Below are 186,043 nucleotides of genomic sequence, written 5' to 3'. Positions count from 1 at the left end.
GCCCGGGACGGAGCCCGGGCATGACGACGTGGAGATGGTTCCGCGAAAAACTCAGATTGGTCATATGCGATAGCCCTGCCCTCCAGGGGAGGGTGACAGCGGGGCCGACCTCGAAGCTGCGCCCGTCTCATCAGGCGGTCTTCTCCGGCCAGCGGCAGAGGTCCTTGATCAGGCACAGTTCGCAGCGCGGCTTGCGCGCCAGGCAGGTGTAGCGGCCATGCAGGATCAGCCAGTGATGCGCGTGCAGCATGAACTCGGCCGGGATCACCTTCTCCAGCCCGAGCTCGACGTCGAGCGGCGTTTTGCCGGGCGCGAGCCCCGTGCGGTTGCCGACGCGGAACACGTGGGTGTCGACCGCCATCGTGTGCTCGCCGAACGCCATGTTGAGCACGACGTTCGCGGTCTTGCGGCCGGCGCCCGGCAGCGATTCCAGCTCGGCCCGCGTGCGCGGCACCTCGCCGCCGAATTCCGCGATCAGCTTTTGCGAGAGCGCGATCACGCTCCTGGCCTTGGTGCGGTAGAGGCCGATGGTCTTGATGTACTCGCGCACGGTGTCCTCGCCGAGCGCGAGCATCTTCTGCGGCGTGTCGGCGATCGCAAACAGCGGCCGCGTCGCCTTGTTGACCCCCGCATCGGTCGCCTGCGCCGACAGCACCACGGCGACCAGCAGCGTGTAGGGGTTGAGGTGTTCGAGTTCGCCCTTCGGCTCCGGATTGGCCTCAGCGAACCGGCTGAAGGCCTCGCGGATCTCGGCGAGCGTCCAGGGCTTGGTCGCCTTCAACGCTGTCTTGACCGCGTGGGCCGGGGCGGCCTTGCTGGGCTTCAAGGCCTTGGGCTTCGAGGCCTTGGCCGCCGTCTTGGCAGGCGTCTTCGATCCCGCCTTGGCGGCCTTTTTGGACGAGGGACGAACCGGCACCGGCTTGGCGCGTTGGGGGCGGGTGATTTTGGCCATGATCCGGGTATACTGAGGCCCCATGACGCCAGGCAACGCTTTTGCGTATCAGGAGACCGCCGCCGCGGCCGTTGACCCCGAGCTGTTTTCGGCCCGGCTGACGCCGCACCGCTCGCTGAGCCAGCCCGGCTTCGTGGTGCTGATGATCGTGGTCTGCGCCATCAGCTTCATCGGCGGCCTCGCCTCGCTGCTGATGGGCGCCTGGCCCGTGCTCGGCTTCTTCGGCCTCGACGCGCTGGCGATCTACTGGGCCTTCAAGGTCAATTTCCGCCGCGCCAACGCCTATGAGGATGTCTCGATTACGCTCACCGAGCTGCGCCTGCGCCGCGTGAGCCACAAGGGCCATGTCATGGAATGGCGCTTCAACCCGCTGTGGGTGAAGCTCGATCAGGAGACCCACGAGGAGTTCGGCATCGAGCGCCTCTACCTCGTCGCCCGCGGCCAGCGCGTCGCGATCGCGAGCTTCCTGGGGCCGGAGGAGAAGGCCAGCTTCGCCAAGGCAATGACGGCGGGGTTGCAGGCCGCGAAGCGCGGCCCGGTGTATAATCCGCTGTAGCGAGTCGATCCTTTGGAGCCGAGCTGCCACTCCCCGCCGCAGTAGGCTCCCTCTCCCCGTTCTTACGGGGAGAGGGTTGGGGTGAGGGGCAGCCACACGGGCAGTAGGCATAGTGAGAGCTCAAGCTGGAGGCCGCCACGCGCACCGACCGTGCGGACAGCCCCCCTCACCCGGATTGCATCTTGCGATGCAATCCGACCTCTCCCCGCATCCGCCTTCGCTCTCTGAGCTACGGCGGACAAGAGCGGGGCGAGGTGCACCGAGCCGGCCGCGCCGGCCGGGCCAAAATCCCCCATAGCCCCGCGCTCGGAAATCGGGTGGAGTCCCCACCCCGTCCGCCCTACATCCGGACCCATGATGACCCTCGCCATTCACGATTCCGCCCTGGCCAAGCCGGGCCCGCAACAATCGGCTGAGCTGCGCGACTACGATGCCGTGCGCCGCGCGATCGCCTTCATCTCCGAGCATTGGCGCCGGCAGCCGGCCATCGAGGACATGGCCGACGCCGCCAGCCTGACGCCCGACGAGCTGCACCACCTGTTCCGGCGCTGGGCCGGGCTGACGCCGAAGGCCTTCATGCAGGCGCTGACGCTCGACCACGCCAAGGGCCTGTTGAAGGGCTCGGCCAGCGTGCTCGACGCCGCGCTCGACTCCGGCCTGTCAGGCCCCGGCCGGCTGCACGATCTGTTCGTCACCCACGAGGCGATGTCGCCCGGCGAATGGAAGACCGGCGGCGCCGGCACCACCCTGCGCTACGGCTTCCACCCCTGCCCATTCGGCATGGCGCTCGTCATGGCCACCCCGCGCGGCCTCGCCGGCCTCGCCTTCGCCGACCCCGGCGAGGAAGCCTCCGCGCTCGCCGACATGAAGAGCCGCTGGCCCCGCGCGTCCTACGTCGAGGACGTCCCGGGCACCGCCGGCCTCGCCCAGCGCATCTTCGACAAGACCCTGTGGCGCCCCGACCAGCCCTTGCGCGTCGTCCTGATCGGCACCGATTTCGAGGTCCGCGTCTGGGAAACGCTGCTCAAGATCCCGATGGGCCGCGCGGTCTGCTACTCGGACATCGCGACCCGGCTGGAGTCGCCAAAGGCCTCGCGCGCGGTGGGCGCCGCGGTGGGGAAGAACCCGATCTCGTTCGTGGTGCCGTGCCATCGCGCGCTCGGGAAGACCGGTGCGCTGACGGGGTATCATTGGGGCCTGACCCGGAAGCAGGCCATGATCGGGTGGGAGGCCGGGCAGGTGGGGATGGGGTAGGACGGATGGATCGGCTGAAGAGCGGCATGAAGCAGTTTGAAGCCGTGGATGTCGCCATAGCCGTTCAGATTAGACGCGATACTCCTTGCTCTTTTGCCGAGGAGTGAGGCTGGCTGAGGGTTCCAGGATCCTTGTCATAGCCCGGCCATCAGAGTCGTCAGCTCAAAAAATGTCTGCAAACACCTGCGGTTGCATTGAAGCCCAACGTGAAATGCGCGATGAACGGAGAAAGCGGCGCGACATCACCAGTGTCGCAACGTCTTCGGGGGCATCTGCGTGGCCAAAAAGATTATTAAGATTCTTGAGAGACGAGAAGTCCCCGCAATCAAGGTGAAGCAGTGGCTGCCAGGCTGGGATAAAATCGAATTTGATGCTGCCGAGCACCGTCGCAAGCCGTCTCCGCACTTCTTCATGTTTTCACTTCCGGCTCGTGAGCTCCGAAGCCTTTCCGGCATCGCACGTCGCAAGACTGCTGGCGTTACCCCGCGAGCTGCAGACCTAGGAATTCAGAGACAACATGAACCCGAGCGTTCCGAGGAGATCGCCAAGTTTGTGGAGTACGGCTTTCCCTGGTCCACACTGAGTGAGGCAAAGAGACGATCAAGCGAATTTAATGATCTCAGAAAGCCGGGCTGGCTTCCCACGGCGATCGTGATCAATATTCTAGATCCCGACGACAAGCGCTCTTCGGGGTCCGTCGCTAAAAAGGATCTTGTGCAAGTTGACGATAGTGAAGGAGGATTTTCCAAAATAATCCTCCCCTACGTCGAATGGTCTCAAGGATGGCGCCCAGAGGAGGCGCCCCCCTTCGAAGTGATCGATGGACAACATCGCCTTTGGGCTTTCGATAATGCCGACGCAGACTTCGAGCTGCCCGTCGTTGCGTTCTATGGTCTCGACATTAGTTGGCAGGCCTATCTATTCTGGACTATCAACATAAAGCCAAAGCGGATAAACCCGAGCTTGGCGTTTGATCTTTACCCGCTCCTCCGCGCTGAGGACTGGCTCGACCGCGCCGAGGGACATGCGGTTTACCGAGAAACCCGATCTCAAGAGCTGACCGAAGCACTTTGGTCCAACCCAGATAGTCCTTGGTTCGATCGCATCAATATGTTGGGCGAACGCGCCAATCGTTGGGTCTCACAGAACGCGTGGATTAAGTCGCTCACATCGACCTTTGTCAGGCCATGGGGCGGTGGAACCTCCCGTGCAGGAGGACTATACGGTTCTCGCCTGGTTGAAGGCCAGGAAGTTCTCGGCTGGAGCCGTGCTCAGCAGGCAGCATTCCTCATTTTTTCTTGGCAAGAGTTTCGCGCAGCAATCAAGCGAAGCAACGAACCTTGGGCAAAACACCTAAGAATTCTCGCTATCAAGTCCGGCGAATCCACCTCTGCAGATGATCCCGCCTTCTACAGCGAGCATTCCTTGATCATGACCGACCAAGGCGTGCGAGGATTTCTCCACGTGCTAAATGACCTTTGCTTTGTTAAGGCTCCTCATCTTGATTTGCGATCATGGCAGGTCGAGCGACAAGCAGGGGCAAATGATACAGATGCTGTAACGCTCGCCATGACATCGTTACGGAAGCACAAGGTCGCTTCCTTTGTCCGAGAAATTGCAACTGGTCTCACCAAGTTTGACTGGCGAACGAGTTCGACGCCGGAACTCTCAGAAGAGCTTAGGCGGGAAAAGCTCGTTTTTCGTGGCAGCGGCGGCTACAAGGAAATTCGAACTCAACTAATTGAGACGCTTCGCAGCGGCAGTGAGATGGTCGCCGACGCGGCCGGTCGGCTGTGACGACGATGCCGCTGCCAACACGTGACGCAAGGGTAATCAACGGGCTATCGCGGCGCGCGGTAGAACAGACGCTTGCCGGACTTAAGCCGACGCTGAGCGGAGCTCGTTGGGCCACAGCCACCAATCGCTACTCGACCGATACCGTTGCAAAGCTTGAGGCCGAAATAGCTGCGGGACAAGTTCCTCATCGACGTGATGTAGCCCAATATATTGCGGCCAGCGCCTTGCTGCATTCAGCCGACGGCTGGAGCTATCTTGGGAGAGCGATAACTGCTCTGCTGCGGGGAGATCCGCACAGGGCGCGGCATTTAGCGTACTATGCAGAGCTACGCGCCGCGACTTCTGTTCTTGCTGCAGAAGGCATCGGCGTTTTCAATAAGCACCACTTTGCGCTAACTGCCCCAAACGTGGCGGCTAAGTTACATTCAACCGCAGGCACTCATCGATTTTCTTGGCAGTGCCTTGAGCATTGGGCCGGACGGTCGTCTTCGGGATCGCTCTTTGCTCGCATGATTCGGCCTTATGGCATTCCGTTAGAAGATTGGTTTGCGACGATCGGCGGGGTCGCCGCTATCGGCCCGCAGATTCAAGCATGGTTTCGACAGTGGGGAGTGGATTTACAATCATTTCCTGACGACCGGGATGCTCGAAATATCTCAAGCTATCAGCCCGACGGCTTGCCCCAAGCTTGGTATATTGAGGGACGAGATACACTTGAGTTTGTTCGGGATCTTTGGGATTCGTTAGAGCCTTCCCCTCAATCGCAATTCGAGACAATTGACCGGCATATACTGAGGCTCGGCGTTTGGAGCCTCTATACTGGCAGGAGTGGTCGATCGCCAGCGGTGGATACCGCGAATTTTCATCGCTTCGCTGAGGGCGTGGTTAAAAGTCAAAGCTTGTCCTCGGAAGCCGAGCGGCAATGGCTACGTTTTATGACGCGGTCCCTCGTACCACATGATGCAATAGTATTCTCTAGATCAAAATTGCAGGCCAACGATGTAGCGGCCGGTGCTCACGCCGTCATTTCACGGGCAGCCCTTTTGTTGAGAGTAGCGTCGGGGTCGACAACTATGTTGTTGCGGGGAGCGACCTTTAGCTCAAATACGGTCTCGTTCTGGTCGAAAGGGCTGGGCGAAGCTCGGGGATTGTGGGAGGGCGATGCTGTGGACCCGTCCGACCTTTGGGCAGACGTTAGCCCAATGCTACGAGACGTCGAGCTTTTCCAACAAAAATACACATCTGACCAGCAATCATTCTATCGAATGGGAGCCGAGCTAGGGCAAGCAATTCTTGGGTTGGGAAGTTTTGAGCGTGTCGCTATTTGGAGTATGACACCTTGAGACTTATTGGTTCGGCGAAATGAAGTATATGGGATCTAAGCGGGCGATGCTCCGCAATGGACTTGGAGATCTTCTCGATCGCGAGTTGCAGTCTTCTCGTCGTTTCGTCGACTTATTTAGCGGATCGGCTGCTGTTGCAAACCACGTCGCACAGCGCTCTCCTGTCCCAGTGCTAGCTGCAGATCTTCAGGAATTTAGCGTTGCGCTTGCAGCCGCCGTCATCACGCGTCAAGAGAAGCTAGACTGGCAACCTATTTGGTCTTCTTGGTTCAAGCGTGCCGAAGCTGAAGTCATCGTTGCGGCTCCAATTCGTATGACTTCATCCAGCTTAACCGAGCGAGCCGTCCAGAAGCAAAGGGCTTGGTCGAACGAATGCACCACGCTTCCTATTACCAAAGCATACGGAGGGCACTACTTCTCGGCCGAACAGGCCGTTTGGATCGATGCATTGCGCGGAACACTGCCAACCGCCAGAGACGCAAGACGGGTTGCCTTAGCTGCATTGATCCGAAGCGCAAGTCATTGCGCCGCAAGCCCGGGTCATACAGCTCAACCATTCCAACCTACTCCTACCGGCATAAAATATCTGGCAGAGGCATGGAGGCGCGACTTGGTCGAACAAACCAAGAAGAATTTTATCTTTTTAGCAGAGACTATCTCATTGAGCAGAGGCGAAGCTAAGCGAGGAGATGCGAATCTATTAGCTAAGAGCCTTAGAGAGGGGGATCTGGTATTTATCGATCCGCCATACTCTGGAGTACACTATAGCCGCTTCTACCATGTTCTTGAGTCGGTTGCCCGAGGGAGCTGTGGGGACGTGGAAGGCAGAGGACGCTATCCGTCGGCAAAGAGGCGGCCAAGATCATCCTACAGTGTTCAGACCGAGGCAATGACGGCGCTCGATGACTTGCTCGGCACCATTGCCGCGAGAGGATCCAAAGTAGTTTTGACGTTTCCAGCCCACCCCTGTTCAAATGGTTTGTCAGGCGCTCTTGTACAGGAGATCGCCGCCAAGCACTTCAGGGTCACTTACAAGTCCGTAGCGAGCCGCTTCAGTACCATGGGAGGTACAAGCGACAATCGCGGTAATCAGGCAGGAAGGAGCGCTCGGAAAGATGCTGAAGAGCTGATCTTAAGGCTGGATGTACGACGCGCCTAGCATCTGTCCCACATTTTCTATTGCTCTTTTTCCGAAAGTATGTTTTTCTATGCCCCATCCCGCCTCGACGAGAGGGGCGTTGCGCGCGATCGTCACGACACGCGAGGTGGGGAGCGATGGCCGTGGTCTGCCGCAGCGTGTCTTCGGGCGCGCCGACGAACGGTGGGGCTGCGGACGTGAAGTCGCAGGGTCCTGATACCCCGACGCTGGTATCAACGCGGCGCAATGCTGACGCATTGCGCTGGGGATGGTGGCCAACAAGCCCGGCGCACCAGGGAGACTGCGTATAAGCGTGAAAACCGTCGCGCGGGGAATGCCGGTTGTTTCGGCTGAACCTGTGGTGACTGCCGCCTGCTTTTTTTCTGCAGGCGGGCCATGGGTGCGGCCAGCATCCGGCATTCCCCGCGCCCTCTCGATTTTGAGGGACATGGTTGCAGCAGGACTCGGGCGGGATGCGCCGCGAGATCGTGGAGCCGTGTCCGGGGCTGTTTGAGATGTGAATCGGGGAGATGACGATTGGGCGCTCTGTCGCCGATCGGACGATGTCTTGCCTTTGACGGCGGAAGCGCGGGACCGCGCTTGGGGCCAGCTACCTCCACGTCGTCATGGCCGGGCTTGTCCCGGCCATCCACGTCGTTCTGCGCGCAAGGCGAGACGTGGATGCCCGGGCCTTCGCCGCGCTGAAGCGGCTTCGGCCGCGGAGGCGGGACAGGCCCGGGCATGACGAGTAACTAATTAGCAGCGTGAGTTGGGGTGACTTTGCGGATGAGGCACCACCCGTGAGGCTGCCCCTCACCCCAGCCCTCTCCCCGTAAGAACGGGGCGAGGGAGCGCAGCGTGGCTGTGGGAGAGAGCCGGGCTTCAACTTACAGGGACGCAATCACCCATGATCGTTGGAGCCTTGCGATGGTCCTAGCCCGCCAGATCCAGCTTCGACTCCACCGTCGAATCCGCCTTCAGCCGGTAGATGATCGGCACGCCGGTCGCCAGCTCGCGCTTCAAAATGCCCTCGGGCGTCAGCTTCTCCAGCACCATGATCAGGGCGCGGAGCGAGTTGCCGTGGGCGGCGACGAGGGTGCGCTGGCCGCGGAGGACGCCGGGGAGGATCTCCTGGACGTAGTAGGGCAGCGCGCGGGCGAGCGTGTCCTTGAGGCTTTCGCCGCCGGGCGGGGGGACGTCGTAGGAGCGGCGCCAGACGTGGACCTGCTCCTCGCCCCATTTGGCGCGGGCGTCGTCCTTGTTGAGGCCGGAGAGGTCGCCATAGTCGCGCTCGTTGAGCGCGAGGTTCTTGGACGTCGGCAGGCCGGTCTGGCCGAGCTCGGTCAGGATCAGATCGAGCGTGTGCTGGGCGCGCGTCAGCTCCGAGGTGAAGGCGACGTCGAAGGTCAGGCCGTGTTGTTTCAGTTTGCGGCCGGCGTCCTTGGCTTCAGTGACGCCCTGCTCGGTCAGGTCCGGATCCTTCCAGCCCGTGAACAGGTTCTTCAGATTCCACTCGCTCTGGCCGTGGCGCACCAGCACCAGGAGACGTTCGCTCATCGTGATCAGATCCGCTTCAGTTGCTCTAGAACAGGTCCTTGAGGCCGAGCACGTCGTCCATCGTGTAGTGGCCCGGCGGCTTGCCATGCGCCCACAGCGCCGCCTTGAGCGCGCCATGGGCGAAGATCATGCGGTCCTCGGCCTGATGCGACAGCACCAGCCGCTCCGAGGGCCCGGCGAAGATGACGCTGTGATCGCCCGCGGCGGTGCCGCCGCGCAGCGAGGCGAAGCCGATGTCGCCGGTCTGGCGCGCGCCGGTCATGCCGTCGCGGCCGCGCGCCGAATGCTGCTCGAGGTCGATGCCGCGGCCGGCGGCGGCGGCGCGGCCGAGCATCAGCGCGGTGCCGGAGGGCGCGTCGACCTTGTGCTTGTGGTGCATTTCGAGGATCTCGATGTCGAAGCCGTCGTCGAGCGACTTCGCCACCTGCCTGACCAGCGCCGCCAGCAGATTGACGCCGAGGCTCATGTTGCCGGACTGCACGACCACGGCGCGCTTGGTGACGCTCTTGATGACAGCGTCGTCGGAGGCCGACAGGCCGGTGGTGCCGACGACGTGGACGATGCCGCGCTCGGCGGCGATGGCGACATTGGCGATGGTCGCGGCCGGCACGGTGAAATCGAGGATGCCGTCGGCCTCGGCCGACAGGCCCCAGAGATCGCCGGACAGCTTGATGCCGTTGGCGGGCAGGCCGGCGAGCACGCCGGCATCCTTGCCGATCAGCTCCGAGCCGGGGGCTTCGAGCGCGCCCGCCAGCACGGCGCCCTCGGCCTCGGCGATCGCACGCACCAAGGCGCGGCCCATGCGGCCGCCGGCTCCGGCAACGATCAAGCGCATCCTGGACATCTCAGCTCCTCCGCCCCGTCAAGGGCTATAGCCGGGGCTCGCGCCGGCGGCAACCGAACGCGGCCGAGTGGCAAGTGGCTTGGCTGGGGCGAGCGGCGATCAGGGCTGCGGGCCGTCATAGCCCTCGATGATCACCAGGTCGCCCTGCGCATGCGGCGCGCGGATCGCCACCAGCCGCTGGTATTCGGGAGAGTTGTAGCACGCCAGCGCGGTGGCGTAGTCCTTGAACTCGATCACGACATTGCGCGAGCGCGAGGTGCCTTCGCGGGTTTCGTACTGGCCGCCGCGGACCAGGAACCTGGCGCCGTATTGATGGAACACGGCGCCGTTCTGCGCGACATATTCCTTGTAGCCGTCCATGTCGTGGACATCGATCCGTGCGATCCAATAGGCCTTGGGCATCCCTCGGGGTCTCCTCGTTGTGACGGGTCAGGCTTACGTCCGATTGGTCCGGCCGACCAGCGCCACCGCAGCGGCGATGTCGGCGACGATGCGCTCGGCGGCATCGGCGGGATCATCAGCGGCGGTGACGGGACGGCCGACGACGAGGCGGTCGGCGCCGCCGGCGATCGCCAGCGCCGGCGTCATGATCCGCTTCTGGTCGCCGACATCGCTGCCGGCGGGGCGGATGCCCGGCGTGACCAGCTGCATGTCCGGGCCGATCAGCGGACGGACCAGCGCGGTCTCCTCGGGCGACAGGATCAGGCCGTGGATGCCGACCTCCTTCGCCTGGATGGCGCGGCGGGCGACGAGCTCCTTCACGCCCATCGCGTAGCCGGCGGTGGCGAGATCGGAATCGTCATAGGAGGTCATCACGGTGACGGCGAGCAGTTCGAGGGACGAGCCGGCGGCGCCGGCGAGCGCCGCGCGCATGCTCTGCGAGAAGCCGTGCACGGTGAGGAAGCGGGCGCCGAGCTTTGCGATCTGGCGGGTGGCGCGCTCGACCGTGGTCGGGATGTCGTGCAGCTTGAGGTCCATGAACACGTGCTTGCCCTCGGCGCCGAGGCGTTGGGCGAGGCCGAGGCCGCCGGCATAGGTCAGCTCCATGCCGATCTTGTAGAACGTCACAGCCTCGCCCAGCCGTGCGATCATCGCTTCGGCGTCCGCCACGCTGGGCAGGTCGAGCGCCACGATCAGGCGGTCGCGCGGAGCAATCTCGGTCGGCATGTCACCTCACATCGTGGTTTGCGCGGTTTCGATCAGCTGCCGCACCAGCGCATCGAGCGCGGTGATGTCGGCCGGCTGCTTCAGCCGATCGAGGTCGTTATAGGCCTTGTCGGCGAAGGCCAGCGCGAGCTGGGTCGGAATGACGGTGGCGTTACAGGCGCTCAGCATCGACCGCAAGGCCGCGAGCGCGCGGGCGCCGCCGAAGCGGTTCTCGGACGCCGCGGCGAGCGCGAACGGCCGGCTGCGGAACACCGCGCCGCGTCCCTCCGGCGGCTCGTCGACCCGCGACAGCCAGGCGATGGCGTTGCTGAGCAGCGGCGGTACGGAGCCGTTGTATTCAGGCGTCACCAGCAGCACGCCATCATGCGCGCCGATCATCCGTTTCAGATTGATCGCCTCGCGCGGCACGCCGGATGCGGCCTCGAGGTCGGCGTCGTAGATCGGCAAGGGAAAGTCGGCGAGCGAGATGCGCGTGATGTCCGCACCGGCCTGCACGAACTGATAGGCGGCAGCAGCAGCGAGGCGGGCGTTGTGCGAGCCGGCCCGGGTCGAGCCGGGGATGATGAGGATCTTCAGCGCGGACATCGTGGGGCCGGGAAGCGACCCGCCGCGACGAGCCGCGGCTGCCGGTCAGGGCTTGCGATACACCCAGACGCGCGCCGGCGGAAGGTTCATCCAGATCCGCTCGGAGGCCTCGGTGGTGACGCCCGGCAGCGACTTCGGAATCGGCGGCACGACCGAATAGGTGAACTGCACGAACGGCGCATTCGGCGACATCGCCGCGAACGCGTCGCGCACCAGCTTCATGCGGGTGAGCATCGGCTTGGTCACCAGCGGCAGGCCGGACACGACGGCCGCGGCCGGCGCACCCAGCACGTTCCAGAGCGTGTCGCGCAGCCGGTAGGCATCGCCCTGGACCACCTTGGCCTGCGGATAGCGGTCGCGCAGCAGCGCGCAGAAGCCCGGATTGTATTCGACGAGGACGAGCCGCTTCTGATCGACGCCATGCTGGACCAGCGCATTGGTGATCGCGCCGGTGCCGGGCCCGAGTTCGATGACCGGACCAGTGCCATGAGGATCGACATACTGCGCCATGGTCCGGGCCAGCAGCCGCCCCGACGGCATGACGGCACCCATGTGCAGCGGCTTTTCAATCCATGAGCGGAGGAATCGCACCTCATCGTCGAGACGAAGAGGTTTTTTCGACGCACGCACGGACGTTTGCAGGGGCATCTCAGTACCGGACGGGACCGTTCTTCACGGCGATGTCAGAAAAGAGTCACAAAGACGTATAGGTCGCAGGCGGGGCGGTCAAGCCGAACCGTAACTCACGATTAAGGCTGCCGGGTCCGCGGTCGCGCAGATGAAATCGATAATTTCTTGCATGTGCAGAGCAGCAAAACACGCGATGCCGCATGTCGCGAACTCGCTTGCCGAGACGCCTCGCAAGATGGCCTGGGCGACGCGCGGCAAGGCCACCGCTCAGCTCGCCGCCTTGCCGAAGAAGTCCTTGACCTTGGTGAAGAAACCCGCGGCCTCCGGCTGCGTCGCCCCGGACGACAGCTTCTCGAATTCGGCCAGCAGCTCCTGCTGCTTCTTGGTCAGGTTCTGCGGCGTCTCGACCACGATCTGGACGTACATGTCGCCGGTCTGGCGCGAGCGCAGCACCGGCATGCCCTTGGCGGCGATCCGGAACCGGCGCCCGGACTGCGCGCCGGCGGGAATCTTGACCTTGGTCTTGCCCTTGTCGATGGTCGGCACCTCGAACTCGCCGCCGAGCGCCGCCGTGACCATCGAGATCGGCACCCGGCAATGCAGATCGGCGCCGTCGCGCTGGAAGAACTCATGCTGCGACAGCGACAGGAAGATGTAGAGGTCGCCGGGCGGCCCGCCGCGCAGGCCGGCTTCGCCCTCGCCAGCGAGGCGGATGCGGGTGCCGTCCTCGACCCCCTGCGGAATGTTGACCGACAGCGTGCGGTCGCGCGTCACCCGGCCGGAGCCGGAGCAGGACGGGCAGGGATCCTCGATCATCTGGCCGCGGCCGTGGCAGCCGGGGCAGGTCCGCTCGAGCGTAAAGAAGCCCTGGGCCTGGCGGACCCGACCGGCGCCGCCGCACATCGAGCAGGTCTTCGGCTTGGTGCCGGCCTTGGCGCCGGTGCCGGAGCAGGATTCGCAGGTCACCGAGACCGGGATCTCGATCTGCGCGGTCTTGCCGAGGAAGGCCTCCTCCAGCGTGATTTCCATGTTGTAGCGCAGGTCGGCGCCGCGCTCGCGGCCGGTGCCGCCGCCGCGCCGCTGCCCGGCCATGCCGAACAGGTCCTCGAAAATGTCGGAGAACGACGAAGCGAAGCCGGCGCCGAAGCCGTGCGGACCGCCACCGGCGCCCTGCTCGAACGCGGCGTGGCCGTAGCGGTCATAGGCGGCGCGCTTGTCGGCGTCGCGCAGCACCTCATAGGCCTCGTTGATTTCCTTGAATTTCACTTCGCTGGAGGCATCGCCCGGATTCTTGTCCGGATGCCATTTCATCGCCAGCTTGCGGAAGGCGGCCTTGAGCTTGCCCTCGTCGGCGTCGCGTTCGACTTCCAGGGTCTCGTAATAGCAGCGCTTGGTGGACATCAATCAAACCCGCCCGAACATCGTCAGACCTGAACGGCTTGCGCGATGGCCGCGCTCCGGTTCAATGAAATGACCCCCATCCAATGAGACGCTGATCGCGCTCTTTGGCATGGGGGTCATGGCTCTCGCCTCTACCGTCGTTTAAGCAGATTTCTTCTTGTCGTCGTCGACCTCGGTGAACTCCGCGTCGACAACGTCATCCTTGGCGGCATCGCGGGCCGCGTCGCTTTCGGCCTGCTGCTTGTACATGGCCTCGCCGAGCTTCATCGACGCCTGCGCCAGCGTGTTGGTCTTGGTCTTGATGGCCTCGGCATCGTCGCCCTTCAGCGCTTCCTTGAGGTCGCTCATGGCATCCTCGATGGCGCGGCGCTCGGTCTCGGCGACCTTGGAGCCATGCTCGGCCAGCGCCTTCTCCGTCGAGTGGATCAGCGCGTCGCCATGGTTCTTGGCATCGACCGCCTCGCGGCGCTTCTTGTCGGCCGCGGCGTTGGCCTCGGCGTCCTTGACCATCTTGTCGATGTCGGCCTCCGACAGACCCCCCGAGGCCTGGATTCGGATCTGCTGCTCCTTGCCGGTGGCCTTGTCCTTGGCCGAGACGTTGACGATGCCATTGGCGTCGATGTCGAAGGTCACCTCGATCTGCGGCATGCCGCGCGGCGACGGCGGAATGCCCATCAGGTCGAACTGGCCGAGCATCTTGTTGTCGGCCGCCATCTCGCGCTCACCCTGGAAGACCCGGATGGTGACCGCGTTCTGATTGTCCTCGGCGGTCGAGAACACCTGGCTCTTCTTGGTCGGGATCGTGGTGTTGCGGTCGATGATGCGGGTGAACACGCCGCCCAGCGTCTCGATGCCGAGGGACAGCGGGGTCACGTCGAGCAGCAGCACGTCCTTGACGTCGCCCTGCAGCACGCCGGCCTGAATGGCTGCACCGATCGCGACGACCTCGTCCGGGTTGACGCCCTTGTGCGGCTCCTTGCCGAAGAACTGCTTCACCATCTCCTGGATCTTCGGCATGCGGGTCATGCCGCCGACCAGCACCACTTCGCCGATCTCGCCGGCGGTCAGGCCGGCATCCTTCAGCGCCTTGCGGCACGGCTCGATGGTCTTCTCGACGAGGTCGGCCACCAGCGCCTCGAACTTGGCGCGGGTCAGCTTCATCGTCAGATGCTTCGGACCGGACTGGTCCGCGGTGATGAAGGGCAGGTTGATCTCGGTCTGGGTGGTCGACGACAGCTCGATCTTGGCCTTCTCGGCCGCCTCCTTGAGGCGCTGCAGAGCCAGCTTGTCGTTGCGCAGGTTGATGCCCTGCTCCTTCTGGAATTCGTCGGCGAGGTAGCTCACCAGACGCATGTCGAAGTCTTCGCCGCCCAGGAAGGTGTCGCCATTGGTCGACTTCACCTCGAACACGCCGTCGCCGATCTCCAGGATCGAGACGTCGAAGGTACCGCCGCCGAGGTCGTACACGGCAATCGTGCCGGCCTTGGTCTTGTCGAGGCCGTAGGCGAGCGCGGCCGCGGTCGGCTCGTTGATGATGCGCAGCACCTCGAGACCGGCGATCTTGCCGGCGTCCTTGGTGGCCTGGCGCTGGGCGTCGTTGAAATAGGCGGGGACGGTGATGACGGCCTGGTCGACCTTCTGGCCGAGGTGAGCTTCCGCGGTCTCCTTCATCTTCTGCAGGATGAAGGCGGAGACCTGCGAGGGCGAATAGGACTTGCCGTCGGCCTCGACCCAGGCATCGCCATTGCCGCCCTTGACGATCTTGTAGGGGACGAGCTTCTTGTCCTTCTCGACCATCGGGTCGTCATAGCGGCGGCCGATCAGGCGCTTGACCGCAAAGAAGGTCCGCTCGGGGTTTGTCACGGCCTGGCGCTTGGCCGGCTGGCCGACGAGACGCTCGCCATCATCGCTGAACGCGACGATCGACGGCGTGGTCCGCATGCCCTCGGCGTTCTCGATGACCTTCGACGATTTGCCGTCCATGACGGCCACGCACGAATTGGTGGTGCCGAGATCGATCCCGATGACCTTTCCCATGGTCTCATATCCTTCTTTTTGCGGCAGGTTGGGTGGGGCCCTGACGGCGCCCCCATCCAAAACCCCCTCAGATCAAATGCTCGCGATATTGCGACGATGAGCGTCATATAGGAGGGGGGGACTGGCCCGCAAGGACCGGAGGAGACCGAGGAGCGCGGAAAAACCGCGGATCGTTCGGCGCGTCGTGAAAGCGCCGTCGCGGCGCGCGGATCGCGTGCCCATGGCCTGCGCGCCGCGGGCGGACGGATGCTGTGCGGACCGCAAGCGGGCGGGCAAGACGCTCGGGCGGGCCGCAAAGTCGCCTTCATTCGGGCGCGGCCCGTCAACGCCAATCATGCTTAGCAAACCGTAACGGGCGTCAGGGATCGGACCTCACGATCGACATCGATCGGCGCCCGAGTCTCCCCGGGGCGGAACTTCAGGTCGCACCCACCGACCTGTTGCGGACGCGGTAAACCCGCTAAAAGGCGTCTCGTCCGAAGGACGGCCAAGGCGGGGACCATGACGGCCGTCGACCGGGTCAATGAACGAGGCAGCTTCTTCATGATTTTCTCCCGACTTGTCGCCGCGGCGCTCGTGTCGATTTCCCTGCTGCGAGCGGCGCTGGCAGCGGATGCGATCTTCCCGCCCGGCGTCCGCATCGGTCTCGCGCCGCTGGTCGGACTCACCAAGGCCCAGAGCTTTCCCGGGTTCGAAACCGAGGATCACACGGTCAAGGTGCTGCTGACCGAATTGCCGGCCGGGGCCTATGGCGAGGTAAAGAATGCCTTCGCCGCCAATCCGACTGGGGCCGGCGGCATCAAGCCGGAAAGCATCGAGACGGCCGCGGGCACCGCCTACTACACGGTGGAGAACGGCCGGGACGGCGCCGCGCCCGTCCGGCGCTATTCGATGATCCTGCCCGGCAACGGCTTCTCGGGCTATGTCGCGGTGCAGATTCCCGAGACGGCGAGCCGGATCTACACCGACGACGCCGTGCGCCAGATGTTCGCCTCCGCCGTGGTCCGCAAGGACGTGCCCGTGGACGAGCAGCTCTCGATCATGCCCTTCAACGTCACCGAACTCGCCAGCTTCAAGACCGTCCGCACACTCGGCCCCGGCGCCCTGATCCTCGCCGACGGCGATGACGAAAAGGGCTTCGAAGCGGCGCCGTTCGTGGTGATCGGGCTCGTCGCCGGCGTGGCGCCGGAAGCAGGCGACCGGGCGCGCGTGGCACAGCAGGCCGCAACCACCATTCCCGGCGTTCGTGACGCCCGTATCACGATGTCGGAGCCGATTCGGATCGACGGCCTGCCGGCCTACGAGACCCGCCTCGAGGCGACCAGCGGCAAGGACAATACGCCGGTCACGGTGGTGCAATGGCTACGCTTCGGCGGCCCGAACACGCTGCGAATCATCGGCAGCGCGCCGCGTGACCAGTGGTCGGCGGCCTTCCCGCGCTTCCGTGCCGTCCGCGACGGCATTCAGCCAAAGGGCTAGCCGGCGGGAGGACCCCGGCCGGGGACCAGTCTCTGCCATTGGATTGCTTCTTCCGGATGTGACAATCTGTGGTTTAAGGTCGGTAGGCCCTGCCTACCGGGCTTGAAGCCGGAAACGTCTCCGCTTGCCCGCAAGTCGGGTTGCAGCGGTGGTCTCAATCGGGGGGACGACATGAACCGACGGCAGATCCTGCGCATGCTCGGCAGTTCGGCCTTTGTCGCGGCGGTGGCCGAACGCGCTCGCGCGGCCGCGTCGATCAAGCCGGACGATGCATCGGCGCTGCTCGTGATCGACGTGCAGAACTGCTTCCTTCCAGGCGGCAGCCTCGCCGTGAAGGACGGCGAGCAGGTCGTGCCGGTCATCAACAGGATCGCGAAAGCGTTCAGCAACGTGGTGCTGACGCAGGACTGGCACACGCCGGCGCATGTCTCGTTCGCCTCGACCCATCCGGGCAAGAAGCCGTTCGAGCTGATCGATCTCGCTTATGGCAAGCAGGTGCTGTGGCCGGATCATTGCGTGCAGGGCACCGATGGCGCGGCGCTCTCCAAGGAGCTCGCGATCCCGCACGCCGAACTGATCCTGCGCAAGGGCTTCCACAACGACGTCGACAGCTACTCGGCCTTCACCGAAGCCGACGGCAAGACCAGCACCGGGCTCGCAGCCTATCTGAAGGCGCGCGGCATCAACAGCGTGTTCGTCGCGGGGCTGGCGACCGACTTCTGCGTCGCCTGGACCGCGCTCGACGCCCGCAAGGCGGGGCTCGAAACCCATGTGATCGAGGATGCCTGCCGCGGCATCGACACCCAGGGCTCGCTGGCCAAGGCCTGGACCGACATGGCCGCGGCTGGCGTCAAGCGGATCAGGTCCGAGGACATCGCGGCATAGGCATTGTGCCGGACCCCGCGTCAGCAGCGCGGCATCAGGATTTGCGCGCCAGCGCGACGTATTGCGCCCCGACCGGCAGCCAGCCCAGCATCGCTTCCAGCGGCCGCAGCCAGGCCAGCGCGCGCGGGAAAAACAGGCTGTACTGGATCTGCGGCGCGCTCCACCCCGCGGTCCCCAGGCGCCGCGCCAGCGTCCGCGGAAAGATCAGCTCGGCATTCTCGTCGAAGGGGCAGGTGTTGACGGCGTGAACCGTGAGCGGGTTCAGCGGATTGTGCTCGAACACCGCGATCAGGCCGCCCGGGCGCGTGATGCGGTGCAGCTCGCGCAGCCACGCGACGTGCTCGTCGTGCGCGATGTGGTGGAACACGCAGGCGGAGAACACCACGTCGAAGCGGTCGGATTCGCAGGGAATGCGGTCGTTCTCGATCAGCAGACTTTCGCCGCCGCCGGGATGGCGCTGCCGGCCGAGGGCGAGACTGCGTTCCGAGACATCGGACGAGGTCAGCGCCGCGTCAGGAAAATACCGCCGGAAGAACGGAATCGAGTTGCCGATCCCCGCGCCGAAATCGCAGATCCGCGACACATCGATCCGGTTGCAGTCGACGATCTGCCTGAGCCGCCTGATCTTGTGTTCCGCGAAATACTCCGGGCCTTCTCCCGTCACCGCGATGTTGGCGCGGTGCTGATCGTCATAGGCGTCGGCGAAGCGGTCGAATTCAGCCTTGTCCATCGTCGGCAATCCGGTTCTGAAACGATCACCTGTAAGCCTGGCCAGCGCCAGCCGATGACCGTCCTGCTCTCAATAGCCGGCAATGCTTAACCGGAGGTCTGTCGTCCCGGCTCGCAGCGCGAGGCCGGCACTGCGAATCTGCCTGGCCAGCAGGGACATTGATGAACAATTAACTCGCCTTGACCAACACTTGACGCCCAGCAGAAACCCGTCGCGGTCGCATGAGGTCTCCGATTTTGACAGACCAGCAGGACGAGACGCCGCGCCCCGGCAGGATGTTCGTCTCGATCGTTGTGCCCTGCTACAACGAGGAAGAGGGCCTGCGCGAATTCCATCGCCAGATGACGGCTGCGGCACGCGCGCTATGCGACCAGAAGTTCGAGCTGATTCTGGTCGACGACGGTTCGACCGACGACACCTGGAAGATCATCAACGCGCTGCTCGCGGAGGACCGCAACGTCGTCGCCGTCCGGCTCGCGCGCAATCATGGCCATCAACTGGCGCTGACCGCCGGCCTGTCCGCGGTGCGCGGCGACCTCGTGCTGGTGATCGACGCCGACCTGCAGGATCCGCCCGAGCTGCTGACGCCGATGTATGAGACGATGGCGCGCGAAGGCGCCGACGTCGTCTATGGTCAGCGCCGCAGCCGCGCCGGCGAAACCCGCTTCAAGACATGGTCGGCCGAAGCCTTCTATCGCCTGCTCGCCAGGATCACGCGAGTTCATATCCCGGTCGACACCGGCGATTTCCGGCTGATGAGCCGGCGGATCTCGGACCAGCTCGTGCAGATGCCGGAGCACGATCGCTTCATCCGCGGCATGGTCGCCTGGCTCGGCTACAAGCAGGTCGCCTACGAATATGACCGCAAGCCGCGTTTTGCCGGCAGCACCAAATACCCGCTGCTGAAGATGATCAGCTTCGCCGCCGATGCGCTGATCGGCTTCTCGATGGTTCCCTTGCGGATCGCGACCTATGTCGGCGCGCTGCTGACGACGGTGCTGACCTTCGTCGGCATCGCCGCCGTCATCAGCTGGATCTTCTCCGGCACCGTGCCCGGCTGGACCAGCCTGACCTTGCTGGTGGTGATGATCTCCTCGGTCCAGCTGCTGGTGCTCGGCCTGATCGGCGAATATGTCGGCCGCATCTACATCCAGTCGAAGAACCGGCCGCTGTTCATGATCTCGGAGATTCATCGCCGCGGCCGGCTGCCGCAACTCTCGACCGATGCGCGCGAGGAGACCGAAAGCACGCCACTCACGACCTTGCTGGCGCAATCGGGACCGGCGCTGCACCGCCCGCGCTACGAGGAGGCGTCGTCGTGAAGGCGATGCTGAAACATCCCGCGCTGTACCAGGCCTACCAGAATGCCGGCGGCTTCTTCGGGGCGCGCATCAAGGCGATCGGCGATTATCTGACGCTGCGCCCGGGCATGCGGATCATCGATATCGGCTGCGGCCCCGGTTACATTCTGCGCCACCTGCCCGACGGCATCGACTACGTCGGCTTCGATGTCGACGAGGCCTATATCGCCTATGCGCAGCGATCGTTCGGCGATCTCGGGGCATTCCACTGCCGCCACTTCGACGCCGCTGCGGCGAGAGAGTTCGCCGGCGCCGACGTGGTGATGATGAACGGCGTCCTGCACCATATCGGCAATGACGAGCTGAAATCGACACTGGCCGATATAAGCGACGTTCTCGCCGACGACGGCGTCCTGTTCACGCTCGACGGCTGCTACGCCGAGGGGCAGTCGCGCATCGCCAAATGGCTGCTCGACAATGATCGCGGCGACTTCGTTCGCGACCGCGACGGCTACTACCATTTGCTGCGCAGCGCCTTTCCACGTGTAAACCTGGACATCCGCGACGACTACTCGCGCGTGCCCTATACGTTCGCGATCGGCGTCTCGCAGAAATAGTCATTCCGTCCGAGCGAGGATGTCGACGCCCTCGACCGATCCGGCCAGCCGATAGGGCCCGAGCAGCTGCTGCAGCTCGGCATCGGCGCGCGCCCAATCGCCCCATCCGCCTCTGAGATTGTCGATCAGTACGAGGTCGGGCGGCAGCTTCCGGAAATCCTCGATCAGCCAGTTGCGCTCCTGCGCCAGATAGGCGTTCAGCCGGGCATCGGTCGGCGCATCGACCGAGGTGCGTTCGCGGGTGAGCCGGACGAATTCACGAATCCAGAGATTCTCCTGGCGCGACACAAAGGTGCCGCCGATGTCCCTCACCAGCGGATGTCCGATCGCCGCCTCACCGCTGAGGACGAGGAGGCGCGGATGCGGCTTGAGCCGCGCGATCGCCTCCGGCAGCGGGCCGACGTAAATGCGGGCGTTGAACCACTGCAGACCGAGAGCAAAGGCCGCAGCCAAGATCAGGATGGATGCAGCGCCGGTGCGACGACGATGGGAATCCGTATCGACCGCCGTCATCAACGCGTAGCCCATGCAAAGCATGGCCAGCGCCACCATCGGATAGGAATGATACGGCCAGCCGCGCCGCTGCAGGTAGAATGAGATCGCAAATCCGACGCTCGCAGCGACCATCGCGAGCAAAGGCGCGTCGAGCCTGCCGCTCCGCCGTGTCAGCGCGACGGAGGCGAGCGCAACGGCGAGGAGAAGCGTCGCCGCATTCAGGAAGATGACGGAGGGCGACATCGACCACGACAAATAGGTGTCGCGCACCAGCGGATAGGTCACGGTGAAATATTCGGGATAGAGCAGATAAGTCCCGACGCTCACGACGGACACGATCACGCCGGCAATGACGTTCTCGGGGGCGAACATCGGAAGCCAGGCGCGCGAACGGACGGCGCCCGCCAGGATGCAGAGGGCCGCCGGGAATGTGAAAAACGGTTTGAACGCAAGAGTGATTCCAACGCCGGCGCCGGCCATGATGACCGCCCAGGCAGGGACCGGCTCGCGATTGCTGCGCAGCGCATACACGGCAAGCCCCGGCAGGAAGGTCAGCGTCGCGATGTGCTCGCGCTGGCCGAACACGTGCATCGGCAGGATCGTCAGCACGGCTGCCGCCCAGATCGCAAACGGTCCCCAGCTCACGGCGGCCGACATCGGCGACAGCCGGATGATGCGCGACGTCGCGAACAACGAAGCCGCTGCCAGCAGCAGGAGCTGCGCATCGACGACATGTCGCGGATCGACATGCAGCACGCGTCCGAGCGCCACGCCGGGCAGATAGGCGAAGGCCGCCATCGGCGGGTTGATCTCGATGATGTCCCGATAGAGGTGCTGGCCGTCGAGCATGCGCTCGCCGACGACCAGCAGCCAGCTGACGTCGGTATTCAACGGCACGACCTGACGCAGAAGGATGGCAACCATGAACACGGCGCCGATCAGGAGCCAGGGCGTGACCGCCAGCCTTTCATGCGCCGGCGGAGCCAGCGTCTGGCGCGTCACGGCGTCAGTCGGGGTGCTCATGGGACAGTCCTCTGCGAGAATAGGCCCAAGCTAGCGGAGGTTGGTTAAGGCGCGATGTGTTGCGATCCGCCGGGCTGTTCGCCCGGTCCCCACGCGTCACCCCCGGGCTTGACCCGGGGGGTCATTCACTTCCGAAGACTGTTGCGCATCGAGATGGATCGCCGGGTCAAGCCCGGCGGTGACGGACTCGGGGTTCAGAAACGCCATTTGCGACCAGCAACGGCTGCGGCAGTCGGCAAGGGGCTCCCCTGATCGCGACCAGGCCCAAACAGCATTGAGGCGCCGCGTCCGAGCCGGACCGGCGCCTCTGGTCGTGAATGGAGCTTGGTCTTTACAACAACGACGGCGCGTCAGGCCGCGCTGTTCGACTGGTCGTTGTTCGCAGCCGGGGCCTGCTTTGCGCCGCCCTTGGAAACGCCGACCAGCGCCGGGCGAAGGATGCGCTCACCGATCATGAAGCCGGCCTGCACGACCTGGACCACAGTGCCCGACGGCACTGAGGCATCGGGCACCTCATACATGGCCTGCTGGAAGTTGGGGTCGAACTTCTGCCCCGTCGGATCGAACTTCTTGACGCCGTTCTTCTCCAGCGTGTTGAGCAGCGAGCGCTCGGTGAGCTCGACGCCCTCGATCAGCGATTTGAGCCCGGCATCGGCATTGGCACGGGTTTCCTCCGGCACCGCATCGAGCGCGCGCTGGAGATTGTCGGCGATGTCGAGCACGTCGCGTGCAAAACCGGTGATGCCGTACATGCGCGCATCCGCGACTTCGCGCGCGGTCCGCTTGCGCAGATTCTCCATTTCCGCCAGCGTGCGCAGCATCTTGTCACGCGCGTCGGCGGCTTCCTTGGCCAGCGCCTCGGCCGAGCCGGTCTCGGGGTCGTCGGGCATGATGTAGGGTTTGGAGACGACGGGTTCGCTGGCCTGCGCCGGGGTTTCCGGATCGTTCTGATGCAGGTCGGGATCGGTCATGGACAGACTTCTCGCAAGTTCGGCTGAACGGGTTTTTGGGATGTCGGGCGGGATATCGTGCTTCGGGCGCTGAAAATCAAGCGCAGCCTGAGGGTGGCTCCGCCAGCGGGTTAACCATGTCCGATCTCAGCCGCCGAGCAGGCGGCTGACCAGACGCGCGGCATAGTCGACGGTCGGAATCACGCGGGCATAATTCAGACGGGTCGGACCGATGACGCCGAGCACGCCGACGATGCGTCCCGTGACATCGGAATAGGGCGATACGATCGTCGACGAGCCCGACAGCGAGAACAGCTTGTTCTCAGAGCCGATGAAGATGCGGACGCCTTCGGCGCTCTCCGCGCGCCCGAGCAGATCGACCACGCCGCGCTTGGTCTCGAGATCGTCGAACAGCCGCCGGACCCGTTCGAGGTCTTCGAGCGCATGCAGGTCTTCGAGCAGGTTGGCGTGGCCGCGCACGATGAGCTGGCGCTCGTCGCTGTTACCGCCAGACCAGCTGGCGACGCCGGCTGCGATCACCTTCTGCGTCAGCTGATCGAGCTCGGCGCGATCATGCGCCAGCGCCGTTTCGAGCTCGAGCCGCGCCTCGGCCAGCGTTCGGCCCCTGATGCGCGCATTGAGGAAATTCGACGCCTCGGTCAGCGCCGAGGAGGGAACGCCCGGCGGCAGCACCAGGACCCGGTTCTCGACCTGTCCGTCCTCGCCGACCAGCACGACCAGCGCACGTTCGGGCTCCAGCCGCACGAACTCGATGTGCTTCAGCCTTGTGTTGGATTTTGCGGTCAGCACCACGGCCGCGGCCCGAGTCAGGCCCGACAGCCGCGTCAGCGCTTCGTCCAGCGCCGCCTCGACCGATTGCGCCCGCCCGACGGCGGCGAGCTGGCTCTGGATCGATTGCTGCTCGGCCTCCGTCATGTCGCCGATCTGCATCAGCGCGTCGACGAAGAATCGCAAGCCGGCCTCGGTCGGGAGACGGCCGGCCGAGGTGTGCGGCGCGTAGATCAGGCCGAGCTGCTCCAGATCGGCCATCACGTTGCGCACCGACGCCGGCGACAGCGGAACCGCGATCAGCCGCGAGATGTTGCGCGAACCGACCGGCTCGCCGGTCGCCAAATAGCTTTCGACGATCTGCCGGAAGATCTCGCGCGAGCGCTCGTTGAGCTGCGCCAGACCGGCAGGCGGTGTCATCAGGTTGATCGGATCGTGGTGGGCCACCAGATACTCTCCTCCCAGAGACCCTAATGTGTCCATGCGGCGGCTCGGTGGCAAGCGGGTCTTCAGGGCGCGTCGGGGCGTGATAAGGCCTTGCCGCTGCCGGCCCCGGCACCTACAAGGCCGCTCAACACCGTCTTCCGCCTCTTTCACGGAGAGAACCCATGCGGCCGAGCCGCCGTGCACCGGATGAACTGCGGGCCGTGAGCCTGGAACGCGGCGTCGTCAAATACGCCGAGGGCTCCTGCCTGGTGAAGTTCGGCGACACCCACGTTCTGGTCACAGCCACGCTGGAAGACCGGCTGCCGCCGTGGCTCAAGGGCCAGGGGCGCGGCTGGGTGACGGCCGAATATGGCATGCTGCCGCGCGCCACCTTGGAACGCACCCGGCGCGAGGCCTCGGCCGGCAAGCAGAACGGGCGCACGGTCGAGATCCAGCGCCTGATCGGCCGTTCCCTGCGCACCGCGATCGACCTCGAGGCGCTCGGCGAGCGCCAGATCACGGTCGATTGCGACGTGCTGCAGGCCGATGGCGGTACGCGGACGGCATCCATTACCGGCGCCTGGGTGGCGCTGGCCGACTGCATCAAGTGGATGAAGTCGCGCAACATGATCAAGACCGAGGTGCTGCGCACCAACGTCGCCGCGATCTCCTGCGGCATCTACAACGGCACGCCGGTGCTGGATCTCGATTATGCCGAGGATTCCGAGGCCGAGACCGACGCCAATTTCGTCATGACCGGCGACGGCCGCATCGTCGAGGTTCAGGGCACCGCGGAGAAGACCCCGTTCACCGAGGCCGAGTTCCTGGCGCTGATGGCGCTGGCCCGCAAGGGCGTGGGACGGCTGGTCGATCTGCAGAAGATGGCGGTCGCGTGAGCAACGGCCATCGCAAGCTCTCGGGGCGCATCGTCATTGCGACCCACAATCCCGGCAAGCTCGCCGAGATGCGCGAGCTGCTGGCGCCCCATGGCATCGAGGCGGTGTCGGCCGGCGAACTCGGCCTCGGCGAGCCCGACGAGACCGGCGACACGTTCGAGGCCAATGCCCGGATCAAGGCCGTGGCGGCGGCCGAGGCGGCGCAGCTGCCGGCCTTCGCCGACGATTCCGGCATCGTCGTCCATGCGCTCGACGGCGCGCCCGGCATCTATTCGGCGCGCTGGGCCGGCCCGGGCAAGGATTTCACCGCGGCGATGACCCGGATCGAGCGGCTGCTGCAGGAGCGCGGCGCGACCAGCGCCGACAAGCGCGGTGCGCATTTCGTCTCGGCGCTGTGCGTCGCCTGGCCGGACGGCCATGTCGAGGAGGTCGAGGCGCGGGTCGACGGCACCCTGGTATGGCCGCCGCGCGGCACGGCCGGCTTCGGCTATGACCCGATGTTCCTGCCCGAGGGCCACGACCGCACCTTCGGCGAGATGACCAGCCTCGAGAAGCACGGCCTGCCGCCGCTCGGCCTCGGCCTGTCGCACCGGGCGCGCGCCTTCGTGAAGCTCGCGGAGATCTGCCTTGACCAGCGCTGACAGCGAAGCGTTCGGCGTCTATGTGCACTGGCCTTTCTGCCTGTCGAAATGTCCGTATTGCGACTTCAACAGCCACGTCCGCCACGCCGCCATCGACCAGGACCGCTTCGCCCGCGCCTTCGCCCAGGAGATCGCAACCACCGCCGCCCGCACCGGGCCGCGCACCGTCACCTCGATCTTCCTCGGCGGCGGCACGCCGTCGCTGATGCAGCCGCAGACCGTCGGCGCCATCCTGGACGCCATCGGCAAGCACTGGCGCGTCGCCGGTGACGTCGAGGTGTCGCTTGAAGCCAACCCCACCAGCGTCGAGGCGACGCGCTTTGCCGGCTATCGCGCGGCCGGCGTCAACCGGGTCTCGCTCGGGGTCCAGGCGATGGACGATGCGTCGCTCAAGATGCTGGGACGGCTGCACACCGCCGAGGAGGCGATGAAAGCCGTCGCCATCGCCCGCGGCGCGTTCGATCGCTATTCCTTCGACCTGATCTATGCACGCCCCGACCAGACCCCGGCGATGTGGACCGAGGAGCTGACGCGCGCAATCGGCGAGGCGGCCGAGCATCTGTCGCTGTATCAGCTCACGATCGAAGAGGGCACGCCGTTCTTCGGCCTGCACGCTGCCGGCAAATTGAAGACACCGGACGAAGGTCTGGCGCGCACGCTCTACGACGTGACGCAGGACGTGTGCGGCCGTCATGGCCTGCCGGCCTATGAGATCTCCAATCACGCCCGCCCCGGCGCGGAGTGCCGCCACAATCTCGTCTACTGGCGCGGCCAGGAATATGCCGGCATCGGCCCCGGCGCCCACGGCCGCCTCGACATCGACGGTATCCGGCACGCGACCGCGACCGACAAGCGGCCGGAGGCCTGGCTGATGCGGGTCGAGTCCAACGGGCACGGCGTCATGACCGACGATGCGCTCAATCGCGAGGAGCGCGCCGACGAATTCCTGCTGATGGGGCTGCGCCTTGCCGAAGGCATCGATCCCCGGCGCTATGCGGCGATCTCGGGACGGTCGCTCGATCCGCGCCGCATCGCGCTGCTGCGCGAGGAGGGCGCCATCATCGTCGATCCGAACGGCCGGCTGCGGGTGACGCAGGACGGCTTTCCCGTGCTCGACGCCGTCGTCGCCGATCTCGCCGCCTGAGGCGGGCGATCGACCTCAGGTGGCGCTGAAACTCTTGGGCGCGCCGGCCACCGCCTGGCCGCCACCCGAGCCAACGCGCATGACGGCCAGCCCGCGCTCATTGGTGCCGTCGCTGCGGAAACGGAACAGGCCGTCGATGCCGGCGAAGCCGGAGGCATTGGTCAGCACGTCCGGCGCGAAGCGCTGATTGCCTTGCGTGCGCGCCAGCGCGGCCACCAGGGCCACGGCATCATAGGCGAGCGTCGCCGTACGCACGGGGTCGCCGCCGAAGCGCGTCCGGTAGCGGCCGGCGAAGGCACGGAAGCCTGCGGGATCCGGCGCGGCGTAGAGGCCGCCCTGCAGGCTGGCGCTGTTGTAGACCCGCGGATTGTCCCACAGCCCGGTGCCTAGCAATTGGATGCTGCGCAGGTTCGCGCCGGCTGTCGTGAGTGCATCCGCCGTCGCAACGACCGCCTCGCCATCATCCGCCAGCAGCAGCGCGTCGGCTCCGCCGAGCGCTTGCGCCACGTTGCGGGCTGCCATGGTGCGATCACCGGAATATTTCTCGAACGCCACGATGCGTCCGCCGCGGCGGCTGACGGCCGTCTTGAACGCGCCCTCGACCACTGTCCCATAGGCGTTGTCGGGCAGCAGCGCCGCGAACGAGCGTTTGCCGACGCTGGCCGAGTAGTCGACGATCCGGCTGGCATCGGACTCCGGCAGGAAGCTGAGGAGATAGACGCCGCGGCCGGCCACGCTCGAATCGGTCGAGAACGCGATCACCGAGATGTTGCGCGTGCGCGCCACCTGGGCGGTCGCCGGCACGGAGCCCGCGAACAGCGGCCCGAGCAGGATCTCCGCGCCTTCATCGCAGGCCTGTTGCGCGCCTTGCTGCGCCCCTTGCGGGCTGCCCGCATCGTCCTTGATCAGGAGCTGGATGTTGGGGTTCTGAAACTCGGCGAGCGCCATCTCGGCCGCGTTCTTCATCGATTGTGCCGCCACGCCGGCATTGCCGGACGCCGACAGCGGCAGAATCAGGCCGACCTTGACCTGGCCGTTGCCGGCGACCGCCGGCTGCTGCGGTGGACCGGACGGCGCGGTCGCCTGGTCGAACGGGTTCTGCACGCCGGAGCAGGCCGACAGCAGCGGCGCACCGACGATCAGGCCCAGCGCCGTTCGCCGGGCAACCCGATGGGCTCCCGGACCGTGAGATTTGGGATGACGCGGGCCGACCATGATATCTCTTCGTTCGGCCGTGTCCGGCCAGAGGTTCCCCAAACGCACGTCCCCAGGTCGTGCCGATTCACTTATATTGTCGACGAATAGTTAAGCAAAACAAAAGGCTGTCAGGACCACACAGCCGATCAATTCGACGTTTTGCACGGCATATCCCCGGTTCGCACGAACGCTCGATCCTGCGGTTTCGAACTGAAGCTCCGATGAACGGCGCGGTGTTCGGGCCGATTCAAATCCGCCGCACGGCCGTTCCCTGGTGGCATTCCCGCGTCAGGCCCTTTAAATTACGTCGATGGGCGCAAAGGCAATCCCGAAGACGTCGCTGCACGACGGCAAATCTTCCACCACGCCGACCTTCATGGTGGCGGGGACGCCCATTGCGGCGCCCAAGGCGCGCGCCGGCCTGTATCTGGTGGCGACGCCGATCGGCAATCTCGGCGACATCACGCTGCGCGCCCTGGAAACCCTGTCAGGCGCCGACACCATCTTCTGCGAGGACACGCGAATCACGCGGCGGCTGGCCGAGCGGTATGGGCTGACGGCGGAGCTTGCCGCCTATCACGAGCACAATGCGGAGGCCGTCAGGCCGAAGATTCTGCAGCGACTGTCGGAGGGCGCGGCGATCGCTCTGGTGTCCGATGCCGGCACGCCGCTGATCTCGGACCCTGGCTACAAGCTGGTGCGCGAGGCCTGCGACGCCGGCCACGCCGTCATTGCGCTGCCCGGACCGTCGGCAGTGCTTGCCGCATTGAGCGTTGCCGCGCTGCCGACGGATCGCTTCTTCTTCGAAGGCTTCCTGCCGGCCAAGCAACAGGCGCGGCGGACGCGGTTGTCGGAGCTCGCGCGCATCGAGGCGACGCTGGTCGTGTTCGAGGCCGGCAGCCGCGTTCAGGAGACGCTGGCCGATCTCGCCGACATCATGAAGGCACGGCAGGCCGCGATCTGCCGCGAGTTGACCAAGCTGCACGAGGAGATCCTGCGCGGGCCGCTCACCACGCTCGCTGCAGGCGCCGCCGAGCTCGAAACGCGCGGCGAATTCGTGCTGGTCATCGGCCCGCCGCCGCGCGACGCCGACGTGCTGACACAGGATGCGCTTGACGCGCTGCTCAAGGAGCTCTTGCCGCGGTCGAGCGTCAAGGACGCCGTCATGCACGCCGTCGAACTGTCGGGCCGCCCGCGGCGCGAGGTCTACGCCCGCGCCCTCGAGCTCGCCAAGGACGCGCGATCCGGAGAGGCCGATGGCGAAGACTGAGCGCGCCACGCCCGAGAAGCCTGCCAAGACCGCGGCGCCCGAGCGTGTCGCCGCCTTTCGCACCGGCCTGTCGGCGGAAGCGCGCGCCGCGGCGCTGCTGATCGCCAAAGGCTATCGCATCCTCGCCAAGAGATTTCGCACGCCGCATGGCGAGATCGACATCATCGCGCGCAAGCGCGGCCTGGTCGCCTTCGTCGAGGTGAAGGCGCGGAGCTCGCTGGATGACGCGGCCTACGCCGTGACGCCGCGCCAGCAGCAGCGCATCATCAACGCCGCGCAGGCCTGGCTGATGGCGCATCCCGACCATGCCGAACTGGAAATGCGCTTCGACGCGATTCTGGTTGCGCCGCGCAGCCTGCCGCGCCATCTGGTGGCGGCGTTCGACGCCAGCCCCTGACACGAGCTCACTGCAGACAGACCGGGACCCGCCCATGACACTGAATGTCGCCGTCCAGATGGACCCCATCGCGCGCATCAACATCCGCGGCGACTCGACGTTCGCGATGCTGCTCGAAGCGCAGCGGCGCGGACACGGCCTGAGCTACTACACGCCGGATAAGCTGTCCTTACGCGGCGAAGAGCTGTATGCGCCGGTGCAGACACTCACGGTGCGCGACGAGGTTGGCGACCACTTCACCCTCGGCGAGCCGAAGCCGACTGCGCTGACGTCGTTCGACGTCGTGCTGCTGCGGCAGGATCCGCCGTTCGATCTCGCCTACATCACCTCGACGCATTTCCTGGAGCGCATTCATCCCAAGACGCTGGTGGTCAACGATCCCGCGAGCGTGCGCAACGCGCCGGAAAAGCTGTTCGTGATGAACTTCCCGCAGCTGATGCCGCCGACCCTGATCTCGCGCGATCTCGACGAGATCAACGCCTTCCGCGATCAGCATGGCGCCGTCGTGATGAAGCCGCTGCACGGCCATGGCGGCGCGGCGGTGTTCCGCGTCATGCCGCAGGACATGAATTTCGGCTCGCTGTTCGACATGTTCCAGGTCACCTTCAAGGAGCCCTGGGTCATCCAGCGCTTCCTCCCCGAGGTGAAGCACGGCGACAAGCGCATCATCCTGGTCGACGGCGAGTTCGCCGGTGCCGTCAACCGCGTGCCCGCGGCGGACGATCTGCGCTCCAACATGGTGCGCGGCGGCGCGGCGCAGGCCACCGATCTCAGCCCGCGCGAGCGCGAGATCTGCGACACGCTCGGCCCGGAGTTGCGCGCGCGCGGCCTGCTGCTGGTCGGCATCGACGTGATCGACGGCAACCTCACCGAGATCAACGTGACCTCGCCGACCGGCATCCGCGCCATTGCGCGGCTCGGCGGTCCGGATATCGCCGCGCGGGTGTGGGACGTGATCGAGGCCAAGCCGCGCTGATCGGCTTGCTGATCTGAGATCAAGCGCCGCGGCGGCCTTGCGTCTCAAGGCCGCGCGAACATATGCCCCTCACCCTGAGGAGCACGCCGTAGGCGGGCGTCTCGAAGGGCGAGGCCCGCATTGGGGCCTCATGGTTCGAGACGCGCCGCGTACAACGACCCGACCTCGCATTGGCCTGATCGACGCGGCGCTCCTCACCATGAGGGTTTGGCTCCCGAGCGCGCCGTTACACGTTGGAGCATGAGCAGCGCCCTTTGGCTTCGGTGAAGTTGTCATAGCTGGGGATAGCGGCTGTTAGGACTAGGTACTGGGCCGAGATTCACGGCCGACGTGCTGTCCCAGCCGCAATCCATGCTATGACGCCATTCTCATGCGTCTCGTCCTGACCACCTGGAACATCAACTCGGTGCGCCTGCGCATCGACCTCGTCGCCAAGCTCATCAAGCAGGTCAGGCCCGATGTGCTCTGCCTGCAGGAGACGAAGTGCATCGACGATGCCTTCCCGCTGAAGCGCTTCAAGCGGCTCGGCTATGAGCACATCGCGCTGAACGGGCAGAAGGGCTATCACGGCGTCGCCGTGATCTCGAAATGGCCGTTCGAGACCACGCATGTCCGGACCTTCTGCGACAAGGTGGATTCGCGCCACATCACGGTCGCGTTCGGCGAGAAGGCGCAGCTGGCGCAGCCGCTGGTGCTGCATAATTTCTACGTGCCGGCCGGCGGCGACATTCCCGATCCCGCGCTCAATCCGAAATTCGAGCACAAGCTGCAGTTTCTCGACGAGATGAAGGCGTGCGAGCCGCTGCATCCGCGCGGCGACGACCGGCACATCCTGGTCGGCGACCTCAACGTCGCGCCGCATGAACACGACGTCTGGTCGCACAAGCAGCTGCTGAAGGTGGTCTCGCACACGCCGATCGAAACCGAGAAGCTGCTGGCGGCGCAGGCCCATGGCGAATGGGTCGACGTCGCGCGCGAGCGCATCTCGATGTCCGAGAAGGTCTATACGTGGTGGAGCTATCGCGCCGCCGACTGGACCGTCGGCGACCGCGGCCGCCGGCTCGACCACGTCTGGGTGTCGCGCGCGCTGAAGGACCGGGTCACCGATTTCAAGATCCTGCGTGACGCGCGCAGCTGGGAGCGGCCCTCGGACCATGTGCCGGTCACTGTGACGCTGGACGTCTAGCGGGTCGTCTTATCCCACGACGTCAGCTTGGCGCCGGCCATCAGGATGTCGTTGGCGATGCGGTTGGCGCGCTGGGCGAACTCGTCGCGCAGCCGGCGCGCCGCCACCGCGTCGCTTTCCAGCACGCGCTGGAACAGGCTGCGCGAGATGCGCACCACAGTCGAATACTCCAGCGCCGTCGCAGTGGCTGGGCGGCGCATCTCGACCAGCAGCGCCAGCTCGCCGATCAGCATGCTCGGCCGGGCAACGATCTCGGCACCGCCTTCATCGCTGATCCGCAGGGAGCCACGCTGGACGACATAGCCGCAATCGGCCGTGTCGCCCTCGCGAAACAGGGTTTCGCCGCTCTGGATGTTACGCTGCTCGGAGCCGATCGCGATCATGCGCAGCGAATCGCTTCCCAACAGGCGCAGGGTCGGGACGCGCTCCAACAGCGCAATATCGTCTTCGATCGACATCAAGGGCCCGGGGAAGGCGAAATGGAACCAATATCATAAACGGCAGGCCGCCATCCCCGAACCGTATCACGGCACCAACTTGTAGCCACCGGCCTCCGTCACCAGAATCTCTGGATTCGCGGCATCTTTCTCGATTTTCTGGCGGAGACGGTAAATATGGGTCTCCAGCGTATGGGTGGTGACGCCGGAATTGTAGCCCCAGACTTCCTGCAGCAGGGTCTCCCGCGACACCGGCTGCTGACCCGCGCGGTACAGGAAGCGCAGGATCGCCGTCTCCTTCTCCGTCAGGCGGACCTTGCGGGCATTGGCGCCGGTCAGCATCTTGGAGCCGGGACGGAAGCTGTAGGGCCCGACCGAGAACACCGCATCCTCGCTGGCCTCGTGCTGGCGAAGCTGGGCGCGGATGCGAGCGAGCAGCACCGCGAAGCGGAAGGGCTTGGCGACATAGTCGTTGGCGCCCGATTCGAGCCCGAGGATCGTGTCCGAATCGGTGTCGTGTCCCGTCAGCATGATGATCGGCGCCTTGAAGCCGCCCTTGCGCAGGGAGCGTACCACCTCGCGGCCGTCGGTGTCGGGCAGGCCGACATCCATCAGGACCAGATCCGGTGAGTTGGCCTTTGCCGCGCTCGCGCCCTTGGCGCCGGTATCGACCGCCTGGGCCTCGAACTCGTCATGCAGCGAGAGCTGCTCCATCAGGGTGTCGCGCAGATCGGTGTCGTCATCCACGATCAGGATCTTGCGGGCATTGGCCATTGATACAATCCTCTTGGTGGCGCCGGCGGGATCCGGTGATTGGCGCCTTTCAACGGTGGGCAAACAGGCTCATCAGCCCTGTTCCGTCTTGAAGTAAGGGGCTGTTACCGATTCACAAGCGCCCGGCACTGTACTCCAGAATTCGGCAGGGAATGAGATGAATGTCCCGTTCGATCCTCGGGGCGGACCATTTGCCGACAATGAGGCAATTCACGGGCAATCCATGGCAACGAAAAGGCACGTTATTTCATGTCGTTGTGGAGGGGGCGCGCTTGGCATGCCAGCGTCCCTGGTGTCGATTCGCACCAAAGCCGGGCCGCGACAGCGCGGCTGGCTCCTGGTCTGGGGGCATGTCATCCCGGTGGCGCTCGGCCGTGGCGGCATCCTGGCCAACAAGCGCGAGGGCGACGGCGGCACGCCCCGGGGGACGTTCCGGCCCCGCCTTCTGTGGTGGCGCGCCGACCGGCACCCGCGCCTGCGCACCTTGCTGCCGGTGCGGCCGATCGGCCGCGAGGATGCCTGGTGCGAGGATCCCGCCGACCGGCACTACAATCAGGCGATCAAACTCCGTGACAACCGGCCGGGCGACCGGCTGGCGCGCAGCGACCATCTCTACGACTTCATCATCGAGATCGACCACAACACGCGGCCGCGGATCGCCGGCCGCGGCAGCGCCGTGTTCCTGCATCTGGCGCGCCCGAACTTCGGTCCGACCGCGGGCTGCGTCGCGATGACCCGGCCGGCGATGCTGCGCCTGTTGCAAAGGATCGGCCCGCGCACCAGGATCGTCATCGCATAAGAGAGACCGACGGGAGGACATGATGCGCGCACCGGAGCAGCTGGCCAGCGCCTCCGCCATCTTGCGTGAGCATTGGACCGAGGGCCGCAAACTGGCGGCGCTGCCGCCGGAGCTGCGTCCCCGCGACCGCGCCGAGGGCTATGCGATCCAGGCCGAGCTCGAGCGCCACTCGCATCAGCCGCTGTTCGGCTGGAAGATCGCGGCCACCAGCGAGGCCGGACAGCGCCACATCAATGTCGCCGGTCCGATGGCCGGGCGGATCCTGGCCGAGACGGTGCTGCCCGTCGGTGGAACCGCAGCCATGGCCGGCAATGCGATGCGGGTCGCCGAACCGGAATTCGCCTTTCGGCTGGGCGTGGACCTGCCGCCGCGACCGACACCTTATGATATCGCGGAGGTGCTCGCCGCCGTCGATACGCTGCATCCGGCGATCGAGATCCCAGATTCGCGGTTCGCCGATTTCGTCAGCGCCGGCGAGGCCCAGCTGATCGCCGATAATGCCTGCGCACATCTGTTCGTGCTGGGCGCGCCCAGCACCGCCGATTGGCGCAGCCGGGACCTAATCGAGGAACGGCCGCGCATCACGTTGCGCGGGCAAACCTTCATCGGCTACGGTCGCAACGTGCTCGGCGATCCCCGGATGGCGCTGGCTTGCCTGGTCAACGAGCTCCGCGCGCTCGGCGTGACCGTGCAGGCCGGGCAGGTGGTCACCACCGGAACCTGTCATCCGCCGCTGCCGATCGACGGCGGCGACGTGATGGAGGCCGATTTCGGCGACCTCGGACAGGTGACGGTGAGATTCGACTGACGCTCGCGCCCGGCCGAGCGGCTCAACGATGGCCGAAGATCGCCGATCCCACCCGCACATGCGTGGCGCCGAACTGAATCGCGGTCGCAAAGTCCGCGCTCATGCCCATCGACAGATTCGCGAGGCCGTTGCGCGAGGCGATCTTGGCGGTCAGCGCGAAATGTGGCCCCGGCGCGTCCTCGACCGGCGGAATGCACATCAGCCCTGAAATCTCGAGCCCATAATCCCTCCGGCAGGCCGCGATGAAGGCATCGGCATCGCCTGGCGCGATGCCCGCCTTCTGCGGCTCCTCGCCGGTATTGATCTGGACGAACAGCTGCGGATGCCGGCCCTGGGCGGCAATCTCCCTGGCGAGCGCCGCACAGAGGCTCGCGCGATCGACCGAATGGATGGCGTCGAACAGCGCCACCGCCTCCTTGGCCTTGTTGGATTGCAGCGGCCCGATCAGGTGCAGCACGAGACCCGGATGCGCCGCCGTCAGCGGCGGCCACTTGGCTTTGGCCTCCTGGACGCGATTTTCACCGAAAGCGCGCTGTCCGGCCGCGATCACCGGCTCGATCGCGTCGGCCGCGAAGGTCTTCGAGACCGCGATCAGCGTCACCGCGCCGCGGTCGCGTTGGGCGTCATTGCATGCGCGCACAATCTCCTGCTCGACGGCGGCGAGCGCAGGCGGCGGCAGTGGGGCGTTCGGTTCATCAGGCACGATGGCGTCCGTGGGTCGTAGATTTACGGGTTTGGCTGCAATTTTACGGAGTTCGAGAAAGGGTTCTTGAACCCTTCTCCTTACCGTGCGGCCCGGGGGTAGGGGAGAGAAATGCCAAGCATCCGCTTCAATCGCAATAGAGTGAAGCTGAACCGGCTCATGGGGATTCGCGCCCGCCTGGCGCTGCTCGCCCTGATCCTGGTGGCACCGCTGATGCTGGAGCGCGCGCGCTCCCTGGAAAGCACAAGAATCCGGCAGATCGCCCTCGCGACAGAGGAATTCTCCGGCCTCGCCCGGCAGAGCGCCGACATGCAGCGCGAGGTCATCATGTCGGTGGAGACGGTGTTGAAGTCGACCGCCTATGTCCGGGCCTCGACCACCGGCGTCAGCCGCAGCTGCGACATGATGCGCGCCAGCCTGCCGACCACCCTGCCCTGGATCCGCACCCTGATGATCGCCGGCCGCGACGGCCGCATCCAGTGCTCGACCAACAACCAGTATGTCGGGCTCGATTTCAGCGACCGGCCCTATTTCCGCGGTGCTCAGGAAGCGCGCGACTTCGTCTTCAGCGATTATCTGCTGTCGAAGCCGACGCACGAGCCGATCGTGATGGCCGCCTATCCGGTCGCCGCGATGACCGGCGAGCCCGATGCCGTGATGCTGGCCAGCGTGAACCTGGAATGGATGTCCAAGATCATGAGCAATCTTGGCGGCCGCCCGGGAATCTCCGCCGTGCTGATCGACAGCGAGGGAACCGTGCTGGCCGCGCCCGCCGACCGCACCGAGCTCGTCGGCCGGCCGCTCGACAGCGTGCCTTTGTTGTCGGCCGTCGCCGAGACGGCGATGAGTTCGAGCAAGCCCACGGAGACGATGTCGTTCACGGCGGCCGACGGCTCCAAGCGCGCCATCACCTTCACGCGCATCGCCGACACCGGATCGCGCCTCATCGTCAGTATCGATGAAACCCGCGTCACCGCCGCGATCGACCGCGAAATCCGCAACGCCTATCTGCAGGCGGGCCTGGTCTGCCTGATCGTGCTGCTGGGCGCGCTGATCGCCGCCGAGAAGCTGATCGTCCGTCCCGTCAACATGCTCGCCGCGACGGCCAAGCGCTTTGGTTATGGCCATTGGTCGGCACGCGTCGCGACCAAGAATCTGCCGTCGGAGTTCGTGCCGCTGGCGAAGTCGTTCAATGCGATGGCCGCCAAGCTCGGCCAGCGCGAACGCGAGCTGATCGCCGCCAACGACCGGCTGACGGTGATGGCCTCGATCGACATGCTGTCGGGCCTCGCCAACCGCCGCGGCTTCCAGAACAGGATCGACATCGAATGGACGCGCGCGCAGCAGGCCGGCAGCGAACTGTCGCTGCTGATGATCGACGTCGATCATTTCAAGCTCTACAACGACACCTATGGCCATCCCGAGGGTGACGCCTGCCTGTCACGGCTCGGCGAGACGCTGTCGCAGATTGCCGGCGCAACCATGGCCTTTGCCGGCCGCTATGGCGGCGAGGAATTCTGCCTACTGCTGCCGGGGATGAATGCGAGGCAGGCGTTCGAGATCGGCGAACAGGTGCGCGCCGCGGTGCTGGAGCTGGAATTGCCGCATGTGACGTCGGCGCATCGATGCGTCACCGTCAGCGTCGGCGTCGCCGCGACGCGCCCAAATCCGTCGCTGGCACCCGCTGATCTGATCGAGGCGGCCGACGCCGCGCTCTATGCCGCCAAGCATCGCGGACGCAACACGGTGGTTGCGCACGGCTTCGGCGAATTGGCCGACACCAGCAGCAACGTCGCGCACGCCGGCTGAGCCGCCGACCCGATCAGCCGACCGCAAGCTTGCGGTCGAGCTCGAGCTCGGTGACCACGCGGTTGCGGCCGAGCTTCTTGGCCAGGTAGAGCGCTCGGTCGCAGCGGTCGATCAGATCGGCCATCGATTCGCCGAACTGGAACTGGCCGACGCCGATCGAGACCGTGATCTGCGGCAGCACCTCTCCGGTCGAACGCCGCGTGAACTGACAATCGGCGATGGTGCGGCGAATGCGTTCGGCAATGGCCGTGCAGCCTTCGAGATCGGTCTGCGGCAACACCGCGATCAGTTCCTCGCCGCCATAGCGCGCCGGAAGATCGTTGTCGCGGACGCGTTCGCGCAGCGCCTTGGCGACCAGGCGCAGCACCTGATCGCCGACGCCGTGGCCGTAATTGTCGTTGAATTTCTTGAAGTGATCGACGTCGATCAGGAGAATGCTGAGCGGCTCGTCCTGCTCCATCGCCGCGATCTGAACGTGACGGAAGAACTCTTCGAGTGCGCGGCGGTTCGGCAGCCCGGTCAACGTATCGGTGCGCGCGCGCTGCTCCGACTTGTTGAGCGAGTCCCTGATGGTGTCGAGCTCGCGCGACTTTTCCGCGAAGCTCGCCTCCAGCTTGGCGGCGCGCGCCGTGGCCTGGGCGAGTTCGCTGACGAGATTCTCGATCAGGATTTTCGGATCGACGCCCTGCTCGTTGCGTTCGGCGACGCCGTCGATCGCCTGCATGTGCGTGCGGTTGTCGGCGATTGCAGCCGTCAGATAGCTCTTGGCGGAGTCCATCACGCCATGCAACTGCTGCGAGACTTTATGGACGACAGCCGCTTCCGTGCCCTGCTGGCCGATATAGGTGTCGAACAGCGCCTGATTGGTCGTCTTGTCGAACTTGCGCTTGTTGCTGACCAGGATGTCGACCGCGCGCTTGAGGTCCGACGCCGAGCCGAGTGAGTATTTGAACCACAGATGGAAGTTGTTAGGCGTCGGTGGCACGCGCTGTTGAGCCATGGATTTCATGGCCTTTTCCGCGACGTTCGTCGCGTACTCGAAGTCAATCTCGTCGAACGTAGCGCCGGACACGATGTGGAGTGACCCCAGATGCGGGCTGATGCCTGGATTTGTGCACTCAGTCTCCCATTCAAGTCTTAACCGCGCCTCAACCCGACCTCCGAGGGTCCCGAGCGAGTCGAGAAAAAAACTCGCGATTACCGTCGCTTAGCAGGCGCACGAAGCGGTATCATCGTCTTCCGCCCCATTGACCCGCACGCCGTTTTTGTGGCCTAGTCCGCCCTCGTCAAACGACGCGAATCCTCGAAAATTATAAGCGATTCCATGACATCCGAACGCTACAACGCCCGTGAAGCCGAGCCGCGCTGGCAGCGCGAGTGGGACGAGAAGGCGATCTTCGCCACCAAAAACGACGATCCGCGTCCGAAATACTACGTACTCGAGATGTTTCCCTATCCGTCGGGACGCATCCATATCGGCCATGTCCGTAATTATACGCTCGGCGACGTGCTGGCGCGCTTCATGCGCGCCAAGGGTTTCAACGTGCTGCATCCGATGGGCTGGGACGCGTTCGGCCTGCCGGCGGAGAACGCCGCGATCGAGCGCAAGGTGGCGCCGAAGGCGTGGACCTACGACAACATCGCGGCGATGAAGAAGCAGCTGCGCTCGATCGGCCTGTCGCTCGACTGGGCCCGCGAGTTCGCCACCTGCGATCCGTCCTACTACAAGCACCAGCAGAAGATGTTCCTCGACTTCATGCAGGCGGGGCTGGTCGAGCGCGAGAAGCGCAAGGTGAACTGGGACCCGGTCGACATGACCGTGCTCGCCAACGAGCAGGTGATCGACGGCCGCGGCTGGCGCTCCGGTGCGGTGATCGAACAACGTGAGATGAACCAATGGGTGTTCAAGATCACGACCTACGCGCAGGAGCTGCTCGACGCGCTGGACGGGCTGGACCGCTGGCCCGACAAGGTGCGCCTGATGCAGCGCAACTGGATCGGACGGTCGGAAGGCCTGCTGGTCCGCTTCGCGCTGGACGCAGCCACGACGCCGGCGGGCGAGACCGAGCTGAAGATCTTCACGACCCGGCCGGACACGCTGTTCGGCGCCAAGTTCATGGCGATCTCGGCCGACCATCCGCTCGCTCAGGCCGCGGCCGCCAAGAATCCGGAGCTCGCTGCGTTCATCGCCGAGATCAAGCGCATCGGCACTGCCCAGGAGGCAATCGACACCGCCGAGAAGCAGGGCTTCGACACCGGCATCCGCGCCGTGCATCCGTTCGACCCGAGCTGGACCTTGCCGGTCTATGTCGCCAATTTCGTGCTGATGGAATACGGCACCGGCGCCATCTTCGGTTGCCCGGCGCATGACCAGCGCGACCTCGACTTCGTCAACAAATACGGCCTCGGCAACACGCCGGTGGTCTGTCCCGAGGGCCAGGACCCGGCGAGCTTCGTCATCACCGACACGGCTTTCGATGGCGACGGCCGCATGATCAATTCGCGCTTCCTCGACGGCATGACGATCGCGCAGGCCAAGGACGAGGTGGCCAAGCGGCTGGAGAGCGAGCAGCGCGGCGGCGCTGCCGTCGGCGAGCGCCAGGTCAATTTCCGCCTGCGCGACTGGGGCATCTCGCGCCAGCGCTATTGGGGCTGCCCGATCCCGGTGATCCACTGCCCGACCTGCGATGTCGTGCCGGTGCCGGCGCAGGACCTGCCGGTCGTGCTGCCGGACGACGTCAGCTTCGACAAGCCGGGCAACGCGCTCGATCACCATCCGAGCTGGAAGCACGTCACCTGCCCCAAATGCGGGGCCAAGGCGACCCGCGAAACCGACACCATGGACACCTTCGTCGATTCGTCCTGGTACTTCGCGCGCTTCACCGATCCGTGGAACGAGGCCTCGCCGACGACCCCCGTTGTGGCGAACCGCATGATGCCGGTCGACCAGTATATCGGCGGCGTCGAGCACGCGATCCTGCATCTCTTGTACAGCCGCTTCTTCACCCGGGCGATGAAGGCGACCGGCCACGTCGCGATGGACGAGCCGTTCGCCGGCATGTTCACTCAGGGCATGGTGGTCCACGAGACCTACCAGAAGGCCGACGGCACCTTCGTCAATCCGGCCGAGGTCAAGATCGAGATCGGCGGCAATGGCCGCCGCGCGGTGCTGACCGCGACCGGCGAAGACATCACGATCGGCCCGATCGAGAAGATGTCGAAGTCGAAGAAGAACACCGTCGACCCCGACGACATCATCGAGAGCTACGGCGCCGACGTGGCGCGCTGGTTCATGCTGTCGGACTCGCCGCCCGATCGCGACGTGATCTGGAGCGACGAGCGGGTCCAGGGTGCGGCGCGCTTCGTGCAGCGGCTGTGGCGGCTGGTCAACGAATCCGTCGCCGCAAGCCAGGACGCCCCCTCCTCCCGCCCGGCCACGTTCGGCCCGGACGCATTGGCGCTGCGCAAGGCCGCCCATGGCGCTCTCGACAAGGTGACCGGTGGCATCGAGCGGCTGCATTTCAACGTCTGCCTGGCGCATATCCGCGAATTCGCCAATGCGCTCGCCGACGTGCTCGCGCGACCGGCCAAGCCGGCGCCGGACCTGGCCTGGGCGATCAGCGAGGCGGCAGGCATCCTGGTGCAGCTGTTCTCGCCGATGATGCCGCATCTGGCCGAGGAATGCTGGCAGGTGCTGGGCCGGACCGGGCTGATCTCGGAAGCCTCCTGGCCGCAAATCGAACGAGATTTGCTGGTTGAGGACAGCGTCACCCTGGTGGTCCAGGTCAACGGCAAGAAGCGCGGAGAAGTCACAGTCACCAGCAACGCACAGAATCCGGAAATTGAGTCTGCCGTTTTGGCGCTTGATGCAGTAAAACTGGCGCTGGACGGCAAGCCCGTCCGCAAGGTGATCATTGTTCCCAAGAGGATCGTGAATGTCGTCGGCTAGGTTTCGGATCGCTGCGCGCCTGGTTGCCGTGGCCGCATTGGCCGGGCTGACGGCCGGCTGCTTCCAGCCGATGTATGCGGAGCACGCCGACGGCACCCCCGCCCTGCGCGACAAGCTGATGGGCATCGAGCTGCCGCCGGTCGACAAGCCGAACGCCTCCCCCGAGGCGCGCATCGGCGTCGACATCCGCAACGCGCTCGCCTTCAAGCTCTATGGCACCGCGACCGGCACCGCACCGACCCACAAGCTGGTGCTGAAGTTCCAGACCAGCCGGTCGTCGCTGATCGTCTCGGCGGCAACCGGCCTGCCGACCACCGAGAATGTCGGCATCGACGTCCAGTACAATCTGGTCGAGCTCGCCACCAACAAGTCGGTCATGACCGGCACGACCTTCGCCCGCACCTCCTATGACATCCCCGGCTCCTACCAGCGCTTCGCGCGCCAGCGCGCGTTCCGTGATGCCGAGGATCGCGCCTCCGAGGAGGTCGCCGAGAAGATCAAGACCCGGCTCGCGGCCTATTTCACCGCGGGCACCTGACGCACGGCTGATATCGCCGTGGTCGCGCTGCGCGGAAAAGACATCGACGCCTTCCTGGCGCGGCCCGACGCGGCCCGCCCACTGATCCTGCTTTACGGGCCGGATGCCGGACTGGTCCGCGAACGCGCCGAGGCGCTGATCGCCTCCGCGGTCGACAATCCCGACGATCCGTTTTCGGTGGTCCGGCTCGATGGCGACGAACTCGCCGCCGAGCCTTCGCGCCTCGTCGATGAGGCGATGACCGTGCCGTTGTTCGGCGGCCGCCGGGCGATCCGGATCCGCGCCGGCTCGCGCAATTTCGCCAGCGGCGTCGAGACCCTCAGCCAGATGAACGTGCGGGATTGCCGCATCGTGATCGAGGCTGGCGACGTCAGGCCCGATTCGCCGCTGCGCAAGATCTGCGAGAAGGCCGCGACCGCGGTTGCGATCAGCTGTTACCCGGACACCGAGCGCGATCTCGCCAGGCTGATCGACGACGAATTGCGCGTCGCCTCGCTGCGCATTTCGCCCGAGGCCCGCGGATCGCTGATGGCGCTGCTCGGCGGCGACCGCCAGGCCTCGCGCAACGAGCTGCGCAAGCTGACCTTGTTCGCCCATGGCGAGGGCGAGGTGACGCTCGGCCACGTCATGGCGGTGGTCGCCGACGCCTCGGAGATGAAGCTCGACCCGATCGTCGACGGCGCCTTCGGCGGCAAGCCGGACGTGGTCGAAACCGAGTTCGGCAAGGCCCTGATTGCCGGCACCTACCCCGGCGTCATCATCTCCGCTGCGCAGCGGCATGCAGCATGGCTGCACAAATCGGCGCTCGCCGTCGCCTCGGGCACGCCGGTCTCGTCGATCCTCGAAGGCGGCTTTCCGCGCCTGCACTTCTCGCGAAAGCCGAGCGCGGAAGTCGCGCTGCGCAACTTCTCCCCTGCCCGGCTGCTGCCGATTATCGACCAGCTCGCGACCGCGGCCCTCGACATGCGCAAGCAACCGGGGCTCGCGGCGACGATCGCGCAACGGACCTTATTGTCGATTGCGGTGAACGCGCGGCGGAAGGGATGAGGCAAAGCTCGACTTTGCTGTGGGATTGCCGATGGTCGAATTCGAGCCTGAGTGGCCACTGGCGCGGCCCATCGCAGACCGAGGCCTCCAATTAATTGCTCGTCATGCCCGGGCTTGACCCGGGCATCCATCCCTCTCTGCAGAATCTGAAAGATGGATGGCCGGGTCAAGCCCGGCCATGACGATGTGGTAGGTAGCAACAAACTAATATGGAAGCCGCAGACTCATTTGTCGCGCCCGAGTCGTCGGCAGCGAACTCACACCTAACCCTGCTCCAGCCTGCGCATCACCTCGTCGAGCTGTTCGAGGCTGCGATAGGTGATCTGCACGGTGCCGCCGGGATCGCGGTGGCTGATCGAGACGGTCAGGCCGAGCGCGTCGCCGACGCGCTTTTCCAGCGCGAGGGTGTCGGCGTCCTTCTTCTCGGCGGGCGCATCGCTGCCGCCGCCACTGCGCGGCTTCTGCGGCTTGCGCTCCGGCACGCCCTCGTCATGCGCGAGCGCTTCGGTCTGGCGGACGTTCAGCCCTTCGGCGATGATCTTCTTCGCCGCCGACAGCGCATCCGGCAGGTTGATCAGCGCACGCGCATGGCCGGCCGAGATCTGCCCCGTCGCGATGAAGCCCTGCACTTCCGCCGGCAGCTTGGTCAGCCGCATCATGTTGGCGACGTGGCTGCGGCTCTTGCCGACGATCTTGGCGATGTCTTCCTGGTTGCGTTTGAACTCGTTGGCCAGCGCGTGATAGCCCTGCGCCTCCTCCATCGGGTTCAGGTCTTCGCGCTGCACGTTCTCGATGATCGCGAGCTCCAGCGCATCGCTGTCGCTGACGTCGACCGGGACGATCGGCACCTCGTGCAGGCCGGCGGCCTGCGAGGCGCGCCAGCGCCGCTCGCCGGCGATGATCTCGAAGCGGTCCTGCTGGCCCTTGATCGGGCGCACCACGATCGGCTGGATCACACCATGCTGCTTGATCGACGCCGACAGCTCCGACAGCTCCGCGTCGGAAAACGTCTTGCGCGGATTGCGCGGGTTCGGCTTGAGGAATTCGATCGGCACCTTGCGCTGGCTGCGCGGCCGCTCCGGCGGTGCGCCCGCCTCGCGGTTCACGTCGCCGATCAGACTCGCAAGACCCCGACCCAATCGCGATCGCGACTCGTCCGCCATCGCCTTCTCCTTTGGACTCACATCACGCTCCGCTTGCGTTCTGCAGCCGAGCCGCAGCGTCGGCACCATGAACGAGGTCGCGAATCCCGTTGCCGGAATCCGCCCTCATCCTCGAACGAGGCCCGGCGGACGCGAGGTCAGCCGCAGCCGATGGATTGATCAGTTGGCGCGCAGGTCGCGCTCGCGCTGGATCACCTCGGTCGCGAGCTTGAGATAGGCTTCGCTGCCGACGCATTTGAGATCGTAGACCAGCACCGGCTTGCCGTAGGACGGCGCTTCCGAGATGCGGACGTTGCGCGGGATCATGGTGTTGTAGACCTTCGATCCCATGAACTGGCGGACGTCGGCGACGACCTGGTTGGACAGGTTGTTGCGCGAGTCGAACATGGTCAGCACGATGCCATGGATCGACAGGTTCGGGTTCAGGGTCGAGCGCACCTGCTCCACGGTCTGCAGCAGTTGCGACAGACCTTCGAGCGCGAAGAACTCGCACTGCAGCGGCACCAGGATCGCGTCGGATGCGGCCATCGCGTTGACTGTCAGCAGGTTCAGCGACGGCGGACAATCGACCAGCACATAGGTGTAGTCGTTCTCCGGCGAGACGTTGTTGTTGAGGCCGGCGATCGCATCGCGCAGACGGAAGGCGCGGTTGGCGCTGGTGCCGAGCTCGAGTTCCAGGCCCGACAGGTCCATGGTCGAGGACGCGATGTGCAGCCGCGGCACGGCGGTCGCCACCACGGCGTCGCGCAGCGAGGCCTCGCCGATCAGCACGTCGTAGGTCGAGCAGTTGCGGCTGCCGCGGTCGATGCCGAGCCCTGTCGAGGCATTGCCCTGCGGATCGAGGTCGACGATCAGCACACGCTCGCCGATTGCGGCCAGCGCGGTGCCGAGGTTGATCGCTGTCGTAGTCTTGCCGACCCCGCCCTTCTGATTGGCGAGCGCCAGGATGCGCGGATGCCCCTCCGGATGCGGAGCCCTATCTTCTTGATAAATCTGATCAATTACGGACATGCGCGGTCGCCATGGTTGTTGCTGCGGGAATTCAGCTTTGTCGCTCGATGCAATCGATTGCGACGATCCAGCCCTGCCCGCCCGTCCGGCTGGAATGAAGTTTCGGCTCAATTTTCCAATATTTAGTAGATTCGGTCAATTCCGCTTCTACATCTTGACCCTTGAGAAACAGCGCTTTCGCGCCTTTTTTCACCAAGGGCTCCGCAAAGCCGATGAGTTGGTGTAGCGGAGCCAGCGCGCGTGCCGTCACGCAATCGACTCGCCCGCTCCACTTCTCCACGATATCCCCGATCTCCGACAAATGCACGATCCCTGGTGCCCCTGCGACGCGAATTGCTTCGCGCAGGAACGCCGCCTTCTTGGCATTGCGCTCGACCAGGTGGACCTGCGCGCCGGGCCGCTCGGCCAGGGCACAGGCCAGAACGACACCGGGGAAACCGCCGCCGCTGCCGAGATCGACCCAGATGGTGGCATCGGGTGCGAGATCGAGAAGCTGCAGAGAGTCGGCGATGTGACGCGTCCAGAGATGCGGCAGGGTCGACGGCGCCACGAGATTGGTCTTGGCCTGCCATTCCCTGAGAAGCGCAATGTAGCGATCGAGCCGCTGCTCTGTTTCACGTGAAACAGGAGTCAGCCGCAGCGCGGCGGCTTTGTCTGCGTCGACGACGTTGGACGCGATTACTGGTGATGATCGTTTCACGTGAAACGCCCTCAGCCCATAGCCTTGTTGCGCCGCGCCTCTCGGCGAAGATACGCGGCGAGGATTCCGAGCGCCGCCGGCGTCATGCCGTCGATCCGTCCCGCCTGCCCGATCGTCCACGGCTTCGCGGCCGCCAGCTTTGCACGCGCCTCGTTCGACAGTCCGGGAACGAGCGCGTAGTCGATGTCTCCCAACACTAGGCCTTCGTCGCGCCTGAAGGCATCGACGTCTTCGCTCTGCCGGCGAACATAGACGTCGTATTTGGCGTCGATCTCAAGATGGGTGGCGATCGACGGCGCAATGGAACCGAGCTCCGGCCAGATGGAGCGAACCTCGGAGAAGCCGATCTCGGGGTAGGCCATCAACTCGAAAGCAGACCGGCGTTGGCCATCGCGATTGAGCGTGAGCCCATGCTTCGCCGCTTCGTTTGGCGTGATCGTCAGTGACATTGCGAGCGACCGGGCGGCCGCGAGCGCGTCCATCTTGGTCCGGTGGAAACTCGCGCGATCCTCGCCGACGCAGCCCAGGGCAATGCCCTTGTCGGTCAGGCGCTGGTCGGCATTGTCGGCGCGCAAGGTCAGACGATACTCGGCGCGCGAGGTGAACATCCGGTACGGCTCAGTGATCCCGCGCGTCACGAGGTCATCGATCATGACCCCGAGATAGCCGTCGGCACGATCGAACACGATCGGCTCCCCGCCTCCGGCCACGAGCGCCGCGTTGAGTCCGGCCACCAGGCCCTGGCCCGCGGCCTCCTCGTAGCCGGTGGTGCCGTTGATCTGGCCCGCCAGGAACAGACCCTTCATCCGCTTGGTCTGGAGGGTCGGCTCCAGCTCGCGCGGGTCGACATGGTCATACTCGATCGCATAGCCCGGACGGATCATGCGGACCCGCTCGAGGCCCGGGATGGTCGGCAGCAGCGCCAGCTGGACGTCCTCCGGCAGCGAAGTGGAGATGCCGTTCGGATAGACCGTGGAATCGTCGAGCCCTTCCGGCTCGAGGAAGATCTGGTGTCCATCGCGATCGCCGAAGCGGACGATCTTGTCCTCGACCGACGGGCAATAGCGGGGGCCGGTCGACTTGATCTGGCCGGAGTACATCGGCGAGCGATGCACGTTGGCGCGGATCACGTCGTGGGTCGCGGTCGTGGTCCGGGTGATGCCGCACTGGATCTGCGGCGTCGTGATCTCCTGGGTCAGGACCGAGAACGGCTCGGGCGGATCATCCCCGGGCTGCATCTCGACCGCGCCCCAGTCGATCGTCGACCCGTCCAGACGCGGCGGCGTCCCGGTCTTGAGACGGCCGAGACGAAAGCCGATGGCTTCGAGCGACCGAGACAGACCCAGCGCCGGCGCCTCGTCGACGCGACCCGCGGGCCAAGTCTTTTCACCGAGATGGATGAGGCCGCGCAGAAAGGTGCCGGTCGTGATCACGACAGCACCGCAGGCGATGGTCCGTCCATCGGCCAGCCTGATCCCGGCGATGCAACCCTCGCTGACGATCAGTTCATCCGCCTCGCCTTCGATGACGTCGAGGTTCGCCGTCTCCCGGATCGCCGTCTGCATGGCTGCGGCGTAGAGCTTCCGGTCCGCCTGGGCGCGTGGACCGCGGACGGCCGGACCCTTGCGACGGTTCAAGACCCGAAACTGGATGCCACCGGCATCAGCGACGCGACCCATGAGACCATCCAGCGCATCGACCTCCCGCACCAGATGTCCCTTTCCCAATCCGCCGATCGCCGGATTGCAGGACATGGCGCCGATGGTGGCGAACTGGTGGGTGACCAGCGCCGTGGACGCAGCCATCCGCACCGCGGCCGCCGCGGCTTCACAGCCGGCGTGACCACCACCGATGACGATGACGTCGTAAGATTTCAGATGCTCGCTCATGGCCGGATATCTAGCGCTCGCGGATCAAGCTCGAAAGACGTTTCACGTGAAACATTCGCACCGGGATTTTCGGGATGTTTCACGTGAAACATCCCGACGGTATCCGCACCCTCTGTTTCACGTGAAACAATTGACGTTCGGTTAACCAAGCAACCATTCGTTAAGTATAATGGGAGCAGGGGCCGATCAGCCCCCTATTTCCCGATGCAGAACTCCCGGAAGATCACATCCAACAGATCCTCCACGTCGACCCGCCCCAACAGCCGGCCCAATGCAAATGCGGCGACCCTCAGCTCCTCGGCCATGAGCTCTTCACCGAGATCAATCGTCGTCAGACTCCGCCGCAATGCCTTGGCTGACTGTTGAAGCAACTGCCGCTGCCGCTCGCGCGTGACGAGGCCGTTCTCCGTCGCGCCGAAGTAATCGCGGGCAAAGCCGACCAGAGCCTCCAGCAGCGCACCCATTCCTTCCCCGCTCTGCGCCGAGATGCCAAACATCGCATGCGTCCCCGAAGCGGACGTCGCTTCCCCCGCCAAATCGATCTTGTTGCGGACCAGCCAGACCGGCGTGTCGCCCTGCCGCTCTGCCTCCACCTGATCATCCTCCGACAACCACAGCACCAAATCGGCTTGCGCTGCGCGGTCCCTCGCGCGTCGGACACCCTCCTGCTCCACCGGATCGTCCGTCTCACGGATCCCCGCCGTATCGATCACCGTCACCGGATAGCCGTCGAGGTCGAGTTGAACCTCGATCAGGTCACGCGTGGTGCCGGCGTGCGGCGAGACGATCGCCACCTCGCGCCGGGCCAGCTGGTTCATCAAGGTGGACTTGCCGGCATTCGGCGGTCCGGCAATCACCACAGTCAGACCCTCGCGCAGACGCTCGGCTCGACCCTGCGCCGCCAAGACCTGTTCGATCTCGGTAAGCAACTGCCTGATCCGCAACAGCGCCGGCGCCATCAGCTCGGCCGGCACGTCGCCTTCGTCGGCGAAATCGATTCCCGCCTCGATCAGGGCCGAGGCCTCGATGATCTGGTCGCGCCAGCTCCGCGCCTTGTCGCCGAGCAGACCTTTGAGCTGCCGCAGCGCCTGGCGCCGCTGGCGGTCGGTGTCGGCATGGATCAGGTCATCGAGCCCTTCGGCCTCCGTCAGATCGATCTTGCCGTTCTGGAAGGCCCGCCGTGTGAACTCCCCCGGCTCCGCGGTCCGCAGCTGCGGCAGTGCCGACAGCACGGAGAACAGCGTTGCGATGACGGCGCGGCTGCCATGGACATGCAATTCGGCGACGTCCTCTCCGGTCGCACTCGCCGGTCCCGGAAACCACAGCACGACCGCATCGTCGATCGGCTCTCCGTTGGCATCGCGAAGCAACGCCCGCGTCGCCATCCGGGGCGCCGGCATCTTTCCGGCGAGCATCTGCAGCGCAGCCCCGGCGTACGAGCCGGAGAGTCTGACGATGGCGATCGCGCTCGGCAGGCGTCCGGAGGACAGCGCGAAGATGGTCTGGTCGTGAGGATGCATGATCCTCAGTTGGCCTCACGGGCACAGAAAGACAATCGGTTTGCAGTGGCATGCTTTACGCGGGGATCGCCGCCGCGTTCGACCGCCCCGCGCAGGCGCGCGCGTCGTGCACCGACAAACAATCAACGACAAACAAAAAGGGCGCTCCGGAGAGCGCCCTTTCCAAACCCGGAGATCGTGGACCGATCAGGTATTCATCGACTCGAAGAACTCGGAGTTGCTCTTGGTGCTGCGCAGCTTGTCGAGCAGGAAGTCGATCGCATCCATGGTGCCCATCGGGTTGAGGATGCGGCGCAGCACGTACATCTTCTTGAGGTTCTGCGGCTCGGTGATGAGCTCTTCCTTGCGGGTGCCGGAGCGGGCGATGTCGATCGCCGGGAAGGTCCGCTTGTCGGCGACCTTGCGGTCGAGGATGAGCTCGGAATTGCCGGTGCCCTTGAACTCTTCGAAGATGACCTCGTCCATGCGGCTGCCGGTGTCGACCAGCGCGGTGGCGATGATCGTGAGCGAGCCGCCTTCCTCGATGTTGCGGGCGGCACCGAAGAAGCGCTTCGGCCGCTGCAGCGCGTTGGCGTCGACGCCGCCGGTCAGCACCTTGCCGGAGGACGGCACGACGGTGTTGTAGGCGCGGCCGAGACGGGTGATCGAGTCGAGCAGGATGACGACGTCGCGGCCATGCTCGACCAGGCGCTTGGCCTTCTCGATCACCATCTCCGCGACCTGCACGTGGCGCACCGCCGGCTCGTCGAAGGTCGACGACACGACCTCACCCTTCACCGAGCGCTGCATGTCCGTGACTTCCTCCGGGCGCTCGTCGATCAGCAGCACGATCAGATAGCACTCGGGATGATTGGCTGTGATCGAATGCGCGATGTTCTGCATCAGCACCGTCTTGCCGGTGCGCGGCGGCGCGACGATCAGCGCGCGCTGACCCTTGCCGATCGGCGCGACGATGTCGATCACGCGCGACGACAGATCCTTGCGGGTCGCGTCCTCCAGCTCGAGCCGGAAGCGCTCGTCCGGAAACAGCGGCGTGAGGTTGTCGAAATTGACCTTGTGCTTGGACTTCTCGGGATCCTCGAAGTTCAGCGTGTTGACCTTGAGCAGCGCGAAATAGCGCTCACCCTCTTTCGGGCTGCGGATGTGGCCCTCGATGGTATCGCCGGTGCGCAGGCCGAAGCGGCGGATCTGCGAGGGTGACACGTAGATGTCATCGGGGCCAGGAAGGTAGTTGGCATCCGGTGACCGCAGAAATCCGAAGCCGTCCGACAGAACCTCAACGACGCCCTCACCGATGATGTCGGTTTCCTGGATCGCGAGCTGTTTGAGGATGGCGAACATCAGCTCCTGCTTGCGCATCGTGCTGGCGTTCTCGACCCCGTTTTCCTCCGCGAAGGAAACGAGCTCGGCCGGCGTCTTAGACTTGAGGTCCTGGAGTTTGATTTCCCGCATGGGGGTGGTCCTGTGGAAGCGACTTGGGAGGGATGCGAGGTGGCTGTGGGAAGGCGGACGAAAATGAGGTCCGCAGGTCTGAGCAAGGTTGGCGCCAATGAGGCACCAGACCTGATGCGGCGGCCGGTCGAGCCGGAACGCAACCACATCCGCCTGCGTGGGGTGGGATGTCAGGAATATAGAAAATTGCGCTCGCCTCCGCAAGGCGAATGCAGCGGAGCGGTATTGCCTGGAAAATCGATCAGAACGGCTTGACGATCACGAGAATCACGATGCCGATCATCAGGAGAGTAGGTAACTCATTGATATATCGATAAAACTTCTGGCTTCTGGTATTCCGGTCAGCGGCAAATTCCTTGACGTAGCGGGAAAACATGCCGTGCACGCCGGAGAGGATCAGAACGAGCAGAAACTTGCCGTGAAACCAGCCGCTGGCATACCAGTGACCGGCCCAGGCCATGTACAGTCCGGCAAGCCAGGTCACGATCATGGCTGGATTGATGATCGCCTTGAACAGGCGACGTTCCATGACCTTGAAGGTCTCGGACTGCTTCGAGCCGATCTCTGCATCGCAGTGATAGACGAACAGGCGCGGCAGATAGAGCATGCCGGCCATCCACGCGATGACGGCAATGACATGCAGCGCCTTGATCCACTCGTACATCGGTCGGGCGATCCTCTCGCGGGGGTGCTCGCATCGGGAGGCGAGACATATCCGCTCGCACGATCGCTTCCAAACCAAATAATTTTAGAATCTTAAGGTTTGAGTCTAGGTAACGGTGGATTGGACTCATGCAATTCAGCCAGCGGATTTTCCGCAGCTTGTTCACATCCTTCAACAGGCCTTCGACTGCGACCTGCCCCGGCCGGAGTCCGATGTGACTCAAGAGCTTGTCCGCGACCATGGACAGCTTATCCAGAGACAAATGAACCGCCTCCCGATATCATCGGAGCACCCGCTCGAATTATCCCGGCTTGCGGCCATGTGAAGAACTTTCGGGGTTATACAGAAGGGGCCGCCGCGGGCCGCTTTTTGACCCCGTCCTTCACAGGGATTCACAGATCGTTAAGGATTTGATGCCCACCACCGGAAATTACTTTCACCTGCATCTGGTTTCCGATTCGACAGGTGAAACACTGATCACGGTCGCGCGAGCCGTCGCCGCGCAATACGCCAACGTGACGCCGGTCGAGCACGTGTATCCGCTGGTACGCAGCCAGAAGCAGCTCGATCGCGTGCTCGACGAGATCGAGGAAGCGCCGGGCATCGTGCTGTTCACGCTGCTGGAGAAGGACCTGGTCAGCCGGCTGGAAGGCAAGTGCCAGCAGATCAACATCCCGAGCCTGTCGATCATCGGTCCGGTGATGCAGCTGTTCGAGGCCTATCTCGGCGCGTCGACCGCCGGCCGCGTCGGCGCCCAGCACGTGCTGAACGCCGAATATTTCGCGCGCATCGACGCGCTGAACTACACGATGCTCCACGATGACGGCCAGATGGTCGACGGTCTCGAGGACGCCGATGTGGTCCTGGTCGGCGTCAGCCGGACCTCGAAGACGCCGACATCGATCTATCTCGCCAACCGCGGCGTGCGCACGGCGAACGTGCCGCTGGTTCCGGGCATCCCGATTCCGCGTCAGCTGGAGACGCTGAAGAAGCCGCTGGTGGTCAGCCTGCATGCGACGCCGGAGCGGCTGATCCAGGTGCGGCAAAATCGGCTGCTCAGCATGGGTGCAGAATCCGGCAACGAGACCTATGTCGACAAGCAGTCGGTGACCGATGAGGTCGCCTATGCCCGCAAGCTCAGTGCGAGATTCAACTGGGTCATGCTCGACGTGACGCGTCGCTCGATCGAAGAGACCGCGGCCGCTATCATCAAACTCTATACCGACCGGCAGCGGCAGCGCCTGCCGGAATGAGCTGACGACGATGACCTTGTGGTGTGGTGACGAGAAGCTGGTTCTGGCTTCGCAGAGCCGAGCGCGACGCATGCTTCTGGAGAACGCCGGTCTGGCGTGCGAGGCGGTGCCGGCCGACATCGACGAGCGTGCGATTCAAGCCGAGGCCGGGCTGGTCGCGCCTTATGAGATCGCGCTGCACCTGGCCGTGGCGAAGGCGCAGGCGGTCTCGGCGATCAAGCCCAATTCCTATGTCGTCGGAGCGGACCAGACGCTCGCGCTCGGCGAACGCATGTTCAACAAGCCCGCCGGCCGGCAGCAGGCCATGCATCAGCTGCTGGCCTTGGCCGGGCGCACCCATGCGCTGCATTCGGCGATCGCCGTCGTGAACAACGGCGAGGTGCTGTTCTCGCATGTCGCGGTCGCCTGGATGACGATGCGTACCCTGACCGAGAGCGACGTGGCCGCCTATCTCGATGCAGCCGGCCAGGCCGTCTTGTCGAGCGTCGGAGCCTATCAGCTCGAAGGGCTCGGCGTGCATCTGTTCGACCGGATCGACGGCGATCACTTCACCATTCTCGGCCTGCCATTGCTGCCGCTGCTGGCGTATTTCCGCGAAGCAAGGCTGCTCAGGTTCTGAGGCGAGGCGGTTCCAAGGCAAGGTTACGGGAGCGAAGGCGGGATGAGAGTGCTCGGGCTGACCGGCTCCATGGGCATGGGGAAATCGACCACCGCGAAGCTGTTCGCCGAAGCCGGCGTACCCGTCTACGACGCCGATGCCACCGTCCATCAGGTCTATGCAAGTGAGGCTGCGCCGGCCGTCGAAGCCGCGTTTCCCGGAACGACCGTGGACGGCAAGGTCGACCGGGCCAAGCTGTCGGCCAAGGTCGTCGGTGATCCCGAAGCGATCCGCCGTCTCGAAGCCATCGTGCACCCGATGCTGCGGTCCTATCATCAGGCTTTCCTGGACACCGCCGAGCGCTCCGGCGCGCCGGTCGCCGTCGTCGATGTCCCGCTGCTGTTCGAAACCGGCGGCGACAAGCGGGTCGATGCCGTGGTCGTTGTCTCGACCTCCCCGGAGATCCAGCGTCAGCGAATCCTGGCGCGCGGCACGATGACGGAAGAGGCGCTCGATGCGCTGCTGGCGCGGCAGATGCCGGATGCCGAGAAGCGACGGCGCGCCGATTTCGTCGTGGATACGTCCGATGGACTCGACCCGGTCCGGGCGCGCATCCGCGACATCCTGGCCGAGGTCGTTAGAATGCCGCAGCGGCGCGGCTGATTCGCCGGCTTGCAAGTTCTGTCAACGGGTCAAGTCAGATGCGCGAGATCGTCCTCGACACCGAAACCACCGGCCTCGACGCGCTGCGCGGCGATCGCCTGGTCGAAATCGGCTGCGTTGAGATCGTCAACCGCATGCCGACCGGGCAGGTTTATCACCGCTACATCAATCCGCAGCGCGACATGCCGGCCGAGGCCTTCGCGGTCCACGGCCTGTCGACGGAATTCCTGGCCGACAAGCCGCTGTTTCACGAGGTGGTCGAGGACTTCCTGGAGTTCATCGGCGATGCACCGTTGGTGATCCACAACGCGTCGTTCGATATCGGCTTCATCAATGCCGAGCTCGATCGCGTCAAACGTGCGCCGATCCCGCGAGAGCGTCTGGTCGATACGCTGTTGCTGGCGCGGCGCAAGCATCCCGGCGTGTCGAACCGGCTCGACGATCTGTGCTCGCGCTATGCGATCGACAATTCACGCCGCACCAAGCACGGCGCGCTGCTCGACGCCGAGCTGCTGGCCGAGGTCTATGTCGACCTGGTCGGCGCGCGGCAGTCGCAGTTGATCCTGACTCAGGAAACCCAGGAGATCCGTGTCGGCGTGGGGGGCGATACGCCGCGCCGCCAGCGCGATGTGCCGTTGGCTCCGCGCGTCACCGAGGCGGAGCGGGAGGCGCATCGCGCCTTCATTGCCACCCTCGGCGACAAGCCGATCTGGATGGAATTTCTGTCCGGGACGTGATCCGCGCCATCCGGCCGCGGACCACGTCCGTCAATCATCGAAAATAAAAGCCTCAACCGATCAGCTGGGCCGGCCCTGTGCGGCCTCGGCGGCAGCCTGACGCTCCATGTTCTGGCGGTACAGGCCGACGAAATCGACCGGGTCCAGCATCAGCGGCGGGAAGCCGCCATCGCGCACCGAGTTGGCGACGATCTCGCGGGCGAACGGGAACAGCAGCCGCGGGCATTCGATCAGCAGCATCGGCGAGAGGTTCTCGCGCGGGATGTTCACCAGCCGGAACACGCCGCCATAGACCAGCTCGAAGCTGAACATGATTTGGCTGCCGCTCTCGGCCTTGCCTTCGATCGTCAGGGTCACTTCATATTCGGTGTCGGCCAGGCTGTTGGCGCCGACATTGATCTGAATATTGATCTGCGGCGGCTGACCCTGGGGCGCCAGGGACTGCGGCGCGTTGGGGTTCTCGAACGAGAGATCCTTGATGTATTGCGCCAGCACGTTCAGTTGAGGAGGAGGGGCCGCCTCGGGTGTGGCGCCGTTACCGTTGGTCATCGAAGTGTTCTCCAGGCACAAAGGGGCGGTTCGTTGCGGCGCGTGGCTACCATAGGGCCGGCTTGTTCCACAAGGACGAGCCGCTGGGCGCCGCCAGGGCCACCAAATACGAGTTCTTCCCGTCCGTCTGCCTCGATTTGTCGCACGCCGTGAATGGGGCACCGTCGGGACCGGGGCGATCCGATTTCCCCTTGGCCGGGAAAAGGGTTAGGATTGGCGTGCCACAATGCGCCATTGGCTGGGCCCAATTCGATGACTACATCCTCCGGAGACGGGCCGTTCATCGGTCTTTACCCGGTTCTTGGTAGACGGGCGTTCGATGGCCAGACCCCGCGTCCGGCCCGACAAGTCAGAAAGCGAACACGACGTGGACATTTATACCATCATCTTCCTGGCATTGGCGGTCTTCATCTTCGTGCGCCTGCGCGCGGTGCTCGGGCAGCGCACCGGCAGCGAGCGAACGCCGTTCGATCGCGCCGCCCGGAACGCCGTGCAGGGCGCGCCCGACAACCATGTGATACCGGTTCCCGGTGCTCCGATCGATCCGGCCGGCCCGAGCGCGGGCGCCGACATCGGCGTGCCGAGCGATCGCTGGCGTGGTCTGGCCGAACCGGGGACGCCGCTCGCCCGTGGCCTCGATGCCATCGTCGCCGGCGATGCGTCGTTCGATCCGCGTCATTTCCTGACCGGCGCCCGCAGCGCCTATGAGATGATCGTTCTGGCCTTCGCCAATGGCGACCGGCGCGCGCTGCGCGATCTGCTGTCGTCGGAGGTCTATGACAGCTTCGATTCCGTCATCAAGGATCGCGAGAAGCACGAGCAGAAGACGGAGACCCGGTTCGTCTCCATCGACACCGCCGAACTGGTCGGCGCCGACGTGCGCGATCGCACGGCGCAGCTCACGGTGCGGTTCGTTTCACAGATGATCTCCGTGACCCGCGACAAGACCGGCAACATCGTCGACGGCAATCCGGAGAAGGTCGCCGACATCACCGACATCTGGACGTTTGCCCGCGACACCGGTTCGCGCGACCCGAACTGGAAGCTGGTCGGCACCGGCAGCAATTGATGCGAACCGGCCGGCGGCTCCCGTGGCCTGCGGCCGTGGATTCGGCGGTCACTGCTTTCCAACGGAGGACGATGCGGATCTCCCGCTCTTGAAATGCCGGCTTTTTGAAGTTCCCTTTTTTCGAGTTTCGCGTTGAGTGGTACTTTGATGGTGCAGGCATGGTTCGCGAAATTTGGAAGCGGGGTTTTACGGCCCGTCACCTCAAATACTGGACCCCGGCGCTTGCGTTGAGCGTCGCGGCCGTCGTGCTCGCGCCTTACGCAGCGGAGGCCGTGCGCGCGCGCCACCATTCCGCCGCGGCGCCGGTGCGCCACCTGCCCTACCCTCAGCTGGATTCGCCGCTCGAGATTGCCAACAGTCAGTATCTGCCACTGACCTGGAACGACGTGCCCGGCTGGAACGACGATGACCAGCTCGCGGCCTACCGGACGTTCCGCGCCAGCTGCAGGCCGATCGCCGCCAAGCCCGACGGCGCGGCCGAGGACAAGGCGCTGGGCGATTCCTTGCGTGATCCCTGTCGCGAGGCGCGGGCGGCCGATCTTGCAGACAACGCCGCAGCAAGAGCTTTCTTCGAGCGGCACTTCGAGCCGCTGAAGATCTCAAAGCTCGGCGATTCCGACGGCTTCGTCACCGGCTACTACGAGCCCGTCATCGAAGGATCGCGCACCCAGAACGAGGTCTACAACGTTCCGGTCTATCGCCGTCCCTCGAACCTGTTCGTCCGCGGCTTCAAGCAGGACGCGACGAGTTTGCCCAACAAGGGCGCGGTCTATCGCAAGATCGGACGGCGCAAGCTCGTGCCTTACTATGATCGCGCGGAGATCGAGGACGGTGCCATCGAAGGCCGCGGGCTGGAGATCGCCTGGCTCAGGAATCAGACGGATCTGCTGTTCGCACAGATCCAGGGTTCGGCGCGCATCAGCCTCGATGACGGCTCGACCGTGCGCATCAACTACGATGCCTATAATGGCTTTCCCTACACGCCGGTCGGCCGCGTCCTGATCGAGCGCGGCATCATTCCGCGCGAGCAGATGTCGATGCAGCGCATCCGCGACTGGATGGAGCAGAATCCGGAAGGCGCCAACGAGCTGCGCCGGACAAACCGTTCCTACATCTTCTTCCGCGAGGTGCAGCTGTCGGAGAAGGACGAGGCGATCGGCGCCCAGGGCATTCCGTTGACGCCGGGCCGCTCGATCGCGGTCGACAAGTCGTTGCATGTTTACGGCACGCCGTTCTTCATCACCGGCGAGCTGCCGATCGACTCGGAGAAGCAGAAGAACCCGTTTCACCGGCTCATGATCGCGCAGGACACGGGATCGGCGATCGTCGGGCCCGCGCGTGCCGATCTCTACTTCGGTGCCGGACAGGACGCCGGCAAGGTGTCCGGCCGGCTCAAGCACAGCATCCAGTTCGTGATGCTGGTGCCGAAGAGCCTCGATCCGGTCGCGCGCGGCCGCAAGATGCCGCTGCCGGATGCACGCCCGTCGGAGAAGATCGCAAAACTGTTTCCGCAGGTGCTGCCGACGGACGCTCCCAAGGAGCCGGTCAATCAGGATCAGTCCGGCAAGGTCGCCGCAGCAGCGGCGGTCAAGGATGCGAAAGCCCCTGCCCCGGCGGCCAGCGCCAGCCCGGCGACCACGGTCGCGCAGAATGTCGTGGCGCCACAGCCGGTCCCGCTGCCGGAGGCCCGGCCCCGCATTGAAAGTGATCGCAATATCCGCCGATTGCGTTATGGCAGACGCCACCGCAATCACCGATGAATCGCCGCGTCCATGTCGCATGATCCCGAGCCGCCGCGCGGCCGTCGCAAGCGGGGCCTCTCCGAGGACGAGCGCACGCTGTGGGAGCTGGTGGCGCGACAGGTCAAGCCGCTGCGCAAGAAGCCGCGGCCAGTGCGGCCGCATCCACCGATGACGACGTCCGAACCACAGCCGGACAAGCCGACCATGACGCAGCGTCAGGTCGTGCCGGTCGTCGCACCTAAACCGGCCAGGCCGGTGATTCCGCCGCTGGTGTCACTCGGCCGCAAGGAGCGCTCCAAACTGTCGCGCGGCCGTAGCGAGATCGACGCGCGGCTCGACCTTCACGGCATGACCCAAAGCCGCGCGCACCAGGCGCTGCATCATTTTCTGCACCGCGCGCAGCATGACGGCCTCACCTTCGTGCTGGTGATCACCGGCAAGGGCACGATCGGCGCAGATCCCGAACGCGGCGTGCTCAGGCGGCAGGTGCCGCACTGGCTGAGCCTGCCGGAATTCCGCTCGCTGATCGTCGGCTTCGAGGAGGCCCATACCGGCCATGGTGGCGCCGGCGCGCTCTATGTCCGCATCCGGCGCCCGCGCGGCTGACCATCAGAACGGGCGGATGATGCCGACCCGCGGGATCACGGTGACGATCCACCCCAGGATCGTGGTCTTGCGATCGTCGGCGTCGATCGGTGCAATCGGCCTGGTCGCCGGCAGCGTCTTCACCGCATGCAGCATCAGCACCATGCAGACGACCCAGCTCGAGATCCATCGCGAATAGTCGAACACCATCGCGAACATCACGGCGTAGGCGAGGCTGATGACGATCAACGCGGCGATGACGATTTGGCGATGGGGCTGCTCGGACAAAGCATTGATGGTGTCCCTGAGCTGGCGCCACAGCGGCGCATGCAGCCAGAGCAGCAGCGCGTAGACGGGAACGCCGAGCAGGTTCGACGGCAGCCGCGCCCAGGTGTCCTGCACCTCCTTGGCCAGCGGCTGGTACCAGACATAGGCGAACTGCAGCAGCGCGGTGCGCGACGGATCGACCATTCGCGTCTGCAGATAGTGCACGAAGTCGGCCTCGGGAATCGGCATGGTGCCGGCGAACTGGGCCGCCAGGAACAACACGCCGAGACCTGCCAGCGCGCCTGCGCCGACGGCGAGATCGCGCCGCGTGATGGCACGGGTCAAATAATGGCGCAGCACCACGATCGCGGCGATGGTCGGCACATACATCAGGAGATGGATGTGATGGATCAGGACGAGAGCCGCTGAGATGAGTGCCGCGAAGAGCACGTAGGCGAGCGAGCCGGCCGGCACCAGCAGCAGGATGATGGCGCCGAGGCAGCCATAGATGTCGAAATGGCCGAGCGTGAACAGGAAGTTCTTGAACACGAACGGCGAGCCGGCCGTGAAGATCAGCAGCGGCAGCTGGCCGCGTTCAATGCCAAAGGTTCGGCGGAATAGCTGCACGAACAATGCGAAGGTCATCAGCCAGACGCTGCCGGCGAGCGCGAACACCAGCCAGACCGGCACCTTCGCGGTGAACAGGCCGACGATGGCCCCGATCAGCGCGCGCTTGATGAAGCCGAAATGATAGTCGACCAGCAGGTGGATGTAGGGGATGTAGGGCGGCAGCGTGAGCTTGTGCAGAAAGACGCCCAGCATCACCGCGGCGTTGACGGCGAGCATCAGGCGCCAGTGTCTGCTGTAGGCGCCGGTCATGCCAAGCCCGAGTGGCGGCGCGTCTTGAGCAGGTCTTCATCCCACCCAACGGTGCCGTCCCGGCCAGGCATCGACGGCGCGGCTGCGCTGTCGATGCGCAGGGCCGGGATCCATAGCCACCGCTGTCCATGTTGAGGCAAGGCTGGGGCCGCCATCTTGTGCCGCGACGATAGCTGGTGGTTATGGGTCCCCGCGTTCGCGGGGACGACAGCGGAGTATGAGGCGGGCACGTCGCAAACAGGCGACGTTGCTACGAAGCGCAGCCGCTTACAAAATAAACCTACTCAGATCGGTGTTCTTGGCGAGATCGCCGATGTGCTGCTGCACATAGGCGGCGTCGACGCGCATCGTCTCGCCGGTGCGGTCGGATGCCGTGAAGGAGATCTCGTCGAGCACGCGTTCCATCACCGTCTGCAGCCGCCGCGCGCCGATGTTCTCGACGGTGGAATTCACCGCGACCGCCACGTCGGCCAGCGCATCGATGGCGTCGTCGGTGATGTCGAGCGTCACGCCCTCCGTTTTCATCAGTGCGACATACTGCTTGATCAGCGATGCCTCCGGCTCGGTCAGGATGCGGCGCATGTCGTCGCGCGTCAGCGCCTGCAGCTCGACGCGGATCGGCAGCCGGCCCTGCAGTTCCGGCAGCAGGTCCGAGGGCTTGGCGATGTGGAAGGCGCCCGACGCGATGAAAAGGATGTGGTCGGTCTTGACCGCACCGTGCTTGGTCGAGACCGTCGTGCCCTCGATCAGCGGCAGCAGGTCGCGCTGCACGCCCTCGCGCGACACGTCGCCGCCCTGGCGGTTCTCGCGCACGCAGATCTTGTCGATCTCGTCGAGGAACACGATGCCGTTGTTCTCGACGACGCTGATCGCTTCCTGCGTCAGCTGGTCGTTGTCGAGCAGCTTGTCGGATTCCTCGGCGATCAGGATGTCGTGCGAGGCCTCGACCGTCAGCCGCCGGGTCTTGGTGCGGCCGCCGAGCTTGCCGAAAATGTCGCCGATCGAGATCGCGCCCATCTGCGCGCCCGGCATGCCCGGGATCTCGAACATCGGCAGGCCGCCGCCGGACGACTGCGTCTCGACCTCGATTTCCTTGTCGTTCAATTCGCCGGCGCGCAGCTTGCGGCGAAACGAGTCGCGGGTCGCCGCACTGGAATTGGCGCCGACCAGCGCATCGAGCACGCGCTCTTCGGCGGCGAGCTGGGCGCGCGCGGCGACGTCCTTGCGCTTGCGCTCGCGCACCTGCACGATCGCGACCTCGACCAGGTCGCGAATGATCTGCTCGACGTCGCGGCCGACATAGCCGACCTCGGTGAACTTGGTCGCCTCGACCTTGAGGAACGGCGCGCCGGCGAGCTTGGCCAGCCGCCGCGCGATTTCCGTCTTGCCGACACCGGTCGGGCCGATCATCAGGATGTTCTTCGGCAGCACTTCCTCGCGCAGGCCGGAGTCGAGCTGCAGCCGGCGCCAGCGGTTGCGGAGCGCAATGGAGACCGCCCGCTTGGCGTCGGCCTGGCCGACGATGTAGCGGTCGAGTTCGGAGACGATTTCGCGGGGGGAAAAGTCGGTCATGGGGCTCTAGCTAGGCTCGGATTGGCGGTGAGGCAAGTCGCCGGGCTCGCAGGACATCAGGAGCGCCGGACCGTCCGGCGTTTCGACCAGGCGGTCGCGCCGGAATCCGGCCTTTTCATAGGCGCTGATGGCACGTGCATTGGCCGGCGACGGGTCGGTGACGATGCGCGGGACGCCGCGTTGAAACATCAGGCCGCAAAAGGTCCGGATGGCGAGCGGACCGAGACCCCGCCCGAGGTGCTCCTCGCCGGCGATGAACAGGTCGATCCCGCGGGTGCCATCCGGCTGGGGGCCGAAGCCCGCGTTCCATGCGGTGAGCGTGTAGCATTGCAGATAGCCGGCCGCTTCGTCGTTCAGCAACATGATGTATTGATCCATCGCGGGATCGTCACGATCGCCATCGATCAAGGCCAACTGCACGTCCGGATCACCCCACCATTCCCGAACATGGGACTGCTGCAGCCAGCCGCGGATCGCGGACAGGTCTTCGTCGGTCATTGGGCGGAAACCAACACTCACTGCTACCCTGCCCTCACAGCAGCGGCGGGCCGGCCTGCCACTGCCGGATCGCCTCGGTCGGATAGATCAGCATCAGAATGTTCAGGGTCAGGTTGTCGCGGATGTGCAAGCCAACCCAGATCTCGAAGACGACCGCAATCAGCACGGTCGCCCAGACCGGCAGCAGGCGCGCCAGCAGGAAGCCGGTGATCATCGCCATGTTGTCGCCGACGGAGTTGACGATGCTGTCGCCGTAATAATCCAGCGAGATGGTGGCGGCGCGATAGCGCTCGATGATGACGCTGGAGTTCTCGACCAGCTCCCAGGCGCCCTCGATCAGCATCGCGACGATCAGCCGGCCCTGCCAGGGCAGGAACGGCAGGATCAGCACGGTCAGCGCATAGAACAGGAAGCCATGGATGATGTGCGAGAACGTGTACCAGTCGGTGAGGTGCTGCGAATTCTCCGAACTCTGCACCGCGCCGTGCCACAGCTTCACTGTGCCGCAGGCGCAGATCGGCAGCCGGCCCATCGCGAACAGCAGCGCGGCCTGCAGCGCCAGCAGACCGAGCACCACCGCGAGCCAAAGCCCGGACGATCGTCGGGTCGCGATGCCGATCTCGTCCGTGGTCATCGTCTACTCGGCCGACAACGCTTCGACGGTGACGTTGCGGTTGGTGTAGACGCAGATGTCGGCGGCGATGTCGAGCGAGCGGCGGACGATGCTCTCGGCGTCCTTGTCGGTATCGAGCAGCGCCCGCGCCGCGGCCAGCGCATAATTGCCGCCGGAGCCGATCGCCATCACGCCTGCCTCCGGTTCCAGCACGTCGCCGGTCCCGGTCAGCACCAGCGAGACCTCCTTGTCGGCCACGATCATCATCGCCTCCAGCCGGCGCAGATAGCGGTCGGTGCGCCAGTCCTTGGCGAGCTCGACCGCGGCCCGGGTCAGCTGCCCCGGATACTGCTCCAGCTTGCTCTCCAGCCGCTCGAACAGCGTGAAGGCGTCCGCGGTGGCGCCGGCGAAGCCGCCGATGACGTCGCCCTTGCCGAGCTTGCGGACCTTCCGGGCATTGGACTTGATCACGGTCTGGCCGATCGAGACCTGGCCATCGCCGCCGACCACCACCCTGCCCCCCTTGCGGACGGTCAGGATCGTGGTGCCGTGCCAGACGGTGGGCTCGTTCGAGGATGCGTACATGGGGGGTCCCTGGTTGATGCCCTCATTTAGGGCCTCGGGCCGGGGGATACAATTACCGGGTCCCTGCCCTGCCCGACCGCTTGCGTCCGTGGGCCTTGAAATCCGCTCACCATGGCCCGAGATCAGGGCCTTCGGAGCGTCATCCCGCAGTAGCTAAGGTGTCATCCGCCTGATAAAAGGGCCGCGTTTTCGAGGGAAAGCTGACCCCATGCGTAGCGCGACCATCAAGCGCAAGACCAAAGAGACCGACATCGAGGTAGCCGTCAATCTCGACGGCACCGGAGTGGTTGATATCGCGACCGGGATCGGCTTCTTCGATCACATGCTGGATCTGCTCGCCCGGCATTCCCGCATCGACATGACCGTCAAGGCGGTCGGCGACCTGCATATCGATTTCCACCACACCACCGAGGACGTCGGCATCGCGCTCGGCCAGGCCGTGCGGCAGGCGCTCGGCGACATGGCCGGCATCACCCGCTATGCCTCGGTCCATATGCCGATGGACGAGACCCTGACGCGCGTCGTGATCGACGTCTCGGGCCGGCCGATGCTGGTGTTTCGCACGACTTTCGCGCGCGACAAGATCGGCGAGTTCGACACCGAACTGGTGCGCGAATGGTTCAACGCCTTCGCCATGAACGCCGGCATCACCCTGCATGTCGAGACGCTCTACGGCGAGAACGCCCATCACATCGCCGAATCCTGCTTCAAGGGTCTGGCGCGCGCGCTGCGTGCGGCGCTCGCGATCGATCCGCGCAATCAGGGCGAAGTGCCATCCACCAAGGGTCAGCTCGGCGGCTGACCTCCCCCGTCCAAGGGATTTTCGACATGCCCGTCTATACGGTCCACGCGCCCCTCGCCTCTGGCGCCGATCTGCGTTCGACGGATCGCTTCGTGTTCATCCGCGACGGCTTCCATCTCTGGGCCGCCGTGCTCGGCGCCGTCTGGCTGGCGTGGCATCGGCTGTGGCTCGCCACGCTCGGCTGGGTCGTGCTGATGATCGTGCTCGACGTGATCCTGGTGCGGGTCGGAGTCGGTGGCGGCACGATCGCCCTCGTCAATCTGCTGGCCGCGATCCTGCTCGGGCTCGAAGCCTCCAGCCTGAAGCGCTGGAGCTATTCGCGAAGGCATTGGCGCCAGCTCGACGTCGTCGTCGCCGATGATCTCGATGCCGCCGAGCGCCGCTTCTTCGAGCGCTGGGCGGCCCGGCGCAGCGATCTCGGCTACGACAATCACACCGTCGATCGCGGCGCCGCACCGCCGACGCGCGACAACGGCAACGGACAGCGGCCGCCGCCGCTGCCGCACGCCAGCATCATTGGCTTGTTTCCCGAACCCGGAGGTGGACGATGAGCGTTGCCATCATCGATTACGGCTCCGGCAATCTGCATTCCGCTGCGAAAGCGTTCGAGCGCGCCGCGCGCAGTATGGAAGATCCGCAGAAGGTCGTCGTGACCCGCGATCCCGACATCGTCTATCGCGCCGATCGCATCGTGCTGCCCGGCGTCGGCGCCTTTGCCGACTGTCGCCGCGGTCTCGATTCGGTGGACGGCATGCTGGAGGCGATGACCGAAGCGGTGCGCCAAAAGGCGCGGCCGTTCTTCGGCATCTGCGTCGGCATGCAGCTGATGGCGACGCGCGGCAAGGAGCATGTCACGACCGACGGCTTCGACTGGGTCGCCGGCGACGTCGAGAAGATCACGCCTCGCGACGAGAGCCTGAAGATCCCGCATATGGGATGGAACACGCTCGATGTGCTGCAAGAGCATCCGGTGCTGGAGCGGCTGCCGCTCGGGCCGAAGGGCCTGCACGCCTACTTCGTGCACTCCTATCACTTGAATGCCGTCAACGAGAACGACGTGCTGGCGCGCGCGGACTACGGCGGTCCGGTCACCGCGATCGTCGGCAAGGACACCGCGATCGGCACGCAATTCCATCCCGAGAAGAGCCAGCGGTTCGGTCTCGCCTTGATTTCCAACTTCCTGAAATGGAAGCCGTGAGCGCTGTCGTCCTGTTCGCCCCGGGGCGGGCAGGGCACGCTCTTGAGAGACACCAGATATGATCCTGTTTCCCGCCATCGATCTGAAGAACGGCCAATGCGTGCGCCTGGAGCAGGGCGACATGGCGCGTGCCACCGTGTTCAATCTCGATCCCGCCGCGCAGGCCAAGAGCTTCGCCGACCAGGGGTTTGACTATCTCCACGTCGTCGATCTCGACGGCGCGTTCGCCGGCAAGCCCGTCAATGCGCAGGCTGTCGAGAAGATGCTCGAGGTCGTCAAGATGCCGGTGCAGCTCGGCGGCGGCATCCGCGATCTCAAGACGGTGGAGGCCTGGCTCAACAAGGGCATCACCCGCGTCATCATCGGCACCGCCGCGGTGCGCGATCCCGAGCTGGTGAAGACCGCTGCCAAAGCGTTTCCCGGCCGCGTCGCCGTCGGGCTCGATGCCCGCGACGGCAAGGTCGCGGTCGAAGGCTGGGCCGAGACCTCCGAAGTGACCGCACTCGATATCGCCAAGCGGTTCGAGGATGCCGGCGTCGCCGCGATCATCTTCACCGACATCGCGCGCGATGGCTTGCTCAAGGGCCTCAACCTCGATGCCACCATCGCGCTCGGCGACGCCATCTCGATCCCCGTGATCGCCTCCGGCGGCCTCGCCTCGATCGAGGACGTCAAGGCGATGCTGACGCCACGCGCGAACAAGCTCGAAGGCGCCATCGCTGGCCGCGCGCTGTATGACGGGCGGCTCGATCCGGCCGAGGCCTTGGCGCTGATCCGCGCGGCGCGCGGGTAGGGGAGAACACAATGTTCAAGGTCCGTGTCATTCCCTGCCTCGACGTCAAGGACGGACGGGTCGTCAAGGGCGTCAACTTCGTCAATCTGCGCGACGCCGGCGATCCGGTGGAAGCGGCGATCGCCTATGACGCCGCCGGCGCCGACGAGCTCTGCTTCCTCGACATCACCGCCACCCACGAGAACCGCGGCATCATGCTGGACGTCGTCCGGCGCACGGCGGAAGCCTGCTTCATGCCGGTCACGGTCGGCGGCGGCGTCCGCACCATCGAGGATATCAAGACCCTGCTGCGCTCCGGCGCCGACAAGGTCTCGATCAATTCGGCTGCCGTTGCGCGGCGCGAATTCGTCAAGGAGGCGGCCGAGAAGTTCGGCGAGCAGTGCATCGTGGTCGCGATCGATGCCAAGTCGGTCGCCCGGCCGGGCGGCGGCTCGCGCTGGGAGATCTTCACCCATGGCGGCCGCAAATCGACCGGCATCGATGCCATGGAATATGCCCAGGAGGTGGTATCGCTGGGGGCCGGCGAGATCCTGCTGACCTCGATGGACCGCGACGGCACGCGCCAGGGGTTCGACATCCCGCTGACCCGGGCGGTCGCCGACAGCGTCCCGGTGCCGGTGATCGCGTCCGGCGGCGTCGGCAATCTCGATCACCTGGTGGACGGCATCCGGCAGGGCAGGGCGACCGCGGTGCTCGCGGCCTCGATCTTCCATTTCGGGGAATTTACCATCCGTCAGGCCAAGGAGCACATGGTGCGCCAGGGCCTGCCGATGCGGCTCGATCCCTGACGACATTGCGCCGCAAAAATGTTAGATGAACGCTGTCTTGACCCGCCGTCCATGGCGGGCAGCGTTCCGAGCACTGGCTGATGTCCCGCTTCACGCTTCACGATCTGGCTGCCATCATCGACGCGCGCGCCACGGCGGGCGCCGAGGTGTCCTATACGCGCAAGCTGCTCGACAAGGGCCCGTCGCAATGCGCCAAGAAGATGGGCGAGGAAGCCGTTGAGACGGTCATTGCCGCCGTCGGCACCGACCGAGACCACCTGATCTCTGAAAGTGCCGATCTGCTGTTTCATCTGTTGGTATTGCTGAAGTCGCGCGACGTCCGGCTCGAGGAGGTCGAGGCGGCGCTCGGCAAGCGCACCGGTCAATCGGGGCTGGAAGAAAAGGCGTCGCGCAAGACGGAGTAGGGCGCGGCGGCGGGGGGAAACGAAGGGCAGCATCATGGATATGCGCACCACCGAACAACAATATAATCCTTACCGCATCTTCACCCGCGAACAATGGGCCGAGCTGCGCAACGATACGCCGATGACCTTGGAGCCCGGCGAGTTCTCCAAGCTGCGCTCGATGCACGATCGCCTCGATCTGAAGGAGGTCGAGGACATCTATCTGCCGCTGTCGCGGCTGCTGTCGATGTATGTCGACGCCGCGCAGCGGCTGTACTACGCGCAGCGCCAGTTCCTCGGCATCCGCGACCGCAAGATGCCCTACATCATCGGCGTCGCCGGCTCGGTATCGGTCGGCAAGTCGACCACCGCGCGCGTGCTGCAGGCGCTGCTGGCGCGCTGGTCGCCGCGGCCGAAGGTCGACCTCATCACCACCGACGGTTTTCTGTTTCCGAACGCCGTGCTCGAACGGGAGGGCCTGATGCAGAAGAAGGGCTTTCCGGAGAGCTACGACAAGTCACGGCTGCTCGCCTTCCTCTCCGACATCAAGGCCGGCCGCCATCCGGTACGCGCGCCGGTCTATTCGCATCTCAGCTATGACATCGTGCCCAATCAGTGGACCGAGATCGACCAGCCGGACATCCTGATCGTCGAAGGCGTCAATGTCCTGCAGACCGGGCCCTTGCCGCGCGACGGCAAGGCGGTGCCGGTGGTGTCGGACTTTTTCGACTTCTCCGTCTACATCGATGCCGACGAGGCGGTGCTGCGCAAATGGTACGTGAAGCGGTTCTTGTCCTTGCGCGACACCGCGTTCCATGACCCGCGCTCCTACTTCAACCGCTACGCATTGCTGTCGGACGAAGAGGCCACTGCCACCGCCATCGCAATCTGGGAGCGTACCAACCTAGCCAATCTCGAGGACAACATCCTGCCGACCCGCCCGCGCGCGACGCTGATTTTGAAGAAGGGCGCCGACCACGAGATCGAGACGGTCGCGCTGCGGCGGTTGTGAGTTGAGCTGCACAAGCAGATGCGGACCTCAGCTGAAGATGTTGTCCTGTTGAAGTGATGAGCACGGTGCTGAGGCTTGCGCCATTCCAACCTCTCCCCGCCCTTTGCGGGGAGAGGTCGGATTGCGCAGCAATCCGGGTGAGGGGCATGGCACATGCGCAGCTCGGATCAGAGTCTATCGGACGGGTATGCGCCTTCTTAGCGCCTGAGAAACAGCACCACCCATGTGGCTGCCCCCACAGCGACCCTCTCCCCGTGAAGAACGGGGAGAGGGAGCGCAAGCACCTTCCTTACAACAAACTCATAACTACGCGGCCACCTGCCGCGCCGCGGCCAGATTGGCCAGCGCCTCGTCCAGCTTGTCGCGGTCGATCGGCTTGACCAGGAAGCCATCCATGCCGGCTTCGAAACAGGCGTAGCGGTCCTCGACCAGGGCATTGGCGGTCAGCGCCAGGATCGGGGTGCGCCGGCCGGGCTCGCCGGCCTCGTGGGCGCGGATGCGCTTGGCGGCGGCGATGCCGTCGAGCCGGGGCATCTGGACGTCCATCAGGATGAGGTCGTAGGGCGTGCCGGCCGAACGCGCCGCGAGCCAGGACTCGAGCGCGGCCTCGCCGTGCACGGCGATGTCGGCCTGATGGCCGAGCTTGGTCAGCAGTGAGCGCATCAGCAGCGCGTTGATGTCGTTGTCCTCGGCGACCAGGATCGACAGGCTCGCGCCCGCCTGCGCCACGATCGGTGGCGCGATCGTCGGGACGGGCTCGTCGGCAAGCGCCGAAGCTGGGTCATCCACATCCAACGTGATGCGAGCGGCGAGCGAGGCGGCGCGCAGCGGCTTGACCAGATAGCCATTGAACGGCGCCGCCGGCATCAGCTCGTGGCGGCTCACCGGCGTCACCAATACGATCAGGCGCGTCGTATGGCGCCGCGCGGCTTCGCCGAGGCGAAGCGCCGCGGCGCTGCCGACGGCGTCGTCGATCAGCACGGCGTGCCACGCGCGTTCCGGCAGCAGCGCTTCCGCCACCTCGATCTCCGCGACCAGGCAGGTCTGCGCGCCCCAGTTCTGCAGCCGCCGCTCGATCAGCTCGGCCTGCAAACCTCCCGGCGCGACCAGCATGATCGAGTGCCCGGTCATGTCCGGTCCGCGGAAGCTGTTCTGCTCGCCGCGCTCCAACGCGGCCGGCAGCGGCACCGCAACCTCGAAGGTCGAGCCGGCGCCGAGCTGGCTCTGCAGCTTGATCCGCCCGCCCATCCGTTTCACGATGCGGTCGGAAATCGCAAGGCCAAGCCCGGTGCCGCCGAAGCTGCGTGCGACGCTGTCATCGGCCTGCTCGAATTCGCGGAAGATGCGTTCCTGCGCTTCGGTCGCGATACCGATGCCGGTGTCGCGCACCTGGAAGCTGATCTCGTTCGGCCAGATGCCGGGCTCGGCGATGACAGCGACGCCGCCTTTGCTCGTGAACTTGATGGCGTTGCCGGCGAGGTTGAGCAGCACCTGGCGCAGCCGCGCTGCGTCGCCCGTGACCCAGGTCGGCAGCCGCTCGTCCAGATAGGCGGCCATTTCCAGTTGCTTGCCTTGCGCGCGCGGCGCCAGCAGCTCGGTGATCTCCTCGATCAGCGCCGTCAGCGAGAACGGCTGCGCCTCCAGCGCCAGCTTGCCGGCCTCGATCTTGGAATAGTCGAGCAGCTCGTCGATCAGCGACATCAGCGCATCGCCCGAGGTCCGCACCGCCTTGGCGTAGGTGGCCTGTTCCGGCGTGAGATGTGTCTCCAGCAGCAGTCCGCTCATGCCGAGGATGCCGTTCAGCGGCGTCCGGATCTCATGGCTGGCCATCGCCAGGAAGCGCGACTTGGCGCGGTTCGCGGCATTGGCCTGGTCGCGGGCATCGGCCAGCGCCCGCTCCGTCTCGGTGCGGTCGGTGACGTCGCGGCCGACACATTGCAGCACGGCGGGGTGTCCGGCATCGGAGCGCACCCACGCTTCGCGCCAGGCGATCCAGCGCGGGCCGATGGCGCTGTCGATGCGCTGGTCGTGGACGCGGGTGCCGCTCGGCTCCAGCGCGCTCTCGCCTTGCTCGATGAGCTCGAAGGCGAACCGGCTGTCGACCAGACTCTCGCGATCGAGGCCGGCCATCCGGCAATAGGCGTCGTTGACGAAGATGATGGTGCCGCAGGCCTCGCGCATGACGATGAGATCGCCCTGCTGCTCGAACAGATTGCGCGCACGCTGCTCGGCCTCCTGCAGCTCCCAGTTCCGGTCGGCCAGCACCTCGTTGTGAAGTGCGATCTTGTGCAGCTTCTTGCCGACGAAGCGCAAGCGCATGCTGAGCGTGGCGAGGCCGACGCAGGCGAGTGCGAACAGGAAGCTGGCGCCGATCGCGAAACTATGCGGATTGTAGCCGGATTTGTCGGAGATGCTGGCCTTGATGAAGCCATAGGCGCCGCCGAAGCCGGCGGAGAAGATCATCAGCGAGCGCAGGATCGTGAACACGGTCTGATGCCGGCGCATGAAACGGCGCAGGCGCAGCCTGATACGTAGAGTCCGTCCCATCGTCACCCCCGGGCGATTGCGATCCCAATGTCCTGGCCGGCCCGCACCATGCGGCGTCGGTATTGCTGAGACTTTGACAGGTCGTGCACGTGGGATTCCGCCGTGCAGAGATGGTGAACCGGCCGTTAGGTCCGGCCTACAGCACCGCGTGAGGCTGTGATGAGGCATGGCGGCGTGCGCCGACCAGCAGCGCGGCGGCCTCGCGCGCGGTGACGCGGCTGGAGCGGACATAGATGCGATAGTCCGCCGGCCCATCCGCGCCATCGTCCCGGGCGAGATAGATCCGCGGCGCGTCCGCGGGCGGATCGGCTGCGAGCGAGACGAGCTGGGTGGCGGCAGTCAGGCCGCAGCCCTGGTCTTCCCCTATCGGAGCATCGTCCACCACGACAAAGTCGGCCGTTTCCGGATTCTCGGCCAGTGCGACGCGGACGGTGGCGAGCGCGGGATCGTCGGTGAAGTCGACGCGGAGATCAGGGTGAAAGGGCGCGGAGCCGAGCGCGACGGTGTCGGCTCCGACGGCAATGCAGGGCTGCGGGGAGGGCGCCAATTCGAGCTTGGCAATGACCGCAACCGCGATCAGCGGCACGGCCGAAACGAGGACCTTGAAACGCAACATGATACGCACCGACGCGGAAGGCCTGATGACAAAAACGCGGGCCTTATGGTTGTCGGAGCGTAAAGAGAAGTCGTTACCAGAGTGTTGAAGGGGAAAAAGGGGAGCCTATGAGACTTGCTGCAGTGTGGAATTTTGAATGATGGCTGTTAGATTGCTCAATCGTTGACTACAATAGCGCGATTGATCGACCTTTGGTAAGGAACCTTTTACCTCTCAATTGTCGACAGGGCCCCCATGATGGATAAGCCTTCGTTCATTAAGCGCGGGCCTGAGTACTATGCTCTCGCTTTGGCGCTTGGCGTCATGCAGCTGAGAAACTCGCTGTTCACTCTCAACCAGCTTCAGTTCGCTCTTACTCGAGAAGACGAAGGGTTTCGTCAATCCTTCAACTGGCCTGCATTAGTGAACGCGGGCATGCGTGTTCTTATTGAAGCAGACGTTATTGAGATGACGCGTGAGGACTTCGGGCCTCACCTTTATCGATGCAAGCCGCTTTTAACGTGGGAATGGATCTTTGAAGGCGAAGGACGAAAAATTCCGATCTTCGCTCGCTATGCAGAGGTCCAGAATTTGTCTTGGCTGGCTGAAGCTCTTGTCGATGTTGATCATGAATATAGCCGATTGGCTCTGACGTCAGATGATTTTGAAGAACCGGTACCTTCTCTATGGGAGCCGTTACCTTTAGATCGCTCTGACGAAAATCTTCGCGAAGTCACCAAGAAGGTCGACGAAGCCGTTTCACAAATTGCCGCCGACAACGGCTATGCCGCCAATATGCCTGGCGAGCGCGACTACGTAGTGCAAAGTTTGAGGGCATTCAGCAGCTCTCGTGGTCGTCGAATTCAACCTAAGCATCCACAATCGGTATGAAGGAGCTTATCCTTTAGCGGCGGAGCGCATCACCTTTGTCTGATATTAGTTCGAATATAGAAATGAGACTGTTTATCGAAAGCTTATCTTGAGGTTGGATAGCGAGTGTATATTCGTTGAGCGCCCGATCAGTCTGATACCTTACGTCAACGAAATAGGGTTCTAGCGTCACGCACGAGGAGCCACTAATGATCTCCAATACTCGGTGCCAGAAATCCAATTTCTCGGGAGTATCCGGAGTGAACGGCTTTTCCAAAATAGAGAGAGCATACGTAAGAGCGTAAACTTCGTTGCAACGAGCTTCGGCTGTATCTTTGACGTTAGCCGGATGAATCGGAAGGAACGGCTGGAACCGATTTATGGCGACAGCCATTAAAGCACCGATCTTTGGTTTCTCGGTGTTGTGGCCAGAATGTATGCGCCAATTCTTGTAGGCCTTATTCAACAAAAAGTATCCGCGAACCATCGGAGCAACCCGAGCTTCACGAAATATTACGGTGCTGGGAATAACGTTTGCCGTTTGAAGGGAGCGACCGATGTCTTTTAGGAACTCGATTCGCTCAGAAATCTCAGTTTCTGTAGCGTAAAATCTGCTCAATTATCTTCGCTCCCCTAAGGCAAGGGGGCAGCCTTCTTAACTGCGAACCAAGGCTGCCAGCCCCGAAAACAGATCAATCTTGACCTTGTCGAAACTAATGCGCAACTCTTTCGCTGTCACCTTCGGGTGGTTATTTGTCTCTTTACGCGTTTCAAGAGCATCGACGCCAGGGCCGGAAAGAGTAACGAATTTCACCAGATCATCGTGTTCAGCTGCTGCGTGCTTCATGATTTGCCCTCTCCCGGAATCGCGACAACGCCCCCAAGGCGGAGGCTCGGGCCGACTTCAATTGCGGGTTGTCTCGATTCGTCACACGATAATAGCAGAGTCAAGTCCTTAACGGCTAAAAAGTTCTTACGTGTCCAAAATTTTCACGGGCTCGCAGGGGAAATCTGGAGCTTTGAGGTATTATGGTAGTCCAACCATCGCGTGGCGGTTGTCCTCGGCGAGCGCGCGATACGACAGCGCCTCCGCGAGATGCAGCCGGCCGATCGTCTCGGCATGGTCGAGATCGGCGAGCGTGCGTGCCACACGCAGCACGCGGTGATAGCCGCGGGCCGACAGCCGCATCGTCTCGGCGGCTTCGCGCAGCAGCTTCTGGCCGGGTGCATCGAGCTTGGCGATGTCGTCGAGCACAGCGGCGGGCGCCTCGGCGTTGGTTCTGACGTGCGGCAGGCCGGCCTTGGCGTAGCGTTGGCGCTGCAGATCGCGCGCGGCGGCGACGCGGGCGGCGACCTCGGCGGAGCCTTCCTTCGACGGCGGCAGGATCAAATCGGCGGCGGTCACCGCGGGCACCTCGATGCGCAGATCGATGCGGTCCATCAGTGGGCCGGAGATGCGCATCTGGTAGTCGGACGTGCAGCGGTCGATGCGGCCGCGCTTGCAGGCATAGCCGGGCTCGAAGGCGTTTCCGCAGCGGCACGGGTTCATCGCCGCGACCAGCATGAAGCGGGCAGGGTAGGTGACGCGGTGATTGGCGCGCGAGATCGAGACCTCGCCGTTCTCCAACGGCTGGCGCAGCGAATCCAGCACGCGCGGATCGAACTCCGGCAACTCGTCGAGGAACAGCACGCCCTGATGCGCCAGCGAGATCTCGCCGGGCCGGGCGCGCAGGCCGCCGCCGGTCAGCGCTGCCATGCTGGCGGAATGATGCGGGCTGCGGAACGGGCGCCGGTTGGTCAGCGCGCCGCCCTCGATCTCGCCGGCGACCGAGGCGATCATCGACACTTCAAGCAGCTCGGCCGGCGACAGCGGCGGCAGGATCGACGGCAGCCGCGCCGCAAGCATCGACTTGCCGGCGCCGGGCGAGCCGATCATCAGCAGATGATGCCCACCTGCGGCGGCGATCTCGAGCGCGCGCTTGCCGCTCTCCTGGCCCTTGATGTCGCGCAGATCGAGCAGGCTGGCCGGTGCCTCCTGGATCTTCGGCTGCGGCCGCGACAGCACCTGCGTGCCCTTGAAATGGTTGGCGATCTGGATCAGCGAGCTCGCCGCGATGATCTGCAGGTCGGGGCTCGCCCACGCCGCCTCGGCGCCGCAGGCGGCCGGGCAGATCAGGCCTTCCTCGCGGGCGTTGGCGCCGATCGCGGCCGGCAGGACACCCGCGACCGGCGCGATCGAGCCGTCGAGGCCGAGTTCGCCGAGCACGGTGAAGCCGCCGAGCGCATCCGGCGGAATCGCGCCGATCGCGGCCATCAGGCCGAGTGCGATCGGCAGATCATAATGGCTGCCTTCCTTCGGCACGTCGGCCGGCGCGAGATTCACGGTGATGCGCCGCGCCGGCAGCGCGAGGCCGGAGGCGATCAGCGCCGAGCGCACCCGCTCGCGCGCCTCCGACACCGCCTTGTCCGGCAGGCCGACGATCGCAAAGGCCGGCAGCCCCGGCGCGACCTGGACCTGCACGTCGACCGCGCGGGCATCGATCCCTTCGAAGGCGACGGTGGAAACGCGCTGGACCATGGTGCCCCTCCCGGCACCGAGGCTAGCGGAAGCCGATTGGCTTCGCAAGAACAATACAGGAACAAGGCCGCTGACCGCGGCGAAATCCGTTAACGACGGCCATGGACTGGACGGTTCCCGGCACTTGGGCTTAACGCCCCTTTAGTCCGGTGTTCGCATTCTTCCGAAAATCACGATCGACCGCGTCCGTCCCAGTCGCGCGGGCGCCGACAACGAGAGACGTGCGATGCCCCCAGCGCCTCCGGCAGCTGCCTCCGTCAAGACGCCTGCGGGCGATGCGCGGACGGTGTCCGAGTTCGCCACCGACATGTTGCGCCGGACCACCGGCCTGTTCCTGGCCGGTCCGCGGCCGGCGTCCGCGGAGCAGCTCGACCTCTATGACCAGATGTTTGCGCGGCTGATGCCGCAGGTTGCGACCGACGTGCTGGCCGAGCTGAGCATGGCGCTGGCCGGCGTCGAGCGCGCGCCCTATGCGACCGCCCGCCTGCTCGCGGTGCATCCCGAATTGCGCGTCGCCGGGCCGATGCTGGCCAAGGCACAGGTGCTGACCGAGCGCGACCTCGCCGAGTTCGTCAGGACCTCCAGCCCGGCGCATCTCGTCGCGCTCGCCAGCCGCAGGGGGATCGGCGACAATCTCACCACGCCGTTGATCGCCCGCGGCTTCCCCGCCGTGCGCATGGCGCTGGCGCAGAACCTCACCGCCAAACTGTCCGAGGACGGCTACCGCAGCCTGTTCAAGATCGCCGAACGCGACGAGGATCTCGCCGAAAAGCTGGCGCTGCGCACCGATCTGCCGGCCAAGCTGTCGCGCGCCTTCGTCGCCGCGGCCACCGAGGGCGCCCGCACCCGCTTCATCAAGGCCGCGCCGCCTGCGACCCGCGCCACCCTGCAGGCGACGCCGACGCGTTCGCCCGGCGCGGCGATGCGCGCGATCTGGGACTATGAGCAGGTCAAGACCGAGGTCGCCACGCTCAACCGCACCGGCAAGCTCGGCGATTCCGCCGTCAACCGCTTCTGCGTGACCGGCGATTTTCCCGCCGTCATCGCGGCGCTGGCGCTGCTCTGCGTCGTCGCCATCGAGACGATCGAATCGCTGCTCGATGAGGATCGCCTCACGGATCTGCTGCTGGCCTGCAAGGCCGCGCGGCTGAGCTGGCCGACGACCGCGATGATCCTGCGCGCCCGTCCCGGTTGCGACGCGATCGCCGCCGACGACCTCGACGAGGCGCGCAAGCGCTTCGAGAAGCTGTCGCTGTCCGAGGCGCAATGGAAGGTCCGCGGGCTCGAAGCGAACTGAGCCGGACCGCGTGCGTCAGCCCGGCGGCGTGGTCGGATAGTTCGTGAAGTCGATCTTGAACATCGCCGGATCGAGCTTCTTGGTGGTGTCGAGATTGTAGACCGCGATCGTCGTGTCGTAGCCCTGCGGATCGGTCACGGTCCACTGCTTGAGCTGGCCGTCCTTGGCGCCGAGCATCAGCATCAGCCGGCTGGTGCCGATCAGCGCCTGCTTCTCCTCGATCGTGATCGTGACGTAGAGGTCGTCGGAGGCGACCGCGATGACGTTGGTGTCCTTGAGCAGGTCGATGCGGTCGGACAGGAGATAACGCAGCGGCGTCTGCGACAGCGGATAGACGTCCTGGGTGGCAAGCTTGCGGTCGCGCACGACCAGCGAGGAGCCGTCGGCGACGATGTCGATCGGCGTCGGCGGCTCGTATTCGAAGCGGACCTTGCCGGGCTTCTGGATGTAGAAGTCGCCCTTGGTCTTGCTGCCGTCCGGCCCGACCTGCACGAAGTTTCCGACCAGCGTCTGCAGCGACGACAGATAGGCGCTGACCTTGGCTGCGACCGCCTTCTGGTTGGCGTCGAACGAGGTGAAGATGCTGGCGGGAACGTTGCGCCGGGGATCGGGAATGATCGGGTTCGGCGGCGCGGTCTGGGTGGTCGCCGGCCCGCCGCGCTGCGCGTCGGCGGCGCTCTTCTGGCCCGATTTGGGAGCCGGCGTGGTCTGGGCGGCCGCGTGACCGGCGACACCGGTCAAGGCGCACGCCGCAACCGCGCACGCCACCAGGCGGGCGGACATGCGGCGCCCGTGGGGGAGTGCGGGAAGCGAAAAGGGGCTGTTCGACAAGGAGCTTTTCAAAACGACGTCCTGATTCCTACGCGTTTCTATCTTGGTTCGATCGGTCAGCGTGATCGTAATTGCGTGAAGTTACGACCAGGAAACGGCGGATCTGGGACCGATTGCGCGGGTCAGAACCCGCCTTCTTCCTCGGGCACCAGGATCTCGCGCTTGCCGGCGTGGTTGGCCTGGCCGACGATGCCTTCCTGTTCCATCCGCTCCATCAGCGAAGCGGCCTTGTTATAGCCGATCTGCAGCCGCCGTTGAATGTAGCTGGTGGAGGCCTTGCGGTCGCGTTTGACCACGGCGACCGCCTGGGAGAACAGGTCGTCGCCGCCGCCGCCGCCCATGCCGGTGGCGTCGAACACGGCGCCGTCCTCCTCGCTCGGCTCCTCGGCGGTGACCGCCTCCAGATATTCCGGCGAGCCCTGGGCCTTGAGGTGCTTGACGACTTTCTCGACCTCCTCGTCGGAACAGAACGGGCCGTGCACGCGGCTGATGCGGCCGCCGCCGGCCATGTAGAGCATGTCGCCCTGGCCGAGCAGCTGCTCGGCGCCCATCTCGCCGAGAATGGTGCGGCTGTCGATCTTGGAGGTGACCTGGAAGGAGATGCGGGTCGGGAAGTTCGCCTTGATGGTGCCGGTGATGACGTCGACCGACGGGCGCTGCGTTGCCAGGATGACGTGCAGGCCGGCGGCGCGCGCCATCTGGGCGAGGCGCTGTACCGTGCCTTCGATGTCCTTGCCGGCGACCATCATCAGGTCGGCCATCTCGTCGACGATGATGACGATGTAGGGCAGGGGATCGAGGTCGAGCTTCTCCTCCTCGTAGATCGCCTTGCCGGTCTCCTTGTCGAAGCCGGTATGAACGGTGCGCGTCAGCTCCTCGCCCTTGTTGCGCGCTTCAGCCAGGCGGGCGTTGTAGCCGTCGATGTTGCGCACGCCGAGCTTGGCCATCTTCTTGTAGCGCTCTTCCATCTCGCGCACGGCCCATTTCAGCGCAACGACGGCCTTTTTCGGATCGGTGACGACCGGTGTGAGCAGATGCGGAATGCCGTCATAGACGGAGAGTTCGAGCATCTTCGGATCGACCATGATCAGGCGGCACTGGTCGGGGCGCAGACGGTAGACCAGGCTCAGGATCATGGTGTTGATCGCGACCGACTTGCCCGAGCCGGTGGTGCCGGCGATCAGCATGTGCGGGGTGCGGGCGAGATCGATGATGATGGAATCGCCGCCGATGTTCTTGCCGAGGCACAGCGGCAACTTGGCGACGCTCTCGGTCGACTCCTTCGCCACCAGCAGTTCGCGCAAGTAAACCTTCTCGCGGTGCGCGTTCGGCAGCTCGATGCCGATGGCGTTGCGGCCGGGCACGACGGCGACGCGGGCCGACAGCGCGCTCATCGAGCGGGCGATGTCGTCGGAGAGTCCGATGACGCGCGACGACTTGATGCCGGGCGCCGGCTCCAGCTCGTACAGGGTGACGACGGGGCCGGGATGCGCCTTGACGATCTCGCCGCGCACGCCGAAATCCTGCAGCACGCCTTCCAGCGCGCGCGAATTGGCCTCGAGCTCGCTCTTCGACAGCGGCTGGCGGTCGGTGGACTTGGGCGCGGCCAGCATTGACACTGAGGGCAGGTCGTATTTGTCGTTGGACTTCCTGGGCTGAGCCTTCGGCGCCGGCTTCTTGCGCGCCTTCGGCGCCGGCTCCTCCTCTTCTTCCTCCTCGTCCTCGCCGGCCTCTTCCTCCTCCTCGCCCTCGTCATGCTCCATCTCGGGCGCGAGCGTCGGCTTCTTCTGGCCGCGGGCGAGGCTCGGCTCCTGCCGTCCCGCTGCGGCCGCGCGCGGCTGCGGGCCGGAGGACACCAGTGCGCGATAGGCCGTGCTGAGGAACCAGCCGACCTGGGCCTTGGCGCTCATGAGCGCGTGGAACACCCAGCCGAGCCGGATCGCCTTGCGGTCGTCGTCATCCTCGGCGTCGGACAGCGGCGTGTCGTCCTCGTCGGCCGGCATCAGGTTCGGGTCGGCTTCCTTCGCGCCCATGCCGCCGGCAACCAGCAGGCAGCCGATCACCGCCACGAGCAGCAGGCCGCCGAGCACCAGCCGGTAGACGAGGCCGGGCGGACCGAACACCACGGCCGGCGCGCGCACCAGGGCGTCGCCGACCACGCCGCCGAGGCCGGTCGGCAGCGGCCAGGCCTGCGAGCGCGGCCAGCAGCTGGCAAAGCCGGCGGCGATCACCGCGCCGAGAACCCAGGCGCCGAAGCGCAGCGCCTCGCGGTCGAACGGCCGGTGGGTCATCATCCGCCAGCCGCGGATCGACAGCGGCAGGATCGCCATGATCGAGCCGAGGCCGAGGATCTGCATCAGCAGGTCGGCGCTGATTGCGCCGGGATAGCCGACGATGTTGCGGATCGCGCGCGAGGTCGCGTGGCTCAGGCTCGGGTCCTGCACCGACCACGTCATCAGCGCCGCGGCGGCGGTGCCGCACAGCGCGATCAGGCTGAGGCCCGCGAGTTCGCGCAGCCGCCGCACCAGCGCGTCGCGCAGCGACGTCGGCAGGTGATTGACCAGGGGAATGACTCGTTCGATCGCCGGCATCTGCATCAGCCCCGCGATTACCCCAGAGCCTCGACCAGCCGGTGCAGCGCCTCGCCGGTCGAGGCGGCATCGGCCACCAGCGCCAGACGGATGTAGCCGGCACCGGGATTGAAACCGTCGGGTTGCGGCCGCGCCAGATAGCTGCCCGGCACCACGCGCACGCCGGCCTCCCGATACAGCCGCAGCGTCACGTCCTCGTCGCCGCCGCGGTCGGCGACGTCGAGCCAGACGCAGAAGCCGCCGTCGGGCCGCTGGTAGCCGTAGCGGTTGCCGATGATCTGGTCGGCGAGATCGAACTTGGCGCGGTACAGCCGGCGGTTCTCCTCGACATGCGCCTCGTCGGCATAGGCCGCGACCGCAACCTGCTGCAGCGGCACCGGCACCTGCGGCGCCGCGACGTTGCGCAGCTCGTGGAAGGCGGCGAGGAATTTGCGGTCGCCGGCGGCGAAGCCGATCCGCATGCCCGGCACGTTGGAGCGCTTCGACAGCGACTGGAACGCGACGACGTTGGCGTAGTCGGGCCCGGCATGCTCCAGCATGCTCCCGGGCGCCGCCCTGGTGTAGATCTCCGAATAGCACTCGTCGCTGAAGATCAGGAAGCCATGGCGGTTGGCGAGCCGGATCAGCTTGCGCATGTAGTCGGCGCTGGCCACCGAGCCCTGCGGGTTGGCGGGCGTGGCGATGTAGAACGCGATCGTGCGCGCCAGGGTCTCTTCGTCGATCGCATCGAGGTCCGGCAGGAAGCCGTTCTCGCGAATCGTCGGCAGGTAGATGGAGTCGCAGCCCGCAGTTCGGGCGCCGACGCCATAGACCGGATAGAACGGGTTCGGCATCAGGATCGCAGGCCGGCCACGGCGCGGGCCGGCATGGCGCAGCGCGGCGTGCGCGGCGAAGAACAGCCCCTCGCGGCTGCCGTTCAGCACCAGGATCTCATGCTCCGGATCGATCGCGCGCGGTAGAACGAATCGACGCGACAGCCAGCCGGCGGCCGCCTTGCGGAACGGCTCGATGCCCTTGGCCGCCGGGTAGCGGCCGAAATCGGCGATGTGCCGGGCCAGCACCGGGCCGACGAAATCCGGAACCGGATGCTGCGGCTCGCCGGCGGCGAGCGTGATCATGGGCTTGCCCGGCGCATGGGGCGCGAGCAGCTCGTTCAGCCGCGCAAACGGCGAGCGTTCGCTCTCCGAATGGCTGGCGCCAGCGGGCGCGGGGGGTGAAGCGGTCATTGCCATACGTAAAACGCGCGCCAAACCAGTGGAAGCCGCCGATCGCCCATGAACCGGTGCCTTGGTTGTCACCATAGGTGGGGCGAGGTTAAGGCGCGATTAACCATCGGGGCTGACGCCCGTTTTGATGGTTTTTCGCTGCCCGATCCAGAGGCAATTTCGCAACAGCGGCCGACATTGTGGCGAGGCCGGTGGCGGTGGAGGGAACCGCGGACGGGCCGACCAGCCAAACTGTGATCCGCGGGCTGCCCGATATATTGCCCTCTCCCCTTGTGGGAAAGGGCTTCTCCGGCCCATCCACAGACCCGCTCGGGTGAGGGGTATCTCTCCGCGAGCTATGATCGCCGAGACATACCCCTCACCCAACCGAGCTAGCCGGACTGTCATACAAGCCCTCTCCCACAAGGGGAGAGGGCGCATTCACTGGCAGTACATCAACTAGGAAAAACGGGCGGCCCGGTGCGCCGGAATAAGAATGGGAATCTGTGCGCACCGGGCCTTGACCGAACTACTTGGGGGCTTAGTTCGGATGACGAGCAGATAGCACTGTCGTTTTTCCGGCGTATTGCCGGTCTTCGCTGTTCTGTAGAATTTCATTTCGGTGCGCTCGGAATGCGGCGGCGGCCGGCCAATTGCTTAACGGATATGTCCGTCCTCAGCGTGGCTTTCCGGTCCCAGTGCGGCCGTGGTACCCACTATAGTACTCGCGGCTCTTCGCGGCGGCAACGGCCGTAGATCGTTTCTGATCGGAAACATCCAGCCACGCTCGGTATCAATCGACATTTCGCGAAACGAGATTGGCGCATCACGACCATCTTTGACGGGCATCAGCGATTCCTGTGGCGTGCCGATCTGTGAGGCGTGCCGGGGGACTTACTTTTCGAAAGATCGTCGATGATGCGTCTGAGACTGCCGGGCGTGCTTGCCCTGATGCTGCTGGCGCTGCCAGTGACGTCGCTGCCACGTATCGCCGTGGCCGCGCCCGCCGTGGCCGCAACCTCGATCTCGGTCGAGGGCAACAGGCGCATCGAAGCCGACACCATCCGCTCCTACTTCAAGCCGGGTCCGTCGGGCGCGCTCGATGCCGGCCAGGTCGACGACGGCCTCAAGGCGCTGATCGGGACCGGCCTGTTCGCCGACGTCAAGATCGACCGTCAGGCCGGCCGCCTGGTCGTGCGCGTGGTCGAGAACCCCGTGATCGGCCGCGTCGCCTTCGAGGGCAACAAGAAAGTCAAGGACGAGCAGCTCACCGCCGAGGTGCAGTCGAAGCCGCGCGGGACGCTGTCGCGTCCGATGGTGCAATCCGACGCGCAGCGCATCGCCGAAATCTACCGGCGCTCCGGACGCTACGACGTCCGCGTCACGCCCGAGATCATCGAGCAGCCCAACAACCGTGTCGACCTCGTCTTCACGGTCGCCGAAGGCGCCAAGACCGGCGTGAAGTCCGTCAGCTTCGTCGGCAACAATGCCTATTCCTCGGCCCGGCTGAGCGACATCATCAAGACGCATGCGACCAACTGGCTGAGCTTTCTCGGCAACAACGACGTCTATGATCCGGACCGGGTCGAAGCGGATCGCGACCTGATCCGCCGCTTCTACCTCAAGAACGGCTATGCCGACGTGCAGGTGGTGGCGGCGCTCACCGAATATGATCCGGAGCAGAAGGGCTTCCTGGTCACGTTCCAGATCGAGGAAGGCCAGCAATACCGCGTCGGCTCCGTCGAGTTCCAGTCGAGCGTCGCGGCGCTCGACGGCAACGTGCTGCGCGGCTATTCCAGCGTCAATGTCGGTGCGCTCTACAACGTCGAGCAGCTGGAGAAGTCGGTCGAGGAGATGCAGATCGAGGCGTCGCGCCGCGGCTTCGCCTTCGCGGTGGTGCGTCCGCGCGGCGATCGCAATTTCGAGGCCCACACCGTCGCCATCGTGTTCTCGATCGACGAGGGCCCGCGCACCTATATCGAGCGCATCACGATCCGCGGCAACACCCGTACCCGCGACTACGTGATCCGGCGCGAGTTCGACCTCTCGGAAGGCGACGCCTACAACCGGGCGCTGGTCGACCGCGCTGAGCGGCGGCTGAAGAACCTCGATTTCTTCAAGGACGTCAAGATTTCGACCGAGCCCGGCTCGTCGAGCGACCGTGTGATCCTGGTGGTCAATCTCGAGGAGAAGTCGACCGGCGACTTCTCGATCTCCGGCGGCTATTCGACCAGTGATGGCGCGCTCGCCGAGGTCTCGATCTCAGAACGCAACTTCCTCGGCCGCGGCCTGTACGCCAAGGCCTCGGTGAGCTACGGCCAGTACAGCCGCGGTGTGACGCTGTCCTTCGTCGAGCCCTATCTGCTCGACTACCGGGTCGCGCTGGGTCTGGACGTGTACTACAAGCAGCAGAAGGCCAACAGCTATACCAGCTACGGGGTGACCACCATCGGCTTCAGCCCGCGGCTCGGCTTCCAGCTGCGCGAGGATCTCTCGTTGCAGCTGCGCTACTCGCTGTACCGCCAGGAAATCTCGCTGCCGTCCTCCTACCGGAACTGCAACAACGACCCGAACAATACGTTGCTCGCGTTCAACCCGACGCCGGCCTATGTCAGCAGCGTGCTGGGCGGCGTCGATCCGACCAATTCGACGTCGTCGGGCGTCTACGGCTACGGCTGCTACGGCGACGGCGAATCGACCCTCCCGGTTCGCAAGGAGCTGAACGACGGCGCGGCGCTGACTTCGTCGCTGGGCTACACGCTGAGCTATAATACGCTCGACAACAACAAGAACCCGACCGCCGGCCTGATCATCGACTGGAAGCAGGATTTCGCCGGCGTCGGCGGCAATGTCAGCTACATCAAATCGGCGGTCGACGCGAAGTACTACACGCCGCTGGTGGCCGACATCGTCAGCGTCATCCATCTGCAGGGCGGCATGCTGAACAAGATGGGCGACAAGGACCTGCGCATGCTCGACCACTTCCAGATGGGACCGACGCTGGTGCGCGGCTTCGCCTCCAACGGCATCGGTCCGCGCGACACCACCTATTCCAGCCTCGGAGTCACCGGCGATTCGCTCGGCGGCACCAAATACTGGGGCGCCTCGGCCGAGCTGCAGATGCCGTTCTGGTTCCTGCCGAAGGAGGTGGGTCTGAAGGGGGCCGTCTATGCCGACGCCGGTTCACTGTGGGGCTATCAGGGCCCGACGTCCTGGGCCGCCACCGGCGAGGTCAATTCGGCGACCTGCAAATGCGGCCTGCAGTACGACGACAGCAAGGTGGTGCGCTCCTCGGTCGGCGTCGGCCTGATCTGGGCCTCCCCCTTCGGCCCGCTGCGCTTCGACTACGCGGTGCCGCTGTCCAAGGGCAAATACGACGTGACCCAGGAGTTCAGGTTCGGCGGCGGCACGTCGTTCTGAGACTGTCGTTCGTCGTTTTGGAATGCGTATTCCGGATGTATGACTAAGAGCGAGTGTATTGATAACAGATCGTCGCTCCAGCGGTCGCAAATGACATTCTGCTGCGATGGGACTCCAGCTCGCTCGCAAGTGCGCTGGAGTCCCATCGCATTCCTTTGAAAACGACTTTGAGGACGACGCGCGGGCGCGCGCTTGCATCGACCGCAAACCTGGCTCACCGCGGACGTATGTTCGCACCTATTGCGTTCGTCACGGCACGCGACGGCGCCCTCGATCACATGTCTGCAATTCGTCTATCGGCATCGCGTTGTCCGGCTCGGTCGAGTTGCGCTGAGCTCAACTCCCGTCTCTCCCACTTGCGTTCAGTTCAAGATGCTCTCGTTGCAACCGACGGTGTCGAGTGCAAACTCGCCGATGCAGGAGCCGCGTGAGTATCGGGTCTCTTGCAGGCCGCGGGCCGTTCGTGCCGAGCGGTCGGATCGAGCCGAAGTAGACGGACTCATCGCAAAGTTGATGAGATCACACCAACATCAACGGAGAGACGACATGACGAACTACACGATCGCAATCAACAACGTATCGGGGTTTGCCAAGAGCTACATGGTTTTCACCGAGCCGCCGCTGGTCTCGGTCAACGGGCGCAGCCCGTCGGTTTACGCCAATGCCTGGGTGACGTTTCCGAGCATCAGCAACCAGAGCTTCGACAGCGTCACTGCATCGGAGGAATTCTTCGCCTATTGGGGTACGCCGAAGAAGTTGCTTGCGGGCGGCGTTCAGATCGGATCCGGCGGCTATGCTCCGATCGAAGCCGGCGAGTCTGTTGGCTTCAGCGCCGCGTCGTCGATCGGCACGCTTTCGGCCGGCGTAACCGCGATTGGCTTCGGCCCCGTCGCCTGGGACGGCAGCGTGCCTGGGGGCTCCTTCGGCATCGTCGCGGACCAGAGCTTCACCGCGGAGAACGGGCTGGTCTTCGGGATGGCGAAATTCGGCCGAACGCCGATACCGACGCCGGTCGCTACCTTCATGGCGGAGCCGGGCGATACGTTCTATGTCACACCGGTCGTGAAATATTACGTCACCGAAGGCCTGTTTGATCCGGGGACCGTCATCAACATTTCCGAGATCTCGCAATCCAAGGTCACGATCGACTTCACGGGCCGGGTGGAGACGACGGCAACCGTGACGCAGCAGCGCAACGGCGGCTTCTCGGTTGGATACAGCATTTAGTCTACCGTTCTTCGGCATCTCTTGGATGCAACGGCCGGAGATATAGCCGCGTACGACATCAGCGGCGTCACGCTTGGACCGCTTAGCGGAGTCGTCTCCGCCTGGCAAGCTTTGACAAACAACAGGAGGTCGGAGATGGGAAAGAAGCAGAAGGGAATAGAAGCGAGTGGAAAATTTAGGCTGTATCGTCACACCGAGAAGGCTGATCTCGACATCGGGGACGTCTGGACTGACATTCCGAACGAGGGTGAGTTCCAGATCACAACCGAACTGAATGTAACTAGCCCAAATCATTATATCTTGAAGAAGGACAGCTCCAGTTACGGCCCGTTCCAATGTAGCGCTAACACTGGCGGCGTAGTCACATTCAAGCGTTCTTAAGCGATCCGACACCGCCTTTGAGAGTACCAGACCGTAAGCCGGAGACGACTACGGTATTTGGGCTGCCGACAAGCTGAAGTCCGCGGTGAGATATCGCGGACTTTAGAACCAGTGCGGATGATATTATGGTACTGAACCGCTTGCTCCTTGCTGCCGTGAGCATGGTCACCCGTTGTCGCCTTCGATGTTCGAGTTTCGATGCGCGGGGGCGACTTCCTTCAGGAACATCACCAGCCTCTCCTGTGATGGTTCACTCATTCGCCGGAAGATGTTGATCAATTCGAATTCCTCGCTGCTCAAAGCAAGCTTTTTGTGAAGGTTCATCGTCCCGCGGCCGAGGATCAGCCAATCCAGCGACACGTCGAGGGCGCTCGAAAGCTTGGCGGCATTTTCCAGTGACATTGAGCCGCCCTTCTTCCAACGGCTGATTGCGCTTTCGTCGACGCCGAGATCATCGGCAAGATTGGCCATCTTAGCGATGCCGCTCTGCTTGATGACCTGGGCGAGACGGGCTCCCCGCGACATTCACTCGCCCGCCTCGGTATCAAATGAGATGCGCGCTGGCATGGTCATTCCGCAAAGCACGCACGCCGGCTAGCCGTGATGGGCTCGCTCTGCGGATCTCCACTCCAAGAGCAAGCCTGTGTCGCCGACCCCGCCTCTGCCCCCCGGGAGGTTGGTTGCAACTGCAATCTTAAATTGTGAGGCAGCATGCCACCTTTAGCTATGGCATGGAAGCAAGCGAAGTTCTGTAGGAGGTGAAATCGAAACAGATCCCGACCAGATGCACGAGTTCGTCAAACACGTTAAAGTTGAATTGTCGATGCATGCCCGTCGTCTCGCGATCGCCGGGTGATCCACCAGACGTGCTTTTCATGATGAAAGCTCGCGTTCTACGGCCGACGATTAGCCCCCGTGTCGGCCCTCCGCCTTCTCGTTCGGCATCTGAAGGGATGCGCGCGCGGTTCAATTTTGCGCGCCAGGATTCTCAGCCCAATTCCCAACCCTTCCCGCAGTCTGCAGTCGCTGCGCGACTGCAGCGTTGGGGAGAGCCTGCTGTCGATGCGGTGAGAGCGCGATCCGATCCACATGATCGCGTGCTCGCGTGAACTGACAAGGTTGGCAGCATCCCTCCCATGCTCAAATTGCCCGTCGTGCCAGTTTACCGCAGCACCCGCGCTTGCACCGTCGGGCAAATCACCTGCACATTTTCGCCCGTCCTGCTGCCGCATGAGGGGCGTTTCGCGACCGTCACGGATCGTTGGCAGTGGGATGCGATGGGCATGTGTCGCCGCAGCGTGGATCTTCCGCGCGGACGAACGGCGAGGCACGCACGGTCAAGTCGCGCGGTCCTGATATCCCGACGCTGATATCAACTCACGCCGAGGCTTTCGCTTCGCGTGGGGATGGTGGCCAGAAAGCCCGGCGCACCAGGGAGAACGCGAAGTACGCCGTAAAGCCATCGCGCAGGGAGGGCCGGGTGTGTTCGGCCAGACCTGTGGTACCTGCCGCCTGCATTTTCTTCCGCAGGCGGGCCACGGGCGCGGCCAGCGCCCGGCCTTCCCTGCGCCCTCTGTTTGATGAGGGCGGTGAATTTCAGCACAGCTCGGGCGCATCGTGTCGCGAGGACGAGGTCGCATGGCTTTGCGGCCGTCGTACGCCTCGCTGCTTCTCGGAGGCAACGCTGCCGACGCCAACCTCCGCTGTCGTCCCTGCGAACGCAGGGACCCATAACCACAGGGGCCAGTTGCCTTGCGCGGGACTCTCCTTCTGCCCTTCACGGACATCACGCGGTATGGGTCCCTGCGTTCGCAGGGACGACAGCGGTTGCTAGGCCCCATCTCGACCTTCATGACCCGAGCCGACACTATTGTCGTGGCTGATATCCGGCCAAGCTCAATCCCTGTTCGCCGGCGTCTGGATGAACCCGCGATTCCAGGTCGGACTGATCAGGATCTCGTTGACGCAGACGCGCGGCGGCAGGCTGGCGACGAAGGCGATGGTGCGGCCGAGGTCGTCCGGCTGCAGCATCCGCGCCTGGTCCTCGGCGCTCGGCACCACCGGCCGCTGTTCGAGGATCGGCGTCGCGACCTCGCCCGGCATCAGGCAGCAGGCCCGCAACCCATGCGCGCACTCCTCCATGTTGAACGAATGCGTCAGCGCCAGCACGGCATGTTTGGTCGAGGTGTAGGCCGGCCCGGGCATCTTCGAGACGTGGCGGCCGGCCCAGGACGAGACGTTGATGATGATGCCGTCCCGCTGCGTCCGCATCGCCGGCAGCACCGCCTTCATGCAATACAGCACGCCGTTGAGATTGATCTCGACCAGCTGGTTCCAGCCCTCCAGGGTCATGTCGTCCCAGCGCCGCTTGGGGACGTTGACGCCCGCGGAGTTCACCAGCAGATCGATACGGCCATGCCGGGCCAGGACGCCATCGGCCGCGGCCTGCACCTCGGCCGCCCTGGCGACGTCGAGCGGCACGGCTTCGGCTGCGCCTCCGGTTGCGGCGATCTTCGCCACGACCGCCTCGAGCGCCGCCTGGCGCCGACCCGACACCACGACGGTCCAGCCCTCGGCGGCGAGCGCCAGCGCGCCGGCCTCGCCGATGCCGGTGCCGCCGCCGGTGATCCACGCGATGCGTTGTCCCTTGACCATATCCCAGCGTCTCCCGTTGCCTTCGAAAGGGCGTTTTTGCTAAGGCAGCCTCGATCAGAGACGGCGATCCGGGCGACGTCGCCGGTTGACCCGCCGTCCGGGCCCTCTTCGTCTTCGTCGAGCCTGAGTTGCGCCGGCTGGCACTGCCGGCCGGCCCTACGCTCCAGGGGAATGTTGCATGAACCAAGCCGCCAACGCCAATCTGTTCTCCCGCCTGTTCGACGGCCTCGACGATCCCAGCCGCCTCGCCATCGAGTCCCATGACGGTCAGCGCATCTCGTACGCCGACCTGATCGCGCGGGCGGGCCGGATGGCGAACGTGCTGGTCGCCCGCGGGGTCAAGCCGGGCGACCGGGTTGCGGCGCAGACCGAGAAATCGGTGTCCGGCCTCGTGCTCTATCTCGCCACCGTCAGGGCCGGCGGCGTCTATCTGCCGCTCAACACCGCCTATACGCTGAACGAGCTCGACTATTTCATCGGCGACGCCGAGCCGACGGTGGTGGTGTGCGATCCGGCGAAGGCCGAGGGCATCGGCGCGCTCGCGGCCAAGGTCGGCGCCAAGGTGGAGACGCTCGATGCGTCGGGCCAGGGTTCGCTGACCGAGGCGGCCGACAAGGCCGGGACGGCGTTCACCACGGTGGCGCGGACGGCCGATGATCTCGCCGCGATCCTCTATACGTCGGGCACCACCGGCCGCTCCAAGGGCGCGATGCTGAGCCACGACAATCTCGCCTCGAACTCGCTGACCTTGATCGACTATTGGCGCTTCACCAAGGACGACGTGCTGATCCACGCGCTGCCGATCTATCACACCCACGGCCTGTTCGTGGCCAGCAACGTGACGCTGTTCGCGCGGGCGTCGATGATCTTCTTGCCCAAGCTCGATCCGGACCTGATCATCGACCTGATGGCGCGCGCCACCGTGCTGATGGGGGTGCCGACCTTCTACACGCGACTGTTGCAGAACCCGCGGCTGAGCAAAGAGACGACCGGCCACATGCGGCTGTTCATTTCCGGCTCGGCGCCGCTGCTGGCGGACACGCATCGCGAGTGGTTCGCCCGCACCGGCCACGCCGTGCTCGAGCGCTACGGCATGACCGAGACCAACATGAACACGTCGAACCCTTACGACGGCGAGCGCGTGCCCGGCGCGGTCGGCTTCCCGCTGCCAGGCGTTGCCCTGCGCGTCACCGATCCGGAAACGGCCAAGGAGCTCGCGCGCGACGAGATCGGCATGATCGAGGTGAAGGGCCCGAACGTGTTCAAGGGCTATTGGCGGATGCCGGAGAAGACCAGGTCGGAATTTCGCGACGACGGTTTTTTCATCACCGGCGACCTCGGCAAGATCGACGCGGAGGGCTACGTCCACATCGTCGGACGCGGCAAGGATCTCGTCATCTCCGGCGGCTTCAACGTCTATCCGAAGGAGATCGAGAGCGAGATCGATGCCATGCCGGGCGTGGTGGAAGCCGCCGTCATCGGCGTGCCGCATCCCGATTTCGGCGAAGGCGTCACCGCCGTGGTGGTGCGCCATCCCGGCGCCGATGTCACCGAGGCAAGCGTCTTGAAGAGCCTCGATGGCCGGCTGGCGAAATTCAAGATGCCCAAGCGCGTGTTCGTGGTCGACGAGCTGCCGCGCAACGCGATGAGCAAGGTGCAGAAGAACGTGCTGCGTGACCAGTACAAGGACATCTACACGAAGTGACGGCGGCTCAGCGCCGTCGTCCGATCGCGAGTCCCGCGAGTGCAGCCAATGGCGGCGCGGCGCAGATCAGCACGAATTCGAGCACCGCAAGCGAGGCGATCTCATGCTGGATGACGAGCGCGAGGCACGCGGCGAACAGGCCGGCCGCGGTGAAGCCGAGGACGCAGGTGAGCGGCTCTTCGGCGCGCTCGTGCGACGACACGCTTCGCGTCGGCAGCGAAGCCGGACTTTCTGTCGTTGTCGGCCGGACCGTGGGACCGCGCATCGGACCTCCCTGCCGTCCGCCGTCGATGATGCTCCGCGCAGCCTAGGCCGCTTTGCGGGAAGCCAACATGCGGCAAAATCGACCATGCATCGAGAGGCTGAGGAAGGTCCACCCGAAGGCAAATGGCCGACAGCGACGAGGCCCACCGACCGGATCTGCTCCGCGATTCGATCCGGGCAGCTTTGCAGAAACATCAGGCTCTCGGCCGGCGTGGAAAGCGTCGGCGAGCCGGTAGTTAAGCGGTGAATCAATGCTCTACGATAAGCGCTATCAATGGTCTGATTTGTCGGAAATGCTCCCAGTAGGGTCATAGATATGAATGGTGATTCGATATATCAGCGCCGGTCAGGCTCGTGGTATACCACGCCGGGCATTGATCCTTTTGTAACGGTCACATAGCACTGAATCGCAGTTCGGTTTTGGGCCATTTGGCCGTTGCAACACCTGTTCCTTCTCCGTAAATAAAGGCCGCGTTGCCGATCCGCACCGCCGCAAGCCCCTTCCGTTCACGGCCCACAAGAAATCATCAAAGCAACCAATGACAGCCAGGATCGAACGACCGCTTTCCCCGCATCTGCAAACCTACCGCTGGACGCTGACGATGATCCTGTCGATCGTCCATCGCGCCACCGGGGTTGCACTATATTTCGGGACGCTGCTGCTGGCCTGGTGGCTGATCGCCGCCGCCTCCGGCCCAAGCGCCTACTCCTATGTCCAGGGCTTCATGGCGAGCTTCATCGGCCGCCTGATCGTGTTCGGCTACACCTGGGCGCTGCTGCACCATCTGTTGTCCGGCATCCGCCACTTCGTCTGGGACCTCGGCTACGGCTTCAAGGCCAACGAGCGTGAGACGCTGACCTGGGGCGCACTGATCGGCGGCATCTTCCTGACCGTTCTGGTGTGGATCGTGGCTTACGCGGTGGGAGGCGGCCGATGAGCAACGCACACGCGAAATCGATGCGGACCCCGCTCGGCCGCGTCCGCAACCTCGGCGCGGCGCATTCCGGCACCGGTGATTTCTGGCGCCAGCGCATGACCGCCGTCGCGATGACGCTGCTGATCGTGCCGGTCGTCGTCGTCGTGATCATGCTGCTCGGCCGCAACCAGGCCGGCGCGGCGCAGATCCTCGGCTCGCTGCCGATCGCCGTGCTGATGCTGCTGTTCGTGATCGCGAGCTGCTGGCACATGAAGATCGGCATGCAGGTCGTGATCGAGGACTACGTGCACAGCGAATCGCTGAAGCTCGTCGCGATCATGGCCAACAACTTCTTTGCGGTGACCGTGGCGCTCGCCTCGATCTACGCCCTCATCAAACTGTCCACTGGAGTCTAGCCCATGGCCGGCGGAGCAAATGGCAGCGCGAACGGCGCGCCCGCGACGAACGGAAAAGCCTATCCGATCGAAGACCATACCTACGACGTCGTCGTGGTCGGCGCCGGCGGCGCGGGCCTGCGCGCCGTGGTCGGCTGCAGCGAGGCGGGCCTGCGCACCGCCTGCATCACCAAGGTGTTCCCGACCCGCTCGCACACCGTGGCGGCGCAGGGCGGCATCTCGGCCTCGCTCGGCAACATGCACCAGGACGACTGGCGCTGGCACATGTACGACACCGTCAAGGGGTCGGACTGGCTCGGCGACCAGGACGCGATCGAATACATGGTGCGCAACGCGCCCGACGCCGTCTACGAGCTCGAGCATTGGGGCGTGCCGTTCTCGCGCACCGAGGATGGCAAAATCTATCAGCGTCCGTTCGGCGGCATGACCATGGACTACGGCAAGGGCCAGGCGCAGCGCACCTGCGCCGCCGCTGACCGCACCGGCCATGCGATGCTGCACACGATGTATGGCCAGTCGCTGCGCCATGCGGCCGAGTTCTTCATCGAGTATTTCGCCATCGACCTGATCATGGACGATCAGGGCACCTGCCGCGGCGTGATCGCGCTGCGCATGGATGACGGCACGCTGCATCGCTTCCGCGCCCAGACCACGATCCTCGCAACCGGCGGCTACGGCCGCGCCTATGCGTCCTGCACCTCGGCGCACACCTGCACCGGCGACGGCGGCGGCATGGCGCTGCGCGCCGGCCTGCCGCTGCAGGACATGGAGTTCGTGCAGTTCCACCCGACCGGCATCTACGGCTCGGGCTGTCTGGTTACCGAAGGCGCCCGCGGCGAAGGCGGCTATCTCGTCAATTCCGAGGGCGAGCGCTTCATGGAGCGCTATGCGCCCTCCGCCAAGGACCTGGCCTCGCGCGACGTCGTCTCGCGCGCGATGACCATCGAGATCCGCGAGGGCCGTGGCGTCGGCAAGAAGAAGGACCACATCTTCCTGCATCTCGACCATCTCGATCCGAAGGTGCTGGCCGAGCGTCTGCCGGGCATCTCCGAATCGGCCAAGATCTTCGCCAATGTCGACGTCACCCGCGAGCCGATCCCGATCGTGCCGACGGTGCATTACAACATGGGCGGCATCCCGACCAACTATCACGCCGAGGTGCTGACCAAGAAGGACGGCGACGACAACGCCATCGTGCCCGGCCTGATGGCAGTGGGCGAGGCGGCCTGCGTCTCCGTGCACGGCGCCAACCGGCTCGGCTCCAACTCGCTGATCGACCTCGTGGTGTTCGGCCGCGCGGCCGCGCTGCGGCTCGCCGAAAAGCTGACGCCGAACGGCAAGCAGCCCGATCTGCCGAAGGATTCGGCGGACCTCGCGCTCGGCCGGCTCGATCGCTATCGCTACTCGTCGGGCGGCACGCCGACCGCCAAGCTGCGCGAGAGCATGCAGCACGTGATGCAGACCAATTGCGCCGTGTTCCGCACCGGTGAAGTCCTGCAGGAAGGCCACAACCTGATTCACAAGGTCCACGGCGGGATCGGCGACATCGCCGTCTCCGACCGCTCGCTGGTGTGGAATTCCGATCTGATCGAGACGCTGGAGTTCGACAATCTGATCGCCCAGGCGGTCGTGACCATGGACTCGGCGGCGAACCGCACCGAGAGCCGCGGCGCTCATGCGCGCGAGGACTTCCCGGATCGCGACGACAAGAGCTGGATGAAGCACACGCTGGCGTGGATCGACAACGAGGACGGCAAGACCACGATCGATTACCGCCCGGTGCACAACTACACCATGACCAACGACGTTCAGTACATTCCGCCGAAAGCACGCGTGTACTGATCGCGCGTGACCCGAGCCGGTCCGTCAAACCTCAAGAAGGCCTTCCGAAATGGCTGAGTTCGCACTTCCTAAGAATTCGCAGATCACCGGCGGCAAGACGTGGCCGAAGCCGGCCGGTGCCACCGAGGTGCGCGAGTTCAAGGTCTATCGCTGGAATCCGGACGACGGCAAGAATCCGAGCGTCGACACCTACTATGTCGACGTCAACGATTGCGGCCCGATGGTCCTTGACGGACTGATCTGGATCAAGAACCACATCGATCCGTCGCTGACCTTCCGCCGCTCCTGCCGCGAGGGCGTGTGCGGCTCCTGCGCGATGAACATCGACGGCCAGAACACGCTGGCCTGCACCCGCTCGATGCACGACGTGAAGGACGGCGCCGTCAAGATCAACCCGCTGCCGCACCAGCCGGTGGTGAAGGATCTGGTGCCGGACCTCACCAATTTCTATGCGCAATATGCCTCGATCGAGCCGTGGCTGAAGACCACGACGCCGACGCCGCAGAAGGAATGGAAGCAGACCCACGAGGATCGCGAGAAGCTCGACGGCCTTTACGAGTGCATCCTGTGCGCCTGCTGCTCGACCTCGTGCCCGAGCTACTGGTGGAACAGTGAGCGCTATCTCGGACCGGCGGCGCTGCTGCAGGCCAACCGCTGGGTCAAGGACAGCCGCGACGAGGCCACCGGCGAACGGCTCGACAATCTCGAGGATCCGTTCCGGCTCTATCGCTGCCACACCATCATGAACTGCGCCAAGGCCTGCCCGAAGGGACTCAATCCGGCCGAGGCGATCGCGGAACTCAAGCTGAAGCTGGTCGAGCGGCAGATCTAGCCGCCAAGTAACGTGTGAGATCGTTTGCGCCCGGATCGGCAGATGTTCCGGGCGCAGCCGGTTTGTAGCCGCAGCCGATTGCGTTAAGCTCACGACCTTTTGGGGCCGGAGCGACCGTGCAGACCGCACAACGCAAATCGCTGACGATGCTGCGATGGATGATGGTCGCGTCGCTGGCATTGCCCGTCGCCCTGTTCCTGATTGCCGCCTACGTGTCCTACGGCACGACGTTCGACGAGGCCGATCGGGACATCCGCCGGTCGCTGGACGTCGTGCACGAGCATGCGCTGAAGGTGTTCGAGACCATCGACCGCGGCCTGTCGGAGACCGACGAACTCGTCCGCGACCTGTCCGATGCGGACATCAAGGCGCGCGAGCAGGCGCTGCATGTGCGGCTTCGCCAATTGTCCGACGCGCTGCCGCAGATGAAGTCCGCTTGGGTGTTCGACGCCGCCGGCCGGCCGCTGGTCAACAGTCTGATCTACCCGGCGCCGGACATGTCGTTTCACGACCGCGACTACTTCGACGCCCACGTAAAGGGCAGCATCGGCACCTTCGTCGGCGCGCGGCTGACGCCGCGCCTCCCCTTCCAGGGGGCGGCGTTCTTCAGCGTCAGCCGCCGCCGCGAGTCCGACGACGGCCGCTTCACCGGCGTCGTCCAGGCCTCGGTGCTTCCTGATTATTTCGAGCGCTTCTACGCCCGCATCGGTCGCGCCCAAGGCAGCTACTTTGCCCTGAGGAGGTACGACGGACTGACGCTCGCCCGCTTTCCGGCCGCCGAACGCAGCCAGGCGCCGGCGCCGCATGACATTCCGGCAGGGGCTGCGGATACCGAGCAGCTCGTTACCGAGACGTCGCCGATCGATCAAGTCGAACGCCGCGTCGGCTATCAGCGTCTCGCGGGCTATCCGGTCTATGTCTCCGCCGGCATGGAGACGGCGACCATCACCACGCGATGGCTCGGGACGATGAGCCGGCACCTGATCTTCGGCGTTCCGGCGACGGCCCTGCTGGTGGTCCTCCTGACCCTCGCGCGGCGGCGGACCGAGCACTTATACGTCGAGGCCGCGCGCCGCTCGGAGGCCGAGGACGCGCTCAAGCATGGCCAGCGCATGGAGGCGCTGGGCCAGCTCACCGGCGGCGTTGCGCACGATTTCAATAACCTGCTGACCGTGATTCGGGCCTCAGCCGATCTGTTGCGCCGCCCCAATCTTTCGGAAGAGCGGCGGCAGCGCTACATCGATGCGATCTCCGACACGGTCGCGCGCGCGTCCAAGCTGACGTCGCAGCTTCTGGCCTTCGCCCGCCGGCAGGCCCTGAAGCCCGAGATCTTCGACCTCGGCCGCTGCGTCGTCACGCTGCGCGACATGACCAAGACGCTGGTGGGGTCCCGCATCCAGGTCGTGACCTCCGTTCCCGACGAGCCCTGCTACGTCAACGCCGACGCCGGCCAGTTCGAGACTGCTCTGATCAACATGGCCGTCAATGCTCGTGACGCCATGGCCGGCCAGGGAGTGCTCAGCATTGCGGTCGCAACCGCGGCGGATCTGCCCACCCCGGTCGCGCTGCATGATCGTCCGCCGCTTGGCTATGTCACGATTGCGGTCGAGGACACCGGCGTCGGGATTCCGCAGGAGCAGTTCAGCCGAATCTTCGAACCGTTCTACACCACCAAGACCATCGGCCAGGGCACCGGCCTCGGCCTCTCGCAGGTGTTCGGCTTTGCCAGGCAATCGGGCGGCGAGATCGCGGTGGTCAGTGAGGTCGGCAAGGGAGCCACGTTCATGCTCTATCTGCCGCGTGTCACCCCGGCGCAGGATCAGCGGAGCGAGTCCGGCAGCCACGCAGAGCCGATCGGCGGCGGCGGCATGTCGGTGCTGGTGGTGGAGGACAACATCGACGTCGGCAGATCGGCGACCGAAGCGTTGGCAGAGCTCGGCTATCGCACCACTCTGGTCGACAATGCCAAGGACGCGCTGGAGGAACTGATCGATGGTAGCGGCCGGTTCGACGTCGTGTTCACCGATGTCGTGATGCCCGGCATGACCGGTCTCGAGCTCGCGGAGGAGATGCGCCGACTCGATCTCGACATTCCCGTCGTGCTGGCGAGCGGCTACAGCCACGTCCTGGCCCAGCAGGGCAGCAACGGCTACGAGCTGTTGCGAAAGCCCTATTCGATCGAGGAATTGTCGCGCGTGCTGCACAGGATGGTGCCCGTGCCGCTCGATCGCGCGCCGCCGGTGGCCCCCAGTTCGGAGGTGCGTTGACACCAGCCCACGAGATGGAACCCGACCCGGAACCTTCTGTTTGGACTGCGGTTATTGCGCGATGGGACAGGTTCAGGACATCGCACGGCCCGGCGCGTCGCAGACGAAAAGGGCACCGATCATCGAGATCGCTGCCGAGAACGGCGATCGTGTCGAGCCGCCGCCGCCGGAAGTGATCGAGCCCGATCCGGAGCTGTCGCCCGAAGAGGCCGAGCAGGTCCGCAAGCGCTATCTGCTGACGCGCTTCTGGATCAGCGCGCGCGGCTATTGGGGCAAAGCGGGCGATCGCCTCGCCTGGCCGTTCACGATCGGCCTCGTCCTTCTGATCATTGGGACGGTCGGGTTCCAATACGGCATCAACGTCTGGAACCGGTCGATCTTCGACGCGATCGAGAAGCGCGATTCTGCGACGGTCTTCCATCTCACCGCGATCTTCCTGCCGCTCGCGATCGGCAGCGTCGTCCTCGGCGTCGCCCAGGTCTACACCCGGATGGCGATCCAGCGGCGTTGGCGCGCCTGGCTCACCAACAACGTCATCACCCGCTGGCTGACCAGCGGTCGCTACTATCAACTCAACCTCGTCAGCGGCGACCACAAGAATCCGGAGTACCGGATCGCCGAGGATCTGCGCATCGCCACCGATTCGCCGGTCGACTTCGTCGCCGGCGTGACGTCGGCGCTGCTATCGGCGGTGACCTTCATCGTCGTGCTCTGGACCATCGGCGGCGCCCTGACGTTGCGTCTCGGCGCGACCGAGATCACCATCCCGGGCTTCCTCGTGATCGCGGCGATCCTCTACGCCGTCATCGCCTCGGGTTCGATCATGACGATCGGCCGCCGCTTCGTGCAGACGTCGGAAGACAAGAATCAGGCCGAAGCCGACTTCCGCTATACGCTGACGCGCGTCCGCGAGAATGGTGAGAGCATCGCCTTGCTCGGCGGCGAGACCGAGGAGCGCGCCGGCATCGACCGGACGTTCGGCCACGTGCTGCAGCAATGGGCGCGGCTCGCGGGACAGCACATGCGCACCACGCTGGTGTCGCAGGGCTCGAGCCTCATCGCGCCGGTCGTGCCGCTGTTGTTGTGCGCGCCCAAATATCTCGACGGCAGCATGACGCTCGGCCAGGTCATGCAGGCGGCGAGCGCCTTCACGATCGTGCAGACCGCGTTCGGCTGGCTGGTCGACAACTATCCGCGGCTCGCCGACTGGAACGCCTGCGCCCGTCGCATCGCCTCGCTGATGATGTCGCTCGATGGGCTGGAGCGGGCCGAGCGCGGCGACGGCATCGGCCGCATCAAGCGCGGTGAGACCCAAGGCGAGGCGATGCTGACCCTGAACGATCTGTCCGTCACCCTCGACGACGGCACCGCCGTCGTCGGCGAGACCGAGGTCGTGGTCGATCCCGGCGAACGCCTGCTCGTCGCCGGTGAATCCGGCACGGGCAAGAGCACGCTGGTGCGGGCGATCGCCGGTCTCTGGCCATGGGGCGGCGGCAGCATCAACTTCCATCCCGACCGGCGGCTGTTCATGTTGCCGCAGCGGCCCTACGTGCCCTCGGGCAGCCTGCGCCGCGCGGTGGCTTATCCCGGTGCCGCCGAGGATTGGAGCGTGGAGAAGGTCGGCGAAGCCCTGCACAAGGTTGGTCTCGATCATCTCAAGGACCGGATCGAGGAGGAGGCGCCGTGGGATCAGACGCTGTCCGGCGGCGAGAAGCAGCGCCTCGCTTTCGCGCGGCTCCTCCTGCATGCCCCGGACATCGTCGTGCTCGACGAGGCGACGTCCGCGCTCGACGAGAAGAGCCAGGACCTGATGATGCAGATGATCACGAGCGAACTGCCGCGGGCGACGATCGTCAGCGTCGCGCATCGGGCCGAGCTCGAAGCGTTCCACAGCCGCAAGATCGTGCTGGAGCGGCGCAAGGGTGGCGCCAAGCTCGTGAGCGACATCGACCTCATCCCGCGCAAGGGCAAGCGGCGCCTGATCGGCCGCTTCCTGCGCCAGCGCAAGGCGGTCTGAAGACCAGGGCTCGACGAGGCCAGGCCGCGAGTCGGTCCCGGTGAAACCACAAAGCCGCCACGTCGCCTGCATTCGCGCTCCCAATACGCCGGCTATCGCTCGGGTGCTCCATTCCTCGTCCGAGGACCCGACCTTGACGCCTGATAACGACTCGTCGCCGCCGCCCTTCGGCGCCTTCGCACCCAATTCCGCGCAAGAGCTGGTGATCCGGCTGGCGCATGGATCCGGGCTGAAGCGCGGTGCATTCCGGCCGATGCTGACACGCGTCGTCGACCTGCTGCGGGCCGGCCCGCTCGACGTCGACTATCAGGGGGCCCATTTCCGCTTTCATCATCAGGTGAATGCGACCGAGCGGGGTGCGCTGTTCAATCCCGACTACAATCGCGAGGAGCTGGATTTTCTGCGGAGCCATCTCCCGCCGGGTGGCGTCGCCGTCGATGTCGGCGCCAATGTCGGGACGTTTGCGTTGCCGCTCGCGCGCCACGTCGGGCCGGCCGGCCTGGTGATCGCGGTCGAGCCGCATCCCGTCACGCATGCCCGCCTCAGCTTCAACCGCGCCGCGTCCGCGCTGCCTCACGTGACGCTGGTTGCCGCGGCTGCCGATGGCAGCGACGGCGAGGTGATGATCGAAACCGACGGCGACAATCTCGGCGCCAGTCATGTCGTGACCTGCACCTCGAGCGGGGAGGCGTTCAAGGTGCCGGCGCTGCGCCTGCAGGCGATCCTCGAACGGGCTGGAGCGACCAGGGTCGACGTTCTGAAGATCGACGTCGAGGGGTTCGAAGACCGCGTGCTGACCTGCTTCTTCCGCGACGCGCCCGCCGCGCTATGGCCGCGGGCCGTCGCCATCGAGCACCTTGCGCGTGCGGATTGGAAGACCGATTGTCTCGCCGACATGATCGGCCGAGGTTATCGCGAGATCGCGCGCACGCGCAGCAACACGCTGCTGCTGCGCGGCTGAATCGGCCGCGGCCGGTTCCTGACCGGATTCGGAACATCGCTGCACGACGCGACGTTATCCCTTCTCACAATGAGGGAGCGAACGATGAGCAACGATGACGTGCGCGATCAGGATCGCGCCTGGGACCTGATGAAGAAGATCGGCTTCGCCATGCTGGTGACCCGCGACGGTGACAAGCTGCGGGCGCGGCCGATGAGTGCCTATCTCGCCCATGACGAGAACATGGTCTATTTCCTGACCGACGCGCGCCATCACAAGGACGAAGAGATCGCGCGATCGCCGCAGGTCAATCTGTCCTTCGCCGATTCCGGCGGCCAGAAATACGTGTCCGTGACCGGCACGGCGGTCGTCTCCAACGACCGCGCCAAGATCCGCGAGCTGTTTACGACGACGGCCAAGGCATGGTGGGACAGCGCGGAGGATCCCAACATCCGTGTTTTGAAGATCACGCCTGACGATGCCGAGTTCTGGGATTCGCCCGGCACGGTCGTCAGCTACGTCAAGATGGCCGCGGCCGCCGTCACCGGCACGCGTCCTGACCTCGGCGACAATCGCAAGGTCGCAATGTGATGCCGATCGAGCCCCCCGAGATCCCGCCGGCCACGCCAGGACACCCGGTTGAGCCGCCGCCGGAAGATCCGGTCGGACATCCGCAGCCTGAGATCCCTCCGCCAGTGCAGGAGCCCGATGGGCCGGCGCCGCCGCGTGAGCTGCCGGGGCAAACGCCGGACGAGGTGCCGGGACGGGGACCGCTTGGTCCGACCACGCCAAGTCCGGTCACGGATTGACCGCGATTCAACCGTGATCATGATGGACAGAAGAGAGGGCCGGCCCAGTGCCGGCTCTCGGCGTGCGTTGTGATGCCAAGCCTTTGAAAATCAAGACTGAATGAAACATGAATGGTGACTGTGGGATGCCTGTTCCGCGTCGAAATAAATCCCTTCGCGGATTTGAACCGCGCCACAATCCGGCCTAACGCATGAAGGTTGATCACGTCGTGCTTGAAAAGAACGTTTCGGGAAAAGAAAACACATGAGCAAACTTCGCGTTCTGCTGCTTGCGACGACCGCGCTGTCGGCGATGCAACTGACGAGCTCAGGATCCCACGCGCAGAGCGCGCCCATGATCGTGGCCCAGGGGCCGGGCGGTCCTGGTGGGGAAGTCGGCCCCGACGGTCGGCCGAAACAGCCGCCGCACGGTCAACCGCAAGGCCAGCCGCAGCGCCCGGCTCCGGCCGCCCCGCCGGCGGCAGCACCTCCGCATCAGGCCCCACCTCCCGCGCCTCCGCCGCCGGCTGCCGCGCCGCGCCCGGCGCCGCCACCTCCGGCCCCGCCGCCGGCCGCAGCGCCCCGTCCGGCGCCTGCGCCGCCGCCGCCACCTCCCCCGCGTGCCGAGCCGCCGCGTCCGGCTGCGCCGCCGCCGCGCGCTGAGCCTCCGGCGGCCCCGCCGCCTCGTCCCACGCCACCACCCCCGCCTGCCGCAGCTCCTCCGGCGCACACGCCGGCGCCGCCGCCGGTGGTGCCGCGCGAGCCTGCCCGACCGACGCCGCCGCCCGCCCCTCCTGCGGCCGCGCCGCCCACACCCGCGCGTCCAACGCCGCCGGCGCCGCCTGCCGCCGCTCCCGCGCCGACGACGCCGGCACCGAGCGCGGCTCCCGGAACGCGACCCGGATCGCCGCCGCCTCCGTCCGCTACGACGCCTCCGCCGCATTCGCCGCCTCCCGGTGCGGCGCCCTCGTTGCAGCCGGCACCAGGACAGACCCCGCCTCCGGGTGGCCGGCCCGGTGCCGGCGGCCCGCCCCCGGGCGGTCAGCAGGGCGGCGTGCCGCCACGTGGCGCACCCACGCCGCCGTCGGGAACGACGGCGCCCGCCCCTGGGACGCCGCCGACGCCGGCGACGCCTCCGGCTGCTCAGACACCCCCGCAGGGCACCCCGCCGGTCGCCGGCAATCCGCCCGGCGTTCGGCCAGGTACGCCTCCAGGCACCCCGGGCGGATCTCCGCCCGTTGCCGGACCTGGCCCTGGGGCACCGGCAGCCGGCGCGCCTGGCGCAGGCCCAGTCCCTGGTCCTGGACCCGGCGCACCCCCGGTGCAGAGCGGCGGCGTTCCGCAGGGCGGTCCGCCCGCCATGTCGAACCGGCCGCCCCCGCAGGTCACGGCTCCGCTTCCGCCACCGCCGCAGCCGACACAGCAGACGCTGACGCCGATCGCGCCGGGTGCTCCGCTGCAGGGACCGCAGCGCATGGACGACTTCCGCGGCCAGCGCCGCGAGGTCCAGGAAGGTGGTCGTACGCTGATCTACGAGCCGGGCCGCGTCATCGTGCGCGATCCCGGTGGCCAGTCTTTCGTGCGTCACGACGAAATGGAGCGCTTCCGCTACGGCGCGCGCGACATTCGCGTGGACCGGGAGCGTGGCGGCGAGACGCGCACCGTGGTGATTCGCCCCGACGGCAGCCAGATCGTCACGGTCACGGCGCCCGACGGCCGGTTGCTGCGCCGCATCCGCCGCGACATCGGCGGCCGCGAGATCATCATTATCGACAACAGCTACCGCGATCCGGCTGCGGTCGGCGGCTTCTATGTCGACCTGCCGCCACCGGAGATCCGCATCCCCTACAACCGCTACATCGTCGACGCCGAAGAGGCGGCGCCGGACGTCATCTATGACACGCTGGTCGCACCGCCGGTGGAGCGGGTTCAGCGGCGCTACTCGCTCGACGAAGTCCGCTACTCGCCGTCGGTGCGGCAACTGATGCCGTCGATCGATCTCAACACGATCACGTTCGAAACGGGATCGTGGGAGATCGGGCCGGACCAGGCGGCCAAGCTGCAAGTCATCGCCGACGGCCTCAACCAGGCGATCCAGCGCAATCCGCGCGAGGTCTTCCTGATCGAGGGTCACACCGACGCGGTCGGCAACGACACCGACAATCTGTCGCTGTCGGATCGCCGCGCCGAATCGGTCGCCACGCTGCTGACGCAGCAGTTCGGCGTGCCCGCCGAGAACCTGACGTCGCAGGGCTATGGCGAGCAGTATCTGAAGGAGCAGACGCAGGGGCCGAGCCGCATCAACCGCCGCGTCACGGTCCGCCGCATCACGCCGCTGCTCAATGGCGGTCAGGCGGCACTGCCGCCGCCGCCTCCGGGCACCGCACCGCCGCGCTGAGGTAGCGACGACCAGAAATGAAAATGGCCGGGAGCGATCCCGGCCATTCTTTTAGTTAGTAGTTAGGTGGTAATCTGTCGCGGCCTATTCGGTGTCGTCCCTGCGAACGCAGGGACCCATACACACAGGAATTCGTTTTGCGACGTGCTGGAGCGACAGCCAGCTCCGCCACCTCGGCCGGTAACTATGGGTCCCTGCGTTCGCAGGGACGACAGCGGTGGATACGGCGCGGATGGCGCCCGGCAACTCCGAACTCAGTCCTTGTCGTGGCCGAGCTGGAACACCTGTGTTCCTTCCGAGCCCGACAGCAGCCCATTGTCGGAATAGAGCTTCAGCTTGGTGCGGGTGTCGGCGATGTCGAGGTTGCGCATGGTCAGCTGGCCGATGCGGTCGGCCGGGGTGAAGGCGGCGTCTTCGACCTTCTCCATGCTCAGCCGCTCCGGCTGATAGGTCAGGTTCGGGCTCTCTGTATTGAGGATCGAGTAGTCGTTGCCGCGGCGCAGCTCCAACGTCACCTCGCCGGTGACGGCGCTCGCGACCCAGCGCTGCGCGGTCTCGCGCAGCATCAGGGCCTGCGAGTCGAACCAGCGGCCCTGGTAGAGCAGGCGGCCAAGCTTCATGCCGCTGATGCGGTACTGCTCGATCGTATCCTCGTTGTGGATGCCGGTGACGAGGCGCTCATAGGCGATGTGCAAGAGCGCCATGCCCGGCGCCTCGTAGATGCCGCGACTCTTGGCCTCGATGATGCGGTTCTCGATCTGGTCGCTCATCCCCAGGCCATGGCGGCCGCCGATGGCGTTTGCTTCCAGGAACAGCGCGACGGCATCGCTGAAGGTCTGGCCGTTCAGGGCGACCGGCTGGCCTTCCTCGAAACGTACCACGACCGTCTCCGGCTTGACGACGCAGTCCTCGCGCCAGAACGGCACGCCCATGATCGGGTTGACGATGCGGATGCCGCTGTTGAGGTTTTCGAGATCCTTGGCTTCGTGGGTCGCCCCGAGCAGATTGCTGTCGGTCGAATACGCCTTCTCGGCGCTCATCTTGTAGTCGTAGCCATTGGCGGTCAGGAAGGCCGACATCTCGGCGCGGCCGCCGAGCTCGTCGATGAACTGCTGATCGAGCCAGGGCTTGTAGATCTTGAGGCTCGGATTGGTGAGCAGGCCGTAGCGGTAGAACCGCTCGATGTCGTTGCCCTTGTAGGTCGAGCCGTCGCCCCAGATGTTGACGCCGTCCTCCTTCATCGCGGCGACCAGCATGGTGCCGGTCACGGCGCGGCCGAGCGGCGTGGTGTTGAAATAGGTGATGCCGCCGGTCGAGATGTGGAAAGCGCCGGACTGGATCGCGGCGATGCCCTCATGCACCAGCTGGGTGCGGCAGTCCACGAGACGTGCCTTTTCGCCGCCGAAGCTCAGCGCCTTGCGCGGAATCTCGTCATAGTCGGACTCGTCGGGCTGCCCGAGATTGGCGGTGTAGGCGAAGCAGCGCGCGCCCTTCTGCTTCATCCACAGCAGCGCCGCGCTGGTGTCCAGGCCGCCCGAAAAGGCGATGCCGACTTTCTCGCCCTTGGGCAGGCTTTTCAGGATCGTGGTCATGGAGAGTCCAACCGGTCGTGATGGCGGTATCGTTTGCGAAATTCGGGCGCGATTAACAGATTTCGCCCCGTTGGGCACGCGATTAATGCCGCACCGGCCGCGCTCAAGCCGCGGGGCTGGTGTCCGGCCGGCTGCGACCGAACAGGCGGCGCCTCAACCGGTAGCCGGGCCAGGCGAGCCGGGTCAGGGCGGCATCGATGCCCGCGTCGGTCAGGCGCGTCGACGGCCAGCGGTAGATATAGCCATGCGCCAGCCAGGTCACGATGAAGGTGACCAGCCCGGCAGCGGCGACATCGGTGAAGAAGTGCCCGCCGAACGCCATCCGCAGCACAGAGGTGACGAGGCCGAACAGGGTGGCGGCGGCGTAGGCGAACGGCCGCACCGCCGGCGGTGTCAGCGCCGCCGGCGCCAAGGCCCAGAATGCCGTCGCGCCCTCGCCGGAGAAGAACGAGCAGTTGCGGCCGCAGCCGCCGCGCGGATCCCACCACGGCACGAATGACATGTCGCCACCAAACTCGGTCACCACGACCGGGCGCGGCCGGCCCCAATAGGATTTGAAGGTGAAGTTGGTGAGCACGCCCGCCGACAGCGACAAGGTCAGCAGCAGGAAGGCGATGGTGCGTCCCTTCACCAGCAGGGGCCGGTCCGGGCGGATGAACTTCGCCACCAGCGCAACGAGCGAGGGCAGAGCGAGGCCCCAGGCGATCCACATTGCCGCGTCGCGCGCGAACGCGGCCGTGCCGTCGAGCTTCAGCGGGAAGCTGCGCGTGTGCGGATCATAGAACAGCGCCGCGAGCTTGAGGTCGAGCTCGGGATAGACGCCGAACAGCACGCCGATGACGAGCGCGAGCGACAATGCGATGAAAAGTCCGGTCCGGTTCATGGCGCGCGGTTTAGCGAAAGCGGGTGGCGATGAAAAGGCCGGCGGCTCACCGCGGCGACCCCGACGGCAGCGGCGGGGGAGGCGGCAGAAGTTGCGCCGGCTCACGCCAGCGGCCGGCATTGCGTCCCGCGATCAGCCAGTAGATGAGGCCGCCGAGGATGCCGGCTCCGGTCAGGATCTCGAGCTGGCGGCGGACGATGCCCTCGAACCGGAACGTCTCCGGGTCGAACGGGATCAGGCCGAGATAGCAGGCGGCGCCGACCACGCCGCCGCCGATCGCGTAAGCGAGCACGCTGCGGATCGAAAACGCCTCAGTGACCAGCGCGATCAACAGGGCCGGAATCAGCGCGAAACCGGACACGAAGATGAAGCCGAAGCCGATGACGACCTCGAACGCGCCCTGGTCGATCGGTCCGCTGCCGAGATCGGAGAATTCCGGGAACAGGATCGCGGTCACCACCACTAGTCCCGCGACGAAGCACGCGACCAGAAAGGCGAAAGCGATCACGATCAGCCGGCCGATCAGCGCCATGGCGAAGATATCTCCTCATCGTCATCGCGAGGAGCGTTAGCGACGAAGCGATCCAGTGCCAAGGGTCAGCTCTGGATTGCTTCGCTTCGCTCGCAATGACGGAGCATGTTGGTCGGCATCGGTATCAATCCGTCATCGCCATGGCGCGCAGCGCCTGGCGCTCGCGGGCGGACAGCTTCTCGGTCTCCGATTTCAGCTGGCCGCAGGCGGCGAGGATGTCGCGGCCGCGCGGCGTGCGCACCGGCGAGGAATAGCCGGCGTTGAAAACGTATTCGGAGAATTTCTCGATCTGCTCCCAGTCCGAGCATTCATAGGCCGAACCGGGCCACGGATTGAACGGGATCAGGTTGATCTTCGCCGGGATGCCCTTGAGCAGCTTGACCAGCAGCCTTGCATCATCGAGCGAATCGTTGACGCCCTTGAGCATCACATATTCGAAGGTGATACGGCGCGCGTTGGAGGCGCCGGGATAGTCGCGGCAGGCCTGCAGCAGCTCGGCAATCGGATATTTGCGGTTGAGCGGCACCAGCTCGTTGCGTAGCTCGTCGCGCACCGCATGCAGCGAGATCGCCAGCATCACGCCGATCTCCTCGCCGGCGCGCGCGATGTTCGGCACCACGCCCGAGGTCGACAGCGTGATGCGGCGGCGGGAGATGCCGATGCCCTCATTGTCGGAGACGATCAGCAGCGCATCGCGCACCGCATCGAAATTGTACAGCGGCTCGCCCATCCCCATCATCACGATATTGGTGATCAGACGGTTGCCGAGCGGCGTCTCGCGGTCGGCCCAGTCGTTGAGCCGGTCGCGCGCGACCATGACCTGGCCCGCGATCTCGCCGGCGGTCAGATTGCGCACCAGCCGCTGCGTGCCGGTGTGGCAGAACGAGCAGTTGAGGGTGCAGCCGACCTGGGAGGAGACGCACAAGGTGCCGCGGTCGGTCTCGGGGATGTAGACGCACTCGACCTCGTGCGCCTTCTGCAGCGCGTCGCCGCTCGGCAGCCGCAGCAGCCATTTGCGGGTGCCGTCATTGGAGATCTGCTCGGCCACGACCTCGGGACGGTCGACCGTGAAATGCTCGGCCAATGCGGTGCGGGTGTCCTTCGACACCGACGTCATCTCGTCGAACGATTGGGCGCCCCGGAAATAGATCCAGTGCCAGAGCTGCTGCACCCGCATCTTGCGCTGGCGCTCCGGCACACCGATCTCGCCGAGCGTCGCCGCCAACTCTGCGCGCGACAGCCCGATCAGCGACGGCTTCGCCGGCGGCACGTAGGTTTCGAGCGGGGTCTTTTCGAGGGGCGCGGCGGGTCCGCGCAGCCCGGCAGTCGTTGCCATGTCGATGGGCCCAAGATGCTGCCCGGCCGCTGCGGCCGAAGGCTTTCAGCGGGTTTATATAACGATCCGGCGGGCAAATGCGACCCGAACGACCGGCGGGGGTATCACCGTCGGCCGTGTCAACGCCGGCAGTCCTGGGCGATGCGATCGAGCGCCTGGGCAAGACCCTTCAGCGAGAACACGTCGGTGGTCTCGGTCCCCTTGGCCGAGACGCCCTTGACCACCGCCTCGGGCGCCTTGCGCATCGCCTCGACCATGCGCTCTTCCTCGGCGGCGTTCTTGATCCACAGGCCGTCGCCCTGGGTATACATCGCATAGGAGGCGCCGCCGACGTCCAGCGCGGCGTCGGATCCGGGCTTCAGCGCATAGCCGATCATGATCGAGACCTCGTTGAACACCTTCTCGGAGGGCCGGGTCGAGACGAAGGCGTAAGCGGGATCGCGCGGGCGATTGGCCGGGTTGGTCTTGGACGAGGTTGGCTTGGCCAGCGCGAAGCACACCTTCTTGCCGCCGGGCATGGCCGTATAGGCGCCCCAGCTGCCGAACTGGCCGATCAGCGTCGGTTCCGCGCCGCCGATGCTCGGCACGGCCGGCTTGGCGTCGACCTTGGGTGCGGCCTTCGGCTGCGGCGCCGGCGCGGCCTTGGGTGGCGCCTTCGGCGCGGCGGTCTGGGCTGCGGCGAGGCTCGAGCCTCCGAGCACTAGCGCGCCGGTCGCCAGCGCTGTCGACAATCGCGAAAACAACATGATTAAGCTACGTTCCCCCACGATCTGGTTCAACCAACATTGTGACTGGAAAATGGCCCGGAATCGCAGACCGCAAAGCGGAGGGATAGCGGCTTCAGGCGTCGCTTGCAAAGCCGGATCGAGGGCACGGGCGACGCGCCGCGCTCATCGTGCCGCCGTTGGCGAACGTCGCGCAGCCGGGTCCATCTGTTGCGATGGGAAGCGCCGGTCGATGCCTTTGCGTTCCGGCATGCGGCATTTGCCGGCCGGCGCAGCGCTGCGGTCGCGTGTTGGCAATTGTCGTGCGTCTGCAAATCCGGCATGACTTTCAAAAAGCCGGGCACGATCCGGACAACGACCGAAGGAGCGCCCATGAAAGCCATTCTCTGCTCGCAGTTCTGCCAGCCCGACGATCTCGTCCTCGCGGACGTGCCCGATCCGGTGGCCGGTCCCGGCGAGGCCGTGATTGCGATCAAGGCTGCGGCGCTCAACTTCTTCGACATACTGATGATCCAGGGTAAGTACCAGATCAAGCCACCGTTCCCGTTCTCGCCGGGCGCGGAGGTCGCTGGTGTGATCGAGAGCGTCGGCGACGGCGTGACTGATCTGAAGGTCGGCGACCGCGTGGTGGCGTCCTGTGGACACAATGGCGCGCGGCAGAAGATCGCGCTGCCGGCATCGGCCATCGTCAAGATTCCGGACAATCTCGATTTCGATCGCGCCGCCGGCATCATCATCATCTACGGCACGGCGCTGCATGCGCTGGAGGACCGCGCCAGCCCGAAGCCGGGCGAGACGCTGGCCGTGCTCGGCGCCGCCGGCGGCACCGGTCTTGCGGCTTGCGAACTCGGCAAGCTGATGGGCCTGAAGGTCATCGCCTGCGCCTCGTCGGACGAGAAGCTCGCATTCGCCAGGCAGCACGGTGCGACGCTGACCTTGAACTACGCCAAGGAGGATCTGAAGGAAGCCCTGCGCCGGCTGACCGACGGCAAGGGCGCCGACATCGTCTTCGATCCGGTGGGCGGAGCCTATGCCGAGCAGGCGCTGCGCTCGATCGCCTGGGAAGGCCGCTTCCTGGTGATCGGCTTTGCCGCGGGCGACATTCCGAAGATGCCGCTCAACCTTGCGCTGCTCAAGGGCTGTGACATCCGCGGCGTGTTCTGGGGGGCCTGGACCCGGCTTAACCCGGCCAAGAACCGCGCCAATCTCGAAAAGCTCGTGCGGTGGACCGCGGAAGGCAAGCTGTCGTCCCATGTCGACCGTACCTTCCCGCTGGCGCAGACCGCCGATGCGCTGAAAGTGCTCGCCGGCCGCCAGGCGATGGGCAAGGTGATCCTGCATCCTGAATGATCGGGATGCGGAAAACGGGACGCCGCGGACTGCTGGCGCCCGACCGCCAGAACGGTGATGCCGTCGGGACGGCTCGGTGCACGTATCCCACGCGCGGGTCGATGTTCGCGCATCGTACGCCGGCCGGTTGTGCGCCATGCGTACCTGCACCATCGTGACGCGCAACCTGCAGCCGCAAATCGAAAAACGAGCGTTTATTGGTTAATGCAACCAGCGCAGATTGTGGCAAGGCTAATTCGGGTGTTATTTGTTGTTATCTCGATGTTTCTCGATATGCTGCCGCGCGATGTCGCACGTGCGTCGTCACAATCACATCGAAATATTTCCAGAATCGTGCCGGCTCTCGTCCACTTTTAGTCGGATTCGATTAGTCAATTAGTTGTCGGCAGTGGGGTGCCTCCAACAATCGTGACGTGTCTCGGGCTCCGGACGGGCTCGGGGCCAAATGTATGTTGCGTGAAGTGAGATGGGGAAAAAGGGCCATGGCTGAGCGGACGACACGCGGACGGTTCAACGACAGATCTTCCACCAATCACGATTTCGGGCCGTTCTCAGACGAGCCTCCCCAGGAGCGCCCGCCGACCTATCGATTTGGCAGGTCCGGTCAGGACCGCTATCCGTCCGACGAATCGATGCCGATGTTCCTCTCCGAATATGAGGGTGGCAACGAGATCGAGAGCGCCGAGTTCGAGGACCAGTGGCCGGTGCGGACGCGCCGGGCCTCGATCTCCTCTCGCATCCTGCTCGCCGTGGTGGCGGCCGCGGGTGTGGCCGTGCTGTTCGCGCTGGTGACCTCGGATGCGACGCGCGATCTGATCGCCAGCGCCAAGGCATCGATGGTCGGCTCGACGCCGGACCCGACCGCCCCGCCGCAGGCCAGCGGCACGCTGCTCACGGCGCGCGACATGCAACTGAACGAGCCGGCGCGGCCGGAGCCGCCGGCCGCGGCGACGCCGATGCAAATGGCCGCCATCGCGCCGAGCCGCGATGACATCTCCAATGCCTACCAGACGGCGCTGCAGAACCGGGTTGCGGCCCCGCCTGCTCCTGTCGCGCCCAGTGTCGCCGTCGCACCCGCGGCGCCGTCGTCGATCAACTCTCCGGGTGCTGGAGCGGCGATCGTGGCGCCGGGCTTCGGCTCGGTGACCGCCGCGCCGCCGCCGGTGCAGGCGCGCCGGTTGGATCCGGATGAGCTCGCCGGCATCATGAAGCGCGCCAAGGGGATGCTCGCGGCCGGCGACATTCCGTCTGCACGTCTGCTGCTCGAGCGTGCGGCCGAAGCCCAGGAGCCGGCGGCTGCGCTGATGCTGGCACAGACCTACGATCCCCACGTGTTGGGAACCAAGGACATCCGCAACATCAACGCCGATCCTGCCGCGGCTCGCAATTGGTACCGCCGTGCAGCCCAGCTCGGTTCGACGGAAGCGCAGCGGCGGCTGGATCAGCTGCAAAATTGAGCGGGCGACGGCCATCGGTGCCGCCGCTTTTGGCTTTGCTTTTACGCATGATGCTCGAGCCGATCCTCGGCGAGGCCCGCGTTCCGGCCCGCGATCATGCGACAGCTTTAGATCGAGGGGGGATATACATGCGACGTCTTTTTGGAGCGGCCATCGCCGCGATGATGATAGCGTGCGGCTTTTCCGCCCACGCGGAGGAAAGCGAATTCGACCCGGCCAAGGTCAGCGACAGCCTGAAGGCGATCTTCCAGTTCGGCTCGGTCCAGACCAAGCAGGCGCTCAACGCCAACACGGTGACCTTGATCACCGGCACCATTGGCGGCACCTATGTGCAGTTCGGCGCCGATCTGGCCTCGTTGCTCGACGACGGCAACAGCCTTCGGGTGCTGCCGATCGTCGGCCGCGGCTCGGTGCAGAGCGTGGCCGATATTCTGTTCCTGCAGGGCGTCGATCTCGGAGTCGTTCGCGCCGATACGCTCGATTATCTCGAACGCAAGGGCTTCGCCAAGGACATCAAGAAGCAGTTCACCTACGTCACCAAGCTCTACAATGAGGAAATGCAGGTCATCGCGCCGCGCGCCGTGCGCAACCTGCGTGATCTCGAAGGGCGCCGTGTCAGCGTCGACCTGCCGAACGGCGGCACCTTCGTGACCGCGCTCACCGTGTTCGAGCGGCTCGGCCTGCGGGCGAACTTCCTGTACATCGAGCAGCGCATCGCGATGGAGAAGCTGAAACGGGGGGAGGTCGACGCGGTGATCGTCGTCGGCGGCAAGCCCTACAAGTCGGTCTCGAGCTTCGTGAACGACGGTCGCTTCCATCTCGTCAATGTCGACTATGATCGCCCGCTGCAGACCGACTATCTGCCGGCGACGCTCACGGCCAAGGATTATCCCAACCTGATTGCCGAGGGCGAGAAGGTCGATACGATCGCGGTTCCGGCCGTGCTCGCAGCCTACAATTGGGCGCCCAACACCGACCGCTATCGCAAGCTCGCGACCTTCGTGGATGCCTTCTTCACCAAATTCCCGGCGTTTCAGAACCCGCCGTTCCATCCGAAATGGAAGGAGGTCTCGCTGTCGGCGCCGCTCGCCGGATGGCAGCGCCTGCCGGCGGCCAGCAAGTGGCTCGAAAGCCATGCGATGGAGGGGACGCAGCGCGATCGGTTCGATGACTTCCTGAAGCAGAGCAGCTCCGGCAGGGCGCTGCCGAGCGAAGCCGACCGCGAGGCCTTGTTCAAGCAGTATCAGGCCTGGGAAGCCGAGAAGAACGGCAACGCCCGTGCGCAGGCGGCGCGGGGTCAGCGCTGAGCCTTGCGGACCGCATCCATTCACGGTCCCAAACGAAAGAAGAAAAGCCCTGCCTGCGCGGGGCTTTTTTGTCAGATCATTTTGTCAGATCATCAAGGCTTCCGATCGTCGATCTTCATCGTCTGGCGTGCGGGATCTTCCGACCACGCGCTGGCGCCGAGGCGGACGACGATGACGCCGTCAGCCGACCATCTCATCCTTTTCCGGATCGATGTCCTCGTCCGCCGCGAGCCGCGCCAGCGCGGCGCGCGCGGCTGCGTGGTGATCCGGCGTGATGTGTGACGCCACCATCCGGATGGCGGTGGCCAGCACCGCCGCGTCGTCGGTGAAGCCGAGAACCGGCATGACGTCGGGGAGAAAGTCGAACGGCAGAATGAAATAGGCGAGGGCGCCAAGCAGCGCGACCTGCACATGCCGCGGCGTCTCCTTGTCGAAGGCGCAGTAATAGGCCGCGACCAGATCCTCGGCGAACGGAATCCTGGCGATGACCTTCTTCAACTTGCCCCAGAACCGGCGGCGAATGCTGTCGCGATCCCGCGCCATCCGGTCGGCCGGCTCGAAACCAACGCTGTAGTCGGTCGCATCCGACGCCATCTGTCATCTCCCCATCCAGGGAGGCGCCGCCAGCGCGGTCCTCCCGCCGTCATGTGGGGATCGCGCCCGCCGCCGCAAGGCATGTATTGCAGCGGCGACGGCCCCCGACATCGTCAGTCGCCGATCGCGGCCGCGATCGCGTCCATGGTCTTCGCCAACTCGATATCGAGCGTGGTCACGCCGCCGGCGTCGTGGGTGGCGAGCACGACCTCGACGGTGCGATACACGTTCCGCCACTCCGGATGATGGTCGCGCTTCTCGGCCACCAGCGCCACGCGGGTCATGAAGCCGAACGCCGCATTGAAATCGCGGAAGGTGAAGGTGCGGCGGATGGCCTCGCGGCCTTCGGTCTCGGACCAGCCGGGCAAAGCCTGCAGCGCATTGGCCCGCGCCTCGGCCGACAATCGCTCCACCATCGCAAATCTCCCATTGTTCTGCCGATGCGCCTGCCGGCACCGACGCATCCGGACGTCTACGGGCATTCGTCAACGCCGGCCCGCCCGGATCGTTTCGCCGGACGAGCAGAAACCATATCCGGATCAGAGGCTTGAGCCCAAGCCAACGCGACCGGTTCACGGAAACGCCGGCCGCTCAATCCTGCGCCCTGGTAACCATGACGCAGATGTCACCCCGGACCGACAAGAATTTTGCTACAGTTCCGCTCTAGCGAAGAATGAGAGCGGACGGAGCTGCGTGTGGCGCAGGTCCGCGGCCCATCGGAGGATCGGACCTGGCAGACCCCCAGACCACGCCAGCGCAGCGCTCGCAGATGCGCCCTGCCGTGTTCATCGTCATCGCCGGCATCCTCGCGATCGTCGGCGCGCTGGCGGGCGCCTACTATTTTGCCATGCGTCCCGTGGTGTTGAAGATCGCGGTCGGTCCGCCCAACAGCGACGATCTCAAGGTCGTTCAGGCCCTGACCCAGGCCTTCGCACAATCCCACGCCTATGTGCGGCTGAGGCCGGTTCCGACCGAAGGCGCTGGCGAAAGTGCGCAGGCCCTCGCCGCTGCAAAGGTGGATCTGGCGATCATCCGCGGCGACCTCGAAGTTCCGAAGAATGCGCAGGCCGTCGCGACCCTGCGCAAGAACGTCGCCGTGCTCTGGGTGCCGACGCCGGGCAAGGGCAAGGCGCGCAAGGGCGGCGCCAAGATCACCAAGATTTCCCAGCTTGCCGGCCGCAAGATCGGCATCATCGGCCGCACGCCGGCAAACGCCAATCTGCTCAAGGTGATCCTGCACCAGTACGGCGTCGATGCCGGCAAGGTCGAGATCGTTCAGTTTCCGATCACCGAAGCCGCGGAAGCCGTCCGCAGCCAGAAGGCCGACGTCTATCTCGCGGCTGGTCCCATCAACAGCAAGATCACGGCGGATGCGATCGCCGCTGCGACCAAGGACGGCGGCACGCCGACCTTCCTGGCGATCGATTCCGCCGAGGCCATCGCCCAGAATCATCCCGAATATGAAGCGGCCGACATTCCTGCCGGCGCGTTCGGCGGCTCGCCGGATCGGCCCGAGGACGAGGTCAAGACGATCAGCTTCAACCACCACATCGTCGCGCGCAAAGGCCTGGCCGACTCGACCGTGGCGGCGTTCACGCACCAGCTGTTCTCGGTGCGCCAGCAATTGCTGACCGAGTTTCCGCTGGCTGCCAAGATCGAGACGCCCGACACCGACAAGGACGCCGCGATCCCCGTCCATCCCGGTGCCGCGGCCTTTGTCGACGGTGAGGAGAAGACCTTCCTCGACCGCTACAGCGACTACATCTGGTGGAGCCTGATGGCCCTGTCCGCGATGGGCTCGGCGGGCGCCTGGTTCGCCGGCTATCTCAAGCGCGACGAGCGGACGATCAACACCTCGCTGCGCGACCGGCTTCTGGAGATGATCCCGATTGCGCGCAAGAGCGATTCGACGGAGGAACTCGACCAGTTGCAGGCCGAGGCCGACGAGATCCTGCGCAACACCCTGACGTGCTTCGAGGACGGCGCGATCGAGCACGCGGCGCTCACCGCGTTCAACATCGCGCTCGAGCAGTTCCACAACGCGGTCGCCGATCGCAAGCTGATCCTGATGAGCATGCCCGCGAATCTGCAGCGCACCGGCGCGCAATTGCGCGCCGCCGGCACCTGACGCGATCCTGCTTCTACCCTGCGAGACGGCTCGTGCCGTGACGGCAGCCCGATTCCGCCCGCCGCGTGATGTAATTGCAGCGTCATCAATCTTTTCTAGGTCTGCCTGCCTTGGCGCGCCTGTTCCGCGTGCCGTGGCCAGGAGACCCGCATGACGCTTCGCATCCCACGACCGCAGACCACCCGGCTGTCCCGCCGCCGCTTCCTGTCGACCGCCGCAGCAGGCGTCGCGACCCTCTCGATGCCGCGTCTGAGCCGCGCGGCGGACCGGCCGCAGATCACGCATGGTGTGCAGTCCGGCGATGTCGGCATGGATGGCGGCGTGGTCTGGGCGCGCGCCGACCGGCCCTCGCAGATGCTGGTCGAGGTCGCGACCACCGAATCGTTCAAGGACGCGCGCAGCCTGCCGCCGATCGCCGCGCTTCCCGAGAGCGACTTCACGGCCAAGATGCTCGTCGACGGCCTGCCGAGCGGCCAGGACATCTTCTACCGTGTCAGGTTTCGCGACCTGTCCCACACCGCGGTCGAAAGCGAGGCGGTGGTCGGCCGCTTCCGCACGGCGCCCGGCAACAAGCGCGACGTTTCGTTCGTCTGGGGCGGCGACGTCGCGGGGCAGGGCTGGGGCATCAATCCCGACGACGGCGGCATGTTCACCTTCGCCACCATGAAGAAGCACCGGCCGGATTTCTTCCTGCATTCCGGCGACACCATCTATGCCGACGGTCCCATCCAGTCCGAAGTCAAGCTGCCGGACAACAAGGTGTGGAAGAACCTGACGGTCCAGGAGAAGGCCAAGGTGGCCGAGACGCTCGACGAGTTCCGCGCGGCTCACAAGTACAATTTCCTCGACGAGAACGTCCGCGCCTTCAATGCGGAGGTGCCGATCTTCGTGCAGTGGGACGATCACGAGGTGACCAACAACTGGTCGGCCTCCAAGGAGCTGCCGGCGGCCTACAAGGAGCGCAACATCCAGCTGCTCGCGGCGCGCGCGGCCCGCGCCTTCCATGAAATGTATCCGATGCGCGAGAGCATCATCGAACCCGGCCGGGTCTATCGCACCATCAATTACGGTCCGCATCTCGACGTGTTCGTGCTCGACGAGCGCAGCTACCGCGGCGGCAACGGCCCCAATCTCGAGGACAAATATGGTCCGGCGTCCTACTTCATCGGGCCGGAGCAGATGCGCTGGCTGAAGCAGGCGCTGCTCAATTCGCGCGCGACCTGGAAGGTGATCGCCTCCGATATGCCGCTCAGCATCATCGTCTACGACGATGCGGCCAACAAGAAGGGCTCGGAAGCGATCGCCCAAGGCGATGGCCCGGCGCGCGGCCGCGAGCTCGAGATCGCCGAGATCCTGCGCTTCATCAAGACGGCGCCGATCCAGAACACGGTGTGGCTCACCGCCGACGTGCACTATGCGGCCGCGCATTATTACGATCCGAACAAGGCTCAATTCCAGGACTTCGAGCCGTTCTGGGAGTTCGTCTCCGGCCCGCTGCATGCCGGCACGTTCGGTCCGAACGAACTCGACAACACGTTCGGTCCTGAAGTCCGCTTCATCAAGGCGCCCGGCCTCGACAAGCAGAACCTGCCGCCGTCGGCCGGCATGCAGTTCTTCGGCCACGTCAAGATCGACGGCGCGTCGGGGCAGATGACGGTCACCTTGCGCGATCGTGCCGACGTCGCGCTGTGGTCGACCACGCTCGATCCGAAGCTGGGCTGAGATCTGCTCGCTGCGGCGGCGACTAGTCTTGCTGCCGCAGCACGGCTTCCAGCGCATCCGTCGGGCACGGCTTCGGCAGCCGCGGCCGGTCGGAAAACGCGGCCGGAACGCGGTCGGCGCCGTAGCCGGTGGAGAAAGCGAAGGGAATGCCGAGCGCCGCGAGCCGCTCGGCGATCGCGAAGCTCTGTTCGCGCACCAGGCCGACATCGAGCAGTGCGAATTGCGGCGCGCGCTCGGCGATCATCGCGAGCGCGGTCGCGACGTTGGACGCGACCCTGATGTCGGCAATGCCGAGGTCGGCGATGGTGTCTTCGAGGCCGAGCGCTATGATGGGGTCGTCTTCGACGACCAGCACATGCTCATAGAACGTGGGCACGCGGGATTGCGAGCTGCTCATGGGATCTGCGGGGTTCCAGGGGTAAGGGATGGCCCGCAGCCGGCGCCTCCTCTCGAGCACGCTGGCGGGTTCCTGGAACCGAGAGCAGCATATCGGAGTTCCTGTGTCGGTGCACTTGTGAACACAGGGAGCACAGATCACGCACATGCGTAGCGCGGGGAACCACGATGCTGAGCCAAGGTGTCACGACGATTACCCGGGAGCGGCCGCACAACAACCTGCTGCGCCGGCTCAGTCCGCTCGATTATGCGCTCATCGCGCCCTATCTGGTCGAGGACCAGGCGACGCCGAACGAGCTGATCTACAGTCCGGGCGACGACGTGCAGATCGTCCATTTCCCCTGCGGGCCGGCGTTGACGTCCTACCTCGTGCCCAATGAGGACGGCCGCGACGTCGAGACCATCCTGGTCGGCCGCGAAGGCGCCGTCGGCGGCATCGTCAGCGAAGGCTTTCTGCCGGCCTATACGCGGATCGTCGTCAAGTTCGGCGGTCCGTTCGCGAGGCTGCCGCTGTCGCGACTGGCTACCGCCAAACTGCAATCCAAGACCCTGCGCAACGTGTTCGCGCGCTATGCCGATTGCATGCTGGCCCAGATGTTCCAGTCGACCGCCTGCAACGCGATTCACTCGATCGAGCAGCGCACGGCGAAATGGATCGTTGCCGCGATGGACCGCATCGATGGCGAGCCGATCGTGCCGCTTACGCATGAGCAACTCGCCACCTTGCTCGGCGTCGGCCGCAGCTATGTCAGCCGGGTCGTGCAGACGTTCCGGGCCGAAGGCATCCTCGACACCCGGCGCGGCGCCTTCATGGTGCGCGACTTCGAGGCCCTGAAGCAGCGCTCCTGCCTGTGCAACGAGGCCGTGAAGACCCATTTCGAGGAGGTCCTGCGCGGCGTCTATCCGACCGAGCAGGCCGCGACCGCCTGATACGGACACGTCATTGCCTTTGACGCGTGGACCTTGCCATAGTCCGGCTGCAACCGGACGATGGGGGTCATGGACGGGGCCGTTGTTCACGCGATCTTCGACGTTGCCGCCTGGCTCAGCGCAGCGGGCGCTGGCTGGTGGCTGACGCGCGTCGCGGGCGTGCGTTTTCCGAAGCAATCGACCGAGTGGCCCTATGTCGCCGCGCTCGTGTTCGGGGCCGGCCTCGGCGCCTATCTCTTCGGCACGCTGAATTTGTGGCTGTCCGGCATGTCCGGACTGGCGCGCTCGGTCGAAGGCGCGCTCGCCGGCGGCATCGTCGCGGTCGAGCTGTACAAATGGCACCACGGCATCGCCTTGCGCACCGGCGCGCGTTTCGCGCTGCCGCTCGCGGTCGGCGTCGCCGTCGGCCGGATCGGTTGCTACGCCGCCGGACTCGCCGACTTCACCTATGGGACGCCGACAGCCTTGCTGTGGGGGCATGATTTCGGCGACGGCATCCTGCGCCACCCTGTGCAGCTCTACGAGAGCCTCGCGATGGCCAGCTTTGCCGCCGTCTACGTCGCCGCGGTGCTCAGGCGGAGTGAAGCCGTCATCGCCAATGGCTTCTACCTCGCACTGCTCGTGTACGGGCTGCAGCGCTTCGCCTGGGAATTCCTCAAGCCCTATGGGCCGGTGATCGGCCCCTTCACGCTGTTTCATCTGCTGTCGCTGGCCATTGCAGCCTATGCCGCGATCATGCTGGCGACGGCGCCGCAACCGAAGGTCATGCATGAACGCGCCGCTGCGTAAGTCTCGTCCCTATGTATTCTGGGGACAGACGCAATCCCTGTGCGAGACCTGCCTCGCGCTGGTGCCGACCAAGATCCAGATCATCGACAACGAGGTCTGGTACGAGAAGCGCTGTCGGGAGCACGGCGTGCAGTCGACGCTGGTCTCGGACGATGCCGCCTATTGGCGGCGCTGCAAGGACTTCATCAAGCCGGGCGACACGCCGCTCAGCTTCCAGCGCCGCACCGAGTATGGCTGCCCCTACGACTGCGGCCTGTGTCCCGATCACGAGCAGCATTCCTGCCTGGCGCTGATCGAGATCACCGATCACTGCAACCTGACCTGCCCGGTGTGCTTCGCCGAATCCTCGCCGCAGCGGGCGCATTTCACCCCGCTCGCGACCGTCGAGCGGATGCTGGATGCACTGGTGAAGAGCGAGGGCGAGCCGGACCTGGTGCAGATCTCCGGCGGCGAGCCGACCTTGCATCCGCAATTCTTCGACATCCTCGCCGCCGTGCGCGCCCGCCCGATCCGCCACGTCATGATCAACACCAATGGCCTGCGCATCGCGCGCGAGCCGGATTTCGTCGCACGGCTGGCGGAGACCAAACGCGGGCTGGAGGTCTATCTGCAGTTCGACTCGCTGTCGCGCGCCGGCCTCACCAACATCCGCGGCGCCGATCTGCGCCGCATCCGCCAGCAGGCGCTGGAAAATCTCGAGCGTCACGGCATCTCCACGACGCTGGTCGCCACCCTCAAGCGCGGCGTCAATGACGACGAGATCGGCGACATCGTCCGCCACGCGCTCGAATGGTCTTGCGTGCGCGGCGTGACCCTGCAGCCGGTGCAGGACGCCGGCCGCAACGCCGATTTCAACAAGGACACCGACCGCATCATGCTGTCCGAGATCCGCCGCCGCGTCGTCGACACCGGCGTATTCGGCGAGCAGGACATGATCCCGCTGCCGTGCAACCCCGAGAGCATCTCGATCGGCTACGGCCTGCGCAACGGCACGACCGTGCTGCCGCTGACCTCCATGGTGCCCCAGGAGGAACTGCTGTCGGTGATGCCGAACACGATCAGCCCGGAGAAATATCCGGTGCTGCGCGACAAATTCGTCGAGCTGTTCTCGCTGTCGTCGGGGCCGCTCAACACCGGCCAGCGCGTCGCCGAATTCCTCTGCTGCCTGCCATCCGTCCAGGTGCCGGACAATCTCGGCTATGAGCACGTGTTTCGCGTCACCATCGTGCAGTTTCTCGACCGCTTCAATTTCTGCGTCGGCAACGTCAAGCGCTCCTGCATCCATTTCGTCACCGAGCGCGGCGAGATCATTCCGTTCGACACCTACAATCTGTTCTACCGCAACGGCGCCATCGACGGCATCCGCGCGCGGCTGGCGAAGGGACGGGCATGAGCGATGGACCTCCCGATCTGCCGCCACGCTTCCAGCCGATGAACGGCGATCAGCTCCGGCGCGGCTGCCTGACTGTGTTCATGGTCATCACTGGGATGATCCTGCTGTTGCCCGGACTGTGCGCGATGTATTTCAGCGTCGTTGCCGTGCAGGAGAAGGGATGGCCTTCCGAATTCATTGCGTTGATCGTGATCGGGTTCGCGGTCGGCGCGGGTGGAGTCCTGCTGCTCCGCAAGGCATGGCGGCGATGACGAGGGAATCATGAGTGGTCGTGACATCCTGCCTCCCGAACTTCCGCCTGAGCAGCAACGCTCCGGCTGCCTGACGGCGCTGGCGGTCCTTGCCGGCCTCATCCTGCTGTTTCCCATGGCCTGCGTCCTCGTCGTCTTCCCCAATCAGATCACGCGCCAAGACCTGGAACATCCGATCGGACTGCTCTTCATCGGCGCGGCCATCGCCGGCGTCGTGGTGATCGTGCTGGCGGTCAGGCGCGGGCGGAGCCGTTCATGACGCCGGAGGAGGCTCGGACGGCCTGATTCTCATCTTTCGCCTTTGCGGGCTGGGGCCGTGTCGTCATGACCCGTGACCGCCAGGAGACATGCGGGCTGTTCCGGACTCCGGCAAACCGCACCTCATTCCTGAAAGCAGTCATTGTTTTTTGGCATTTTTTGCCTATATTGCGCCGCAACGCGCGAGGTCTGCCCGGTCGATTGGCCGGGTTTCCTATTTGGGGCTGCCGGCCCCTTCCGCCGAACGAGTTTCGCGAGCGCGCGTCGCAAAGCTAACAGCTTGATTCGACTATCATAAAGCGCGCGCCCCGCCGGGGACAGAGCACGGGCTCTTGAGAAAGCTTAGAAGACACCGACCATGAACCTCCGTAACATCGCCATCATCGCCCACGTCGACCACGGCAAGACCACCCTGGTCGACAAGCTGCTGCAGCAATCCGGTACCTATCGCGAAAACCAGCGTCAGGTTGAGCGCGCGATGGATTCCAACGATCTGGAACGCGAGCGCGGCATCACCATTCTGGCCAAGTGCACCTCGGTGCAGTGGAAAGACACCCAGATCAACATCGTCGACACCCCCGGCCACGCCGATTTCGGCGGCGAGGTCGAGCGCATCCTGTCGATGGTCGACGGCGTGATCGTGCTGGTCGACGCCGCCGAGGGCCCGATGCCGCAGACCAAATTCGTGGTCGGCAAGGCGCTCAAGCTCGGCCTGAAGCCGATCGTCGCCATCAACAAGGTCGATCGGCCCGACGCGCGCGTCACCGAAGTCGTGAACGAGGTGTTCGACCTGTTCGCCGCCCTCGATGCCACCGACGAGCAGCTCGATTTTCCGATCCTCTACGGGTCGGGCAAGAACGGCTGGATGGCGACGTCGCCCGACGCCTCCCACGAGGACGGCATGCAGCCGTTGTTCGATCTCGTCATCAAGCACGTGGCGCCGCCGGTGGTCGAGGACGGCCCGTTCCGGCTGCTCGGTACCATTCTCGAAGCCAACCCCTATCTCGGCCGCATCATCACCGGGCGGATCGCGTCCGGCACCGTGAAGCCCAACCAGTCCGTCAAGGTGCTCTCGCGCGACGGCAAGCTGGTGGAAACCGGCCGCATCTCCAAGATCCTGGCGTTCCGCGGCCTCGAGCGCCAGCCGGTCGACATCGCCGAAGCCGGTGACATCGTCGCCATCGCTGGCCTGCCCAAGGGCACCGTGGCCGACACCTTCTGCGATCCGAGCGTCGAGACGCCGATCCAGGCGCAGCCGATCGATCCGCCGACGGTGTCGATGTCGTTCATCGTCAACAACTCGCCGCTCGCCGGCACCGAGGGCGACAAGGTCACCAGCCGCCTGATCCGCGACCGCCTGCTGCGCGAGGCCGAGGGCAACGTCGCGCTGCGCGTGGTCGAGTCCCAGGACAAGGACGCGATGGAAGTGTCCGGCCGCGGCGAATTGCAGCTCGCGATCCTGATCGAGACCATGCGTCGCGAGGGCTTCGAACTGTCGGTGTCGCGTCCGCGCGTCGTGTTCCAGAAGGACGAGGTCACCGGCCAGACCCTGGAGCCGATCGAGGAGGTTGTGATCGACGTCGACGAGGAGCATTCCGGCGTCGTCGTGCAGAAGATGAGCGAGCGCAAGGCCGAACTGATCGAGATGCGTCCGTCCGGCGGCAATCGCCTGCGGCTGGTGTTCTACTCGCCGACCCGCGGCCTGATCGGCTATCAGGGCGAACTGATGACCGACACCAAGGGCACGGCGATCATGAACCGCCTGTTCCACAACTACCTGCCCTACAAGGGCCAGATCCAGGGCCGCCGCAACGGCGTCCTGATCTCCAACGACCAGGGCGAGGCGGTGGCCTACGCCATGTTCAAGCTGGAGGATCGCGGCCCGATGATGATCGAGCCGGGCTGGAAGGTCTACAAGGGCATGATCGTCGGCGAGCACACCCGCGACAACGATCTCGAGATCAACGTGTTGAAGGGCAAGCAGCTCACCAACATCCGTACCACCTCGAAGGACGAAGCCGTTCGCCTGACCCCGCCGATCCGGATGACCCTGGAAAAGGCGCTGGCCTATATCGAGGACGACGAGCTGGTGGAGATCACGCCGAAGTCGATCCGCCTGCGCAAGAAGCACCTCGATCCGAACGAGCGCAAGCGCGCCGAGAAGCAGAAGGAAGCGGTGGCGTAACCGCCGCTCTCCAGTCTCAAGTGCGTCATGGCCGGGCTTGTCCCGCCTGCGGGGCCGAAGCCCCTGCGGCGCGGCGAAGGCCCGGCCATCCACGTTTTTGGGCTTGCGAGAACGACGGGGATGCCCGGTACAAGGCCGGGCAGGACGACGGAGTTGGATGAGCCAATGTCTTTCCCTTCCTCCATCGACGTTGCCGTCATCGGCGCCGGTGCGGCCGGCCTCGGCGCGGCGCAGGCGCTGCGGGGCAAGGGCGTCTCCTTCATCGTCCTGGAGGCCCGCGATCGCATCGGTGGGCGGGCCCACACCGTCATGGCCTCGCCCGACGTCACGTTCGACCTCGGCTGCGGCTGGCTGCATTCGGCGGACCGCAACTCATTCGTGGCGATCGCTGAGCAACTTGCCTTCACCATCGACAAGTCCCGCCCGCCCTGGCGTGACCAGGCCTATGAGGCGGCGGTACCGACGCCCGAGCGCGAGGATTTCCTTCGCGCCCTGGAGGCATTCTTCACGCGCACGGCTGACGCGGCGAAGAGCGGCCGCGACGCAACCGCCAGCGCGTGCCTCGAGCCCGGCAATCGCTGGAACGGCATGATCGATGCGATCTGCACCTATCTCAACGGCTGCGAGCTCGACCAGATGTCGCTGCTCGATTTCGAGGCCTATGAGGACACCGAGCTGAACTGGCGCGTCCGCCGCGGCTATGGCGCGCTGGTGGCCGCCTTTGGTGCCGGTTTGCCGATCGTCCTCGATTGCGAGGTGACGCTGATCGATCACAACGACAGGCGTATCCGCCTGACGACCTCGCAGGGCACGCTGACCGTCGACAAGGTCATCGTCACGGTGCCGACCAATCTGATCGCCGACGAGGCGATCCGCTTCACGCCCGCTCTGCCCGGCAAGGTCGAAGCCGCCGCCGGCCTGCCGCTCGGCCTCGACAACAAGGTGACGCTCGCGCTCGACGGCTGGGAGCACCTGCCGAAGGATTCCGGCATGCGCGGCCGCAGCCAAACCGCGCGCGTCGGCAGCTTCCAGCTGCGCCCGTTCGGCCAGCCCTGCATCGAGGGCTTCTACGGCGGCAGCTTTGCCCGCGAGATCGAGGCGGCGGGCGAGGGCGCATTGGCGGCGCAGGCGATCGACGACGTCGTTGCGCTGCTCGGCAGCGACATCCGCAAGAGCCTCCGCCCGCTCGCCGAGTCCCGCTGGAGCGCCGACCCGTTCGCGCGCGGCGCCTACTCGCACGCGCGGCCCGGCCACGCCGGCAAGCGCGCCGTGCTGGCCGCCCCGGTCGATGACCGGCTGTTCTTCGCCGGCGAGGCGACGCCGTCGGATTTCTTCTCGACCGCGCATGGCGCCCGCGACAGCGGTGAACGAGCGGCAAGGGAGGCATTAGCCTCGTTAGTTAAGCGATAGTCCATCCACCGTCGTTGCGAGCGCAGCGAAGCAATCCAGACTTCCACCGCAGTGGGACTCCTGGATCGCGTCGCTGCGCTCGCGATGATGTGCCCCGATCAACCCGTTTCACCAACGATCCGCAGAAACTCCCGCGCGGCCTGGGTCTGGTGATGCTCCCGATGCCGCAGGCTGTAGAAGTGCCGCTTGGGCAATTCGAGATTGGCAATGGCGAGCAGACCCGCCTTCACGGCCCGCATCACCACCAGGCGCGACAGCACCGTGACGCCCGCGCCGGCTTCGACCGCGCCGCGCACGGCCTCGTTGGACGGCAGGTCGAACGCGACATCGAGCTCGGCTGTGGTGATGCCGAATCGGCCGAGCGCGGCCTCGAACACCGCACGCGTGCCGGAGCCCTGCTCGCGCAGCACCCAGCGTGCCGATCTCAGATCGGTGGCGGTGACGGTCGCGCCGCGGCACAGTGGATGACCGGTCGGGCCGACCAGCACCATCTCATCCTCCGCCACGGTTTGCGCCGCCAGCGCGGCATCGTCGACATCGCCCTCGACGAAGCCGAGATCGGCCGCCCCCTCGCGCACGGCGGTCGCGACCTGCTCGGTGTTGCCGATCGACAGCTGCAGCCTGATCGCCGGGTGCGCCGCGTTGAAGCGATGAATGACGGCGGGCAGCCAGTAGCCGGCAATGGTCTGGCTCGCCGCCAGCGTCAGTTGCCCGCGCTTCAGGCCGGCGAGATCGTCGAGCACGGTCTCGGCGGCGGCGGCGCGCGCCAGCACCGCCTTGGCTTCGACCAGGAACGCCTTGCCGGCGGCGGTGAGCACGATGCGGCGGCCGACGCGATCGAACAATTGCGTCTGGTAGCGGGCTTCGAGCGCAGCCACGGCGGCTGACGTCGCCGACTGCGTCAGATTGAGCTCGCGCGCCGCCTGGGTGACGTGCTCGCGGGTGGCGACCGCAACGAAGATCCTGAGCTGCTCGAGCGTCACGTCGGTCCTATGTCATCAGTTTCACGAGCATCAGGCTGAAGCTCGCGATGAACAGGAAGGCGGCCAGGCCCAGCGCCAGCGGTCGCAGGCCTTTTGCCTTGAGCTTTCCGAAATCCGTCTCCAGCCCCATCGCGGCCAGCGCCATCGACAGCAGGAACGTGGTCGCGGTCACGATCACCGTCTTCGCCTCGGCCGGCACGGTGATGAGGCTGTTGACGGCGACGAGCGCGATGAAGCCGAACACGAACCAGGGCAGCGGCGGCTGCGCGCCGGCATGGCCGTGACCGGCATGGCGGGCGCGCCGCGTTGCCAGCAGGCCGAGCGTCAGCACCACCGGCGCCAGCAGCATCACCCGCGCCAGCTTGGCGACGGTGCCGAATTCGCCGGCCTGCTGGCCCCCCTGGAAGGCCGCCGCGACCACCTGCGCGATCTCGTGGATCGAGGCGCCGCTCCACAGCCCGAAGGCATGGGCGTCGAGATGCAGCAGTGTCGGGAGCAGTGGATAGGCGACCATCGCGATCGAGCCGAACACGGTCACACAGGCGACCGCATAGGCGACGTCTTCGTCGGGCGCGCGCGTCACCGTGTTGGTCGCGATCACGGCGGAGGCGCCGCAGATCGAGGTCCCCGCGGCGATCAGCTCGGCCAGCTTGCGATCGACGCCGAGCAGACGACCCATCCACACCGTGAAAAGGAAGGTGCCAGTCAGACTCAGCGCGATCACGCCAAGCCCACGCGCGCCGACCTCCACGATCTGGGTTGCGGTGAGCTGCAGGCCGAGCAGGATGATCGCGGTCCGCAGCACGCGCCGCATCGCAAAGGTCACGCCGGGTTTCGCGCGCCTCGGCGTGCCGACGATGTTGTGCAGCGCCATGCCCGCCACGATCGCCAGGATCATCGGACTGAACAGGCCGAGCCCCGGCAGCAGCCGCAGCCCAAAGGCGCCGGCCGCGATCGCGGCCGACAGGGCGAGCCCGGGCAGCAGCAGCGCAACGCGGCCCGGTGCCGAGACCGGTGCATGACGGGCGGTGACGGGTGCATCGGCGGTCAGATCCTGCAACGCGGCAGCCATGAAAAACTCTCCCAAATCAGCGGTTGGGAAGAGAATTTCATGCTGGTATCAATCGATCCAACGAATTATATTGGATATTCCGTTCGTTTCAATCGATTGATCACGATCGCACGCGTTTACTGGTCGAGCACCCGCCGGCGCAGTTCGGCATCCGGCACGAAGCAGGAATCGTATTTGCCGAAGATGCGGTAGCGGTTGCGCGCAACCACGCTGTAGACGGCGTCGCGCAGCGACTTCGGCACCGCGAACAGCGCGCGCGTCCAGCCCCAGCCCGGCAGGTTCGACAGCACGGTCAGCGCCGCATCGGATTTGAGATGCGCCTTGCCGCCATGCACGACCGCGTTGGTGTCGGGCTCGCGGGGATCGATGCCGAACGCCTGCGCCAGCCGTGTGCCATAGGGCGACTGGATCGGCGTGACGCGGAAGCGCTTTTCGGTGTCGCGCGCGATCACGAACTGCACCCAGCGCGAGCAGAACACGCAGACTCCGTCATAGAGGATCACATCGTCGTCGGGCCAGTTCGTCATCAGCGATTGTCCATCACGAGAAGCGCGACCAGCATCAGCACGATCGCAGGTCCCGTCTTCACCAGCGCGCCGAGCGGTTCGAGCCAGAGGTCGGGGGTCAGCACCGCGCAGCCGAGCATGTAGCCGAGCGAGACGAAGATGCCGGCAGCAAGGCCGAAGGCCGCCGTCTTGCGGAACGCGATCAACACGCCGACCGAGATGTCCATCATGCTGGTGATCGCCGCGAACGGAATCGCAAAGCCCTCGGGCCAGCCGCGCGTGGTCAGGATTGCCGTGGTGGCGGGGAACGAGATGAACAGCGCGATGCTGCCCGATGCGACCCAGAACAGCACGAGGCTCGCGATGATCAGCGCCTTGGTCAGGAACAGCCGCGCGAACCATTTGTCCTGAATGGGCGCGCCATGCGCGCCGACGGTCTCAGCAAGAGTTGTCGGCGTGATGCCGGTCGCTGCGATCCATGGCGCGGGATCGCCGCGCACGCCGCGACGAAGTTCGGCGATGGCCGTGCTGCGCATCGGCGGCATCCAGCCGAGCCGGCTGGCGAAGTCGCCGGCGATCGCGCCGAGATTGATCAGCGGCGCGGGGATCGCGAGGCGTCGCCAATCAGCCGTGCCGTAGCTACGCCGAAACGCGGCGATGACGTCACCCAGCGTCACCGGCTCGGACTGCATCAGATCCCAGCTCACCGCGCGCATGTCCTCGCCGACCGGGCGCAGGGCGAGCCAGGCGATGGTCGCAGCGATGTCCGCCACCGCGACCGGCTGGAACGGCGTCGCCGCATCCTTCCCCGGCAGATCGATCGGAAACGCCGCGAGCGCCCGCACCATGGCGCTGCCGCCATAGGCCGAGGGGGCGATCACGAAGCCGGGGCGCAGGATCGCGTGGGGAATGCCGGAGGCCGCGATCAGGCGCTCGGCCTCGCGCTTGGTGGTGGCGAAGGCGGTGTGATCCTCATCGGCGGTCCCGGGGATCGAGACGTGAATGAAGCGCACGCTGCGGCCGCAAGCGGCGATCGCGGCGAGCAGCCGCACGACGAATTCGCGATGCACCGCATCGGTGTTGCTGCCTGGACCATCCTGCAGCACGCCGAGGCAGTTGACGACGACATCGATCTCATGCCCGCGCATCAGCCCCGCCAGGCCTGTGGCATCGAGCGCCATGATCGGCAGCTCGATGTCGGCAGGCGATACGCGCTGTGAAGCGGAGAACGCGCGCGCAACGCCGATTGTCGCAAAGCCGCGCCGGCGCAGATCGTCGGTGACGAAGCGGCCGATCAGACCGGAGGCGCCGAGCACGAGGATGCGGGAGGTGGTCGGCGTGATCATGCGCTTCTCATCAGAACGGCTTCGCGATCATCAGCCAGAGAATGGCCATGACCGCGCCGAAGCCGGGAATGCCGCACAGGAACCAGCGGCGGAAGACGGTGAAATAGCGTGGCGGCAAGGGTTGTGAGTTCGTGACGGCGGCCCGCGCGAGATCGCGCAGCTCGATCTGCATGAAGATCACCGGCACCCAGAACAGCCCGGCGATGGCATAGAGCGCGAGCGAAATGAGCAGCCAACCGTCGGTCACCGCGGTCGACGACAGCCACATCAACGTGCCGCCCGTGATTGGCTGCAGCAGCACCGCCGACAGCGTGAACAGCATGTCCGCGATCACGACGACGCCCGCAGTGCGCGCGATGAACGCGGCCTCATTGCTCAGATGCGCCATCAGCATGAAGAACGCGATCCCCGTGCCGGTGCCGAGGATCACGATGGCGCCGAGCACGTGCAGATATTTGACGAGGAAATACAGCGTCATCGTGTCCTGCTAGTCCGGTCGCGTGAAGCGTGTGGATCGCGACGCGGCGAGCGCGCGTGCCAGCACCTCAACCGCAAGCGCCACACCGGCAGTGTGCTCGATCAGCCAATGACCTTCATCACCGTAGGATGGCAGCACTTCGAAATCCGTGCGACCGCCGGCTGATTTGAAAGCATCGGCGAGCCACCGTGACAAGGCCGGCGGGAAATAGCTGTCATTGGCTGCGACCAGCCAGGTGACGGGGACGCGCGCGTTGCGTCCAAAGATGCCGGCCGTCTCTCGCAGGCGCTCGTCGGCGCAAACGCGTTCGGGCACGTCGTCGGCGTGACCGCCGCGGCCGGCAGCAAACACGATGATCCCCGCGACGAAGGGCTGCTGATCGGCAAGCGCCAGCGCGCCCCAGCCGCCGGCGGAATGTCCGATGACGAGAGCGCGGCGTTTCGCGACGAATGGCTGTTCGCGCATGAAGGTGAGCGCGCGCAAAATCTGTGCGGCGGTCGCGCGCCCCGAGCGCTCGTAGTTCGCATCGGCACAGCCGCCCTGATCCTCGACATACGGACCGCCGGTGCGGCCATGTCCGAGGCGCTCCGGCACCAGCACCGCATAGCCGCGCGCGACCAGTTCGCGCGCCAGCGCCGTGTAGCTCGGCTGCGGCATCTGCGCCCGCCGCAGCGGATTTTGCGTGGAGGCGTGAGCAATCAAGGCCAGCGGAAACGGTCCGTCGCCGGCGGGCCGATACAACAGCGCATGCGCTGGAATTCCGGGCTCGGTCGACGGCACCAGCCACTGCTGCTGCCGGCCCGGCTCGCCCTCGGGCGCGACCGGGCCGAACGTCTGCGCCCATGCGCTCGGCCCTGACAGGACGGCGAGCGCGAGCAACCATGAGACGCAGCGAAGCAGCAGCATTGAGCCCGGCGGGAGGATTTTGTCGTGACGCGAGATTAGCCCACGCCGCGACCCGGAAGCTGCAGTTTTTCGCCCAAACAGGCGTTGGCGGTTATCAGGCACCGTCGACTCTCAACAATGTTGCGAAATTGTCCCTTTTCGGCACAGGTTTCCGCCGCGGTGATGCCGAAAATCCACAGGTTAACCGATCTTTAACGTGGCACCTTGAAGGCGCGCCGCCGACTTGCTTTGATCCCGTCATGAGCACAACCCTGATCGAAGTCCGTCCGGCCAAGGCTGCAGATGCGGCTGCGGTGGCGTCAGCCCACGATGAAGCTTGGCGGTCCGCCTACCAGGGGATCATCCCTGGCGCCGAGCTGGAGAAGCTGATCAACCGGCGCGGCCCCCAATGGTGGGACAGCGCGATCCGCAAAGGCAGCCGCGTCAGCGTGCTGGTGTTCAACGACAAGGTCGCAGGCTATGCGAATTACGGCCGCAACCGCGCCCGCAGCCTGCACTTCGATGGCGAAGTCTACGAGCTCTATCTGCGACCGGAATTTCAGGGGCTGGGGTTCGGTCGCCGGCTCTTCCAGGCGGCCAAGCGCGATCTTGCGCAGAGCGGCCTGAAGAGCATGGTGGTGTGGGCGTTGTCCGACAACGATCCCGCCACCGAGTTTTACCGTGCCTTGGGCGGCCGCATGGTCGCACGGTCGTCGGAGCGCTTCGGACCGAAGTCGCTCGACAAGGTCGCTTTTGCCTGGACCAACTGAGTCCGGAATTGACGGAGCTCTGGGCGCGTTGAGCGGTAACGCGTCGGCGAATTGAACTGAAGATTTGGCATTGAGGTAGCTGTTGCGCAGCCGCGATTTTTTTGCGACTGCGAATGCGAGCGCTCGTCTGGCGAGCGTCCGACCCTCAAACGTTCAAGTTCAACGGAGCATCCATGCGCATCGACGCCATCCCGATCGGGAAAGATCCGCCGCGCGAGGTCAACGTCGTCATCGAAGTGCCGGTCGGCGGCGAGCCGATCAAGTACGAGCTGGACAAGGAGGCCGGCACGCTGTTCGTCGACCGCTTCCTCTACACGGCGATGCGCTACCCCGGTAATTACGGCTTCATCCCGCACACGCTGTCCAATGACGGCGACCCTTGCGACGTGCTGGTCGCCAACACCCGCGCGATCGTGCCCGGCGCGGTCATGAGCGTGCGCCCCGTCGGTGTGCTGATCATGGAAGACGAGGCCGGCGGCGACGAGAAGATCATCGCGGTGCCGTCGTCGAAGCTGACCCAGCGTTACGACAAGGTGCGCAGCTACAGCGACCTGCCGGACATCACGCTGCAGCAGATCCAGCACTTCTTCGAGCACTACAAGGATCTCGAGCCCGGCAAGTGGGTCAAGGTGCTGCGCTGGGGCAATGCCGACGACGCCCATCAGCTGATCGCCGAGGGCATCGCGCGCGCCAAGGCGGCGAAGACGTAATCGTTCAGGACGTCATTCCGGGGCGGCTCAAAAAGCCGGCCCGGAACGACCGAGCGGATCACACCGCCGGCTTCGGCAGCCCCGAAATGGCGCAGGCCGCGCGCAGCGTGTTCACCAGCAGGCACGCCACCGTCATCTGGCCGACGCCACCCGGCACCGGCGTGATCGCCCCGGCGACCTCAGCCACCTCGGCATAGGCGACGTCACCGACCAGCTTCGTCTTGCCCTCGGGCGTCGGAATGCGGTTGATGCCGACGTCGATCACGGTCGCCCCCGGCTTGATCCAGTCGCGCTTGACCATCTCCGGACGGCCAACCGCCGCATAGACGAGGTCGGCACGCGCGGTCAGCGCGGGCAGGTCGCGCGAGCGCGAATGCGCGATCGTCACCGTGGCGTTCTCGTTCAGGAGCAGCTGCACCAGCGGCCGGCCGACCAGGTTGGAGCGGCCGATCACGATCGCGTTCAGGCCCTCCAGCGAGGCATGCACGGTCTTGCTGAGGATGATGCAGCCGAGTGGCGTGCACGGCGCCAGCGCCGGCTGGCCGCCGGCGAGGCGCCCGGCATTGTGCGGGTGCAGGCCGTCGACGTCCTTGGCCGGATCGATCGCGTTGATCACGACCTCGGTCTCCAGTCCCTTCGGCAGCGGCAGCTGCACCAGGATGCCGTGCACGGCGGGGTCGCGATTGAGCTTGCCGATCAGCGCCAGCAGGTCGTCCTGCGCCACGTCGGCGGGCAGCTTGTGCTCGAACGAGGCCATGCCGGCCGCCTGGGTCTGGGTGTGCTTGCTGCGGACATAGACCTCGGACGCCGGGTCGTTGCCGACCAGAACCACGGCGAGGCCTGGCGTCAGGCTGTGGTCGCGCCTCACCCTCTCGACCTCGCGCGCCACCTGCGCGCGCAAATCGGCCGCGATGACTTTTCCATCGATGATGCGTGCGGTCATGTCTGGTTCCCCTGTGGCAGCGCCTATTCAGTATGTCGACGGCAAAGATCGTTGCCGCAGGCCTCCACCCTCCCCTGGAGGGGGAGGGGCGATCGCGCGGCGCGTCAGCGACGGGCGAGCGGGGTGGGGTGATCTCTCCACGCACGCCAGCGCATGCAGAGAGATCACCCCACCCCGCCTCTCGGTTCGCTTCGCTTTCCGTGAGGCGACCCTCCCCCTCCAGGGGAGGGTGAAGACCGCCGCTGCCGAAGCAGAACGCACAGGCTCGTCTTGCGTCTGCTGTCGTTATTTCCCGGTCGGCTTATGGGCTGCAACGAGGTCGCGCAAGGCCTGATCGAGCCCGGAAGGATCGCCATCGACGGCAACCTGCTTCAGCCGCGAGGTCGTGCCGGAGGTGATTCGCACCGAGGCCTTGGTCACGCCGATCGCCTTGGCCAGCAGCTCGGTCACGGCGCGGTTGGCCTCGCCGCCATCGGCGATCGCGCGCACCCGGACCTTCAGCACGCTGCGGCCGTCGGACAGCGTCTCGATGCCGTCGATCGCGTCCCGCCCGCCGCGCGGTGTCACCCGCACTGCGATCATGAGGCCGCCGGAGGTTGGGCGCCAAGGCTCCATGATGCCGGCAGCGGGGCCGGTTAGAAGACGTTGGGATAGATGTAGTAGGCGATCACCCGCTGGATGAACATGATGATCAGGATCAGGATGATCGGCGAGATGTCCAGGCCGCCGAGATTCGGCAGCATCCGGCGGATCGGCGCCAGCACGGGCTCGGTGATTCGATAGAGGAATTCAGCGACGGCAGAGACGAACTGATTGCGCGTGTTCACGACGTTGAAGGCGATCAGCCAGGACAGGATGGCGGATGCGATCAGCAGCCAGACGTAGAGGTCGAGCACGAAGACGACGATGTCGAGAACGGCACGCATGCGGGTCCACTCATGGGCGAGGTCGCGAATTCGACCTGTGTCATGGGCTAGATATCGGTTCCCCCCGGTCCAAACAAGGGAAGCTGGCCGTCAAGGCTAACGGGCGATGCGACCGTTCTTGACTTGACCTCGGCGGCCACTGTAAATGGCGCCCGATCTGCCGGCCGCCTTCCCACATTGCGGCCATCTCCGGCAGTCGTGATTCGGGGCCATAGCTCAGCTGGGAGAGCGCGTCGTTCGCAATGACGAGGTCGGCGGTTCGATCCCGCCTGGCTCCACCACGCTTCGCCCTTCGGGCTACGCGTGGCGTAGCCGCGCTGGTGCCCGAAGGGCGAAGCGTGGTGCCCGGCGAAGCCCCTTGGCGAAGCCGGGCTTTACAGCACACCCGCCAATCCCAAAAACTCGGCCTCTACTCCGCCGCCTCTGCGAGCGCGGCCATCGGCTCGCGCTTCAGCCAGTTGTCCAGAAAATGCGCCAGCCAGGCCCGCTCCGCAGCATCGTGCACGGCGCGGCCTTCGAAATGATGGTGGCGCAGACGGGCGCCGGGCGTATCCAGCCGGGCATGGCCGCGCGTGGTCCAGCGGCACATCATGGCGTAGGTCACATCCGGGTGGAACTGCAGCCCGGTGGCGTTCGCGTATTGATAGGCCTGAACCGGAAAGTCGCCGCCTTCGGCGAGCAGGTCGGCGCCATCAGGCAGATCGAAGCCTTCGCGATGCCAATGGTAGACGTGATCGGGCCAATGCGGGCACAGCTTCTTGCCGATGCGCGTCGGGCGGATCGGATAGTAACCGATCTCGGCGCGCCCTTCCGGATGCGGTGCCACCCTGGCGCCGAGTTGCATCGCCAGCATCTGCGCTCCCAGGCAGATGCCGAGAAAGGGCCGCTGCTCGCGCAACGGCACCTCGATCCAGCCGATCTCGCGGCGGATGAATGCGTCCGGATCGTTCGCGCTCATTGGGCCGCCGAAAATAACGGCACCCGAATGCTCATCGAGCGTCTCGGGCAGCGGGTCGCCGAAGCGCGGCCGGCGGATGTCGAGCGGGTAGCCGCGCCCGCGCAGGGCATTGCCGACCCGACCGGGGCTCGAGGTTTCCTGATGCAGGACGATGAGGACGGGCCGTCGCGGCGCAGCCGCCGGGGCCGGCTTCGATGAGAGGTGCCGAACGTCCGCTGTGGCGGTCCCGTTCGGTCGGAGCGAAGGGTTTGGCCTGAGCATCACCTGGCGATCATAGCTAAGCGAAAGTTAACGACGCGTGAGCGAGTCTACGTTGCAAAGCAAGCACCGGGCCAGTGGCCTGATTTCCGCCGGCGCAAGAAATTCGCCGCGACATCTTTCGCGAGAGCCGAACGACACTGGCGGAATCAAAAACGCAGAAGAATTATGTCACGCCATTTTCGCCGGGACATTCGCTTGGAGAGGAGGCCGACATTCTGAACCAAATGTTGGAAGCGGAACGCCGGCGCGCGATCAAGTCCGCTTGAGCTGCAGCCGGCCGACCGCCGCCAGGATGAAGCCGCGCGGAAACCAGCGCAGCATGAACGGGACGATCTTGATACCGAGCCCCGGCAGCACGACCCGCTTGTCGGCCATCAGGCCGCGATAGCCGGCCTCCGCGACGGCCCGCGGCGGCACGTTGAGGATCACAGAATCGACGCCCGGCTTGAAGCCGGCACGGTCCTGGAATTCCGACGGCACCGGGCCCGGGCACAGCACGGTCACGCGCACGCCCTGCGGCGCCAGCTCGTTGCGCAGCGCCTCGGTGAACGAGATGACGTAGGCCTTGGAGGCATAATAGACCGCCATGCCCGGCCCGGGCAGGAAGCCGGCGACCGACCCGAGGTTGAGGATGCCGCCCTTGTTGCGAATCAGCTGATCGGCGAAGCGCAGCGACAATTCGGTCAGCGCACGCACGTTCACGGAGATCATGTCGAGCTGCTCGGCGCGGTCGAGCTGCACGGCCTTGCCGAACAGGCCGAAGCCGGCATTGTTCACGAGATATTCCAGCTCGACCCCGGCCTCCGACAGCGCGGCCTCGATGGTCGCGCCGGAATCGGGCGAGGTGAGATCACAGGGGATGACGATAGGCGCCGGCCCGCCCTTGGCGGTGATTTCGCGGGCGAGAGCCGCCAGCCGGTCCTCGCGGCGAGCCGTGAGCGCCAAACGGTGCCCGTTCGCGGCGAACACGCGGGCCAGTTCGGCCCCGATTCCCGCCGACGCACCCGTTACGAGCGTGACACGTTCAACCACGATCCCTGCTCTTCGATCACATTTCGACGATCATCCGATTGCGGCGGACGAGAGCATAGGCGGCGGGGAAGATGCAAGCCGCCCGCAATATCGCGCCCGGCGTCGAGGCGGCGAAATACCGTCGGATTCACATAGATTTAGATGAACGAGGCAAGCCGCGACCAAAATTAAAGTTTGTTCATCTCCGTTCCGCGCGGAACCTGGGAGATGGAACTCAGGCCGGCGTGACCGGCCGGCGCGCCGCCACCCGGTGCTTCAGGTCGACCCGGTCACGGGTGGAGATGCCGAGCAGCTCCGACGCCCGCCAGACCACATTGTCCTCGAACTCGGTCACCTTGCCGTCGGCATAGACCACCTGCCACATCATCTCGACGATGCGCAGGCGGCCCGCCTCGTCGACCTCGCGCATGATGACGCTGGTGAAGCGGTAGAGATCGACTGCGTCGCCCTCCGCCAGCATGGCCTGGGCGATCAGCCGGTCGGCGCTGCCTGGATCGAGTCCGAAATGCAGTTCGATCAGGCTGTGCAGCTTGCGCCGCTCGGCGTCGTTCGGCTCGCCGTCCAGCGACATCACGTGGATCAGCAGCGCGGTCGCGGCCAGCTGATAGCCATTGTCATCGAAGGCCGGAGGCTGCTGCGGCGAAACGACGTCGGCGATAAATTGGCGCAGTCCTTCGAGCATGTCGTCCCTTGCGCTGTTCGATGCTGGTGCGGACCGCGACCCGGCCTGCTTTCGCCTCTTATATGCGAGCCCGGTCCGGCTTCGGCAATCGGCCGCGGCAGGCGAGCCGCATGACATTTCGGTAAGCGTCCTCGGGACGCGGTGGGATATCGGATGTCTCGTTCAACGCGGCGTGATCCGGAACAGCGGCGAGCGGTTCGGCTGCGTCGTCACCACGCCCACCGGCATCACCGGCACGCGATCGACGAGCTCGATCCGGAACCCACCGACCAGGCGCGCCAGAACCAGGACCGCCTCGACCAGCGCGAAATGGGCGCCGATACAGACGCGCGCGCCGGCGCCGAACGGCAGATAGGCGAAGCGCTCCGGCGGCGCCGCGCCCGGCATGAAACGCTCGGGCATGAAGGCGTTGGGCGCCTGCCACAGCCTCTCGTGCCGATGCAGCAGCCAGGGCGAGATCAGCACGACGTCGCCGCGCTTCACGTCGAACCCGGCGATCCGGTCCGGCCCGCCGGCCGCGCGTGCAATCAGGAAGGCCGGCGGATACAGCCGCAATGTCTCGTCGATCACCGCGCGCGTGAACGGCAGTTGGTCTGGGTTGCTGAGATCAGTCACGGTCCGCGCCTCCTGCGCCAGCCGCTCCTGAGTGGCCGGGTCGAGCGCGATCAGATACAGCGCCCAGAACAGCGCCGTCGCGGTGGTCTCGTGTCCGGCGAGGATCATGGTTGCGACCTCGTCGGCGAGCTGCGCGTCGGCGAACGCCGCCCCGGTCTCCGGATCGCGCGCCGCGCCCATCAAGTCGAACAGGTCGCGCGGTGGCGCATCCTCGAGCTTGCCGGCGGCGCGGCGCTCGGCCATCAGCATGGCGACGAAAGCGGTCCAGCGCTTGCGAAAGCGGCGGCGCGCAAAATCACGCGGCGTCGGCCAGGTCAGCGGCAGCACGATGTCGAGCAGATGCGGAGCCGCCAGCCGCTCGCCGTACTCGTAGACGAAGTCGCGCAGGGTGGCGCCGTGGCGGCCCATTTCGAATGAGAACATCGTGCGTCCGGCGATGTCGAGCGTCATGCGCTGCATGATCTCGCGCAAATCGAGCGGCTGTCCGCACTGCTGGCGCAATTGGGCGACGGTATCGTCGGTCACCGCGACCATGTGCGGAACGAGGCCGGAGACGGCGCGCGGGGTGAAGGCCGGCGCCAGGGTGCGGCGCTGGTGCTTCCATGCCTTGCCCTCGGCGATCAGAAGGCCTTCACCCAGCACCGGACGCAGCACGCGGATGGCGCCGACGGTGCGGACGTAGTTTTCCCAATTGTCGACCAGCACATGCTTGATCGTCTCGGGCGTGTTGAGAATGTAGCTGGAATTGCCGAAGAAGCGGCCGCGGATGATCTCATCCTCATAGGCGCGCTGGCTCCAGGTCGAGATCGCGTTCTCGCCCATCATCAGCACGCGGCGGAGGGCGCCCATGCTGTCCGGCGCGCGCGGCGGGATCGGCGGAACCAGCGGCGATCGCGCCTGGGGCAGGTAGTGGACGTCGGCGATACTCATTCACTGCCTCTCGACGGGTCACGCGTCTGGAACGATCGAGCGATGCAAGTCTCGATCAGCCGCCGTCCAACGCGACGAACGGCCGCGGACCGGCAGGGCGGAGCCGAATTCTCCATCCGGAGGTACCCGGGTGGCCTCGTTCGCGAGGTGAGGCCGAGAGCGCGACTCGCGCTCCCAGGGCTGTCATGTCCCATCATACTCCGGCAACTAATTAGTCAGCTCGATCATTGCAATCCTGCCTTCCGATGCGGGCCAAAGACGGGCGGCGATGCGTTCCTCGTTGAACAGTCCGATGACGCTGCGGCCGACGTCGCCCGCCGGCAGCCGCAATGTCGTCGCCGCGTCGGTCGGGATTCCCTTCTGTACGTCGGCGGGTTCCTTGCCGTCGAGCAGCAATATGTCGCGCGGCAGCCCGAAATAGCCGCGCGGCCTGATCATGATGACGATGGCTCCCGCACCGGCGTCCGCCTGGCCTAGCGGCCGTGCGGCGCGCAGATGCACGACGTCGGACGAGCGCGGGAACGGCGAACGGTAAAAATGCGTGATCGGTGCGCCCGGCGATGTCAGCACGATCTCGATAGAGGACGTCGGGTCGACCTCCGCAGGACCCCAGCGGCCATCCGCGCCGGTCTGGCCGCGATAGACCGGCTCACCGTTGCGTGCCCCGGTCTCGCCAGAGACCCGATAGACCTCGACGGTCGCGCCGGCCACCGGACGGTTGGTCGGCACGCCGCCGGGTGTTCCAGTCACCAGCCCGCTGATGCGCACCTCGCGTTCGGGCTGGATCGCGATGAACGCCGGCTCGCGGCCGGCGATGAATTTGTAGATTTCGCGGAACGCGCGCGGATGGAACGCGACCTCGCGGTGGTCGAGCGCGCCGATCACGAGGTTCGTCGCGCCCTTCAGCGCCGGCCCCTCGGCGGTGATCCCGGTGGGCACGCCGGGCTTGCCGACCAGACGGCCGTCCGCCTGCGCGTATTTGTCGAGCCCGTCGCCGCGCAAGGTCAGAAAGGCGGTGCCCGCGGTCACCTCGCTGTCGCCGGAATTCAGCCCGCGTAGGAACGGGCCGCGACCGTTGAACTCGCTGCCGGGGCTGTCATCCCAATCGAACACGCCGTGATTGGGCGTGCCGCACAGCACGGCATGGCTGACATCGGCTCCGCCGCCGTTCTTGACGACGTTACGGATCGCATTGCCGCCGCGCGAGCTGCCGACCAGAGCCACGCGCGCGGCGCCGGTGCGCTCTTTCAGGGCCTTGATCGCCTCAGTGAGCTCCTGGCGCTGGTCCTCGGTCGACGAGCGGTTCGGCTGCGCCACGGCGTCGTCATTGCGGGCGAGCGGATCGGTGAAATTGAGTGCGGCAAGGCGCGAGCGCGGCACGCCGTTGGATTCCATCCGCCACAGCGCGGTCAACCACAGCGCCGCATGGTCGCCATTGCCGTGGACGAACAGGATGGGAGGAACCTCGCTCGCCGGCGGCGCTGCCGATTGCGCCGATGCAGGTAAGGTCAGACCGGTCGTGAGCAGGGGCGTGGTTGCTATGCCCTGCAGAATGGTGCGGCGCGTCAGATCCATCGGCGGTCTCCCTGTCGTCTCATCTTGTTCGTTGGCCGCAGTCCAGATCCCGAGATCGAGCACTGGACAGCGGCGGACATTCGCAGGCATCACATACGGGCGGCTGGAATCAAGCGATAGGTCGAGGCGGCATAGCTCGATGCGAGTTGGCGACGTGGACGGACCTGCATGAATGTGCCGCAGAAACGGGAGCTGTTCGCTGCCGAGAGCATTGCCGCGCCGCTGCGTCACGCGGTGTTCCGCCGCATCTGGCTGGCGAGCCTGCTGTCGAATCTGGGCCTCCTGATCCAGGCCGTCGGTGCCGCCTGGGCGATGACGCAGATGACGTCGTCGGCCGACAAGGTGGCGCTGGTGCAGACCGCGCTGATGCTGCCGGTGATGTTCATCTCGATGCCGGCCGGCGCCATCGCCGACATGTACGACCGGCGCATCGTCGCGCTGGTTGCGCTCGCGGTGGCGCTGGGCGGCGCAACGACTCTGACCGTGCTGGCATGGCTCGGCCTCGTGACACCGGAGCGCCTGCTGGCGCTGTGCTTCGTGATCGGCAGCGGCATGGCGCTGATGGGACCGGCCTGGCAATCCTCGGTCACCGAGCAGGTGCCCGCGGAAACGTTGCCCGCCGCCATCGCCCTCAACGGCATCAGCTACAATATCGCCCGCAGTTTCGGTCCGGCCATTGGCGGCGTCGTGGTCGCAGCCGCCGGGGCGGTCGCGGCCTTTGCGGCCAATGCGCTGCTGTATCTGCCGCTGCTGGCCGCGCTGTTCCTGTGGCGGCGCGTGGTCGAGCCGAGCAGGCTGCCGCGCGAGCCGCTCGACCGCGCCATCGTCTCGGGCGTCCGCTACATCATCCATTCGCCGTCGATCCGCATCGTCCTGATTCGCACCCTCGTCACCGGCATCATCGGCGGCTCGCTCTCGGCGCTGATGCCGCTGGTGGCGCGCGACCTGCTGCATGGCGGCGCACAGACCTACGGCATCATGCTCGGCGCGTTCGGGATGGGCGCCGTGGTCGGCGCGCTCAACATCGGCGAGATCCGGAAGCGGCTGTCAGGAGAGGCCGCAATCCGAACCTGCGCGCTCACACTCGGTGCCGCAACAGCGGCGGTGGGGCTCAGCACGGAGCCGGTGCTGACGGCGGCCGCGCTCGTCATCGCGGGTGCGGTATGGATGCTCGCGGTGGCCCTGTTCAACATCGGCGTGCAACTGTCGGCGCCGCGCTGGGTCGCCGGCCGCGCGCTGGCCGCCTTCCAGGCCGCGATCTCCGGCGGCATCGCCATCGGCAGCTGGGGATGGGGGCGGCTGACCGACGCCGCGGGCGTCGAGGTCGCGCTGCTGGTCTCGGGCGCGCTGATGATGGTGTCGCCGCTGCTCGGCCGGTGGCTGCGGATGCCGCCGGTCGGCGCCCGCAACGAGGACGGCGAGACCTTGGCCGATCCGGAGGTGCAGCTCGAGCTGACGCCGCGCTCGGGGCCGCTGGTGGTCGAGATCGAGTACCGCGTCGCCGAGGACAACGCCCGCGCTTTCCATGACCTGATGCAGGACGTGCAGCTCAGCCGCCAGCGCAACGGCGCCTATGGCTGGTCGATCGCGCGCGACATCGCCGATCCCGAACTATGGACCGAGCGCTATCACTGCCCGACCTGGATCGACTATCTGCGCCAGCGCAACCGTTCGACGCGCGCCGAACGCGAGCTGCACAAGCGCGCCATCGATTTCCACGTCGGTGCCGACCCGGTGCGCATCCGCCGCATGCTGGAGCGCCCGTTCGGCTCGGTCCGCGCCAAGGACGACATCGACCGCACCACGGAGAACGCTCCGGCCGTCGCGTCAGCGGCCCGCAGCGGGCCGTAGGCGAACGGTCAGTTGCGCTCGTGAAGATCGGATGCCAGAGAAGCCTGTCCCGGAATGGGACCGTTACTGCCCGTGCTCTGTCAGCACCTTCTCGCAGGCCTTGGACAGCTTGGCGCGGTGCTCCTTGAGGCAGGCCAGCACAGCCTGGTCGCCATTGTTCATGACCGCGCGGCAATGTCGCGAGACGTCGCGCGCGCAGGCATCCTGGCCGGGCTGCTGCTGGGCCGATGCCGTCGACGCCATCAGGACAAGAGGAAGGACCACCAAGAATCTGCTCATCGCTGACGCCTCGCTCCCGGCATTGAAGGCTTTGCCCGCGCTTTTAGGCGTCATGACCGGCCGTCGCAAGCGCCCCGGTCGCAGCCGGGGCGCGCGCGATGGGAGCCGGCCGCGCCGTCAATTCGCGTCGTTGACCTCGGCGATCTTGCCGCTGCGCCGGGACACCTCGCGGTCGAGCACGGCGCGGCAGCCGGAGCTCAGCGCGGAGCGGTTCTTGATCATGCAGGCAGTGATTGCCGGGATGTTGGGGATCTCGCTGCTGCACAGGCGGAAGGCGTCGCCGGTGCACATCTGCTGTGCCTCGGCGCTGAACGCGAAGCTGGCGCTCGCGGTGAAGGTCGAGATGGCGGCGACGCCTGCGGCCGTCAGAACGGCCTTGCGCAGGAAAGTGAGGGGTGTCGTCATGGCTGGCTCCCATCGGCGCCGCGTGATTGCGGGCCCGTGTTCAATGCAGCCATCATGGCGAGATCGCTCGCTCGCGACCGTGATGCTGATCACGCCGATCGAAAGCTTCGCGCCGTGCATGCAGGCCGACGCCCGCGGCGACATGCCGCCCCGGTGAAATCCCCGTCTGCGCGGGCATCATGCTGGAAATCTTGGTCGATCCTGCCCGTGTTGGCGCCGCGTTAAGGATTCGTTGGCACTAATGGAAGCTAACTGAAGGGGCGGACGGCGTTCTCGTCCGCCATCGAGTGTCTCGCGTTTTCGGGAAGAGTAACCATGCGTCATGCGTTAGGCTTGCTGCTGGCCACCGTCGTTGCGGCGCTGGCGATCACCGGTGTGTGGTATTGGGTTTCAAAGCCAAACGCCGCCAAGGCCGCCGCGCAGAGCGCCGCGGCGAAGCCGTCCGAGTTGGCGCCGCCGCCGTCTGCGAGGGTTGCGGCCAAGGGCGCCAAGGACGACGTCGACTATACCGGCACCGTGCCTGCGAAGCCGGCCGCGTCAATCGCCGCGCCCGTTCAGCCGAAATCGACCTGTGCCAATCCGGACGCGCTCGGCATCGCGCGCACCGTCGTGGTCGACACGACGGGCGGTCCCGGCTTCGGTCTCGACCATTTCAAGCAGTTCGACTTCCTTGCCGACCACGAGGTGGTGCTGACCTTCGATGACGGTCCGTGGCCCAACAACACGCCCGCGGTCCTGAAGGCGCTCGCCGACGAATGCACCACCGGCATCTTCTTCACCATCGGCAAGCACGCCACCTATCATCCGGAGATCCTGCGCCAGGTGCTGGCGGCGGGGCACGTGGTCGGCGTGCACACCTGGTCGCACGTCAATCTGAACGGCAAGAAGATGACCGACCAGACCGCCAAGGACGAGCTGGAGAAGGGCATCAGCGCGGTCAAGTTCGCGCTCGGCGGCACCAACCCCGCGCCGTTCTTCCGCTTCCCGCAGCTCCAGCACCGGCCCTCTGCCGTGGCGTATCTGGGCAGCCGCAACGTCGCGATGTTCTCCTGCGACGTCGACAGCTTCGACTTCCGCTCCAAGGATGCCGACCAGGTCGTCAACACGGTGATGACCGGGCTCGAGAAGAAGGGCAAGGGCATCATCCTGATGCACGACTTCCAGAAGAACACGGCACTGGCGCTGCCGACCTTGCTGCGCCGGCTCAAGGCCGGCGGCTACAAGGTCGTCGCGATGAAGCCGAAGGGCACGCTCGACACGCTGCCGGAATATGACGCGATGGTCGGCCAGGATCCGAAGCTGCCGACGACCATGACCAATGCGCGGCCGATCTCGAGCGTGATCCAGACGGTCGCGCAGTAAGGTCCATTGCAATGCGGTGACGCGAAGGCCGGGCGCTCGCCCGGCCTTTCTCACTGCTGGCTCAGGACGGCGTTCACCAATAGATGCCGTGGCGGTGCAGCTCGCGAACGATGCGGGCCTCGGTCCAGCTCTTGCCGCGCGGCTTCGCAGAGCGGGCGGAGCGCGATGACCGCGACGGCCTTTGCGCCGAGCCCGTGCGAGGAACAGACGGTGCCGCTTCGGTCGCGGCGGGTTGCGGTGCTGCTGTGGCCGCCGGAGTCGTCGATGCCGCTGCCGACGGCACGGCGGGCGCCACCGGCTGCGTAGGCTGCACCGGGGCTGCGACGGCCGGGACCGGCGCCGGCGTGACCGTGACTTCTCCCGCCTGCCGCACATAGGTCGGGCGTGGCGCGGACGCCGACGCGGTGTCGCTCGACGGCAGCGACAGGCTGCGTGTGCCGTCGGCCAGGGCGGCGGTCGCGGACACCAGGACCATGGCTCCGGTCAAAATCATCTTGCGCATCTCGAAAGCTCCCCTCGTTGACTGTGAGGAGGCTAGCCGCAGGCGGGATCGTCCGATGTGACATTGATCACGCTCATGGTTGCAAGCGGCAATGGAGACTGAACGGCGGCACACGCCATTGCGGAACGGCGCACCATTTTTTTCAGAACCTTTTCGCGGCCGTAGAGACTTCCGTTCAGCACGACGGGAACTCGCGGACGGAGCCCATCGGAGATCCGGACAATGGATCGATTGCGTGACTTGCGCGGTGGGCGCGCGGACAATCCTGCTCAGCCGGGTTTGTTACCAAATTACCGCCACTGCGAGGTGCATGGTGCAGAGGCGGCCCGGGACTGAGGAGGTTCGCATTCTGCATACCAACTGTTCGTTGGTGGTGTTCAGCGAGCTCGCCGAATCCGATAGGGCTCATCAATTCGCGGGAAGGACGGGCGCATGCGTCGAATGATGATTGCGGTTCTACTGTCGGCTCTCGCCTTGCTGGCCAGCAACGGGCAGGGGCGGACGCAGGGCGGCGAGAACGAGGTCGAAGAGGTCTACATCGCCCGGACCCTGCGCCATGGCCGCGTGGTGCCGTCGGATTTCTGCGCGCCGACCAAGACCGGGTTTGCCCCGGCGCTGGAGGATCAGCTTTCGATCCACGCCGTCAGCGTGCAGTCGGGCGACGCGCGCATGACCGCCACCACTGACAAGAGCATCGGCGAGATGCGGGTGTGCATCGGCCAGGCCATGGATCCCACGCTGCTCGGCACTTACACCGAGGGCCAGCTCAACGGCATCGCCTTCACCGGCATCGGCGATTGCCGTCTGGTACGCGGCAACCTTCCGGAAGAGGGTCTCCTCACCCACCGCTGCTTCCAGGTGCTCTCGGGACTGCCGGAGCCCTATGTCGGCGGCTTCCTGGTCTCCAGCTCGCTGTATTCGAAGACGCCGTTCGGCGCCGAAAGTTCGCCGCCGGGTTATGCCCAGGCCAGCATCCTGATCATCCGGCTGTGGAAGAAGCGGCTGCCCTGAGGCGCCGGCCGCGACGCCACGCCGGCTCGTCATCCTCGGACGCCATCGACGGCCGATGTCAGGAGGACGGGTCCGGCGAAAGCCCGGTGAAGGCGGCGAACGACCGCTTGACCAGGTCTGGCGCGATGCCGTCCACGATGAAGACCAGCCGCGAGCGCCGGTCGTCGTCGGGCCAGGACTTGAGATGCGTCGGCGTATGCACGAGGTGCTGCACCCCGCGTACGGCGACCGGGCGCGTCTCCCCCTGCAGCGACAGCACGCCCTTGACCCGCAGGATCTGCGTGCCGTGCCGGTTGAGCAGCATGGTCAGCCAGACGCCGAACACGCTCCAGTCCAGCGGCTGATCGACGACGATCGAAAACGCGCGTGCAGAGGAATGCGCGGCCGGACCGGTGGGATCGGCGAACGCCTTGAAGCCATGGCTGCGGTCCGACAACAGCCGATCCGGCGCGAACGGCTCTTCCGCGACCGCGATGACCGGACTGAGCGGATTGATCGCCTGCAGCCTTGCGCGCACGGCTTCGGCCTGCTCGCGGCCCGCGATGTCGGTCTTGGTCAGCGCGATGACGTCGGCGGCCGCGATCTGCCGCAGCGCTTCCGGATGGCGCGCGATGTGCTGGAGCCCGTTGACCGCATCGACGGTGGTGACGACACCGCCGGCCCGAAAGTGGTGGCGCAGCACCGGATCGGCGCGCAGTGTCGACAGCACCGGAAACGGATCGGCGAGGCCGGTGCTTTCGATCACCAGCCGGCGGAACGGCGGCACCAGGGCGCGCTCCCGGCGCGAGAACAGGTCGCGCATCGCGACGGCGAGTTCGCCGCGCACGGTACAGCACACGCAACCGGAGCCGAGCAGGATGGTCTGCTCATCCAGCCGCTCGATCAGATGATGGTCGAGCGCCACGTCGCCGAATTCGTTGATGATGATTGCGGTGTCGTGCAGCGCCGGATCGGCCAGCAGACGGCGCAACAAAGTGGTCTTGCCGGAGCCGAGGAAGCCCGTGAGCAGCGTCGTCGGCGTCAACGCGGGCGGCTGTTCAGTCACCGCCGCTGCTTTCCAATCGTGCGAGGTAATCGGCATCCAACGGATCGCAGGGCCGGTTCGACAATCGCTCGGCGACGATCCAGAGGTGGCCGAGATCGGCCACGATGTCGCTCTTGCCGGTCAGGGTCGACAGCAGGAACGATGCGCCCTGCCAGTCCGACAGCTGCATGCCCAGCGGCTTCAGCACGCGGTTGGCCGCGCGTACCCGCCGTGCACGTTCGAGCCGGCGCCGGGCCGGATCGGTGTTGTGCGTATAGGCGTCGTCGCGTGCGGCCGCGTCGGTCCAGTGCTCCGCACCCCCGAGACTGCCGCACAGCGCGCACATCGCGGCGCCTATGTCTGTCGCGGGAAGCGGCGTGCGAAATCGTCCGCCATCTCGTCCATGGTGACGAACGTCACGCCCGGATGCGACGCGATGTGATGATAGAGCCGTTCCAGCATCAGCAGCACCTGCGGCCGGCCGGACACGTCGGGATGGATCGTGATCGGAAACACGGCGTAGTCGTGCTCCCGATAGACCCAGTCGAACTGATCGCGCCAGATCTCCTCCAGATGGCGCGGATTGACGAAGCCATGGCTATTCGGACTTTTCTTGATGAACATCATCGGCGGAAGGTCGTCGAGATACCAGTTGGCCGGGATCTCGATCAGGTCGGTCTCCTGGCCGCGCTTCAGCGGCACCATCCACTCGTCCGGCTTCTTCGCGTAGTCGATCTTGGTCCAGCTGTCGCCGACGCGCACATAATAGGGATGGAAGTCGTTATGCATCAGCGAGTGGTCATATTTGATGCCCCGCTCCAGCAGCAGCTCGTTGGTGACGGTCGAAAACTCCCACCAGGGCGCGACATAGCCGGTCGGACGGCGGCCGGAGAGCTTGGTCACCAGATCGATGCATTTGTCGAGGATGGCGGTCTCCTGCTCGCGGGTCATGGCGATCGGGTTCTCATGGCTGTAGCCATGGATGCCGATCTCATGGCCGCTGTCGGCGACCGCCTTCATCTGCTCGGGGAAGGTCTCGATGGAATGGCCCGGGATGAACCAGGTCGTCTTGATCCCGAACCGCTCGAACAGCTTGAGCAGCCGCGGACTGCCGACCTCGCCGGCGAACAGGCCGCGCGAGATGTCATCGGGCGAATCCTCGCCGCCGTAGGAACCCAACCATCCCGCCACGGCATCGACGTCGACGCCAAATCCGACAAGAATCTCTTTCGCCATCCGGCTTCCCTTTCGAACCGTTGCGGGACGCGCGCCACGTCCGCCCGGGAAGGGATGATAAGGCGTTTCAGGCGATGCGGAGAAGACCGCGCCTGCCGATCTTTTGGGCGAAGATGACCGGCGCTTGTCGCCGCGGTCGGGATTTGAGCGACCAGAAAAGCAAGCGGCGGCCCCGAGGCCGCCGCGCAGGGTCGCCTGATTTGCGCGCTCAGGCCGGCGAGAAGGTCTGGACGAAGGCGCGCACCGTCGCCGACACCTTGTCCTCCGAGACGTGCCAGGCGGCGCCGTCGTCGGCGGCGAAGAAGCTGGAGGCATTGGAACCGCCCCAGCGGAACACCTCGAAGGACGGCCAGTACCAGATGTCCTCGAGGTTCGAATTGTTGACGACCTCGTGCGCGACCAGCCGCATCGTGCTCTTCGACAGGCAGTCGGCCTGCACCACCGATTCATACTCGAACGAGGTCAAGAGCGGCACCGGCGACACCGTGACGATGACCTTGATGCCGGGCGAGATGCTCCTGACGAAGTCGATCAGATAGCGCACGTTGTCGACGTTCTCCTGCACGGTCGCGGTGCGGAACTTGTACTTCTCGGCCAGCGCCCGCGAGTTCAGCGCGGTCGGCCGCGGCAGCACGAAGGCGCCGGTCTCACGGTCGAAGAACGCGGCGGCAACGCCCAGCGTCAAGATGAAGACGTCGGCCTGGCGGATGACGTTGAGCGTGTTCTCCTTGCTCGATCCCGGCGGCAGCAGCTCGACGATGCGCTCGCGGATCTCCGGATCGATCGCGGCGTCGCGCAGCCAGTCGACGAACACGCGGTTGGCGAACGTCGTGTTGATGTATTCCGAGATCTCCATGTGGTGGCTGGCATAGCCGCTGTCGGTGAGGCTCTTGGAGAGGTTGCGCGCGAAGCACGAGCCCATCGTGAAGAAGCGCGTGCTCTTGTCGAGGAATTTTGGCGCTGCGGCGAGGTTCACCGCGATGTGGTTGGTGATCAAGGTCTGCAGATCGCCGAGGAAGTCCTTGGTCTCCGGATAGCGGCCGACCTTGGCGCGGCCCTTGACGTCCTTCGCCTTGCCCTTCTTGGCGTTGGAGCGCGCGATCTCCAGCGTCTCGCGATTGGCCGGCACGTCATAGGCCGGGTCGAGCTTGATCGCCTTCTCGAGTGCTGCGACCGCCTCCTCGAATTCGTTGCCCTGGGTCAGGATCTCGCTGAGCGCGAAATAGTCGGCGGCCTGGTTGGAGCCGCGGGCGACCTTGCGGAACAGCTCCATCGAGCGCGTGAACGGGCCGACATGGCTGCAGCGCACCGCCGCGCTCCGGATGAGATGGAGATTGCCCTCGCTGGGATCGTCGAAGATCTCCGGATGCTCGTCGAGGATCGCGAGCATCATGTCGCGCGCCTCGGCGCGCTTCTTGTGCGAGCCGTCGTCGATCAGCTGCGCATAGATGAAGCGGGCGTTGATGTCCTTCGGATCGAGCTCGAGCAGCTTCTGGAACGCGAGCTGCGCACTGACGAAATCCTTGTCCTCGATATATTTGTAGGCGAGCGTCCTGATCTGGCCGACGATCGATTGAAACTGGGTGTGGTTGTCGAGGGCAGTGGTGCTCATGTCGCGGGTTCGCCTTTGTCTCGCGTTGCGTCGATCCGGCTTGCAGCGGCAGCAGGAGCCGAGCATCGCCGCCTACGGGGCCGAATCGTCACACGCGCAGGCATCGCAAACCGCGAGCATTCCGTTTCGACCATGACCTTGAGTACTGATCGCCACCGGCTTGGCCGCTGACGTACGCCCGAGCGCAGCCGGCATCTGCAGAAAATCGAACGCGAAACGCGGGACTGAAACGCCGCCTGTGCGGGAGCTTCTCCCGCGGCTCGCGCCGGACGATGGCGCGATTTGGGTTAAGCAATTCTTAACCGGGAACGCAGGCGCAAAGGCTGGGAAAGGGGATGGTGAGATGGTGCCGCCAGAGGGACTCGAACCCCGGCCCCGTCATTGCGAGTGGCCGCAACATCTGAGCCACGACGTGCAGGGATAAAGGGAGGGGCGGCCAAACACCGGTGACGGGCGGCCGAAAGATTAACGGCCGCCGCGCGCATAAATCGCCAGCGCATCGCGTGAAAAGCTCAAACGTCAGGCGGGCGCCTGGATTGAAGGCGCCGCCGTGAAGCAGCAGAACTAAGCCCGCAAGGAGCGCCTGAACTCAGTGGGGGCTGTCTTCGTCCAACGCCGGAACGCGTGGCGAAACGCAGCGGAGTCACTGAAGCCGAGGAGAAACGCGATGTTCTCGACGGTCAAGCGGGTGTCGCGCATATATCTGATGGCGGTCTGTGCACGCAGATCGTCGATCAGCTCTCGGTACGACGTGTTCTCTTGCTGCAGCTGTCGCCGTAGCGTCCGCGTGCTGAGGCCGAGCCGTCCGGCCAAAGTATCGGCATCCGGCGGGGATTCGAGATTCGCGAGCAGCACTTGGCGGGCCCTGCCGGCGACGCCCGTGTTCTGTTTGAGCTCGGTCAGCATTTGATCGCAGATAGTGGCGGCCTGAGCGTAGGTCACGGGATTGCCGAGCGCCGGCTTCCTGTCGAGCCATTCGGCCGAGAACGACAGTCTGTTTTGCGGCTGCTGATACAAGACCTCGCAGCCGAATTGTTCGGCGTGGCGCGCGGCCAGGGAAGGTCTTTGCGCATTCAACTGGATTTGGGTGAGACGGAAGTCAGGGCCCATGACGTCGCGGTGTACGCAAAGAAGCGCGCCGAACTGCAATTCGACGATGAAATCATGCAATGCCGTGTCGAGAGACCTGAACGGAAGCACCGTGATGCACCAAGCCGCCGACGCGTTGCGCTCTTCGAACGTAACGTCCAGGAGTGGCGCGGCCAATTGATAGTATTGGAGTGCAAAGGCAACGATCTGTCGGAAATCGATCCCGCTCAGCAGCGCGAGGCCGTAGATCCCGAAGGTCGAAACGTGAAATTCCGAGCCGGCGTCGAAAGCAAAGCTGGGGCTCCGGCTGAGCTTCAGCGCGTTTCTGTACGACTGGACGATCTGATTGGCCGACACCTTGGTCAGGGGAGACGTCAGTTCGGCTTCGGAGATGCGGATGCCCTCCAGCGCCGCTTGGAGCGGAACGCCTTCCGCCCTCAGACGGTCGACGATCTTGCCGATCTTGAAGACGGAGTAAACTTTCTCGTCCGGACCAATTTCAAACATCCCTTCTCCATCGGGGATCATTGGCGGCTCCCGGACGTGATTGGCCGCAATTCGCCGGATGTTGGCCGCCATACGGCTTCCCTCCTATACCGCATTTGGCCATGTCCAGCTACCGGCCGCGTTTGCTGCCGGCAGCAGTCGCGGGGAGTGCGCGGCTCCGCAATCCGCCAGTTGCGATCATCGCAAACCACGGATCGTGACGCTGAATACTTAGCCGTAGAATGGAGTGGGCGATGACATCGATGCGTGCAGCCATGGACAATCCCTTTCTCCTCTCAGTCGATCGGTCCCTGGCGTCGCTGACCAGTCCGGATGCGATCTCTGCTTCGACCCATGCCGTGAACGCGGCGTTGGCAGAGGCATTGGCGGCGATAACGCCGCCGGGCGGGCTGCCCGCGCTGCGCGAGGCCTATGTCCGTGGCGAACTCGGCCTTCCCGTTTCGCCCAAATCGCCCCGCGCCCGGAAGCTGACGATCGAGGGGCCCGCCGGCCCGATCGGCCTGCGCATCCTGGTGCCCGACGAGGTGCGGGGCGTGTATCTTCACATCCATGGCGGAGGTTGGGTCGTCGGCAGCAACGATACCTGGGATGAGCAGCTGGACTATTTCGGCCGGGAGGCCGGTATCGTCGCGGTCAGCGTCGACTATCGTCTGGCGCCCGAGCATCCCGCACCCGCAGCCATCGACGATTGCGCGGCGGTCGCGTCCTGGCTGATCGAGCATGCCGAGCGGGAATTCGGCACGTCCTGGCTGTCCATCGGCGGCGAGTCCGCCGGGTCCAATCTCGCCGCCCTGACGCTGCTTCGGCTCCGCGATGCCGGCAAAGGCGACGCCTTCAGGGCAGCGAGCCTGCTGTACGGCGTCTTCGATCTGTCACTCACCCCCAGCGTGTTTCGGGTGACGGGCGCACCGTTCATCAGCCTGGAGGTGATGCGGCAGTTCACGGGAGCGTTCGCAGGCGCCACGGATCTGAAGGACCCCGCCCTCTCGCCGCTCTATGCCGACCTGCACGACCTGCCGCCTGCGCTGTTCAGCGTCGGATCGGCCGATCCCCTGCTGGACGACAGCTTGTTCATGTCCATGCGCTGGCAGGCGGCGGGCAACCTCGCGCAACTGGCGATCTATCCCGGCGGCACGCACGGCTTCAACGCGCTCAACGGCGAACTTGCCGCCGCGGGGAATCGGGGGATCGCGAAGTTCCTGAAGGCGATGCGGACCGAGGTGGCCGGCTGATCGCGGAAGGCGACGATCGGAGTCAAAGCGATCGGGATCGAACTCGAGGACGCACACATCAAGCAAGCAATCGACGACGCTGCGAACGAAGGCATTGAGTGGGTCGCGCTGACGAACGGTGTCGACTGGCGCGCCTATAAGGTCCACTTCGGCCAGCCTCTCGAGAGAGCTTGGTCGTCGATCTAGATGCTATCGAGGAGGGCGCGAAAGGCCCCGAGGTTCTTGAATGCTTCTCAAAAAACACCATGGCAGGAGTTCCTGCGACGCATCCGGCGAAGATCGCAGGCGGAGTGACATCGCCTGACGGACGGCTGATTGGAGCGATCAGGCAGCGGCACTGATAGCAATGGGTTTCCAGTTCCAGGGCAGCAGGTCGGGAGCAAAGTTTTCTGCGCTGTCAACGTAATCCGACGATGGACTGGTACTGGCTATGATTGTCGAGGGTAGTGGCAGTCGTGCTCATGTCGCGTCGCCTTTGTGTCTCGTTGCGTCGATCCGCGCGCGCTGGCCGCGGGAGCCGATCAGGGCCGAGCCGTCACGCGCGCAGGCATCGCACGCCGCGCGCATTCCGTTTCGATCATGACTTTGCTAGTGATCGTCCGCGGTCTGGCTGTTGACGTACGCCGAGCGCAGCCGGCATTGCGGATATCGAACGCAAAAACACGGGTCCGAAACGCCGCCTGAGCGGGAACTTTCCCCGCGGCTCGCGCCCGACGATGACGCGATTTGGGTTAAGCAATTCTTAACCGGAGGAGCGCAGCGCAGCGCGCCGGCGCGTCAGCATTTATTGCCGAAGGGAACTGGTCTTTCTCAACCTATTGAACTAATTGGTCTTTGGACCGGCAGCTTCTGTTTAGGTCCAGAGTTCTGGGTATAAATAGGCGGTCTCGGCAGTTGCAGCTATAGAAATAGTTCACTATTTGTGCCAAGCGAAATGATGAGCGATTCGGAAAGGTCGTGGCTATGAGCTACAGCGCACCCCTCGAGTGCGGTCTGTCGAAGGCAGCTGTCGACGGTTTAGCTGCTAGCGTGGCCGAGCATCTCCACTATCAGCCAGGTCAGGATTTGGAGCCTATCGTCGGGAGGTTAGGGGGTAGGATACGTGTCCAGGACGTACTTGAGTTCAATCGAGTCTCTTCAGGGTCGATCCGTATTGAGAGCCAGAACGATTTTCAGATCGTACTTGCCGCACATACCGGGCCGACACGTGATCGCTTCACTATAGCGCACGAGTTGGGGCATTACTTTCTTCATTATATCTATCCTAACCAGACTGGCCGAAGTGTTTCCAAGCTGGAGGCGCAACGGTACGGAACCGGCCGAGTTGAATGGGAAGCCAACTGGTTTGCTGCCGGATTCCTGATGCCGGCAAACGTGTTTCGCTACCAATTCACTCAGCTATCCGGGTCAATACCATTGCTGGCAGATCGTTTCGGCGTCTCAGTTGAAGCGGCCAGCATCCGCATTAAAGTCCTTAGCCTCGCATAGTTTCGCTGTGGCGGATTTGGACCCGTTTGCTTCAAAGCTTCGCTTGTTTCTTAGCGTCGACATCGTTGGGTCGACTGCTTTTAAGCAAGCTGGAAGGCGACGGGAGGGTCCCAAGGATAATTTGGTCGAAACACAGATGCCGCCCGCGGAGCCGTGGTTTTCGCCGATCGCTCAATTCTACAAGGGGATGGAGATCGCGGTCGCGCGCGAGTGGGCGCTCGCTGAGGCGCGATCGCTACAAATCAATTGGCCTCCTGGGGAGCCTCCGGAACTGTGGAAGAGCGTCGGAGACGAGGTTATCTACACCAAGCTACTTACAGACCATCGGCAAGCTCTCACGGCGTTGAACGCCTGGATGGCAGCTGTCGCATCTTATCGTGTTAGGCTAAAACACCAATTCCCATCGCTTGATCTAAAGTCTACTGGGTGGATTGCTGGCTTTCCGGTCCATAATGCTGAGGTCTTTTTCCGTTCGTCTTCTTTAGCCCGAGAACTGGAAGTCGACGAGGGAGATGAGGTCTACAGCAACCTGTCGCTGCTACACGAGTACTACAGCGAGCAACGAGACAAGGAGCTAACGAGGGACTTCATCGGGCCGGCAATTGATACCGGATTTCGTCTTGCTCAATTGTCATCGCCTCGGCGACTTGTCATCTCCGTTGAACTGGCCCTAATGCTCATCCACGCGGTGAGAACTCAGCCCTCGGATGAGCGATATAATTACACAAAACCTCGCTTTTTCTTTTCTGGCCGTCACAATTTCAAAGGAGTGTTTGGAGGGCTGCCATACCCAGTATTCTGGATCGATATGCATCCCTCACCGAGCTTAGAGCGTACCGAAGACAAGCTAAACAAGCTGGAGCCGCTTGGAACAGATGATGTCCTCGAATTTTGTGAAGCTTTTATAAAAGAAAATAGCTCGTACTGTTTCATGCCTTACATCTACAACAACGTCGAGCCAGCATTTGCGCGTGTCCCTGACCATCATCAAGAACGCCTGAATAGCCTTCGCGATTATTGGGAGAGTGAACGTACGAAGCGAGAAGTCGAACGGAAATCGTTGTCTCAGAAAGATGACGACTTAGACGCTGCGGGAGCCAATTCGCCGGCCGACGACTCTAAGGCTGCTGACGAGCTCGCCGCCTGGTTTGCTGAACATCTCAGGGAGCCCGAACAAGATGGCGACCAAGAGTAGATAAGCAAAGCTAGCAATCTGTGGCAGTCCTCCGGAAGTGGAGAAGACCCCGGTCGGTTGGATAATCCCGAGGGCTTGAATTCGACGCTGCCTACCGAGTGTGGGTAGTTTGCTGCCGAAACATGGGAAATCGCCCAACTGCCGCTTGCGGAATCGAATGATTCGCTTGAGAGTCCTTGCACGACTCGGTTCGTCCGAGTCGAATCGTGAGGAGCAGGGCCAACCAACCGCCAAGTTCGTCCGGCCCCGCCCCCCTCACTGGCGATCCAGGTAGAAGCCTACCGGGACCAGCAAACGGCTCGTTGGAGAAATCCGGCGGGCCGTTTGTCTTTGGGACACAACGTCCCAAGTCAAGCGACACTTTACGCGGATTGTGATTCGCGTGAAGGGGCTAATTTTCCCCATGTCCATTTTAGTTAGGGAGAAATGACGCCGCTGTCCAAGCCGCATCTAGCCCCACCTTGGAAAAAAGGCTGATCTTCTGGGAGGTAAGGTGACGCTACACTTTTCTCGCTGCCCTGCTCGGGAGCCAGTTCGGCCTCTTGATCGAGCTTGATGGAGGTCAACACGGGGCCATTGGCGGGGTGCCGCCGCAGGCGGGCCGTGCAGATCGCGAATTCCGAATACCAGAAACTTCGTTGACACCACCCCCAAATCAGTGGTCTTATCCCGCCATCCTGCCCGCACTGAGAGGGGCGTATCGCGATCGTCACGGGACGTTGCGGCGGGGAGCGGTGGCCGCGGGGCGACGCAGCATCTCATTGGGGGTGCGGACGAACGTCGTTTCGCGGACGGTCAAGCCGTGTGGTCCCGACACCCCGACGCTGGTGTCTTGGTCGGCGACGATGTCGATGACGGGGGCAAGCAAGCCCGGTCCCCTGGGAGAGCGCGGAGCAGCCGTTCAAACCATTGCGCAGGGAAGGCCGGGTTGTTTCCGGCTGAGCCTGTGGTTCCTTCCCCGTGCACTTCTTCCGCACGGGGGCCGCGGGTGCCAGTCGGCACTCGGCCTTCCCTGCGCCCTCTCAATCGATGAGGACGCCAAACTGCAGCAGAGCTCGGGCCGGTCCGGCCGCGAGATCGCGGCGGCACGGGCGACGTGAGCTACGGTTGCGGCAAGTAGCGTGCTGTTTGACAGTGTTGATCGGAGATCGGGGAGAGGGGCTCAAGCTAGACTTGGGGGGCTCAAACGCCCGGCTTCGCGAAGACGCTACGCCGGGCACGCTTCGCCCTGCGGGCTACGGCCTGGCTGCGCCACGCGTAGCCCGAAGGGCGAAGCGTGGTGCCGCAAGAGGGACTCGAACCCCCGACCCCGTCATTACGAATGACGTGCTCTACCAACTGAGCTATTGCGGCGAACCAAAGCGGCGCGCGCCCGGCACGGCGCCGGACCACGCGAACGCGCTCCTGATATCGGGCGGACGCGCGGTTGGCAAGGACAACGCGCACCGCCACGGATCGGAATCGGGCCGGTGTGGCCCGGCGGGCGAGCAGGCGGGGTGTCCGCCCCGTCAGCCGGGGTCAGCTCCCGAAGCGCGACCAGAACCCGCGCCAGCCGCCGGCCTGGACCTTCGGGGCGAGCTGTTCGGCGAACTCGTCGCGCGGCTGGTCGTCGTCGTCGACCCCGGGATCATCAGGCGGCCGCATGATCGGGACGATCGCCTGGATCTGGGTCTCCGGCGGTTTGGCGAGATCGCTGCGGTTCCGGAACAGCGGGGTCGGTGCGACGGCGGCGGTTTCCGCCGGTCTGGCCGGCTCGGCGGGTGTCTCGGCCTCTTCGGAGGCGTCCGTATCCGTGTCGGCATCGCCGGGCGCGGCGGCCTGCAGCGGTGGCGCCGGCTCAGCGGCCGGCGGGCTCGGCGGCGGGGCCGTCGTCTCCACCGCACTGTCCGCAGCCTTTTCAACAGGGATATCCACCGGCTTGTCGACAGGCTTGTCCACCGCTTCCTCAACGGCCGTCTCGGCCGTCGTCTCGGGCATGGTCGGTTCGGGCGAGCGCGGCGGCTCGTTGTCCTGCAGGGTGGCCGGGGCGATCACCACCGGGCTTGCGGCCGCGCCGCGCGGCGGCTCCACCAGGCCGTCGGGTATCGCCGGCCGGCTCGGCGGGGCCAGCACGGCCTCGGCGAATTCCGAGCTCTCGATCACGCTGTTGCGCTCCGACGGCAGGCTGGCCACCGGGGTCTGCCACTGGAACGCGTCGAGCCGGCCGGTGACCGGCGAGATCGGCCGCCAGCGGTCGCTGACATAGCCGTCCGCAGTCCAGGCCGGGTCGTGGCGGGCGCGCACCGCGCGCAGGGTCCATTCGCGCGCCTTGCCCGCGTCGCCATGCTCGGTGCGCTCCAGCTCGGCCATCAGCATCGCCACGCGCTGGGTCGGATCGTCGGTGAACGGCGCCAGCGCGGTGCGGGCGCGGCCGAACTCGGCGGCGTCGATCGCCGCGCGCGCCACCGCCAGCGCGCCCTCGACATGGTCGGGCGTGCGGGCGGCGAGATTCTCGATCCGCGACAGCCGCTGCCTGGCCGAATCGCCGAGCCGGACATGGGCGTAGGCGTCGGCGAGGTCCGGATGCGGGCAGGACGCCCAGGCGGCCTCGATGATCTTCATCGCGCGCCGCACCTGGTGCGCCTCGCTCTCGAACTTGGCCGCCAGCACCGCCGCCGGCACCAGGGTCGGCGCCAGCTTGACCGCCTCCATCGCGCTCGACCGCGACAGGTCGCGGTTCTCGGTCTCCAGCGCAATCGCGCGCGCGGTCAACAGCACGCCGCGCTGGCGCCGATAGGCCGGCTTGTCGATCATGCCGGCGGTGTAGTTGCCGTCGAGGATCGAAAGCGCGCCGTTCCAGTCGCCTTGCGCGCAGCGGAAGCCGAGCACGGCATGCGCGGCCCAGGTGGCGTTGGGTGCGAGCTTGAGCGCCTCGTCGGCAATGACCACGGCGGCCATCGCGTCGTCGGCGCGCTGCGCCTCGATGAACAGGCCACGCAGGCCGAGCAGGCGGGTGTCATGGCGCTCGGCCATGGCGCGGAAGGCGCGCCGCGCGCCGTCGCGATCGCCTTCGAGCTGCGCCGCCTGCGCGTGCAGGAGAAGCGTCAGCGGATCGTCGCCGGCCAGGCGCTTGGCGGTGTCGGCGTGCTGGCGCGCAGTGGTCGAATCGCCGTGGCCGATCGCCAGCAGGCCGTGGGTGATGGCGTGCCGGCCGCGCTGATGGCGGCGGGCGCGGTGATGCTGGCGGATGCGTCCGGGGGCGCGCAGCAGCGCGCTGATCAGGTTCCACAGCAGCACGCAGGCGGCGATGGTGAGGCCGATCGCCAGCACGAACACCGGCAGGGTCATGGCGATCCGCCACGGTCCCCAGTTCAGGACGACGTCGCCGGTCTGCTCGGCGACCCAGGCAGCGCCCGTGGCGGCGAGCCCGACCAGGATGAGGAAGATGACGATCCGGAACATGTGCGTCCTTGTGCTTCCTTGGGCGTCCTATTGCGCGGGTTTGGCGAGCGCGGTCATCGCGTCGTCGGCGAATTTGCGGGCGGTCGACAACGCGGCATCGCGGGAATCGGCTCTCGCGAGCCAGTCGTTGGCGGGCGCGCGATCCTCCGGCGACAGGCCCTTCAGCTCGCGCCGGGCCTCGGCGACATCGTTGCGCAGCGCCGCCGCCGTGATCCGGGCCACGACCGCGCCGCGGTCGGTACCGACGCCGTCGGTGCGCTCGACCTTGACCAGCCGTGCGGCGCCGGCCGAGAGCTTGTCGACGATCGAGGTTCCGGTGGTGCCCTCGGCGGGCGGCGGCGTCAGCTTCGGCACGATGGCCAGGAGGTCGCGGCTCAGCGCCCCCGGGCTCGGCACGCCGCTGGCGGCGAAGGCCTCCAGCGGCTTCAGCGTGGCCGCATCCGGCGCGAGCGATTTCGCGGTCGACAGCGCCGCCGCATACGGGTCGCCGTGGCGGACGGCGACGTCCAGCAGCGCGGCCGCGATCACCCGGCGCAGCGGCGAATCGTCGGCCGGCTTGGCCGCTTCAGCGGCCGCCTCGGAGAGCTTGGCGCGATCCTGCGCCAGGGCTGCGCTCTGGCTCTTGCTGACGCGCTCCAGCGCATCGATGCGTGCGGTCACGCCGGACAGATCGACCGGCGCCGGCGCGGCTGCCGGTGCCGAGCCGTCGCGCGGCTGCGCCTTGACGTCGTTGAGCGCCGCGACCGTCGTGTCATTCTGGCTGCGCAAGGCCGCGACGTCGCCGCGCACGGCCGCGATCGCCTTGTCGACCGCATCGATGCGGCCGGTGACGGCGGCATCGGGCCTGCCGACGCGCTGCTCCAGCCCGGCGACGCGGGTGGTCAAGGCGTCCAGCGCGGCGCTCTCCGGCGAGATGGCGGATGGCGGCTGCACGGGCGGCCAGCCCAGCATCCAGCCGACGCCGATCACCAGCGCCGCCGCGGCCGCGCCGGAGAACGGCGCGATGATCCAGGGCGACACCGGACGGGGCGGCGGGGGGGCGGCGCGCGGCGGCTCCGCTGCGGCTAAGGTCTCGTCAGGCGTCGCCGCGTCGGCCGCGGCCGGCTCGGTGTCGGCCGCGGCATGGGGATGCGACTCGCCGGCGGTCTCGGACGAACCTTCGGCCATGGCCGCAGCCGGCGCGGACCAGGGCGAGGCGGCCGGCCGTTCCGCCGCACTCTCGGCGGCGGCGGACGGGCGCTCCTCGCGCGACGTCGGTTCCAGATCGATGGTCGGCGGCGGCCGTTTCGGCCGCCCGGGATCGGAGGCCGGTGCAGCGGTGTCGGGTTCATCGACCATGGTGGAGTGTCCCTGGCTGAGGAAGGATTGGGCAGGCCCTCTTACGCCATTCACGACCGCAACGCACGAGCCAGCCCCTCCAGCATGTCGTTTTCATTCGGATGCGCCGGGATCGTGACCTGCGTCGCGCCGGCCTCGCGCAGCACCTCGGCGACATTGGCCGACAGGCAGCCATGCGGCACCGCCAGCGCCGAGATTTCGACGCCGTCCGCCCGGACCGCCGCCACGAAGGCCGCGGCACTTCGCCGCGAATAATGCAGCACCGCTTCGACGGCGTTTGCGGCGAACGCCTCGCAGACGGCGCGCGGCAGCGCCGCGACCGGCGCCATGCGGTACACGGTCTGCGTGATCACGTCGAAGCCGCGTTCGCCGAGCTCGGCGGCGAGATCGCGCGAGAGGTCGGCGCCGGCGAGATAGAGCAGGGTGGGGCGCGCCGCAGCGAGCCCGGCCGCGACCTGGTCGGTCACCACGCCGCGCAAGGCGGTGGCGTCGCCATCGGCGGAGATCACATGGGCGAACCCGGCGTCGCGCGCCGCGGCCGCGGTGTGGCCGCCCACCGCGAACAGCGGCAGTTTCAGCAACGGCGAGCCGGCGAGTTGCGGCGCCACCGCGCGCAGCGCATTCGATGACGTCACGATGACGGCGGCCACCTCGCGCCCGGTGTCCGCCGGCAGCGCGACCGGCTCGAACCGCAGCATCGGAGCCAGCAGCGCATCGAAGCCGCGCGCCCGCAACGCGCCCGCGGTGCGTTCATTGTCGGGGGCGGGACGGGTCACCAGCACGGCCATGTGCTATGCTCCCGTCGAATACGGATCGGCCCGGCTGCAACGGACGGACGATTGCACCTGGCGACCTCGTGGTGTTAGGCGGTTCTGTGCACTCATAGTGACCAAAAGGGTTGAGATTGGGTAACGATTCGACAACGCTCGTGCTCGGCATCGAAACCACCTGCGACGAGACCGCCGCGGCCGTGGTCGCGCGTGATCCGGACGGCAAGGGGCAGATCCTCTCCAACGTCGTGCGCTCGCAGACCGACGAGCATGCCATCTATGGCGGCGTGGTTCCCGAAATCGCCGCGCGCGCCCATGTCGACATGCTCGATCATCTCATCGATGCGGCGATGCGCGAAGCCGGCATCGACTATGCCGCGCTGTCAGGCGTCGCCGCGGCCGCCGGCCCCGGGTTGATCGGCGGCGTCATCGTCGGCCTCACCACGGCCAAGGCGATCGCCATGGTGCACGATACGCCGCTGATCGCGGTCAACCATCTCGAGGCGCATGCGCTGACGCCGCGCCTCACCGATGCAATCGACTTCCCCTATTGCCTGTTCCTCGCCTCCGGCGGCCACACCCAGATCGTCGCCGTCGCCGGCGTCGGCGACTATGTCCGGCTCGGCACCACCGTCGACGACGCCATGGGCGAGGCGTTCGACAAGGTCGCCAAGATGCTCGGCCTGCCCTATCCCGGCGGACCGCAGGTCGAGCAGGCGGCGCGCAATGGCGACGCCGCGCGCTTCGCGTTCCCGCGCCCGATGCAGGGCCGCGCCGATGCCAATTTCTCGCTGTCCGGTCTGAAGACCGCCGTGCGCAACGAGATCGGCCGGATGGATCAGGTGACCGAGCAGGACGTCGCCGATCTCTGCGCCAGCTTCCAGGCCGCGGTGCTCGAGTCGACCGCCGACCGCCTGCGCGTCGGCCTCGACCTGTTCAAGCAGCGCTTCGGCGCGCCGACAGCACTGGTCGCGGCCGGCGGCGTCGCCGCCAACCAGGCGATTCGCGGCGCGCTCGATACGGTCGCGCAGAATGCCGGCACCCGCCTGATCATGCCGCCGCCTGCGCTGTGCACCGACAATGGCGCCATGATCGCCTGGGCCGGCGCGGAGCGGCTCGCGCTGGGAATGGTCGACGGCATGGACGCCGCGCCCCGCGCCCGCTGGCTGCTGGACGCGAATGCCAGCGTGCCCGGCAAGTTCGCGAACACGCGCGCGGGGTTTTGAGCGGTGGAACGGCCGTTTCCTGATCCCCCGCTCGTGCGCGGGGCACACCTTAGCCTCTCCCGGCCTGCGGGGAGAGGCCGGATTGCATCGCCAGATGCAATCCGGGTGAGGGGGGCTCTCCGCACCGCCGGTGCCCGTGGCTGCCCCTCACCCCAACCCTCTCCCCGCAAGAACGGGGAGAGGGAGCACAGTCGCGTTTGACGCGAATGACGTCGTTCCAAACCATCTCCATCATCGGCGCCGGCGCCTGGGGCACCGCGCTCGCCGCCGTGGCCGCGCGGGCCGGCCGCGACGTCACGCTCTATGCCCGCGACGCCGATCACGCCGCGCGCATCGCTGATGCGCGTGAGAACCCGCGCCTGCCCGGCATTCCGCTCGCCGACAGCATCGTGGTCACCGCCGACCTCGCGGCGGCCGCGCGAGCCGACGCCGTGCTGATCGTCGTTCCCGCGCAGCACCTGCGCGGCGCGGTCATGCATCTGGCGCCGCTGCTCAAGCACGGCACGCCGGTCGTCGCCTGCGCCAAGGGCATCGAGCATGGCACCCACAAATTCATGACCGAGGTCATCGCCGAGGCCGCGCCGCATGCGCGGCCCGCGATCCTGTCCGGCCCGAGCTTCGCCGACGACGTCGCGCGCGGACTGCCCACGGCGGTGACGCTCGCCGCGACCGACGAGCCGCTCGCGGCCGATCTCGTGCAGGCGCTGGGCTCGCCGACCTTCCGGCCCTATCACGCCGCCGACGTGCGCGGCGTCGAGATCGGCGGCGCGGCCAAGAACGTGCTGGCGATCGCCGCCGGCATCGTCGCCGGGCGACAGCTCGGCGCCTCGGCGCTGGCGGCGCTGACCACGCGCGGCTTCGCCGAGCTGGTGCGGCTCGGTCGCGCCTATGGCGCCCGCAGCGAGACCCTGACCGGCCTGTCCGGCCTCGGCGACCTGATCCTGACCTGCGCCGGCCCGCAATCGCGTAACTTCGCCGCCGGCCTCGCGCTCGGCCGCGGCGAATCGCTGCCCGCCGGCAAGCTCGCCGAGGGGCAATACACCGCGCCGGTGCTGGTCGAACTCGCAGCCTCCCGCGGCGTCGAAATGCCGGTGGCCCAGGCCGTCGCCGCGATCCTTGCGGGGGCCGTGACGATCGATGCCGCGATCGAGGCGCTGATGCTGCGCCCGTTCAAGGCCGAGGAGTGATGTCCCACGCATCGGCTGGGCAAAAGAGGGACCGGCGCCGTTTAAGATATTGACCGGGCCATTGCCGTCTTCTTTGATCCGCCCGCCGCGCCATGTCGTCTTTCGCATGAGACCGGCGCTGCCGTGATGCGAGGACCTTGAGCAGATGAGTTACTGGCTGGTGAAATCCGAACCCTCGGTATGGTCGTGGGACCAGCAGGTGGAGAAGGGCACGAAGGGCGAGGCATGGACCGGCGTGCGCAACTACACGGCGCGGCAAAATCTCGTCGCGATGAAGAAGGGCGAGCTCGCCTTCTACTACCATTCCAACGAGGGCAAGGCGATCGTCGGCATCGCCGAGATCATCAAGGAAGCCTATCCCGACCCGACCGACAAGACCGGCAAATTCGTCTGCGTCGACATCAAGGCGCACAAGCCCTTCAAGACCCCGGTGACGCTCGCCGCGATCAAGGCCGATCCGAAGCTCGCCGAGATGGCGCTGGTCAAGCAGTCCCGCCTGTCGGTGCAGCCGGTGACGGCCGAGGAATGGAAGCTGGTCTGCAAGATGGGCGGGGTTTAGAAGTTCGCTTTCTTCTGTTGGCGATCGATGAGTTCCCGGAACCAATGCTTTTCGCGCATCGAGCCTAAATCCGGATCTGAATTGAGATGAGCAATATCGGGCAAAGTACCGTGCTGTTCAGCATTCTCCAAAGCCCAACGACATTGCTCCTCGTCGCCTCGTAGCGCCGCCAGGCAGCCTAGATTGTATGTCTTCGATCCGTCTAGCTTTGCCGCGGCCTCTAATTTTTCTGTTGCGGCCGAAAGGAGCCGAGCGGCCTCCTCGCCCTCCGCTCGTTTGGCTTGTACCACCAGAGACGCTCCCCAATTGATCATTGGCGCAGGGCTGGCTGGCTCGATTGACAATGCTGCAGCAAAGTTCTCAGCTGCTTTAGCGAAGAGCTGAGATGCTAAATCTCCAGACGAGAGTCTGGCTCGCTGACAGAGCGACGTCCCCCAGTTCGTCAAAGCCTCATGTTTGTCAGGCTTGATTCGGAGCGCTTCTTCGAATTTTTGGCCAGCAGCTATGTATAACGGAATAGCATCTTCGTTGCTTGTGCGTTCGCCTTGACGGAAGAGAAGGAGGCCCCAGTTGTTCAAGGCTTCATGACCATTTTTCTTTATTGAAAGCGCCTCTTCATACTTATTGCCTGCTTCAGAAAGAAGCCCTGCGCGCTGGTTTCCATCAGCCATCCATGCGCGTTGTTCCAAGAGCGCGGCCCAATCGATCAGAGACCAATACGCGGCCTCCTGATCTTCATCCGAAATCATCCCGCTCTTGCGTCGAGATGCTAACAGCTCAACTGCGGCTTTAAATTCGCCTTTCATATAAAGCTCACTTACTGGACCAGCAGCGTCGCTCTCCTTTGTCTGTATTCGCCAGGTTTCCAATTTGCCGCGGAGCTCCACGAGAAAATCGACGGATGTGCCGGAACCTGCAACTGGATAAGGAGCAACTGGATTTATGCATTTAAGTAGATAGCCCGCGGGATCAAAAAAGAGGTCCGGCGGCCAGCAGCCAAGAGACTGGGCGAGTTCGATCATGAATCGATCAAAGTCAGATCCGCCAAAATAGCTGAAGTACTTCTTCTTCAGTAGCTTCAGTAGATGTCCTTCTGGCTCGTCCGAGTATCCTGCCCAGTAAAGCGGTTCGCGCCCTTCGAACTCTTCCAAAAGAGTTTGACTAATGCCATCTGCGGAGCCGCTGTACCCAATGACGATCAGAGGTGCGCTGCGCAAAGTATCGATTAGGACCGGCTGGAGTTTCTTCCTGTGAGCTTGCGTCTCTTCGTCGGTGTTTAGCAGAACAAGCCCGTAACTCTGACCATGGAGATGGACGATCGCGGGCGAAACAATCATGGCGGGATCGCTCGCGGGAGCGACCCCGAAATCGTAAACCGCAGGCTGCAATCCAATTAGACCGCAAGCATTTTCAAGTACGAGATCAAAGTTTAACGTCAAGATGCGATCTGCAAAGCCGGCGCCGATAAGCTGCGCGAGTGCGATCGTGCCCCAATTTATCTTCGCCTTCTGCAGGTATGGGCGGATTAGGTCGCGTCGTTCGTTAATCGTAAGAAGTGCCATGCAGGCGCCATACGATTCTCGCTCATGCGCACTAAGTGAGTCGCACTCAGCCTCGAATTGCGTATGGATCTTTTTAACTAAATCCTTAGCTCCCGGAATGCCCGCCGATATCGAACATCCTGCCCCGATTAGGAAATGTGCCGGATGCTGGCGTTCCTTTGCGCGTTTTAGCGTTGCGGCAATGCGAGCTATATCTTTTGACGTAAATTTCGCCATTGCTGGGCCAATTCCGCGAGCTTCAAATGTAACAAGGATATCCGACATTGCGTATCGAGAAAAGTCTCCGAAACGCTATTGTCGCTGCTGCTCCTGCTGAGCGGGGTAATTGAATGAGGATTACTTGAGCCATGGAATGGTGCAAACTTTTGCAGGGATGACCTGCCCGTCGCGTTACTTGCTCGCAGGCGATCCACATTGCGTCGTCGGGCAAATCACCCGCACATTTCCGCCCGTCCCTGCTGCCGCAAGAGGGGCGTTTCGCGACCGTCACGGATCGTTGGCAGTGGGATGCGATGGGCGTGTGTCGCTGCAGCGTGCTTGCCACGCGGACGAACAGCGGCATGCGCACGGTCAAGTCGCGCGGTCCTGACATCCCGACGCTGATGTCAAGCGGGTGCCGACGCCTCAGCGTGTCGCGCTCGTGATGGTGGCCAGCAAGCCGGCGCACCAGGGAGAACGCGAAGCAGCCGTTAAAACCGATCGCGCAGGGAGGGCCGGGTGTGTTCGGCCAGACCTGCCGCCAGCATTTTCTTCCGCTGGCGGGCCACGGGCGCGGCCAGCGCCCGGCCTTCCATGCGCCCTCTGTTTGATGAGGGCGGTGAGTTTCACGAACAACTCGGGCGCATCAGGTCGAGAGGATGAGGTCGTATGCCTTCAAGCTGCCTCTCGGAGCCAACGGGGCTGCGCCGGCCTCCGCTGTCGTCCCGGACAAGCGCGAAGCGCGCCGATCCGGGATCCATAACCACAGGGCTCGGTTGCCTTGCTCGGGACTCTCAGCGTGCCGCTTACAACGATCACGCGGTATGGGTCCCGGCGTACGACGGGACGACGCTGGTGGCGTGCGCGCGCTCGGCCTTCCCGTCCACCCAAAAAGAAAGGGGCCCCAGCTTGCGCTGGAGCCCCTCAACGGTCAGGGCATTGCCGGGTATTTGCCCGAACCGAAGTTGCGGACCTGGCCCGGTAGGGCCAAGTCCCGGGAGAACTCAGTAGTTGTAGGCGCGCTCGCCGTGGTCGGTGATGTCGAGACCTTCGCGCTCCTGCTCGACGGTCGGACGCAGGCCGATGATCACGTCGACGACCTTGTAGAGGATCGCCGAGCCGACGCCCGACCACACCAGCGTGGCGACGACAGCCTTGATCTGCGCCAGCATCTGCGTGGCGAAGTCATAGGTGCCGGCGTTGTTGCCGGTGATGTTGGTGTAGTCGGTGATGCCGACGCCGCCGAGCGCGGGGTTGACCAGGATGCCGGTGCCGAGCGCGCCGATGATGCCGCCGATGCAGTGCACGCCGAACACGTCGAGCGCGTCGTCATAGCCGAGCGCGTTCTTCACGGTGGAGACGAAGAACAGGCAGACCGGAGAGACGATCAGGCCGAGCACCAGCGCGCCGATCGGGCCGGCGAGGCCGGAGGCCGGGGTGACGGCGACGAGACCGGCGACCGCACCCGAGCAGATGCCGAGCAGCGAAGGCTTGCCCTTGACGGCCCATTCGCACAGCAGCCAGGACAGCGCCGCACCCGCGGTGGCGACCATGGTGTTGACGAAGGCCAGCGCGGTGACACCGTTCGACTCCAGGTTCGAGCCGGCATTGAAGCCGAACCAGCCGACCCACAGCAGCGCAGCGCCGATCATGGTCATGGTCAGCGAGTGCGGAGCCATCAGCTCCTTGCCGTAGCCGGTGCGCTTGCCGATCAGAACTGCGCCCACCAGGCCGGCGATGCCGGCGTTGATGTGCACGACGGTGCCGCCCGCGAAGTCGAGAGCGCCCGCGCCGGCGAGCCAGCCGACAGCGCCGGTGACTTCGTCGAGCTTGGTCTGGGCGGCGGTCTTGGCAGCAGCGTCGCCGGCGGCGGCGAGAGCCTTGGCAGCGGCAGCGACGTCATCGGGAGCTGCGATATACCAGACCCAATGCGCGATCGGGAAGTAGACGAAGGTGACCCAGAGCAGCACGAACAGCATCACCGCCGAGAACTTGATGCGTTCGGCGAAGGCGCCGACGATCAGGGCCGGGGTGATCATCGCGAAGGTCATCTGGAACACGAAGTAGGCGAGTTCCGGGATCACGACGCCGTTGGAGAAGGTGGCCGCCGTCGAGTTGGCGTCGACGCCGTGCAGGAAGGCCTTGGAGAAGCCGCCGATCCACGAGGTCATGCTGCCGCCGTCGGTGAAGGCGAGCGAGTAGCCGTACAGCGTCCAGACCACGCCGACCATGGCGACGATCGCGAACACCTGGGTCAGGACCGACGCCATGTTCTTGGTACGGACGAGGCCGCCATAGAACAGCGCGAGGCCGGGGACGGACATCATCAGGACGAGCGCGCTGGAGATCAGCATCCAGGCGACGTCGCCCTTGTTGGGAACGGGGGCGGCTGCTGCGGCGGCGGCAGGCGCGTCTTCAGCGAACGCCACATCGGCGAGGCCTGCGACGCAGAGCCCTGCAACTGCGAGCGTAACCCATCCCGCGCTGGTTGGACGCTTGAACGTCATTTTCTTATACTCCGTAAGTGTTCTGGTTTGAGCGCGAAATCAAAGGGCCGCAGCGTCCGCTTCGCCGGTGCGGATCCGCACGGCGTGGTCGAGGCTGATGACGAAAATCTTGCCGTCGCCGATCTGGCCGGTCTTGGCGGCCGAAGAGATGGCATCGATGGTCTTGTCGACCTGGTCGGAGGGGATCGCGACCTCGATCTTGATCTTGGGCAGGAAGCTCACCGCATATTCGGCGCCGCGATAGATCTCCGTATGTCCTTTCTGACGGCCGTATCCCTTCACTTCGGTCACCGTGAGACCATGAACGCCGATGGCGGTCAGGGCGTCCCGGACTTCTTCGAGCTTGAATGGCTTAATGATCGCCATAACAATTTTCATGGGTCCTATCCCCGCTTGGGCCCGGCACGGACGTTACCGAGCGCTTCCTGTCGACTGAGGTTCACCACGCGGAGAAAGCTTCACGACGCGGGCACAGCCGGGGGTGTAGAATCAAATGCCGTGCCAGACGGCTGGTCAGGGCTAACAAGCCGTGAACGCTGACCTTTTCAGCGTTCAGGGGGGATGTCTGCGCCTGCGCTATTCCGTCGCGCTCAAGAAATGGGCAGACGCGCGCAAAAACTGCGCATGTCAGGCCCAAGACACAATACTGCTCACTGAGCGGGCAGAATCCGGCGGCTGGGAACGGGTCAAATGGCGCCAAATCCTGCAACTATTGCAGCGCTTCGCCATGCTGGGAAATGTCGAGGCCCTCCAGCTCGTGCTCGCGGGAGACCCGCAGCGGCACGAAGGCGCTGACCAGCCTCAACAGCCCCCAGGTCACGCCGCCGGACCAGGCCAGGGTGACGGCGACGCCGTAGAGCTGGGCCGCGAGCTGCTTCGGGTTGCCCTCGATCAGCCCGGCGGTGCCGCCGATTGCGGCGGTCGCGAACACCCCGGCCAGCACGGTGCCGGTCAGGCCGCCGATACCGTGCACGCCGAACACGTCGAGCGAGTCGTCGTAATTGAAGCGGTGCTTCAGCGAGGTGCAGGCCCAGTAGCAGATGATACCGGCGGTGGCGCCGATGACGAGGCCGTGCCAGGGCGCGACGAAGCCGGAGGCGGGCGTGATGGTGCCGAGGCCGGCGACCGCGCCCGAGATCATGCCGAGCACCGACGGTTTGCGGCGGGTCGACCATTCCAGCGCGCCCCAGGTCACCGCGCCGGCGCACGCGGCGAGATGCGTGGTCAGGATCGCCATCACCGCATGCGCATTGGCCGCGAGCGCCGAGCCGCCATTGAAGCCGAACCAGCCGACCCACAGCAGGCCGGTGCCGACCACCGCGAGCGACAGGTCGAACGGCGAGAGGTTCTCGCTGCCATAGCCCTGGCGGCGTCCCATCACCAGCGCCGCGACCAGCCCGCCGGTGCCGGCGGACAGATGCACCACGAGACCGCCGGCGAAATCGACCACGCCGGCCTGGGCGAGGAAGCCGCCGCCCCAGATCCAATGCGCCAGCGGCACGTAGACGAAGACGAACCAGGCGACGCCGAACAGCAGATATGCCGAGAACCGCATGCGATCGGCGACCGAGCCCGCCACCAGCGCCACCGTGATGATCGCGAACGTCATCTGGTACAGCATGAACAGCGCCTCCGGGATGGTCTTGGCGCCGGGATGGACGCTGTCCATGCCCATGCCGGCCAGGAAGGCGCGATCCAGCGAGCCGATCCAGCTGCCGTCGCCGACGAAGGCCAGCGAATAGCCGAACGCGACCCACAGGATCGAGATCAGCATCACCGCGGCGAGGCTCTGCGCCATCGTCGCCAGCACGTTCTTCTTGCGCACCATGCCCGAGTAGAACAGCGCCAGGCCTGGGATGGTCATCATCAGCACCAGCGCGGTGGCGACGATCATCCAGGCGGTGTCGGCCGGTTCGATCGTCGACGCCGCTGCGGCCCGTGCCGGCATGATGAAGGTTACGCCGCCTGCTGCAGCAAGTGCTGCAGACGCGCGCAGGCAACGAGACGCAAAGGTCCCCATGACAGTCCCCCCGGCATGTCGGTTCAGATCAGGAATGTCGGTCCGGCCGCGCCGTTGCGGCGGACGTCCGGCGACCGCGGCGGCCTACAGCGCGTCGCTGTCGGTCTCGCCGGTGCGGATGCGGCGGGCGTGATCGATCGGCGTCACGAAGATCTTGCCGTCGCCGATCTGGCCGGTGCGCGCATGCGTCGTGATCACCTCGACCGCCTTCTCGGCGATGTCGGAATTGACCGCGATCTCGATGCGCAGCTTGGGCAGGAAGTTCACGATGTATTCGGCGCCGCGATAGATCTCGGTGTGGCCCTTCTGGCGGCCGTAGCCCTTGACCTCGGTGACGGTCATGCCGTGGACGCCGATCGCGGTGAGGGCCTGGCGCACCTCGTCGAGCTTGAAGGGTTTGATGATCGCGACGACGAGCTTCATGGCGGGCCTTGGGTTTCCTCGGATCGGGGGCAGCCTGTTTCGGAGGCAGGCGTGGCGTGGCCGTTTTGGCCTGTTCATAGGCAGATGGCACAAATTCAGCGCAGCGTTAAGCGAAAACGTCAGGGGTGACGGATATCACTGAACGGAAGCCGACATGGCCCGACAGAAAGAAGACGTTTCCCCGCCTCCTCCATTCAAGGACCGCCCATGTCGAATCGTTCCTGGTATTATGCAGCCCAAGGCCAGCAGCAGGGGCCAATATCCGAGGATGAGCTGCGCGACCTGGTCGCGCGGGGCGTCGTGACCGCCGAGACGCTGCTCTGGAGCGACGGCATGGCCGGCTGGGAGAAGGCCGGGGGCATTCCCGGGCTGCTGTCGGACGTGCCCGGCACGTCGCCTTCCGTCCCGCCTGCCTTCGACGCCGGCGGCCCGGCTCCGTCAGGCGCGCTGTCGGTCAAGCTCGACACCTGGCCCTATCTCGGCTGGACATTGCTGTATGTCGTCGGTCAGTTCCTCATCGTCATCACGCCTTGGACCGCGGTCTATCTCTACCGCTACGTGATCGAGCGGGTCAGGGTGCCCGGCCGGCCCAACCTCAGCTTCATCGGCCAGCCGCTGGACGTCTGGTACGTCTTCGTCGGCATGGGTGTGCTGACCTATGTCGGCATGAGCGATCAGCCGATCATCAAGCTCGCAGCCGTGGTTGCTCAAGCTTTCCTGGGCTGGATGATCATGCGCTGGGTATTGAGCCGGATCGCATCGAATGGCGAGCCGCTGCCGATCCGCTTCGAGGGCAGCCCGGTCGTCTATTTCGGGTGGTACCTGCTGCTGATCGTGTCGGTCGTCACCATCATCGGCTGGGCCTGGGTGACGACGGCCTGGATGCGCTGGATCTGCCGCAACATCCAGGGCACGCGGCGCGAAGTGGTGTTCAACGGCACGGGCCTGCAGGTGCTGTGGCGCACCTTGCTGTTCGTGTTGGGCTGCTCGGTGATCATTCCGATCCCGTGGCTGCTGCGCTGGTACAGCGCCTGGTACGTCTCGCAGTTCGCGCTGGTGCCGCGTGGCTCGCAACCGATGTGATGCCGCTACGCCCAGCGCTCGCGGATCGAGCCCTCCTGGGCGACCGAGGCGACCAGCGTGCCGTCGGTCGTGAAGATCGAGCCGCGGGTCAGCCCGCGGCCGCCCTGCGCGCTCGGCGAATCCTGCGCATAGAGCAGCCATTCGTCGGCGCGGAACGGCCGGTGAAACCACATCGCATGGTCGAGCGAGGCCGGCATCATGCGCTTGTCGAACAGGGTGCGGCCGTAGCGCGCCATCGCCGCATCGAGCAGCGAAAAGTCCGAGGCATAGGCCAGCGCGCACAAATGCAGCGTTGGATCGTCGGGCAGCTTGGCCGCCGTCCTGATCCAGACGTGGATGCGGCCATCCTCGATCTTCTGGCCGAAATAGCGGCTGAGTTCGACCGGACGCAGCTCGATCGGCCGGTCGGATTCGTAGTAGCGGCGGATGAAATCCGGCATCCGCTGGAAGACCTCCTGGAACATCGGCTGCTTGGATATCTCCTCGGCCGTCAGCTTCTCCGGCGGCGGAACGTCCGGCATCCTGTCCTGATGGTTGAATGCGCTGTCCTCGTCAGAGTGGAACGAGACCATGATGGAGAAGATCGCATTGCCGTGCTGGATCGCGGTGACGCGCCGCGTCGCATAGCTCCTGCCATCGCGCAGCCGCTCGACCTCGTAGATGATCGGCACCTGCGGATCGCCCGGCAGGATGAAATAGCAATGCAGCGAGTGCGGCTGCCGGCCTTCGACGGTGCGGCAGGCCGCCATCATCGCCTGGCCGATCACCTGGCCGCCGAACACGCGCTGCCAGCTCGTCTTCGGGCTGTTGCCGCGGAACAGGTTCACCTCGATCGGCTCGAGGTCGAGGATCGAGATCAGGTCGATCAGTCCCTTGGACATGGCGTCGTGCTTTCGCTGGCTCGGCCGTCCGCTCCGGTCCCGTTCCGGCGGGATCAGGCATCCCGAAATGACGGTCCGGGAGGGCAGACCTTGTTTCACGCTCCTGTTTCGCCCAGCTATACTCCACCCGCAAGAGTAACCGTGAGCAGGGCGGCATGACGACACAGCGAAGCATTGTCATTTGTGGCGGGGCCTTTGCCGGCCTGGCGCTGGCGCTCGCGCTCCGGCAGGGGCTGGGACCCGACGTGCCAGTGATCGTGGCGGACCCGGCGCTGGCCAACCGGCCGAGCCGCGATCCGCGCGCCAGCGCCATCGTCGCCGCCTGCCGCAAGCTGTTCGACGCGATCGGGGTCTGGGCCGACGTCGCGCCCGAGGCGCAGCCGATCCTCGACATGGTCATCACCGATTCCAAGGTCGAGGACGCCACCCGCCCGGCGTTCCTGACCTTCGCCGGGCAGGTCGAGGCCGGCGAGCCGTTCGCGCACATGGTCGAGAACCGGCATCTGATCGACGCGCTGGTCCGGCATGCCGAGGCTGCCGGCGTCGAACTCAAGGCAACGGCGGTGACCGGGTTCGAAACGCGCGGCGACAGCGTCGCGGTGACGCTGGGCGACGGCAGCCAGTGCGAGGCGAGCCTGCTGGTGGCGGCCGACGGCGCCCGCTCGAAGCTGCGCGAGCGTGCCGGCATCCAGACCCATGGCTGGGACTACGACCAATCGGGAATCGTGGTGACCGTCGGTCACGAGCGCGATCATGGCGGCCGCGCCGAGGAGCATTTCCTGCCGCCCGGACCGTTCGCGATGCTGCCGCTGACCGGCAACCGCTCGTCGCTGGTGTGGACCGAGCGGCGCAAGGACGCGCAGCGTCTGGTGGCGCTCAGCGCGGACGAATTCCTTGCCGAGCTGGAGAAGCGCGCCGGCCTGCATCTCGGCGAGTTGAAAGTGCTCGACCAGCCACGCGCGTTTCCGCTGTCCTATTTCGTCGCCCGCTCCTTCATCGCGCCGCGGCTGGCGCTGGTCGGCGACGCCGCCCACGTGATCCATCCGATCGCGGGGCAGGGCCTCAACATGGGGCTGAAGGACGTCGCCGCGCTGGCCCAGGTGGTGGTCGACGCCGCCCGGATGGGGATCGATCCCGGGCAGATCGACGTCTTGGAGAGCTATCAGCGCTGGCGCCGGTTCGACACCATGGCGATGGGCGTCGCCACCAACTCGCTGAACTTCCTGTTCTCCAACAAATCGACCTTGCTGCGCGCCGTGCGCGACATCGGCCTCGGCCTCGTCGATCGCGCGCCGCTTTTGAAGGAGCTGTTCATCAAGCAGGCCGCGGGCCTCACGGGCGAGATGCCGCGGCTGCTGAAGGGCGAGGCGCTGTAGAGCTCCGAAAAGTTGGTGCTCGAACCAAGAGCTCAGCGTGGCCCTGCGGCCGCGATGAAGCCGGCGACGGCGTCGACCATGTCCGGGTCGAGCGGGCGGTCGGGGTCGTTGTAGGACGACAGGTTCTCGTCCTCGTTGGCGACGTCGACCAGCACGTGGTTCATCTCCGGCAGCCATAGCGACTTGGCGGCCGGCGCTGCGGCGGCAAGCGCCACCATGTCGAGCCGCGCGATTTGCGAATCGCGGGCGCCGCCGACGATCAGGATCGGGATCGTAATCTGCTTGAGCGGATCGATCGGGTCCTCGGCGAAGGCAGAGGCCATGGCGGGCTGCAGCGCCGGCGGAAGCCGCAAGCCGTCTGGCAGCGGATCGACGATCTGCCCGGCCATGATGGTGTCGATCGCCTTGACGATCGGCTGCAGCTTGTCCGGCGGCAGCTGCTTCTCGAGCTGCGCCTTCAAGAGGTCCCCCTGCCGCCGTGCCGAAGCCGCGAGCAGCACGAGGCGGTCCACCGGTGTGCGGCGGGCGGTGAGGATGGCGACGAGGCCGCCTTCGCTGTGGCCGACCAGAACGATGCGGGCGAACTTGCCGCGCAGGAAGTCGACCAGGGAGGTCGCGTCGCCGACATAGTCCTTGAAGCGGAAGTCCTCCGGCTTGCCGAACTCCGCCTTCCAGCCGCGCGCGCCGCGCTTGTCATAGCGCAGCGTGGCAATGCCCCGGGCCGCCAGCTGTTCGGCCAGCTTCTTCAGGGTTGCCGGTTTGAGCTGCGGCCCATTGCCATCCCGGTCCGTCGATCCGGAGCCGGCGATCAACAGCGCCACCGGCGGCCGTTCGACGCCCGCGGGTGTCGTCAGGACGGCGTCGATTGGACCGACGCGGATGGCGCTCTCCTCGGCCGAGGCCGCCGAGGTGAGGGCGGCGAGCGCCAGAGCGGCGGCGCAATGGATGGCGACGGAGCGCATGGGTCAGTCGATCTTTCGCGCTTCCTCGGGCAGCATGATCGGGATGCCGTCGCGGATCGGATAAGCGAGCCTGGCGGAGCGCGAGACCAGCTCCTGTTTCGCTGCATCGTACTCCAGCGGGCCCTTGGTCATCGGGCACACCAGAATTTCGAGCAGCTTCGGATCGACGGAATTGGCGGGGCGTTCGAGCGGGGCGTTCATGGCGAGGTTCTCCGGCGGCGCCTCTCTAGCATATCGGCCCGACCGTTGTCGTGCTTCAAGGCTTGTGCAGGGCGATCCGGATCAGCTCGTCGATGACCGCGTCCAACTGCGCCGCCGGCAGCGGCCGATCCGACAGTGCGTGGCCGAGAAACGCCCAGTAGAGAACCTGCGCCCGCGCTTGCGCGGCCGCCGGCGCCAGGCCCTCGGCCGCGAGCAGGCTCTCGACATAGCCGAGCCGCCGCTTGTCGATCGCCTGGACGGCTTGCCGTGCGACGGCGTCGGACGTGGCCCAGCTACGGACGGCCCGCTCCAGGGTCAGCCGGACCGAGAATGTGCGGCGCAGCAGCACGGCGATGACGGGCTCGGCGTCTGCGCTCGCCTCGACGCGCGTGATGATCTGCTCGGCTGCAATCTCCCGCCAATGCTTCAGCAGCGCGGCATGAAACGCCGCGACGTCTTCGAAGTGCCAGTAGAAGCTGCCGCGCGACACGCCCATGACCTTGGCCATCGGTTCGGCCTTGAGCGCCGTGAAGCCTCTGCTGGCCAGCACCTTGAGGCCCTGGTCCAGCCAGTCCGTCGCCGAGAGCTGCTCGTTCATGTCGTGTGTCCCTCTGCGGCACCATACACAAATGTATTGACGGCCGCCAGCGCCGGGGACATGATCCATACATAACTGTATGGAGCGATTATCATGCGAGATGTCCTGTTGCAGGCCGCGGGGCTCGCCGCGATTGTAGCTGCGCTGATCCATGGCGTCGTCGGAGAGACCGTCGTGTTCGCGCGCGCCACCATTTCGCCGGAGCGGTTGCGCACGCTGCTCCGTCTGGTGTGGCAGGCCGGGACGGTGGCCTGGATCGGCTGCGGTGCCTTGCTGATCGCGGCGCCGTGGATGGGCTCCGAGCCGGCGCGGCACTGGACGGTGATCACGGTGATCGTCGTGTTTGGCTTCGCGGCGTGTGCCAATGCGCTGGCGACACGCGCGCGCCATTTCGGCTGGGTCATGCTCGCCGGCGTCGTCGTTCTCGCAGCCGCAGGCTACTGATCCCCGCCAAGCCCTTGCCGCAGGTTCGCTGCGGGGCTGCTATCAATTCGCCAGACTTTGTCCCCAAACAGCAATGCGCGGCGAGGATAGGGCGAGCCGACGAACTTCATAACCAAAGCGTGCCATGGAGCCACCGGTGGTCAAGTGTCCGCCACTGCCGCGACACATTCGCCAAGAATGGTTCCAACTTAGAAGGAGTCTCTTTGCAGACCCGGCGGCGGGCCGACTAGCTGTTCGTCGTCGCGAACGGGTACTTCGCCATCGCTCTCGATGCGACCGGGTGCCAGTTCTCCGATTTGTTTGTCGTGATACGAGGGGACTGATCGTTGTTGGGCGACGTGGTGCGGAAGTTGATCGTGGTGGTGGGAAGCGCCGGCGTGCTGCTGGCCCCGCTGCAGGTGCGGGCCGAGAAACCGAATGAGATCTGCCTCACTTATGCGAACGGGCAGTTCGAGCCGAGGGAGCCGACGGTGCCGGCCGACTCGCCGCTGACGATCCGCGTCAAGAACATGGAAGCCAAGGCGATGGAATTCGAGAGCGAGACGCTCAAGATCGAAAAGGTCGTGGCAGCCAATAGTGAGGCCGTTCTCAATGTCCGTGCGGTGAAGTCGGGACGCTACGAGTTCCACAACGACTTCAACGAAAAGGCACGGGGCTTCATCAACGTTCAGTAGGACGTCGTGCCATGCTCGCTGCTCTCATCATCGTCTTTCGTGAAGTCTTCGAGGCCGGCCTGATCGTCGGCATCGTGCTCGCGGTCACCAGCGCGGTGCCGTACCGGCTGCGGTGGATCGGCGGCGGCCTGTTTGCCGGCCTTGCCGGGGCCTGCGTCGTCGCCGCCTTTGCGGGCGCGCTGACGCAGATGTTCGAGGGCATGGGGCAGGAGCTGTTCAACGCGGCCATTCTCGCAACCGCCGTGGTCATGCTGACCTGGCACAATGTATGGATGGCCCGGCACGGCCGGGAGATGGCCAGTGAGCTGCGAACGATGGGACGGGCGGTGGCCGATGGAGCCAAGCCGCTCGCCGCGCTGGCGACGGTGATCGCGATCGCGGTGCTGCGCGAGGGCAGTGAGGTGGCGTTGTTCCTCTACGGCGTCGCCGCCTCCGGCGACGGTTCGGGGGGCGCGCTGCTGGGCGGCGGCATCCTCGGCCTGCTGCTCGGCGTCGCGGTCGGTCTCGCCACCTATTTCGGGCTGATGCGGATTCCGCCGCGGGCCTTGTTCAAGACAACCACCGTGCTGATCACGCTGCTGTCGGCTGGAATGGCGGCCCAGGCGGTGTTCTTCCTCGCGCGCGCCAACTGGCTGACATCGCTCGACCGCGTGGTCTGGGATTCGAGCGCGGTGCTGCCCGAGGCCGGGTTGGCAGGCCGAACGCTCAAGGCCCTGATCGGCTACACCGACCAGCCGACTGCGATGCAGCTCATGGTCTATGTCGGGGTCATCCTGGCGACGATCGGACTGATGCGCCTCACGGCAACGCCGTCGGCGCCGCGCATCGCCGCCGCCGAATGATCATTGCAGCGGCGGATCGCCCGAGGTCCGCTTCTTGGCGAGATCCATCTCGGTGACGGCGACCAGGATTTCCGCCCGCGTCTTCAGATCGGGCGCTTCAAGCATCGCCTGCTTTTCCGCCGGCCCGTAGGGCGACATCATCGCCAGCGCGTTGACCAGCGCCTCGTTGGGGGCGGCCTCGATGCCCGCCCAGTCGACCTTGAGATTGTTGGCCTTGAGGAAATCGGTGAGCACCGCGAGCAGTGCGTCGCGGTCGACCGCATTCTCGCCCTTGCGCGCCGTGAAGTCGTCGATGAACGGGAAGTAGTCGACCTTGCATTGCCGATAGGGCGTCAGCACCGTCAATTCCTCGACCACCTGGAAGCGCGATACGCCGGTGAGTTCGAGGATGTAACGGCCGTCGCCGGACTCCGCCAATTGGGTGATCCGGCCGACGCAGCCGACCTTGAACAGGACCGGCCGCTCTTCGCTCGACGAATGCGTGACGTCGGGCTGGATCATGCCGATCAGCCGATGGCCGTCGCGGAACGTGTCGTCGACCATCGCGAGATAGCGCGGCTCGAAGATGTTGAGCGGCATTTGGCCGCGCGGCAGCAGCAGCGCGCCGGCCAGCGGAAACACCGGGACGATCTCCGGCAGCTCGGCAGGACCACGATATTCGGCATTGATCGGCATGCGATACCTCGTGTCCGCTGAGGCCTGCGCCTCGCTCGGTTACGAAAACAGGATCGTCGACAGTCGCTTGCGGCCTTCGATGGTGGCTTCGTCGGCGCCGCCCCAGGCTTCGAAGAACTGCACGAGCTGCTTGCGCGCGCCGTCCTCGTTCCACTTGCGGTCACGCTTGACGATCTCGAGCAATTGGTCGGTGGCTTCCTTGCGCTTGGCCGCGGCGTTGAGCGCGATCGCCAGATCGAAACGCGCCTGATGGTCGAGCGGATTGGCGGCGACCTTCTGTTCGAGCTCGCCGACCGGTCCGAGCGACTGCGCCTGCTCGGCCAGATCGATCGCGGCCTGCACCGCCGTGACGGCCGAATCGTTGCGTTTGGCTTCGGGGATCTGGGCCAGCGTCTCGCGGGCCTGCTCGATCGCGCCGGTTTCGACATAGCATTTGGCAAGGCCCGCCAGAGCGGGAATGTTGGCGGGGTCGATCGACAGCACCTCGGCATAGATCTGTGCCGCGCCGGCTGCATCGCCCTCCGCCAGCACCGCCTCGGCTTCCTTGAGGATCTCGGCGATGTCGGGTTCGCCGACGCCGGGAACTCCCTTCGTCAGCTTTTCGATGAAGGCGCTGACCTGGCTTTCGGGCACGGCGCCCATGAAACCGTCCGCCGGCCGTCCGCCGACGAAGGCGATCACGGCCGGAATCGATTGGATGCCCATCTGGCCCGGAATCGCCGGATGCTCGTCGATGTTCATCTTGACCAGCTTGACCTTGCCCTTGGCCGACTTGACGGCTTTTTCCAGGATCGGGGTCAGCTGCTTGCAAGGGCCGCACCACGGGGCCCAGAAGTCGATCAAGACCGGCTGACGCTTCGATTCCTCGATGACGTCCTTCACGAAGCTCTGGGTCGTGGTGTCCTTGATCAGATCCGGCACCTGTGGCGCCGCTCCGCCCTGCTCAACAATGGTCACGGGGTCCCTCGTCCGAATAAGCTGGATGAACGGCGCGCCTGGAACCGGCCGCCGCCGCGCTTCAATACACGGGTTCCATCTCTTTAAGTGGCAGCCGCCGGGGAAATTTCAATCCGTTCAGACAGGAGCCCGCCGGCTGGCCGATCCGGACCGATTTGACCGGGCCGACACCCAAAATTGAAGCGCGTCACGGTGCGAAACCTGTCGCAGACCTGTTGCATTCGTCCGCGGCATTTGGCATAGGTCTGCCCGTCGCTGGCGGCCACGCCGTCCAGTCGTCACGGATGCGGGTGTAGCTCAGTGGTAGAGCACGACCTTGCCAAGGTCGGGGTCGAGGGTTCGAACCCCTTCGCCCGCTCCAAAATCTCCGCTCCGCCACCCTTCGCTCGGTCGCCAGATCATTTTCCAGCCTTGGGCTTGTCCCAGGCCGCGAACGCGTCGGCAAATGCCCTGTCTCCGCTCGGTCCCTTGGCAATCGCCAGGATTCCTCTGCGCTGGTTGGTGTAGACCACCGGAATATCGAACCATTCGCGAGACGCGAGCAGTTGCTCGTTTCGCTCGCGGTCCGTCTCGACATTCGAGAGTCCGACCAGGAACGAACCCTCCGTCACCTTGACCGAAAGCCCCGCGAGCGGCGCGCCGCGCGCCTTCTCTTCGCCCTTCATCAGGATGCCGGGGACGCTGTTGACGCCGCCACCGGCGAAATCCGCCGCAGGCTTGAACGTCAGCTCGGCAACATGGCTGGCCGGCAAGGCGGGATCGTCGTTGCGGCGCAACTGCAGGCTCACCTTCAGCTTGCGATCGGGAATGTCGATGTCGGCGCGAATCACGCGCGCCGGCAGACCGGACTTCGCGTCCTTGATCGTCTCGGCCCGCCAGGTCACCGAGCCCGAATAGCGCCGGCCGTTCGGATCGGCTGGATCCTCGTCATAGAGCACCGCAAGCCCGGGCGTCCGCCCGTCCTGTGCCGTGCTCTCGGTCGGCTGCGCCGGCGTCGTGGCCGTCGCAGCGCTGCTCCGGCTCGCGACCGGAGGCGCGGGCTTCGACGGCGCAGCGCTCGGCTCGGTGCCACCATCGATCATCGTCAGCATGACGAAGGGCTGCTGAGCCGCCTTGGTGAGGCGATCGACCGCCAGATCGGTTTGATTGAAGACCTCGATGAGGCGGCGGTCCTGCTGCTGGAGAGCCCGTGCGAGCGCGGTGGCGAACACGCCGTGACCGTCCGCTCCGCGCTGCCCGACCGTCCCGGGCTGCGCGGAAAAGGCCATCACGGTGCGCGCGGGCACGCCCGACGGCGCGAGGCCGGCAGCGAGACCCGCAATGCCGCGCGCCTGAAACGGATTGGACCGGAAGGCGTCGAGAATCACCACGTTCTGCCGGCTGCCCGATCTCTCCAGCTCGCGCAGGACCGCATTCAGGTCGCGCAGCTCGGCCGCAAGGTCGGCTGCCGTCGTCGGCGCAGCGTCGACCGGCACCAGGTAGTTGGTGCCGTTTAGATTGAGCCCGTAGCCGGCGTAGTAGATCAGGGCAACGTCGGCATCGGCGATCCGGCCCTTGAATTCTGCAAGTGCGCGGTCGAAGCCCTGTTTGCCGAGGTCGATCTGCGCGGCGCCGCCGCTCAAGGTGAAGCCGAGGCGGGTCAGCGTCTCGGCCAGCAGGCGGGCATCGGCCGCGGGCTCGTCGAGCAGCGGCGCGCGCTCGTGGATCGAATTGCCGATCACCAGCGCCACGCGCTTGTCGGCCGCCGCGGGTCCCGTGACGGCCAGGATGGTGATGACGGCGAGAATGGTTGCGGACAACAGCTGCCCGACTTTGAATCCGACCTGGGTCCCGACGAGGGCACTCACCCGACGCATGCCGACGATCTCCTGCCACACGGTTTGCACGTTCGCGCGATGATTTTACCGCAATACGAACAAAACCGGAACAAGAATCATGGCCGGGACGCCAGGAATTTTTCGGTCGCCGTTCAGACCACCACCGGCGTCCGCACCCGGCCGGCATCGCCGAACACCCGCAGATAGCGGGCGATCTCGGCCGGGTCGCCGGTCGCCTTCTCCGGATTGTCGGACAGCTTCACCGCGGGATGGCCGTCCACCGACGTCACCTTGCAGACCAGCGAGATGGGGTCGAGATCGACCGAGCCGTCCGGCGAGCAGCCGACGAAATCGTTGGTGAGGTTGGTGCCCCAGCCGAACGACAGCCGCACCTGGTCGGCGAAGCGGTGGTGGATCTGCTCGATCGAGTCGACATCCATGGCGTCGGAGAACACCAGCAGCTTCTGCCTGGGATCTCGCCCCTTCGATTTCCACCAGGCGATGATTTCCTCGCCGGCCTGGATCGGCGGCGCGCTGTCGGGGCGGAAGCCGGTCCAGTCGGCGACCCAGTCCGGCGCATCGCGCAGGAACGCCTTGGTGCCGAACGCATCGGGTAGGGCGATCAGCAGATTGCCGGCATAGGTCTGCCGCCACTGGTCGAGGATGCGATAGGGCGCGACGCGCAGCTCCTCGTCATCCTTGGCGAGGGCGGCCGCGACCATCGGCAGTTCATGGGCATTGGTGCCGATGGCTTCGAGATCATTGTCCATCGCCAGCAGCACGTTCGAGGTGCCGGTGAACGAGGAGCCCAGGCCTTCCTTGACGGCCTCGACGCACCAGCGCTGCCACAGGAAGCCGTGGCGGCGGCGGGTGCCGAAATCCGACAGCCGCAGCCCCTCGAGCTTGCGCAGCCGCTCGACCTTGGCCCACAGCTTGGCCTTGGCGCGGGCGAACAGCACGTCGAGCGCGAACCGGCCCTGGCCCTTCATGGCCTGACGCGAGCGCAGCTCGTTGACGATGGCGAGCGCCGGGATCTCCCACATCGTGGTGTGGGTCCAGGGCCCGTGAAAATGCAGCTCGTACTGGCCGTCGGCCTTGTGCAGCTCGTAGTCCGGCAGGCGGAAGTTGGCGAGCCAGGCGATGAACTCCGGCGAGAACATGTGGGTCTTGCCGTAGAAGGTGTTGCCGGCCAGCCAGATCAGCTCCTTCTTGGCAAAGCGGATGGTACGGGCATGATCGAGCTGGGCGCGCAATTCGCCTTCGTCGATGACATCGCCGAGCCGCACCCGCCGGGTGCGGTTGATGACCGAAAAGGTCACGTTCCGATCCGGGTAAAACTCCCGAATCATCTGCAGCATCAAGAGTTTATAGAAGTCGGTATCGAGCAGGCTGCGCACGATCGGATCGAGGCGCCAGCCGTGATTATAGGTTCTGCTCGCGATGTCTGTAACGGTCATGCGACGGTTTTACAGCGCTGGCTGGAAACCCGCCACTGGGCTTTGGCGCAGATGGGGTTGCGGCCCGCAGCGGTGTCCGTTCGCGACGACCGCAAGCGCTACGTCCTCGCCAGCAGCGGTATGCCGGGATCGAACGCCAGCACCGCCTCGGCCCATTTCGCGACCCGAAGAACGTGGAGGTCGGCGCGATAAGGCCCGGTGATCTGGACGCCGAGCGGCAGGCCATTCTTGCCGAACCCTGCAGGCAGCGAGACGGCCGGTGCGCCGACGAAGGTCCAGGGCGCGCAATATTCGGCATCGCCGGTCCAGTCGAGGCCGCGCGGCGCTTCGCCGAACGCAGGCAGCGTGAGCACGGCATCGAAGCCGTCGAGCTCGGCCGTGAGCGCCCTCTGCCGGTCGGCCTGCGCCGCCTTCGCGGTCAGGTATTCCATTGCAGTCTTGGTCCGCCCGCTGTCGACATGGCCCTTCATGACGACGCTGACGCGGTCGGGATAGCGCGCGATCAGGTCGGAGAAGATCGCCGTCGCCTCGCTGAGCATGATCGTGGTGACCGCGTCCGAATTCACCGCGTCCAGCGCTTTCAACTCGATCTCCTCGACGACGGCGCCGGCGCTGCGCAGCGCCGCGGCAACGGAGTCGAACACGGCCTTCTGCTCGGCCTCGGCGCGGTCCCATTTCGCGAAGCGCACCACCGCGAGCTTTGGTTTGGCAAGCGGCGCGAGGCCGCGCGCGACGTCGACGGCAAAGCCCGGCAGCGGCCGGCCGTGCAGATCATCGGCGCTGGTGCCGGCCAGCAGCGACAGCGCAAGGGCCACGTCGTCGACGCGGCGGGCGAAGAAGCCGATATGATCGAGCGACGGGCTGAGCGGATGCACGCCGACGCGCGGGATCGCGCCGAAGCTCGGCTTGAAGCCGACGACGCCGTTGAACGCCGCAGGCCGGATCACCGAGCCGAGCGTCTGCGTGCCCAGCGCCAGCGGCACCAGCCCCGCAGCGACGGCGGCGGCCGAGCCGGACGACGAGCCGCCCGGCGTGTGCTCGGGATTCCATGGATTGACGGTGGGACCTGGATGTCGCCAGGCAAATTCGGTCGAGACGGTCTTGCCGAAGATCGTTGCGCCGAGACTGCGCAGCCGCTCGACCACCCAGGCGTCGGCAGCCGGCACGTGATCGCGATAGATTGCCGAGCCGTTGGTGGTCGGCATGTCCGAGGTCGCGATGATGTCCTTGATGGCCACGGGAATTCCGCCCAGCGGACCGGTCTTCGCGGTGACGTCGCGCGGCAGATATTCGAACGCCTTCAGCCGGGGTTCGATCGCCCGGGTCTTGGTCAGGCAATCCGCGCCGTAACTGGCCGCCGCTGAGGAATCAGCGGTGAATCGCCGCAACAGGTCGAGAACGCCGGCACCGGCCTTCGGTGTCGGCAGAACGAGATGGTCGGGCATCAACGATCCTGTATCGGGGCGGCCTCATTGCCGCGTGGTGAACGGTCACAGCCTGCCGCTCATCCGGTCCGACTTTATCGGCTGTTCACGCGCGCGCCAATCGCCCGATCGATCTGTGCATATGAATACAGCGCATGGCCGCACGGCAGTGTCGCACGGCAACGCCGCCAGAACGCATGAACGCGTGGCGCGAGATGAGCAACGCGGCACGTCTCGCGCTTGGCTGCGAACCTGACTGTAATCCGCTTCTCACCTGCTCAGGATGTGCTACCATTTTCCTGCGGGACCACCGATGTGGCCGGCCAAAGGACGTCTGCAAATACGTTCTGAAGAATCAGACGCAGCCAAACGAGCTGCCTCATGGGAGTGAAGCGATGACATCGGCTTTTCACCGAAGCATTCTTGCGCTTGCAACGATTGGCCTGCTCGCCGGCACCAGTATCGCCGGCGCGCAGCAGAAGCCCGACGCGGGTAAGGCTCTGAAGAAATACGAATCGGGTACCAAGGAGTTCTGGACGCATCCGCCGGACGACTGGTTCCTCGGCGACGAGACCGAGGCGCAGAAGGGACTCGCGCCGCCGTCCGGTCCGCCGACCGGCGCGTCGGATGCCGAACTCGCCGACATCGTCAAGAAAGTGAAGTTGCCGGACGGCTTCAAGATGGAGGTCTGGGCGTCGGGCGTGCTCGCCGCGCGGCAGATGGCCTGGGGCGACAAGGGCACGCTTTTCGTCGGCTCGTTCGGCCTCGGCAACGTCTATGCGATCAGCGACAAGGGCGGCAAGCGCGAGGTCAAGACGGTCCTCAAGGGCCTGAACATGCCGACCGGCCTCGCCTTCCAGGACGGCAATCTCTACGTGATCGCAGTCGACAAGCTGATCAAATACGAGAACGCCGAGGCCAATGTCGACAATCTCGGCCAGGGCAAGGTCGTCTATGACGACATGCCGTCCTACGCCGCGCATGGCTGGAAATACATCGCGGTCGACAAGGAGGGCTGGTTCTACCTGCCGTTCGGCCCGCCCTTCAACATCGGCATCCCGCCGACCTCGGTGTCGCAGATCCGCCGCGTCGATCCCCGCACCGGCAATGCCGAGATCTATGCGCTCGGCGTCCGTAACAGCGTCGGCGGCGACGTGGATCCGCGCACCGGCCGCTACTGGTTCACCGAGAATGCCCGCGACTGGGTCAGCGACGATCTGCCGAGCGACAAGCTCAACATGATCTCGAAGATCGGCGAGCATTTCGGCTATCCCTATTGTCACCAGGGTGACATGCCGGATCCGAAATTCGCGATGGGCCACAAATGCTCGGAGTTCACGCCCCCGGTGCTGAACCTCGGAGCGCATGTCGCGCCGCTCGGCATGAAGTTCTACACCGGCGACCAGTTCCCCGCCGAGTACAAGAACAACATCCTGATCGCCGAGCACGGCTCCTGGAACCGCCACAAGTACCAGGGTGCCCGGATCATGCGCGTCATCGTCGGTCCCGACGGCAAGGACGCCAAACAGGAGGTGTTCGCCTCCGGCTTCCTCGAGGGAGACCAGGGCTATCTCGGCCGTCCCGACGATATCATCATCGCCAAGGATGGTTCGATCCTGGTGGCCGACGACTGGGCCGGCGCGATCTATCGCATCAGCTACGAGAAGAAGTGAGCCTGTCGTGAAAGCAGGGGCTGCGCGCTGCCATCATGGCGGCCGCGGCCCCAACTATTTTCAGGACTGAGCGTTGAAGAAAGGGCGTCGTGCCGCACCCGTTCACGGGTGTCGGGTGCAGCCGGCGCGACAATGACATGATGGGAGCTCGAACCCCCGCGATGAATCCAGGGAATCATAGACTGCGCCAGGGAATGGTGGCCGCGCTGATGCTCATCCTTCCCATGCTGCCGGCGGAGGCCGCCGATGTCACAGCCGGCAAGGCGAAGGCCGAGCTCTGCATCGGCTGCCACGGCGAGAACGGCATCTCGCAGACCGAGAACATCCCCTCGCTCGCCGGCCAGCAGGATCAATTCATCCAGTGGCAGCTGGTGTTCTTCCGCGCCGGCACCCGCAAGAACGAGGCGATGAAGCCGATCGTCGATCAGCTCACCAACGAGGACATCCGCAATCTCGGCGCCTATTTCGCGTCGCTCGAGCCGGCCAAGTCGCCGCCGGACGATGATCCCGATCTGTCGGCCAAGGGCGCGCAAGCCGCCGCCGGCCGCCGCTGCGCGTCCTGTCATCTCGACAGCTACGCCGGCACCAAGGGCGTGGCGCGGCTCACCGGCCAGCGCGAGGAATATCTCGTCAAGGCGCTGCACGACTACAAGAGCGGCCAGCGCGTCGGCGGCAGCCAGGCCGCGATGACGGATGTGGCGTATCCGTTGAGTGCGGAGGAGATCACCGCGCTCGCGCATTATCTGGCGCATTTGTAGTTGCTGTTGATGGGATTGCGCCTCGCGCCACACCCGCAAGTGTCGTCCCGGACAGGCCTGCCGACGCAAAGCGTCGGCGGGCGTCGATCCGGGACCATACCGCGGAAGCTATCGAGGGATGTCGCTACCAGTTGCCTGCCTCACCACGGCCGCGGCGTATGGGTCCTGCGTTCGCAGGGACGACATGGGAGTCTGTGGCGGCACCGCCTCACCAAGCCGAACTACCGGGGTGATGGGGATCGCTACTTGCCCCGCTGCGCCTCATACACCTTCAGCTGCGTATAGGCGATGCGCAGCCGCGGCACCGGGACCTTGGCGGCGTCGGCGCGGGCGACGAGATCGCCGATCACGTGATCGGCCTCGACCGGCAGGCCGGCGCGGAGATCGCGGAACATCGAGGCGGTCATCGGCGAGCCCGCGGCCGTGATCATGCCGGAGACGCGCTGGAAGAACGCGCCGGCCGGCGCGTAGCCGGCCGCCGCGGCCGTGCCGCTGCATTCGTCGAGCATACCGAGCAGGAAGTCCTTGCCGCCGGGCGCGGCCAGGATCACGCCGACGGGGGCGCGCATCAATGTCGTGGACGCGGCGAGCGAGGCCAGGAACACCCACTTCTCCCACATGTCCTGCATGATGTTGTCGCTGGCGGAGGCATTGAAATTGCCGCGCTGAAAGATCTCGAAGATGGCGCGGACGCGCTCCGACGATCCGCCGTCGCGCTCGCCGAAGCTCAGCGACTGCATCGGCTGCAGCTGCACCACCTCGCGGCTCTCGTTCAGGGTCGCCGCGATCGCGCAGAGCCCGCCGAGCACGCGGGCGCGGCCGAATTTGGCATCGAGCACGTCGAGATGCTTCATGCCGTTGAGCAGTGGAATGATCGCGGTGTTCGGACCCACCGCCGGCGCGAACGACTTGATCGCGTCGTCGAGGTCATAGGCCTTGCAGCTCAGCAGCACGACATCGAAGGGCTGCGTCAGTCCATCGGCCTGCACCGTCGGCGGGTTGCTCAGCGTGACATCCCCGCTGGGGCTGCGGATGACGAGGCCGGCGCCGGCCAGTTCGGCGGCGCGTTTGGGGCGGACCAGGAAGGTGACGTCAGCGCCGGACTGCAGCAGCCGGCCGCCGAAATAACCGCCGATCGCGCCGGCGCCGACGACGAGAATGCGCATGGTAAATCCCTCTGTGAGCGAGGCGCATCATGCAGAAGCGAGTGGCGAATGGCGAGTAGCGAATGGGGATGGCCTCCATTCCTATTTGCTACTCCCTATTCGCCGTTCGCGTCCTCACCACTTCTCCCCGAACGGCCTGATCTCCATCTCGAACGTCCAGGCGCTCTTCGGCTGCTGGTAGAGCTGCCAATAGGCGCCGGCGACGGAAGCGGGCGGCATCAGCAGGTCGGGATTGTCCAGCGCCTCCTGGCCCCAGATTTGGGTGCGGCGCTCGCGCACCCAGGCGGTGTCGACACCGGAATCGATGATGAGGTGGGCGACGTGGATGTTCTGCGGCATCAGCTCGCGCGCCATCGACTGCGCCACCGCGCGCAGGCCGAACTTGGCCGAGGCAAAGGCCGCGAAGCCGGAGCCGCCGCGCAGCGAGGCGGTGGCGCCGGTGAAGAAGATCTTGCCGCCGCCGCGCGGCAGCATCAGCCGGGCGGCCTCGCGCCCGGTGACGAAGCCCGCCCAGCACGCCATCTCCCACACCTTGCGGAACACGCGGTCGGTGGTCTCCAGGATCGGGAAATTGACGTTGGCGCCAACGTTGAAGATGACGACCTCGAGCGGCGCATGCTTGTCGGCGTCGTTGAGGAAGGCGGTGGTCTCCTCCTCCTTGCGGGCATCGAGCGAGCGCGCCACGATCCGGCCGCCGGCGGCCTCGACCTCCGCCACGAGCGGCGCCAGCTTGTCGCCGTTGCGGCGGCCGGCGAACACCGTGAAGCCCTCGGACGCGAATCTCTTGACGATCTCGGCGCCGATATAATCGCCCGCGCCGATCACGGCGACGGTGGCGTTGCGCTGTTGCATGGGTGGTCTCCGTTCTGAGTCCGACGTCATTGCGAGGAGCGAAGCGATGAAGCAATCCAGCCTTCCATCGCGGCTCTGGATCGCGTCGCTGCGCTCGCGATGACGAAGATTATCTGCCTAGGATCAGATCCTCGACGTCGCGCAGCTGTTCCTTGCCGAAGAACATCTCGTTGC

The 186,043-nt window shown here is 65.5% G+C and carries 175 protein-coding genes and 3 tRNA genes (1 of these 178 cut by a window edge); 83 read left to right on the top strand and 95 right to left on the bottom strand.

Annotation, left to right across the window (positions count from 1 at the left end; translation table 11 throughout):
* Positions 1-130: 130 nt before the first annotated feature.
* Entirely contained in the window at positions 131-952 is an 822-nt protein-coding gene (gene nth / locus ACQR1B_RS15200; RefSeq protein WP_434835846.1) for an endonuclease III, read from the bottom strand.
* A 22-nt stretch (positions 953-974) separates the two neighbouring features.
* Between nth and ACQR1B_RS15195 the strand changes: the two genes are divergently transcribed.
* From ACQR1B_RS15195 to ACQR1B_RS15175, 5 genes are all read left to right on the top strand, one after another.
* Positions 975-1,508 (top strand): DUF2244 domain-containing protein, encoded by a 534-nt coding sequence (locus ACQR1B_RS15195; protein WP_434835847.1) that lies wholly within the window; start codon positions 975-977, stop codon positions 1,506-1,508.
* Positions 1,509-1,862: 354 nt separating this feature from the next.
* Positions 1,863-2,762 (top strand): methylated-DNA--[protein]-cysteine S-methyltransferase, encoded by a 900-nt coding sequence (locus ACQR1B_RS15190; protein WP_434835848.1) that lies wholly within the window; start codon positions 1,863-1,865, stop codon positions 2,760-2,762.
* Between the two features lie 276 nt (positions 2,763-3,038).
* Entirely contained in the window at positions 3,039-4,559 is a 1,521-nt protein-coding gene (locus tag ACQR1B_RS15185; RefSeq protein ID WP_434835849.1) for a DGQHR domain-containing protein, read from the top strand.
* Between the two features lie 5 nt (positions 4,560-4,564).
* Positions 4,565-5,902, top strand: a complete 1,338-nt coding sequence (locus ACQR1B_RS15180; RefSeq protein ID WP_434835850.1) for a hypothetical protein — start codon at positions 4,565-4,567, stop codon at positions 5,900-5,902.
* 19 nt (positions 5,903-5,921) lie between these two features.
* Entirely contained in the window at positions 5,922-7,061 is a 1,140-nt protein-coding gene (locus ACQR1B_RS15175) for a DNA adenine methylase (protein WP_434835851.1), read from the top strand.
* A 912-nt stretch (positions 7,062-7,973) separates the two neighbouring features.
* Here ACQR1B_RS15175 and ACQR1B_RS15170 read toward each other — a convergent pair.
* The 8 genes from ACQR1B_RS15170 to dnaK form a co-directional block, all read right to left on the bottom strand.
* Positions 7,974-8,597: a 2,3-bisphosphoglycerate-dependent phosphoglycerate mutase gene (locus ACQR1B_RS15170; RefSeq protein WP_434835852.1), complete on the bottom strand. Its 624-nt coding sequence runs from the start codon at positions 8,595-8,597 to the stop codon at positions 7,974-7,976.
* Positions 8,598-8,622: 25 nt separating this feature from the next.
* Positions 8,623-9,441 (bottom strand): 4-hydroxy-tetrahydrodipicolinate reductase, encoded by an 819-nt coding sequence (gene dapB, locus ACQR1B_RS15165; RefSeq protein WP_434835853.1) that lies wholly within the window; start codon positions 9,439-9,441, stop codon positions 8,623-8,625.
* A gap of 99 nt (positions 9,442-9,540) precedes the next feature.
* Positions 9,541-9,843, bottom strand: a complete 303-nt coding sequence (locus tag ACQR1B_RS15160) for a DUF1330 domain-containing protein (protein ID WP_434835854.1) — start codon at positions 9,841-9,843, stop codon at positions 9,541-9,543.
* 33 nt (positions 9,844-9,876) lie between these two features.
* Positions 9,877-10,608, bottom strand: coding sequence for an orotidine-5'-phosphate decarboxylase (pyrF, locus tag ACQR1B_RS15155; protein ID WP_434835855.1), 732 nt, complete (start codon positions 10,606-10,608; stop codon positions 9,877-9,879).
* 6 nt (positions 10,609-10,614) lie between these two features.
* Positions 10,615-11,193: an NADPH-dependent FMN reductase gene (locus tag ACQR1B_RS15150; RefSeq protein ID WP_434835856.1), complete on the bottom strand. Its 579-nt coding sequence runs from the start codon at positions 11,191-11,193 to the stop codon at positions 10,615-10,617.
* Positions 11,194-11,238: 45 nt separating this feature from the next.
* Positions 11,239-11,841: a class I SAM-dependent methyltransferase gene (locus ACQR1B_RS15145; protein ID WP_434835857.1), complete on the bottom strand. Its 603-nt coding sequence runs from the start codon at positions 11,839-11,841 to the stop codon at positions 11,239-11,241.
* A gap of 249 nt (positions 11,842-12,090) precedes the next feature.
* The gene (gene dnaJ, locus ACQR1B_RS15140; protein WP_434835858.1) at positions 12,091-13,224 is read right to left on the bottom strand and encodes a molecular chaperone DnaJ; all 1,134 of its coding nucleotides are present in this window, start codon (positions 13,222-13,224) and stop codon (positions 12,091-12,093) included.
* Between the two features lie 141 nt (positions 13,225-13,365).
* On the bottom strand, positions 13,366-15,261 hold the full coding sequence (gene dnaK, locus ACQR1B_RS15135) for a molecular chaperone DnaK (protein ID WP_434835859.1): 1,896 nt from the start codon (positions 15,259-15,261) through the stop codon (positions 13,366-13,368).
* Between the two features lie 543 nt (positions 15,262-15,804).
* Between dnaK and ACQR1B_RS15130 the strand changes: the two genes are divergently transcribed.
* Positions 15,805-16,740, top strand: a complete 936-nt coding sequence (locus ACQR1B_RS15130; RefSeq protein WP_434835977.1) for a hypothetical protein — start codon at positions 15,805-15,807, stop codon at positions 16,738-16,740.
* A 171-nt stretch (positions 16,741-16,911) separates the two neighbouring features.
* On the top strand, positions 16,912-17,625 hold the full coding sequence (gene pncA / locus ACQR1B_RS15125; protein ID WP_434835860.1) for a bifunctional nicotinamidase/pyrazinamidase: 714 nt from the start codon (positions 16,912-16,914) through the stop codon (positions 17,623-17,625).
* Between the two features lie 34 nt (positions 17,626-17,659).
* Here the strand turns inward: pncA and ACQR1B_RS15120 are convergent, their stop codons facing one another.
* Complete coding sequence (locus ACQR1B_RS15120; RefSeq protein WP_434835861.1) at positions 17,660-18,355, bottom strand: class I SAM-dependent methyltransferase; 696 nt, start codon at positions 18,353-18,355, stop codon at positions 17,660-17,662.
* A 275-nt stretch (positions 18,356-18,630) separates the two neighbouring features.
* On the opposite strand from ACQR1B_RS15120, the gene ACQR1B_RS15115 reads away from it, so the two are divergent.
* Positions 18,631-19,677 carry a glycosyltransferase family 2 protein gene (locus ACQR1B_RS15115; protein ID WP_434835978.1) on the top strand — a complete coding sequence of 349 codons (1,047 nt, stop codon included), beginning with the start codon at positions 18,631-18,633 and terminating at the stop codon, positions 19,675-19,677.
* A 5-nt stretch (positions 19,678-19,682) separates the two neighbouring features.
* Positions 19,683-20,273: a class I SAM-dependent methyltransferase gene (locus ACQR1B_RS15110; RefSeq protein ID WP_434835979.1), complete on the top strand. Its 591-nt coding sequence runs from the start codon at positions 19,683-19,685 to the stop codon at positions 20,271-20,273.
* Here ACQR1B_RS15110 and ACQR1B_RS15105 read toward each other — a convergent pair whose 3' ends face one another.
* The 3 genes from ACQR1B_RS15105 to hrcA all read right to left on the bottom strand — a co-directional run bounded on the left by ACQR1B_RS15105 (position 20,274) and on the right by hrcA (position 23,977).
* Positions 20,274-21,791 carry a hypothetical protein gene (locus ACQR1B_RS15105; protein WP_434835862.1) on the bottom strand — a complete coding sequence of 506 codons (1,518 nt, stop codon included), beginning with the start codon at positions 21,789-21,791 and terminating at the stop codon, positions 20,274-20,276.
* Between the two features lie 350 nt (positions 21,792-22,141).
* The gene (grpE, locus tag ACQR1B_RS15100) at positions 22,142-22,762 is read right to left on the bottom strand and encodes a nucleotide exchange factor GrpE (RefSeq protein ID WP_434835863.1); all 621 of its coding nucleotides are present in this window, start codon (positions 22,760-22,762) and stop codon (positions 22,142-22,144) included.
* A 126-nt stretch (positions 22,763-22,888) separates the two neighbouring features.
* Positions 22,889-23,977, bottom strand: a complete 1,089-nt coding sequence (gene hrcA / locus ACQR1B_RS15095; protein WP_434835864.1) for a heat-inducible transcriptional repressor HrcA — start codon at positions 23,975-23,977, stop codon at positions 22,889-22,891.
* Positions 23,978-24,138: 161 nt separating this feature from the next.
* On the opposite strand from hrcA, the gene rph reads away from it, so the two are divergent.
* From rph to hemW, 3 genes are read left to right on the top strand one after another with little or no spacing between them, the layout of a single operon-like run.
* Positions 24,139-24,852, top strand: a complete 714-nt coding sequence (gene rph, locus ACQR1B_RS15090) for a ribonuclease PH (protein ID WP_434835865.1) — start codon at positions 24,139-24,141, stop codon at positions 24,850-24,852.
* On the top strand, positions 24,849-25,493 hold the full coding sequence (gene rdgB, locus ACQR1B_RS15085) for an RdgB/HAM1 family non-canonical purine NTP pyrophosphatase (protein WP_434835866.1): 645 nt from the start codon (positions 24,849-24,851) through the stop codon (positions 25,491-25,493). The genes rph and rdgB overlap by 4 nt, the downstream gene beginning before the upstream one ends.
* The gene (gene hemW, locus ACQR1B_RS15080) at positions 25,480-26,637 is read left to right on the top strand and encodes a radical SAM family heme chaperone HemW (protein ID WP_434835867.1); all 1,158 of its coding nucleotides are present in this window, start codon (positions 25,480-25,482) and stop codon (positions 26,635-26,637) included. Before rdgB ends, hemW begins: the two co-directional genes overlap by 14 nt.
* Before the next feature lie 15 nt (positions 26,638-26,652).
* On the opposite strand, the gene ACQR1B_RS15075 is transcribed toward hemW, so the two are convergent.
* Positions 26,653-27,852, bottom strand: coding sequence for a penicillin-binding protein activator (locus ACQR1B_RS15075; RefSeq protein ID WP_434835868.1), 1,200 nt, complete (start codon positions 27,850-27,852; stop codon positions 26,653-26,655).
* A gap of 292 nt (positions 27,853-28,144) precedes the next feature.
* Here ACQR1B_RS15075 and rsmI point away from each other — a divergent pair, with 292 nt between their 5' ends.
* The 4 genes from rsmI (at position 28,145) to ACQR1B_RS15055 (ending at position 31,663) form a co-directional block, all read left to right on the top strand.
* On the top strand, positions 28,145-29,104 hold the full coding sequence (gene rsmI / locus ACQR1B_RS15070; RefSeq protein WP_434835869.1) for a 16S rRNA (cytidine(1402)-2'-O)-methyltransferase: 960 nt from the start codon (positions 28,145-28,147) through the stop codon (positions 29,102-29,104).
* On the top strand, positions 29,091-29,501 hold the full coding sequence (locus ACQR1B_RS15065; RefSeq protein ID WP_434835870.1) for a YraN family protein: 411 nt from the start codon (positions 29,091-29,093) through the stop codon (positions 29,499-29,501). The genes rsmI and ACQR1B_RS15065 overlap by 14 nt, the downstream gene beginning before the upstream one ends.
* 34 nt (positions 29,502-29,535) lie before the next feature.
* Positions 29,536-30,477: a glutathione synthase gene (gene gshB, locus ACQR1B_RS15060; RefSeq protein ID WP_434835871.1), complete on the top strand. Its 942-nt coding sequence runs from the start codon at positions 29,536-29,538 to the stop codon at positions 30,475-30,477.
* Positions 30,478-30,847: 370 nt separating this feature from the next.
* The gene (locus ACQR1B_RS15055) at positions 30,848-31,663 is read left to right on the top strand and encodes an exodeoxyribonuclease III (RefSeq protein ID WP_434835872.1); all 816 of its coding nucleotides are present in this window, start codon (positions 30,848-30,850) and stop codon (positions 31,661-31,663) included.
* Here ACQR1B_RS15055 and ACQR1B_RS15050 read toward each other — a convergent pair.
* Both ACQR1B_RS15050 and ACQR1B_RS15045 read right to left on the bottom strand, forming a co-directional pair.
* Positions 31,660-32,121, bottom strand: coding sequence for a cyclic nucleotide-binding domain-containing protein (locus ACQR1B_RS15050; protein WP_434835873.1), 462 nt, complete (start codon positions 32,119-32,121; stop codon positions 31,660-31,662). The two genes, ACQR1B_RS15055 and ACQR1B_RS15050, sit on opposite strands and share 4 nt — an antisense overlap.
* 66 nt (positions 32,122-32,187) lie before the next feature.
* Complete coding sequence (locus ACQR1B_RS15045) at positions 32,188-32,874, bottom strand: response regulator transcription factor (RefSeq protein WP_006612692.1); 687 nt, start codon at positions 32,872-32,874, stop codon at positions 32,188-32,190.
* A 277-nt stretch (positions 32,875-33,151) separates the two neighbouring features.
* Here ACQR1B_RS15045 and ACQR1B_RS15040 point away from each other — a divergent pair, with 277 nt between their 5' ends.
* A complete protein-coding gene (locus ACQR1B_RS15040; RefSeq protein WP_434835874.1) occupies positions 33,152-33,673 on the top strand; it encodes a L,D-transpeptidase family protein in 522 nt (173 codons plus the stop codon).
* Between the two features lie 22 nt (positions 33,674-33,695).
* On the top strand, positions 33,696-34,481 hold the full coding sequence (locus ACQR1B_RS15035; protein WP_434835980.1) for a 2-keto-4-pentenoate hydratase: 786 nt from the start codon (positions 33,696-33,698) through the stop codon (positions 34,479-34,481).
* Between the two features lie 22 nt (positions 34,482-34,503).
* On the opposite strand, the gene ACQR1B_RS15030 is transcribed toward ACQR1B_RS15035, so the two are convergent.
* The gene (locus tag ACQR1B_RS15030; RefSeq protein ID WP_434835875.1) at positions 34,504-35,184 is read right to left on the bottom strand and encodes a YggS family pyridoxal phosphate-dependent enzyme; all 681 of its coding nucleotides are present in this window, start codon (positions 35,182-35,184) and stop codon (positions 34,504-34,506) included.
* A 111-nt stretch (positions 35,185-35,295) separates the two neighbouring features.
* On the opposite strand from ACQR1B_RS15030, the gene ACQR1B_RS15025 reads away from it, so the two are divergent.
* Complete coding sequence (locus tag ACQR1B_RS15025) at positions 35,296-36,993, top strand: sensor domain-containing diguanylate cyclase (protein WP_434835876.1); 1,698 nt, start codon at positions 35,296-35,298, stop codon at positions 36,991-36,993.
* Positions 36,994-37,006: 13 nt separating this feature from the next.
* Here ACQR1B_RS15025 and ACQR1B_RS15020 read toward each other — a convergent pair whose 3' ends face one another.
* Positions 37,007-37,993: a GGDEF domain-containing protein gene (locus tag ACQR1B_RS15020; protein WP_434835981.1), complete on the bottom strand. Its 987-nt coding sequence runs from the start codon at positions 37,991-37,993 to the stop codon at positions 37,007-37,009.
* A gap of 324 nt (positions 37,994-38,317) precedes the next feature.
* On the opposite strand from ACQR1B_RS15020, the gene leuS reads away from it, so the two are divergent.
* From leuS to holA, 3 genes are read left to right on the top strand one after another with little or no spacing between them, the layout of a single operon-like run.
* Complete coding sequence (gene leuS / locus ACQR1B_RS15015; RefSeq protein WP_434835877.1) at positions 38,318-40,942, top strand: leucine--tRNA ligase; 2,625 nt, start codon at positions 38,318-38,320, stop codon at positions 40,940-40,942.
* Entirely contained in the window at positions 40,929-41,480 is a 552-nt protein-coding gene (gene lptE, locus ACQR1B_RS15010) for an LPS assembly lipoprotein LptE (RefSeq protein WP_434835878.1), read from the top strand. Before leuS ends, lptE begins: the two co-directional genes overlap by 14 nt.
* An 18-nt stretch (positions 41,481-41,498) precedes the next feature.
* Positions 41,499-42,527 (top strand): DNA polymerase III subunit delta, encoded by a 1,029-nt coding sequence (holA, locus tag ACQR1B_RS15005; protein WP_434835879.1) that lies wholly within the window; start codon positions 41,499-41,501, stop codon positions 42,525-42,527.
* 263 nt (positions 42,528-42,790) lie between these two features.
* On the opposite strand, the gene ACQR1B_RS15000 is transcribed toward holA, so the two are convergent.
* From ACQR1B_RS15000 to hemJ, 7 genes are all read right to left on the bottom strand, one after another.
* Positions 42,791-43,690, bottom strand: coding sequence for a ParB/RepB/Spo0J family partition protein (locus ACQR1B_RS15000; RefSeq protein WP_434835880.1), 900 nt, complete (start codon positions 43,688-43,690; stop codon positions 42,791-42,793).
* A 159-nt stretch (positions 43,691-43,849) separates the two neighbouring features.
* Complete coding sequence (locus ACQR1B_RS14995) at positions 43,850-44,701, bottom strand: ParA family protein (protein ID WP_008962283.1); 852 nt, start codon at positions 44,699-44,701, stop codon at positions 43,850-43,852.
* Positions 44,702-44,732: 31 nt separating this feature from the next.
* Entirely contained in the window at positions 44,733-45,401 is a 669-nt protein-coding gene (gene rsmG, locus ACQR1B_RS14990; RefSeq protein WP_434835881.1) for a 16S rRNA (guanine(527)-N(7))-methyltransferase RsmG, read from the bottom strand.
* A gap of 11 nt (positions 45,402-45,412) precedes the next feature.
* The gene (mnmG, locus tag ACQR1B_RS14985) at positions 45,413-47,290 is read right to left on the bottom strand and encodes a tRNA uridine-5-carboxymethylaminomethyl(34) synthesis enzyme MnmG (RefSeq protein ID WP_434835882.1); all 1,878 of its coding nucleotides are present in this window, start codon (positions 47,288-47,290) and stop codon (positions 45,413-45,415) included.
* A 194-nt stretch (positions 47,291-47,484) separates the two neighbouring features.
* Complete coding sequence (gene mnmE / locus ACQR1B_RS14980; protein ID WP_434835883.1) at positions 47,485-48,810, bottom strand: tRNA uridine-5-carboxymethylaminomethyl(34) synthesis GTPase MnmE; 1,326 nt, start codon at positions 48,808-48,810, stop codon at positions 47,485-47,487.
* Positions 48,811-48,996: 186 nt separating this feature from the next.
* Positions 48,997-50,262 carry a transcription termination factor Rho gene (gene rho, locus ACQR1B_RS14975; RefSeq protein WP_434835884.1) on the bottom strand — a complete coding sequence of 422 codons (1,266 nt, stop codon included), beginning with the start codon at positions 50,260-50,262 and terminating at the stop codon, positions 48,997-48,999.
* Positions 50,263-50,503: 241 nt separating this feature from the next.
* A complete protein-coding gene (gene hemJ / locus ACQR1B_RS14970) occupies positions 50,504-50,926 on the bottom strand; it encodes a protoporphyrinogen oxidase HemJ (RefSeq protein ID WP_434835885.1) in 423 nt (140 codons plus the stop codon).
* 413 nt (positions 50,927-51,339) lie between these two features.
* Between hemJ and ACQR1B_RS14965 the strand changes: the two genes are divergently transcribed.
* Genes ACQR1B_RS14965 through dnaQ form a run of 4 tightly spaced genes read left to right on the top strand, consistent with a single transcriptional unit; the run spans position 51,340 to position 54,177 of the window.
* Positions 51,340-52,179 carry a pyruvate, water dikinase regulatory protein gene (locus ACQR1B_RS14965; RefSeq protein ID WP_434835886.1) on the top strand — a complete coding sequence of 280 codons (840 nt, stop codon included), beginning with the start codon at positions 51,340-51,342 and terminating at the stop codon, positions 52,177-52,179.
* Positions 52,180-52,189: 10 nt separating this feature from the next.
* Positions 52,190-52,798 carry a Maf family protein gene (locus tag ACQR1B_RS14960; RefSeq protein WP_434835887.1) on the top strand — a complete coding sequence of 203 codons (609 nt, stop codon included), beginning with the start codon at positions 52,190-52,192 and terminating at the stop codon, positions 52,796-52,798.
* A gap of 42 nt (positions 52,799-52,840) precedes the next feature.
* On the top strand, positions 52,841-53,440 hold the full coding sequence (coaE, locus tag ACQR1B_RS14955) for a dephospho-CoA kinase (RefSeq protein ID WP_434835888.1): 600 nt from the start codon (positions 52,841-52,843) through the stop codon (positions 53,438-53,440).
* Between the two features lie 38 nt (positions 53,441-53,478).
* Positions 53,479-54,177, top strand: coding sequence for a DNA polymerase III subunit epsilon (dnaQ, locus tag ACQR1B_RS14950; protein ID WP_434835889.1), 699 nt, complete (start codon positions 53,479-53,481; stop codon positions 54,175-54,177).
* Positions 54,178-54,237: 60 nt separating this feature from the next.
* Here dnaQ and secB read toward each other — a convergent pair whose 3' ends face one another.
* Entirely contained in the window at positions 54,238-54,726 is a 489-nt protein-coding gene (secB, locus tag ACQR1B_RS14945) for a protein-export chaperone SecB (protein WP_434835890.1), read from the bottom strand.
* A gap of 367 nt (positions 54,727-55,093) precedes the next feature.
* Here secB and ACQR1B_RS14940 point away from each other — a divergent pair, with 367 nt between their 5' ends.
* The 3 genes from ACQR1B_RS14940 (at position 55,094) to ACQR1B_RS14930 (ending at position 58,143) form a co-directional block, all read left to right on the top strand.
* Positions 55,094-55,795: a Tim44/TimA family putative adaptor protein gene (locus ACQR1B_RS14940; RefSeq protein WP_434835891.1), complete on the top strand. Its 702-nt coding sequence runs from the start codon at positions 55,094-55,096 to the stop codon at positions 55,793-55,795.
* Between the two features lie 158 nt (positions 55,796-55,953).
* Entirely contained in the window at positions 55,954-57,555 is a 1,602-nt protein-coding gene (gene mltA, locus ACQR1B_RS14935; protein ID WP_434835892.1) for a murein transglycosylase A, read from the top strand.
* 12 nt (positions 57,556-57,567) lie between these two features.
* Positions 57,568-58,143 (top strand): Smr/MutS family protein, encoded by a 576-nt coding sequence (locus ACQR1B_RS14930; protein WP_434835893.1) that lies wholly within the window; start codon positions 57,568-57,570, stop codon positions 58,141-58,143.
* A gap of 3 nt (positions 58,144-58,146) precedes the next feature.
* Here the strand turns inward: ACQR1B_RS14930 and ACQR1B_RS14925 are convergent, their stop codons facing one another.
* The 5 genes from ACQR1B_RS14925 to hslV all read right to left on the bottom strand — a co-directional run bounded on the left by ACQR1B_RS14925 (position 58,147) and on the right by hslV (position 62,536).
* The gene (locus tag ACQR1B_RS14925) at positions 58,147-59,268 is read right to left on the bottom strand and encodes a hypothetical protein (protein WP_434835894.1); all 1,122 of its coding nucleotides are present in this window, start codon (positions 59,266-59,268) and stop codon (positions 58,147-58,149) included.
* A 267-nt stretch (positions 59,269-59,535) separates the two neighbouring features.
* Positions 59,536-60,840 carry an ATP-dependent protease ATPase subunit HslU gene (gene hslU, locus ACQR1B_RS14920; RefSeq protein ID WP_434835895.1) on the bottom strand — a complete coding sequence of 435 codons (1,305 nt, stop codon included), beginning with the start codon at positions 60,838-60,840 and terminating at the stop codon, positions 59,536-59,538.
* Positions 60,841-60,846: 6 nt separating this feature from the next.
* Positions 60,847-61,338 (bottom strand): GNAT family N-acetyltransferase, encoded by a 492-nt coding sequence (locus tag ACQR1B_RS14915; RefSeq protein ID WP_434835896.1) that lies wholly within the window; start codon positions 61,336-61,338, stop codon positions 60,847-60,849.
* A gap of 34 nt (positions 61,339-61,372) precedes the next feature.
* The gene (locus tag ACQR1B_RS14910; RefSeq protein ID WP_434835897.1) at positions 61,373-61,972 is read right to left on the bottom strand and encodes a DUF2585 domain-containing protein; all 600 of its coding nucleotides are present in this window, start codon (positions 61,970-61,972) and stop codon (positions 61,373-61,375) included.
* 3 nt (positions 61,973-61,975) lie between these two features.
* A complete protein-coding gene (hslV, locus tag ACQR1B_RS14905; protein WP_434835898.1) occupies positions 61,976-62,536 on the bottom strand; it encodes an ATP-dependent protease subunit HslV in 561 nt (186 codons plus the stop codon).
* Positions 62,537-62,744: 208 nt separating this feature from the next.
* On the opposite strand from hslV, the gene hisB reads away from it, so the two are divergent.
* The 7 genes from hisB to coaA all read left to right on the top strand — a co-directional run bounded on the left by hisB (position 62,745) and on the right by coaA (position 67,512).
* The gene (hisB, locus tag ACQR1B_RS14900) at positions 62,745-63,338 is read left to right on the top strand and encodes an imidazoleglycerol-phosphate dehydratase HisB (protein ID WP_434835899.1); all 594 of its coding nucleotides are present in this window, start codon (positions 62,745-62,747) and stop codon (positions 63,336-63,338) included.
* Between the two features lie 26 nt (positions 63,339-63,364).
* Positions 63,365-63,889: a DUF2628 domain-containing protein gene (locus tag ACQR1B_RS14895; protein WP_434835900.1), complete on the top strand. Its 525-nt coding sequence runs from the start codon at positions 63,365-63,367 to the stop codon at positions 63,887-63,889.
* Positions 63,886-64,536: an imidazole glycerol phosphate synthase subunit HisH gene (gene hisH, locus ACQR1B_RS14890; RefSeq protein WP_434835901.1), complete on the top strand. Its 651-nt coding sequence runs from the start codon at positions 63,886-63,888 to the stop codon at positions 64,534-64,536. Before ACQR1B_RS14895 ends, hisH begins: the two co-directional genes overlap by 4 nt.
* A 58-nt stretch (positions 64,537-64,594) precedes the next feature.
* Positions 64,595-65,329, top strand: a complete 735-nt coding sequence (hisA, locus tag ACQR1B_RS14885; RefSeq protein WP_434835902.1) for a 1-(5-phosphoribosyl)-5-[(5-phosphoribosylamino)methylideneamino]imidazole-4-carboxamide isomerase — start codon at positions 64,595-64,597, stop codon at positions 65,327-65,329.
* A gap of 11 nt (positions 65,330-65,340) precedes the next feature.
* On the top strand, positions 65,341-66,117 hold the full coding sequence (gene hisF / locus ACQR1B_RS14880) for an imidazole glycerol phosphate synthase subunit HisF (RefSeq protein WP_434835903.1): 777 nt from the start codon (positions 65,341-65,343) through the stop codon (positions 66,115-66,117).
* A gap of 80 nt (positions 66,118-66,197) precedes the next feature.
* Positions 66,198-66,521, top strand: a complete 324-nt coding sequence (locus tag ACQR1B_RS14875) for a phosphoribosyl-ATP diphosphatase (RefSeq protein WP_434835904.1) — start codon at positions 66,198-66,200, stop codon at positions 66,519-66,521.
* A 34-nt stretch (positions 66,522-66,555) separates the two neighbouring features.
* On the top strand, positions 66,556-67,512 hold the full coding sequence (coaA, locus tag ACQR1B_RS14870) for a type I pantothenate kinase (RefSeq protein ID WP_434835905.1): 957 nt from the start codon (positions 66,556-66,558) through the stop codon (positions 67,510-67,512).
* Positions 67,513-67,818: 306 nt separating this feature from the next.
* Here the strand turns inward: coaA and ACQR1B_RS14865 are convergent, their stop codons facing one another.
* Positions 67,819-70,059 carry an ATP-binding protein gene (locus tag ACQR1B_RS14865; protein WP_434835906.1) on the bottom strand — a complete coding sequence of 747 codons (2,241 nt, stop codon included), beginning with the start codon at positions 70,057-70,059 and terminating at the stop codon, positions 67,819-67,821.
* 136 nt (positions 70,060-70,195) lie between these two features.
* Entirely contained in the window at positions 70,196-70,675 is a 480-nt protein-coding gene (locus tag ACQR1B_RS14860) for a hypothetical protein (RefSeq protein ID WP_434835907.1), read from the bottom strand.
* Positions 70,676-70,909: 234 nt separating this feature from the next.
* Here ACQR1B_RS14860 and ACQR1B_RS14855 point away from each other — a divergent pair, with 234 nt between their 5' ends.
* On the top strand, positions 70,910-71,545 hold the full coding sequence (locus ACQR1B_RS14855; RefSeq protein ID WP_434835908.1) for a hypothetical protein: 636 nt from the start codon (positions 70,910-70,912) through the stop codon (positions 71,543-71,545).
* Positions 71,546-71,558: 13 nt separating this feature from the next.
* Here the strand turns inward: ACQR1B_RS14855 and ACQR1B_RS14850 are convergent, their stop codons facing one another.
* The 3 genes from ACQR1B_RS14850 to ACQR1B_RS14840 all read right to left on the bottom strand — a co-directional run bounded on the left by ACQR1B_RS14850 (position 71,559) and on the right by ACQR1B_RS14840 (position 74,102).
* A complete protein-coding gene (locus ACQR1B_RS14850; protein WP_434835909.1) occupies positions 71,559-72,143 on the bottom strand; it encodes a hypothetical protein in 585 nt (194 codons plus the stop codon).
* Between the two features lie 36 nt (positions 72,144-72,179).
* Positions 72,180-72,371, bottom strand: coding sequence for a hypothetical protein (locus ACQR1B_RS14845; RefSeq protein WP_434835910.1), 192 nt, complete (start codon positions 72,369-72,371; stop codon positions 72,180-72,182).
* A 180-nt stretch (positions 72,372-72,551) separates the two neighbouring features.
* Entirely contained in the window at positions 72,552-74,102 is a 1,551-nt protein-coding gene (locus ACQR1B_RS14840; RefSeq protein WP_434835911.1) for a YifB family Mg chelatase-like AAA ATPase, read from the bottom strand.
* Positions 74,103-74,328: 226 nt separating this feature from the next.
* Here ACQR1B_RS14840 and ACQR1B_RS14835 point away from each other — a divergent pair, with 226 nt between their 5' ends.
* Entirely contained in the window at positions 74,329-75,399 is a 1,071-nt protein-coding gene (locus tag ACQR1B_RS14835) for a DUF2336 domain-containing protein (RefSeq protein WP_434835912.1), read from the top strand.
* 15 nt (positions 75,400-75,414) lie between these two features.
* Here ACQR1B_RS14835 and ACQR1B_RS14830 read toward each other — a convergent pair whose 3' ends face one another.
* The 3 genes from ACQR1B_RS14830 to ACQR1B_RS14820 form a co-directional block, all read right to left on the bottom strand.
* Complete coding sequence (locus ACQR1B_RS14830; RefSeq protein WP_434835982.1) at positions 75,415-76,167, bottom strand: outer membrane lipoprotein carrier protein LolA; 753 nt, start codon at positions 76,165-76,167, stop codon at positions 75,415-75,417.
* Between the two features lie 185 nt (positions 76,168-76,352).
* On the bottom strand, positions 76,353-78,827 hold the full coding sequence (locus tag ACQR1B_RS14825; RefSeq protein ID WP_434835913.1) for a DNA translocase FtsK: 2,475 nt from the start codon (positions 78,825-78,827) through the stop codon (positions 76,353-76,355).
* Positions 78,828-78,838: 11 nt separating this feature from the next.
* Positions 78,839-80,053 (bottom strand): aminotransferase class I/II-fold pyridoxal phosphate-dependent enzyme, encoded by a 1,215-nt coding sequence (locus ACQR1B_RS14820; RefSeq protein ID WP_434835914.1) that lies wholly within the window; start codon positions 80,051-80,053, stop codon positions 78,839-78,841.
* 888 nt (positions 80,054-80,941) lie between these two features.
* Between ACQR1B_RS14820 and bamA the strand changes: the two genes are divergently transcribed.
* Both bamA and ACQR1B_RS14810 read left to right on the top strand, forming a co-directional pair.
* Positions 80,942-83,446, top strand: a complete 2,505-nt coding sequence (bamA, locus tag ACQR1B_RS14815; RefSeq protein WP_434835915.1) for an outer membrane protein assembly factor BamA — start codon at positions 80,942-80,944, stop codon at positions 83,444-83,446.
* A gap of 546 nt (positions 83,447-83,992) precedes the next feature.
* Positions 83,993-84,673, top strand: coding sequence for a hypothetical protein (locus tag ACQR1B_RS14810; RefSeq protein WP_434835916.1), 681 nt, complete (start codon positions 83,993-83,995; stop codon positions 84,671-84,673).
* 546 nt (positions 84,674-85,219) lie between these two features.
* Here the strand turns inward: ACQR1B_RS14810 and ACQR1B_RS14805 are convergent.
* Both ACQR1B_RS14805 and ACQR1B_RS14800 read right to left on the bottom strand, forming a co-directional pair.
* Positions 85,220-85,579: a helix-turn-helix domain-containing protein gene (locus ACQR1B_RS14805; RefSeq protein ID WP_434835917.1), complete on the bottom strand. Its 360-nt coding sequence runs from the start codon at positions 85,577-85,579 to the stop codon at positions 85,220-85,222.
* Between the two features lie 1,371 nt (positions 85,580-86,950).
* A complete protein-coding gene (locus ACQR1B_RS14800; RefSeq protein ID WP_434835918.1) occupies positions 86,951-87,709 on the bottom strand; it encodes an SDR family oxidoreductase in 759 nt (252 codons plus the stop codon).
* Positions 87,710-87,887: 178 nt separating this feature from the next.
* Between ACQR1B_RS14800 and ACQR1B_RS14795 the strand changes: the two genes are divergently transcribed.
* On the top strand, positions 87,888-89,414 hold the full coding sequence (locus ACQR1B_RS14795; RefSeq protein WP_434835919.1) for a malonate--CoA ligase: 1,527 nt from the start codon (positions 87,888-87,890) through the stop codon (positions 89,412-89,414).
* Positions 89,415-89,421: 7 nt separating this feature from the next.
* On the opposite strand, the gene ACQR1B_RS14790 is transcribed toward ACQR1B_RS14795, so the two are convergent.
* A complete protein-coding gene (locus ACQR1B_RS14790; protein ID WP_434835920.1) occupies positions 89,422-89,679 on the bottom strand; it encodes a hypothetical protein in 258 nt (85 codons plus the stop codon).
* Positions 89,680-90,217: 538 nt separating this feature from the next.
* On the opposite strand from ACQR1B_RS14790, the gene sdhC reads away from it, so the two are divergent.
* The 10 genes from sdhC (at position 90,218) to ACQR1B_RS14740 (ending at position 102,095) form a co-directional block, all read left to right on the top strand.
* Positions 90,218-90,616 carry a succinate dehydrogenase, cytochrome b556 subunit gene (gene sdhC / locus ACQR1B_RS14785; RefSeq protein ID WP_434835921.1) on the top strand — a complete coding sequence of 133 codons (399 nt, stop codon included), beginning with the start codon at positions 90,218-90,220 and terminating at the stop codon, positions 90,614-90,616.
* 20 nt (positions 90,617-90,636) lie between these two features.
* Positions 90,637-91,011, top strand: coding sequence for a succinate dehydrogenase, hydrophobic membrane anchor protein (sdhD, locus tag ACQR1B_RS14780; protein ID WP_434835983.1), 375 nt, complete (start codon positions 90,637-90,639; stop codon positions 91,009-91,011).
* A gap of 3 nt (positions 91,012-91,014) precedes the next feature.
* Positions 91,015-92,853: a succinate dehydrogenase flavoprotein subunit gene (gene sdhA, locus ACQR1B_RS14775; RefSeq protein WP_434835922.1), complete on the top strand. Its 1,839-nt coding sequence runs from the start codon at positions 91,015-91,017 to the stop codon at positions 92,851-92,853.
* Positions 92,854-92,902: 49 nt separating this feature from the next.
* Entirely contained in the window at positions 92,903-93,685 is a 783-nt protein-coding gene (locus ACQR1B_RS14770; protein ID WP_434835923.1) for a succinate dehydrogenase iron-sulfur subunit, read from the top strand.
* A 116-nt stretch (positions 93,686-93,801) separates the two neighbouring features.
* The gene (locus ACQR1B_RS14765; RefSeq protein WP_434835924.1) at positions 93,802-95,952 is read left to right on the top strand and encodes an ATP-binding protein; all 2,151 of its coding nucleotides are present in this window, start codon (positions 93,802-93,804) and stop codon (positions 95,950-95,952) included.
* 61 nt (positions 95,953-96,013) lie between these two features.
* A complete protein-coding gene (locus ACQR1B_RS14760; protein ID WP_434835925.1) occupies positions 96,014-97,969 on the top strand; it encodes an ABC transporter ATP-binding protein/permease in 1,956 nt (651 codons plus the stop codon).
* A gap of 133 nt (positions 97,970-98,102) precedes the next feature.
* The gene (locus tag ACQR1B_RS14755; protein WP_434835926.1) at positions 98,103-98,930 is read left to right on the top strand and encodes an FkbM family methyltransferase; all 828 of its coding nucleotides are present in this window, start codon (positions 98,103-98,105) and stop codon (positions 98,928-98,930) included.
* An 84-nt stretch (positions 98,931-99,014) separates the two neighbouring features.
* Entirely contained in the window at positions 99,015-99,500 is a 486-nt protein-coding gene (locus ACQR1B_RS14750) for a pyridoxamine 5'-phosphate oxidase family protein (protein WP_434835927.1), read from the top strand.
* Positions 99,500-99,718 carry a hypothetical protein gene (locus ACQR1B_RS14745; RefSeq protein WP_434835928.1) on the top strand — a complete coding sequence of 73 codons (219 nt, stop codon included), beginning with the start codon at positions 99,500-99,502 and terminating at the stop codon, positions 99,716-99,718. Before ACQR1B_RS14750 ends, ACQR1B_RS14745 begins: the two co-directional genes overlap by 1 nt.
* A 244-nt stretch (positions 99,719-99,962) precedes the next feature.
* Positions 99,963-102,095, top strand: coding sequence for an OmpA family protein (locus ACQR1B_RS14740; protein WP_434835929.1), 2,133 nt, complete (start codon positions 99,963-99,965; stop codon positions 102,093-102,095).
* Positions 102,096-102,349: 254 nt separating this feature from the next.
* Here the strand turns inward: ACQR1B_RS14740 and argG are convergent, their stop codons facing one another.
* The 6 genes from argG to ACQR1B_RS14710 form a co-directional block, all read right to left on the bottom strand.
* Positions 102,350-103,687 (bottom strand): argininosuccinate synthase, encoded by a 1,338-nt coding sequence (argG, locus tag ACQR1B_RS14735; RefSeq protein WP_434835930.1) that lies wholly within the window; start codon positions 103,685-103,687, stop codon positions 102,350-102,352.
* Positions 103,688-103,790: 103 nt separating this feature from the next.
* Entirely contained in the window at positions 103,791-104,570 is a 780-nt protein-coding gene (locus ACQR1B_RS14730) for a phosphatase PAP2 family protein (RefSeq protein WP_434835931.1), read from the bottom strand.
* 46 nt (positions 104,571-104,616) lie between these two features.
* Positions 104,617-105,102: a hypothetical protein gene (locus tag ACQR1B_RS14725; RefSeq protein WP_434835932.1), complete on the bottom strand. Its 486-nt coding sequence runs from the start codon at positions 105,100-105,102 to the stop codon at positions 104,617-104,619.
* A gap of 124 nt (positions 105,103-105,226) precedes the next feature.
* The gene (gene rlmN, locus ACQR1B_RS14720) at positions 105,227-106,438 is read right to left on the bottom strand and encodes a 23S rRNA (adenine(2503)-C(2))-methyltransferase RlmN (RefSeq protein ID WP_434835933.1); all 1,212 of its coding nucleotides are present in this window, start codon (positions 106,436-106,438) and stop codon (positions 105,227-105,229) included.
* 119 nt (positions 106,439-106,557) lie between these two features.
* On the bottom strand, positions 106,558-107,184 hold the full coding sequence (locus tag ACQR1B_RS14715; protein WP_434835934.1) for an invasion associated locus B family protein: 627 nt from the start codon (positions 107,182-107,184) through the stop codon (positions 106,558-106,560).
* Positions 107,185-107,213: 29 nt separating this feature from the next.
* Positions 107,214-107,546: a hypothetical protein gene (locus ACQR1B_RS14710; RefSeq protein WP_434835935.1), complete on the bottom strand. Its 333-nt coding sequence runs from the start codon at positions 107,544-107,546 to the stop codon at positions 107,214-107,216.
* Between ACQR1B_RS14710 and ACQR1B_RS14705 the strand changes: the two genes are divergently transcribed.
* The 3 genes from ACQR1B_RS14705 to ACQR1B_RS14695 all read left to right on the top strand — a co-directional run bounded on the left by ACQR1B_RS14705 (position 107,536) and on the right by ACQR1B_RS14695 (position 111,277).
* Positions 107,536-108,513: an NADPH:quinone oxidoreductase family protein gene (locus ACQR1B_RS14705; RefSeq protein ID WP_434835936.1), complete on the top strand. Its 978-nt coding sequence runs from the start codon at positions 107,536-107,538 to the stop codon at positions 108,511-108,513. The genes ACQR1B_RS14710 and ACQR1B_RS14705 overlap by 11 nt on opposite strands.
* A gap of 482 nt (positions 108,514-108,995) precedes the next feature.
* The gene (locus tag ACQR1B_RS14700) at positions 108,996-109,970 is read left to right on the top strand and encodes a hypothetical protein (protein WP_434835937.1); all 975 of its coding nucleotides are present in this window, start codon (positions 108,996-108,998) and stop codon (positions 109,968-109,970) included.
* Between the two features lie 128 nt (positions 109,971-110,098).
* Positions 110,099-111,277 (top strand): TAXI family TRAP transporter solute-binding subunit, encoded by a 1,179-nt coding sequence (locus tag ACQR1B_RS14695; protein WP_434835938.1) that lies wholly within the window; start codon positions 110,099-110,101, stop codon positions 111,275-111,277.
* A 180-nt stretch (positions 111,278-111,457) separates the two neighbouring features.
* Here ACQR1B_RS14695 and ACQR1B_RS14690 read toward each other — a convergent pair whose 3' ends face one another.
* Entirely contained in the window at positions 111,458-111,871 is a 414-nt protein-coding gene (locus ACQR1B_RS14690; protein WP_434835939.1) for a YkvA family protein, read from the bottom strand.
* A gap of 113 nt (positions 111,872-111,984) precedes the next feature.
* A complete protein-coding gene (locus ACQR1B_RS14685) occupies positions 111,985-112,335 on the bottom strand; it encodes a 4a-hydroxytetrahydrobiopterin dehydratase (protein WP_434835984.1) in 351 nt (116 codons plus the stop codon).
* A gap of 305 nt (positions 112,336-112,640) precedes the next feature.
* On the opposite strand from ACQR1B_RS14685, the gene ACQR1B_RS14680 reads away from it, so the two are divergent.
* Entirely contained in the window at positions 112,641-113,999 is a 1,359-nt protein-coding gene (locus tag ACQR1B_RS14680; protein WP_434835940.1) for a TAXI family TRAP transporter solute-binding subunit, read from the top strand.
* Positions 114,000-114,149: 150 nt separating this feature from the next.
* Positions 114,150-115,721 (top strand): alkaline phosphatase D family protein, encoded by a 1,572-nt coding sequence (locus ACQR1B_RS14675; RefSeq protein WP_434835941.1) that lies wholly within the window; start codon positions 114,150-114,152, stop codon positions 115,719-115,721.
* A 22-nt stretch (positions 115,722-115,743) separates the two neighbouring features.
* Here ACQR1B_RS14675 and ACQR1B_RS14670 read toward each other — a convergent pair whose 3' ends face one another.
* Positions 115,744-116,118, bottom strand: coding sequence for a response regulator (locus tag ACQR1B_RS14670; RefSeq protein WP_434835942.1), 375 nt, complete (start codon positions 116,116-116,118; stop codon positions 115,744-115,746).
* Positions 116,119-116,285: 167 nt separating this feature from the next.
* On the opposite strand from ACQR1B_RS14670, the gene ACQR1B_RS14665 reads away from it, so the two are divergent.
* The 7 genes from ACQR1B_RS14665 to ACQR1B_RS14635 all read left to right on the top strand — a co-directional run bounded on the left by ACQR1B_RS14665 (position 116,286) and on the right by ACQR1B_RS14635 (position 123,333).
* Positions 116,286-117,047: a Crp/Fnr family transcriptional regulator gene (locus tag ACQR1B_RS14665; RefSeq protein ID WP_434835943.1), complete on the top strand. Its 762-nt coding sequence runs from the start codon at positions 116,286-116,288 to the stop codon at positions 117,045-117,047.
* Positions 117,048-117,116: 69 nt separating this feature from the next.
* Entirely contained in the window at positions 117,117-117,836 is a 720-nt protein-coding gene (locus ACQR1B_RS14660) for a prolipoprotein diacylglyceryl transferase family protein (protein WP_434835944.1), read from the top strand.
* Entirely contained in the window at positions 117,817-119,229 is a 1,413-nt protein-coding gene (locus ACQR1B_RS14655; protein ID WP_434835945.1) for a radical SAM protein, read from the top strand. Before ACQR1B_RS14660 ends, ACQR1B_RS14655 begins: the two co-directional genes overlap by 20 nt.
* Positions 119,226-119,480 carry a hypothetical protein gene (locus ACQR1B_RS14650; RefSeq protein ID WP_434835946.1) on the top strand — a complete coding sequence of 85 codons (255 nt, stop codon included), beginning with the start codon at positions 119,226-119,228 and terminating at the stop codon, positions 119,478-119,480. The genes ACQR1B_RS14655 and ACQR1B_RS14650 overlap by 4 nt, the downstream gene beginning before the upstream one ends.
* Positions 119,481-119,490: 10 nt before the next feature.
* The gene (locus ACQR1B_RS14645; RefSeq protein WP_434835947.1) at positions 119,491-119,739 is read left to right on the top strand and encodes a hypothetical protein; all 249 of its coding nucleotides are present in this window, start codon (positions 119,491-119,493) and stop codon (positions 119,737-119,739) included.
* Positions 119,740-120,096: 357 nt separating this feature from the next.
* Positions 120,097-121,923 (top strand): translational GTPase TypA, encoded by a 1,827-nt coding sequence (gene typA, locus ACQR1B_RS14640; RefSeq protein ID WP_434835948.1) that lies wholly within the window; start codon positions 120,097-120,099, stop codon positions 121,921-121,923.
* 165 nt (positions 121,924-122,088) lie between these two features.
* Positions 122,089-123,333, top strand: a complete 1,245-nt coding sequence (locus ACQR1B_RS14635) for a flavin monoamine oxidase family protein (protein ID WP_434835949.1) — start codon at positions 122,089-122,091, stop codon at positions 123,331-123,333.
* A 98-nt stretch (positions 123,334-123,431) separates the two neighbouring features.
* Here ACQR1B_RS14635 and ACQR1B_RS14630 read toward each other — a convergent pair whose 3' ends face one another.
* The 6 genes from ACQR1B_RS14630 to ACQR1B_RS14605 form a co-directional block, all read right to left on the bottom strand.
* Positions 123,432-124,316 (bottom strand): LysR family transcriptional regulator, encoded by an 885-nt coding sequence (locus tag ACQR1B_RS14630; RefSeq protein ID WP_434835950.1) that lies wholly within the window; start codon positions 124,314-124,316, stop codon positions 123,432-123,434.
* 7 nt (positions 124,317-124,323) lie between these two features.
* The gene (locus ACQR1B_RS14625; protein WP_434835985.1) at positions 124,324-125,298 is read right to left on the bottom strand and encodes a YeiH family protein; all 975 of its coding nucleotides are present in this window, start codon (positions 125,296-125,298) and stop codon (positions 124,324-124,326) included.
* 206 nt (positions 125,299-125,504) lie between these two features.
* A complete protein-coding gene (locus ACQR1B_RS14620; RefSeq protein WP_434835951.1) occupies positions 125,505-125,915 on the bottom strand; it encodes a thiol-disulfide oxidoreductase DCC family protein in 411 nt (136 codons plus the stop codon).
* Positions 125,915-127,240, bottom strand: coding sequence for an SDR family oxidoreductase (locus ACQR1B_RS14615; protein WP_434835952.1), 1,326 nt, complete (start codon positions 127,238-127,240; stop codon positions 125,915-125,917). The genes ACQR1B_RS14620 and ACQR1B_RS14615 overlap by 1 nt, the downstream gene beginning before the upstream one ends.
* Before the next feature lie 10 nt (positions 127,241-127,250).
* On the bottom strand, positions 127,251-127,718 hold the full coding sequence (locus ACQR1B_RS14610; protein WP_434835953.1) for a DUF2269 family protein: 468 nt from the start codon (positions 127,716-127,718) through the stop codon (positions 127,251-127,253).
* A 9-nt stretch (positions 127,719-127,727) separates the two neighbouring features.
* Positions 127,728-128,624, bottom strand: a complete 897-nt coding sequence (locus tag ACQR1B_RS14605; RefSeq protein ID WP_434835954.1) for an alpha/beta hydrolase family protein — start codon at positions 128,622-128,624, stop codon at positions 127,728-127,730.
* A 239-nt stretch (positions 128,625-128,863) separates the two neighbouring features.
* On the opposite strand from ACQR1B_RS14605, the gene ACQR1B_RS14600 reads away from it, so the two are divergent.
* Positions 128,864-129,373 carry a GNAT family N-acetyltransferase gene (locus tag ACQR1B_RS14600; protein ID WP_008963902.1) on the top strand — a complete coding sequence of 170 codons (510 nt, stop codon included), beginning with the start codon at positions 128,864-128,866 and terminating at the stop codon, positions 129,371-129,373.
* A gap of 173 nt (positions 129,374-129,546) precedes the next feature.
* Positions 129,547-130,083 carry an inorganic diphosphatase gene (ppa, locus tag ACQR1B_RS14595; protein ID WP_434835955.1) on the top strand — a complete coding sequence of 179 codons (537 nt, stop codon included), beginning with the start codon at positions 129,547-129,549 and terminating at the stop codon, positions 130,081-130,083.
* Positions 130,084-130,141: 58 nt separating this feature from the next.
* Here ppa and folD read toward each other — a convergent pair whose 3' ends face one another.
* From folD to ACQR1B_RS14580, 3 genes are all read right to left on the bottom strand, one after another.
* Positions 130,142-131,026, bottom strand: coding sequence for a bifunctional methylenetetrahydrofolate dehydrogenase/methenyltetrahydrofolate cyclohydrolase FolD (gene folD / locus ACQR1B_RS14590; protein ID WP_434835956.1), 885 nt, complete (start codon positions 131,024-131,026; stop codon positions 130,142-130,144).
* A gap of 285 nt (positions 131,027-131,311) precedes the next feature.
* A complete protein-coding gene (locus tag ACQR1B_RS14585) occupies positions 131,312-131,641 on the bottom strand; it encodes a DUF167 domain-containing protein (protein ID WP_434835957.1) in 330 nt (109 codons plus the stop codon).
* A 20-nt stretch (positions 131,642-131,661) separates the two neighbouring features.
* Positions 131,662-131,952: a YggT family protein gene (locus ACQR1B_RS14580; protein WP_434835958.1), complete on the bottom strand. Its 291-nt coding sequence runs from the start codon at positions 131,950-131,952 to the stop codon at positions 131,662-131,664.
* Positions 131,953-132,157: 205 nt separating this feature from the next.
* On the opposite strand from ACQR1B_RS14580, the gene ACQR1B_RS14575 reads away from it, so the two are divergent.
* Positions 132,158-132,233: transfer RNA gene (locus tag ACQR1B_RS14575), tRNA-Ala, on the top strand.
* Between the two features lie 128 nt (positions 132,234-132,361).
* Here the strand turns inward: ACQR1B_RS14575 and ACQR1B_RS14570 are convergent.
* The 5 genes from ACQR1B_RS14570 to ACQR1B_RS14550 form a co-directional block, all read right to left on the bottom strand.
* Positions 132,362-133,171: a glutamine amidotransferase gene (locus tag ACQR1B_RS14570; protein WP_434835959.1), complete on the bottom strand. Its 810-nt coding sequence runs from the start codon at positions 133,169-133,171 to the stop codon at positions 132,362-132,364.
* A gap of 252 nt (positions 133,172-133,423) precedes the next feature.
* The gene (locus tag ACQR1B_RS14565) at positions 133,424-134,203 is read right to left on the bottom strand and encodes an SDR family NAD(P)-dependent oxidoreductase (protein WP_434835960.1); all 780 of its coding nucleotides are present in this window, start codon (positions 134,201-134,203) and stop codon (positions 133,424-133,426) included.
* A 214-nt stretch (positions 134,204-134,417) separates the two neighbouring features.
* On the bottom strand, positions 134,418-134,885 hold the full coding sequence (locus ACQR1B_RS14560) for a TerB family tellurite resistance protein (protein WP_434835961.1): 468 nt from the start codon (positions 134,883-134,885) through the stop codon (positions 134,418-134,420).
* A 162-nt stretch (positions 134,886-135,047) separates the two neighbouring features.
* The gene (locus ACQR1B_RS14555; protein WP_434835962.1) at positions 135,048-136,430 is read right to left on the bottom strand and encodes a cytochrome P450; all 1,383 of its coding nucleotides are present in this window, start codon (positions 136,428-136,430) and stop codon (positions 135,048-135,050) included.
* Positions 136,431-136,637: 207 nt separating this feature from the next.
* Positions 136,638-138,005, bottom strand: coding sequence for a hydrolase (locus ACQR1B_RS14550; protein ID WP_434835963.1), 1,368 nt, complete (start codon positions 138,003-138,005; stop codon positions 136,638-136,640).
* A gap of 168 nt (positions 138,006-138,173) precedes the next feature.
* Between ACQR1B_RS14550 and ACQR1B_RS14545 the strand changes: the two genes are divergently transcribed.
* A complete protein-coding gene (locus tag ACQR1B_RS14545; RefSeq protein ID WP_434835964.1) occupies positions 138,174-139,856 on the top strand; it encodes an MFS transporter in 1,683 nt (560 codons plus the stop codon).
* Positions 139,857-139,919: 63 nt separating this feature from the next.
* On the opposite strand, the gene ACQR1B_RS14540 is transcribed toward ACQR1B_RS14545, so the two are convergent.
* Both ACQR1B_RS14540 and ACQR1B_RS14535 read right to left on the bottom strand, forming a co-directional pair.
* Positions 139,920-140,135, bottom strand: a complete 216-nt coding sequence (locus ACQR1B_RS14540) for a hypothetical protein (protein WP_434835965.1) — start codon at positions 140,133-140,135, stop codon at positions 139,920-139,922.
* A gap of 117 nt (positions 140,136-140,252) precedes the next feature.
* Positions 140,253-140,540, bottom strand: coding sequence for a hypothetical protein (locus tag ACQR1B_RS14535; protein ID WP_434835986.1), 288 nt, complete (start codon positions 140,538-140,540; stop codon positions 140,253-140,255).
* A 315-nt stretch (positions 140,541-140,855) separates the two neighbouring features.
* On the opposite strand from ACQR1B_RS14535, the gene ACQR1B_RS14530 reads away from it, so the two are divergent.
* Complete coding sequence (locus ACQR1B_RS14530) at positions 140,856-141,902, top strand: polysaccharide deacetylase family protein (RefSeq protein ID WP_434835966.1); 1,047 nt, start codon at positions 140,856-140,858, stop codon at positions 141,900-141,902.
* A gap of 73 nt (positions 141,903-141,975) precedes the next feature.
* Here ACQR1B_RS14530 and ACQR1B_RS14525 read toward each other — a convergent pair whose 3' ends face one another.
* Complete coding sequence (locus tag ACQR1B_RS14525) at positions 141,976-142,404, bottom strand: hypothetical protein (protein WP_434835967.1); 429 nt, start codon at positions 142,402-142,404, stop codon at positions 141,976-141,978.
* Positions 142,405-142,836: 432 nt separating this feature from the next.
* Here ACQR1B_RS14525 and ACQR1B_RS14520 point away from each other — a divergent pair, with 432 nt between their 5' ends.
* A complete protein-coding gene (locus ACQR1B_RS14520; protein ID WP_434835968.1) occupies positions 142,837-143,415 on the top strand; it encodes a hypothetical protein in 579 nt (192 codons plus the stop codon).
* Positions 143,416-143,473: 58 nt separating this feature from the next.
* Here the strand turns inward: ACQR1B_RS14520 and ACQR1B_RS14515 are convergent, their stop codons facing one another.
* The 5 genes from ACQR1B_RS14515 to ACQR1B_RS14495 form a co-directional block, all read right to left on the bottom strand.
* A complete protein-coding gene (locus ACQR1B_RS14515) occupies positions 143,474-144,460 on the bottom strand; it encodes a CobW family GTP-binding protein (RefSeq protein WP_434835969.1) in 987 nt (328 codons plus the stop codon).
* Positions 144,453-144,785, bottom strand: coding sequence for a hypothetical protein (locus ACQR1B_RS14510; RefSeq protein WP_434835970.1), 333 nt, complete (start codon positions 144,783-144,785; stop codon positions 144,453-144,455). The genes ACQR1B_RS14515 and ACQR1B_RS14510 overlap by 8 nt, the downstream gene beginning before the upstream one ends.
* 8 nt (positions 144,786-144,793) lie before the next feature.
* Entirely contained in the window at positions 144,794-145,675 is an 882-nt protein-coding gene (locus tag ACQR1B_RS14505; RefSeq protein WP_434835971.1) for a polysaccharide deacetylase family protein, read from the bottom strand.
* A 208-nt stretch (positions 145,676-145,883) separates the two neighbouring features.
* Positions 145,884-147,287, bottom strand: coding sequence for a GSCFA domain-containing protein (locus ACQR1B_RS14500; RefSeq protein ID WP_434835972.1), 1,404 nt, complete (start codon positions 147,285-147,287; stop codon positions 145,884-145,886).
* 564 nt (positions 147,288-147,851) lie between these two features.
* Positions 147,852-148,955: an AraC family transcriptional regulator gene (locus ACQR1B_RS14495; protein ID WP_434835973.1), complete on the bottom strand. Its 1,104-nt coding sequence runs from the start codon at positions 148,953-148,955 to the stop codon at positions 147,852-147,854.
* A 170-nt stretch (positions 148,956-149,125) separates the two neighbouring features.
* Here ACQR1B_RS14495 and ACQR1B_RS14490 point away from each other — a divergent pair, with 170 nt between their 5' ends.
* The 3 genes from ACQR1B_RS14490 to ACQR1B_RS14480 all read left to right on the top strand — a co-directional run bounded on the left by ACQR1B_RS14490 (position 149,126) and on the right by ACQR1B_RS14480 (position 152,798).
* The gene (locus ACQR1B_RS14490) at positions 149,126-150,115 is read left to right on the top strand and encodes an alpha/beta hydrolase (RefSeq protein ID WP_434835974.1); all 990 of its coding nucleotides are present in this window, start codon (positions 149,126-149,128) and stop codon (positions 150,113-150,115) included.
* A gap of 963 nt (positions 150,116-151,078) precedes the next feature.
* Positions 151,079-151,603 carry an ImmA/IrrE family metallo-endopeptidase gene (locus tag ACQR1B_RS14485; RefSeq protein ID WP_434835975.1) on the top strand — a complete coding sequence of 175 codons (525 nt, stop codon included), beginning with the start codon at positions 151,079-151,081 and terminating at the stop codon, positions 151,601-151,603.
* Positions 151,604-151,739: 136 nt separating this feature from the next.
* Positions 151,740-152,798: a hypothetical protein gene (locus ACQR1B_RS14480; protein ID WP_434835976.1), complete on the top strand. Its 1,059-nt coding sequence runs from the start codon at positions 151,740-151,742 to the stop codon at positions 152,796-152,798.
* A 1,277-nt stretch (positions 152,799-154,075) separates the two neighbouring features.
* Here the strand turns inward: ACQR1B_RS14480 and ACQR1B_RS14475 are convergent.
* The 4 genes from ACQR1B_RS14475 to ACQR1B_RS14460 form a co-directional block, all read right to left on the bottom strand.
* Positions 154,076-154,151 (bottom strand) — tRNA-Thr (locus ACQR1B_RS14475).
* Positions 154,152-154,316: 165 nt separating this feature from the next.
* A complete protein-coding gene (locus ACQR1B_RS14470) occupies positions 154,317-156,239 on the bottom strand; it encodes a heme biosynthesis HemY N-terminal domain-containing protein (protein ID WP_434833068.1) in 1,923 nt (640 codons plus the stop codon).
* Positions 156,240-156,266: 27 nt separating this feature from the next.
* Positions 156,267-157,577 carry a COG4223 family protein gene (locus ACQR1B_RS14465; RefSeq protein ID WP_434833067.1) on the bottom strand — a complete coding sequence of 437 codons (1,311 nt, stop codon included), beginning with the start codon at positions 157,575-157,577 and terminating at the stop codon, positions 156,267-156,269.
* Between the two features lie 50 nt (positions 157,578-157,627).
* Complete coding sequence (locus tag ACQR1B_RS14460; protein WP_434833066.1) at positions 157,628-158,365, bottom strand: uroporphyrinogen-III synthase; 738 nt, start codon at positions 158,363-158,365, stop codon at positions 157,628-157,630.
* A gap of 140 nt (positions 158,366-158,505) precedes the next feature.
* Here ACQR1B_RS14460 and tsaD point away from each other — a divergent pair, with 140 nt between their 5' ends.
* The 3 genes from tsaD (at position 158,506) to ACQR1B_RS14445 (ending at position 161,319) form a co-directional block, all read left to right on the top strand.
* Positions 158,506-159,573, top strand: coding sequence for a tRNA (adenosine(37)-N6)-threonylcarbamoyltransferase complex transferase subunit TsaD (gene tsaD, locus ACQR1B_RS14455; RefSeq protein ID WP_434833065.1), 1,068 nt, complete (start codon positions 158,506-158,508; stop codon positions 159,571-159,573).
* A gap of 206 nt (positions 159,574-159,779) precedes the next feature.
* On the top strand, positions 159,780-160,760 hold the full coding sequence (locus ACQR1B_RS14450) for an NAD(P)H-dependent glycerol-3-phosphate dehydrogenase (RefSeq protein WP_434833064.1): 981 nt from the start codon (positions 159,780-159,782) through the stop codon (positions 160,758-160,760).
* A 145-nt stretch (positions 160,761-160,905) separates the two neighbouring features.
* A complete protein-coding gene (locus tag ACQR1B_RS14445; RefSeq protein ID WP_434833063.1) occupies positions 160,906-161,319 on the top strand; it encodes an EVE domain-containing protein in 414 nt (137 codons plus the stop codon).
* Here ACQR1B_RS14445 and ACQR1B_RS14440 read toward each other — a convergent pair.
* The 6 genes from ACQR1B_RS14440 to ACQR1B_RS14415 form a co-directional block, all read right to left on the bottom strand.
* A complete protein-coding gene (locus ACQR1B_RS14440; RefSeq protein WP_434833062.1) occupies positions 161,316-163,145 on the bottom strand; it encodes an SIR2 family protein in 1,830 nt (609 codons plus the stop codon). The genes ACQR1B_RS14445 and ACQR1B_RS14440 overlap by 4 nt on opposite strands.
* A 580-nt stretch (positions 163,146-163,725) precedes the next feature.
* The gene (locus ACQR1B_RS14435; protein ID WP_434833061.1) at positions 163,726-164,007 is read right to left on the bottom strand and encodes a hypothetical protein; all 282 of its coding nucleotides are present in this window, start codon (positions 164,005-164,007) and stop codon (positions 163,726-163,728) included.
* Positions 164,008-164,083: 76 nt separating this feature from the next.
* Positions 164,084-165,586, bottom strand: a complete 1,503-nt coding sequence (locus ACQR1B_RS14430) for an ammonium transporter (RefSeq protein WP_434833060.1) — start codon at positions 165,584-165,586, stop codon at positions 164,084-164,086.
* A 39-nt stretch (positions 165,587-165,625) separates the two neighbouring features.
* Positions 165,626-165,964, bottom strand: coding sequence for a P-II family nitrogen regulator (locus ACQR1B_RS14425; RefSeq protein WP_006611147.1), 339 nt, complete (start codon positions 165,962-165,964; stop codon positions 165,626-165,628).
* Positions 165,965-166,295: 331 nt separating this feature from the next.
* Complete coding sequence (locus ACQR1B_RS14420; RefSeq protein ID WP_434833059.1) at positions 166,296-167,606, bottom strand: ammonium transporter; 1,311 nt, start codon at positions 167,604-167,606, stop codon at positions 166,296-166,298.
* Positions 167,607-167,690: 84 nt separating this feature from the next.
* Positions 167,691-168,029, bottom strand: coding sequence for a P-II family nitrogen regulator (locus ACQR1B_RS14415; protein ID WP_257167498.1), 339 nt, complete (start codon positions 168,027-168,029; stop codon positions 167,691-167,693).
* Between the two features lie 207 nt (positions 168,030-168,236).
* Here ACQR1B_RS14415 and ACQR1B_RS14410 point away from each other — a divergent pair, with 207 nt between their 5' ends.
* On the top strand, positions 168,237-169,112 hold the full coding sequence (locus ACQR1B_RS14410; protein ID WP_434833058.1) for a DUF4339 domain-containing protein: 876 nt from the start codon (positions 168,237-168,239) through the stop codon (positions 169,110-169,112).
* A 5-nt stretch (positions 169,113-169,117) separates the two neighbouring features.
* Here the strand turns inward: ACQR1B_RS14410 and tesB are convergent, their stop codons facing one another.
* The gene (gene tesB / locus ACQR1B_RS14405; protein ID WP_434833057.1) at positions 169,118-169,993 is read right to left on the bottom strand and encodes an acyl-CoA thioesterase II; all 876 of its coding nucleotides are present in this window, start codon (positions 169,991-169,993) and stop codon (positions 169,118-169,120) included.
* A gap of 155 nt (positions 169,994-170,148) precedes the next feature.
* On the opposite strand from tesB, the gene ACQR1B_RS14400 reads away from it, so the two are divergent.
* Entirely contained in the window at positions 170,149-171,369 is a 1,221-nt protein-coding gene (locus ACQR1B_RS14400) for a ubiquinone biosynthesis hydroxylase (RefSeq protein ID WP_434833056.1), read from the top strand.
* 32 nt (positions 171,370-171,401) lie between these two features.
* Here ACQR1B_RS14400 and ACQR1B_RS14395 read toward each other — a convergent pair whose 3' ends face one another.
* From ACQR1B_RS14395 to ACQR1B_RS14385, 3 genes are read right to left on the bottom strand one after another with little or no spacing between them, the layout of a single operon-like run.
* On the bottom strand, positions 171,402-172,331 hold the full coding sequence (locus tag ACQR1B_RS14395) for an alpha/beta hydrolase (protein ID WP_434833055.1): 930 nt from the start codon (positions 172,329-172,331) through the stop codon (positions 171,402-171,404).
* A gap of 3 nt (positions 172,332-172,334) precedes the next feature.
* Positions 172,335-172,532 (bottom strand): Trm112 family protein, encoded by a 198-nt coding sequence (locus tag ACQR1B_RS14390; RefSeq protein WP_008963386.1) that lies wholly within the window; start codon positions 172,530-172,532, stop codon positions 172,335-172,337.
* Positions 172,533-172,587: 55 nt separating this feature from the next.
* Complete coding sequence (locus ACQR1B_RS14385; protein WP_434833054.1) at positions 172,588-173,130, bottom strand: TetR/AcrR family transcriptional regulator; 543 nt, start codon at positions 173,128-173,130, stop codon at positions 172,588-172,590.
* A 93-nt stretch (positions 173,131-173,223) separates the two neighbouring features.
* Between ACQR1B_RS14385 and ACQR1B_RS14380 the strand changes: the two genes are divergently transcribed.
* The 3 genes from ACQR1B_RS14380 to ACQR1B_RS14370 all read left to right on the top strand — a co-directional run bounded on the left by ACQR1B_RS14380 (position 173,224) and on the right by ACQR1B_RS14370 (position 175,090).
* On the top strand, positions 173,224-173,574 hold the full coding sequence (locus ACQR1B_RS14380) for a hypothetical protein (RefSeq protein WP_434833053.1): 351 nt from the start codon (positions 173,224-173,226) through the stop codon (positions 173,572-173,574).
* Between the two features lie 341 nt (positions 173,575-173,915).
* The gene (locus ACQR1B_RS14375) at positions 173,916-174,248 is read left to right on the top strand and encodes a cupredoxin domain-containing protein (protein ID WP_434833052.1); all 333 of its coding nucleotides are present in this window, start codon (positions 173,916-173,918) and stop codon (positions 174,246-174,248) included.
* Between the two features lie 11 nt (positions 174,249-174,259).
* Entirely contained in the window at positions 174,260-175,090 is an 831-nt protein-coding gene (locus ACQR1B_RS14370; RefSeq protein WP_434833051.1) for an FTR1 family iron permease, read from the top strand.
* On the opposite strand, the gene ACQR1B_RS14365 is transcribed toward ACQR1B_RS14370, so the two are convergent.
* Both ACQR1B_RS14365 and trxA read right to left on the bottom strand, forming a co-directional pair.
* Positions 175,091-175,765 carry an LON peptidase substrate-binding domain-containing protein gene (locus tag ACQR1B_RS14365; RefSeq protein ID WP_434833050.1) on the bottom strand — a complete coding sequence of 225 codons (675 nt, stop codon included), beginning with the start codon at positions 175,763-175,765 and terminating at the stop codon, positions 175,091-175,093.
* Between the two features lie 39 nt (positions 175,766-175,804).
* The gene (gene trxA, locus ACQR1B_RS14360; RefSeq protein ID WP_434833049.1) at positions 175,805-176,722 is read right to left on the bottom strand and encodes a thioredoxin; all 918 of its coding nucleotides are present in this window, start codon (positions 176,720-176,722) and stop codon (positions 175,805-175,807) included.
* 286 nt (positions 176,723-177,008) lie between these two features.
* Here trxA and ACQR1B_RS14355 point away from each other — a divergent pair.
* Positions 177,009-177,083, top strand: a tRNA-Gly gene (locus tag ACQR1B_RS14355).
* 37 nt (positions 177,084-177,120) lie between these two features.
* Here ACQR1B_RS14355 and ACQR1B_RS14350 read toward each other — a convergent pair.
* The 3 genes from ACQR1B_RS14350 to ACQR1B_RS14340 form a co-directional block, all read right to left on the bottom strand.
* Positions 177,121-178,578: a caspase family protein gene (locus ACQR1B_RS14350; protein ID WP_434833048.1), complete on the bottom strand. Its 1,458-nt coding sequence runs from the start codon at positions 178,576-178,578 to the stop codon at positions 177,121-177,123.
* Between the two features lie 113 nt (positions 178,579-178,691).
* The gene (gene pncB / locus ACQR1B_RS14345) at positions 178,692-179,996 is read right to left on the bottom strand and encodes a nicotinate phosphoribosyltransferase (protein WP_434833047.1); all 1,305 of its coding nucleotides are present in this window, start codon (positions 179,994-179,996) and stop codon (positions 178,692-178,694) included.
* Positions 179,997-180,094: 98 nt separating this feature from the next.
* On the bottom strand, positions 180,095-181,441 hold the full coding sequence (locus ACQR1B_RS14340) for an amidase (protein WP_434833046.1): 1,347 nt from the start codon (positions 181,439-181,441) through the stop codon (positions 180,095-180,097).
* Positions 181,442-181,815: 374 nt separating this feature from the next.
* Between ACQR1B_RS14340 and ACQR1B_RS14335 the strand changes: the two genes are divergently transcribed.
* Entirely contained in the window at positions 181,816-183,093 is a 1,278-nt protein-coding gene (locus tag ACQR1B_RS14335) for a PQQ-dependent sugar dehydrogenase (protein WP_434833045.1), read from the top strand.
* A gap of 209 nt (positions 183,094-183,302) precedes the next feature.
* Positions 183,303-183,851, top strand: a complete 549-nt coding sequence (locus ACQR1B_RS14330) for a c-type cytochrome (RefSeq protein ID WP_434833044.1) — start codon at positions 183,303-183,305, stop codon at positions 183,849-183,851.
* Positions 183,852-184,093: 242 nt separating this feature from the next.
* On the opposite strand, the gene panE is transcribed toward ACQR1B_RS14330, so the two are convergent.
* From panE to ACQR1B_RS14315, 3 genes are all read right to left on the bottom strand, one after another.
* Positions 184,094-185,017, bottom strand: coding sequence for a 2-dehydropantoate 2-reductase (gene panE, locus ACQR1B_RS14325; RefSeq protein ID WP_434833043.1), 924 nt, complete (start codon positions 185,015-185,017; stop codon positions 184,094-184,096).
* Positions 185,018-185,131: 114 nt separating this feature from the next.
* Positions 185,132-185,869, bottom strand: coding sequence for an SDR family oxidoreductase (locus ACQR1B_RS14320; RefSeq protein WP_434833042.1), 738 nt, complete (start codon positions 185,867-185,869; stop codon positions 185,132-185,134).
* Between the two features lie 109 nt (positions 185,870-185,978).
* A protein-coding gene (locus ACQR1B_RS14315) for a 2-hydroxychromene-2-carboxylate isomerase (protein WP_434833041.1) crosses the window boundary here: on the bottom strand, positions 185,979-186,043 show its end. The gene runs 544 nt beyond the window's last position; 65 of the gene's 609 nt are visible here — the last part of the coding sequence; its start codon lies off the right edge, out of view — the gene reads right to left on this strand; its stop codon occupies positions 185,979-185,981.

The organism is Bradyrhizobium oligotrophicum (assembly GCF_051168495.1).
GTDB classification, from domain to species: domain Bacteria; phylum Pseudomonadota; class Alphaproteobacteria; order Rhizobiales; family Xanthobacteraceae; genus Bradyrhizobium; species Bradyrhizobium oligotrophicum_A.
This window is presented reverse-complemented; position numbering and strand designations above follow the sequence as displayed.

Excerpts from the sequence above, each read along its gene's own strand:
- nth (WP_434835846.1), bottom strand. The coding sequence starts at position 952 with ATGGCCAAAATCACCCGCCCCCAACGCGCCAAGCCGGTGCCGGTTCGT.
- ACQR1B_RS15195 (WP_434835847.1), top strand. The coding sequence starts at position 975 with ATGACGCCAGGCAACGCTTTTGCGTATCAGGAGACCGCCGCCGCGGCC.
- ACQR1B_RS15190 (WP_434835848.1), top strand. The coding sequence starts at position 1,863 with ATGATGACCCTCGCCATTCACGATTCCGCCCTGGCCAAGCCGGGCCCG.
- ACQR1B_RS15180 (WP_434835850.1), top strand. The coding sequence starts at position 4,565 with ATGCCGCTGCCAACACGTGACGCAAGGGTAATCAACGGGCTATCGCGG.
- ACQR1B_RS15175 (WP_434835851.1), top strand. The coding sequence starts at position 5,922 with ATGAAGTATATGGGATCTAAGCGGGCGATGCTCCGCAATGGACTTGGA.
- ACQR1B_RS15170 (WP_434835852.1), bottom strand. The coding sequence starts at position 8,597 with ATGAGCGAACGTCTCCTGGTGCTGGTGCGCCACGGCCAGAGCGAGTGG.
- dapB (WP_434835853.1), bottom strand. The coding sequence starts at position 9,441 with ATGTCCAGGATGCGCTTGATCGTTGCCGGAGCCGGCGGCCGCATGGGC.
- ACQR1B_RS15160 (WP_434835854.1), bottom strand. The coding sequence starts at position 9,843 with ATGCCCAAGGCCTATTGGATCGCACGGATCGATGTCCACGACATGGAC.
- pyrF (WP_434835855.1), bottom strand. The coding sequence starts at position 10,608 with ATGCCGACCGAGATTGCTCCGCGCGACCGCCTGATCGTGGCGCTCGAC.
- ACQR1B_RS15150 (WP_434835856.1), bottom strand. The coding sequence starts at position 11,193 with ATGTCCGCGCTGAAGATCCTCATCATCCCCGGCTCGACCCGGGCCGGC.
- ACQR1B_RS15145 (WP_434835857.1), bottom strand. The coding sequence starts at position 11,841 with ATGCCCCTGCAAACGTCCGTGCGTGCGTCGAAAAAACCTCTTCGTCTC.
- dnaJ (WP_434835858.1), bottom strand. The coding sequence starts at position 13,224 with ATGTCCACCAAGCGCTGCTATTACGAGACCCTGGAAGTCGAACGCGAC.
- dnaK (WP_434835859.1), bottom strand. The coding sequence starts at position 15,261 with ATGGGAAAGGTCATCGGGATCGATCTCGGCACCACCAATTCGTGCGTG.
- ACQR1B_RS15130 (WP_434835977.1), top strand. The coding sequence starts at position 15,805 with ATGATTTTCTCCCGACTTGTCGCCGCGGCGCTCGTGTCGATTTCCCTG.
- pncA (WP_434835860.1), top strand. The coding sequence starts at position 16,912 with ATGAACCGACGGCAGATCCTGCGCATGCTCGGCAGTTCGGCCTTTGTC.
- ACQR1B_RS15120 (WP_434835861.1), bottom strand. The coding sequence starts at position 18,355 with ATGGACAAGGCTGAATTCGACCGCTTCGCCGACGCCTATGACGATCAG.
- ACQR1B_RS15115 (WP_434835978.1), top strand. The coding sequence starts at position 18,631 with ATGTTCGTCTCGATCGTTGTGCCCTGCTACAACGAGGAAGAGGGCCTG.
- ACQR1B_RS15110 (WP_434835979.1), top strand. The coding sequence starts at position 19,683 with ATGCTGAAACATCCCGCGCTGTACCAGGCCTACCAGAATGCCGGCGGC.
- ACQR1B_RS15105 (WP_434835862.1), bottom strand. The coding sequence starts at position 21,791 with ATGAGCACCCCGACTGACGCCGTGACGCGCCAGACGCTGGCTCCGCCG.
- grpE (WP_434835863.1), bottom strand. The coding sequence starts at position 22,762 with ATGACCGATCCCGACCTGCATCAGAACGATCCGGAAACCCCGGCGCAG.
- rph (WP_434835865.1), top strand. The coding sequence starts at position 24,139 with ATGCGGCCGAGCCGCCGTGCACCGGATGAACTGCGGGCCGTGAGCCTG.
- ACQR1B_RS15075 (WP_434835868.1), bottom strand. The coding sequence starts at position 27,852 with ATGGTCGGCCCGCGTCATCCCAAATCTCACGGTCCGGGAGCCCATCGG.
- rsmI (WP_434835869.1), top strand. The coding sequence starts at position 28,145 with ATGGGCGCAAAGGCAATCCCGAAGACGTCGCTGCACGACGGCAAATCT.
- ACQR1B_RS15065 (WP_434835870.1), top strand. The coding sequence starts at position 29,091 with ATGGCGAAGACTGAGCGCGCCACGCCCGAGAAGCCTGCCAAGACCGCG.
- gshB (WP_434835871.1), top strand. The coding sequence starts at position 29,536 with ATGACACTGAATGTCGCCGTCCAGATGGACCCCATCGCGCGCATCAAC.
- ACQR1B_RS15055 (WP_434835872.1), top strand. The coding sequence starts at position 30,848 with ATGCGTCTCGTCCTGACCACCTGGAACATCAACTCGGTGCGCCTGCGC.
- ACQR1B_RS15050 (WP_434835873.1), bottom strand. The coding sequence starts at position 32,121 with ATGTCGATCGAAGACGATATTGCGCTGTTGGAGCGCGTCCCGACCCTG.
- ACQR1B_RS15045 (WP_006612692.1), bottom strand. The coding sequence starts at position 32,874 with ATGGCCAATGCCCGCAAGATCCTGATCGTGGATGACGACACCGATCTG.
- ACQR1B_RS15040 (WP_434835874.1), top strand. The coding sequence starts at position 33,152 with ATGCCAGCGTCCCTGGTGTCGATTCGCACCAAAGCCGGGCCGCGACAG.
- ACQR1B_RS15035 (WP_434835980.1), top strand. The coding sequence starts at position 33,696 with ATGCGCGCACCGGAGCAGCTGGCCAGCGCCTCCGCCATCTTGCGTGAG.
- ACQR1B_RS15025 (WP_434835876.1), top strand. The coding sequence starts at position 35,296 with ATGCCAAGCATCCGCTTCAATCGCAATAGAGTGAAGCTGAACCGGCTC.
- ACQR1B_RS15020 (WP_434835981.1), bottom strand. The coding sequence starts at position 37,993 with ATGGCTCAACAGCGCGTGCCACCGACGCCTAACAACTTCCATCTGTGG.
- leuS (WP_434835877.1), top strand. The coding sequence starts at position 38,318 with ATGACATCCGAACGCTACAACGCCCGTGAAGCCGAGCCGCGCTGGCAG.
- lptE (WP_434835878.1), top strand. The coding sequence starts at position 40,929 with ATGTCGTCGGCTAGGTTTCGGATCGCTGCGCGCCTGGTTGCCGTGGCC.
- ACQR1B_RS15000 (WP_434835880.1), bottom strand. The coding sequence starts at position 43,690 with ATGGCGGACGAGTCGCGATCGCGATTGGGTCGGGGTCTTGCGAGTCTG.
- ACQR1B_RS14995 (WP_008962283.1), bottom strand. The coding sequence starts at position 44,701 with ATGTCCGTAATTGATCAGATTTATCAAGAAGATAGGGCTCCGCATCCG.
- mnmG (WP_434835882.1), bottom strand. The coding sequence starts at position 47,290 with ATGAGCGAGCATCTGAAATCTTACGACGTCATCGTCATCGGTGGTGGT.
- mnmE (WP_434835883.1), bottom strand. The coding sequence starts at position 48,810 with ATGCATCCTCACGACCAGACCATCTTCGCGCTGTCCTCCGGACGCCTG.
- rho (WP_434835884.1), bottom strand. The coding sequence starts at position 50,262 with ATGCGGGAAATCAAACTCCAGGACCTCAAGTCTAAGACGCCGGCCGAG.
- hemJ (WP_434835885.1), bottom strand. The coding sequence starts at position 50,926 with ATGTACGAGTGGATCAAGGCGCTGCATGTCATTGCCGTCATCGCGTGG.
- ACQR1B_RS14965 (WP_434835886.1), top strand. The coding sequence starts at position 51,340 with ATGCCCACCACCGGAAATTACTTTCACCTGCATCTGGTTTCCGATTCG.
- ACQR1B_RS14960 (WP_434835887.1), top strand. The coding sequence starts at position 52,190 with ATGACCTTGTGGTGTGGTGACGAGAAGCTGGTTCTGGCTTCGCAGAGC.
- coaE (WP_434835888.1), top strand. The coding sequence starts at position 52,841 with ATGAGAGTGCTCGGGCTGACCGGCTCCATGGGCATGGGGAAATCGACC.
- dnaQ (WP_434835889.1), top strand. The coding sequence starts at position 53,479 with ATGCGCGAGATCGTCCTCGACACCGAAACCACCGGCCTCGACGCGCTG.
- secB (WP_434835890.1), bottom strand. The coding sequence starts at position 54,726 with ATGACCAACGGTAACGGCGCCACACCCGAGGCGGCCCCTCCTCCTCAA.
- mltA (WP_434835892.1), top strand. The coding sequence starts at position 55,954 with ATGGTTCGCGAAATTTGGAAGCGGGGTTTTACGGCCCGTCACCTCAAA.
- ACQR1B_RS14930 (WP_434835893.1), top strand. The coding sequence starts at position 57,568 with ATGTCGCATGATCCCGAGCCGCCGCGCGGCCGTCGCAAGCGGGGCCTC.
- ACQR1B_RS14925 (WP_434835894.1), bottom strand. The coding sequence starts at position 59,268 with ATGACCGGCGCCTACAGCAGACACTGGCGCCTGATGCTCGCCGTCAAC.
- hslU (WP_434835895.1), bottom strand. The coding sequence starts at position 60,840 with ATGACCGACTTTTCCCCCCGCGAAATCGTCTCCGAACTCGACCGCTAC.
- ACQR1B_RS14915 (WP_434835896.1), bottom strand. The coding sequence starts at position 61,338 with ATGACCGACGAAGACCTGTCCGCGATCCGCGGCTGGCTGCAGCAGTCC.
- ACQR1B_RS14910 (WP_434835897.1), bottom strand. The coding sequence starts at position 61,972 with ATGACCACGGACGAGATCGGCATCGCGACCCGACGATCGTCCGGGCTT.
- hslV (WP_434835898.1), bottom strand. The coding sequence starts at position 62,536 with ATGTACGCATCCTCGAACGAGCCCACCGTCTGGCACGGCACCACGATC.
- hisB (WP_434835899.1), top strand. The coding sequence starts at position 62,745 with ATGCGTAGCGCGACCATCAAGCGCAAGACCAAAGAGACCGACATCGAG.
- ACQR1B_RS14895 (WP_434835900.1), top strand. The coding sequence starts at position 63,365 with ATGCCCGTCTATACGGTCCACGCGCCCCTCGCCTCTGGCGCCGATCTG.
- hisH (WP_434835901.1), top strand. The coding sequence starts at position 63,886 with ATGAGCGTTGCCATCATCGATTACGGCTCCGGCAATCTGCATTCCGCT.
- hisA (WP_434835902.1), top strand. The coding sequence starts at position 64,595 with ATGATCCTGTTTCCCGCCATCGATCTGAAGAACGGCCAATGCGTGCGC.
- hisF (WP_434835903.1), top strand. The coding sequence starts at position 65,341 with ATGTTCAAGGTCCGTGTCATTCCCTGCCTCGACGTCAAGGACGGACGG.
- ACQR1B_RS14875 (WP_434835904.1), top strand. The coding sequence starts at position 66,198 with ATGTCCCGCTTCACGCTTCACGATCTGGCTGCCATCATCGACGCGCGC.
- coaA (WP_434835905.1), top strand. The coding sequence starts at position 66,556 with ATGGATATGCGCACCACCGAACAACAATATAATCCTTACCGCATCTTC.
- ACQR1B_RS14865 (WP_434835906.1), bottom strand. The coding sequence starts at position 70,059 with ATGGGACGGACTCTACGTATCAGGCTGCGCCTGCGCCGTTTCATGCGC.
- ACQR1B_RS14860 (WP_434835907.1), bottom strand. The coding sequence starts at position 70,675 with ATGTTGCGTTTCAAGGTCCTCGTTTCGGCCGTGCCGCTGATCGCGGTT.
- ACQR1B_RS14855 (WP_434835908.1), top strand. The coding sequence starts at position 70,910 with ATGATGGATAAGCCTTCGTTCATTAAGCGCGGGCCTGAGTACTATGCT.
- ACQR1B_RS14845 (WP_434835910.1), bottom strand. The coding sequence starts at position 72,371 with ATGAAGCACGCAGCAGCTGAACACGATGATCTGGTGAAATTCGTTACT.
- ACQR1B_RS14840 (WP_434835911.1), bottom strand. The coding sequence starts at position 74,102 with ATGGTCCAGCGCGTTTCCACCGTCGCCTTCGAAGGGATCGATGCCCGC.
- ACQR1B_RS14835 (WP_434835912.1), top strand. The coding sequence starts at position 74,329 with ATGCCCCCAGCGCCTCCGGCAGCTGCCTCCGTCAAGACGCCTGCGGGC.
- ACQR1B_RS14825 (WP_434835913.1), bottom strand. The coding sequence starts at position 78,827 with ATGCAGATGCCGGCGATCGAACGAGTCATTCCCCTGGTCAATCACCTG.
- ACQR1B_RS14820 (WP_434835914.1), bottom strand. The coding sequence starts at position 80,053 with ATGGCAATGACCGCTTCACCCCCCGCGCCCGCTGGCGCCAGCCATTCG.
- bamA (WP_434835915.1), top strand. The coding sequence starts at position 80,942 with ATGATGCGTCTGAGACTGCCGGGCGTGCTTGCCCTGATGCTGCTGGCG.
- ACQR1B_RS14810 (WP_434835916.1), top strand. The coding sequence starts at position 83,993 with ATGACGAACTACACGATCGCAATCAACAACGTATCGGGGTTTGCCAAG.
- ACQR1B_RS14805 (WP_434835917.1), bottom strand. The coding sequence starts at position 85,579 with ATGTCGCGGGGAGCCCGTCTCGCCCAGGTCATCAAGCAGAGCGGCATC.
- ACQR1B_RS14800 (WP_434835918.1), bottom strand. The coding sequence starts at position 87,709 with ATGGTCAAGGGACAACGCATCGCGTGGATCACCGGCGGCGGCACCGGC.
- ACQR1B_RS14795 (WP_434835919.1), top strand. The coding sequence starts at position 87,888 with ATGAACCAAGCCGCCAACGCCAATCTGTTCTCCCGCCTGTTCGACGGC.
- ACQR1B_RS14790 (WP_434835920.1), bottom strand. The coding sequence starts at position 89,679 with ATGCGCGGTCCCACGGTCCGGCCGACAACGACAGAAAGTCCGGCTTCG.
- sdhC (WP_434835921.1), top strand. The coding sequence starts at position 90,218 with ATGACAGCCAGGATCGAACGACCGCTTTCCCCGCATCTGCAAACCTAC.
- sdhD (WP_434835983.1), top strand. The coding sequence starts at position 90,637 with ATGCGGACCCCGCTCGGCCGCGTCCGCAACCTCGGCGCGGCGCATTCC.
- sdhA (WP_434835922.1), top strand. The coding sequence starts at position 91,015 with ATGGCCGGCGGAGCAAATGGCAGCGCGAACGGCGCGCCCGCGACGAAC.
- ACQR1B_RS14770 (WP_434835923.1), top strand. The coding sequence starts at position 92,903 with ATGGCTGAGTTCGCACTTCCTAAGAATTCGCAGATCACCGGCGGCAAG.
- ACQR1B_RS14760 (WP_434835925.1), top strand. The coding sequence starts at position 96,014 with ATGGGACAGGTTCAGGACATCGCACGGCCCGGCGCGTCGCAGACGAAA.
- ACQR1B_RS14750 (WP_434835927.1), top strand. The coding sequence starts at position 99,015 with ATGAGCAACGATGACGTGCGCGATCAGGATCGCGCCTGGGACCTGATG.
- ACQR1B_RS14745 (WP_434835928.1), top strand. The coding sequence starts at position 99,500 with ATGCCGATCGAGCCCCCCGAGATCCCGCCGGCCACGCCAGGACACCCG.
- ACQR1B_RS14740 (WP_434835929.1), top strand. The coding sequence starts at position 99,963 with ATGAGCAAACTTCGCGTTCTGCTGCTTGCGACGACCGCGCTGTCGGCG.
- argG (WP_434835930.1), bottom strand. The coding sequence starts at position 103,687 with ATGACCACGATCCTGAAAAGCCTGCCCAAGGGCGAGAAAGTCGGCATC.
- ACQR1B_RS14730 (WP_434835931.1), bottom strand. The coding sequence starts at position 104,570 with ATGAACCGGACCGGACTTTTCATCGCATTGTCGCTCGCGCTCGTCATC.
- ACQR1B_RS14725 (WP_434835932.1), bottom strand. The coding sequence starts at position 105,102 with ATGGCGCTGATCGGCCGGCTGATCGTGATCGCTTTCGCCTTTCTGGTC.
- rlmN (WP_434835933.1), bottom strand. The coding sequence starts at position 106,438 with ATGGCAACGACTGCCGGGCTGCGCGGACCCGCCGCGCCCCTCGAAAAG.
- ACQR1B_RS14715 (WP_434835934.1), bottom strand. The coding sequence starts at position 107,184 with ATGTTGTTTTCGCGATTGTCGACAGCGCTGGCGACCGGCGCGCTAGTG.
- ACQR1B_RS14705 (WP_434835936.1), top strand. The coding sequence starts at position 107,536 with ATGAAAGCCATTCTCTGCTCGCAGTTCTGCCAGCCCGACGATCTCGTC.
- ACQR1B_RS14710 (WP_434835935.1), bottom strand. The coding sequence starts at position 107,546 with ATGGCTTTCATGGGCGCTCCTTCGGTCGTTGTCCGGATCGTGCCCGGC.
- ACQR1B_RS14700 (WP_434835937.1), top strand. The coding sequence starts at position 108,996 with ATGGCTGAGCGGACGACACGCGGACGGTTCAACGACAGATCTTCCACC.
- ACQR1B_RS14695 (WP_434835938.1), top strand. The coding sequence starts at position 110,099 with ATGCGACGTCTTTTTGGAGCGGCCATCGCCGCGATGATGATAGCGTGC.
- ACQR1B_RS14690 (WP_434835939.1), bottom strand. The coding sequence starts at position 111,871 with ATGGCGTCGGATGCGACCGACTACAGCGTTGGTTTCGAGCCGGCCGAC.
- ACQR1B_RS14685 (WP_434835984.1), bottom strand. The coding sequence starts at position 112,335 with ATGCGTCGGTGCCGGCAGGCGCATCGGCAGAACAATGGGAGATTTGCG.
- ACQR1B_RS14680 (WP_434835940.1), top strand. The coding sequence starts at position 112,641 with ATGCGCCCTGCCGTGTTCATCGTCATCGCCGGCATCCTCGCGATCGTC.
- ACQR1B_RS14675 (WP_434835941.1), top strand. The coding sequence starts at position 114,150 with ATGACGCTTCGCATCCCACGACCGCAGACCACCCGGCTGTCCCGCCGC.
- ACQR1B_RS14670 (WP_434835942.1), bottom strand. The coding sequence starts at position 116,118 with ATGAGCAGCTCGCAATCCCGCGTGCCCACGTTCTATGAGCATGTGCTG.
- ACQR1B_RS14665 (WP_434835943.1), top strand. The coding sequence starts at position 116,286 with ATGCTGAGCCAAGGTGTCACGACGATTACCCGGGAGCGGCCGCACAAC.
- ACQR1B_RS14660 (WP_434835944.1), top strand. The coding sequence starts at position 117,117 with ATGGACGGGGCCGTTGTTCACGCGATCTTCGACGTTGCCGCCTGGCTC.
- ACQR1B_RS14655 (WP_434835945.1), top strand. The coding sequence starts at position 117,817 with ATGAACGCGCCGCTGCGTAAGTCTCGTCCCTATGTATTCTGGGGACAG.
- ACQR1B_RS14650 (WP_434835946.1), top strand. The coding sequence starts at position 119,226 with ATGAGCGATGGACCTCCCGATCTGCCGCCACGCTTCCAGCCGATGAAC.
- ACQR1B_RS14645 (WP_434835947.1), top strand. The coding sequence starts at position 119,491 with ATGAGTGGTCGTGACATCCTGCCTCCCGAACTTCCGCCTGAGCAGCAA.
- typA (WP_434835948.1), top strand. The coding sequence starts at position 120,097 with ATGAACCTCCGTAACATCGCCATCATCGCCCACGTCGACCACGGCAAG.
- ACQR1B_RS14635 (WP_434835949.1), top strand. The coding sequence starts at position 122,089 with ATGTCTTTCCCTTCCTCCATCGACGTTGCCGTCATCGGCGCCGGTGCG.
- ACQR1B_RS14620 (WP_434835951.1), bottom strand. The coding sequence starts at position 125,915 with ATGACGAACTGGCCCGACGACGATGTGATCCTCTATGACGGAGTCTGC.
- ACQR1B_RS14615 (WP_434835952.1), bottom strand. The coding sequence starts at position 127,240 with ATGATCACGCCGACCACCTCCCGCATCCTCGTGCTCGGCGCCTCCGGT.
- ACQR1B_RS14610 (WP_434835953.1), bottom strand. The coding sequence starts at position 127,718 with ATGACGCTGTATTTCCTCGTCAAATATCTGCACGTGCTCGGCGCCATC.
- ACQR1B_RS14605 (WP_434835954.1), bottom strand. The coding sequence starts at position 128,624 with ATGCTGCTGCTTCGCTGCGTCTCATGGTTGCTCGCGCTCGCCGTCCTG.
- ACQR1B_RS14600 (WP_008963902.1), top strand. The coding sequence starts at position 128,864 with ATGAGCACAACCCTGATCGAAGTCCGTCCGGCCAAGGCTGCAGATGCG.
- ppa (WP_434835955.1), top strand. The coding sequence starts at position 129,547 with ATGCGCATCGACGCCATCCCGATCGGGAAAGATCCGCCGCGCGAGGTC.
- folD (WP_434835956.1), bottom strand. The coding sequence starts at position 131,026 with ATGACCGCACGCATCATCGATGGAAAAGTCATCGCGGCCGATTTGCGC.
- ACQR1B_RS14585 (WP_434835957.1), bottom strand. The coding sequence starts at position 131,641 with ATGGAGCCTTGGCGCCCAACCTCCGGCGGCCTCATGATCGCAGTGCGG.
- ACQR1B_RS14580 (WP_434835958.1), bottom strand. The coding sequence starts at position 131,952 with ATGCGTGCCGTTCTCGACATCGTCGTCTTCGTGCTCGACCTCTACGTC.
- ACQR1B_RS14570 (WP_434835959.1), bottom strand. The coding sequence starts at position 133,171 with ATGCTCAGGCCAAACCCTTCGCTCCGACCGAACGGGACCGCCACAGCG.
- ACQR1B_RS14560 (WP_434835961.1), bottom strand. The coding sequence starts at position 134,885 with ATGCTCGAAGGACTGCGCCAATTTATCGCCGACGTCGTTTCGCCGCAG.
- ACQR1B_RS14555 (WP_434835962.1), bottom strand. The coding sequence starts at position 136,430 with ATGAGTATCGCCGACGTCCACTACCTGCCCCAGGCGCGATCGCCGCTG.
- ACQR1B_RS14550 (WP_434835963.1), bottom strand. The coding sequence starts at position 138,005 with ATGGATCTGACGCGCCGCACCATTCTGCAGGGCATAGCAACCACGCCC.
- ACQR1B_RS14545 (WP_434835964.1), top strand. The coding sequence starts at position 138,174 with ATGAATGTGCCGCAGAAACGGGAGCTGTTCGCTGCCGAGAGCATTGCC.
- ACQR1B_RS14540 (WP_434835965.1), bottom strand. The coding sequence starts at position 140,135 with ATGAGCAGATTCTTGGTGGTCCTTCCTCTTGTCCTGATGGCGTCGACG.
- ACQR1B_RS14535 (WP_434835986.1), bottom strand. The coding sequence starts at position 140,540 with ATGACGACACCCCTCACTTTCCTGCGCAAGGCCGTTCTGACGGCCGCA.
- ACQR1B_RS14530 (WP_434835966.1), top strand. The coding sequence starts at position 140,856 with ATGCGTCATGCGTTAGGCTTGCTGCTGGCCACCGTCGTTGCGGCGCTG.
- ACQR1B_RS14525 (WP_434835967.1), bottom strand. The coding sequence starts at position 142,404 with ATGCGCAAGATGATTTTGACCGGAGCCATGGTCCTGGTGTCCGCGACC.
- ACQR1B_RS14520 (WP_434835968.1), top strand. The coding sequence starts at position 142,837 with ATGCGTCGAATGATGATTGCGGTTCTACTGTCGGCTCTCGCCTTGCTG.
- ACQR1B_RS14510 (WP_434835970.1), bottom strand. The coding sequence starts at position 144,785 with ATGTGCGCGCTGTGCGGCAGTCTCGGGGGTGCGGAGCACTGGACCGAC.
- ACQR1B_RS14505 (WP_434835971.1), bottom strand. The coding sequence starts at position 145,675 with ATGGCGAAAGAGATTCTTGTCGGATTTGGCGTCGACGTCGATGCCGTG.
- ACQR1B_RS14500 (WP_434835972.1), bottom strand. The coding sequence starts at position 147,287 with ATGAGCACCACTGCCCTCGACAACCACACCCAGTTTCAATCGATCGTC.
- ACQR1B_RS14495 (WP_434835973.1), bottom strand. The coding sequence starts at position 148,955 with ATGGCGGCCAACATCCGGCGAATTGCGGCCAATCACGTCCGGGAGCCG.
- ACQR1B_RS14490 (WP_434835974.1), top strand. The coding sequence starts at position 149,126 with ATGCGTGCAGCCATGGACAATCCCTTTCTCCTCTCAGTCGATCGGTCC.
- ACQR1B_RS14485 (WP_434835975.1), top strand. The coding sequence starts at position 151,079 with ATGAGCTACAGCGCACCCCTCGAGTGCGGTCTGTCGAAGGCAGCTGTC.
- ACQR1B_RS14480 (WP_434835976.1), top strand. The coding sequence starts at position 151,740 with ATGCCGCCCGCGGAGCCGTGGTTTTCGCCGATCGCTCAATTCTACAAG.
- ACQR1B_RS14470 (WP_434833068.1), bottom strand. The coding sequence starts at position 156,239 with ATGTTCCGGATCGTCATCTTCCTCATCCTGGTCGGGCTCGCCGCCACG.
- ACQR1B_RS14465 (WP_434833067.1), bottom strand. The coding sequence starts at position 157,577 with ATGGTCGATGAACCCGACACCGCTGCACCGGCCTCCGATCCCGGGCGG.
- ACQR1B_RS14460 (WP_434833066.1), bottom strand. The coding sequence starts at position 158,365 with ATGGCCGTGCTGGTGACCCGTCCCGCCCCCGACAATGAACGCACCGCG.
- ACQR1B_RS14450 (WP_434833064.1), top strand. The coding sequence starts at position 159,780 with ATGACGTCGTTCCAAACCATCTCCATCATCGGCGCCGGCGCCTGGGGC.
- ACQR1B_RS14445 (WP_434833063.1), top strand. The coding sequence starts at position 160,906 with ATGAGTTACTGGCTGGTGAAATCCGAACCCTCGGTATGGTCGTGGGAC.
- ACQR1B_RS14440 (WP_434833062.1), bottom strand. The coding sequence starts at position 163,145 with ATGTCGGATATCCTTGTTACATTTGAAGCTCGCGGAATTGGCCCAGCA.
- ACQR1B_RS14430 (WP_434833060.1), bottom strand. The coding sequence starts at position 165,586 with ATGACGTTCAAGCGTCCAACCAGCGCGGGATGGGTTACGCTCGCAGTT.
- ACQR1B_RS14425 (WP_006611147.1), bottom strand. The coding sequence starts at position 165,964 with ATGAAAATTGTTATGGCGATCATTAAGCCATTCAAGCTCGAAGAAGTC.
- ACQR1B_RS14420 (WP_434833059.1), bottom strand. The coding sequence starts at position 167,606 with ATGGGGACCTTTGCGTCTCGTTGCCTGCGCGCGTCTGCAGCACTTGCT.
- ACQR1B_RS14415 (WP_257167498.1), bottom strand. The coding sequence starts at position 168,029 with ATGAAGCTCGTCGTCGCGATCATCAAACCCTTCAAGCTCGACGAGGTG.
- ACQR1B_RS14410 (WP_434833058.1), top strand. The coding sequence starts at position 168,237 with ATGTCGAATCGTTCCTGGTATTATGCAGCCCAAGGCCAGCAGCAGGGG.
- tesB (WP_434833057.1), bottom strand. The coding sequence starts at position 169,993 with ATGTCCAAGGGACTGATCGACCTGATCTCGATCCTCGACCTCGAGCCG.
- ACQR1B_RS14400 (WP_434833056.1), top strand. The coding sequence starts at position 170,149 with ATGACGACACAGCGAAGCATTGTCATTTGTGGCGGGGCCTTTGCCGGC.
- ACQR1B_RS14395 (WP_434833055.1), bottom strand. The coding sequence starts at position 172,331 with ATGCGCTCCGTCGCCATCCATTGCGCCGCCGCTCTGGCGCTCGCCGCC.
- ACQR1B_RS14390 (WP_008963386.1), bottom strand. The coding sequence starts at position 172,532 with ATGAACGCCCCGCTCGAACGCCCCGCCAATTCCGTCGATCCGAAGCTG.
- ACQR1B_RS14385 (WP_434833054.1), bottom strand. The coding sequence starts at position 173,130 with ATGAACGAGCAGCTCTCGGCGACGGACTGGCTGGACCAGGGCCTCAAG.
- ACQR1B_RS14380 (WP_434833053.1), top strand. The coding sequence starts at position 173,224 with ATGCGAGATGTCCTGTTGCAGGCCGCGGGGCTCGCCGCGATTGTAGCT.
- ACQR1B_RS14370 (WP_434833051.1), top strand. The coding sequence starts at position 174,260 with ATGCTCGCTGCTCTCATCATCGTCTTTCGTGAAGTCTTCGAGGCCGGC.
- ACQR1B_RS14365 (WP_434833050.1), bottom strand. The coding sequence starts at position 175,765 with ATGCCGATCAATGCCGAATATCGTGGTCCTGCCGAGCTGCCGGAGATC.
- ACQR1B_RS14350 (WP_434833048.1), bottom strand. The coding sequence starts at position 178,578 with ATGCGTCGGGTGAGTGCCCTCGTCGGGACCCAGGTCGGATTCAAAGTC.
- pncB (WP_434833047.1), bottom strand. The coding sequence starts at position 179,996 with ATGACCGTTACAGACATCGCGAGCAGAACCTATAATCACGGCTGGCGC.
- ACQR1B_RS14340 (WP_434833046.1), bottom strand. The coding sequence starts at position 181,441 with ATGCCCGACCATCTCGTTCTGCCGACACCGAAGGCCGGTGCCGGCGTT.
- ACQR1B_RS14335 (WP_434833045.1), top strand. The coding sequence starts at position 181,816 with ATGACATCGGCTTTTCACCGAAGCATTCTTGCGCTTGCAACGATTGGC.
- ACQR1B_RS14330 (WP_434833044.1), top strand. The coding sequence starts at position 183,303 with ATGCTCATCCTTCCCATGCTGCCGGCGGAGGCCGCCGATGTCACAGCC.
- panE (WP_434833043.1), bottom strand. The coding sequence starts at position 185,017 with ATGCGCATTCTCGTCGTCGGCGCCGGCGCGATCGGCGGTTATTTCGGC.
- ACQR1B_RS14320 (WP_434833042.1), bottom strand. The coding sequence starts at position 185,869 with ATGCAACAGCGCAACGCCACCGTCGCCGTGATCGGCGCGGGCGATTAT.